Genomic DNA, 230,686 nt, shown 5'->3' on the forward strand with positions numbered 1-230,686 from the left:
TATCTTATAACCGGATTCTTAAATAACACAAAAACAGGCAGATAAAAACATGTCTGCCCGTATTTGTAAAAGAAGCCTTCCGTCGCCATAAACTCTCTGAAATCCACACCTGCAAGGAATGCAGCTGTAGACATGGTACCCAGCGCATCCTCCACAGGAGGAGCAGAAAGAAACAGCGCCGGAACAGCTGAAATTATGAAGTTAATTAAATAAATTATTAGTCCCATATCACTTTGAAGAATCCAAATCAGAATCACGCAAGTATGTACTCGTCACATAACTTCTGATTAAATACCATCATCCGCATCTTCCTCATCTTCAGCTTCAAGTTCTGCATCGTCCTGAGCTTCGTCAGCATTATCAGCGTCATCTCCTTCATCATCTGCCTGATCCTGTGCTGCTTCACCATCCTGCGCCTGAGCTTCTCCGCCGTCCTGAGTCTGATCTGCATTTTCCTGCTGAGCAGCATCCGCATCTTCCTGTGTCTGCTCATCTTCCTGCGTCTGCTCATCTTCCTGCGTCTGCTCATCAGCATTTTCTTCTGTCTGAGTCTCTTCGCCTTCCTGGTTTTCCAGATTTTCTTCACCCTCTGTAGTTACGCCATTTTCGCCTTCAAGTGTCTCCTCTGTTGTTTCTTCCTGCACTTCTTCAGGCTTTTCAATGAAGTATCTGTAAATCTTGGTTCCGCCATGTTCTATAGTAATTTTCTCTGATGCTCCAATATAAAGATAATTGTCATGATAAGCACCTTCCTCAGTATCGTTTCCAAACTTTGAAGGATCGATCACATCACCAATATTAACATTTATCAAATGTGACTGAGATTTATATTTCTTGGTGCTCTTTCCGGAATCAAGATAATTATCAATCTCATCTGAGATATCACGAACACGGTTGCCAAATTCATCTACAAGCCAGTCTTCGATAACCACATACTCACTTCCGGTTCTTCTCTCAAAGAGAATCTGAAGCTGTCTTGGGTAACTTCCCATAGCAGAAGTATCAGCCATTCTTGGCACGTAGTCATAGTTATAAGTGATATAATTGCTGACTTCAAGTCTGATGGTGCTTCCATCTGTAACACCTTGTGCAAAATCAGTAACATTCTCCTGCACAAGTTGTCCATCCACATAAAGGTTAAGAGCAGCCATCTTAGAAGTATTAGTGCTGACTTTTGCATCAACCTCGCAGTTAAGATTAACAACAGGTCCGAAATATCTGTAAACTGTTGTTCCTGCACCATCTACTGATTCACCTGCAGAGCCCAAATATGCATATCCTTCAATATATGAATCTGCTGCAGTATCACTTCCCCATGAAGAACCATCTACAACTTCTCCGGCTGTTACCATAACAGTTCTTGGAAGTTCCTTGTATTTTTTCTTACTTTTTCCATCTGCCAGATATTTATCAACCTGTTCAGTTATATTTCTAACCTTATTGCCTGCTTTATCAATAATCCAGTCTTCACAGGTAACTTCAGTATCCCCGTTTTTACTCACAAACGAAAGATCAACTTTTGTAAAGTTACCATCCTTAATTCCGACAACGTCGCCTTCACCTGCAAACTCATATGTAGGGAACACTCTGTTTAATACAATCTTGTACTGGCTGTTATAAGGAACCTTATCACAGTAATCGGAAACATTTTCAGCCACAAGCTCTCCATCCACATAAACATCGAAACTTGCAACCATTGAATCCGTAAGGTCTTTAGCTGATGGCTTGCTGCCATCCACCAAAAAGTTCACATCGATAACAGGATAGAAATATCTGTAAACCTTTGTTCCATCTCTCTTGACCTTAACTGTACCGGAATTTCCTACATACATATATGAAGAATGATAAGCCTTGTATGACTTGTCATTTCCCCATTTTTTAGGGTCAACCTTAGAACCTGCTTTGGTAGTTATTGTTCTGTCCTGTACCTTGTACTTCTTGGAACTCTTGCCGTTTTTAAGGAACTTGTCAACCTCTGAAGTAATATTCTTTATTCTGTTTCCTTCAGCATCTACAAGCCAGTCCTCACAAGTAACAGTTAATTGATTGCTCCAATTGGCTTTATAACTTAAATTTCCAAGTTTACCACCACTGATAACAAGATTTGTCTTGGCCTTTTTTCCATTTGAACCGGTCCATCCAACAAAACGATAGCCTTTTCTTGTAGGATTACCTATCGAAAAACTTCCAGTTGAGATTGAGTATGTCGTAACCAATGGTTCAGAACCATCGGCCAGATCCATTGTTATAGTATATGGCTTAAATACAGCATATAGCCCGCCAAACAGGACCAGTAAAAATACAATTACACATACCCCCATAAAAAGAGTACTGTTGAAAACATCTTTTCTTAACTTTTTCTTTACCAAAGCAGCATTATCAACGCTATCAATGTCACTTTTTTCTTTAAAAAACTTAAACTTTTTCATGCTCCGCTTTCACCATTTCTATTACCAGTTATGAATTTGTTTGTTAAAGTACAGGCCACTATATCCCATATTCTTAATAGCCTGGACAAATCCGTCATCCGCATTTATCACAAGTTCTGTATCACCCTGTGGAACAGAAATGTAGAAGTACTGCTTCTGATCTTTTCCAGAGCCCTGATAATAAGTTCCATAATATGTCATGGACTTATTAGCACCTGTTCCGTCTGTAACAGTAAGAGTTCCCTGAAGTTTACCTGCACTCCAGAGACTGCAGCTCTTATTATCAGCTCCCCACTGCATTGAATAGCTTACAGGGCCTGTAGGCTTAGCATTCTTGGCTTCCTGTGCCTGTTTTTCCTTCTCAGCTTCAGCCTGAGCCTGAGCTTCCTGTTCCCTCAAAGCTTCTTCCTGCTGTGCCTGTTCCTGTGCAGCTGCCTCTGCTTGTTCAGCTTCCATTGCTTCGAGCTCTTCCTGTGTGACTTCTTTCACGTAAGATGAAACAGCATATACAATTCTTCCGTCAAACTCAAGTCTTGACCAACCATTTTCACCAATGCCGGTTCTCTTTGCAGTCTCACCCTGAGTAAGTCTGTGCACGATTTCAACATTATCACCCATGCTTGGCTCGGCACGAAGATTGATCTGATCGGTAGTTCCTATGACAGTCTGGTCTACTGTTTCGTAATTAGCATTAGGATCATATACTCTGTAATCACCGCCGCTTACTCCTGCAGGAATAGCATCTATTTCGTCCTCGGCAGGCACATCGCCGTTACTTTCTGCATTCTCATCGGGATTATCTAATGCATCGTCCATCAGATCATCACCATCATCATCCATTCCAAACAGACTGCTAAGCGCCGAATCAGTAGCAGGTACTGTCTGTGCCACATCTGTAGTATTTTCTGTAATGGCATCACCCTCGCCTGACTCATCAGAAGCTTCTTCAGAAGCAACTTCGCCGGTGGCAGCTCCGTTCTCAGCCAGTAAAAGCTGCTGCGCTGCATGCTGTTCTTTTGCCACTTTATAAATTGAACCTATTTCAGTATTTTTTTTGTAAGGTACGATCAGTCCATGAACACCAATTACTACAAGCACTATCAAAGAAGCTGCTGTAGCAGATGCAATGATGAGAACTCCCTTATGCAACAATTCATGGAAAGAAAGAAGACGCTTTTTATCAACCTCCTCTTCCTTTTCAGGTTCTACATCATTCTCTACAGGTTCTATCTCAAGAGCATGTCTGTCTCTATAAATGCCAAAGGCTGTAAAGATCATAAATATCGGAGTAGAAGCAGCGGAATATGGATAGAATAGACTCTGTATAATAAACAGTGTAGCTATCAGAACATATCCCTTATCAAGTTCATCAAGTCCGTCATGTTTCCATGCAAGAACGATTCTGTTTACAAGAACCATTCCAAGAAGGATCATTGCTGCTATACCCACTACTCCATATACATCAAGTACATGCCAGAGTTCTCCGTTTGACTTACTTATACTCTTCCAGAAAGAAGTTGCAAGACCTTTTAATGCCTTGCCGCCAAGTGCATCTCCAAGAGAAGCTCCTCTACTGCCAAATACAAACGCGATGGCAAGTATCATCAAAACTATGATCATTCCAACTCTGTACCACTTTGAAAAGCGCTTCATAAGCACTCTGTTGGCATCATAGTCCTTAGGAATCTTTTCCCAATAATTTGTTACCAAAAGTCCAAGCACAGCAATAACGATATCAATATAAATACTGTATTCAAGGTCAAAAGTCTTTGTTACACCCGCTGCATTAAAATATGTAAGAAGAGGGGCATTTGAAGCACAAAAACCAAACAGGAAAAGAAGTATCATATTCTTTTTCATGAAAGGAATTGTAGGTCTGCTTATAAACTGGATGCTCATAATAAACAAAAGCATCAGTGCATATCCAACCATATCCCCGTACAGGAACATAATAACAAGTCCTGCTGCTGCATGAACAAGGTAAACCTTTTCCATTCTCTTATCAGATTCAAGAATGTATAAAATTGATGAAGACCCTATTCCAAGAAGTAAAAGCGGCATAAGATATGTTGGCTTTGTCGCAAGGTTCTCACTGGCAAGAATAGTAGTTATTCCTGTAAAAATATACCTGAACAAACTAAGATATAGTATTCCTGTAGCTGCCACACCAAGCTGAAGGTAATACTTTGTTCCTCTTCCCAAAAAGAAAACACAAAATGTCAAAAGAAAGCATCCTATATACAGGTATGTATGTGGAAGTTCAGCACTGGTGGTAAATAGCTGCACAGCCAAAACAATCAAAAGTAAAAGGAACGAGGCGATCATTATCATATTGCCCTTGTTCGCCTTAACAATGCGCACCAGCTTATCCATAATAACCCTGTTGATGCACCAGAGTACCATGACAAGCACTAATATTCCGGACAAAACGTCCTTAAATGAAAGTCCTAAAACCACAGTATTATCATATATATATAATGGAAACAGGAATATCAGAAGCCTTATCAGATAATCAAGTATGAAGTTCTGCCCATCGGCAGGTTTTGGATTTATCCTGGGAAGTAGCTCCAGAAAATATTTTTTTAACTTAGGAATATTTGTCTTAAAATCAGTAAAAAAGTTCTTAATCTTAGTAATCATCAATTCACCCATCTAAATATAATAGTACGCCATTTGACCATACCGATAATATTCTATTTCATTCTTTTAATTGTTTCAACATTTTTGTTTATTCGAACGATAAATTATGTATAATCCCGCAAAGCCTTACGGAATTCCAAATAAAATTGACTTGATCCATGTAACAATTGCTTTAACAAAAAGACGGCTCTGATATCCGTTCATCAATCGGATACTCAAAACCGTCTTCTTAATAAGCGTTCCGTTTATTTTCTTTTTCCTGTTTTTACGTCAAAATAGTGATCTATTTTTTCCTTAAGCGGTCCCTTTCCCATACTCTTTAATATATAATCCACAGGTTTTAACTTCATTGCAGTCATTACACTGTCCCTGCTCTGCTGCCCTGTGAGGAACATTATCGGTATCTGTATCATTCCTTAACATCTCAAATATCTGTGGTCCATTTATTATCGGAATTTCATAGTCAAGAAGCACCAGATCCACTTTATTGTTCGCAAGCCATTTAATAGCCTTCATTCCTGAATCCACCATTGCCACCTGATAGGAATCCTTGAGCCACTCTCTTATAGTCTGCATGTAAGCAACATCATCGTCAATTATAAGAATGCTCTTACATTATCAGAAACTTCATCAATGTCATTTCCTATATCCTGAGTATTTCCGGCAGCTGTCTCAACGCTGTCAGCCTGAGATACAGCCCCTCTGGAAATCTCATCAACAGCCTGGCTTACCTGATTAGATGCAGTTGATGCCTGACTTGCAGAATCTGCTAGTTCTGAGCCTGACTGTTTAAGCTGATTGGACATATCCATAGTTGTTGTTATTACTTCGCTTAGTTTTTCGCTAATAGTCTTGGTCCCATCTGCCAAAAGACCTATCTCATCGTTCTTGTCTATCGAAGACTGGTCGATATTAAGTTTATGCTCGCCTCTTGAAAGATTTCCAAGTTCATCAGCTATAGCACGCATTTTTCCGGATGACTTATTGGCGATAACAATTCCAAAGGTTGATATCACGATTGTTATAACCAAAGAGATAAACGCCATCTGTAATATAATTCTCCTTAATGTATCACCAACCTCTGTACTTCTTCTTCCTGCAAAAACCATGCCAACAGCAGAACCATCACTATTCTTAAGCGGAATATAATAGCAATAGTAAGGCTCTGTAGCTCCTGCTGGAGTGGTGATAGTAAAGTATTCCTGTTTATTTGTGACAACAGTGCCATAAACAGCATCCGAAATATTGTACCCGGTTGCCTTCTTTCCTGCTGAATCCTTCATAGTTGTAATGACACGTTCTTTTCCATAGAAAATAGAGTATTCGATATCAGTCTTGGCTTTTAGCTTATCCATGATTGACTCGTACTCTTCCATGACGTCTTCTTCGCCTTTATAGACAATTCCTTCTTTAAAGTCCCAACTACCATCCCATACGTTGTTCATCTCACTGTCAAGCTGCTCTACAGCCACAAGAAGTTCTTCTTTGACCATAGACTTATAAGTCTTATCAATCTCGATTCCGCTGATAACAGTGAGTGATGTTGCAACTACGATAATTGCCGCTACCGCTGCAAATATCAACTTTTGGATCAGTTTTCCTTTACGTTCTCTTTTTTCCAAATTCATTTATTAAAAGAGTATAAAGAAACTCGAAAGATAAAATAACCGTGTATTTGCCGAGTAGTGAGGCATATACATCTGCACACCGAGCATATCCATAACGGAGCATTTTGGGAACAGGAGTTGTCTATTCAATAAAAGACCACCCGACAAATGAGGATTTAAAACACCCTCGTTTGCCGGATGGTCTTAGTAAAATGCCATTCTTATATTTACGCTTTATTCAAGCAACATCATATCAATCAGTTTAGCTGCAAAGAACCGGAAATATAATACTTAAATCCATGCTGTTTACAATAACTCTTAATTTCTTTTATAAGTGATGCATCAGTAGTATATTCCAAAAGATATATCTCAGCTCCTTTTGAGCCATATCTTTCCAGATAGTCGCAGGAATACTCTTTTGAATCCTTGTCTGCTCTTGAGAACTTATTTTCATCCCACAAAATCTTTGAATATACTGATTCCTGATTTATTCCGGTAATTACATCACTCCACTTTCCTTTTTTGGAACAATACGCATCAAGGAAACAGTCACCACCATTTATCATCACTTTTTTGCCTGTACCTTTAAGTCCCTTCATAATGATAGACAAACCATTTAAGATGCCACTCTTTGGGTAATTATAATAAACATCACAGTTATCTACAAAAAATCCGTCAATTCCTTTATCCATAAGCGATGGAGCCAAAGTCTTTAAAATAAAGTTCTGCCAGTTTTTGGATGAAACATCAATCCATACTTCTTCATCCCAGTGCTCATACTTTCCAAGTGCAAGCCCGGAGTACTTGGAATAATATGACCTGAAGTTCTCCAAAGACCCAACATTTATGTAACTGTAAACTATATGTCCCTGATTCTTAAGCCTTGCAATATCGGATGCGCTCAGATACTGTGCATCAATTACAACTATCTTGTAATCTGCCATCTTATCGATGATCTTATCAACACTTAAGAATACTCCATAATTATTTTTAAATGATGCTTTTTCCCAGCATGCATACAAAGTAACAGTTGCCCCGTTTTTGGCGGAAAGATTCTTGATCTTGGCTCCGTCAGCATACTGTTTACCGCTTCCATCTGCCTTAGTATTCCACCCTGTAAATTTATAGCCTGACCTTGTAAATGTACTTATCGGTAATGTGTATGTTTTACCATATTTGCAATTGCTAAGGGAATCAAGGCTTCCCGTCTTTGCTCCGTTTCCTGCAAAGCTTACAGTGTACTTATTGGCAGTCCACTTTGCATAAAAAGTCTTGTTTCCTTTGCTGCCCTTCTTTAGCTCAGTCACTTTCTTGGAATACTTGGAATCTGTATACCAGCCTGCAAAATTGTATCCCTTTCTGGATGGCTTTTGAAGTTTTATTGTCTCTGTTTCTATTGTATATTCAGACGGATTTTTGGAATTATTGGTTCCTCCTGCAAGTTCATAGGTTATAGTATATTTTGCCATCTTCCACATAGCATAAAGCTTCACGGTAGCCCCGTTTTTTGCAGAAAGATTTTTTATCTCAGCCTTATTGGCAAAAGACTTCCCTGATCCGTCGGCTTTTGTATTCCATCCGGAAAACTTATAGCCGTTTTTCTTATACGCATTAGCTGTAAGTGTGTATGTTTTATTGTACTTGCAGCCCTTCATATCTGCCATAGAGCCACTTGTAGCGCCATTTCCATCAAACACAACGGTATATTTATTTGCTGTCCACTTAGCATAGACTGTCTTATTTCCTGTACTGCCCTTGTTTATACCTGATATGCTATTTGTAAACTCACTGTCACTGTACCATCCTGCAAAGGTATAGCCCTTCCTTGAAGGCGCGGCAAAAGAAAATGTCTTTGTATTAACATAATAAGACTCAGGATTATCAGCACTATTACTTCCGCCATTTAGATTATAGGTGATCGTGTACTTAACCTTTTTCCATATTGCATAAAGTGTAACAGTTTCGCCGCTTTTTTCTGTGAGATTATAAAGCTCTGCTCCGGCATTATAGGAATCGCCTTTACCATCAGCCTGGGTATTCCATTTTACAAATTTATAGCCTTTTCTCTTGTAAGTATTCTTGGCCGACACTGCTGCTTCGCCAATTATGCACTCTGTATCAGCAATAGCATCGCCGTTTCCTCCATTAGCATCATAATGAACCTTATATTTCTTTTTAGCTGAAGCTGTAGTCTTTTGTTCCACTCTGTCAGCAGCAAGCACCACTGTATAAGGAGAAAACTTCTCAGCATCAAATACTACATTATTATCTTCAGTGAGCTCACATTCCACCACCTGTGCGCCCTCGTTCTCATCTATATGATAAACTTCAAGGTAAGTTTCCTCATAAGTTTCTTCTGCTGCTTCAACTGCCTTTTCCATAGCACGGTCAAGCTGTATCGAAACATTAACAGTTCCTTCTTCCGGTTCTACCACTTCTCCATCAACTGTAAAAGTAATATCGAAGGTGATCATCCTAAGAATTTCTTTTTCTTCATCCATCTCATTTTTAACAAGTTCTTCGATGTCTGCGCCTTCATCAGTCTCGGTTATTATTCTTATGGATGTCTCTACATTATCAGGAAGCACTGACGGCTCAGCACTAAGAGAAATAATGTATCCGCCCATCTTCTTTTTATACTCAAATGGCTCGTTTTTCTCAACAGATTCTTTTTCGTCTATTATTTCTTCTACTACTTCAGTTTTTTCCCAGTCTGCAAGTCCTAAAATAAATGAAACTTTCTCAGCTGCCTGCATGTCAAAAGAAATCACTCCCTCACTGTAGGAACTTTCAATCTCTGCAAGAGCATTATTCTCATCTACTAAATATATTGCAAGCTTTGCATTTTCTGATTCTGAAAGCTTCTTGTCTACGATTTCAGCCATTTCCTGCGAAAGAGTGACTTTCACAGAGACAATGCCATCAAGCTCTGAGTTATCAAATTCTACGACAAAACCCTCTGCAATAAGGATTTCTAATGATGTTTGTATTGAAACTTCTTCCGATTTTGCCAATTGTTCGGAATCTGATACATCCATAGAACTTTTAAGAGTCTCACTTAAAACCTCAGAATTGCTTTTCCCGTCAATTTCCGTGAACAAACTGACATTTACATTTGTCCCCGTAGGAATAACTCCTTTTTCAGCAAAAAGACTGATCTTATAATCCCCGTCTTCATAGTCCTGAGAAAACTCAGTTTCTTCTGAAAGCTGCTCTTCTGCTTCCTGCGAAGATGTCTCTTTTGCCTCTTTATCTGATTTTTTAATATTTCCTTTTTTAGAATCTTTGGATGTTTCTTTACCGGTATCTTTCTTTACTTCTTTATCTGTTTCTTTGTCGGTATCTTCCTTTAGGTCTTTTTCTGCTTCTTTTCCAGCATCTTCCTTTAGGTCTTTTCCTGCTTCTTTTCCAGCATCTTCCTTTAGGTCTTTTCCTGCTTCTTTTCCAGCATCTTCCTTTAGGTCTTTTCCTGCTTCTTTTCCAGTTTCCTCAGCTATTTCCTTGTTATCCTCATCGTCTGCGATTTTATCCTCTGTTTTCTTATCCTGTATGTCAGCTTTTTGGTTATCATCTTTTTTGCCGGTATCATTTAAATTATTTTCTTCAATATTTTTATCTTCCTCGATGCCGTCCTCTATATTATTTTCTTCTTTGTTATTTTCCTCTTTCTTATCGTCTATATTACTTTTCTCTGCATTACTGTTTTCCGAATTATTTATCTCATCCTCATTAGTATTCCGAGTCGTGCCATCTACTGATTCAGCATCTTTAACATCGTTATTCTCGTTGTTTTCTTCTGTTGGGGCTGTTTCATCTGCTGTACTATTATCTTCTGTCAGATTATTTTCCTCTGCTACACTATTTTCTTCTGTCAGACCATTTTCCTCTGTTGCTCCAGCTTCTGATATTTGATCAACATCATTGCCTGTAGTTGAATCATTATTATCAGATGGCGCAACCGCATCATCAACCTGCTCATATTCTGCTTTATCACTATATATTGAAAACGCTTCCGTATCATCACTGTTATTTTCTGATGCTCCTGCCAATTCACCATTCTCATCAGAATCAATTATGATATTTTCTTCGTTAATCTCAATATCAGAATCCACTTGAGCTGTAGTTTCAATTCCACTAGCCTTTACATCAAATGTCATAGAAGAAAACATGACCATAAACGCAAAAAGTGCACTCAGTAATCTCTTATTCACGGATAAATCTCTCCTCTCAAAAAAATTTCGTCTCCGCAAATATTCAATCACCAAATGCACTTTAGGTCAATTATTCTAATTGTAAAAAAACGCTAAATATATTTTTAAATTCGATAATTCATATAAGAAACTGTATTAAAATTTCATAACATCAAGGCCGGTTCATAAACAAACTATTAATAAGCTTTATTATTTGCCTAACTGAGCTGCGATATCAGCATCAACAATCTCTTCACCGGTCTTATCTTTAAGCTGTTCCATAGAAGCTGCTGAAAGACCATTATTAACTGTTGCGCACATATCACATGTACTGCACTTATCAAGTTCTTCTTTTGTAACTTTTCCATCACGAAGATCACGTACAATCTTGTTCTCATACATGCTGTACTTCTTCTTTGTCCAGAACTTAGCCTTATGGCGGATTACCCACCAGAGAGGCACCCAGATATACTTATGCATAGCAGGAGAAACTGAACCGATCATCCAGCAATCTCTGTCACAGCAACGAACTTTCTTACGAACTGACTCTGCCTCAGGAGAATTCCAAAGCTCATCCCAGCTCTGCTCATTAAGGTTACCCATTACTTCTTTATCCTTTGTTCCATTACATGGCATAACATCGCCGTATGGATCAATAAAGAATGTATCAAAAGACATATCGCAAGGAAGAAGTCTCTTCTGTCCATAAATATAGTTGATAAGTCCATGGTTGAAATAAGCTCTGAACCACTTCTTAGGGCTCTTGCTGGCAAGGAGCTCATTAACAAGGTTCTCAAAATTCTGAGCAACCATAGGACGATCCTTAATAATATTCTTAGCCTCTACAAAGTAAAAACTGTTATGAAGAGATGCTGTAGCAAATTCCATACCCATCTCATCTGATAACTTGTAAAGAGGAACAAGGTCAGGTGCATTCTTATCCTGAACTGTCATACCAAATCCAACGTCAGTCATTCCCATCTCGCGAAGTTTCTTAAGAGTCTGATATCCTCTCTGATAGCCATTCTCAAGACCTCTGATCTCATTGTTGGTATTCTCAAGACCTTCTATAGAAATACGTATTCCAATCTGTGGGAATTCTTTACACAGATCAACGATACGGTCTGTAAAGAAACCATTTGTTGAAATAACGATACGATCAGATTTTTTGTAAAGCTCACGAACAATATCTTTAATATCAGTTCTGATAAAAGGCTCTCCACCAGTGATATTTGTAAAATACATCTTAGGAAGCTTTTTGATTGTTTCAATTGAAATCTCTTCTTCCGGTTTGCTTGGTGCCTTATATCTGTTGCACATTGAACAACGCGCATTACATCTATATGTAACAATTACGGTTCCATTCAGCTTTTTTTCAGCCATTTTTCAATCTCCTCTTCAACATAAAAAAATTTATAACATAAAGATAACCATTTACTTACGCATATATCTTCATTATTTTTTCCAAATACTCATCTATAGTATCAAAGCTCAGATTCCTGCATGCATCATGCATTGCTGCAGCCATCGCATCATCCTGCCAAATCTTATGGATAGCATCACACAGTGCATCAACATCGCCGCTATTATATAAAAGACCTGTTTCTCCGTTGCGGATAAGCTCAGGAATCCCACCAATATTTGCTCCAATCACAGGTGTTCCGTAAAGCTGCGATTCCATAACGGAAAATGGACAGTTCTCATACCACTCTGAAGGATAAACAGAAGCTCTGGCCTTGCGAATAAGATCAGAAAGCTCATCACCACTCTTAAATCCAACATTTTTAATATTTGAAACACCTTCAAGCATATCCTCTAAAGGACCCTTGCCCGCAAATATAAAATCAACTTCAGGCATTCTTCTTGCAGCTTCAATGAGTGTTCCAATACCTTTTTCTTCTGAATATCTTCCAAAATAAAGAATGTAGTTTTCCTTTGGAACCTCAATCCACGGTATCGCATCAAGGAAATTATGAATTGCAACCGTCTTAGGTGCAAACAAAGGATTGCTGTCCAACTTGCTCTTCATAAATTCACTGCAACAAATAAACGTATCTATATACTTATAAGCTCCGTTCATCTTCCAAAAGCTTGCTTCCAAAGTACCAATGAAACTCTTGGCAGTACTTCCATGAATGCACTTTCCTTTTGTACAGTTCATAAAATGTCCACCGAGACACTTCTCACAGTTCTCATGTGTATTAGGATTGTTGCACATATGATTAGGACAAACAAGCTGATAATCATGGGCTGTAAAAACAATCCTGCATTTACGCCCTGTCTCTTTTCTCCACTTTACTATTTCCAAAATAATAGACGGTGTTAACTGATAGTTAAAATTATTAAGATGAACTACATCTGGCTTAAAGTCATTTAATACAAGCCTTATCTTTTGTCTGGCCTCTTTTGAATAAATTGTTTTAAGCGGATATGTCATTTTCTCCAGCTTGCCGGCATTATGAAAATCCATATCTGATGTGTAGGCATTAACTCTGTTTCCAACACATCTGCCCTCATGCTCCATTCCAAAATACTCTACCTCATGCCCCCTGGCTATGAGTGCCTCCCCAAGCTTAAATATGTATGTTTCAGATCCGCCGTTAGGATACAGAAACTTGTTTACCATGAGTACCTTCATTTGCATTCTCCTGGATAATTATCTTTAATGATGAATATCTCTACAGATAGTATTTCTTTACCTATAAAAAATATACAAAAACAAATCCTTAAAATTTTACCTTATGTGTTCAATATTGACAACATCAATATGATATAAAAAAGTCTATCACCGCAGCAAAAAATATATACAAATTGCGCTATGATAAAGTCATAAAGTAACGCTACTTTAATTTCAGCGCACAAAAAAAGCGGCAGATTATTATCCACCGCTCCCAAAGCAAGCTTAAGCTTAATTATGAAAGATGTCCGCCAAGCTGAATAGCAAGGCCTCTTCCATCAGTATACTGTCTGTCGTTATCAAGTTTCTCGCTTCTGCCATCCTCTGTCTTTTCGAAGTTGATTTCTTCAATTACTGCATCCAACCAAGTTTTCATATACTTATCCTCCAAAATATACTTTTATTAGTTCAGTTTTCCGTCACTAAACTCCCATTTCCACTGATTATCTGTTTCATCAAGATAATGCTTATCTGGAACCTGCCACTGCTGAGATCCTTCCTTTGTAGCAGTAAACTTTACTTCCTCAATAACTGGTGTATTCCATGCCTTCATACCTTTATCCTCCTAAAAAACTGTATATTACTTTAAAGACATTACAGATAATAACCCACTAATTATAACCCGTCAACATTTCTATCAATATTGTAACATTTATTCATGTATTAATTGTTATCTCCGATAGTCAGCAAAACTTCTTAATCTTTTCAATGAATATTCCAAAAGAATAGAGGTTTGACGCGCGATATGACGATGCCATATCTGCTTTATCAATCCCGTTCGCATACTCCTTAAGTAGTGCATCAATCTTATCCTTGTCAAGATAACGCATTACATCATCAGAATAAACTTTTTTTACCCATTTTTCTTTTACCTTCTCCCAGCTCTTTCCAAGTCTGTAAGAATTATCGCCACTCTGGCGACCACGCTGAAACATATTTTTCCTTATATCATCAGGCACTATCCCCTTCATGCCCACTCTTATAAGTCGTCTTTCATAATCAGCATTTGCATAGCAATAAATCGGAATCTTATAACACATATTTATTATTTTGACTGTCTGCATCGGATCTCTTGAAAGAATACCATTCTTAAGACTATCCTTAGTATCATATTCACCAATCTGCGAATAAGCTGGAATCAGATAAAATGCTTCCCTCATCCTCTTCATATTTTCATAAGGACGATAATGCATAAATCCTTTTCTAAGTCTCTTTGAGAGATCATACTTTTCACCCAACGCATGATTTGTAACATTATTAGAATAGCAATCACGCATTTTAGCATCAAAATACCATTTGTAATAACCAAAATGCCTTTTCAAAAGCGCCTTAAAAAACCTTTTTCTCGATATTCCATTGTCTCTGAACACATTGAATATACTATTAACTTTGCGGAAATCTAATTTGCCAAGATAATAATAAATAACATCTTCAAATTTACCCGCAGAAGCCGTACAATTTCCGGTAGATCCGCAAAGAATAATTCGCATTCCTCTTTCCCTTGCTTTTTTACTTATCTCATCTCCCCAGATCATATTCTGCTGAGATTTGCAAGGTAGCTCACACGTTTCTACGAAATCTTCTGCCTCCCAAAGATAATACCTTCCCTTGCTGTCCACAAATTCAGGAACAATATTTGAATACATATTTGCAATTTTCATCACGCCATCTGTTTCATCATAAAGAATACCCCTTGTATTCTTTACTCCTGCATCACTGTCCGGGACTGCTGTATAGCTATAAATCTTCCCGCCTCGCTCTGCAAGTATAGGCGCAGCATTACAAACGACTGTAGATGAATCAAGGCCGGAACTTAGCTGTGCTGCAACATCTGTCTGTTCCTGAAGCACATCCTGTAATGCTTCTTTAAATGTTTTCCTTACCAGTTCCTCGCTCTCTTCAAGTGTCATGTTCCAGTCAGTCTTAACGGTAGCATTGGGATCATAATATCTTTTTTCCTTGATCTTATAATCAGAAGCTTTCTCTTTAGCCACTGTGATATAAGTTCCGCAGATAATCTTTTCAATGCCCTTTAAAGCAGTTTCCTTCTGCTCTGTAGAAACTGCAGGTGATATCAATGATATACAATCTATAAGCCATCTCTCATTTTCTTCGAACTTTAGCAGACTCGCCTTTGGAATTGGGAAAAAGAGCGTAGAAAAATAAAATACTCCATCCCTCAAATGGTAGAAAAGGCATCTTTGAGAAAACTGGTCTACTGCAGCAAATATTTCATTTTTCTTCTTATCATAAAGCACAAAAGAAAAGAGTCCCTCCAAATGTTCCAAAGACTCTTTGCCCCATTTTTTATATGCTTCCAATATTATTTCACCATCAGGTGTTGTTGCATTAAGCCCAAGCTCTGATATTAGTTTTTTCCTATTATCAAGAACACAATCTGATGTAAGATATAGGTTATTTTCTTCATCATAAAGCGGAAGCTGTTCCGCCTCTGCATGGGGATAGAAAATTTGAAGGCCACAGTGCATGTAGACATTTCCGCTTATAAGTCTCTTATTTCTATCGATCTTGCATTTGGCATATGCCTCATCAAATCTATCAGCTATTTTTTCATCGATGGACCCGCCATTTAAATCAATTGCGCCATATATAGCAGACATCCTTATCACTCACCTTTCACTGTGCCTTCAATAAACTTCACAATATCCTGAAGGGTATCTTTATTCTTTGGCCTGGAAATCTGATAAACTTCAATACCAGAAGCCACTTTCAAACAATACTTCATATACTCAGGCGGAACTCCCCATAAATAAAAGCCCATATCACCTATATATATGTTACGCATCAAAAGCATGAGTTTTTCCTGACCGGTAACTTTTCTAAATGATAATTCATCACTTTCAGATAAAGCAATCTCAAAAATATAGTTTAAATCTGCACCATCAGGCATAAATCCATCTTTTAATCTAACTGCAAACTTATCCCTGTCCTCATTGATATAGATAAGTTCAGATAAATCATAGCCTCTTTTAATTGCTGCATCTCTGCAGAGTTTTTGCTGTGGGTATGCCATGTCAAGATGCGTACTACCTTCATTAAGTGTGACAGCACATACATCATCAGCAATAAACGAAAAACCATCACTTAAAAGCGCATCTGTTACTGTAGACTTACCTGCACCTGACTCGCCTGTAACAATGACTCCTTTACCATCCTTAAAAATACCGCCTCCGTGAAAAACAACTTTTTTCCTTAAAAGCATGCAATGTCCCAAACAAGTACCAAGCACAATTGACGGAGGATATAAGGGCGGTGCTCCATCAAATATTTTTACTGTTATCTTATCCTTGAAAACACAAAAATCCGCAACATCAGGAACTCTGAAAGCAACTGATTCTTTAGAAAAAGCACAAAGATTATCTCCCTGTCCTCTTTCCGGATGCATTTCTAGAACTTCCTCAGGAAGCTCCCCAAACACTATTCTCACATCCGGTTCACATGAAAAATCTCTTTCGTATGCCTCCGGCATTTCCAATTCTGATTCAATATTCAGACCATAAATCCAATACTTATAACTCACACAAACACTCCATTTTCTATATCTATCTTACATACAAAACTTCGCTACCGTAGCGTAGCCTTCACCATTGCCTCCGCTCACATAAAGCTCACCACATCTTAGCCAACAATGTGCAATCATTTTCTGCTGCTCATCTTTGCCTACACCCAGATACATAGTTGTCACAATACCTTTACGCCTTAAAAAATACCTTGTCGTCAAAGCTCTGACAAGGCATTTACTCTCCCAGGGAGTTTTATCCGCAATTCTGCTCACATCTCTGGCAACACTATATGCATAACGATAGTGCCAGGTGATATCTTTATCCGGAGACTCCTTGCCACTTATTCCCCAGTTTTCTTGCATCTTCTTAGCGGGAACAAGTAGCATCTGCGCTCTGTAAAAAGCTGTCAGACACCATATGGCAAGGGTTCTTCTCTTATGTTTATTATGCTTAAAAAAACCTGATAATGACATTTCTCTCACTCAATCAGTACAAAGAAACAAACTTGTACTCTTCCATTTTTTTGATAAATGCAAGAACAGATTGTGAGCAGGTGTCTTTGTCTACATCGTATATCTTAAGAAGTGTTTCAACGATATCAGAAATTGTAATACCATCACTTAAGTTATCCCAAATATCATTTCCACTTCCCTTAATAATAAAATACTTTCCTGTCTCAAAATCTATCATAACTTTTTCGCCATCAAGCTCTGTTACATCAAGGTGCTTTTCGATTTTGATCTTTTTCTCCAATTCGCTCATTCCCTATCTCCCTTCAAGTTAGTGTTTTGTTCTCAATCTTTATCTGCCTGTCACAATATGGCAAAACGGATAATCTATGAGTAATAATTACACAGGTTGGTCTTGGACTAATGCTCTGTATTCCCTTAAGTACAGCAAGTTCTGTCTCCGGATCAAGGGATGACGTTGCTTCATCCAATATTACAAATGGCGATTTTCTGACAAGGCACCTGGCAATTGCGATTCTTTGCGCCTGTCCTTCAGAAATACCATGTCCCCTTTCACCAATCACTGTTCCTATGCCATCAGGCAGTTCCATAACAAAATCATATGCGGATGCTGCCTTTAGTGCCTCATACATTTCTTCATCAGTGGCATCAAGCTTGCCCATCCTGATGTTTTCTCTGATTGTGCCGCTAAAAAGCGTGTTACCCTGCGGCACATACGACATCCACTCTCTAACTCCTGCGGAGGCAGCAACACTTGCGCCACCTTCTGAATTAAATACGATATCGCCTTTATAATGACTCATAAACGACATAATGAGTCTGATAAGTGTTGTCTTTCCAATTCCCGATTCACCTATGATTGCCACAAATTCTCCGGGCTTTATTTCAAGATCAAGATTTTCAAGAACATTTTCTTTATCATAGCCAAATGTAAGTCCCTTGACTTCAACTCCCATAGGGCCGTTTGGTTTCTCAACTTCTACTGCTTTTTCTATCGGAAGCTTCTCAATCTCCATAACTCGTTCTGTGGATGAGAAAATCTGAACAATTCTCGGAATCTGCTGTGCCAGCCCAACAATTGGAGCCTGTATCCTTGTTATAAGAACCAAAAACAGAGACATTGTTCCATAGGTTATAACACTCTTCGATAAAGAAATAGCTCCTACCGTAAATGCAATTATGTATGCCGCCTGAAAAGAAAGCGCCATAAAAGTCGAACTAAAAATACTTAGTTTGCTCTTTTTTAGTACCCAGTAAAATCTGTTATCTCTCAGCTCTACAAGTCTTTTGGTAGAATAGTCTTCGTTCATAAAAGACTTGACTATAAGAAGATTTGCAATGCTCTCCTGCATAAAAGATCTGTAAGAAGACTCAGACTCCTGTACTTTTCGAGTAAGGTATTTTAGTTTTTTACCAAGTATAAAACTTATGAGCGCTGCAAACGGACCAATAACAAGAGCAACAAGAGCAAGTATCGGGCTGTAGTAGAACATTGTTCCAAAAGCCACTATAAACTGCAATACAAGCTGTATTATGCTTGGAATCGTTCCTATGATCCCATCCGCTATATTCCCGGCATCACTGGTAAGTCTGGTCATAAGGTCACCTGAATGGTACCTTTTTGCTTCCATCCAGTAGGAATGAATTATCTGTTCATACAACTGTTTCCTGATTCCAAATGAAAACTTTTCATTCATCATTAGTGATATCAGCTGACTCAGCATATCAATACCAAGCATAGCAAATGTCATAACAGCATAAAGAACAAGGTATCCTGTAATATAACTCCCCCCGGTTGCTCTATCAATAATCTTCTTAGAAACAACTGCCATATATGTTGATATAAGTGTTACTGAGAAATTCAGTAAAAGAAGTAATATAATTTTCGGAAGATAAGGTTTAGTATATTCCTTTAACCAATAGTAATAATTTTTTTGATTTTTCCAATCTTTAGCCCAACTAATAAATCTGCTCAAAATATTTTCCTTTTTATTTCACATTTTTTTCACACAAATTCGAGTAAAATTTTATTTTTATTTAACATTTTTGTCAATAACAAATTCTAACAAAAATGTTAGAATTTGTTATTCACATTTCCTAATCAATAGCTGAACGTTTTTATTGATTGGAGTTTCCTATTGAACAAAAAAGCCAGTCAGCGAGAATACACTCGCCGACTGGCTTTCATAATTCATTATCAACTCAAAAGAGCAAAAATTACTTAAGAGTAACCTTAGCGCCTTCAGCCTCAAGCTTAGCCTTGATATCATCAGCTTCAGCCTTAGAAGCGTTCTCTTTAACCATCTTAGGAGCTCCATCAACGAGATCCTTTGCTTCCTTAAGTCCAAGACCTGTAAGCTCACGAACAACCTTGATAACCTTAACCTTGTTAGGACCAACTTCTGTAAGTTCTACGTTGAACTCAGTCTTCTCTTCAGCTGCTGCTGCGCCAGCGCCTGCTGCTGCAACTACAACGCCTGCTGCTGCAGATACGCCGAACTCTTCCTCACAAGCCTTTACAAGATCATTTAACTCAAGTACTGTTAACTCTTTGATAGCATCAATAAATTCTGCTGTAGATAACTTTGCCATTATTATATACCTCCATATAGTATAATTGATTGTTTTTCTCTAAATATTAAATGTAACTGATACAGATTACTCTGCTGCAGGTGCTTCTGCAGGAGCTTCCTCTGTAGCTGGAGCTTCTTCTGCTGGTGCTGCCTCGCCATCCTTCTCTGCGATCTGTTTAAGAACACGAGCGAAGTTTGTGATAGGTGACTGCATAGAACCAAGCAATCTTGAAAGAAGAACATCCTTTGAAGGGATCTGAGCAATATCTGTCATTGCTGCCTGGTCGTAGAACTTACCTTCTACAACACCACCCTTAATCTCAAGAGCCTTAGCCTTCTTAGCAAACTCATAGAGAACACGAGCAGGAGCTGCTGGATCTGTCTCAGATACAGCCATTGCGCTAGGACCATTGAGAAGGTCTGAAAGCTGCTCAAAATCTGTTCCTTTGAACGCGAAGTTCATCATCGTATTCTTGTAAACCTTATAAGATACGCCTTCTTCACGAAGTTTCTTACGAAGCTCAGTATCCTGTGCAACAGTAAGTCCGCGGTGATCTACAAGTACGACAGCCTGTGCATTTTTAATCTTCTCTGAAATCTCATCTACTACAGGCTTTTTAATTTCAACCTTTGCCATTTCTTTACCTCCTTATAGAATTAACCGCCGAAAAAACCTCTCAACGAAGACGTCGAGAGGCATAAAAGTCTTGATAAAACTTTTCCTCGGCAGGCGTTTGCACATTATGTTCCAAAAGGAACACCTGCTGTCTTCGGCACATTGTCTTTTATTTTTCTAAGACAACCTTGTAAAGATTATCATGTTTTAATTAATCTGTCAACTACTTTTTTACACTTTATCAATTCTTTCTACATTAAGAATTGCATCAATGTATAATCTGGCGCTCGCCCCTGTAACCTTATTCCAGTCAAATCTCCTGTAGCAATATTCCATTATCTCGTCATTTGTATGGTATATTTCAGGAGTCTCAATACTAGCCTTTAACTTCTTTGCAAGATCCTCAATGTTTGATTTTTCAAAATATTGAGCAAATCCCTTGCAGGTCTCCATATTTTCGGGAATATCACTTACCAGACATCTGCGTCCGTAACTCATAGCTTCAAGAAGACTAATAGGCATTCCTTCAATATCACTTGGAAGGGTATACAGATAACAGTTACTAAAAAGCTCAGCCAAAAGATGTCCTTGGACAAAACCGGTCATAACTACTCTCTCGTCCTTGGCTGCCTTTTCATAGACCTCCTGAACATAGTCGCTTGAATGGCTTCCACCACCAGCGATTACAAGCTTTATGTCGGTATCAATCTTTGAATATGCATCCAAAAGATAAGTGATTCCTTTTTCAGGAACAAGTCTTCCAAGATACAGGATGTATTTTTCCTTTTCAAGCCCAAATTTCTTGGCAATAATGTCAGGCTCCCTGAACTCTGTCTTATTTACACCATTAGGAATATAAATAGTTTCTCTGTTATAGACATCCTTAAAGTACTGCTGAACGTTTGTAGAAAGAACTATTACCTCGTCAGCATATTTTGCAGCGCACTTTTCACCAAACTTCAAAAACTTAGTTGCAAAACCGCCCCACTTAGCCCTCTGCCAGTCAAGCCCATGAATTGTAGCAATTGTACGGATTCCAAAAAAATGTGGAATGACCAGCATAGAGCATGGTCCCTCAGCATGATAATGAATAACATCATAATTTCCAAACAGCGCCATGATTGTAGCTATGAATGAATAAACAACTGCATTCAGTGCTTTCTTATCAGGACAAGGAACATTAACTATTTTAATTCCCTTATATTTTTTTAATTTATGTGCTTCTTTATCAGCATTCTTATCAGCAACATTATTACCCTTACGGTTGTATGCAGTAACTGAATGCCCCATCTGAACCAGACGTGTAGATAGCTCTTCAACAACTATTTCCACACCGCCTTCTCGTGATGGGATTCTTTTATGCCCTATCATCGCGATTCTCATATAAGCAGTATTCCTTTACAACTTTTAAAATGAGCCTTTTCTAGCTAACACCTGAGCAACTGTCTTAAAAATAATCTTAATATCAAGCCAGGTACTCCAATTATCAATGTACTTTGTATCCAGTTCCACCACTTCACTGAAGTCTGTAATCGAACTTCTGCCGCTAACCTGCCACATTCCGGTTATACCGGGCTTAATACTAATTCTTCTCCACTGGCGAACAGAATATTTCTCAACCTCATCCTTTGTCGGAGGTCTTGTTCCAACAACACTCATTGAACCAAACAATACGTTGAAAAACTGTGGAAGTTCATCAATACTTGTTTTTCTGATAAAATGTCCCACCTTGGTAATACGAGGATCATCCTTCATCTTAAACATCATATTGCCATGCATCTCGTTTTGCTTTTCAAGGTCCTTCTTCATTTCTTCAGCATCCTGTCGCATGCTTCTGAATTTCCAGATTTTAAAATGTCTGCCATTCTTTCCCACTCTGACCTGCTTGAAAATGGCAGGTCCTGGAGAATCAAGTTTAATCGCAATTGCAGTAATGATCATGATCGGCGATGTCAATATAATAGCAAACAATGAAAAGACGATATCAAAAGTCCGCTTGATCACCATAGATGTCCAGTTCATTGTAACAGTATGGAATGTATAAACAGGATAAGTTCCTATACTGCTCACATATGAATAAGACTTACGTCTGCGGAACGTATCGATCACTATTCGGCAGGTAACTCCCATTTCAATGCAGATATCAACATATCTCTGCAGATATTTGATATTCATTTCTCGTTTCTGCAAAATATAAACCTGATCAATATTGTATTTTCTTATAAGCTGTGGAAGTTCTGTCAATTTGCCAATATATTCAATAGACTTATCATCATCGTCAAAACTGATATAACCAATCTCATTTATCTGCAAAGGTGTTTTATTTAAAAAATATCTGAATTTATTATATGAATCCTTACTTCCTACATATAGCACTCTCGGAACGTGTTTTCTCATCACGATACGATCCACAATTCTTCTGAAAAACACGTTTTCAAAAATGATAAGTGCATATGAAATCAGCGCGAGATATACAAGAAATGGCATGTATATATCAACACTCATGGAATTAAACAGAACAATAACACCGCTCACTGTCGCAGCAATAAAAGACAGCGTTTCTCTTCTGATAATTCTGTCCATATAGAAAAATATAGTATTGTTATAAATATTCTCCGTCCTGTTAACCAGTAGGAAAATAAAAATACAAACAATATACAGCGATACGACTGCTTTCCAGTCTTCTCTGGAAAAGCCATAATCCCCACAGATTAAATATGTAATTCCAAAAGAAACAATAAGAATAAAAGAATCTAACAGAACATGTAAAATATCAAATGACGCACCTGTATTTGAACGATTCATTAAAATATCTCCCACCCACACGGAACTTATCACAAATAATTCATTAAATTGTCAAAGCTCCAAAGTCTCATAAAACTTAGCTTTTGGGATTATAGCACAAATCAGCAATAAACAAAATACCCATTTTGCCATATTCTTAACCGAATCTTGCTGTCCTTTAGTCAATTTTAGTCAATTAAAGTACAACTAAACTACGCCGGAAATAAAGTTTCACATTATTTTACATGGATAGAAGCCTGGCTAATATCAAACATTTCCTGGCAATCGTCATCTTCAGCTCTTTGGTATGTAACGGTAAAAACCTTGTATTTTGAAACAATTATAAATGCTGTCTGATATATTTTTTCTTCATCAGCATTTTTATAAGTCAGACTTATCTTATACCCAGGATAACCATCAATGTCTATCTTCTCAAAAGACTCAACATGGCATCCGACATTTTGTCCGTATTCTTTATTGTATGCGGCAGAGATTGTTTCCTGATATATCTCCTTTGTCAGGTTCTCCGGATCATATAAAACCACCTTATCGCCGGACTCTTCAATAGCCTTCTTTTCCCTGTTGGTCAGCACCTTATCTTCACCATTGTCGTAGACACTGTAACTGATAGTACAGGATTCCATCGGAAAATTTAAATGCTCAAAAAGACCTTTTTTTGTAGTCGCATCCATTTCCGGCGGAACCATAAAAGTACACTGTGTCGCACTCTTAAGATTATCAGAAGCACAAACCTTTAAAGCACCAATTCCCATAACTGTCATCGGAATCATTGCTGTAAAAAGAGCCTGCGCAATTTTTATCTTTATAGTTGATAGACCATGTTTTCTTTTTTGAAGCATTTTAAATCTCCATATCCGGGAAAATTATAATTACAAACTAAATTCCTGCCATCATCATATTTTTCATATGAATAGTACCACCCCATGTGCCAAAAGGCAGTATATATCCAATGAATAAACAGGCGCAATGCTTTTTTATGCACTGCGCCTACTAATTCAACCAGGAAACTGTATTAAAACTTACTCTGCTTCGTAGCTGTCAATAAGCTCAAGTGAATGCTCTTCATTCATCTTTTTGCACATAGCAACCAAAGCATCAAGCGGAACGTTCTGAATCTGCTTGTTAGAGCCACGAACATTGATTGAAACTGTTCCTTCTGCAGCTTCTTTATCACCGATTACAAGGATATATGGATCCTTGTAGTTCTTGAATTTCTTGATCTTCTCCTTCATGTTGTTGTCTGAATAATCAGCTTCAACACGAATTCCTGCTGCCATAAGAGCCTCTTCAACCTTCTTCGCATATTCGTTATGCTCAACACGAATAGGAACGATACCTACCTGATATGGGCTGAGCCAGAATGGGAATACTCCCTTGAAGTTCTCAATGATTATACCAATAAATCTCTCTAATGATCCATAGATTGCTCTGTGGATAACAACAGGCATCTGCATGCTGCCATCCTGAGCCTGGTATGTAAGACCAAAGTTATGAGGAAGCTGGAAGTCAAGCTGAACAGTACCACACTGCCATTCTCTTCCAAGAGCATCCTTGATCTGAAGGTCGATCTTAGGACCATAGAATGCTCCATCACCTTCATTTATTTCATATCCACCTTCACCATACTTCTCATCAAGGATTTCCTTAAGAGCAGCTTCTGCTCTGTTCCAAACCTCGATGTCACCCATGAAATCTTCTGGTCTTGTTGAAAACTCTGCTCTGTAGGTAACACCAAATGTTGAATAAATTTCATCAGCAATTGCTATAACGTCTGCAATCTCTTCCTTGATCTGAGATTCCATTACAAATGTATGATCATCATCCTGACGGAATTCCTGAACACGGAAAAGGCCATTCATCTGTCCGGATTTTTCCTTACGGTGAAGAACATCGTACTCACTGTAACGGATAGGAAGTTCTTTATAAGAATGATTTGTTCTCTTATAAGTCATCATGGCATTAGGACAGTTCATAGGCTTTGCTGCCATAGTGTCCTCAAGCTCACGATTATAAACAACTGAACCAGCCTGAATCTTAACATTCTTAGGCTCTTGTGTAGGTTCGTTAATATTTTCAAGAACTCCTGGAATCTCAGCATCAGCCTTAAGCCAGCCTGAAACACCGGGAACCATGAACATATTGTTTACATAATGAGCCCAATGTCCGCTGATGAGCCAAAGCTTCTTGTTATTTACAAGAGGAGCTGCAATTTCAGTATACCCATGGCGTTCCTGAACTTCTCTTGAGTATTTAAGAAGTGCCTGATACATCTTCCATCCTCTTGGAAGCCAGTAAGGCATACCTGGAGCTGTCTCGTCAAACATGAAAAGATCGAGCTGTGCGCCAATCTTCTTGTGATCTCTTTCCATTGCTTCCTGGATCATCTTAATGTGATGCTTAAGCTCATCCTTGGAAGGGAAAGCATACAGATAAATTCTTGAAAGTCTGTCTCTCTTCTCATCTCCTCTCCAGTAAGCTCCTGACAGAGACTTAATCTGGTAGGAAACATTCATGAGTTCCTGAGAATTCTCAACGTGAGGTCCTCTGCAAAGGTCAACATAGTCCTCACCAGTATAATAAACAGTTATAATCTCGTCTTCCGGAAGGTCATTTATAAGTTCAGTCTTGAACTTCTGATTCTTGAACATTTCAAGTGCTTCCGACTTTGAAACCTCTTTACGTGTCCAATCTTCTCTTCTCTTGATAATCTCGCGCATCTTGTCTTCAATAGTCTTGAAATCATCCTGTGTTACAGCTGTTGGAAGTACAAAATCATAATAGCAGCCATCATCGATCTGAGGTCCGATAGCATACTGAACTTCCTTGCCGTACAGTTCAATAACTGCCTTAGCCAATACATGTGCCATTGAATGGCGATAAACTTCTAAAAATTCTTCCTTATTCATTTTATTTCCTTTCTAGCAATGGGATCTGCACATATCCCAGGGCTGACGCGCAGCGCGCCTTGCTCCTACCTACCGGGTAATGCATATATATTGTTAAAAAGAAGTAATATAACTTCTCTGTGCAACAGATTAAAGTACCTCTGGCATCACATATGCCAAAGGTACTATATCTCAAATTATTTCATAACAGACTTCATGAGTTAAAAGCCCATCTTGTTCACTATATAAATATTATGCATTTCTGCCATGGCACTTCTTATACTTCTTGCCACTTCCGCATGGACATGGATCGTTAGGATAAACCTTATTCTCTTTTCTTACTGTATGAGAAGATTTCTCCTCTTTGTAAAGTTCCTTTCGCTTTTCATCATCAAAGATAGCCTTCCATTCTTCAAGACCATAGAGCCAGTCAGCGCCTGCGCCAACCATGTTCTTGTAAAGAAGTTCCTTGTCAAAGCCAAGGTTAACCTGTGTATCTTCAGTCATATCATCAATTGGATTCTGCTCCTTAAGGCTGTCATTGATACCATCAAGGAATCCAACCATGTACATAAGATCAATGCCGAACTTGTCAGCAAGTTCCTTAACTGTACCTGTAACTACTTCATCAGGATTCTTAAGAAGCTGCGCATAAATATCGCGTTCCTTCTGAAAATAGTCTGTCCATAATCTCTGAAGATCGCCCTTGTTGGCAGTCTCAGAATACGCCTTGTCGCGCCACTCTTGTAATAATGCCATAATCAATACTCCATTTCTTTTTTATATAAAAAAATATTTTTTACATGTCATTTTTTAATGCACGTACACCACATTTTAATATATTTGTAATTATATGTAAATACATCTTAACAATCCCTAGATTTCAACAAAAAAGGTGCTTCCTTCCCCGTATTTGCTCTCGCACCATACTCTTCCGCCATGCTGAGTCACTATACTTTCAACGATAGTAAGTCCCAGACCGCTTGATGGTTCTTTTGACGGAGTCCTTGCGCTGGATGCGGTGTATGTTCTATCAAAAATAAGCTCAACTTCCTCCTGTTTAATGCCATATCCGGTATCTCTGACATAAAAGCACGCTTTATCCGAAGTTTCTTTTACCCCGAGCGCTATCTCAGCTCCATCATCCGAATACTTATAAGCATTTGTAAAAAGATTATCCAGAACTCTGGTCATCTTATCCGTATCAAGCTTTACCATCCTGGAATAATCATCCGGAATTTCCAGGATCAGCCGTTTTTTCTTATATTTATCATCCATTTCAGCAGCAAAAAAATATTCTTCCAAAAACTGCTCAAGCGGAACCTCACAAAGCTTAAGTTTATCCTTCCCGCTATCAATGCATGTAAGATAATAAAGATCCTGGACCAGAACTTCCAGTGTTTTTGTCCTGTTATCCAAAAGCTTTAGCATATCCTGAAACTCGTCACCGGTAAAGTTAAAGCTTTTATCGTCATTCTTGAGTTTGATATAATCCACCGTGCTTCGAATCGCAGTAAGCGGCGCACGAAGATCATGTGATATGTTCTCAAGCATTATCTTTCGTTCATTTTCTGCCTTTTGAAGCTTCGCATTTGCTTCCAAAAGTTTTTTTGACAGCTCTTCCACTGTCCGGCTATCAACCCCCGGTTCCTCAAACCTCTTTTTATCCTGCATAAATGCTCCCCACTTCGTGCTTCAATATTTATTTCTGCCCTTACTGATAGAGCAATTTGCTCCATTATAAGTTTCTCCCGTAAGTCTCCATCACATCATTTGTGAACCAACTTATATCCCTTCGACCAGACTGTCTCAATAAGATTATCAACCCCTGTCTGATCCAGGATTTTCTTCCTAAGTCTGGAGACATTTACCATTACATTTCTTCTGTCAGTCTCTATATAACTTCCCCATAAATATATGCCAATTTCTTCAAAAGAAATTTCTTTGTTCGCGTTATTTGCAAGAAACAATATCAATTCATATTCCTTATTTGAAATAGGAATCTCCTCATTTCCATAAAAAAATTTATGCTGTTCCTTATCGATATAAAACGGATCCAGGTCGATTATCATGGAACTTTTTTGAGGAACAGTCTTAGCGTTTCTTCTGATATTTGCAACTATCCTTACATAAACCTCACGAAGGCTATACGGTTTTTCGATATAATCATCCGCTCCGGCTTCAAAGCCTTCAATCTTATCATCTTCAGATATTTTTCCGGACAAAAAAAGAATCGGCACATTAGTGATCTTCCTTATTCTCCTGCAAAGAGTATATCCATCAATTTCAGGCATCATGACATCAAGAAGGATGCAATCCGGATTAACGCTTTCAACCATTTCTTCAGCGCATGACGCTTTTGAACATACAGAAACCTTACAGTTCTTTTCTTCAAAAAACTTCTTATTCACTTCCAAAACTTCTGTATCATCATCAACTAAAAGCAGCTTATACATAAACATCCTCTTGTTACACAAATGCAATTTCTATAGTAAACGTCAGATAAGTCTGCCGTTTTTAGATAATCATTCATTATTGCACAAAACACGCAGTAAATGCGCGCTTCTGCGATTTCATTTAACAACATATACCCTTTTGAATGTACCATATTTTAGTGTTTTTTTGAATAGTTATTTAAGACTCTCACTGTTTATGCTATTCTATGTGTAATATTCAGTTGTGCGCAAGGCAGCTGAATGCAATTTGTCATCTATTGATTCTTGTGCTTAACCAAGGAGGAGCTTATGAAAATAACATTTACAAAAATGCATGGATGTGGAAATGACTATGTTTATATTGATGGCGCAAAAGAGATAATCCCCTCAGAAAAGAAGCCCGAACTTGCCAGGTTGGTTTCAGACCGCCATTTTGGGATTGGTTCTGACGGACTTATTTTCATAAATCCCGTTGAAGATAATAGCATCGATTTTGAAATGGAAATGTATAATGCTGATGGTTCCCGCTCTGAAATGTGCGGAAATGGCATTCGCTGTGTTGCCAAGTACGTCTACGATAACAATCTTACAGATAAAAAGAGTCTTGTTATAGTCAGCGCCGGGCAAAAGAAGTACATCGATCTAACCGTAGGCGACGACAACAAAGTATCATCTGTGAAAGTAAATATGGGAGCTCCGATACTTACGCCTTCCCTTGTACCGGTAAATCCCGCTCTTTTGAGTGATTCTTCTGAAGGCAATATAAAAGAGGATTACAGTCTGCTGACAAATAGCGAAAATACTGATCCTTCCAATGCTGAACTTATAAAAAATCAGCCAATCTTCGTAAAAGAAATAAAATGGAATGTAACCTGCGTATCAATGGGAAACCCCCACGCAGTTGTTGTTTTACCGGAAGATTTTGACCTGGAGAACTTTGGCATTGATTATTACGGTCCATTTTTTGAAAACCATGCTGCTTTTCCTAATCGCACCAACACAGAGTTTGTCAAAATAGACGACAGAAATAACGTACACATGCGCGTTTGGGAACGTGGAACAGGCGAGACTCTTGCCTGCGGCACAGGTTGCTGCGCCACAGCTGTAGCCTGCATATTGAATGGACTTTCAGATAATACCATAACCGTGCATGTCCTTGGTGGTGACATAGTCTGCTCCTGGGATGGACAATCTGAGTCACCTGTTATCATGGAAGGTCCTGCAACAACTGTTTTCACAGGTGAGATTGAACTATTATAATTAGGAATTTCCTATTGATTAAAAAAATCCGTTATATTGCAATGGCATTTTGAAACATCTAACGTCGTATGCAATATAACGGATTTTTTCATTTATACAATACCTATCTTACACTTTCCCCTTCTCGCGGGCGACAATGTAGATACGCTCACTTTCAGATGTGGGCTGCTCATGAGTATCAGCATCAATAGTAGTTACAAGTTCCAGTCCTGCTGCCTTTACAAAATCGCACATTTCTTCCAGTGTATATCCCCTCTGATAATGAGTTTCAACAGAACGTCTGAAAATCTCATCATCCTTGGAGCATCTGGCATAAATTGTAAGATCATATTCATTGATATGCTCTTCCTCATGATAGTAATTATCCCAGATAAAGCTGCAATCCTCACGATTTTCAGCTATTGTCGTATCTCCTATGATATCCCTGTACTTGTGAAGCGTATTAAAATCAAAGATAAATATACCACCCGGGAAAAGAAAATTATTGACCAGTTTAAAAGTCTCTATAACATCATCATCTTCCAAAAGATAATTGACACTATCGCATACGCTTATGATTGTTCCGGCTGTGCAATACAGGTCAAGCTCACGCATATCCTGTTCAAGATACATGATATCAAGTTCTGAATCAGCAGCCTTATGTCTTGCTATATTCAGCATCTCAGGCGAAATATCTGTTCCCATGATGTCATAGCCTTTTCTTTTCATAACTTGGGTAAAGCTGCCGGTGCCACATCCAAGTTCAACTATAAGGTTCTTCTCTTCTGCTATTGCATCCTCATATTCAATATCTGGATTTTCATTCGCTTCCCCATCAAAAGTGCAGTCTGAATTGCAAACATCTTGCATATCATTACTTCTGCATCCAGGCACTTCCTGATCTGATACCGGCTTTGAAACCCCATATTTATCAATTAGTTCCGCAATAAAATCACCCCATACATCGTATGGGGTTTCATCCATAAAAGTATCATAGACAGCTGCAAAATCTGTATAAATATCCATCTAATCTCCTTAAACAGTAATTCCAAACAGTGCTCCAAAACCAAGGGTGCACACAACTCCGACTATAATACCTGCAAGTGCAATTCCGCAGATAACCGCAAGAATAGTATTCTTAAAATCCATATCAAGAATACTTGCTGCAAGTGTACCTGTCCAGGCACCTGTTCCGGGAACAGGAATTCCAACGAACAAAAGAAGTGCTACGAACAATCCTCTTCCAGCCTTCTCCTGAAGTTTCTTTCCGCCTTTCTCACCCTTCTCAAGACAGAAAGTAAAGAATCCACCGATAACAGGCTTATCTTTTCCCCACTCCAAAACTTTTCTAGCAAAGAAATAAATGATAGGAACAGGAATCATATTTCCAATTGCGATCAAAATGTATCCCAGCAAAAGATTAAAGCCGGTTGAAGTATGCGAAAAACCATACGCAAAAGGAATTGCTCCTCTAAGCTCAATCAAAGGTACCATTGAAACAATAAAAACTGTAATGTACTGTCCTATAAGAGACTCTGTAAATATCTTTAACATGAATAAATTTCTCCTTGTCCAAATATTGTGCTACTGTAATACTTAATAGCTGTTTTTTTAGCCACAGCAATAGGGATTGTACCATTATTTCAAAATAATCACAACATCGAACAAAGATATTCAACAAAAAATTAACTTAAAATCGTTTTAAGTTCGGCAATAAGAGTATCCATTTCCTCATCTGTTCCAATGGTTATTCGCAGATATTCACTGATTCTTGGCGCATCCCATCTGCGAACGATAATTGATTTTTCTCTAAGTTTTTCAAATATTTCTTTACCTGATTTTTCGGGATGCTTTGCAAAAATGAAATTTGTCCTGGAATCACCAAAAACAAATCCAAGTTCTTTTAACTGAAGCTTAACGCGCTCTCTGGTGGCTATTATCATATTTCTTGTTTTCTCAAAATACTCTTTATCCTCTATAGCAAGCGCTCCCAGTAGTAAAGAAGGCTGATTCATAGTATATGAGTTAAAAGAAAATTTGACATCAGATAAGTACTTTATCAGTTTTTCGCTTCCAAATGCAAAGCCTATTCTCATTCCGGCCATGGAACGGGACTTTGAGAAGGTCTGCACAACCAAAAGATTCTCATACTTTTCAATAAGAGGCAGCACCGATTCTCCGCCAAAATCCACATAGGCTTCATCTACTATAACGACCACATCAGGATTTTTTTGTAATATTTGCTCTATTGCATCATTAGGAAGCATAATTCCGGTAGGCGCGTTTGGATTAGCTATAACAATTCCTCCATTTGATCTGAAATAATCAGCTGGTTCAATTTCAAAATCATCATTAAGAGGAATCTGCTCATATGGTATCCTATAGAGTTTCGCCCAGACATCATAGAACGAATATGTAATATCAGGGAAAAGAATAGGTTTATCAGAATTAAAAAACGTAAGAAACGCCATGGAAAGCACATCATCCGAACCAACGCCTACAAATATCTTTTTACTGTCAATATTGTAGAAATCAGCTATCTTCTCAACGAGCAGAGAACATTCCGGATCAGGATATTTTCTAAACTCAGAATAATCCATATCCTTTAGAGCTTTTGCCACCGCAGGTGCAGGAGGATATGGATTCTCATTGGTATTAAGCTTAATTATATTCTTTATCTTGGGCTGTTCTCCCGGTGTATAGGGTATCACTTTTCTGACAAATTCTTCATAACTCATAATTCACTCCTCATTTCAAAGTGCTATCTTTTATTAGCACTCTGTTACGTTAAAATTTGACTTCGCTAAATTAGTAAAATCATTCTACCTCATATTATGTCTTTTTGTCTATCATATTTATTTAGTAGAAAACACTTCATTTCTATAGAGCAAAATTAGCCGCCCATCACTTGCGCGATGAGCGGCCAATAAATATTTCTCATATACATGTTACTGAGTCACTATCTGATAAAACACACAGAAGTGTACATTTTTTGTTTGAAACAGCAACATCAATTCTCAAAGTATGCCAGCGCCGGCATCTTGATAAATACAAGGGTTCCATACTGTGTAATACTTACTACCACATGATTTACACGTACTTCAGGATTCTGTATCTGAACCCATTTTGTTCCCTGTAGCTGGAATACTGCGATGTTATCATTTTCCTGAACACCGGAGAGGAAGAAATTAACTCTTGCCGTCTGAAATACTGCTGTAGAACTAATTGTAACGCAGCTAATTAGTGACCCTCCAACCTGTGTTGCAAGCCTATTAGCAGAAGATAACGTAGATGCGCTTGGATTTCCAAGCATTATAGTCGCATTACTCTTCGCGCCGTTTATTTCCACATGTCCACCCTGGGAAATAGTATTTCCGCCATAGGAAACCGCATTATTCCTTATGTACTCAGGACTTCTTGTATCTCCTGCAGGAATGTATGTACCGGCACTATAACTACCTGATGCTCCACCGCCAGATGATCCGCCTCCTTCTGTTGCCTTAATAGCTTTCTTCAGATTCTCAATCTGCTCAACGGCGTTTTCCATGCCATCATTCATTTCCTGAATCTTTTCATCTTTCTTGCCGATTTCTTTTGACTGGTCATCTATCTTCTTATCTTTTTCGTCGATGGTATCTTTCTGATCCTGGATAGTCTTGTCCTTGTCAGCAATAGTATCATCCTTTTGCTGATAGTATCGTCCTTATCCTTTATTGTCTGTTCCTGCTCGTTTATCTTATTATCTTTTTCATTGATGGTATCATCTTTTTCCTTAATCTTATCGTCTTTATCCTTTATTGTCTGTTCCTGTTCATTGATCTTATTATCTTTTTCATTGATGGTATCATCTTTTTCTTTAATCTTATCGTCTTTATCCTTTATTGTCTGTTCCTGTTCATTAATCTTATTATCTTTTTCATTGATGGTATCATCTTTTTCCTTGATCTTATCGTCTTTATCCTTTATTGTCTGTTCCTGCTCGTTTATCTTATTATCTCTATCTGCAATATCTTTATCCTTGCCTTCAATAGTCTTGTCTTTATCCTCGATAGTCTTATCTTTCTCGGCAATTGTATCATCCTTATCTTTTATTGTCTTTTCCTGCTCGTCTATCTTACTATTCTTCTCATCTATAGTCTTATTCTTATTATCAATGTCATCAGACAGATTAGAAATTGTCTTCTTATCAGTCTTTGCCTCTTCTTCGAGCTTATCTATAGTCTTACTCTGCTCTCCAATAGTCTTTATATGATCATTAAGCTCAGTCTTAAGACTCTTTATCTCCTCATTTTTCTCAGCAATGGTATCAATCATGATATCAAGACGCTCTCCAAGCTTCTCAATAGCGCCTTCATTCTTTGTTATTTCCTTTTGCAGATTCTCGATTTCCTTCTTTTTTTCCTCCATCTGTTCGCCATGATTCTCATCCATCTGCCTTATTTCATCCTCAAGGTCATTTATCTGATTTTTAAGGCCTCTGTTATCAAACTCCAGGTCTTTGATTTCCTGCTGAAGTTTACCAGATTCTTCTACAAGCTTTTCCTGTTCTTTTTCCGCTTTTTCAAGAGCCTCTTTAGTCTCTTCATATTTCTCAATCCAGGCTTTGCCAATATCCTCCGCCGTTGGACTAGTAGATCCGCCTGTATTTGTAGCGAATGCACAAATACCTGATGTTACGAACATAACACCTGCTACCATGAGAGCCAGAATCTTCTTCATCATCGTTTGCCTCCATTTTTAAGACATTCAATCGTAACCACCGTAATCCACAAAACGGTCTATTTTTCCTGCCGGGTCGCCAATCAGACAGCTAACAACTATCACCTGTTTTCCGCTTGCCTTATCAACTGTTGAAAGGGTGAGTAAAAAGTTTTCAGGTCCTATCTGTTCTTCCCAGCCTTCAACTACATTTTTATTCATGCTCTTTTCTGATATCTCATCAAGAAAAGCCTGACATCCCGATGCATACGTAAAATCGTATTGCTCAAGAAGTCTTTTGTCGTCCCTGACAAACGCCGCAAAAACAGCATAGGTCAGTGAATTTCCATCCATATAAACATAGATGTTCTTGTGCTGATCAAAAAAATCTCTGTCCAAAAACTTCTGAAGTGGCGCAAACATTGTCCCATCCGAAGGACTTGAACCGTGCATGACCTCATTAAAGTCACACATATCGGTCATATTTGCAGCTTCTGTATAGATAGCTCCATTCTCACTGACTCTGCCAAGATAATCATGATCCTTGTAAAAAGAATCATCTCCCGAAGAACTTTGAAGCACCGGATAGTCTATATCCGTTCCAGGCACCCAAACCCATCCAAAAACATCGCTGTTTTCTGCCTTGAGTGACTGATATTCACTGCTGTATGCTGAAACCTTTCCCTGCTCAGCAACTGACGCAGTATCCTTTTTTTCAGTTTTTGAACACCCTGTCAAAAGAACCACCGTCATCGTTATTACAAATATTCTTTTAACAGTTTTCATATCTATGCTTCTATATCGACATATTTCTCTCATTTGTTTAGCCCACATCCTCAACTTTTTCATAAAAAACATCGATTATCGTTCTCTTAAGATCATCCTCATCAATGTAAAACTCTTCAAATTCCTCACCTTTAACGTTTTCACCGTCTATCATCATAAAATCTGTCGGATCAAAAGAATATCTGACCATATCCGGTGCAAGAAACGAAATTTCGTCAGCTGAAATATCCGTTACCATCTTGCTGTTAATTGCAGAAAACATTTCTATCGCTGCATTGGTGTTTTCCTCGCTTGCCTTTCTGGCTGCTTTGATGAAAGCATTCAGATACTGTCTCTGTCTTTCAAGTCTCCTGTCGCTGGAACCGTACACTGACGTATCCCTTGTCTGAACATAGGTAAATGCTGTCTTTCCATCAAGATGTACCTGTTCACCTTCCTTAAGCAGGCTGTTAAACTGTGTCATATCTTCAAGAACTGTAACATCAACGCCGCCCACTATATCGTTGAGGATTGGTATCGCGCTCATATTAACTGCCGCATAGCCATGGATCGGCAATTGATAAAAGAGATTTGATACAGCTTTTACCTGATATTCACAGGATTCCTCAAGTCCATTTCCAAACCCGTGCTGAACTGCTACCTGCGCTATAACTGTTGTAAGATATCTTCCATATTCATCATAGACATCAACATCAGTCATTGTATTTCTGTTTATACCGATGATCTTAATGGACTCGTTTCTTGGATTTATCACAAGAAGGAAAAGAGCATCTGCCTGTCCGCCATCCATTCCTTCCTTGACCTCTTTTACCACTTCATCATCCTTATCAATACCCATGATAAGAAATGTCTTGATATCCTCATTGTAATCATAGACACTCCCACCAAATCTCACCCAGTCACTCTCCCATTTCTGAGCATCTGCGGTCGATGCCTCCGCGCTTGACTGTTCAAGAATCGGTGCAGTGGTAACTGATTTAGATTCAAGATTTGTTTTTCCAAGAATTCTCATAGCCTCAAATCCAACAAGTGCCCCTGCCACAAATGTCATGAGCACCGCCCATACTATGAGTAATACCTTGCCTGCTTTACCCATCAGCAATTCTCCATAATAATATGATATAGCTATCAAAAGCCATAATGTTTGTCATGCAAGCATGAACACATTATGACCTTTTGCCCCTGTCATCATAATCTCAATTGCTTTTCTTTCAGTTTTCCTGTGAATTCTCACTACCTGTTTCATTTCCGGAATTACTATAAAACTCTCCCCCACCAAGATTTGGATGAGGTGCTTCCTCCACTACAGCATCCAATGTATCAATGCTAATTCCTTCATCTTCAATCTGCTCTATGTTAGCCGGAAAAACTCTTGACTGCTTAGCCACATTTCCACTGTAATCAGCAACAGCATAGTAAACAACTGCCGTCTGATCTATTTTATTAAGGACAACTTTTTCAACAACAATCCTGCTTGTAAGATCACCGTCTTTAAGATCATATGCATTGATTCCATTTATCAGGTCCTGATCTCTCGTCTGACTGTCATAGGTAAGATTAAGCGCAGAAAATCTAAATTCCGGCTCCTGCCTGTCACTTCTGCTGTAGGCAATTACTATGAGCGCTATAAGAATTCCGCTAAGTATTGTAAAAAAAATCCCCAGAATATTTCCCTTCACTTTTATGCTCCTGTTTTTAGTCTTTCCTCATGACTCCGGCAAGATAATTAAGTTCATCCATATCATCTTCATCCTGCTGTGCTTCTACTATGTTCCTGGGCTTTGGAATATCTATATTATCCTCACCGTATTTGCCATAGTATTTCCCGTAATACTTGCCATAGTACTTGCCATAATAGTTTCCATAATGGCCATAATAACCTTTTCCACTGATATCAACTTTGTTAAGGACTACTCCCAGCATTTTGGCTCCGGCTTTATCAAGCTGGTCCTTTACCCTTTGGGCAAATCTGTAACTAATGGTATTACTCTCTATAACCATCACAGTTCCGTCGCACTGTTTTGCCACAACTGCCGCATCAATTACGCTTCCAAGAGGTGGTGTATCAACGATGATATAGTCAAAAACCTGTTTCATATTTTCCAGTACTTTTCCAAAAATCCTGCCCCCAAGAAGCTCACTTGGGTTAGGCGGAACAGGGCCGCTAAATACAACGTAAAGATTTGGCGTATCCGTCTCACATATAACGCTTGATAGCCTTTCTCTTCCAACAAGACAATGCGTAAGTCCAAGTCGAACAGAACCGGTTCTATATCTGCCTACAAGAACTGATTTACGCATGTCAGCATCCACAAGAACAGTCTTTTTGCCGGCTTCTGCAAATGCCCTTGCAAGAGCCATTGCAACTGAAGTTTTTCCTTCTCCGGGAGTACAGCTTGTAACGGAAACAACTTTCACATTCTGTCCGCTGAATTCAATATTACTTCGCAAGGTCTTGTATGCTTCTTTTATCTGATAATTATTTTCCGACTGGCTAAAATGAAGCTTTGCGCTCTGCATAAATCCCCCTACTATTTCGCTTTCTTCTTTTTCTTATCTGAGTCCTCAGTCATAAGCGGTATAAGTGCCAAGGTGCTAAGGCCCAGATATCTTTCCACATCGTCATTGCTCTTTATCGAGTCATCAAGAAGATATCCAAGCACCGCAAAAAATGCCACTACCAATGCTCCAAGAAATCCTGCTATCACTGTCCATTTGGCAACGCTCGGGCTTGATTTGGTGGTCGGAACATTCGCGGTTTCCGCAACGTTAATGGCATCAATATCCATAACGTTTGTGATATGTTCACTTGCCACCTCTCTGATACAGTTAGCTATTTTCATTGCCATCAGAGGGTCCTCATCCTTAACAGTTATGGAAACAATTCTTGTATCAGACGGCGTATCAACTTTAAGAACCTTGTAAAGATCCTCATAATCAGTCTCAGTCAGATGAAGCCTTTGTATTACTTCCTCCAGAACTCTTCGGGACTTTATAAGTTCGGCGTAATCCTGCGTCAGCTGCGTTGAGATCTGCACATCAGAATATGTAACCGTCTGATTTTCCTCTTTATTCAGAATATAAATCTTGGTAGTAGACTCATATTCCGGATGAAGTACAAATTTGCTGATAAAAAGACCTGCAAGCGCAAAGAAAATACCTGCGCTGATAATAAGAAATGCTCTGCTAAGCAGCACCCCAAATAATTCACCAAGATTAATTTCAATGACATCGTCTCTTTTATTCATTGAATTTCCCAACTTTACTTTCTTTATCTACACCAGTACACTACATTACCTCGTTATTTATTACATTCATCGGATTTGTAAAAAAAAGTCTGTCACTATACTCTTCACCAAATCTTTTAGTGACATAATTTCTGCAGTCAAGCAGATTTGGCGCTCTTTTTTGAGTGTCATGGGCATCGGATGCAATAAAATGCACTAGTTCCTTCTTTAAAAGCTTTTTGGTAAAACGCGATATCCAAAAGCCATACTTTCCCATAATGCTCGATGCATTCACCTGTATATAACATCCCATCTTTATCAGATCTTCCACATAGGACATATGAGATACGATATCACTATATCTTTCCACATGCGCCAGAATCGGAATGAATCCGGCTGACTGAACCTGATAAATGCCATTATGAATTGCCTTAAATGGGTTAGTGGGATGAAACTCCACCAGAACATAATCAGAGCCCGCAAGAGTACATATTTTTCCTTCTTCCAGTTCTACTTGGGTCTCATCGCTATAATAAATCTCATTTCCCGAATATAATCTAATTTCAATTCCTGCTTTAGCGGCTTCTTTCTGGAGGATTTCTGTATACTTTTTATTGTGTTCAGGGCTGACATTATGATGCATAGGTTTATGATGTGGAGTCAGGATAATCTGTTCCACAGAGTTTTCCTTCGCAATCTGAAGCATTTTCAAACTGCTTTCCATATCCGGTGAGCCATCGTCAACTCCGGGCAAAATGTGACAGTGAATATCTATTGATGACTTCATATACCTTCCGCCAATATTCGTTATTGTGTTACTATGTATTTTTTGTAGCGCGTATAAATAACATTATTGCAAATAAATATGTATGTTTTAACAATTTTATTATACACCAAAAAAGAGCACCTATTCAACAAGGTGCTCTTGAGGGGTTCTCATATGTAACTATTGAAATACAATTGTCAGCCGGCTTCTTATGAAACATTCAGAAATGCGCAGTTCTCGGACGAGCAAGATGATTTTCAAAACGAATTATTGAAGATAGGTCGAATGCTTCGAACAGCGCTGAGATGAGACCTATCTTCAATCATGAGTTTTAGAAAATCACTGCGCAGACGAACACAAGCATTTCTGAATGTTCATAGAAGACGGCCGACATCCGAATTGCAATTTTCAGTTTCATACAAACTGATTTCTGTCCGGGTTGTATTCATATCCGATTTCTTTGAGTTTTGATACTATTGTATCAATTTCTTCTCTTGAAAGTTCCTGGTCATCTGCAAAATGTTCTAATGAAGGATAATTATCTCTTAATTTCATATTGATAAAACTTAGTAACATAACCGGATCCTGTGGAATCATATTATGTCTCCTTTCTGAAGAAGTTTAGGTTGCTATTGCCCTCGCTGTCAGTTTGCCGGAAACAACATCAAACTCAATTGCATCGTGAGGCTTTACTTTGTCTTCCAGTATCAGCTTTGCTGATAGTGTCTCAACATATTTCTGAATGTATCTCTTAAGGGGACGAGCGCCATAAATGGGATCGTAAGCATTGTCGATAACATAATCTTTGGCAGCATCTGTAAGTCTTACAGTGATCTCTCTGTCAGAAAGTCGCTTGTTCAGGTCAGAAATTACAAGGTCTACTATGCCACCAATGTTGTCTTTAGTAAGAGGCTTAAACATGATTATCTCATCAAGTCTGTTCAAGAACTCCGGTCTGAAATGAGTTCTTAAATCCTCCATCGTCTCCTTTTCAGCCTCTTCACTTATAGTTCCGTCATCGCGAATGCCGTCAAGAAGATACTGTGCTCCGATATTTGATGTCATTATAAGAATCGTATTCTTAAAGTCAACAGTTCTGCCTTGTGAATCTGTTATACGACCATCATCCAAAACCTGCAGTAAGATATTGAATACATCAGGATGTGCCTTCTCGACCTCATCGAAAAGGACTACCGCATAAGGTTTTCTTCTGACAGCCTCAGTCAGCTGACCGCCTTCATCATATCCTACATATCCGGGAGGTGCTCCTATAAGTCGTGACACGCTGTATTTTTCCATGTATTCGCTCATATCGATTCGAACCATGTTGTTCTCGTCATCAAAAAGTGCCTGTGCAAGACTCTTTGCAAGTTCAGTTTTACCAACACCGGTTGGTCCCAGGAAAAGAAATGAGCCAATTGGCTTTGTAGGATCTTTTATTCCAGCCTTGGATCTCATGATTGCTTCAGAAACCTTGACCACAGCATCATCCTGCCCTATAACTCTCTGGTGCAGTTCATCAGGAAGATGAAGTGTCTTGTTTCGCTCACTCTCAGTCAGCTTGCTTACAGGAATTCCTGTCCATCTGCTGATTATTCCAGCGATTTCTTCATCTGAAACTCTCTCATGAACCAGTGTTCCATCGGTTTCTTTTTCTCTTACCTGAATCTCTGCCTCTTCAAGCTGCTTCTTAAGAGCAGGAAGTTTACCGTACTGAAGCTCGCCTGCCTTCTCATAATCACCATTTCTTTGAGCAATTGCTATCTCTGAGTTGATGGTATCTATCTGCTCTCGCATTGCTGCAAGCTTATCAACAGCCTCTTTTTCATTTGCCCACTGAGCCTTTCTGGTATCAAAATCCTCCTTAAGCTCAGCAAGTTCTTTTTGCAGATTGGCAAGTCTCTCAACGCTCAATGAATCATCTTCCTTCTTAAGCGCAGCTTCCTCTATCTGCATCTGCATGATCTTACGATTAAGTTCGTCGAGTTCTGCCGGCATGGAATCCATTTCTGTCTTGATAAGCGCGCAGGCCTCATCAACCAGGTCAATCGCCTTATCAGGAAGAAATCTGTCAGAAATATACCTGTTTGAAAGAACCGCCGCACTTACAAGAGCACTATCCATGATCTTTACACCATGATAGACCTCATATCTCTCCTTAAGTCCGCGGAGAATACTGATCGTATCTTCCACTGTCGGTTCCTCGACCATGACAGGCTGAAAACGTCTCTCAAGAGCTGCGTCCTTCTCAATATACTGCCTGTACTCATTAAGAGTTGTAGCTCCTATGCAATGAAGTTCACCCCTTGCAAGCATAGGCTTAAGCATGTTGCCTGCATCCATTGCGCCATCTGTCTTCCCGGCGCCAACTATAAGATGAAGCTCATCTATGAAAAGAATTATCTCTCCATCTGAACCTTTAACATCTTCCAGAACAGCTTTAAGCCTTTCCTCAAACTCGCCTCGATACTTGGCACCTGCAACAAGAGCGCCCATATCCAGTGAAAAGATCTTTTTATCCTTTAAAGCTGTCGGTACATCACCACTTGCAATTCTCTGGGCAAGTGCCTCAACAACCGCCGTCTTACCAACACCCGGCTCACCTATAAGCACAGGATTATTTTTGCTCTTTCGAGAAAGAATCCTGATGACATTTCTAATTTCTGTATCTCTGCCTATTACCGGATCAAGTTTCTGTCTCTTAGCCTTTTCAACCAGCTCTGTGCCATATTTGTTAAGAGTATCATAAGTAGCCTCAGGATTGTCAGTTGTAACGTTCCTGTTGCCTCTGACCTCTGATAAAACCTGCAGGAATCTGTTCCTGTCAATATCAAATTCTCTAAGGATTTCCTTCACTTCTCTGTTAGGCTTTCTGATAACAGACATAAAAAGATGCTCAACAGATACATATTCATCTCCAAGAGCCTTAGCCTCATCTTCAGCTGCCAAAAGAGCCTTGTTAAGGTCTGCGCCAACGTAAGGATGACCTCCGGACACTTTCGTTCTCTTAGCTATTGCCTGTTCAATCCTGCCAAGGAAAGCATCCTTATCAATTCCCATCTTCTCAACAAGTTTGGCAATCAGACTGTCTTCTATTGTCATCAGCGCATATAAAAGATGTTCCTGCTCTATTTCCTGATTGCCATATTCAACAGCAACCTTCTCGCAGCCATTTACAGCTTCTATTGATTTCTGTGTAAATTTCTGAATATTCATAATTACCTCCCATCTTCCCTAGTACAGCATCCATAATAAGTGTCACATGAATCAGTCGTTTACTATATAAACATGCCATGTCCATCAATTTAAGTACTAGTGGAGTTATTTGTTTTAACGAAATTTTTCGAATGATAATTCCCATTCAAAAATGCATTGTTATTGTTGTTCTATTACAACTATAACAATGCATTCTTTCACTGTCAATATCAAAAAATATTTTTTATTTCTTTTCCTCAACTACTACAGCCTCAACATCAATCGCGTTCTTTTCCTGTTCCACGCGCTTTGCTGCTTTTCCCACTATAAGTGAATTAACCAGGTTTGTTCCACCGTCAACCATAAGGAAAATACCGATCATTGTAACAGCAATTTCTTTTGCTCCTGTAGGATTAAATAAAAGGAATGCTCCAAGTCCTACAGTAACCAGCGCTATGATCAAAGAAACCCACCATGCTCTTGATTTGTATCTTACAAGCGAAATCATCTGTCCCAGATTTCCAAGACCGCTTATAAGGATAAATATTCCAAAGAGTTTTGGGATAAAATCAGTAAACGTATCAGGGTTTAAGAAAATCCACAGTCCTACTGCTGCTATGATTATTCCAATAACAAATTCTGCCGAAGAGGTAATAGTCCTTGTTTTCTTCAAAAAATACCGTGCCACAGCAATTCCTCCCACCAGAATAAGAAGAGCTGCCAGAATTCTTGCCACAAGCCTGATACTATCACCCGTCCAGACCACCAGCACAAGTCCAATGACTATTGTAATTGCCGCCTCAATGATGTAACTAAGTTTTGTTTCTTTAAGTGCCTCCATACCTTTAACCTTCCCATAATTATATTTTTGCAGGCTGCGCCATTCCACATACTATGATAGTACAGCCCGCCCCGAACAACAAGTCAGCGCCGGACTTTTTTCTTTACTGTTCACTCGCTATCAGCTCACTCCAGTAATTATTTTGCGTATTTCTGTACAAGCACTTAACTTTTCTCACCTTTTGACCGTATCATCATATTATTGTAGAATAAGAGGCGAAAACAAAACGGTGTAATTTTAATTGGAGATTTGAAATGGTAATTAAGAATGTTAACTTAGAAACAGTATGCGGCATAACCAGTAAACTTCCGGATAATGCCCTTCCTGAATTTGCTTTTGCCGGCAAGAGTAATGTCGGAAAAAGTTCTCTTATAAACGGAATAATGAATAGAAAAAACTACGCAAGAACCTCCCAGGAGCCCGGAAAAACTCAGACCATAAATTACTACAACATCAACAATGAGTTTTATCTCGTAGATCTTCCGGGGTACGGTTTTGCCAGAGTTCCTGAGAAAGTCAAGGAACAGTGGGGACAGATGATAGAAAACTATCTCCATACTTCCAGACAACTTCTCAGAGTTTTTCTTCTTATTGACATAAGACATGAGCCTTCCGCTAATGATGTGCAGATGTACAAATGGATAGTCCATCAGGGATTCCAGCCTGTAATAATAGCGACCAAGGCTGACAAGATCAAAAAGAGTCAGCATGAAAAGCATTTAAATATGCTCCGTCAGGGGCTTGGTCTTCCGGATGAAATCCATATTTTCCCTTATTCCGCGCTCTCCAAAGAAGGCCGTCAGGAAATCTACGATTTTATGGACGAACTCCTTGCAGATGTAAATACTACTTCAAAAGACGAATGATGTTTAAGAAGCTTCCACAAGCACGTTGGGAAGCTTCTTTTTTTATTTCATTATCATTTTTTCAAAAACATATTGACATACTACGACAGACGTATTATATTTTACTATGACAGACGTAGTACGACAGTAATAGCACCGACAGGCGTAACATTATCTGTCGTAGCACAAGCGGAGGTGACTATATGATAGAAATCAGCAGTGATGTTATCCGCGGCTACAATGATACAATAATCCTGTATTTTTTGTTAAAAGAGCCCTCATACGGATATGAGATATCCAAGAATATAAAGGCAGAATCCGATGGCAAATATCTCATCAAGGAAACTACTCTATATTCAGCTTTCACCAGGCTTGAGAAAAACGGTTATGTAGAATCATTCAGCCAGGATGCCGAGAACGGTAAACGCCGAACCTACTATAGAATCACAGATGCCGGCAAAGCGTATTACCTTGACAAATGCGAAGAATGGCATTTGACAAAAGACGTAATTGAACGTTTCATTGAAAAAAAGTAAGGGAGAACAATGTTATGGAAACACTAAGAAATTATCTTGAAACAATGTTTGCTAATCTGCCAAATTCCTTGGAAGTAAACAATGCGAAACAGGAATTATGGACAATGATGGAGGATAAATACAACGAACTCATCTCTGAAGGCAAAACTGAGAATGAAGCTGTGGGGACAATCATCTCAGAGTTTGGAAATCTTGATGAGATTGCAGATGCTATAGGAATTAAGAACGTAATCGAAAACTATGAAACTCCTGATATCAGAATGATTTCTCTTCAGGAAGCCAAGGATTTTGTTTTTGATTCAGCACACAGAACTTTCATGGTTGCGCTTGCAGTATTTTTCTTTATCATAAGCCCTGTAGGGCCAATCCTTGGCAGTGAATTCAATGCCAATATGACACTTTTTAACACCTTTGGAAATCTCTTAGAAGCAATCGGCGTTATATTCATGTTCTTTGCAGCAGCCATCGGTGTCGGAATCATAATAGTTTCTTCACTTCAGATGAAGGAATGGGACTACATCAAAAGAACTGCTTGCGGTATCGACTATTCAACAGCTGAATATCTTGCACAGGAGAAGAAAAACAACGAATCCGAAAAGTCAATCATGGTAGCAATTGGAATCATTCTCTGCATCGCCAGCATTATTCCTGTAACTTTTTTCGGAATTCTCAATATCAGCCAGTTATTGACAGACGCAATTGGCCCTTCTCTTCTTTTCATAATAGCTGCTTTTGGTGTAATGCTCATAATTAACGCCGGTGGAAAAGACAAAGCCTATGATTGTCTATTAAACTTAAATAGTGAAAAAACCATTTCCGGCAACTATGAGAGCACAAAGAAAGCTGTAAAAAGATACAAAAACAACACCAAAGGTTACATTTCAAAAAATTATTGGCAGGCAGTTACATGCATATATCTTATCTGGAGCTTTTTAACCTTTGACTGGTACAAAACATGGATCATTTTCCCAATAGCATCATTTCTTAGAGGATTCATCACAAAGAATCATTCAAAGGAGGAAATCAAATGAAAAATACACCTATGACACTCTTGGTGATCATAACTATTGCTGCAATAGTAATCGGTCTTTTTATACATGTAATTGATTTTGGAGGAAGCGGTAATTCAATTAATAAAAGTGAAAGCTACTCCGGTGTCAAAAAAATTGTAGTAAGCGCAAATCTTTTTGATCTGACATTTACAGACACAAGCTCAGATAAAATCGAAGTTTGTTATGAAGGACTTGAAAAGCTTGCTCCTGAATTTAACTTCTCAAACAGTGATAACACACTTCAGATCAAGCAGGATACAAAAAATACAAAAATCAAAAAAATAAAAGATTTAAAAGGGAAAGCAAAACTTACTATCAAAGTTCCTCAGGGCACTTCATTTGAAGATATAGACATTGCTCTTGACCTTGGCAATATAAAAGCCGACTCTTTATCTGCAAAAGATATCGAAATAGAAGCTGATCTTGGCAACATTGAGATTGACGAATTAACTTCAAATAGCACTCAGATAAACGCTGACCTCGGTAATGTTGAAATCAAAAAAGCTACATTTGATGTCATGGATATAGATGCTGACCTGGGAAATGTTGACCTTGAAACCATAAAAAAAGTATCTGACTATTCTATTGAGATAAACACAGACCTTGGCAAGAACCAGATTGATGGAAAGAGCGTTGCTTCAGAATACGAAAGCAAAGGTACTGAGGGAACTATCAAAATTGACTGCTCTCTTGGAAATGTAAATCTCTATACAAAGTAAATATGTAAATATGTAAAAAATGCCCTGCAACAGTTAACTGTCGCAGGGCATTTTATTTCACACTAATCACTTAGCCTGTTTCAACTTTTTGGAATCGTGATGAACTATAAGCGGCTGACTTGTTCCCTCTACAGAAGCATCAGTTATAACACACTCACTGATGGTGTCATCAGATGGAATCTCATACATTACATCCATCATGGTCTTCTCCATAATAGAACGAAGTCCACGGGCACCAGTCTCTCTCTCATATGCCATCTGAGCAATCTTATGAACAGCCTCTTCCTCGAATGTAAGCTTTACATCATCAAAATCAAAGAGCTTCTGATACTGCTTAACAAGGGCATTCTTGGGCTCTGTAAGTATTCTCATAAGTGCTTCTTTGGACAATCCTTCCAAAGTTACTGTAATCGGCACACGTCCAACAAATTCAGGAATAAGTCCAAACTTTACCAAATCCTGAGGTGTTACCTCTTTGAGGACCTCACCGATCTCTCTCTCAGACTTATCTGCAATCTCAGCGTTAAATCCGATAGAATTGCGATCAAGTCTTGCCTCAACAATCTTATCAAGACCATCAAATGCGCCACCGCAAATGAAGAGAATATTGCTTGTATCAATCTGAATAAGTTCCTGATGTGGATGCTTTCTTCCGCCCTGAGGTGGAACACTTGCTATAGTGCCTTCCACAATCTTAAGAAGCGCCTGCTGTACACCCTCACCTGAAACATCTCTTGTGATAGACACATTCTCGCTCTTCTTGGTAATCTTATCAATTTCATCAATATAAACTATACCGTACTGAGCTCTCTCTATATCATAATCAGCGTTCTGGATAAGTTTAAGAAGAATGTTCTCAACATCTTCACCAACGTAACCAGCCTCAGTAAGTGTTGTTGCATCTGCAATAGCAAATGGAACATTGATGATCTTGGCAAGTGTCTGCGCAAGATATGTCTTACCTGAACCTGTTGGTCCGATCATGATAATGTTGCTCTTTTGAAGTTCAACATCATTTTTATCATCATTCTTAGGAGCAAGCACTCTCTTGTAATGATTATAAACAGAAACTGCCAAAACCTTCTTGGCTTCATCCTGTCCGATTACATACTCATCAAGGAAATTCCTGATCTCAACCGGCTTAAGAAGATTGATCTGCTGAGTCTGAGCAGAAACCTCATCCTCATCTTCAAACTCTTCCTCGATAATATCTGCGCAGATATCAACACATTCATCGCAGATATATACCCCTGCAGGTCCTGCTATTAACTTTTTTACCTGATCCTGTGTCTTATTACAAAAAGAGCACCTGATCTCTCCGGAATTCTTTCCTGCCATTTTTACTCCTTTTAATTACTTCTTATCTTCTTTTTCTGAAGGACGATTCTCGATGATAGAATCAATAAGTCCATAATCAAGTGCTTCCTGAGCTGAGAGCCAGTTATCTCTCTCTGTATCAGCTGCAACCTGTTCATATGTCTTGCCGCAGTTCTCAGCAAGCATTCTGTTCATCTTCTCTTTAGTCTTAAGGATATGCTTAGCAGCAATCTCAATCTCAGTAGCCTGACCCTGTGTTCCGCCAAGTGGCTGATGTATCATAACTTCTGCATTAGGAAGAGCCATTCTCTTGCCCTTTGCACCGCCAGCAAGAAGGAATGCTCCCATACTTGCTGCCATACCGATGCAGATAGTGCTGACATCACACTTGATATAGTGCATAGTGTCGTAAATAGCCATTCCGGAAGAAATCTCTCCTCCAGGGCTGTTAATATACATATGAATATCCTTATTAGGATCCTCAGCTTCAAGGAACAACAACTGTGCTACAACAGTGCTGGCAGAAGCTGCGTTAACCTCTTCACCAAGAAATACTATTCTTTCCTTTAACAGTCTGGAGTAAATATCATAAGATCTCTCTCCACGGCTTGTCTGTTCAATGACATAAGGTATTAAACTCATTCTAAACTTCCTTTCTGGATTTTATATAAACTGCTATTTGAAACGGTCTCTCAAAACAGCAGTTCTTATCTCTAAATAATCCCATACTATTTTATTATACTTCTGTTTAGCTTTTTTTTAAAGCATTTTACACTCATCCCAAAATCATACCTTAGATTTAGATTTTATACAATGCATTTTATAATTTTTTTATTTTCCATACACACACCGGAGAACGTTTTATAAAAAGAAAGCATTATTTTCTTATGCAAGAAAAAAGGGAACTGTGAATAAATAATCCACAATTCCCTTAAAGAAATCTAAAAAAGTTTTACCAAAAATTCTTTGCATTAAAAAGAATTAAGCTTCTTCCTCAGTCTTCTTCTTTCTTGTTGTTCTCTTTGGCTTCTCTTCTGTCTCAGCTTCTTCGTCAGCTGCCTTCTTTGTTGTCTTCTTAGCAGTTGTCTTCTTAGCTGCCTTCTTAGCGCTTTCCTTAACGTTCTCTACAAGGAAATCAGCTGCCTTCTGAACAGCAAGGTCGCTGCGCATTGTCTTAAGCTCAGCTTCGCCCATAAGGCTCTTAAGCTTATCAAGCTCCATCTTGTACTGCTCAGCCATCTTCTTGAGCTCTTCTTCGAAGTCTTCATCGCTAACTGTGATGTTCTCTTCCTTAGCAACAGCCTCAAGAACAAGTCTTGCCTGAATTCTCTCGATAGCCTGTGGCTTAACCTGCTCAAGCATCTTGTCTACAGTGTTACCTGTGTACTGAAGATACTGATCAATGTTCATACCCTGCATCTGAAGTCTCTGAGCAAACTCATTTACGATCTGTCTCTGCTGAGTTTCAACCATAGCCTCAGGAAGTTCCATCTCAGCATCTTCGATAACAGCCTTAACTACGAGATCTTCTCTCTTAGCCTTCTCTTCGTTTGTCTTTCTCTCTGTAAGCTTCTTCTTAACATCTTCCTTGTACTCTGCAAGTGTATCAAAATCAGATACATCGCTAGCAAACTCATCGTTAAGTTCAGGAAGCTCTTTAGCCTTGATAGCCTTAACAGTGCACTTAAATGTAGCTGCCTTGCCAGCAAGATCTTCTGCCTGATATTCTTCAGGGAAAGTTACATTAACTTCGCCTTCCTTGCCAATTTCAAATCCAACAAGCTGCTCTTCGAATCCAGGAATGAATGCGCCTGAGCCGATTGTAAGAGGATAATCTGTTCCCTTACCACCTTCGAATGCAACTCCGTCAACAAAACCTTCGAAGTCAAGAGTTACGATGTCACCATTTGCAACTGCTCTGTCTGTAACTTCTACAGTTCTTGCATTTGTGTTTCTCTGCTTGTCAATCTCAGCATCAACATCTTCATCTGTTACTTCGATGTCCATCTTAGGAACTTCTACTCCCTTATATTTGCCAAGCTTAACCGGTGGCTTAAGAGCAACTTCTGCAGTAAAGATGAAATCCTTACCAGCTTCAATCTGCTCAACTTCAATCTTAGGTGAAGATACAACTTCTTCTCCGCACTCTTCAACAGCCTTAGGATATTCGTTATCGATCAGCTCATTAGCTGCATCTTCAAAGAATACTCCCTTACCATACATCTGCTCGATCATCTTACGAGGAGCCTTACCCTTACGGAATCCAGGAATCTGGATCTTGCCCTTGTTCTTCTGATAAGCATTCTGAATAGCCTTCTCAAGCTCTTCTGCTGATACTGTGATTTTAAGCTTAGCCATGCTCTTCTCAAGCTTTTCAACTGTTACGCTCATGTTAATCTTGTTTCCTCCTAAACATTATTTATCAAAGCCTTAGCTTATTTTTCTCATACTTTTCATAAAGAAATGTATGCAATTAGCCCGTTTTAGGCACAGTCGATTGCCATTATACCATATCAACATACAATAATCCACATTTTTTTTCGAATAATTCTGCGTTTTCACACTTCTCATACGTGCAAAATAATGCAATTATCTTTTCATAATAATTTAATATTCGGTATTACGTCTATTTCCAAGCATATATGATACAATTTAATTACCGTCATAACCAATAAATCCGTGATTTTAGGAGGACAACTATGAGCGAAAAAGATTCCAAAACGAAATCCGCGTCAACAATCAAAGCAAAAGACAGCATAAAGACCAAACTGATCGTTGTTATGCTGCTTGTCACTGCCATTCCACTTATCGTTTCGACAGCAACAAGTTACTTTACATCTACACATAAAGCTAAAGAAGATGCCATCACTGCCATGACATGGGAGACTAGCTACCTTGAATCCGAATGGCAAAAGGTTATTGATAATAACCTGAACACCATTCAGGCTGTAGCTCTTGCCCCATCAACAGTAAGATACATGGAAAACCGCGAGAATCAAACATACATCGATGAAGAATTAAAATACCTTGAGTCAGTCGACAATATGCTGGCAGACGATTCCCTTACAGTTCTCACAGGTCCTGATGGAATGCAGGTTCTTAGAACTTCGGGAAAACTGGTTGATGTATCAAAAAGAGATTATTTTAAGAACTCCATGGCAGGTAAAACTGATATTTCTGACGTTATCACATCAGCTGCAACCGGACTTCGTCAGGTTACATTCTCCGCGCCTATCCGTGGAAGTGATGGTTCAGTCATCGGTATTGTTCAGAGAAACTACACCCTTGATGACTTCCACAAGATACTTGCAAGAGACAGCGACGACGCATTTATTGTTGACAAAACAGGACTTATCGCAGCTCATGCTCAGTATGAGATAACACCGGACAATGAAGAATCAAGAAGTTCTTCTCAGTTTATGACATCAGGCTTAAGTCAGGGCAATTATGAAACAGATACCGGAAAAGGTTATCGTGCATACATGAACTATAAAAAGAACGAAGAGTCACAGTGGATAATTGTTTCCGCAACAGGCACTAATGAGGTTAATGCAGCTTCACGAGCAACAGCCCTTATCGTAATTGTAATTGGAATAATCATGCTTGTAATTGCAGCAGCTATTTCCTTTAGAATGGCGCTCTCATTCACCGATCCTGTTAAAGATGTGAATGATTCACTGGCTCTTTTAGCAGACGGTCGTTTCTCCAAGATAGACGGATATACAGATAGAAAAGATGAATTTGGTCAGATTGTAAATAACACTAATGAAGTTATTTCAAAGCTGGATAACATTGTTGCCAACATTAAAGAATCCGCTACAACAGTAAGCCTTTCCTCAGAAGAATTGTCAGATATGGCTAACCAGATTTCCCAGACCGCAGAGGATGTATCAAATGCCGTACAGGAAATCGCATCCGGAGCTACGCAGCAGGCTGATGAGATTCAGAGTGCTTCTGAGAACGTTGGCAAAATCGGTGATGCTGTTGCAGATGTTCAGAACTCAACCGGAAATCTTTCAACCATAGCTCAGAAGATGAAGGAAGCATCAGAAATTTCCAGTAACTCCCTTGCATCCCTTCAGAATTCTTCTACTGAGATGACCGCAAAGATTGACGACATTTCAGAAACCATCTCTGCTACTCAGAATGCCGTTACAAATATAAGTGAAAAGGTTGAAGGAATCACCTCCATCGCCACACAGACTAACCTCCTTTCACTTAATGCAAGTATTGAGGCCGCTAGAGCCGGCGAAGCAGGAAAAGGATTTGCAGTTGTTGCTGAAGAGATTGGCAAACTTGCCGATGATTCCAAGCAGATGGCTGATGATATCAGAAAAGAAATGGCTATTCTTCTTGATCAGAGTAAGGCCGCAGTTACTGCCGCAGCTGATGTAAAACAGGGAAATATGGATCAGCAGCTTGCCCTTGGTGAAACGCTCGAAGCCGTAAACGGTATGCTTGAAGATATTGGAAATACAGTCGGCGGCGTTAAGCTCATTTCCGAAGGTGCAGACACTTGTGATAGTTCCAAGAATGCGGTTGTAGACACCATGAGCGCACTTTCCGCTATTTCAGAAGAGAATGCTGCTTCCTCAGAAGAAACCGGCGCATCCATGCAGGAACTTTCCGCAACTGTTACTACACTTGCAGGTTCTGCCGACAATCTTAAGAACATCGCAGAAAAGCTCAATAACGATATGTCATTCTTTAAATAATCACATATATTATTACAAGCCCGTCACACAGCTAATGTGGCGGGCTTTGTTATTGTCAAAAGACCTTCATCCATTCTATAAACTACATCTCCATACTTAAGCGTATCAAGTTCGTGGGTAACCATGATAACAGCAGTACCCTGATCTGCAATCCTTCTGAATAATTTCATTATCTCCTTTGTATTTTCACCATCAAGGTCACTTGTCGGTTCATCAGCAAGAAGGAGCGAGGGCTGATTTATAAGCGCCCTTGCGATAGCAACCCTTCTTAATTCCCCGCCGGATAATCTTGACGGATAAGCATTTTCCAAATGAAGTATCCCCACAAGGTCAAGCAGCTTTCTTGCGTGCTCTACAATTTCGCCATACCTCTTAAAAAGATAATATGGTAAAAGTACATTCTGAAGAACAGTAAAATTCTTTAACAGGCTCTTTCCCTGCATAATATAGCCGATATCCGAGTTTCTTATAAACGAAGCTTCCTTGTCCGGAAGACCTGTTATTTCTCTTTCATTTAAATATATCGAACCACTCGTAGGTTCTAAAAGCCCTGCCACCATGTTAAGGAAAGTACTTTTTCCACTCCCAGAGCGTCCTATTATGCTAATGAATTCTCCCTTAGCTACTTCAAGGTTTAAATCCCTGACAGCAATAACTTCACTGCTGCCCTGGGTAAATTTCTTTTCCAGCCCATTTATCTTAAGAAGCATTTATTCTCCCTCCCTCATTGTCAGATAGGTTTCAGCTTTACTTATCTTAACTGCCGATAATGCAGCAGATAAAGGCCCTATCAAGGTTGATACCAAAAGATCAATAAAAAGAATCCACAATATTTTCCAAAATGATGGCAAAAGATATGGCATTCCAAGCCTGTCACCTATGTAAACATTAAACGGAAAGATTATCAGCATAGCGATAACAGCTCCAATAACTCCGCCTGCAGCACTTATAACTACAGATTCCGATAATATGATTCCCGCCAGTTTTTTTCTGGTAGCTCCAAGAGTTCTTAAAATTGCAAATTCTTTCTTCCTCTCATTCGCCATAAGAGAAAATACAAGAAAAAGAGTAACCACTGAAGTTATCAGAAACAAAGAAGCAAATATCAGCATGAACGAAGCAATGCTCTTCATGTTGGCTGCCGTACCGGTTATCATATTCTGAGACTCGATTATTTTTACGCCGCCAAGTTCCTTTCGTATCGCTCTTATCAGTTTTTTCCTGTCATAGTTTTCATCAGCCCTTACAAGTATTGTTGAAATAGAATTTTCTGGGTCTGCATCCTCAAGAAATCTCTGGCCCTTATCAATCGCATCAAGGTACATACTGTTTATAGTATCCATTGTGGCATATACAGCCTGATCAAGTCCTGTTCCCGTGGCATCAAGCTTTGCCGCAACCTTATATTCAGTACCAAAAAGCTTTATATTTTCCCCGGATTCTACATTTATTTCATTTCCAATAATGACGGCTCCTTTTGTCAGGTCACCGTCATAAACCTTGCTTATCCAAGGCTGTACAGAGAAGTCAGTAGAAGGGTCAAAACCAATAAGCTGCACTCTGGCATCGCAGCACTCCGCATCAAGCGATGTAAGGAAAAACTGCGAAGAACTAAGTTCCACTCCTTCAATCCCTGCAACTTTCTGCTCCAGCGACTTCCCAAAATAAAAGCAGCTGGGTTCTCCTTTTAGCAAAACCGCTTCAAAGTCCCCTTCATTTTCAACAGGAACTATCATAATATCTGCTCCAAGCCTGTCCTTCATGTTGCGAAGACCGTTATTAAGACTTTGAGAAAGCACCGCTCCCGTAAAGAGAACAGCTGACAAAAGTGCCATCAGAATAACCAGCCCCAAAACTCTGGCAAAGCTGTTTTTAATATTCAAAAGAACTATTTGTGGTATCCCCATGCGACTGTTTTGCATAAGAAATCTGCTCCTTTTTAACACCTGTCAAAAGATATGCTACATTAGCAATTCCAAATACGATACCAATTGCTCCAAGTACCAAGAGTGCCGGCTTTGTCAGGGCATTGCACTGCATGTGCTCACCTCCGCATACGCCGATAAGCTTAGTTGGAATAAATACTGTAGCCACAAGAGCTGCTATTATTCCAAAATGAAGTCCAATACGGATCTGGCTGGATGCAAAGAAAAGAATGAGTACAGCTAAAAAAGCTATCACAAATCCTATGCCAAGCTCTGCCTGCGCTGTCCAGTGGCATTTCATAAACTTTCCATTCTCCATTGGGCCGCACACCGCAAAGATTGTCTGTGGACCAATAGCGATAAGTAACCCCAAAATGATAAAAATTACCCCTGATGCAATACGATTTTTCATTGTGTCTCCTCCTTGTGATTCTTATGATGTCCTTTTAATTTGCCATATTAATGCGATTTACTTCGTTACAAGTAGTTCTCGCAATTCAAAATCATTCCTTTGCTGTCAAAAACTGCTGTGGATCCTTAGGCGCTTCGATTTCTGTGATATCAAGTCCATCAGGCACGCCTGGCAAAAACAGATAACTGCTCTCAGCAAGTGCGTCCTTGTCAGTATCTTCTTTTAACAGGCCAATGTCCTTGGCATCATCAAAATTACGATAAACCGCTTCTTTCAAAGAAGTTAATGAAGTCGGATATGCATAGGTCTTAAGAAGATCTGTATTGACATTCACATCACCAACTGTATACCCCTGTGCCGCCTGAATCTGAGCAGAAAGCTCAGGATTATTGGAAATCCATACAGATGCTTTTTGGATTGCAATTACAAGTTTTGCAAGTGTTGCCGGCTTTCTTTCAATTGAAACATTACTTGCAAAGAGCACGCAGCAGTTCTCATCCTTAAGTCTCTCATCAGTGGAAGTATCAAAGATAATCTTTGTTCCTTCCTCTCTTCCCATTATGGCAGCCTTATAATCTCCAAGTCCTATAGCATCTACCGCCCCATTCATAAGAGCCTGCTGGATGGAATCTTTATCATAAACGATGAACTCTACATCATCACCTGAAAATCCTTCATAATTAAGAGCGCGCAGCGCAGCAATGTGCTGAGAACTTGAAAGCGCTGTTACTCCGATTTTCTTTCCCACAAGGTTCTTAACAGAATTAATACCACTATCTCCCTTTGTAACTATCGTTACACAACCTGTATGAAGACCGGATATAGCTTTAGCCTCAAGTCCATTGTCAAGGGGCTGCAACATTCCGGAAATAAGTCCGATAGCAACATCAGCCTGATCTGTTGATAAAAGAACTGCTCCCGTCTCTCCACCTGTTTCCACAAATTCATAATCAACGCCTTCAACCAGTCCTTCCTGCTCGTAAAAGCCAAGAAGATATGCGACCTGAGTCTGAACCTGACAGGTTCCTTCAAATGTACTGATTATCCTTATAGGCTCACCAACTCCTGATTCCTTGGCAAATTCAGCTTCAAGATCATAGTCTTCTCCTGCTGCCAGTGCTTCATCAAGGGCGCTGGTTCCTTCACTTACCGCTTCACTTGCGCTTCCCTGCTCATCACTGCTTCCACAGCCTGTAAGTGCGCTCAGTGCCAAAACACCTGTAAGTAACACAGCCACAATTCTTTTTTTCATAATTTCCTCCTTCCGAACCATACTCATTAAATGTTGTACTCAATCTCCACTGCCTTACCTGTGTAATCAAGAATCTGTAATATCTTTGATCTTAAATTCAAAAAGTCAACACTGTCTCGCTTTCGCCCTAAGGTCTCGTTTCGCCCAATCTCAACATCAACGATTGACTCTATCTTTGCAGGCCTTGGAGTCATGACAAAAATTCTGTCACTTAGATAAACTGCCTCATCCACATCATGTGTCACCATGATCATGGTGGTTCCTCTCTCCTTCCAGATGCGCAAAAGTTCATCCTGCATATTCATTCTTGTAAATGCATCAAGCGCACCAAACGGCTCATCCAAAAGAAGTACTTTGGGGTGATTCACAAGTGCTCTGGCAAGTCCTGCTCTCTGCGCCATACCACCTGATAAATGATGGGGAAGAGATTTTTCAAAGCCCTCAAGCTTAACAAGTTTAATGAACTCTGAAACCTCTTCCTTCTTTTCTTTATAGATTCCACGTGTCTTTAGTCCAAATGCCACATTTTCATATATGTTCAGCCACGGAAAGAGCGTGGGATCCTGGAAAACCAGACCTCTCTCATATCCGGGCTTTTTTATTTCCTCATCATCAAGGAAAAGAGCTCCCTGTGTCGGCTGAATAAGTCCGGCTACAAGCCTTAAGAATGTAGACTTCCCACAGCCCGATGGGCCTATCAGGCAGATGAATTCACCCGGCCTGATATCCACATTTACATTTTCAAGAGCAATAACGCTTTCTCCATTTGGGTCTATAAATTCTTTTCGTACGTTTTTTGCCGATATAGCACCGGTCTGTTTAGTCTCTACCACTTCACAACGCCCTCCTGCCATGATAATAATCTGTCTCTTACCTTGAACTGAATTGTAACCAGGATATAGCAGAAGATAGCAACCACGATAAGTCCCGCATAAACATTTGGATATGAGAGCATGGTCTTTTGCCAGTTTACATACCAGCCAAGTCCTGATTTACAGCCGATCATCTCAGCAGCCATAAGCGCTACAAAGGAAGAACAGGTCGCATTGAAAAATCCAAGAAAAATTGAAGGTGCTGCCGCAGGAACTGCAATCTTGAAAAGATTCTGCAGATTGCTTGCTCCGAGCGTTGATGAAACCTCAAAATAAGCTTTTTTCACACTTTGGATTCCCGAGCAGGTAAGGATAGTTATCTGGAACCATACGCCAAAGGCTATAAGAAATACTGCTGCCCCCTGCGCTGATGGGAATACCACAAGTGCAAGCGGTGTCCAGGTTGACGAAGGGATAGGCCCCAGAATTCGGATAAGCGGGTAAATCCAATAGTTTGCATTTTTACTCCAGCCAACCGCTATTCCGCATGCCATACCAAGAATAAAGCCTATCGTTATGCCCTTTATCAGTAGCAGAAATGAACTCCTGATACACTCAAGCAAAAGAGTTTTATCCTCAAAAAAGACATTGAATATTCTTGCTATGCTGGGAAAATACAGCTGTGGAAGCAGAAGAAATTTAGATGTCACAAGATCAAGTAATGTCAGAAAAATAAATACTCCACCTATAAAAAAGCCGCGATAGGAATATCTTTCTCTTAATTTTTCATTAAACAGGGATACCAGTGCCAGCAAAACAGTAACCACAAGTGCTATTATCAGAAAGTATCTGTAATGGGGCAGATCCGCATATTTTAGTTTTTTATTATTGGGAACTATGATATTAACTATAAGTGCAATCAGTACCCCTATGATCGGCGGTACTGTTTTAGCTTTAAAATTCATGAGTATCCCTCCTTTCCCGCCTTATTATGCATTGCAATATCAGATTCTGTAATCGTCCTTAAGATCATCCATAAGACCATACTCTACAAGGATTTCTTCCAGACGTTCCTGTGTCATTGGGGTAGGGATCGTAAACATTTTGTTCTCATCAATTGCTTTTGCCAGGCCTCTGTATTCATCTGCCTGTGCTGATTCGGGATTGTACTCAATAACTGTCTTTCTGCGAATCTCAGCGTGCTGTACAATGTTGTCTCTTGGAACAAAATAGATAAGCTGTGTATTAAGTTCTTTTGCAAAAGCACGAAGCAGGTCTTCTTCTCTGTCTACACGACGGCTGTTGCAGATGATTCCTCCAAGGCGAACACCGCCTTTAAGAGCATATTTCTGGATACCCTTTGAAATATTGTTGGCAGCATACAATGACATCATCTCACCGCTGGCAACGATATAGATTTCTTTAGCCTTGCCTTCACGGATTGGCATTGCAAAACCACCGCACACAACGTCACCAAGAACATCATAAAATACATAATCAAGTTCCTCAGTAAAAGCTCCCAGCTGCTCCAAAAGACCTACAGCAGTTATGATGCCTCTTCCTGCACATCCTACACCAGGCTCCGGTCCACCTGATTCAACACACTTTGTGCCGTTAAAACCAATCTTCATGATATCGTCAAGCTCAACATTCTCGCCTTTCTCACGAAGTGTATCCAAAGTCGTCTTCTGATGTAATCCTCCAAGCAAAAGTCTTGTTGAATCCGCTTTTGGATCACAGCCTACTACAAACACTTTCTTCCCCAGCTCTGTCAGTCCTGCTGTCAGGTTCTGAGTTGTGGTGGACTTTCCTATTCCACCCTTTCCATATATTGCAATCTGTCTAACCTCTTTTTCCGCCATTTCTTCATTCTCCTCTGTAAGTTCCCGCTTATTTTTATTGTTTTAATCCTGGGTCTGAAAATGATGTCTCTTAAAAAATTTCTTTATCCTCACCATGGCTGTCTCCACATCACCTTCAGCTACAAGCACCTGAATCCCGTTCTTGGTGACCATTCTCTCAGAACCGGGGCCAATCTGTTTTACCAATATCGCGATGACATTCCAGTCAAGTAGCGCCTGTATCTTGGTCCTTAGCATATCTTCATTGTGCCCCTGACCACATCCATCTGAATGAACCACCTCAATATCAGCAAGAGGCTTCTCTTCATCAGTCTCCTGATCTATTTCTATTATCCGAAAGCCTTTAGACTGGCCAAAATGCTCTGTTATTTCTTTTCCATCCAAAGTGCCTACTGCTATTCGATATGTCGCCATATATGCCTCCAACAGTTGTTACTTCGCGCTGTACCAATATCTGCTCTTTTCCACCGGAAGCTCTTTCCAAAGCTTTGTAGAAAGATATCTCTCACCGGTATCAGGAAGAATCGCCACAACTGTCTTTCCTTTGAATTTACTTCTCTTGGCAACCTGAGCTGCCGCATAAGCTGCTGCCCCTGAAGAAATACCTACAAGTAAGCCTTCTTCTCTTGCAAGAGTACGTGAGGTATCAAAAGCCTGTTCATCTTTTACCTTGAATATTTCATCAATAACATCAAAGTCAAATACCTTTGGTACAAAGCCCGCTCCTATACCCTGAATACCATGTGGTCCCGGAACGCCGCCGGATAAAACCGGTGAACCGTACGGTTCAACTGCCACAATATGGATATCAGGATTTTTCTCCTTGAGGAACTTAGCCACACCTGTGATCGTTCCACCTGTACCAACACCTGCAACTACTACGTCTACTTTTCCTTCTGTTGCTTCCCAGATTTCTTCACCTGTAGTTGTCTGGTGGGCTGCAGGGTTAGCAGGATTGTTGAACTGCTGAAGAATAATGCCTCCCGGAGTCTGAACCTGAAGTTCTTCTGCCTTTCTTACTGCTCCCTTCATACCAAGCGCCGCCGGAGTAAGAACCAGTTCAGCTCCCAGTGCTCTTAAAAGAGTTCTTCTCTCTTCACTCATGCTCTCCGGCATGGTTATCAGGATCTTATAGCCTTTAGCCGCTGCCACAAAAGCAAGTCCAACGCCTGTATTTCCACTTGTAGGTTCGATGATTACTGACTTCTCATTCAACAGCCCGCGTTTTTCGGCATCCTCAACCATTGCAAGCGCTATTCTGTCTTTTACACTGCTTAATGGATTAAAATACTCAAGCTTAAGCAAAAGCTTTGTCTCTTCGGAAAGTCCCGCAAGCTTTTCAATCTTACGGGGTCTTAAAAGAGGTGTCTCTCCGATGAGCTGTGTCAAATTGTCAACTATTTTAAGCGCCATGTCGCTATTCCTTTCTCTTTAAATTATTTGAAAACTTCCTTAGAATCTGTCGCCCTGTACGATATTTTCATTAGGATCAAGATTCATCCAGGTATCAGTAAGGGGATGTCCCACGTTTTTACCGATATTCTTGGAAAAATTAGTATTCTTGAGTGCTCTTGCTGCTCTCCTTGCAAGCTCGAAAGCTCCTGAATAGCCCATGTAGTTGATAGGTGCTCCAAACAAAGGAATATTCGGTATGCCAAGTTTTGTAACCCATCCATTAGCTCCTGCATGTCCGATATAGATATCGGGTTTAAGTCTGTTTAGAGTATTAAGTTCCTCTGCCGGCTGACCTGCTGCAACTTCAACAGTAAGATTTGGATCTTTAATATCGTTAAGAAGATTTTCAACAAATCTGTCAAGGTTATGTGCCTTGATTCCCACAAGTTCCATACCAATACTCTTATAAAAATCTGCTGTAGTAAGGATACGTGTCTCACCGCCTCCTACAAAGATTTTTTTGCCCTTAAGCACTTCCACAAACGGAGCAATTGCTTCCTTAAGTTCTGTTGTCTCCTGCTCTATGAGTCTTTCTGCCTCAGCCTCAAGATGGAAATGTGCAGCTATCTTTCTGATCCAGGTGTTTGTGCAGTTGATTCCGATAGGAAGCACATCCAAAAGGTACTCTGTTCCGTAGCGTTCTTTTAAGTGTCCAAGAAGGTAGTCATCGTGTGTAGCGCAAATGCTGACATTTAAAGCTGCTTCTCCAAGATGATCAAGTTCATCAACTGTTGCATTTAGCGGCACCACCTTGGGAATAAGTCCCAGTGCGCTTACAAGTCTTGAAAGTTCCACTTCATCTCCGTTACTGTTAGAGCCTACGTTGAAGATATTTACGGTTCTGCTGGTACGATACTTCTTGGCAAAATCGTATTTTATCTGAGCTTCTTCAGTAAGCTGTGGATACTCCTTAGGATCACGTATCAGATACTTAAGAATTCCATGGTTTGCAGCATCATAACCTGACGATACGAATCGGCTCTTGAAACCTTCGCAGTGGATTGGTACAAGTCTTGCAGAAATCTGAGATTCAAGTTCTCTTACAACTGCATCGATATCATCTCCGATGATTCCGGGAACACAACCATTAACGATGGCAATAACCTCCGGATGATACTCCTCCTCTGCATAAAGAATTGCTCTTTTTAATTTCTCTACGCCACCATTTACAACATCCAACTCATCCATATTTGTATGAATGAAGGGCTGTTCCTCTATAAGAAGGCCTCTTGACGCTCTGCTGGTGCTTCGAACTCCCGCCATTCCTGCCATACCTGAGCAGCATCCAAGTGGTGAATGAACTATTGTTATTGCTCTTGTAAGTGAATTTATGATTCCAAGTGCAAGTCCCAGCTGACAGCCACCACTCTGGGAGAATTTTCTGTTCTGTGCCTGAGCGCATCCGCTCTTGAAATCTCCCTTAAGCCCCGCACAGGAACCGCAATATGCTGTACAACCACCAACACGCTCATCTCTTACAGGTGGTTCATCAGCAGCTAAAAAATTATATTTTAAATTCTCGTTCAATAATTTCGGCATTTTCTTTTCCCACCTTCCTATCTTGAAGCTACCAGATTGGTAAGCAAATCTTCAACAAGTGAAAGCGCGCCTCTAAATCCCGCATAGCCTTTATTAAGAACTGCCCTGTTGCTAACAGGGAAGGCTACTGTAAGGAATCCTGCGCCGTAGTCTGTTGCAAGATTACGTTCAACAACACTTCCGATTATGTAAAGTGGACCAAGTGCATCGTAGTATTTCTGATTGTTGTTATATGGCCAGCTAGCACGAAGCTTCTTTTTCACAAGTCCATATTTATCTTCATATATGACAGCAGGCTTGGTCTTTGATGTCAGGTTTTCAAACTTCTTAGTGTAAGCAGCCTGTTTATCCTTGTCCTTAAGATCGTTAATAGCAACGAAGTGCGGAATCCATCCAAGTTCTTCTGATACAAAATCCACAAGTGGATATGCATAATAGCTATCTGTGATTGCAACTACATATCTCTGGAAGTCGAGGTCTGCCGCTACATCCACTATTCTTTCAAGATAAGAATAAAAATACTTCGTTTCTGCAGCTACCACTTCATCAACAAGTGCGCTGTCTATTCCAAGCTTTTCTGCCACGAGTCTTAAGAACCTTTCTGATGCCTTAGGACCGATTGGAAGCTCAGTTGTTACATATGGTATCTTGTGAACACTCTCAAAGGTCTTGGCTGTGATCTGTCCTGCTGCCTCTGACAGAACAACTGTAAGAGAAGCATCTCCATACTGCTTTATCGATTCTACTGATTCCCCGTCAGCAAAAAATGTATTTGCTTTTACGCCAATCTTTGCAAGAAGCTCTTTTAGATGAGAAATGTTTCCTCTGTAAAAGACATCATGTCCGGGAACAATTCCCAGAAGATTGATTGTCTTTGGGTCCTTTTCTTCTTTCTTTTCTATAAAATTCTTGACCAATGCGCTTAGCACTGCATCATATCCTCGAAGTGTAGTACCAAGAAATCCCGGTGTGTTAACTCCTATTACATTCTGATCGCGATATCTCTCTGCCACTCCGACAGCATCATCACCGATCATCTCTGTCTGACAACCTGTAACTACTATGTAGATATCCCCCTTAAGGTACTTCAAAGTAGCTTCGATCTGTCCCTCCAGCTTGCTCTCACCACCAAATACGATATGGCTCTGAGATATATTTGATGTTGGAATCATATTTCCGCCACAGTATCCAACGCCGCGGTATCCTGCAGATAAGTTGTAGGTTCCGGACAGTGCTGCTGCACATCCGCCGGATGCATGTACGATTGGAACTGCCTTAGGAATAGCAGCTATCGTAGAAAGCGCACCACCAAGCGCACAAGAAAACTTGGAGCGCTCTATAAAATCACTCATTTTCTGATCCTCCGTATTCTTTACCCAAACAGTTCCCAAAATCAGTTATACTTAACAATCTGAACCTTATCCTGCGCAAGTTCTGCTGATGAATTAAATATCTTGATCTCTTCAGGCTCTACAACAAAAATTGCCTTTTCCTCTGTAAGCTCAAATTTCGGAAGATTTTCTTTAATAAGAGCTGCTGCCTTCTCAATTCCCTTTTCACAGCCAACCTTTTTAGCCTTACCATAAACTGTCACATTTACGTAATTAGGAAATTCCTGACCCGGTGCCTCAAAGTAGATCGCAACATTATCATTCTTTTCGATCTGTGCAACTTTTCTTGCATTTGCCTGTGTGGAAAAATAAGTCTTCACCCCATCTGTTGCAATAGCACCAAGAATCCTTATGTCCGGCTTATTATCTTCTGTCACTGTTGAAAGAAGAATTCTCTTTGTACTCTTTAAATAATCCTCAATCTGTTCCTGTGTTAATGCCATAGCTTTCATCTCCTCTTTTCTTTTTTTGATATATCTTCTATGCCAGTGGCAAATAGAATTCTTTTCGGGTAAAAAAATGTATGAAAAAAGAGACTTACAGTCGTCCCACTTATATGAAGTGAAACAATCGTAAGCCTCCAGTTGTCTAGTCAGCTTTATTAACTTGTAGTGAATAATACCATAATCTCTCTTGTTCTAAAAACAAGTATTACTTATCGCCAGATATAATTATTGGTTTATCCTTATCAGTCTTTACTCGTTTCTTTTTCTGCAATGGCAAATACCCTGTTAAACTCACAGATAATGTCAGCAATGCCCTCAATTCCCACAGAAAGACGAAGCAATCTGTCTGTTACCCCATTCTTTTCAAGCACCTCCTGGGGCACATCCGCATGGGTCTGAGTTATAGGATAAGTTATCAAAGTCTCGGTTCCTCCAAGGCTCTCTGCGAAAAAGATAAGCTGCACATTGTTAAGAATAGAATGTGCAAACTCTGCTGAATCAACCTCAAAGGTCAGCATTGCGCCAAATCCCCTGGCCTGCTTTTTCATGATCTCATGGCCTGGGTGATCCGGGAGTCCCGGATAGATAACCCTTGTTACATGCTTATTAGTCCTCAGATAATAAGCCAGTTTAAGGGCATTTTCCTGGGCTCTTTCAAGTCTTACAGCCAAAGTCCTTATTCCTCTTAGTATCAGCCAGCTGTCAAAAGGGCTTAATCCTGCGCCTGTAGTCTTGTAAATAAATCTTAGTCTCTCATCCAGCTCCTGGTCCTTTACTACCACAAAGCCACCTATTGTATCATGGTGTCCTCCCAGGAATTTTGTTCCCGAATGAACCACTATATCAGCGCCAAGGTCCAACGGATTTTGGAAATATGGCGAAAGAAATGTATTATCAACGATCAGAAGAATTCCCTTCTCCTTGGTTATATCAGCTATTTTCCTTATATCTGTAACATTCATCATCGGATTGGTTGGTGTTTCCAGATAGACCGCCTTTGTATTCTCCTGTATGTAAGGTCGAATATCTTCCCGGCTCATATTAATAGCAGTATATGTCAGACCATTCTTTTTACTAATCTCATTAAAAAGTCTTATACTCCCGCCGTAAAGATCCTCGTCAATAATAAAATGATCTCCCGGCTTTAAAAGCTCCATTACTGTTGCTATCGCAGCCATTCCACTTGCAAAAGCTATGGCATCAAGGCCATTCTCCAGATAGCCCACAATTGATTCCAGCTGCTTTCTTGTAGGATTCTGCATTCGTGTATAGTCATACCCTGTGCTCTGCCCAAGTCCCACGTGTGCAAAGGTCGCTGTCTGATAAATCGGAAAGCTTATAGCTCCCCACTGATCCATCATACTTCTGTCAAGCTGCTGACACTTCGTATCTATACTACAATTCATTTCTGTACATCTATTACATCCGCTACAATCCATTTTTTCATCCTCATGGTCATCTTATTTTGAGACTTGAGCACTGCTGTTCATCTCGTCCAATAGTTTAATTAACGAATCTAGTTTTTTCAAGCTTTCATCCACTCTCCCGGGTATCTCAAAAGCAAAAATACCCCTCTCCTCAAGTTCGGCCCTTGCTCCATTTCCTATTTTTGCAGCCAGAACAAAGTTGCAGTCCAAAAGCCCCTCTGCGCCCTTTTTTAGCTTTTCCCCGTTGTGATATCCCCCTTCACAAACCGGTATCACAAATCTCTGCTCTATCTCCTCATAATTCCCATCACTATCAACATCAACTATCAAAAAGCTCTCAGCCCTTCCAAAATGCTGGTCAACATGGTGATTATCAGTTGATGCTATTGCCACCCTGTACGCTCCGTTTTTCATAACATCCTCCTCGTTCCTGTAAACAATTCACATTTTTATACCAAAGTAGTAACTTTCTATCAGCCATGTGAGAATGTATTTTTTACATTTAATCTGTTCTGATATACAAGCTGGCTGTATTCAGAAAGTCCCGGAACTCCAACGGCATCAGCGCGGCAATGTGCGCAATGTCTGAATACCTTGATATGTCTTTCAGCATCCTCTCTGGCTTTTTCTATCTGCTCACAGGTAGGCTTTGATATGTGGTTTAATTTATGTTGTGGAATCAATGGAATGATATTGTAAATAATAGCACCCGCATCCTTTACGGTCTTCGCGATTGTTTCTATGTGATGATCATTTACCCCCGGAACAAGAACCGTATTTATTTTGATGGTAACTCCTGCCTCAGCAACTTTTCTGATTCCCTTCAGCTGATTTTCTATTAGAATCTTTGCGCCTTCTACACCTTCTATCCTCTCCCCGTGATAAATGATGTAGTCATTAAGCTGCGCTTCTATCTCAGGATCTACAGCATTTACTGTGACAGTAAGCGTATCGATTCCTGTTTCTATCAGTTCATCAGCTCTTTCGTATAGCAAAAGCCCATTGGTACTCATACATTTTAATAGCTCCGGATGTTCTTTTCCTATCTTTCTGAAGGTTTCAAAAGCATAATCTGTCGCCAGTGTATCTCCGGGTCCCGCTATTCCGGCAACCTTGATACTTGGCACAAGCTCCAGCGCTCTTCCTATAAAAGTATTAGCTTCATCAGGTGATATTACCTTTGACGTGACTCCCGGACGCTGCTCCACATCATTGATTGTCCTGTCACAGAACTTGCATGATATGTTGCAGCCGGGACTTACCGGAAGATGAATTCTCCCGGCATTGAATCTGCATCCTCCAAAACAGGGATGATTTTTTTCAAGTGCCTCAAAACTTCTGGCCATAATACATCCTCCCTGTCTTCAATTTGTAAATCTAAGTTTTGAACTGGTCTCAATCTGCAATATTTTGCCATCGTGCACTGTAATTACAACGCTCCCATATCTGAGACCATTTACCTGCTCTTTAATTGCTTCCCATATTTTATCAACATCCTTTTGTTTGGGATGATCACTAATTGCCCTTGCCATGTCGTCTCCTCCTACCCTTGCCAAAGATTTATTGGTATTGATATTATCGGAGTCAGCACTCATTCGCAATTATGTTAAACTTATCGTCACCCTTAATGAGAATTTATCGCATCATAAAGTTGAACAAGTGCCTGTTCAATTATTTTCCTCGGGCTCGCAATGTTGATTCGCTCAAAAAGAGCTGTTTCCCTTCCAAAAATAATACCCGGATCCAGCCACAGTTTTGCACCATCCACTATTAGCTTTTCCAAGTCCTTGTGATTATCACAGACCTCAGAAAAATCAAGCCATACAAGATATGTCCCCTGAGGTTCGATCAAATGTACTTTAGGAATTTTTTCCTTAAGAAAGCTTCTTACAAAATCAAGATTCCCCTGAAGATACTCTCTTACTTCATCAAGCCATTCTTCTCCCTTGGAATATGCCAGATATGCCGCATGCAATCCCAAGACATTAGGCTGACTATAACCTGCTTTGTTGTTTTCTCTTTTGAATGCAAGTCGCACCTCGGCATTTGCTATAACAATATTTGTTATCTGAAGCCCTGCTATATTAAAAGTCTTGGTCGGCGCAACTCCCAGTACCAACTTATCAAGATATTCTTCACCTAGAGTCATGAAAGAAGTATGCTTATATCCGCTGTACACAAAATCGCAGTGAATCTCATCTGCAAATACATATACATCATGCCTTTTGCAAATCTCTGCAAGCCTTGTCAGTTCTTCCTTTTTCCACACTTTTCCAACAGGATTATGCGGACTGCACAGTAAAAAGAGCTTTACTTTTTCATCTACAATTTTTTTCTCAAAATCCTCAAAGTCAATTTCATAATGGCCATCTGCGTACACAAGTTGACTGTTAACAACCTTCCTGCCATTTTCTTTTATCGTCTCCATGAAAGGATAATAGACAGGCTGCTGGATAATAACACTATCCCCCGGCTCTGTGAATGCTTTTATGGCAAGCGCGATTGAATACACCATTCCCGGAACGACAGTAAGCCACTCATCCGATATGTCATAACCATGTCTTTTCTTATACCAGCCCCTTACTGCATTTTTGTAATCTTCATTTGAATCAGTGTAGCCAAAAATACCATGGGCAACCCTCTGCTGAAGCCCTTCAATAATACTCTCAGGCAGCCTAAAATCCATATCAGCCACCCACAAAGGTAAAAGATCATCCCTTCCCTTACGCGCAATTCCAAAGTCATATTTCAAACATGAAGTATTCCTTCTGTCTATTATTTCATCAAAATTATACTTTCCCATACCTTGTCTCTCCTCCCTTATGCGATGAAACATCAAAACCATTTTACTGTTTACTCGCATGCAGCTTGCTCCAGTAACCAATTCATGCATTCAATCCAATTCAAACTTCGTCGAAATAATGCACTCACTCCTAAATCATTTATGTCTCACCAATGACAATTAGTTTTACACTTTCTCCATAGTCATCTGAGAATTGCTAAAGCGCCTGTCGCCTGTTACATCCTCATCAAACCATTCAGCAGGATTATAATTTCTTGCCGCCTCCTCTGAAGGAAATTCTACTTCGGCTAAAATTCTGCCTTCAAAGGGCGCTTTAAAGACATCCAATTCTATCTTTATTTCACCCTTTACTATTGCTTCTGATAACTCCGGGTTATCTGCCAAAAATCCCTTCTCAAAAGCATCTTCATTTAAAGGAAGAAGATACCTCTTTTTCCTTATAACATTTCCATCTGCTTTCTTAGCAAGATGAATATAATTTTCCTTATCAAGGGGCAGATTAAATTCAATCTTTCCAATATCTCCTTCATTTATTCCATATTCCTCACCCAGTCCACAATCTACAAACCTCTCCTTTGAAGCCTTATAAGTCATATAATAACGCTCATCTTCTCTTCTTACTCGAATAGCAGGAAACACATTAAGATACCCCTGCTCAATCTCATGAAACGGATATTTCTCAATATCTTCCGGCAAATGCTTTACCGTAAACTTCTTCTCAATCTCTATTCCCATTGTTCATTATCTCCTTCGTAATCCTCTAAAGAATCATGTCCTCATAAAAAATACACAGCACATTACCATTTCTGTCTAAAAACGAACGTACCTTGAACTAAAAGGTATAATTCAATTCCATAATAAAGTATAATCTAGTAGTGAACAAATAAAAACTTTTGAACGCTACCTATAAAATTACAGTTCAATTGGCAGGCAAGCTTACTATGAAACAGTCAGAAATACGCAGTTCTCGGACGAGCAGGATGATTTACAAAGCGAGAAATCTAAGGAAGGTCGACTGTTTCGAACAGCGCTGAGAGGAGACCTTCCTTAGATTTAGAGTTTTAGTAAATCACCGCGCAGACGACCACAAGTATTTCTGACTGTTCATAGAAGCTGCCTGACAATTGAACTGTAACATCCACCACAAAACAACCTCGGAGGAAATCAAATGGCAAAAACAGCAATTTTTTTAGCAGATGGATTTGAAGAAATCGAAGCTCTCACTGTAGTCGACTTGTTAAGAAGAGCAGGAATTGAAATAATCACAGCTTCCATCATGGGAAGAAAAGAAGTCACCGGCTCACACAATATCACCGTCCTCGCCGATGCACTCATTGATGACATTGATTTTGATGGCACCGATATGTTAATTCTCCCCGGAGGAATGCCCGGAACCACAAACCTTGGTGAATGCGAACCATTAAAAGAAAAGATCAAAGACTTTGATGCAAAAGAAAAAATGCTTGCCGCAATCTGCGCAGCACCTACTGTATATGGCAAAATGGGAATCTTATCAGGAAAGAAAGCCTGCTGCTACCCCGGCTGCGAAGTTGATCTTAAGGGTGCTGACGTTCAGACAACCGAAGTGACCAAGGACGGCCATTTTATAACCAGCCGCGGAATGGGAACTGCAATTCCTTTCGGTCTTGCAATAATCGCACATTTCCAGGGACAGGATGTCGCAGACAAGATGGCTGAAAAAATTGTATACAAGTCCTGATTATAAAAAAGAATCCATATTACTATCACACGCAAGAGTGCATCCATAACGGAGCGTTTTTATTTTAGAAGAATTCAGAGCTATTTTCTATGAAATTTAAAAAGAGAGGTCTCTTCCTAACACATAGGAATCTGACCTCTCTTATTTTCTTAAACCAGATATTCTTTATGCACGAAAACTGAAATATATACATATTTCTGATTATGCGTTTATGGATACTCTCACTATATCCTCTTAGTCGACTCAGCTTCTATAAGCTCTCCGGGGAAAATGATATGTTTGTGACCTCTTTTTTCCTCGATAAGATCAAAGATAAGTCTTATTGTTTCCTCTGAGATATCATCAAGTGGCTGCTTTAAGGTGGTAAGTCTTGGAACTGAGAACTCTGCCATTGCCTGACCGTCAAAACCTACAACCGAAACATCATCAGGAACCTTTATTCCTGCATCCGCAAATGCCCTGAGTGCTCCCACCGCAAGTACATCAGAAATACAGAATAGTGCTGTAAACTTAGCTCCGGATTCGATAAGTGCCTTGGTAGCTTCATACCCATTTTTCATGGTGTAGATTCTTCGGTCAACGTATCTGATAAGCTTGTCATCCGGCTCAATTCCATTTGCCTTAAGCGCCTCAATATAGCCTTCATGTCTAAGTCTTACAACGGAAGGCTCATCATTACCCTCAGTCAGGATTGCTATCTTCCTGTGTCCGAGCCCTATAAGGTATTCCACTACTTTACGGCTCTCTCTGGCGTCATCAACAGAAACGGTAGAATATGAATTTCTGCTCAGCTCCTCTGAGATATCTGAACCGATTGTTGCAAATATCACAGGAACATTAAGCTGTTTCATCTTATCTGCTGAATGCTTGCTGCTGCCTCCAAGGAAAATAATGCCACGAAGTCTCTTTTCCTTCTCAAGTTCAAGCGCAACATCCACTTCGTTTTCGTATGCTTCTACATGCCTGAGCACTAGAGCGTAACCCTTCTTTTCAGTCTCCTGCTCAATCTTCTCGATCATCGGAGTGAAAAAGGGATTGGTGATACCTCTTACCAACACTCCGATACACTTGGCATCAATCCTCTTTAGATTCCTTGCACTGTTATTTGGTATGTACCCGGTCTCCTGAATAACTTCCATTATTCGTTTCTTGGTTTCCGGATTTATATCTGAGTGATCATTTATCGCTCTTGAAACAGTGCTAACACCAACTCCGCATCTCTTTGCAATTTCTCGTATCGTTATTTCTGACATTGTATCTTAATCTTGTCTTAACCTTCCATAAATTCTGGCATAATCATGCATCTTTGCAGATAGTTCATCTGTAAGTGCATCCTTCTTCATTCTCCAAACCCAGTTATTACCAAGTGTGGATGGAGTATTAATTCTAGCATATTTATCAAGTTCAAGATAGTCCTGCATAGGAATTATTGCAGTATCGGAAACACTGGCAAAAGCAGATCTTATGCATGCCCATACAGCATCCTTGGCATAGGTGATTCCAAGATACTCTTTACAGAACTTCTTGTCCTGCTTAGGAAGCTGATTATACCAGCCACGGGTTGTTTCATTATCATGTGTTCCCGTATAAACAATACAATTCTTGGTGTAGTTGTGTGGAAGATAATCACTTTCCTCTCTGGAATCAAATGCAAACTGCAAAATCTTCATTCCAGGGAACCCTGTCTTTTTAACAAGTTTTATAACTGACGGTGTTAAAAATCCAAGATCCTCTGCGATGACTTTCTTCTCACCAAGTTCTTTTTTCATAATGTCAAAGAGCTCTATTCCCGGGCCTTTACGCCACTCACCAATCTCTGCTGTGGGATTTCCATAAGGAATTGCATAATACTCATCAAAACCTCTGAAATGGTCAATTCTCACAACATCATAAAGCTCATAGCAGTGACTGATTCTCTTCATCCACCACTTATAGCCTGTCTTTTTGTGATAATCCCATCTGTAAAGTGGATTGCCCCACAACTGACCTGTTGCGCTAAATGCATCAGGAGGACATCCTGCAACATCTATCGGAACATTATTCTCATCAAGCTGGAACAGTTCCGGACTTGCCCATGTGTCTGCGCTGTCAAACGCCACATAAATAGGAATGTCGCCAATTATCTCTATTCCATTCTCATTAGCATAAGCTTTGAGCTTAAGCCACTGATTTTTGAAAACAAACTGCAAAAAGCTGTAAAACTCGACTTCATCCGCATATTTCTTAAGCGCTGCAGCCATAGCATCTTTCTTGCGAAGACGTATATCCTCTTCCCAGGTATTCCATGATCTGCCGCCATTTGCATTTTTTAGAGCCATGAAAAGAGAATAATCCTGCAGCCAGTCATTATTCTTATCCTTCTTAAACTCTTCAAACTTCTTGATGATATCCTTAGTATTATTGACTTTATAAATATTATCAAATGCTTTTCTCAAAAGAAGGTATCTTGAACGGTACAGCTTTTCATAATCTATAGCCTCTTCTGTTCCGCCAAAATCGTATTTATCTGCATCCTCTTTTGCCAAAAGACCATCTTCGATCAGTGCTTCAACATCAATATAGTATGGATTTCCTGCAAATGTAGAAAAAGACTGATACGGTGAATCACCATAACTGGTAGGACCCAAAGGTAATATCTGCCAGTAGCTCTGTCCTGATTTCTTCAAAAAATCTACAAATTCATAGGCTTCCTTAGAAAAAGTTCCAATTCCATATTTTGATGACAGTGAAAAAATCGGAAGAAGAACACCACATGTTCTTGTTTGCTTCTTTTTACCCTTTGCCATTTCCTTTGCCTCTCATTCGTAATGAAAATAATTATATCGGAAACAGTGCCTTATTCCCGGTAACGTTTCCGTATAACTACTTTACCACCTTTGTTTCAATTTAACAAGTATTTTCAGACAATTCACAACAAAAGCAGTTTCTGATAGCTTGCCAACAGTTCATCCCTGTGTCTGACTTGCGCATTATATCTGAGCAGTACCATTATCCCAAAGTCTCTGAGTACTGTTCAAATTCGCTCTTTTTGATGCCCCAGATAAGATTTCTCCACTGTTCAAGCTGATCTGTGGTCATGAAACCATTGGATGTTCCCATGTAACCAATCTTGTAGGATGCAAACAAAAGCGCATTCTTTATAGCATTTACGCTGTCGCCAGTCTCCATATAGTAGTGAAGGAAGCATGCAAACAGCGCATTTCCGGCACCGATGGTATTTACAACTTCATTAGTCTTTACAGTCTTATAATGAGCACGGATATTCTTTGTCTTGTCAAAAAGAATAAGCCCCTCACTACCCTGACCAAGAATAATTATCTCTGTTCCATATGTTTCCGACATTCTGTCAATGAATTCGTAAGGATCTTCTGTTAATGTATCATCACTAAAATACAGAACTTTCGCCGGTTCAAGGAAGTCCGTATTGTATTTTTCTTTTTCCGGATTATAGTTTCTGATGTTTACAGCGATAGGCTTTTTGTATTCAGCGGCAGCCTTGGCAAATGGTCTGCAGAAGTTCGCATTAGCAAGCACCATCATATCGCAGGCCTGAGCAATCGGGGCAACCATGGACATATCATAGACATTTTCTCTAAGATCCTTGATATCCTCAAAAATCTGCTGCTTTCTGCCTTTATCATATAAGACTACTTCTGTAGGTGTTTCTTTCATCTGAGGAACAATGTACTCCGTAGATAAAGTAATCTTTCTGTCAGGAGGATTCATCATTCCAAGGTCCTGATTTCTTCCTACTATAGACATGAATGTAACATCATCACCCAGCCATTTAAGAGCCAAAGATTCATTATATGCATCACCGCCCATAGCAGTAAAAATTGAGTCATTAACACTTGTAAGAGGGGCATAATTAACGGGAATCTTTTCCACTCTTACAATTGTCTCAATCTGCGTAACACCTGCCACTAAGAATCTACTCATTTTTAGCCTCCTTGTTTAAACATCAGTTGCTTTATAACAGCCAAAATCACTGTATTTTTCGCTATTCTATTTTTTTGTCGACATATTTTTTATCATATCGATATATTCATCAACTTCCATCATAAAAAGGTCAGCCCTGAAGCTCTCACTTTTAACCTCTTTTTCCATAAGCCCGTCAATTGTGTAGTCGAGGATCTCGCCTATCTTTTTATAATCCACATTTGGAGCAAAACAGGTTATATCCGCCCTATCCCTCAGTGCTTCCATAATATGATTGTACTTTTCTCTTCTTTCTGTTATCTCACCAAGTGCCTCTTTATGAGTCTCTTCATTCGCCTTTTTAAGGAAAAGAAGAATATATGGATATTTATCTATAGCTGCAACCTTTGCCGACAATATCTGATGATACAGTTCAAAATAACCGTTCTCGTTTTTATCAATACTTGTCGTAAGTTCGATTGTCACAAATCTGGTCGCATAATCATACAAAAAAGCGTATATTCCGATCTTACTTGTAAAATAATGGAACAACAGGCCTTTGCTGATTCCTGCTGCCTTAACTATTTCATCAGTGCTGGCATGATAGTATCCATACTTTGAAAACACCATCAATGCTGCATTTATCATCCTATCCTGTTTTTCTTTTTTTAATTCCCAAAACCTATCATTCATCATTCTGCCTCAATATTATGCCTATAATTGACCGCAACAGTCTAAGATAAATATATCATTTTTACCAAATCACTTCAAACGTTTTTCCGTTATTTATCAAATTTTAATCAATTGTACTTTTATTTAGAATTAAAAAGTATTAAAATTAGTTTATCGCTTGATTAGGAGGAAGTTTTCATGTCCAAAAATAATGGATTTGCTAAGTTTATTCTTTTCTGTGCCGCTGTAGGTGCTGCTGCCGCAGGAGTATACTATTATCTTTCAAAAAAAGATGAAGCTCTGGCTGATGATTTTGACGACGATGATTTCGAGGACTACGAAGATTTTGAAGATGATGAAGATTCTACTTCAGAAATAAGATTCGGCAACCGTAAATATGTGGATATAAAGCCAGCCGATCATTCTGATGAAGACTCAGAGGAGCCTGTATCAAAAAAGTCCGATAAATCTGATAAAGAAGAAAAATCAGCAGAAGAGACTCCTGAATCCACAGAAGAATTCTTCGATGATGAGAAATAAATAATCAAAAAATAATTATCCCACGCAGTTAAAGTATTTCTGCGTGGGATTTATTATTATGTAACAGAAAACCCGCATGCAACCTAACAGCATGCGGGTTTATTATTCTTATTATGTTTATAATCAGGCAATTTAACCTGCTGAACCAGTCTTTTCAGCAATCATATCCTTAAGAAGTCTTGCCTTATCCTTGATTCTGCTGTTAGCCGTTCTTGAAGTCAGAAGCTCAGATACCATCTTGCTGGCAATATCATACTTCTCGGTCTCAACCGCCAAAGCAGCGATAAGATAATCGAGAGTAGTCGCATCCATTCCGGCAATCGGGAACTCCTCAGACTGCCTTGCCATTATGAATCCGTTAAGAGCATTTGCAAGAAGCTCTTTTTCCTGAGCATCATTTGTTGCCTTTTTCTTAGCAAAATCAGGTTCTGCCTGATCAAGGCGCTGTGTCTCACCACGAATCACCCATGCAGTCTTAAGGCAGATATAAGCCTTTTCACTATTCTTAGCCTTCTTTACAACAGCATTTGCAAGTGCCAACTGGTATAAGTTTCTGGCATGTTCATATGTATAGGTATCACCTACATAATCAAGTCTCTTGTAATTCATACAGATCTTGACTCTGATATCGTCAACCTGATACTTATTAATCGTGTTAAAATAGCGTCCAAGTGCAGCATATCCACAATCAGGACAAGCTATTACATCGTATTTACTCTGGTCAACTTCATCATAGTTAGGTCTAAGGTCTATATCGACACTTTTCATTCTGACCTTACCGGTCCTTACAGTCTTTGCTTCGAAGCTCCCATCACATACAGGACATTTATATTTCTTTTCAAATAAGAAATCTTCTTCCTTTGCGAGATTTAGCTTTTTGGTGGGTTCCTCTTTCTTCACAGCCTCTTCTTTTTTCTTGGGATCTTCAAAAAGATCTCCGCCACCAATGTTACCAAGTCCTAGTTTCTCAAGTCCAGAAAAAATACCATCCATAAACCATACCTCTCTTCTCAACTCAGAATCTGTAAAACCACCGGATAACTACCTTCCGGCACCAGAATAACTACGGCCACTCACTATAAAAGTTTTATTATTTCTTTGGAACAGTAAAAGAGCTCTTGAGGGATACAATTCTGTTAAACACAGGAGCACCCGGCTTTGAATCCTTACTGTCAACGCTAAAGAATCCGTTTCTTACAAACTGGAACTTATCATAGCAGACAGCATCCTTAAGCTCTGGCTCAAGTTTAGCATCTTTTATAACTTTGACGGAATTAGGGTTAAGGTTCAAGGAACCATCCTCATTGTATACACCCTTCTCCTCATCAATTATATTCTCATACAGGCGAACTTCTGCTGTAACTGCCTCTTTAGCAGCAACCCAGTGAATTGTACCCTTGACCTTTCTGCCTTCAAAGCCGCTTCCTGACTTTGTTGCAGGGTCATATGTACAATGAACGGCTATTACATTGCCATTTTCATCCTTATCGCATCCTGTACAGGTTACAAAGTAAGCATTCATAAGTCTTACTTCGTTTCCAGGGAAAAGACGGAAATACTTCTTAGGAGGCTCTTCCATGAAGTCATCTCTCTCAATATAAAGTTCTTTTCCAAAAGGAATCTTTCTTGTTCCCATTTCAGGAACTTCCTTGTTATTCTCAATTTCAAGGTACTCTGTTTCACCCTCAGGATAGTTGTCGATAATAAGCTTTACAGGATCAAGAATAGCAAGCATTCTCTTTGCCTTGAGCTTAAGATCTTCTCTTATGCAATACTCAAGCATTGCATACTCTGCTGTAGAATTTGCCTTACTGATACCGCACATTTCCACAAACATTTTGATAGATTCAGGTGTGAAACCTCTTCTTCTAAGTGAAGCGATTGTTACAAGTCTTGGATCATCCCATCCATCTACGATGCCTTCCTCAACAAGTCTCTTGATATATCTTTTTCCGGTTACAACATTGTTAAGATAAAGCTTAGCAAACTCAATCTGTCTTGGAGGGTTCTTGTACTCACATTCCTCTTTTACCCAGTCATACAGAGGTCTGTGATCTTCAAATTCCAATGTGCAGAGTGAATGAGTGATTCCCTCAATCGCATCCTCAATAGGATGTGCAAAGTCGTACATAGGATAAATGCACCACTTGTCGCCTGTTCTTGCATGTGTCATATGAGCAACTCTGTAAATGATCGGGTCTCTCATATTGATATTAGGTGAAGACATATCAATCTTGGCACGAAGAGTTACGCTTCCGTCCTCAAACTTGCCATTCTTCATATCTTCAAAAAGCTTCAGGTTCTCTTCAACGCTTCTGTTTCTGTTAGGATCATCCTTACCGGGTTCTGTAAGTGTTCCTCTGTACTCACGCATCTCTTCTGCAGAAAGCTCAGAAACATATGCCTTGCCCTTCTTGATAAGCTTAACCGCATCTTCGTACATCTCTTCAAAGTAATCTGATGCATGGAAAAGACGATCTTCATAATCAGCGCCAAGCCACTTAACATCTTCGATGATTGAGTCCATGAACTCAGCCTTTTCCTTGGTAGGATTTGTATCATCAAATCTTAAATTGAACTTACCGCCATACTCTTTAGCCATTCCGTAATTGAGTACTATACTCTTGGCATGACCAATATGTAAAAATCCATTAGGCTCGGGAGGAAAACGTGTATGAACGTGGTCGTAAACACCCTCCGCAAGATCCTTGTCAATTGCCTGTTCGATAAAATGTCTGGAAGGGGTATTATCGCCTTCAGCATTTTCGTTTAAATTCTTTAAAACTTCTTCTGCCATTACTAAATAAAACCAACTTTCTTCTTTTTATCAAATTGTGAAAAAACGGTCATTACACAACTCGATATAATATTATAACATAACTATCTTTTCACTTCACTTATAAACATATTTTTCTTCAAAAGCCGCTCTGCGAAGGGGTTTGTCGTAATAATAGCCCTGAATATACTTCACATCCATACCGTCAAGAGCTTTAAGCTGCTCCTTTGTCTCAATACCTTCCACGCATATATCAGCGCCTATTGTCTTGCCCATCTGAACCATGGAGCGGACAAACGCCTGAGAATACTCATCCGTGGAAATATCTTTTACAAAGTTCTGATCTATCTTAATTATGTCAAAAGGAAGTGCTCTTATACTGCTAAGCGCAGAATACCCGGTACCAAAATCATCAAGCGCAAGTTTAACGCCAAGTGCCTTGATATCCAAAAGTGTCTGCTTGGTCCTTGCAAGGTCATTTATCGCAAGTCTCTCTGTAAGCTCAAGAACAATATTTTGCGGATTCAGATTGTTGTCTTCGATATTCTTTCTGATAACATCAACAATATCCGTCTGCATTATCTGAACAACTGACAGATTAACGCTTACTGTAAATTCACCAATTCCTGCCTCATTCCACTGTCTGCAGCACTCACAGGCTTTTTGGAGAACATGATTACCGATAGGATTGATAAGTCCCAGATATTCAGCAAGGGGAACAAATTCATCAGGGCTAAGCAAGCCCAGTCTTGTGCTGTTCCATCGTACCAGAGCCTCTGCGCCGACATGTTTTGCCGGCTTTCCATCTTTGCCTATTTCATTGATGATAATCGGCTGGAAATAAACTTCAAACTCCTCACATTTCTTGCTGATGGCATCATACATATTCTTTTCAAGATCAAGTCTGTGTATCGATGAAGAATCAATGTTATCGGAGTATTCTGCAATTCTGTTTTTGCCGGATTTCTTTGCCTCATACATGGCAACATCTGATTTTCTGATAAGTTCAGAAACATTATCGCCATTATCCGGGAATCTTACCACCCCCATACTCATAGTACAGTAGTAATCACTGTCTTTCAGATACCATGGCGTAGCAAAAGCATTTTTTATTTCTTCAACAATCTTATCCATCCTGCCATAGCTCTCAGGTGGAACAATAATTACAAACTCATCGCCGCCCATACGATAGCAGGAATTGTTTATGCCCTCAATGCGGCTCATAGCCTTGGAAATATCCTGTAAGAGAACATCTCCATACTGATGTCCAAGACTGTCATTTATATGCTTGAAATCATCAAGATCAAGGTACATAAGTGCGCCGGTGCGACCTGTCTGTCTCGCTTCATCCACATATTTTGCAAGATCTTTTTCACAGCACATTCTGTTGTAAAGCCCTGTCAAAAAGTCTGTGTATGCCTGCTGCTCGATTCTCTTTTGATACAGCTTTTTCTCAGTGATATCATAAATCGCGCAAAGTGAAACGGGACGGCCATCAACCCATTTGATCCTGGTGTAATAAACGTCATACCACTTTGATCTGGCTTTATGACTTACTTCGTAATTACCGCTGTGACTTCTTGACGGAATATTGGATTCAAACAGTTCTATAAGCTTGTTCTCTGCAAGTTCTTTACTGAAGTTCTTCTTAAAGCTTCTATTGGCAAAAAGAAGCACTCCTGTGTCAATATCTCGTACATAGATAGAACTCCCCACATTATCAAGTACTGATTCCAACGATGCAAAAGAGCTTGCCAGTGAATTAGTCTGGATTCTTTTTGTAATGATACTCTGAAGGATTCTGATAGCATCATTAACAAACTTAATATCATCAATTGACCAGATACGATTTTCTCTGGTCTCTGTAAGACAGGCATAAAATCTGGCTGCGCCGTTGATGACGATTGGCATCGCAACAAGAGCCTTTATTCCGAACATATCAAGCTGTTCGCGCTCTCCGGCATTCATCTGCGTATCACTGGATATTACAATAGCTTTCTCAGTTCCGAGGAACCAGCAAACTTCCTGATCGATTGTCTCCACAAACATCTTTTCAACTAATGGAGCAGTCCACTGAACCACTATATCCATAAGAGTGTTGTGATGAATCCTGCAGGTAAAACCATTGCTAATCTGAAGATAACGACAAAGCTTCCCTAATATTTCAACCATTATCGACTCAATGGTCTCATCACTGTCAAGGAGAGAAACTATTTCAGTCATAGTCTCTGCCCTGTGGAACGATGAAGTCATCTCAAGTTCCTGCTGTTTACTCTCTTCGCTTATTGCTATAGCCTGAGTTCTTGAGGTTTCTATAGTTATAAGAACGTTTAGAGTTTCACGCAGAAGATCAAGTGTTTTATAAAAATTGCTCTCGGAAATCTGATATTGGAAAGAATCAATAGGAGGTATATGGAAGTATTCCTTTTCATATTCCGCATCGGTGAATACTCCACATACTATCCAGACAGCAGCTGTATTTTTGCCGCTTTTAACAGCAACAGCAGCGAGCCTTAGATTAGGAACTTCTGTATATTCTACAGCCTGATCCTCCAGCTCGCTATCCTGTACTCTTTTGAAAATATTGTGAATACGTATCTCAGGTACGTATTTCTTTATTATCTCTACTTCATGCGGATTGCCTGAAAGTTCACTCATAGGTGCGCCACACTCATCGAGACACATGGCATACACGCCTGACATTTCACAGAATTTGTCCTGCCAGGACTGTATTTCTTCCGCATTTTTTTGCGCAAAATTACCAAGGACTCCTTTAAGATAATTATCCGAGCCCATATTTGTGGCATTCTGCAGTTCCACATTGGTAACTTTATCCTGCATTTTCCCCCCTCAAGGAAAACAAGAGTTAATTCATTTATTAGTGATCATCAACACTATAGTTAGGTGCTTCTTTTGTAATCTGAATATCGTGTGGATGTGATTCACGAAGAGCAGCTGATGTCATCTTTATGAATTTACCATTTTCCTTTAGTTCCTCGATAGATGCGCATCCGCAATATCCCATACCTGAACGAAGTCCACCCATAAGCTGGAATACTGTATCTTCAACTGTTCCCTTATAAGCAACACGCCCCTCAACGCCTTCAGGAACAAGTTTCTTTGCGTCTTCCTGGAAATAACGATCCTTAGAACCATTCTCCATAGCTGCGATGGATCCCATTCCACGATAAACCTTGTATTTTCTTCCCTGGAACAACTCAAATTCTCCGGGAGCCTCATCACATCCCGCAAACATTGAGCCCATCATTACAAGGTTACCACCGGCTGCGATAGCCTTTGTGATATCGCCTGAATACTTGATACCACCGTCAGCAATAATCGGAACACCATATTCTTTGGCAACTGCATAGCAATCCATGATAGCTGTGATCTGAGGTACACCGATACCTGCAACAACTCGTGTTGTACAGATAGAACCTGGTCCGATACCTACCTTAACAGCATCTGCTCCGGCTTCGATAAGGTCTCTTGTTGCAGCTCCTGTAGCACAGTTACCTGCAATAACCTGAAGATCCGGAAATTTGCTCTTTATCATTCTAAGGCACTTAAGAACATTTTCAGAATGGCCGTGTGCTGAATCAAGTACGATAACATCTACCTTGGCGTCAACAAGGGCAGCAACACGGTCCAGACAGTTAGCTGAAATTCCTACTCCGGCTCCGCAAAGAAGTCTTCCCTGCTCATCCTTGGCAGAAAGTGGATATTTAATAGTTTTTTCAATATCTTTTATTGTAATAAGACCTACAAGATTGTAGTCATCATCAACGATAGGAAGTTTTTCCTTTTTAGATTTTGCAAGAATACTCTTAGCTTCTTCCAAAGTAATTCCTGCTTTAGCAGTAACAAGATTCTCACTTGTCATTACATCCTTGATCTTCTGGGAAAAGTCTTTTTCAAATTTAAGATCACGGTTTGTAATGATACCAACAAGCTTCTTTCCTTCAGTAATAGGAACACCCGAAATTCTGAACTTAGCCATCAGAGAATCAGCATCTGCAAGCGTATGCTCAGGAGAAAGTGAAAATGGGTCTGTTATTACGCCGTTCTCTGATCTTTTAACCTTGTCAACCTCTTCAGCCTGAGCCTCAATTGACATGTTCTTGTGAATAATACCGATACCGCCCTGTCTTGCCATGGCAATAGCCATTCTATGCTCTGTAACAGTATCCATTCCTGCACTCATCATAGGAATGTTAAGTCTGATCTTCTTGGTAAGATATGTGCTAACATCTACCTGATTAGGTATAACCTGTGAATACGCTGGTACCAATAATACATCATCAAAAGTAATTCCTTCGCCAATAATCTGTCCCATTTTCTACTCCATTCTAAAAATCTTGTGTTATTATCCCCAGTACAAATCTTCCCCTGTAATTCAAAATATTAAACGTTCATTATTGCATGAAAGTCGCATAAAATGCGTGTTTCTGCAATTCCAATTAAAAATTCATATTATCTCAGCGCATCAGTCCATGAATACTTTTCTAGGAGCAACGCTCTTTACAGCCTCGACGAATTCTTTGCTTGGCTCAAATACAATTTTTTCTTTTCCATCGTAATAAAAAGTATAAGTAGGATCCGGCTGCGGATTCTTCTCTCTTGCAGAAAAATCCAGATTCTTGTAAGTTCTGTTCTTGAACTCATCTAAATGAAAAGAACGAGAAGGCGCCATAGCCTCAATTTTACCAACATCATACTTAGCGACATTCTTACGTCTGCTCTTGTTCATTACCTTATCAATTGTAATTTCCCTGTCGCAGTACTGATATTCAAATTCAATACTTGCATTAAGCGAAACAAAATAATAAGCAGCACCACTGGCAATCGCAAAAATCAGTCCAAAGATGTTAGTTCCTAAAAAGAATGTGGAAAAAAAGAAAAGAACTGTGAGTGTAAGCGTAATTCCCTTAAGGACGATCATAAGTGGTGACGCTTTACTCGAGACAAGACATTCTACATAACTGTTATCACTAACCATTTGTAACAATAGCCTCCTATAAGTCTATGGCCATTTTAATCAGCCATTTTATCGACTATCTTATATTACTTTATCTATTCTTTCAAGGTCTTTTTTTGATTAAATTTAAACATTTTTCACATTCTAGGATTGACACTTAATGCATATTGTTTTTATCATTGTTAGGACGAAAAATCCCTTATTACTATTATATATATTTTTCCGATAAAAATATATTATTTTTCTGTTAATAAGTTTTGAATGGGATAATCTATTATGAAAGCGAGTTTTAGATATGTCAGTACATGAGGAAATAAGAGAACAGCAAAAGAAATTAAAAGGTCAGGGTTTCAAAGCCCATCTGGAGTATTTCTGGGAATATTATAAAATTCATACTGCAATTGCATTATTTGTGATCATTCTTTTATCGATGCTTATCCACGACATCAGAGCAAATAAGCCTTATGCATTTTATGCAGTAATGCTCAACGCAGCATCCTCTCCTGCCGAAGAGGTTCTCGAAAAAGGCTTTTCGGATTATGCCGAAATTGACACAGATAATTACAGTTGTCTGATAGATACTTCTTCTACATTTGATCTTTCTGTCATGACAGAGACAACAATTGCCACCAGTCAGAAGATCATGGCAAACATCGCAGGCGGAGATCTTGATATTCTTGGTGCAGACAGCGATATCTTTACATATTATGCAAACCAGAATGTTTTTGTTGACCTTAGGACAATTATATCTCCAGAGCAGATAAAAGAATATGAGGACAAACTTGTGTATGTAGACCAGGCATATCTTGATTACCTTGATTCAGAAGCATACCAGAATTACGTGAGCACAGGTGAGTTTGATCCCAATAACAAATATGCAGTGATGGCTGATAAATACAATAAAGACCTGACTTTCACTGCAGTTGATAAAAGTGAAATGGAAAATCCTGTTCCCGTTGGAATAAAACTTGATTCTTCAAATATCATTAAAGAATCCGGCGCCTATCAGTCACAATCTCCTGTTGCAGGCGTTGTTCTGACAAGCAAACACACAGACCTTGCCATAAAGTATTTTGAGTTTTTATTAAAATAAAGTCATAAAAAACGCTACCAAGTTATTTCACCGGTAGCGTTTTTTTTTAAATCTGTGTAGTAACAAAAATATCATAAATTGCATGTATTGCCTTTTCGAAATCGCGGTTCTCAACACCAATGATGATGTTCAGCTCTGAAGAACCCTGGTCGATCATTCTTACATTCACGCTTGCATGTGCAAGTGCTGAGAAGATACGGCCGGCTGTTCCACGTGTTGACTTCATTCCACGTCCAACTACAGCGATAAGCGCAAGGTCTGATTCAATTTCAAGCATATCAGGATGTGCAAGTCTGTGGATTTCAGATACAACAGCCTGTTCTTTTTCAATGAACTCTTCCTGCTGTACAAATACTGTCATTGTATCAATTCCTGACGGAACATGCTCAATTGAAATATTCTGATCTTCAAAAGCCTGTAATACTCTTCTGACAAATCCAATCTCTGAGTTCATCTGATCCTTAAGGATATTCACGCAGCAAAAACCTTTTTTACCTGCAATACCTGTAACAACATACTTAGACTTCTTAGCAGTTGATTCAACAATCCATGTTCCGGGATCTTCAGGCTTGTTTGTATTTCTGATATTGATCGGAATTCCTTCTTTTCTTACAGGGAAAATAGCATCTTCATGAAGTACGGATGCTCCCATGTAAGCAAGCTCTCGAAGTTCTGTATAGGTGATAGTGTCAATGTGCGGAGGTCTGTCAATAATTCTGGGATCTGCAACAAGGAATCCGGAAACATCTGTCCAGTTCTCATATACATCTGCTCTAATAGCTCTTGCAACGATTGAACCTGTAATATCAGAACCGCCTCTTGAGAATGTCTTTACGCTTCCATCAGGATTCGCTCCATAGAATCCGGGGATAACAGCCTTTGGAGCTTTCTCAAGTCTCTTTGCCATCTGCTTGTTTGTCTTTTCGCTGTCGAATTCTCCGTTTTTATCAAAAGAAACTACTGTAGCAGAATCAATGAACTCGTAACCAAGGTAGTTTGCCATGATAATTCCGTTTAAGTATTCACCACGGCTTGCAGCATAGTCATTGCCGGCTTTTTCTTTAAAGTTCTTTTCGATTACTTCAAATTCACTTGAAAGATCAAGTTTTAAGCCGAGGCCATTGATGATCTCATCATATCTCGCCTTAATGTCAGCAAGCTGCTTCTTAAAATCCTTATCTTCCTCTGCAAGAGCATAAGTCTTGTAGAGCATGTCAGTCACTTTGGTATCCTTTGAATTTCTTTTGCCGGGAGCTGAAGGAACAACATAGATTCTGTCGGGATCTGATTTGATTATCTCTCCGACCTTCTTAAACTGCTCTGCACTTGCAAGTGAACTTCCACCGAATTTAACTACCTTTTTCATAATAACTTGTTTCCCCTTTTATTTTTATATCTTTTGATAAATATGGAGCAATAGGTCGCCCCAAGGCATATATGTCACGGAGCCTATTTGCCATAAAACTTTTTTAGCAAATTACAGCCATCAGTATAATCTAAGATATCCCTTTACACCGTTAAGTTTGCCAAGTCTTTCTTCGAAATCTTTTTCTGAGATAAGATCAGTAATAAAAGCATATTCTCCGTGTATGCTGTTTCTTTTTACTACTTCTACATCATTTCCAAATACTTCATTTGCCTGATCTGCAATAGTATCTGATACTCTGACAAAAAATCTTCTGACAGCATTGTCCTTAGGTGACAACTGAGCTTTTTCTGCATTCATATTAACTTCGATATGTTTGTCTTTATGCTTAATCATATCGATAACATCAGCAACTACAGCGCTTGCTGTTGCATTCTTACCGGCGCCTTTTCCATAAAACATTACATCGCCAAGCATATTTCCATGAATGCTTATCGCATTAAATACACCATTTACACTTGCAAGCGGATTCTCTGACGGAACAAGAAATGGCGCAACAATAGTGAAAAATCCATTTTCATTTCTCTTGCACATTGCAAGGAGCTTGATAGACATATTGAGAGCTCTTGCATACTCAAAGTCGTGAATGTTTATCTTGGAAATACCTTCAGTGTAAATATCTTCATAATCAACATGCTTGCCGCTCATGAGACTTGCAAGTATAGCAATTTTCCTGCATGCATCGTAACCTTCTACATCAGCCTCAGGATTGCGCTCAGCATAGCCTTTCTCCTGAGCTTTTTTTAGGACGGTCTCAAATCCCATGCCTTCCTTGTCCATCTTGGTTAAAATATAGTTTGTAGTGCCATTTAAAATACCTGTAATGGCATCAACTTTCTCATGCTTAAGTGAATCATTAAGAGCACGAAGCACCGGTATTCCGCCGCCTACACTTGCCTCAAACAAATAACTTACATTGTTCTTTTTAGCTATTTCAACGAGCTCAGGTCCTTTTGCAGCAACAAGTTCTTTATTGGAGGTGCATACGCTCTTTCCTCTTTCAAGCGCTTTCTTTTCAAAGGTAAAAGCAGGTTCAATTCCTCCCATAGTTTCGCAGATAACACTAACCTCAGGGTCATTTAAAATAATGTCGATATCATGAACCACCTGTGCCTCATGCTTATCGCCGGGGAAATCACGAAGATCAAGAATGTATTTGACCTCTACGCTCTCGCCCGCACTATTTGCCACTTCCAAAGCATTAGTATCAAGAACCTCTACAACGCCACTTCCAACTGTTCCATATCCCAAAACTGCTACCTTTGCCATGCTGTCCTCCATTTTACTTCATTTATTTACACTATTCATTTTGTAAGCAACCTGATATTTCAAAGCATTAAATTATATTAAAAAGCTTCTACAGCAAAATCTCAAGCATTATTCAATAAAAATTTCAAAAACAATTATTTCTAAAATCAATATAAATACACTTTTCTGTAATTCCATCTAACATCACATCAAAAACAAATGATAAGAATATTTTACTCTATATATCCAAAAAACATCCACTACAGACATTAAATTTTATCAACTTTTAGTTTAATTAATATCAACATTTACAAAATCAGGTTAGTGTTGCACTTCTTCCTGTAATATGCACCTTGTGAACTCCTTCAACCTTTTCCATCAAAGAGATCATTTCCATAATATCTCTGGTATCCGGAAGTACCTGTATTGTTATTGATAATGATGCCACTCCGTTCAATGGAATAGATTGATGAATCGTAAGAATATTTGCCCCGAAATCGGCGATAAGATTTAACACATAAGATAGTAGCCCAACTTCATCATTCATTTGGAACGTAAGGGTAAGTGTTGTTCCCTGAAGGCTATCGTGGAATTCATAAATATCTTCTTTATATTTGTAAAAAGAGCTCCTGCTTATGCCAAGCTTTGAAGCAGCTTCATTGACAGTTTTCACCTTGCCGGATTCAAGAAGCTTCTTAGCCTCAACCACTTTCAAAAGCACCTCCGGTACTGCCTGTTTTCTGATTACGTAATACCCTGTTCCCTGCTCCATTGCAGCTTTCTCCTTAATTCAATGCCGCTATACAATCAATGTCGCCTGACGTGAAACACATATTTAAAAATGTTTTTATCTTACGGACATTTGTACGCGATATAAGGATTTTAGCACAGTGAAGTCATGAAGACAACATATAAAATTGCATAAAAATGCATTTATTACAAAGATTATTTAGTAATTTTGCACAGAGACAGCCAGGTGCCGGTGAGTCCGAGGCTCCACCCCCTCCAAAACAAGCGAAAGCCATAGCATCGGGGAATGCTATGGCTTTCTAACGCTTATAAAAGGAAAGAGTAACCTTCATTCTGGAGGTATGGCCAGAACAAAGAAAGGAGAATATCAGCCCTTAACGCCACCAAGAGTAACACCACCAACGATGTATCTTGAAAGCAAGAGATAAACAACAATAACAGGGAAGATTGAGAATGCAATCATTGTATAAACCTGTCCCATATCAAACTTCAACCAGTCAGCTGAACGGAGCTGAGCAATAAGAATAGGAAGAGTCTTCTTTGTATCTGTGTGAAGAACAAGTGCCGGAGTGAAGTAGTTATTCCAGCTTCCCACAAAACTGAATATTGCCTGTACTGCAATAGCAGGTTTCATAAGCGGTATTACAATCTGATTAAATGTTCTGAATTCCCCTGAACCATCAATTCTTGCTGCCTCGACCAGTGAAAGCGGAAGTGTTGAATCCATGTACTGCTTCATGTAGAAAAATACAGAAGGAGAAGCAACAGCCGGTACAATAAGAGGAACAAAACTGTCATCAAGGTTCATCTTTCCAATCAACTGCAAGAAACCAAGTGCAGTAACCTGTGTAGGAATCATCATTATCATAAGAATAAATGTAAAGATGAAATTTTTGAACTTAAAGTCATAAGCATGAATAGCATAAGCTGTCATTGTTGAGAAATAAGTAGCAAGAGCAGCTGTAGCAATAGCTATGAACAATGAGTTGATAATACCATTAAAAATAGGTAATGTACCATTTTTTAAGTTAATCCAGTTTTCCAAGAGATGCGTACTTGGAATTGCTGTAAATCCTTTAGTAAGCTCTGAATGTGCTCTGGTCGCATTTATAAAAAGAACGTAGAACCAGAACAGACATAGGAATGATACCAAAATAAGTACTATATATGCGATTGCTCGCCTAGCATGGATGGATGCTCTGTTCTCATCCTGTCCAGCCATTTTACTTCTATTATCTGCCATATTTCTTTCCCCTTATCACTTAGAATCTTTTGAATTTGTAAACTTAAATACTATAAGGCTTAAAATACCTGTAATAACAAACATATAAACTGACAATGCACCGGCAAGACCATAGTTCTTACTAAACAGATGCTTATTCAGGTACATAATAAGTGTCATGGATGTACGTGTAGGATCTCCGGAACCATTAGTAAGGATCTGAGGAACATCGAACATCTGAAGACCACCGATAAGTGATGTTATCATTACAAAGATAAGAATAGGTTTAAGAAGTGGCAATGTAATCTTATAGAAAATCTGAGTAGCAGTTGCGCCATCAACCTGCGCTGCTTCGAAAAGTGAAGGGTCAATTCCCATCATTCCTGCCATCAAAAGTATTGTCGTATTTCCAAACCACATTACGCAGTTCATGAATGCTACAAGTGTACGAACTGACCAAACATGTGACATGAACTTATAGGCTTCTGTTATCACTCCCATATTTAAAAGAAGTGAATTGATAGGTCCGCTATTTGCGAACAAAGTAAAGAACAACATAGAAAAAGCAGATGCCATGATAAGATTAGGCATATAGATTACTGTCTTAAAGAACCCCTGACACTTAAGTCTAAGTGATGGATCTGTAAACCATGCACCAAGAAGAAGTGAAAGAATAATCTGTGGCACAAATCCCATAATCCACATTATCATTGTATTCTTAAAATAAGTAGGAAGATCTCCGTTAGTAATAATTGTAGCGTAATTTTTAAGTCCAACGAAATTTGGTCCGATCTGCAAAAGACCTGAACGATAATTCTCAAAGAATGAATTATAGATTGTTGATACAAGCGGTATCATCTGGAAAATAAGATAAACAACAACAAAAGGTATCAGGAATATATATCCCCATTTATTGTAGCTTACTACCTTGCTTTTTTTCTTCATAAGCGTCCCCTTTAACTTTTCTCTTTCCGAATTACTATTTTTACTTTTTTATCATATGAGGCGCACGATGATACTGTGCGCCCCATTTATTATTGAATCAATATCTGCAGAAAAATCTGCTTCTTTACCTTTAGAGAAATTATTCTGCTGTAAGGTTAGGATATTTCTCAACAACTGCCTTCTTGAAGATGTCAAGTGCTTCTTCAAGAGTAGCATTTCCATCAAAGTAGTTCTTCATTGCTCTCTGGAACTCTTCGTTACATCCCTGATCATATGCGCTCTGGTTTGAAAGATCGCAGTTCTCAGCTCCTTTGCAGAACATTCCAAGAGGATTCTGTCCACCGAATACTGCAAATGCATAAGCATCATCGTTTGCAGCCTTTTCCATAGCTGGCTTGTTGTTTACGAAATCTGAATCCTTAGCAACGATATCAAGCATGATATCTTCGTTGCATGTAAGCTGTCTCATGATATCACCAACAAGTGTTGGGTTATCTGTTCCTGTAGCGCCGCAGATCCATGTTCCGCCCCAGAAGAAGCCCTGAGGTCCTTCAGTTGCGCCCCAACCACCAAGATTAGCGATTGATCCCTCAACGTCAGCAGCCATACAGAAGTTTACAAGCCAAGCTGGTCCAAAGTAGCAGAATACTTTTCCATCTGGATAGAAGCCCTTTGACCAGTCATCTGACCAAAGATCGTTTGTAGATGTCATCTTCTCATCAGCCATCTTCTTAGCAAGTTCAACCCACTTCATGATGTTGTCATCGATAACAACTTTGTCGTTCTGAACCCATTTGCCGGAAACGTTGTTAGAGAATACACGATATGAATCGTTTGTTGAAGCTGTCATGTTGTATCCAGCAGCCTTCATAGCGTCAGCTGTAGCTGAGAATGTATCCCAGTCCTTAACTGCCTTCTGAACTTCTGCAGGATCATCTGATCCAAGAACTTCCTTAGCAGCTTCACGGTTGTAGATAAGTACGCCAGGGCAGCCCTGCCATGAAACGCCCTTAAGAACGCCCTTAGAATCTGTCATAACATCCTGTGTGTACTTGTACTGATTAGCTACATCAGCGTCTGTGATTCCGAAATCAGAAACAGCTGCTGTGAAATCTGTATCAACATACTTAAGAGCGTAGTCAGCTTCTACAAGGAAGATATCAATCTTGTCATCAGCTGCTGCATCAGCCTGCTTAAGAAGATTCTCATCAAGGTTGTTCTGGTATGCATTGTCTGTACTAGGAGTGATATTCCACTTTACAGTTACATCACCGATTGTGCCTGTTGTAGCATCAACTTCTGTGTATCCAGGATAGTGATCTGTAAGACGGCTCTTGAACTCTTCGTTCCAAGCATAGATGTTAAGAACCTTTCCTTCATCAGCTGCTGGAGCTGCTGCTTCAGTAGTTGTCTCCTCAGCCTTAGGCTCTTCTGCCTTTGTCTCTTCTGCCTTGGATTCCTCAGCAGGTGCTGCTTCAGTAGTTGTCTCTGAAGTAGTTGTTGTAGTTGTTGTTGTGCTTCCACAAGCTGAAAGCATTCCAGCAACCATAGTTGTTGAAAGCATGATTCCCAATAACTTTCTTTTCATTAAAGTTTACCTCCCTTATTAGTATCTTTTTTTTATTTTTTCTTTATTTAAAACAGCTTTTTGCTGTCTTAAACCTCATTTATCTTGGCAACCGATTCGCCATTTTCAATTTCCCCTTTGACCACAACCTGTTCAACTATGGTTCCCTTGGGGTTGTTTATAAGATCGATCAGCTTTGTTGCTGCAATAGATCCTATTTTTGCTGTATCCTGCACCATGGTCGTAAGAAGAGGAATTATCTTTCTTGCAAGTTCTATTCCGTCATATCCAACCACTGACATGTCTTCAGGTATCTTTAATCCCCTTTTCCTGATAGCATTCATTCCGCCAAATGCAGCAAAGTCATCAGGATAAAAAATACATGTAGGCGGCTCTTTTAAGTCCAAAAGCTTGATTGTTGCTTCATAAGCAGCATCTGTATCTCTGTAAGGAACTGCAGGAAGATACTCATCCGGAATCTCCACTCCAAGATCCTGTAATGTCTTGTAAAAGCTTGAAAGTCTGCTCTTGGTAACTGAGGATTCCATACCCTCTTCCTTACCATGTATGTAAGCAATCTTTCTATGTCCCTGGCTGTAAACATATGTAGCCAGTTCCTTCATTCCATTTACGTTATCTGAAATTATCGCTGTTCTGTTGTAAAATAGATGGTCAATAGTCACAACAGGAATATCACTCTTAATAAGTTCATCAACCTGCGGATCTGAAAAATCCACACAGGCAATCACTATTCCATCGAATCCTCTGTATATAGCGTGTGACAGATAGGACATATTATTAAGTCTCTTATTGCCACTGTTTATAAATGTAATATCGTAACCATTCTCTTCTGCTGTTCGCTTAAAGCTATCCAATACATGATTGAAATAGTCATGTGTCAGGCCACTGTTAGCCTCATCCACAAAAAGAACTCCGATATTGTTTGTCTTATTAGTCTTAAGCGCCTGTGCAGCTGCATTTGGTCTGTAGCCCAGCTTGTCGGCCACTTCTCTGACATGATTCTTAGTTGCCTGACTTATATCGCTATGATCATTAAGCGCCTTGGACACTGTAGCAATTGAAACACCGCATGCTTTTGATATATCTTTCAGTGATACCATTACTCAACTCAATCCTATTCATCTGTTTTTGTTACTAAATCGTTTTCGTAATTTCAATGTACATCATTTTTACTCTTAAAGCAATAGTATTTTGCATTTTTTTGTGCATTTTTTATATTTTTGGTAATTCTTCATAAAATCATTATCGCAATTTCATATATTATTTCATTAAAGTTATTAGTTTTTTCATAATTAAGGTAAACGTTTTCGGTTTGGATTGAATTTTTTCGATAATTGCTCAAGTGACACCGGTTTCACATTTTTTAGTTTTCATTTTGCGGCTATTTTATCAATATATCAGAGGTTATCTTCAAATTTATTTTCCTATTGCATTATATTCTTTTTGCATATATAATGACGTTAGAAAAATACCGAAAACGTTTAAGTGTTAATTATTTAATGGAGGGTTAATCATAATGAAATATGGCTTTTTTGACGATTCAGCACTTGAATATGTCATCACCACACCAAAGACTCCTCTTCCTTGGATCAACTACCTTGGAAATAAAGAGTTTTTCTCATTGATATCAAATACTTGTGGCGGTTACACATTCTACAAGGATGCCAAGCTTTTAAGACTCACAAGATACAGATATAACAATGTTCCTTACGATAATAATGGTAAGTACTTCTATATCAAGGACACAACAGATTCTGCAGAGGATGTTATCTGGAATCCGGGCTGGCAGCCTGTCAAGACTGCTCTTGACAAATACGAGTGCCGTCATGGCCTTGGCTATAGTGTTTTCACATCAAGCAAGAACGATGTAGAAGCTAAAGTTCTTACATTTGTTCCAATGAACGACAATTGTGAATTATCTAAGGTAACAATTACTAATAATAAGAAGAACAATGCTACGTTATCTCTTTTCTCATATGTAGAATGGTGTCTCTGGAACGCAGATGATGATATGAAGAACTTCCAGAGAAACTTAAGCACAGGCGAAGTTGAAGTTACAGATGATGGCGCAACAATCTATCATAAGACCGAATACAGAGAGAGACGTAATCACTACGCAATCTACAGTGTTAACACCAAGGTAGATGCTTTTGACACAAGCAGAGATGCTTTCCTCGGCGCATACAACGGACCAGACAGTCCTGATGCTGTTATCAATGGAAAATGCACAAATTCAGTTGCAAGTGGCTGGTCTCCAATCGCTTCGCAGCAGATAAATCTTACTCTTAAAGCAGGTGAATCCAAGACTTTCATCTTCGTTCTCGGATACATCGAAAATCCTGAAGACGACAAGTGGGAAGCTCCTTCAGTTGTCAACAAGAAGCCTGCTCTTAAGATGATCTCAGCATATAACACAGAAGCTGCAGTAGATAATGCTCTTGCAGAACTTAAGAGCTATTGGAAAGAACTTCTTTCAAATTATCACATTGCTTCTTCTAATGAAAAAGTTGACCGTATGGTTAATATCTGGAACCAGTACCAGTGCATGGTTACATTTAACATGTCACGTTCTGCTTCTTACTACGAATCAGGTATCGGCCGTGGAATGGGCTTTAGAGATTCCTGTCAGGATCTTCTTGGATTCGTACACCTTATTCCAGATAGAGCAAGACAGCGTATTATCGATATTGCATCTACTCAGTTCCAGGATGGAAGCGCTTATCACCAGTATCAGCCTCTTACCAAGAAGGGTAACTCTGACATTGGTTCCGGCTTTAACGACGATCCATTATGGCTCATCGCAGGTACAAGCGCTTATGTAAGAGAAACAGGTGATCTTTCTATATTAAAAGAAATGGTTCCATTCGATAATGATATGAGTGTTGCCAAGACTCTTATGGAACACCTTAAGTGCTCATTCAACTTCACAGCTACTCACAAGGGACCTCACGGTCTTCCACTTATCGGACGTGCTGACTGGAATGACTGTCTGAACCTCAACTGCTTCTCAGAGCATCCGGGTGAATCCTTCCAGACTTTCGGACCTTCCGAAGGACCTGTAGCTGAATCTGTATTCATTGCCGGAATGTTTGTTAAGTATGGTGAAGAATATGCTCAGTTATGCGAACTTTTAGGTGATACAGCAGAAGCTGACAGAGCAAGAAAAGAAATCAGCGAAGTTTACAACGCTGCTATCACAGCAGGATGGGATGGAGATTGGTTCGTTCGTGCTTACGATGCTCATTCCAACAAAGTTGGTTCAAAGGAATGTGAAGAAGGTCAGATCTACATCGAGCCACAGGGCTTCTGCGTACTTGCAGGTATCGGTGTCAAGGAAGGTCTTGCAGAAAAAGCTCTTAAGAGTGTCGAAGAAAGACTTGATACAAAGTATGGTGTAATGATCCTTCAGCCTGCATATACAAAATACCATCTTGAACTCGGCGAAGTTTCTTCTTATCCACCGGGATACAAGGAAAATGCCGGAATCTTCTGCCACAACAATCCTTGGGTTTCAATTGCTGAAACAGTTCTTGGACATGGCGACAGAGCTTTCGAGATTTACAAGAAGACATGCCCTGCATATATTGAAGAAATCAGCGATGTTCACTGCACAGAACCTTATGTTTACTCTCAGATGGTTGCCGGAAGAGATGCTAAGTTCTTTGGTCAGGGTAAGAACAGCTGGCTGACAGGTACTGCAGCTTGGACATTTGTGAATATTTCTCAGTACATTTTAGGTGTTTATCCTACACACAACGGTCTTTCAATCAACCCTTGTGTACCAGCTGATTTCGGCGATTTCGAGATCACAAGAAAATACCGCGATGCTGTTTACCACATCTCAGTCAAGCAGAACGGTGCTCAGAAAGGAATCAAGAGCCTTACTGTTAACGGCAAAGCTGTAGAAGGAAATGTAATTCCTTACGAAAAGGATGTTAAAGAATATACTGTAGCAGCAGTTATGGGTTGATATTTCCCTTAAAGTTTTATGGGGAGCGCACAAAGTCGCTCCCCTTTTTCGTATATACACTTTTAAAAAAGCCCAATTTTTGCTTTTGAATGCACATTTTTTTATAATTATTGCATAAATGACAAATGTTATGGTAAAATGAGGTGTTCGGAGGTTAATATGAGTAAAGTAATAAAGCCGAGAAAGCACAGACATAAAAGACATTATACTTTTATGATAATATCAGGTGACTCAGACGGAACTACCAAGCGTCTTCATCTAAACCATTTCAAGACGCAGCTTCTGGCCTACACCGCCTTTTTACTTTTTTTGGTCATCATTTGCTATATTATCTACTCTACCATGACCATTAACACACTTCAAAAAATTGAACTTGAGCAGAAAGCACAGATTGAAGCTCTTTCCGAAGAAAACAGTACACTTTTTGCATCAAAAGAAAAACTTGAGACCGAGAATGAGCAATTAAGTGCTGCTATCAATAAGCGAATTGAAGACGAGCAGGTTTCAGTAGAAGAAGCCGAGGCACTTGCTGTTCCCTCAGGTTTCCCTTTAACTGGAACTGCTTCAATGACCTACGCAGTTGATGACGCCACAGAAACTACCATAACTGAAATAACTGAAGATAACAAAGATGAAGCCAAGGGCAATCCAATAGTTGTATTTACAGCAGCTGAGGGTAGTAGTATCATTGCATCGGGTACAGGCACTGTTCTTTCAGTCACAACAGATGCCAAATTTGGCAATCTTGTTTCAATAGACCACGGAAATGGTTACATAACCATATACCGAAATTCCGGTGATCCACTGGTTTCTGAGGGAAGTCAGATAGATCGTGGTGATATCATTTTCGTTGTGGGCGATAAGAATACTTCATTAGGTTTTCAAATCCAGAAGGATGAAAAATATATTGACCCAGAGGAGTTAATTGAGATCAAAGGATAAATGGAGGGAACACGTATGTTTGGAAGCAAAAAAGACATTACTGCAGATGCAGCTCTCGAGCAGGTTGGAACAATAATCGGTCCCGGTGCTGTTATTGAAGGGCCACTTACCACCAAGGATTCCACCAGAATTGACGGCACTGTAAAAGGTAATGTCACAATAAGCGGGGCATTAATTGTTGGACAGGATGCAAAAATTTATGGCACTGTATCCGCTATGAATGTCTATGTTGCCGGAGAAGTTACAGGACAGATAACCGCTCCTCAGGGCAAGGTTGAAATCAGCGACACCGGAAAAGTTTACGGTGACATAACCTGCAAAGGTATTATCATCGACGAAAATGGTATTCTTCAAGGCAAATGTGATATGTCCAATGTTGACAAGAACTCTGCTGAAATTGCCAAAGAAAGAGCTGCTGCTGATAAGGCTGCAGAAAAAGATGATTCCAAAAAAGACGAAGAAAACTCTTCTGAGAAAAAAGATAAATAATAAAAAGGATTTGGTATCTCAAACGTACCAAATCCTTTTTTGTTTATGAATTAAATATTCTTCTGATCAATCCATAAGTCTGTTAAAGACAAGCTCATAACCATCATCACCATAGTTAAGGGATCTGTTTACTCTACTGATAGTAGCTGTAGATGCTCCGGTCTTCTCTGCAATCTCAAGATAAGTCTTATGATCTCTAAGCATGGAAGCAACTTCAAATCTCTGTGAAAGAGAAAGAAGTTCATTAACAGTACAAAGATCTTCAAAAAAACTATAACACTCTTCCTTATTCTGAAGGCAGAGTATTGCATCAAACAGGTGGTCAACCGCATCTGTTCTAATCTTTTTATTCATCCAATGTATCTCCTTTAAATAATTTTCTCGCAATAAACTGGTCAAAATATCGTTAATAATACTTTCGTGCTTAAACATTTTATCACTCTGAACCACTAAAGTAAAGTGCTCATTTTGTAAATCGATATAATGCGGAAAAATATTATATTTTTCCGTAGAATTGTATCTAAACATTAATAAATTTTCTTTACTTTTGCCCTTATTTGTGATAACCTAAATATGTTGTCATAGACAACGCAACGATTATTTTTTTATTTTTAGTGGAGGTATTACAATGAACAAAGGTACTGTTAAGTGGTTCAACAACCAGAAGGGTTACGGTTTCATCTCTGATGAGGCTGGAAATGATGTATTCGTACATTATACAGGACTCAACATGGAAGGTTTCAAGTCTCTCGAAGAGGGCGCTTCTGTAGAGTATGATGTAGTCCAGGGTGAAAAGGGACCACAGGCCGTAAACGTAAACAAGCTTTAATTCTAAGGAACTGGAAGCTAATTAATCAGACTACAAAGTGCCTTATTCTAATATATATATATTTTGAATTCGCAAGATTGTAACAATGATTAATCAACAAGAACCCTCTGACAGATGTCAGAGGGTTTTTGAGTATCATTATGTATTTTTTCTCAGGACTTCTTATTCCAGATCATCCAATATTTTTTCTGCGATTCGCTTTCTTGACACTCCATGATTCATAGCCTGTTTTCCAATAAATCTATGGGCCTCATCCTCACTCATATGCTTCTTTTCCACAAGAAGTATCTTGGCTTTGCTCACAACTCTTATCTCTTCCATCTTCTCTTCTACAGTAAGTGTTTTTCTTGTAAGAGCCTGCATCCTGTTCTGTGTTGCCACAAGATAGCGAATTGCTTTATCTACACTTCTTGCAGAAACTGGTTTTGAAATGACATAGACCCCCTGGTCTATCACTCTCTCTACCACATCATCAAACACTTCCTGCGGAGCGACCAAAAGGATTGATGAGTTGCTTTTCTCCGAAATATCCATGGCAAACTCCACACCTGTCTCATCAGGAAGTGGTGTGTCTATAACTATAATGTCATGGTTTTTTTCAAGAAAACTCCTTCTTGCCAAAGACACCGTTCTCATCGTATCGATAGTAATAAAACCCACAAGAGATCTTTTTACAGCCAAAACAAACTGTTCCGAGGACGATACTATAAGTATGGAGTGTTGTATGTCTTGTTTTTTAGGCATAAACTACCTCCTTAGCCCATAGTGTATTCTTTAAGTATTTCCTCTGGCACAAATCCTTTTACAAAATCACTCTTCTTTGCAAGTTCCGCAGCTTCTCTTCTTGATGTCGGAAGGAAAAGCGCTTCCTCTCCAACTGCCGGAAGTTCCATCTTCTCTTCTATTCCCTTTAGGCCGGAATAAATAAGAAGTGCATAAACAAGATACGGATTACTTGCCGCATCCGGGGAACGAAGTTCAACTTTAGTTTTATCCTTGTAGGTTTCCAGGTAAAGAAGTTCGTTACCTCCCACATCCGACCAGTCAACTTTGTCAGGAGCTGCTCCATTTCCAAGTCTTGTGAAGGATGCATCTGTAGGATTCATGAAAATTGTCATCTCTCTGACTTTATCCATTATTCCTGCCGCAGCATATTTAACCACATCATTTCCATATTCATCAACTGCATATATATTGATATGATATCCATTGCCGGGTTTTCCCGGAATAGGAAGTGGTGAAAAATCCGCAACCAGCCCATATCTGTCAGCAATCGTGCTTACTACCATTTTAAAGGTAGTCATGTGATCTGCTGCCTTAAGCGGATTTCCGTAATGGAAATCTATCTCATTCTGTCCGGGTCCCTTCTCATGGTGTGACCTTTCAGGAGTAAGTCCCATGCGCTCAATAGTAAGTGAAATCTCTCTTCTGACATTTTCGCATTTATCAAGTGGTGCAATATCCATGTAACCGGCTTCATCGTAAGGGATTCTGGTCGGGTTACCATCATCATCTTTTTTAAACAGATAAAACTCCGTCTCAGTACCAAATTTAAAATTTATCCCTTTATCCTTTGCAGCTTTGACAGCATTCTGCAAAAGAACTCTGGAATCTGACTCATACTCATTTCCATCCGGAGTAAAAACATCACAGAACATTCTCAACACTCTGCCACTATCAGGTCTCCATGGCAAAATAGCCATGGTATTAGGATCTGGTTTTAAATAAAGCTTTGCATAAGGACAATGCTCAAATCCCGCAATATTTCTTGTCTCAATAGGTGCTCCATCTTCAAAAGCCTTTTTAACTTCGCCGGGCATAACAGAAATATTTTTCTGAATACCGTAAGCATCTCTGAATGCAAGACGGATAAATTTAACATCCTCCTCTTCAATAAATTTCATAACTTCATCCACAGTGTAGCTCATCCAAATCCTCCTGAATAATGATTTGATACCAAGTACAAAAGTCATAATATTCATCATGTAAGTATGACACATTATAAACTTTTTGCCCCTGCCATCATGATATTTGCAGTAAAATTAAAGTTTCTTTATGCGTTCTATAGCTTCTATTGTGTTCTCTCTGTTTCCAAAAGCAGTAAGTCTGAAATAGTGTTCTCCGCTAGGACCAAATCCTGAGCCAGGTGTTCCTACAACATTTCCTTTTTCCAAAAGATAATCAAAGAACTCCCAGCTGGTCATATCATCAGGAGTTTTCAGCCAGATGTATGGTGCATTAACTCCGCCATATGCTGTAAAGCCTGCTGCCTTAACTCCTTCAAGGATAATTCTTGCATTTTCCATATAATATGCAATCTGCTCTTTTATCTGCTTTTGTCCTTCATCTGAGTATACCGCTTCACCTGCCTTCTGTACAATATACGGAGCACCGTTATACTTTGTGCCATGTCTTCTAGCCCACAAAGGCCACAACTTTTCACCACCGGCTTCAAGTTCTTTAGGAATTACAGTAAAGCCAAGTCTAAGGCCTGTAAATCCTGCGGTCTTGGAAAAAGATCTAAACTCTATCGCACAGGTTCTTGCACCATCACACTCATAAATGCTATGTGGTATTCCCTCTTCTGAAATATATGCTTCATAGGCAGCATCATAAAGAATTATCGCATTATTTTCATTAGCATAATCAACCCATTTCTGAAGTGTTTCCTTATCCATTACGGTTCCTGTAGGGTTATTGGGGAAACATAAGTAGATCAGATCTGGTGTTTCTTCCGGAAATTCAGGCATAAAGCCATTTTCGGCAGTGCATGGCATATATATGATATCACGAAAACGGCCTGTCAATGTATCGTATTCTCCGCTTCTTCCGGCCATAACATTAGAATCAACGTAAACAGGGTAAACAGGATCACATACAGCCACCTTATTATCAAGTCCAAAGATTTCCTGAATATTACCGCAGTCACTCTTTGCCCCATCGGAAACAAAGATCTCATCTGCAGCAATATCACAGCCAATGGTCTTATATGCCCTCTCGCTAATGGTATTTCTCAGAAAATCATATCCAAGATCAGGAGCATAGCCCTTAAATGAAGCCTCAGCCCCCATTTCATCAACAGCGCTGTGAAGCACTTCTATAACCTTAGGAGCTATAGGCAAAGTTACGTCACCAATTCCCAATCTTATAATCTTGGCTTCAGGATGTGCCAAGCTGTATTCTCTTACTTTATTTCCAATTGTTGAAAAAAGATAACTTCCGGGTAATTTTAAATAATTCTTATTAATTGTTGCCATGACTATCCTTCCTAACTATTTATTTGTAAAAAAGCAAAAAGACGCCCTAGAGAATGATTCTCTAAGACGCCTTTGTCTCAACCTCTTAGTATTCTACGCTTATCGGTGGCGCATGTCAATTAGAAGTGAACGGGGACGATTTACCGGTCTGCCACTGTGCTGTCTTGTTCCTCTTTAATTATTTGTTGTCCTGGGGATAGAAAGACTTGCATTGGAGTGAGTTCAGATTTTTAATCTTTAACACCACCAAAATTGAGTAGGATGCAAATTCATATTTTCGCAGTTTTCTTGAATACTATTAAGTCAACACACACCTCTTCCGCAATATTCAGTTGTAGAAACTTAGTAACATATAATAAATTCAAGCGTGAAATATTGATACGAAATTAACCAAAATAAGCGATATTTTTCATATCATAAGATGATTAGCTTTGAGATTTATCTTATAATATCTCACGGCATATAAATGATTATTAAAGAGGGAGAATGATATGTCAAAGATTAAGATTTTTACATGTTTGTTATTAGCAACGCTTGTTCTTGCACAGCCGGTTTCCGCTAAAGCTGCAACTGAATTATCAGGAAAAATGGTATTCCATAATTATTCTTCTTATGATGCTGAGGACAGTAAGCTTTATGTGTATGATTTTTCACTGATGAAGCTTAAATGTATCAGCAAGAACTGGAAGGAAGTAAAGAATCCTATGAATGCAAGGCTTCGCAAAGATGGTAAAGCCATTGTATTTATGGGACAGACAAGACAAGGGGAATGGGACATTTTTGAATATACTTTCAGCAAGTCCAAGCCTGTCAATCTGACAAAAGGAAATGGTCTTGATGACGAGGATCCTAAATACAACGTAAAAGGAAACAAAATTGTATTTAAGCAGAGTAATCCTTCGGGAAAAGGAAGCAGAATTGTACAGTATGACTGCAAGTCCAAGAAACAGACTGTTCTTATTAAAGGTTCAACAGAAAAATCAATGCCTTTCTACAGTAATGACGGAAAGAAAGTTTATTATGTAGAAGGAACAGGGAAAAATATGACCTTAATGGTGGGAAATACCACGGGAAACAAAAAGAAAACAGGTACAGTTCTTTACAAAAAAGCCGGTGTTCAGTCTTACTATCCTATAGCTTCAAAAGATGGTAAATATCTGTATTTTTCTCGCGGCTATAATTCAAAAAACCGTGCTGACCAGATAATACGCTACGACTTAAAAACAGGAAAAACTACTTCTTTAAAATGTAACAGTAAAGGATATGATTGTTCCGATGCCTGCCCTATTTCTTCTGACTATATTATCATCAGCAGTTCAAAGAGCGGTGGAAAAGGCGGATATGACCTTTATCTTGTGAATATCCAAACAGGCAAGATGACAAATCTTAACAAGTACCAGAAAAAAATAAACACATCACTTGAAGAACTCGGATGTGATTATCTTGAAATAAAATAAAGAGCCAAAAGAAGCTGTGAATAAATGATCATTCTCATTTTTCACAGCTTCTTCAATTATTCTTATATCAAATTCAGAAACACGCATTTACTGCGGGTTTCATGTGAATATGCTTCAGTAAGCAAACAAGCCCTTCGACGTAAGTCGACTTTAATCGGCTTGTTTGCTGATATCTTGAATGATTCATTCAAGATATCATGCATTCTCATTCACAAGCTTTTATAACGTCAGCCATTTTAAGATTGCCCCCAAATATATCAAGAGCACTTCCAACCGTAACGTCAACCTTATCATGTCCTATCCTTTTCAGGAGCTTTATATCGTCCAAAGAATGAACTCCGCCCGCATAGGTAACAGGAATCTTGCTCCACGAGCCAAGTATCTTTGCAACGCTCTGCTCAATTCCATTCTGTTTGCCTTCAACATCTGCTGCATGAACCAGAAATTCGTCGCAGTACTCTGACAGTTCATCAAGCGTTTCGTACGATAGCATAACATTAGTCAGCTTCTGCCATCTGTCGGTTACTATCGCATATTTCTGTTCAAGAAGCTTGCCATCGCTTATGGATTCTTCTTCAACCATCTTGCATGATAGATCCAGAACAAGTTTTTCTTTTCCTACAGCTTTAACAAGTTTCTTAAGATTAGTATTATTAATCCGCCCATTTTTAAAGACATAGGAAGTCACAATTACATGACTTGCGCCTGCATCAAGAAACATTTCCGCATTATCAGCAGTGATTCCTCCGCCCACCTGCAAAAGTCCGGGGCATGATTCAAGCGCCATCAGAGCCTGCCTTTTGGTGCTCTCATAATAAGGACTTTCAACAGGATTGAGCATAATAATATGCCCACCTTCAAGCCCTAATTCTCTATACATATTTGCATAAAAAGGGGCTTCTTTAGTGGATGAAAAATTCTCTCGCGCATTATCTCCTTCATCCACAAGACTGCTGCCAATGATCTGCTTAACTTTTCCGTTATGAATATCAATACATGGTCTAAATTTCATGCTTGTCTCCATTACACCAATACAACATTTTGAAGTAAACTTGACCATTTCTATCAACTTGAATATATGTTTCGTTGTCGTAGCCAGCTACTAATCAATCCTTCGACTGCATATATTCAAATTATCAACTAAATACATTCCAGTTACTTCTGCAATGTTGAACTTACACTACTGCCTGGATTACTGTAGCACATCCGCCATATCATACATTCCGGCAGGCTTTCCTGCAAGGAACTTTGCTGCCTGGATTGCGCCTTTTCCAAAGATAGCTCTGGAATAAGCTCTGTGTGAAAGCGTCACAACTTCATCGTGTCCTGCAAAGATAACATCGTGGTCACCAACAATCGTGCCACCTCTTACTGCTGAAATACCGATTTCCTTTTCCGGTCTCTTCATTCTGCGAGTACTTCTGTCATTGACATACTCATATTCATTATCAAGTGATTCATTGATGGCATCAGCAAGAGCAATTGCTGTTCCCGAAGGAGCATCAAGTTTTTGATTGTGATGTTTCTCTACGATTTCAATATCAAAACCAGCAGCAGCAAAAAGAGGTGAAACTTCTTTAAGCACTTTTAAAAGAGCATTAATTCCAACCGACATATTTGCTGACTTAAGAACTGCAACCTTTGTTGAAGCATCTTTTACCTTTGCAAGCTGTTCATCAGAAAGTCCTGTAGAGCAAAGAACTACCGGAATCTGTTTATTCACGCAATGCTCCAAAAGGCCGTCAACAGCAGACGCATTAGAAAAATCCACAATTACATCAGCATCCACATTGCACTCGGAAAGGCTCTTGAAAACTGGAAACTCATAACTGTTTTCGCCAAATGCATCAACACCTGCAACTACTTCAATATTCTCATCTTCTTTTACAAGATCAACAATAACATGTCCCATACGGCCGTTACAGCCATGCATGATCATCTTAACCATCTCAATTTACCCAAGTCCCCAACCTGGGGACTCTTTTCCTTTCAAAATATAGTAAGCTCCATTAGGTATTGCCTGATATCTTTCACTATAGAAATAAACTGTAGCAATCGAAATAATCCAATCGCTACAGTCATAAAATTTACTTCATAAGTCCAAACTTTTTCATTTCTTCTCTAAGAACAGCCTCATGTTCAGGCTCCATCTCAGTAAGCGGAAGGCGCAGTGGGCCTGCCTCAAATCCAATCATCTTAAGCGCACTCTTAACCGGGATAGGATTTACCTCGGAGAAAAGAGCCTTAACAAGTGGAAGTGCTTTAAATTGTAATTCACGCGCTGACTTAAAGTCTCCATCAAGACACTTCTGGCAAATATCATGTGTCTGTCTTGGAGCAACATTTGAAAGCACTGAAATAACGCCCTGTCCGCCAACTGACATGATCGGAACAATTTCATCATCATTGCCTGAATAAAGATCGATACAACCGTCTGCAATCTGCATCATATGAGATGTCTGAGCAATATTTCCTGTTGCATCCTTGATACCAACTATATTCTTGTATTCCTTGCAAAGTTTAACAACTGTCTCAGGAAGGATGTTGCAGCCTGTTCTGCTTGGTACATTATACAAAATAATAGGAATGCTGATAGCATCAGCAACTGCTGAAAAATGTTTGATAAGTCCATTCTGTGTAGCCTTGTTATAATATGGCGTTACTAAAAGTACGCCATCTGCGCCATATTCCTCTGCCAGTTTAGAAAGCTCAACTGCTGTCTCTGTGCAGTTAGAACCGGTACCTGCTATAACAGGGATACGCTTATTTACCTTCTCGATACAGAACTTTACTACATCCATATGTTCTTTTTCGGACATAGTTGCTGCTTCACCGGTAGTACCGCATACTATGATTGCATCAGTCCCATTCTCAATCTGGAACTCGATAAGTCTTGCAAACTCATCGTAATTCACTTCACCATTTTCTTTAAACGGAGTTGCTATTGCCACTCCAGCACCCTTAAAAATTGCCATATACTCCTCCTAAGGAATAACCTAAAAACTACCCAATTATGAAACATAGTACATCCATACTCATAAGACTGTCAACATCAAATCATATTCACATTAATTTCCGTCAAATCCTTAATTAATACGCAGATTAATTAAGCACAGATAATGTTTCATTTAAGCAATCTTATTCAACACCAGCAATTGTAACATTTTCCATCTTAATAATTGATGGAACAAGGAAATTGTCAAACTGCCTCTTTTCCTTGGAAAGTTTAACATTTTTAAGTATTTCCAAAAGACTTCCTGACACTGAGCCTCCGGAAACAGGTGTAACTTTGTCGCCATCATGATAGTAAGCAAGTCTGATCTCACCTGCAAAATCTCCGGTGATCGGATCAACACTGAAATCTGAGAACTCAACAGCTTCCAGATACTGTCCGCATCTAAGTTCTGCCTCAGTAGCGCTTCCACCTTCTACCTCATAGTTTCCGCAAATAAACGAATCCTCAACTCCAAGATAATAAGCAAACTGACGCTCACCCCAATAGCTCTCGGCAATGTTATCCTTTATGACATACATATCTCTTATTGCAGCGCCCTGCTTGTCAACCTGTCTGTTTAAAGAAGAATTTGGAAGTTCTTTTACCAGCTTGAAAGAAATCTTATCTCCCACAGCTCCCGGAATAATATCTTTTCCAACTTCCCAGTCAGAATATCCTCGATACTTCATGCTCACATACATTCTTGTTCCAATCCAGTCATAAATACGTGTAGCATCAGCTGAAGGAATAATGACTGTTGCTTTTCCAAGTGCAGGTGTAGGCTTTGTTACAAGTCTGTCCTTACCGTATCTTAATGTCTCTTCAATTTCTTTTTTAAGGTTTTCGCTATCACATGTACCGGCATTATACATTCTGTAAAGCTCAATCTCATGCTCGTCATTTCTGGCATTTACAACAACTTCAACCATTGAGTTAGGATAGCTTTCTGTTACATCAATACCCTCAGAATTTACATATCTTCTTGTACAGCTCTCAGCAAAGATCTCATAGGAATTGATATCTGCTGTGCTTGTCTCCGGAATCTGCTGCATAGCTTCAATATATGCCTTTGCAGTTTCTTCGGGATTAAAGCTTCTTTTTTCTACTTCAACCTTCTTTTTGTTCAGCTCATAATATGGATTCTTGACAAAAGAAGCTCTCTCATACAGCTCATCAACAGTCTTTTCAATCTCTTTCTCTGTGGCAGTAGGCGGTATTTCCTGAGAAGCGCTTCCAAGAATTTTCCCATCTTCGAGCTTTCTATAAACATTTAATACGATATGCTCAACATCGCGAACTCTGTTCTGATCAAGCTCTTGCTTAATAAAATAGAATTCCCAGCCTTCTGTAACGGTATCTGTAATTTCCCATGCATCGATATTACGGGATTTTAATATTTCAATTATCTTATCAGTCATCGTTTTCTCTTTCTCCGACACCAAACAATAATCATGTAGTGCCGGCTATTATTCAAATTTTTATGATGTAAAGATCAAAAGTGATGTCACATTCCACGGGTACATTCTTTTCCCAATGGCATCATTTTAACCAAGTCTTGCAACTGCCTTAAGATATGGGCCACCATCGGAAACCTTGACCCATTCTTTGTGTCCTTTTCCGCAAGCGCCTGAGCCAAAAGATACATAATCTTTACTTACCATAGAAATAGAGCCAAGAAGATCCGGAACATAACCGGTCATAACTACAGGCGCAACTACCTTTCCTGTCAATTTACCGTCAATGATCTCATATCCTCTTGCTACGATACACTGAATTCCCCAATGTTTTGGATCTTCCATACCTGAATACATTCCGGATAAAAGATATCCCTTTTTGACAGAAGCGATCATCTCTTCCTTAGTGCTTTCGCCGCTGTCAAACATTGTATTTGTCATTCTTGTGTAAACCTTGTGCTCGAAGTTCTCACGCTTACCATTGCCTGTAGGTTCAACGCCAAGTCTAAGAGCTGCCAAAGCATCGCAGACACCAGTCTTTAAGATTCCCTTATCTATCTCGATAACATCACCTGCAAGAGTTCCTTCATCATCAAATGCATAGCTTGCTACATCCTCAACACACTTTGCTCCCTCATGCATGGTAACCATATCAGAGCCAACTCGCTTGTCAATGTACTCTGCGCCAAGAGCTCTCTTTTTCACAAACATATCCATCTCTACGCCATGGCCAAAAGCTTCATGGGCGATAAGTCCGGAAACCTCAGGAGTTGTAATGATCTCATATTCGCCGGGCTCAACATGTTCACTGTCAAGGTTGTCAAGAAGTTCCTTGCAGGTCTTTTTAACCAGTTCTTCGTACTCGTCAAAAAGAGCAGGTCCTTTTCTTCCTGAAAGGCCGTTATACGCCATATCATTCTTGCCATTCTTAACGCCGATGACTGAAAGACCACCCTCTGAAATAACATAACTCTGACGAAGATCTCTGTTTGCAGTTAAAAACATCTTGCATACATGTGTAGACTGAGCAGAAATGTTACAGTCGATCACATATTCTGAAGATGCCTTTCCCTCGTCACTAAACTTCTGAAGTTTTTGTAAAAGAGCGTCTAAATCTGTCTCCTCAGGCATGGAATCGGTTTCCATTTCAACAAAAAGCTCCTGCTTTTCATCCGCAAGCTTTTTTGTGTTATATATCTTACTGTCTGTAGCCTTTAATACAGATAACTGTCTATCCAATATCTTCCTTATTTTATCTGCCATTTCGACTGCCTTGTCACAATCAAAAATGTTAAAGGAGTACTCGCTGTAAAGTCCATCCTTATAAACTCTGACCACATTTCCTCTCTCAGACATCAATGTGCTGTTGCCTCTTATTGACTTTACCTTCTGTGATGCACTCATGGTAAAACCAACTGAATCTGTTGCCAGGACGCTTACATAATCAAAGCTCTTATCAAGCTCTGCGATAAGCTTTTTTAATCCCGGAGCAATTGTATTTAAGTATTCTGAAAATTTTGCCTTCATTGTACTGCTCCCCTTTCAACTTTTAATATTCACGAACGCTCTAATTATATTCTATGAGAAAAGAACTTACAACGAAAAAGTGCGTAAATAAGGGAATTATTGCCAATTTGCATAATAATTATATGTATGGTAAAAAAGTAGTTGAACTCAAAAAAAATGCGTGCTATACTTTCGTAGTTTGAAAATTGGATGTGTTTTTTCTATATTAAGGAGACAAAAGATTTATGAAGCAGACTAGAAATGATGTAAGGAACGTTGCTATTATTGCCCATGTTGACCATGGTAAAACAACTCTTGTAGATGGACTTTTGAGACAGAGCGGAGTTTTCCGTGCTGGTCAGGAAGTTGTTGAGCGTGTTATGGATTCCGGCGATATTGAAAAAGAGCGCGGAATTACTATCATGTCTAAGAATACAGCTATCACATATAAAGACATTAAGATCAATGTCATCGATACTCCCGGCCATGCTGATTTCGGTGGTGAGGTTGAGCGTGTACTTAAGATGGTTAACGGCGTTATCCTTGTAGTTGACGCCTTTGAAGGACCTATGCCACAGACCAAATTCGTTCTTGGAAAAGCAATGGATCTTGGACTTCCTGTAATCGTATGTGTCAACAAGATTGACAGACCTGAAGCAAGACCTAAGGAAGTTATCGACGAAGTTCTTGAGCTTTTGATGGACCTTGGTGCAGATGACAACCAGCTTGATTGCCCATTCGTATTTGCATCAGCAAAAGCTGGTACTTCTTCCCTTTCAATTGAAGAACAGGGCACAGATATGAAGCCTCTTCTTGACACTATCATTAACTACATCCCTGCTCCTGTAGGTGATCCTGAGTCAAGCACACAGGTTCTTATCAGTACAATCGACTACAACGAATATGTTGGTCGTATCGGTGTAGGTAAGGTTGATAACGGCATTGTTAAGGTTAACCAGGAAGTTGTTGTTGTTAACCACCATGAGCCAGAAAGACGTATCAAGACTAAGATCAGCAAGCTCTATGAGTATGACGGACTTGGAAGAGTTGAAGTTCAGGAAGCTAAGATTGGTTCAATCGTTGCTATTTCAGGTATCGAAGACCTTAAGATCGGTGACACACTTTGCTCAGTAGATAACCAGGTTGCTATTCCTTTCCAAAAGATCTCTGAGCCTACTATTTCAATGAACTTTATCGTAAACGACTCTCCTCTCGCAGGTCAGGAAGGTAAATATGTAACTTCCCGTCATCTCCGCGACAGACTTTACAGAGAGCTTAATACTGACGTATCTCTTCGTGTAGAAGATACAGATACAACTGAGACATTCAAGGTTTCCGGCCGTGGTGAGCTTCACCTTTCAGTTCTTATCGAGACAATGCGCCGTGAAGGTTTTGAATTTGCAGTAAGTAAAGCAGAAGTTATTTATCATACAGATGAAGCAGGCCATAAGCTTGAGCCTATGGAGAAGTGCTACATCGATGTTCCTGATGAATTCTCCGGAAGCGTTATCCAGAAGCTCGGTGAAAGAAAGGGTGAACTTGTAAACATGGGTGCCGGAAACGGTGGTTATACACGTCTTGAGTTCAACATCCCTTCACGTGGACTTATCGGATACAGAGGCGAGTTCATGACAGATACAAAGGGTAACGGTATTATCAATACTATCTTTGATGGATATGCTCCTTACAAGGGAGATATGAACTATCGTAAGACTGGTTCAGTTATCGCATTCGAGACAGGTGAAGCTACAGCATATGGTCTTTTCAATGCTCAGGACAGAGGTCAGCTCTTCGTCAAGACAGGTGATAAGGTTTACTCAGGAATGGTTATCGGAACAAGCGGAAAGAGCGAAGATGTAGAAGTTAATGTCTGCAAGACAAAGCACCTTACAAACACAAGAACATCATCTTCTGATGAAGCACTTCGTCTCGTTCCACCAAGAATCATGTCACTTGAGCAGTGCATCGAATTCATTGATACTGACGAACTTTTGGAGGTAACACCTACAAGCCTTCGTATCAGAAAGAGAATTCTTGATCCTACACTCCGTAAGAGAGCAAGCTTCAAGAAGTGATAATGCCTTTAGTAATGCCTTTAGGACGCAGGTGATGAGATGGGGCTGGAACAATAGCTCTGCTCACTTCTCCTCGTCGTGATTTACATAACTTAAAAGCGAATGGATGTCTTCTTTCGCGCTGCTCAAAGCAGAAGACATCCATTCGCTTTTTCGTTTCGTAAATCATCTTCCTCGTGCGAATGATTCGCATTTCTATTGTTTCCAGCCACCTCACACCACCTGCTGTCTAACGCGAGAGCTTGTAGATGAATAGTCTATTATATTCCATAAATCTAATTCTGTGATAATACGAAATATGTCATAAAAGGTAGTAGTCTTTGTCCCCTTCGATGATAGTGATCTGTCCTTCACATTTTTGGGTGAGACCGTCTGTTATGCGGGATACATCATTTTCTTTTACACAGATATCAAATTCAACATCGGCTTCATAACGCGAATCGGAGATGTTGATTTCATTTTGCGAAAGATAATACTGCACGTTGTTAATCATGTTGTAGTTAACTTTGAGTGTTAGCTTTCTGGCAAGTACCATCTCCCCTATTTCAGAAGAAGCAAGTGCCGCCTGTGCGGACTGGGTATAGGCTCTTACAAGACCTCCTGTTCCAAGGAGCACTCCGCCAAAATATCTTGTTACTATAATAAGAGTGTTGGTCACTCCTGCGCCGTTTATCACTTCCAGAATTGGTTTTCCGGCAGTTCCTGAAGGTTCTCCATTATCACTGCATTTGGTATTTTCACCATTTACACCGATCACGTAAGCATAGCAGTTATGCCTTGCATCCCAGTATTCTTTACTGATCTTAGCAATGATTTCTTCCGCCTGCTGCTGACTCTCTACTGAAAAGACATTTGCAATAAACCTGGATTTCTTTTCAACAATCTCTCCTGTTCCATTTTCTATGATTACTCTGTATGACTCTCTCTTACTCATAACACCCGGTCTTTCTTAAATATCATTATCTAAGGAAATGTGAAGCACAGTCACATATTATCCTATTATCCAATACCTTCATTGTATCATAGAATTTCCCAAATTCGGGCTTTAGTGGTATAATTACTTAGTTTAATCAGAATTAAAGTGAGGTTTTTATATGAATTACGGGAAAAGAGGCGTTGTTGAGCAGGCAAGAGCTCTCAACTCCGGAACCAATAAATGGGGCAAAAAAATAAGTCTTTTCGGATTTTATATCATACTTGCTCTTATGTTTGCTGTAGTCATCATAGGCACAAGCGCAGGAATAGGCGTATTTAACGGCATCAGAGATACTGCTCCCAGCATATCGAACATAAACGTTACACCAAAGGGCTTTTCAACCTTCGTTTATGACACGGACGGCAATCAAATAGCCAAGCTGGTCTCAACTGACTCAAACCGTATCCCTGTATCATGGGATATGATTCCTGAAAATCTTGCCCATGCTTTTGTTGCTATCGAGGATGAGCGATTCTACGAGCATAACGGTATTGATATTCAAGGTATCATAAGAGCCGGTATTGTAGGTCTTACTTCAGGTCATTTCTCCGAAGGTGCAAGTACTATTACTCAGCAGCTCCTTAAGAACAATGTTTTTTCCGGTTGGACTAATGAGAGTAAGCTTCAGAGTGTAAAGCGTAAGATTCAGGAACAATATCTTGCAATTCAGCTTGAAAAGACAATGTCTAAGGAAGAAATCCTTTTGAACTACATGAACACTATCAACCTTGGTTCTAACACACTTGGTGTTCAGGCTGCTTCACTTAGATACTTTAACAAGTCTGTAAGCGAGCTTTCACTTTCAGAATGTGCTGTAATTGCTGCTATCACACAGAACCCAAGCAGATTCAATCCTATTACACATCCTGACAAGAACTCCGTAAGACGTCAAAAAGTTCTTGACCATATGCTCAAACATAACTTTATAACTCAGATTGAGTATGATCAGGCATCTTCTGACGACGTATATTCACGTATTCAGAATGTCAATCAGGAAACCGGCGGCGATACAACTATCAATTCATACTTTGTAGATGCTCTCACCAATGATATCCTTGCTGATCTTATTGAAGCAGGATATAACGAGACTCAGGCTTACACTCTTTTATATAGTGGCGGTCTTAAGATTTACTCAACTCAGAATCCTAAGATTCAGGCAATCTGCGACGACGTATTTAGTAATGAAGAGAATTACCCTGCCGGAACCAAATATCTTTTGAGCTATGAATTATCTGTTAAATCCTCTGATGGCACAGTAACAAATCATAGCACAGAGATGTTCCAGACATATTTTAAGAATAAGAATTCCAGTTTTAACCTGCTCTTTTCTTCCCATGAAGATGCAGAAGCTGCTATCGAAGAATACAAAGCTGCCGTTATGGCTGATGGTGATACCGTACTTGGCGAAAAGTACAATCTCCTTCCTCAGCCTCAGGTTTCCATTACAGTTGAAGAGCAGAGCACAGGCTATATTGTAGCAATGGTTGGTGGTCGCGGTCAGAAAACTGCAAGCCGTACCTTCAACAGAGCGACCGACGCCTATCGTCAGCCAGGTTCCACTTATAAGGTTCTTTCAACCTATGCTCCCGGTATTGACAGCGCAGGTCTTACACTGGCTACAGTATTTAACGATGCCCCTTATGCCTACGAAGACGGAACTCTTGTAAAGAACTGGTGGGGAGCTGAGTATCGTGGCCTTAATACTGTAAGAACTGCCATAAAGGATTCCATGAACGTTATCGCAGTTGAAGCCATAACACTTATCACTCCTCAGCTTGCTTTCGATTACCTCAAGAACTTCGGATTTACAACATTAACAGATGGTGTATACATAAATGGCAAATATTACTCAGATGTTCAGCAGTCAACAGCTCTTGGCGGTCTTACCTACGGTGTTAAGAACTATGAATTAAATGCAGCTTATGCTGCTATAGCAAATGGTGGTGTCTACATCGAACCCAAACTTTACACCAAAGTTGTCGATCATGATGGAAATGTAATCCTTGACAATACAGAAGCAAAAGCAAAACGAATCATTAAAGAAACCACTGCATTCCTTCTCACAAGCGCAATGCAAGACGTTGTTACCTCCGGAACCGGTGGATCAGTTAATTTCGGAACAACACAGATTGCCGGTAAAACAGGTACAACATCCGATTACAAGGATGTTTGGTTTGCAGGATATACCAATTACTATACAGCAACAACATGGACCGGTTATGATAACTACGTCAGCATGAAGGATTCCGCTGAGAAGAACCTTTCAAAGACCATGTGGAGAAAAGTAATGGCACGAATCCATGAAGATCTGCCTTACTCTTCCTTCTCAGTTCCTGAAGGAATCGTAACTGCAACAGTATGTTCAAGATCCGGCAAACAGCCAATTGAAGGTCTCTGCAACGGCACGCTTATGAGTGAATACTTTGAAGAGGGAACTGTCCCTACTGAGAGTTGTGACGTGCACTACGCCGGAACAATGTGTGCAATTGACGGATGTCCTGCCACGGAGTACTGCCCATTCAAAACAGCCGGTGTATTTGAACTCACTCCGGAAGTTCCACCGGCTCTTCAATCCGGATTTGTCAATTACACTCCGACAAATTCAGCATATACTACTGTAACCGACGAAAACGGTAACGAAACCCGTGTGCTTAATACCTGTCACCATACGTTAGAGTTCATGGTTCAGCCTGGTATTGATCAGATAATCGCAGCAGAACAGGCATCAGCTATAGCAGCTGCCCAGCCAGTGGCAGAACAGCCACAGACTACTGAAGCGCCTGCCGCTCCACAACCTTCCGAAGAATCTGTTGTAAATGAAGTATCAGAAGATGTTTCTGCAGGAAACTAAGAAATAAATAGCAATAAATAAAAAAGATTGCCAGTGTGATATGATGTCTGATATGATGTCGCACCGGCAATCTTTTTTATTTTCAATATTCAGTAAATCCATCAAAGTATGATTAGTGTAGCCGTTTTATACTCCTTCACAGTCAAAATTAGGTATAAAACTTTCTTTTGCAGTTTCGCCCACTTGCATATAGCCATTTTTTACCCCAATTTCAGCTGAATAATCTATTAGGCTGTCATACTCCCTTTTAGTAACTTTGCGGTCTATTTCAGGGTAATTTTCCAATTCTCCGTTGGGCGTGAACTGATTCATAAGGCTGATATAAATTCTGTCACCATATTTGCCATACAAATACTTAACTATAAGCTTAGCCTGGATAAGCATTCCCGGAATCAATAGATGCCTTACTACAACGCCCTTTTGCAGGATATTCTCATCACCATTATGTGTCTCAAATATACATTCAGGGCATTGCCTTACCATTTCGTCAATAGCATCCTTTGCTGCTTCCACATACCCTTTTGCCCTGCTGTACTTTATCGCATCCTGTTCTCTTATATATTTCATATCAGGCAGATAAATATCGATAAGGCCATCAAGGCTCTTCACCGCATCCAGCGAAAGATATGACGACGTATTAAACAAAAACGGGATCCCTATTCCTCTGTCTTTTGCCCTTTCGATGGCAATTCTTATCGAAGGAATAAACATATCACCCGTCACAAGATTTATGTTATTTGCCCCTTTATCTTCCAGTTCAAAGAATATATCCGTGAGCCTGTCAATCGTGATTTCTTTGAACGTTTCTCCTCTGCTTATCTTTTTATTCTGGCAAAAGACACATCCCATATTGCAGCCTGAAAAGAAAACCGTTCCCGAACCATTCATTCCTGAAATACATGGTTCTTCCCACATATGAAGCGCTGCCCTGCTGACATGAAGCTCACTTTTTTCATTACAAAAGCCCTGTTTTTCGTACCTGTTTACTCTGCATTTTCTCGGGCATAATTCGCAACAGGCATACTCATCAATTTGTCTTTTCATACTTTGTTCCGATATGATGCTTTATCACATAATAAAAATAATAAATAAAGAAAAGAACTGAAGTAGTTATCCACGTAATTGGATAACTTGCCTCTACTGTCTCAATTGTTCTGTGCTGCGGGAATACCAGCAGTATCCATGACACTCTTAACAGGCATATGCCACTTAAAGTAATGAGCATTGGAACAAGTGCCGTTCCCATTCCCCTAAGCACTCCTGACAATATCTCAACTGCAATATAGGTCACATAAAATGGTGCAAGGAATTTTATCATCTGAACGCCAATGCTTATAACATTGGCATCATCGACAAATATATAAAGAAATACTTTTCCCCAGAAATATAAAATTGCGCTCAAAGGTGTAGTAATAACCGCCGCTATGAAGAACGCCTGCCTTGTGCTGTTCCTGACTCTTGAGTATTTGCCGGCTCCATAATTTTGCCCCGCAAAAGTTGTTGCTGCTGTTCCCAGGGAACTGATCGTCATCCAGAATAGTACATCTATTTTTCCATACGCCGCCCATGCTGCCGTAGCATCTTTTCCAAACTCATTGATGGACGCCTGAATAAGCACGTTGGAAAGAGTGTACATTGTACTCTGAACTCCCGCGGGTAAACCTATGCTGATGATTCTCTTCAGCATTCCCGGGTCAATCCTTATCTCTTTTAAGATAAGTTTATAGGAATCATTGCTTCTCATAAGCATGATCACTACTATCACCGCGCTTATAAGCTGACAGATAACCGTCGCCACAGCTACACCCATAACGCCCTGAGTTATTCCCTGCTTGCCCATTCCAAGCACGATAACAAAGAATATATCAAGGAAAATATTTACAAAGCAGCTGATAATAAGCACTATAAGCGGTCTTCTTGAATCCCCTATGGCACGTAGAATTCCTGCGCCCATATTGTAAACAAGGTTTGCCACCATACCAATGAAATATATCCTCAAATAAGCCGTAGAAGCCTCTATAACTTCCTTAGGCGTCTTCATAACATCAATAATCCATGATGATATAAAAAGCCCTATAATCGTTATAATAATGCCTCCTGAGATAGCAATCGCAATCGCAGTATGCACCGCCTTCTTGACTTCATCTTTCCTTCCAGCTCCGTAAAACTGCGCTATTACAACCGTTGCTCCGGATGACAATCCCATAAAAAATCCCACAAAAAGATTAACAACCATAGCTGCCGATCCGCCAACTGCCGCAAGTCCATCACTTCCAACCGCTCTTCCAACAATTACAGCATCAACTGTATTATAAAACTGCTGAAAGAACGCTCCCAAAAGCAGAGCCCAGAAATAGATCAGCATATTCTTCCAGATTGGACCTTCAACAATACTATTTGTTTTATTTACACTCTGTTTCATTTTCACTTTAATACCTTTTAGACTTAATCACATCATCTCAAACAACATTGGTATTTGACAAATGGCATTTACTAGATCACCATCTCACGAAACGCGCATCACAGCGGCATTTATGTCAAAGGCGTAATAACTTTTACTATAGTTGCCCCATACATTGCCACTCTGCAAAGATTGTATTATATCAGTTTTCCATATTAAAATGCAACGAATGATTTACATCGGATAATGTTTGAATATTGATTGAATGTTTAGCATAAGTGAAATTTATCTTTACACTTCAATATTAAATGTTTGCTGAATGCTGAATGTTTTGCAAAAAAGTGCTTGCATGAAAGTCATAATATCTGTATAATCAACTTGTTGTCGCTCTTACAGAGTGATTAACAAATGCGGATATGGCGGAATTGGCAGACGCGCTGGATTTAGGTTCCAGTGGGCGACCGTGCAGGTTCAAGTCCTGTTATCCGCACTAGATTTTATCAAGGTTTATCAAGTTATTTGATAAACCTTTTTTTATATTCTAATCCAGATATGACGCATATTTGAATAACATTTAATCTTTTTATCTTGTTCTGTCTTATTACATATATTTTTAAAAAATCACCCCACAAAAGACAACTATGTGATACAAAATGTGATATTTTGTGTGATAGTCAAATATAGATAAAATCTAGCTTTGCACCTTTTTTAACTCCTGCTGCCATTATGATGTTATTATTTTTACATTGTTCATTGCTGCTATCTTATTCTCTTTCATAACCCTAGTGTATAGATTCAAGGTTATAGATATATCTTTATGTCCTAACAATTCAGATAAAATTTTAAAATCCTGCGGTCTTTGCTCTATAAATCTTGTAGCAAATGTTACTCTAAACGCATGGCAAGTGAACTTTTTAATATCTATTGCCTTGCAGATTCTTTTTATTTCTCTATTTGCCGTATATTCTCGCAATAATTCCCCTTCGCCACTTTTAAAAAGCGTATCTGTCCAATCTAAGCCAAAAAGCATATTATTTAACTCTTTTTGTCTTTTGATTATTTGTTTTAAATCTGGTGTTATCGGTATATCTCTATTTCCAGAATATGTTTTTGTATCATCACCAATAATATAATTTCCGTAAATATCCCTTGTGATCGTTCGCCTTATGTGAATAAAATCATTGTCTATATCTGTTAAATATAACGCCCCTATTTCACCAATACGCATTCCCGTTAATATCATCAGTTTAAAAACATTTAAATATATACTATTTCTTTCATCTGCTGCCTTAAAAAATTGTAATGATTCTTTTTCGCTCAATGCTCTATGTTTATTTTCTGCGATTGGTGCAGATTCTCTTTTTAATTTCTTCAATGCCTTGCAAGGATTTTTAGAAATAGTTTCATCTAGCAAAGCACATTCAAAAACATGATTTAAATGTGCAAAGCAGATATTTAAGTTTTCCGGTGTTTTTTCATCTTCTATCAAAGATTGTCTTGCGGTTTCTATATCTCTTCTAGTTATATCTTTTATCTTTAATTCTCCAAATAATTTACTATTTTCCATTTCAACATTTGATATTATCTTAAATTGTGACTTTTGCGCTCTTATGGTTGCCGGTCTTTGCTCCTTTAATCGTAATTCTGTGAAATAATCATAATATTGATTTAATGTTGGATTTTCGTGTTTTTGTGTTCCTTCTTCAAGTTCTTTTCGCTTTTGTGTTACCTTCTCAACTAGTTCTTTCTGGTCTTTTCCATAAACATAATATCTTTTCCCTTCATACATGAATGTTTTTCTATAATATCCATTAATTGTTTTCTTTTGCCTTGCCATTTGTTTTATTCCACCTATCAAATTCTTTTTTAAATTGCCTATATAAATTTAAATCTTCTCTATCTGGTCTTTGTTCAATGAATCTTGTTATTATCTCATTTCTTCCTACATCATTTACCCCCAGATACAACAAAAAACCATTAAACATATTTATTAACTTTTTTTCCATTTTTGCCCCCTTGCAGCCTTAAATATTAAATCATTCCTGCTAATTTCAAAGCATATTTAAAACCCTTTTTAAACGAATCTTTTTCAGATTCTAACGTATATTCCATGACTAGCGTGTATAATTCCGATTGTTTTTCGCTGCCTATTTTCGATTCAATATTATTTAAAACCTTATCAAGTTTATTCATTTTTTCTTTTATTTCTTCCGGTATGTCTATTTCTATCTGGTTTTCACCTTCGCAACCCGTTGAAATATAGTAATACTCATTTGCAATATTGTTGATAAAATCCCCTTTATAGCTTTCAGGATCTTTAATATCTATTTTTTGGCTTTGCGTTTGCTCTTTATCGCAATTATTTATTGTTTTTTGTACTGTTTGCACTTCGTTTGTTAATTGTTCCATCTGGTCAACCAATAGCCATAAAGCATCATTCATTTTATAAGGTGTTTCACTTGAAAGATTTGCACACCTTATTGTTTCTGATAGTCCTAGAATTTTTTCGCACTCTATAACAATTTTTTCCATAGCAGCACAAAGCACATTATTTTGATTATTCATGGAATAGCCCCCCTTTTTGCAAATATCCCGCTACAACTTTTATTGTTATAGCGGGATATAAAATCATTATTTTGCAATTACCATTTTTTCATGTTTATTTGTCTATTTTATATTTGACCGCCTAGATAAATTTTATAAGCAAATACTTTTTATTATATTTTTTGATTCCCCTTAATTTAGATTGTCTTTGATACTAATCACATTTTATTTGTGATTGTTTTTTTGTCCAGATAACAAAAAACGAATCGTTTCTAATCCCATTTTATTTGTTTACTTGGTTATAACTTGCCGTTTTTTTGTTTTTATCACCTTCTTTTTTGTTTCTGTCTTATTTTGTCATGTTGTGTACACAACGATATAGTAACATCTTTTTGTTGTGTACGCAACATATTTTGTTTTGTACGTAACTTTGTTACAATTTCTTTAATGCACTAACATTTTTGGAGTTTTTCTAATGCCAAATAGAAATGAATATCTTAATAAATACAAAAAAGAGAATTATAAACGTATTCCGCTAGACGTTACAACGGATAAATACGAAAAGATAAAAAATCATGCAGCAAATCGTTCTGAATCCGTCAACGGATTTATTAAACGTGCCATTGATGAAACCATGAAAAGAGATAGCCAATAAAGCCATTGATGAAACTATGGAAAGAGATGATCAATAATGCTAATATAGTATTGTTTAAATTATCATCTTTTGTCTTGCATAATGCCTTGCAGCCATAAAGAAATAAAAGCATTAGTAACTAATTCTTGTTGCTAGTGCTTTTATTATGCCTTTATTTTGTGTTCTTTATACCCTTATTTTTCGTTTTCTATCTCTTTTAGTGCCTTTATACGTAAATTTTCTAAAATCGAATCTAGCCCCCTTAAATCGTTACCACGTACTATTTTACAAAAAGACCATTTTTCATGTTTTTTTAATTCTCTAGCATTTGTTTTTATTTCTTCGCCTTTTTCATCTGCTGCAATAATTATCATTGGCTCTTTGCATAACTTTGTTTCTAGCAATTCAATGCGTTTAATTATGCTTTGATTCATGGTTTGATATCCTGCTGCCGTTTTAATCTTCTTTTAGTGCTGAATTATCACCGAATACAACATTGTACATTGGCGTATAATACTTATCTTCATCTGCTAACCAATCCGCAATTTTGCTAATTGCCCCGTTTGCACTGTCATATATACTTGTATCATCTGGAAGATACATTTTATCAATCTTTAAATTGTGCTCGTTTGCGTATCTTATTGCTAATTGCGTCATTGTCCGGTTGTTTGAATTTCTTTCCAGGATTCCAGCAATATCATTTTCTTTAAGTATTAGTCCATTTTGTAATAATTTAGCATCTTCCGTTAGTTCTTCCGGTTTTATTACTTCATTCGCTTTTACTTCTTTCTTTTTCAGCTCTGAAAGCCTTTTAGATTCTTTTCTAACATTCTCTTTGATTGATTCTATTTCTTTACTCAATGAATCCATTTTAGGCAAAATATTCTGCCTTAAATACTCTATGTTGTATTGTTTGGATTCCCTTGCAGCCTTTAACTTGTTATACTCTTCTGCTTTTCTCTTACACTCATTTCTTGCATTATCAACTAATGTTTTTAAATCTTCGTAATAACTCATTGTTTCCCTTCTTTCTTTTTCATCAATTATAAAAATAGTTCTCACTTTTAAAAGTGCTAAAAATAAAGGTATGGTATGGTATACATATATATATGTGTGGTCTATAGACCACACTACGCATTGTATTTTTTTTAAAGAAGTGTGGTCTATAAACTACACTAGAAAGTATTTTTTGCCTTTACGTGTAGTCTATAAACCACACTTGTTACTGTGGTCTATAAACCACACTTACTAAAAATAAATGTTTTATCGCTTTTTAACCCATTCATCAACGTATTAATATATATTTTCCATTCTATTATTATTTCCGCTTTTTATAAAAAAGCCCTTTTGTGATACTAATAGTGATACTATCCGTAATAAAGCCCTATTTTATGCGATAACTAGTATAATCTTACATTATCCGCATTAAATCTATTTTATGTAATATATTGTTTTTAGAGTGGATAATATATATTTTTTACTGCGTGTGTTATTTCGATTGCGTGATTTAGTTGTTCTTTGTTAAAACCCCAGCCGTCTAAATTTCCGTTTTTTATTTCTTCTCTGATATACTCTAATACTTCTAGTGTTTTGTAAAAATCTTTTATACTTGGTTTATTCATGTTTAGTTTTTTGTTTTCCTCTCGTATTCTCTGCATTGCTTTATAGCTTTAATAATTCCACATTGTCCAGATTCCCAAAGAGCACAAACAGAAGAACAATTATTATGTGATAATGGGCATTTGCCGCTTATATCCTGCTGCCGTTCTTTTAAACTCACTATCATACATTTGTCACCATTCCACCATGCACAATTATTATCACATTGTTTTATAAACGCATTATTCCCTTTTAACGGGCATATTCCTTTTGTTTTTACTTCTGGTCTAATAATACTATTTGTTTCTTTGCTAATTGGTATATCCTTGTTTCCATAGGTTGTTAATATATCCGGTGCATATTCTTTTATATTTCCTACGAATCTATAAAAGCGTTTGTTTTGTTCGTCATACTCTGGATATTCTTGCATATACCCCCCTTTATTCGTTCATATTTGCTTTATTTTGCTTTATCTCTTTTAGTTCTTTGCTTATATTCTCTAAATCATTTATTCCAGAATAAATGATCATCAATGCTTGCTTATACTTTTTTACAAACTCGCAAAAATACACTTCTATATCCTGCTGCCGTTCTTCATTCATTTTCATTTTCTATTTGCTCCAATCGTTCTATTCGTTCTATCAAATCAACTGTTAAAGTAAACTCTTTCCAATGGCTCATAATACTATTACACGCATAAACCCTAACTTGCGGATTTATTGATGTATCATCACGTATCTTTGCCAATACATCAACGCATTTTGTTAATTCAGATTGTAATTTATAAACCGATTCTTTTACTATCTGCTGCCTTCGTTCCTGCGCAAGTCCTTTTAATTGTTCATCTTTTTTATATTTAACTATGGTTGATTTACTCAACCCCGTAGCATTCATTAAATCAACTGTTTTTGTGAAGGTAGCAAATGCAGCTATAACTATTTCGCTATATTCTTTCATAACAATTTATCCATCATTAATAAAATAGTTCTCACTTTTAAAAGTGCTAAAAATAAAGGTATGGTATGGTATACATATATATATGTGTGGTCTATAGACCACACAACGCATTGTATTTTTTTTAAAAGAAGTGTGGTCTATAAACTACACTAGAAAGTATTTTTTGCCTTTACGTGTAGTCTATAAACCACACTTGTTACTGTGGTCTATAAACTACACTTACTAAAAATAAATGCATTGTCACTTTTCCACCCATTTATCAACGTATTGATATATGTTTTTCTTTCTATTATTTTTTCCGCTTTCCACCTTTTTTATAAATCCTTTTTTCTCTAACTCCTGCATATCTTTATAAAAATTACTATGGCTTTTTTCAGTGTATAAGCCATAATCAAGAATTTTCCCCCAATTCATATAAAAAAAACTATCATCTTGATATAATTCGGTGTTATCGTCTTTGGGTTTTCTTTTTCCGTAATATTGCGCTTTGCAATATATATACAACATCTGCTGCCTTGGTTTTAAACTTTTAAAAGAATCCGAACACAACATTGATTCGCTAATTCTTGTCATTGTTTCGGTTTGGTTTCTTTTCTCTTTATCTGTAAATTTATCGCCAACATAACTACATATACTTTCAAATGATTTGAGTTGTTGTTTTTTCTTTTTTTGCCTTGCCATTATCCAAATTGCAGCCCCCCTTTATTTTTTATAAATCTTCTGGATTGCTATTTATGAAAAGTTTTATTTTTTCAACATTCCACAAAACACGCTTTCCGATCTGCATTCTTGCATTCGCTTTAGTTCCAATTTTTACTGCAGTTTCTCTTCCAGAACTAAGCATATCTTTTAACCCGTTTGTATCTACTAATAATTTCATTGAATCGTCATTGTATATTGTTTTTCTCATTTTTTTGATTCCTTTTCTTCTTCAATTTCCTGAATAAATGCGAATAGTTTCATTTTTTCCTTTTCTGGAAGTTCTTCTCTTAACTTTGCACAAAAATAATTAGATGAATAACCGCATTTTTTAGCTAATTCCCATTGTTTAACACCACTTTCCTTTAATGCCATTTTTAAAACTTCATTTGCCATTTTTTTATATCCTTTTTTGCTATTATTATGTTATTACTATTACGATATATATATCATTAAAATTAATCATTGAAAAGTTTATCATGCCGTATTTAAGCCATTTTGTGGCGTGATAACTTGATTAAAATTAATGTGCATGTCGTAACTTTTTAACATTATGTGTATTTATTTACGCATTTTGTGAATTATTTATATACAAAGCATTATTAAATTAACCAATTTATTTTTTTATGGATTTTTTAATTTAGATAAATTCAGAAAAAAAGATTTTATTATTACTATGTGATATAAAATGTGATACTTTCATTAAAAGTATAGATATTAACTAATGTGTTGGTTTTAGTCCTGTTATCCGCACTAGAATCAAGGCTTTTCATGCATTAACATGAAGAGCCTTTTTTATTTCAAAGGAAATTGCTTCGCATTCCTCTCCAATTAAATAAAAAACAATTCCCCGGCTAATGAGTTACATCATACTATACTATATTTTATTTTATTTTTTTGTACAATCTCGCAATAAAATCCCGTTCTTCAAAATAAAAATGCATTTCATCAATAAGCTCATACCCAAAATCATTAAATGCGACTATTATTTCGTTATCATTCTCATATGCGTCACGATTATTTTCTAATACGGAATCATAGTCTTTAGAATCGCATAATATAAAGTATGTGGTAATAATATAGTCAGGATTTTTACTGGTAATGTATTGCTTTTGCATGTTTTTAAGTTCATCGCCTCCAATATTAAGTGAGTCGAAAGCTTTATACTTTGGTATTTGTTTAGAGGCAAAGTAAAAACCCGGATCAAGTTTGCCATAATACAACATATTATAGTCATCGCCACTGATATCAGACATTTCTTTTGCAAAAATATATTGAGGAATGGTATCCTTAGGTTTTAGTAAATCATAGGTATGGATGCAGAATATGTAAGCTATACCAACACAGGATATAATGTATATCCCTTTTTGTATATGATTATCCTTGAATGATTTTTTTTGCAAAATATCTACTATAGGCAAAAAGCCAAATGAACAAAATGCCAAAAGAGGCAAATTACTATACAGATGAGGGACACTCGCATTGAATACGAAAAAGGAAAATAAGTAAGTAAACAAAAACATACATAATATACTGAAATGTTTTTTCTTTAATAACCATCCACCGCCTATGACCAGAAGTATATTAGCTAATATATTATGATAATCACGCTGAATCCGGTCAGCAATAAGTAGTTTTCCTACTATCCCTACGTCATACTTTTCATTTGTTGTGTAATTAAAAATATTGTTATAAAAATACCATTCATATAAGTTCGGCAAGGCATTGTTAAATGCAAAGTATAAAAGAATTGGAATAGAAATAAGTATGCACCCTGCTATAAATAAAGCAATTCGAATGACAAAAATCTTTAGTTCCTTGTTCCGAACAGAATTGATGAACATAAATGCGAGTATGCCAATGTAAAATGCACAGAGAGTGTACTTTGTCCAAAATAAAAGCCCTGCACAAACTCCCAGCATAAGCATTTCTAAATGATCTGGTATTTTCTTACATATAAAGTATTTAGCTCCTAAATAAATGGCGTAGGACATAATGCAAAGCGAGAGTTCTTCTGGCCCTCCTCCATGTCTCATGAGCCTTGAACTATATACTATCGCCGAAAGGCCAAATGCTATTATAACCTCATATCTAGAGCCATAAAAAAACAAAGATATTGTCTTTATCGAGAAATAAAGAAATATAGAAGCACATATAATTTCAAGAATAAATATACCTATAAAACTGTTTTCATTAATAAGTAAGCCCATTGAATACAAAAAAAATATTACAGGTCCTTTTTGTTCAGCATAGTCCTTAAATGGAACTAATCCATGCAAAATCCCTTTTCCTATAACATAATAACAACTTGCATCACCCCAATTGTTGATAGGATAAAGAAATGAAGATTTTGAGCATATTGAAAGAATTACTAATGATGCAACTATACATGTAATATAGAAATTTTTTCTAATTAACTTCATTTATTAAACTCCCGGCACTTATCGTAATAACAAAAATATTTTAAACAATCATCATCTCAATTATTATACTGCTATAATCACTTCAGAAAGCCTATCGCTGTAGTAGTAAATAGTTTTCTTAAAAGATTATACAACAAAAAGAACGCTTAACCATCAGAGTTAAGCGTTCTTCTCAATGAGACACGGGGGATTCGAACCCCCGACAACTTGATTAAAAGTCAAGTGCTCTACCACCTGAGCTAGTATCCCATATTTGATTTTCCATGTGCAACGGTGTATTGAAATCCGTCGCACTAACTGGGCTAGCCGGATTCGAACCGTCGTATGCAGCAGTCAAAGTGCTGTGCCTTACCGCTTGGCGATAGCCCATTATCAGCAAAAACTACTGTATTGGAGGGTGGCTAGAGGGACTCGAACCCTCGATCTCCAGAACCACAATCTGGCGCGTTAACCAACTACGCTATAGCCACCATGTAATTACTTCAGAATTACGATTCATGAATAACTGTTAAATTAGATAAAAATAGTGTGCCCGAAGGGATTCGAACCCCCGACCCACGGCTTAGAAGGCCGTTGCTCTATCCAGCTGAGCTACGGACACACGCTTAAACTGAGCAAAACAATGATGTAAAAGTAATTAAGTATTTTCGCCCAAAGAGCGGGTGATGGGAATCGAACCCACGTATCCAGCTTGGAAGGCTGGTGTTCTACCATTGAACTACACCCGCAAGTGTTACTCGTTTCAACACACATTTGTGTATTTTACACGACTCAGTTCCAAAAGTCAAGAACTTTTTTGAGTTTTTTTTAATTCTTTCAAACTCAATCGGGGTGACAGGATTCGAACCTGCGACCCCCTGCTCCCAAAGCAGGTGCTCTAGCCAAACTGAGCCACACCCCGTTCTTTTCTTTCGCATCACTCGTAACCCGTGACGCAAGAAAGATTATATACTATTTTGGAAAGAAAAGTCAATACATTTTTTATAAATTTTTTAACGATTTTCTAGGCACTTGATTTCGTAATTAATTGTACCATCATTTTCGATAAAAAGCAGCAAATAACTTGGTTTTCTTCCCTCTTGTCTGGGATATGACAAACTGCCCGGGTTAAACAGGTAAACTCCGTCGACACATTTGGCAACCGGTTTATGAGTATGTCCAAAAATAATTATATCAGATTTTCTTGCAATACCTTCTGACTTAATACTCTCCAAATCCATACTCACAAAATAATTATGACCATGGGTAACAAAAAAATTATGACCATCAAGTTCAAATTCAAGTTCCCTGTTTAGGCTTGAAAAGAAATCATTATTACCCGCCACAAAATAAACAGGGCAGTTTGCCGCAAGGGCAAATTTTCCTTCTGAGCCTTCAAAATCCCCGCAATGAATAATTCCATCAAGGGGTTCTTCAATATCAAGAACATCATAGAAGTTCTGATCTCTTCCATGAGTATCACTTACCACAAGATACTTGTGCATATCTTACTTATCCTCATTTCAATAACATGTTGTAAATATCCAAAAAATGCCACGGATTGTTTCGCATAATTCACTACCACAATCCTACAGAGCAATATAGATATCATAAATCATTAAAGCTGTTTTAAAAGATTACTTTAAAACTTCTCTGAGCGCCTTTTCCATCTCTCTTAATGCTTTTCCGCGATGACTTATGGCATTCTTTTCATCTTCTGAGATTTCAGCGCTTGTTTTGCCATATTCAGGCAGGAAGAAAATAGGATCATAACCAAAGCCGTTGTTTCCGGCTATCTCATAACCAATTATACCCTCCATGGTACCACAGGTGGTTTTCTCACGACCATCCGGAAGAACAGCAGAAATAGCGCACACAAACCTGGCCGTTCTCTTTTCATCGGGAACGCCCTCAAGTCTCTTTATTATCGCTGCATTTTTTTCAGAATAAGGTGTATCATGCCCCATATATCTGGCCGAATAGATTCCTGGTTCACCATTTAAATAATCAATTTCAAGTCCGGAATCATCTGCCAGCACGATACTGTCATCCTGTGGATTTAAAGCTTTCAATCTCTCAGAAACCGCTTTTGCCTTTATAAGAGAATTCTCAGCAAAAGAACTTCCATTTTCCTCTATATCATCATTAACAGAAACATCTGCCATTGAGAGAATTTCCATTCCTAAATCCCCCAATATTTTGCGTATTTCTTTTAATTTGTTCTTATTCCCTGTCGCAAATACTATTCTCATTCCATCACCTCGAAAGCATCCTTGATTCCCTGATAGATTCCGGATGCTAATTTATTCTGATATTCTTCACTATATATCGCTTTTTTATTTTCTGAGCCTGCAGGGTATCCTGTAATAACCCTGGCAGAAGGAACAATGCTCTCCATCAAAAGAGAATCTGACTCATCTGCAGCGATGACACCGCCTGCATTTGTCATAGTCGAAGCAACACATTCTTTTTCCAATATCGAAGCAAAATCAGCATTGCTAAGCCTGCGGAGGAAAAAGCTTTCATTATATCTTGTCGTAACTCCGCTATTGTCCGGGCCATCAACAGTTTCCATACCCAGTCCCACCACAAGGTCAGGTCTGGTTTCCTCGATAAGCTGCTGTTTTCTTTCAATACCCGCATCACTCTTATCAAGTCTGGTAAAATAGATCTTTATTTTATTTTCCTCATCCTTCTCTGCTACCTTTTTTAACTCCAAAGCAACATCCAGGGATAAATCATTACTCGCTGTAGCACTAAAAGCCTCGTCAGAAAAAGAGCCTTCATAATCCGGATCGACCACCACGATTTTGTCATATTCCTCATAGGGCCTGAAAAATCTCACTTCTATGTTCCTTGATTCAGTAAGTGAGCTCTCGTTTGCATATAGACCATCCAATTTGAAATCAAGGCATATATCACCATGTTCATTTTCCGAAATACACTCTGCTTCCTTTACAATGCCAAGATCGGTTAAGATCTTAGCATCGCGATAAAAATCCTCATCTCCGCTGTTAATATGTATTTTAAACTCGTGGTCAATATACTTATCCTCAAGGATTATATCATCAGAATCAACATTTTTAGGCATAGGAATGATCAATTTTCCGCTCTGCCCCTTAGAAACATTATTATCGATCAAAAGCTCATATGAGGACTGATTTTCATTAATATCAACAGTAATTTCAGCAGCGTCTGAGATCATGATATGCTTAGTCGCAGACCTTTGAAGCATGACAAAAAGACAAGCGCCCGTGAAAATGGATGCCCTGATGAGCATTTTTTTCATTTCTGAATTATTCATTGCAATTATCCATTTCTTTTGGGCGGCTTGGGTCCCATAAACTGATAAAAATATGTCTTTATCATGCCGTTATAAATTTTTCTGTTCTTATCGGCCTTTTTGCCAATGAACTTCTCTGCCTGCTCATATCCGGTAATAAGATACATTGACCAGGCATCAAGTTCTTTATATCTTGCGCCAATTGTTTTATAGAGAGCAGGAAGTTCTCCCTGATCTCCGATTCTCTCTCCATACGGAGGATTGGTTATAATAAAGCCATATTTTTTCCTATGGCTAAGATCTGCTATATCCCTTGCCTGGAAATGTATCATATGATCCACTCCGGCCTTCTTAGCATTAATACGCGCGATATCAACCATCTCAGGATCAAGATCATATCCCTGGATATCTGTTTCCACATCGGTGATTATCTCATCCTTCGCTTCATCAATAACATCCTTCCAATTCTGAGGCGTAATAATGTGTTTCCAGCTTTCTGCAGTAAAATGCCTGTTCATTCCCGGAGCTATATTTGCTGCCATCATAGCCGCTTCAATAGGTATAGTTCCGCTTCCACAGAACGGATCAACAAGTATTCTGTCCGCATGCCATGGAGTCAGCATTATCAAAGCTGCTGCAAGGTTTTCCGCAATAGGAGCCTTGGATTCAAGTTTTCTGTAGCCTCTCTTATGTAATGAATCGCCTGTTGTATCAAGAGCAACAGTAACCTCATCTTTCATAAGAAAAACTCTTATAGGGTAGCTTTCAGCATCTTCTTTAAACCAGTCAGTATGATAGTTTTGTTTTAACCTTTCAACTATAGCTTTTTTTACGATAGACTGAATGTCAGAAGGGCTAAAGAGCTTACTCTTTACACTGGATGCTTTTTTTACCCAGAACTTGCCACGCACAGGAATAAATTCTTCCCATGGAAGATTTTTTACTCCCTGGAATAATTCCTCAAAAGATTCTGCATGGAAGTTTCCCACTTTAATAAGTATTCGTTCAGCCGTCCTCAAACAAATGTTGGCACGACAAATAGCGTCAGCGTCACCTTCAAAGGTTATTCTGCCGTCTGCAACCTCAGTAATGTCATAACCAAGGTCAATAATTTCTTTTTTTAGTACCGCCTCAAGCCCAAAATGGCATGGGGCTATTAATTCCATTTTTCTCATAATTATGGATTATAACATAATTATCTTCTCAAAAAAATATAAGGACAGTTCTTTTAACTCTTTTAATAACAAGTTAAGAACTGTCCCTATAATGTTTATTTTTATCTTGTAATCAGAATACCATTGTTGTCAAATCTGTATCTGTGGAACCACACATAAACTGTGCAGTTTCTCACCATGCGACCTCTCAGATCAAAATATCTGATTCCGTCATCAAATTCAACAAAGCTGCTCTTAACAACCTGTCCGCAGTTGTTGATATAATAGGTATTTCCACACTCTTCTACAAGCATATTTCTCTGAAGGACGCCTTCCTCATCAAAATAGTAAGTAGAAAGAAGTCTGTTCATAAATCCCTTTACAGCCCTTCCATCAAGTCCAAAGTAGTAGGTCTTGCAGTCTACTGTCACAAATGATAAACGTGTCATTGCTCCATTTTGTCCAAAGAAATACTTATCTCCATGAATCTTCTGAAGGCCTGTCAGTGTCTCTCCGTCATTGGTGATAAAGTAAGTTCTTCCCCACCATGTAACGAATCTTCCCTCTATTTCTTTTTCCTGCGGCTTTTCAGGTTCATCCGGTGTCTCAGGTTCATCTGCTTCTTCTTTTTCTTTATCCTTGTCGGCATCTTCATCTGAGCCTGTGATATCTCTTTCTCCTGTAGGAGCGCTATATTCACCGCCAAGACTTGCAACTACTTCACTGCAGTTAATTCCGGCATCTGAAAGAGCATTTATTCCGGCGTCGCTGAGTTTTAAGAAATCTCCAAGATTTACTTTGCCATCAGCCCCTCTAAGTCCTGCCGCAACAGCATATGGGTCAGAAGCATTTGCATAAGGAGCATCAAGAGAAACAAACCATTCATCAGTTGCAGTAAGTCCATTAGCGTTTGCTGCTCTGCCATCCATCCAGTAGAAGTTGTGATTCCCATATACTTTTCCTGAATCCTGACTTCCCTTTAACTTGAAGTTCTCATTTTTATCAGTTCCTGATGTACGGTATGACATTACACCATTTACGTAATAATCTGTATTAGCAGCATCATTAGTATAAAGAGCTACGTTATTGCTGCCATTGTTGAATGACATGCTGTTATATACCTGAATATCAGGGCCTGAGTTTGAATCAATTCCTTTTGCCTTATTACCCCAGGCTACAGAATTGATAAGCTTATGAGCGCCAGCAATGCTTGAACCGCCCATCTTAAATCCATTACCGTTTCCTTCACTTTTTCCATCAAGGCCATAACCATTGGCAAATGCTACGCAGTTCTGGATTGTAACCTGACCTATGCTTCCTGTCTCAACCTTTGCAAATAAATCCCATCCGTCATCTGCATTATTATAAGAAATACATCCGTCAAATACTATTCCATCCCCGCAAGTAAGTTTTGCAGCAAAACCGTCCGCATCTTCATATCCAGCATCAGCATTTCCATAGGATGTGCAGTTAAGGATAAGGTCGTAGCTTGGCCAGAATTCTCTTGTGTCTGAACCAAGATATCTGCTTACCTGAATACCTGTATTGCCATTTTCATAAGCTCTTACATCTTCAAGAGTAATATGACTTCCTGAAATCTGAATTCCCTTATAAGAGTTTCCGGACTTTGTGCAGTCTATTCCTTTGATGTGCCAGTAATCTCCTGCAAAGATAAAGCCTGCGCATGCGCTGTTAAAATCAAAAACAGCTCTTCCGTTCTCTGTTTCCATTCTTATAATTTTTGAAGGAGTTCCGTCAATTCCTCTTTCTACCTTAACCGTATCTGTAAGGCTGTAAACTCCTGTTTCAAGAACAATAGTCTGTCCCGGCTGAACATGCTTAACTGCTGTATAAACATCGACAGGGCTTTCCTTTGTTCCCTCTCCATCACTTGTTCCTGTAGGAGAAACATAGAGCTTTTCTTCACTGTTTATCACTGAATACTCAACAACATGCTCAAATTCTGCAGTCTCATAGGAAGAAAGAATCTTAGACTCATCTTCCTCAGGATGAAAATCAGCATTAGGTGTGAATGTGACTGTAAATGTATTTGTGCCCTTTACAAGTCTTGTCGCCTCGCATACAACTTCTCCGGCCTTTACTTCTTTTGCATCAATTAAAAGCTTTTGATTCTTATCTTTTACAGAAAGAATACCATCTGCATTTCCTGTGTACATAAGCTCATATCTTGCTGTATTTGAATAAGATGCAGATATGATCTTATAGTTTGGAGCAACCATTGTTGCAGGCTTAGCTTCAGCCGGTGCGTCATCTTCAGGATTTATGATATCAAGTGTAACGTCGCTGAATGTTGCCTTAAAGGTTCTTGATGCAAAGAAACCAACATAAATATTTTCGCTGTCAAGTTTTGACAAAGCCTGTGTATCATAGAATTTCTTTGTAGATATTGCATTATCATTCTCATCAAGATAGCTTACAAAGAAGCCAGTATTATTCTTCTGAATTCTAAGTCTTACTTTCTCTATAGGGTTCTCAATTGTTCCCTGAGCTTTTCCACCTGACTCTTTTGCAAAAAGATTATAAACTCCAGTTCCGTTTGCACCACAGCTTGTTTCAAGTGTATACATTGAACTTGAAAACTCACCCTGTACTGTAGCTGTATCATTTGCTTCAAGTCTTGAAAGATTTTCAGGTGTTACCCCAATCTTTTCCTGAGCGCCAAGTCCGAGTTTCATGGAAATCTTTGTACCTGTCTCATCCTTGGTTGCTTCACTCTTCTCGCTGTCGTAATAGTATTCTACCTTGGTTCCTGATGCCATATATGAGTTATTCCAAAATACGCTGGCATCGCCATTTACTCCCACACGGTCAGCAGCCATAAGTCCAAAGCCTTCCTGTCCGTTTGTAAATGTCCAGGAATCAATTGTAGCTGTAGCAGTAAGTGTGAAGTTCTTATCTGCCGGTATCTGTGTGTAGTAGAAGGAAAGTCCATCCGTTGAAGCCGGCACAAGCTTTCCCTTATTTCCGATATTCCATACTGTAACAGAACCATCCTCGTTTACTGATGCCCCTGTATTTACTCCTTTTGAAACACCCTGTCCAAAAGCTGAGAATATCCATTCACGCTCGCCTTCTTCAGTAACCATGATCGTCATTGTATTTTCTTTTGACCTGTCATCATCTCTTGCAGCGATCAATGTAAATTCATACTCATGTCCTACATTTAATCCCACAAATGCATATTCATACTCAGTCTTATTGTCAACATCTGCCTCTTTGGCATTAACAACTGCCTTAGACATTGCTGTCTTTTCGTCTGTCTTGTCGGCAGCATATAAAATATAGCTTGTTGCTTCCGCAACAGAATAAAACTTAACTGTAACCTTGCCGCTTCCCCTGTTTACTGCATTTTTAAATTCAGGCTGTGCAAGTGGAAGTGTGAAAAGAAATTCATCTGATTCTTTACTTTCTTTTGCTTCGCTTTCATCCTCTCTTGTAAGAGATGCTGCAAAATGGTATGTTCCTGTCTTTTTAGGCGCAAAGCTGAAGCTAAATTCCTTTTTCTCAGCTGATGAAGATAAAGAAGTCACTTCCTCATTCTGTTTATCAAACATAGTAACTGTCAGCTTATCTCCACCTGCCAGGCCAACAACTGCATCAACTGCAACTTCTATCTTGCCTTCATCTTTTTTATCAAGAGAAACACTTTTTATAACCGGGGCTTTAACCTTGCTCCACTCTGCTTTTTCTACTTCAGCAGGTGCTCCATCCGTCACTTCAACCTTGAATATGTAGTTATTGCTTGTGGCAGAGCCGAGATAGTAAGTTCCGGCTTCTTCAACTTTAAGTGTTGAAATGTATGGGCTATTCTTGGTATAAGTTCCCTCTGTAACACAAACCTTGTTTCCGCTTCCATCAAGTATAGCCATCTGACGGTTGTCATCTCCGCCCTGTGCCCACCATACTTTTACAGTAGCTTCACCTGATGTTGTGAATTTAATTGAGTTTTTCTCAGGCGTAGCAGCTCCGCCAAAATTGATTCTCTGAGTGGCAGAATAATCATCTTCCCAGGTTTTCTTGCTTGCATCTACTTTAGATTTTGCCGAATAAACCAATGTAAAGTAATTATCTGTTCCAACTCTCTCAGTCTCACCATCAGCCTTTGCGCCTGCCGCAAATGTCGAAAGAGCATCTGCTTCCACAGAATAAACTACCGCCTCTTTCTCATCATCCTGCTGCTTTGGTTCTTCTTTCTGAGCGCCCTTCTCAACCGTAATTTCAACTGTTTCATCGGAAGAAATACTAACTGTACCATCAGATGTTATTGCATAATCATCTGCTCCCTCCAAAGAAAGTGAATATTCAAAGCCCTTTGCCAGAACTGCTGAAAACTTTCCATCTGTCACAGCTGCCTTTACTTCTTTGCCGTTCTTAATATTTGTAAATACTATGTCAAAAGAACCTTCCAATCCGGAGCTGCAAACCTTTCCTGAAAGGTTTGCATATTCAGCATGCTCACGAATCACTCTTGCCACTACAAGCTTTTCATTAGATGAAAAGATCTTGTATTTTGCATCCTTAGCCGGATAAAAGAACATCTTTGACACAGTTTCTTTTCCCAATGAATGAGTTTGATATGAATCATCAGAGGCATCATTTAAATTTTGGAAATGAATGTCTGAATCAAGCCCGTTACTTGCAACATAAGCTGTAATAGTGTCATCCGCTCTACAATCAACTGCCAGATATACTGCATCGGTGCTGTTCTTATTGCAGTATAGGTATCCGCTGTACACATTTCCTTCGGAATCCTTAAGAGAATTCTCATCATACCTTGTGAGAGAATTGTTAATGGTTCTCAAACGATGATATGTAGTAAAGCCTCCGTCTTCAAAAACAAAGTCTCCATCATCCAGGCTAAAGGATGTGATATTATTCCCGTTTGTTCCGGCTTCTACTGAGTAAAAGCTGTTCATTATCGCTGCATCAAGTCTGTTATTGAACTCTTCGCCGAGATTTTCTGCACCAAAATCCCATACATCAACCTTTGAATCGTCAAAAGATCTTTCTGAAACGATATCAGCTTTTACATCCGTTTCTTCGCTACCTTTTGTATCCTTCTCTGTGTCCTTGTCAGACTTTTCCTTATCTGATTTATCTTTATCCGTTTTTTCTTTATCTGTTTTATCTTTATCTGTTTTTTCTTTATCTGTTTTTTCTTTATCTGTTTTTTCTTTATCTGTTTTTTCTTTATCTGATGCTTCCTTATCCAGTTCTTCTTTTTCCGAAGATTCTTTATCTGTTTCTTCTTTTACCGGCTTTTTATCTCTGGCAAATTTGTCATCTTCATCCTTGTTAGGATCAACATCGCCAGAATCCTCGCCACTGCCTTCTCCGGCATTTTCAGAAGATTCATCAGAATCAGATGTCTTTTCATCTTTGACATCCTCACCATCTGTCAAAGCGCCATCAGACTCCTTATCCTCACCTGCATTACCTTCACTGGCGTTTTCAGTGCCGCTTTCTGCTTCATGGGACTTATCATCTGTGTCTTCCACAGAAGCCTCATTCGTACTCTCGCTGGTCGCCTCTTGGATCATTTCGTCATTATCAGCATTGTTTTCGTTGGCAAACGCCATTCCCCCTGGCATTGCTGCAGAAAAAGACGAAAACACCATAGACGCAGCCATGATCGAAGCGAGCGTTTTACTCCCAAAACGCCATCCCCACTTTCTGCCTTTGTTCATTTTGCATCCTCCCAATCTTTGTTGAAATGTAAGGTCGTTCATTATTACACAAAGCACTCAGTAAATGTATCTTTCTGCAATATCATTTGAGAATTTATACTTTCTTAATAATGTAAACGCTTACATTTTCTTGTAAAACGTGCCTTTATCTTAGCATATAAATAATGACGAAAACAAGAGGAATAATCGAGTTTCTTTCATCGAAATCGCTTTATTTTAGACAAAGTTCACAGGCGATTTTTGTGCATTTGGCACAACCCAAATAGGCAATTGCTATGTTGCTGACGATATCTTGTTATTGCCATATATTACAATAGCTCTCAATCGTCAATTCTATGGGATTTATCAATAATTGAAGGAAATAATGTATGCGCTTTCATAAGAACTGGAAATTAACTATGAACTAAATATAGTTTATAAGAAATTATAAACAAATTATAAACTCTCGGATAAGACATCTAATAATATATTATTGGATTTGAAATTTAATAATGCTTTTTTCTGAAAATTCATTAAGTATACATGATCAAATATAATTTTAGACAAAAAGAAAAGTCATTCACCGAAATGAATGACTTTCTAGCGAGTGTGCGTGACAGGATTCGAACCCACGACCTTCTGGTCCGTAGCCAGACGCTCTATCCAGCTGAGCTACACGCACTTATTAAGCTCGACAACAAAATATATTATATTTATCTCCCGCTTTTTTGTCAAGCTTATTTTTTATTTTTCTACGCAACTTTTATGTCGCAGTTGGCGAATACCCTTTTTCTGCCTTTTCTGCAGCCTTTGTCTGTAGAACAAGTCTTTCCATATCAGGTCTTGCAAATTCAAAACAAGCCATGATCTTAGGGGAAAATACACCACATTCGCCATTCTTGATCATTTCATATGCTTTATCTAAAGGATAAGCCGCCTTATAAACTCTGTCACTTACAAGAGCATCATAAACATCTGAGATTGCTGTAAGCTGAGCTGCAATCGAATTTTCTTCGCCTTTTAGTCCATCAGGATAACCGCCGCCATCATATCTCTCATGATGATGTCTGCATATATCAAGGCACAGCTCATTATATTCTTTATCCTGAACATCCTTGATCATCTCTATTACTTCGCTTCCCCTGGTGGTATGAGACTTCATAACCTCAAATTCCTCATTGGAAAGACGTCCAGGTTTAAGCAGAATTGAATCGGGAACAGAAATTTTCCCAATGTCATGCATCGCAGAAGCCTGAGTGATTACATCTATAAGATGCGGATTAAGACCAAGTTCCGGATAATTATTCATCGCTGTAAGAGCAAGCGTTCGCACAAAGCCCTTTATTCGCTTCAAGTGATAACTGGACTCCATACTTCTAAACTCAACGATAGTAGCTATCGTGTCGATAACTCTTTCATTACTGTTTCGAATACGTTCTTCCTGCTTCTTTAAATAAACAAACTGCTTCTTAAGAACTCTTGTCTGATCATCAACCTGATCCTCAAGGTTATTCTTGGAATCAAAAAGTTCAACTGTTCTTGAAACTCGTTTATCTACAATGACCGGATCAAACGGCTTATGGATAACATCGGCAGCACCCTTCTGATAGCTGGTACGCTCCGCCTCTGTAGAAGTATCTGCAGTGATCATAAGGACAGGAATGCTGTCATTAAGATTATCCTTGCTCTGCATTGCCTCAAGCACTTCATAGCCGTCCATCTGAGGCATGACAATATCAAGAAGAATAGCGGCCAGCGCATCTTCATACTGCTCGATCATTTTCATAGCTCGAACACCATCTCCTGCCTCTAGGATATTGTACTTATCTCTGAAAATCTCTCCAAGAATCCCTCTGTTGATCTCATTGTCATCAACAATCAGAATTGATCGATCAGCCATCTACGCCTCCTGATAATTATCCGGTGTGCTGATATGCCGGTATTTGATAATACGGCATATCAGTACACTGGTCATAAACAAATTCTAAAAATCAGTTTTCGGTATCTTTTTTATCTTTCAACTATGGCAGCGCAGCCCATTCCACCACCTACGCACAATGTGGCAAGTCCCTTATGAGCATCCCTTCTCTGCATCTCATACAAAAGAGAAACAAGAATTCTGTTTCCCGAACATCCAACAGGATGGCCAAGTGCAATAGCACCACCATTTACATTGAGAACATCATTGCTAAATCCAAGGTCATGCTGAACAGCTACAGACTGAGCTGCAAATGCCTCGTTTGCCTCGATGAGCTCGAAATCGCCGATTGTATATCCGGCTTTTTTCATAACCTTCTGAGTTGCTGCAACAGGTCCAATACCCATGATGCTTGGCTCTACACCTGCAAGTTCTCCTGCAATCCATGTTCCAAGTGGCTTAACGCCAAGTTCTTTTGCCTTCTCTTCGCTCATTACGATGATTGCTGATGCAGCATCGTTAATTCCTGAAGAGTTCGCAGCTGTAACAACGCCGCCATCTTTCTTAAATGCAGGCTTAAGGTGGGAAATACCATCAGCAGTCACGCCTTTTCTTGGACCTTCATCTGTATCAAAAATAATTGTTTCTTTCTTTTTCTTTATTTCAACAGGAACGATTTCTTCTTTGAATTTGCCTGCTGCTATCGCAGTTTCAGCCTTATTCTGTGACCATGCTGCAAACTCATCGAGCTGCTGTCTTGTAAGATGCCACTGCTCAGCGATATTCTCAGCAGTGATTCCCATATGGTAACCGCCGAACGCATCTGTAAGAGCATCCTTGATCATCGCATCCTGAAGCTCTCCGGATCCCATTCTGTAGCCATAACGGCCCTGTTGCATAAGATAAGGAGCCATTGACATGTTCTCCATACCACCTGCAACGATAATATCAGCATCACCCATGCCGATAAGCTTTGCTGCAAGATTTACGCAGTGAAGACCTGATCCGCAAAGTACATTGATAGTTGTTGCCGGAACCTCTACAGGAATTCCTGCATTGATTGCTGACTGTCTTGCAGGGTTCTGTCCAAGTCCAGCCTGGATAACGCATCCCATGTAAACTTCATCAACCTGCTCAGGCTTAACTCCTGCTCTTTTAAGCGCTTCCTTTATAACTATTGCACCAAGTGCAGGTGCAGGTGTTGTAGATAATGCGCCTCCCATTGTTCCGATTGCTGTTCTGCATGCTCCCGCCAAAACTACTTTTCTAGCCATATCGCCCTCCATTAATTTTATATTTTTATGCAAGTCAATTCATCGCTTGCAGATTATCGATGCCTAACTATTTTTAACAAATTCAAATACTAAACATGATGTTCATATCCATTTGAATATTGTCAGTCACGATACTCTAACAAATATATTTTATCACTTTATTAAACAATACTCAACGCGTTAATGTTAACATCAACTATGACAACTCAGCAGATTTAAAATTTAAGCTAGCATATAGTCGAGTTAATATAAAACAACTACACTAGATTCATTCTAATACGTCTTAGTCACAGAAATGCGCTAACCGCAGAATCATTTATGATTAAAGAGCTCCGCGATTGCATTGTCGTAAGGGGCATGAAGTACTCCGTATTCTGTGACGATACCTGAAATCAACTCATTATCTGTGACATCAAATGCCGGATTGTATACCTTTACTCCCTCAGGTGCCATTCGCTCTTTATACCACATTTCTGTCACTTCTTCAGGTTTTCTTTGCTCAATATTAATGTCTCCTCCTGTTGGAGTACTGATATCAATTGTTGACGTTGGAGCGCAGACATAAAATGGAATTCCATACCTTTTTGCAACAGTGGCAACAACGCTGGTTCCTATTTTGTTTGCGGCGTCTCCGTTTGCTGCAACTCTGTCACATCCAACAAAGATTGCATTTATAGCTCCGCTTTTCATAAGTGATGCGGACATGTTATCGCACAAAAGTGTTGTATCAATGCCTGCTGAATGAAGCTCAAATGCCGTAAGCCTTGCGCCCTGCAAAAGAGGCCTTGTCTCATCGCAGTATACTTTTATCTTCATTCCTTTTTCATGAGCAAGATACATAGGAGCTGTCGCTGTGCCATATTTGCAGGTTGCAAGCTGTCCTGCATTGCAATGTGTCAAAATCCCGTCACCATCTTTAATAAGTGAAAGCCCGAATTCTCCGATTTTTCTACAAACCTCAATATCCTCAGCCTTGATTTTTTCAGCTTCGGCTTTCATTCTGGCAATTACCGCTTCTTTATCAAAAGAACCTGCTTCACTACAGAACTTTTTCACACACTCTTCCATGCGTTTTAGTGCCCATGATAAGTTTACCGCGGTAGGTCTTGAAGAATTGAGATAATCACTCTTTTCCTTAACCTCTTCCATAAATTCATCGTAAGACTGCGCCTTTGAATATTTCATCAAAAGATAAATTCCAAAGCCGGCAGTTACCCCAATAGCCGGTGCTCCACGTACCTGCAAAAGATAAATTGCATCCCATATTTCTTTTGCGGTGCAGAGTCTTATAATCTCAATTTTTCCAGGAAGAAGAGTCTGGTCAATAATTTCTATTGCATCAGCTTCATCAACCAATGCAACGGTTTCATAATCGAGTATGCTTTTCATTTTTCACCTCATCGTAACAATATTTTTTACCATTTAGATTCATTGTTGCACGAAAGCCACCATATATGCAGGTTTCCGCCATTTCAGTCAAGACTATATATATATTCACCACTTGAAAGCTCATGACTCTCTCCATTGGGAAGAATCAGTGTACATGTGCTCTCATCAGGTATCGTGCATGAAAGCTGCTTTTCATCAAGATTCCAGGAAACACTTATTTTCCCATAGCGTGAAATAAAACTGCCTTCAGCGCTCGTGAGCATACTTCCAATCTTTGGTTGTATATAAAAATGCTTGTATCCTGGCATTTCTTCATCAGGTACAATCCCCAAAATATCAGTAAAGCAGAACGTTGCCACCGATGAATATGCCGCATGGTTAAGCGAACCGCTAACATAATATCTTCCATCAGGATACTCATTACCCTCAAAATCATTATACTTAAATGCGCCAATCTCCTCAGGATTAGTGGTAAGTCCAAGTGTGACTGGATGAGCAAGACCACCGGAAGAAGTATTGGTCATAGCCTCCACCGCATCATCTATATATCCATTTGCTGACAGTGCAGGCAGATAAAACGATAGTCCTGAGTATCCGGGGTAAAAGATATATCCTCCGTACTCCGTCAGCAGTTTAAGCCTTCCGGCTGCCGCATCCATCAGTTCATTCGGAAAAAGCTCAAATGAAATACCCAGAGAATATGCAGTCTCTGTCTCTGCACCATCGATAAGTATGCCGCCTTCTAATGAAGCATCACTTCTTATGAATGTCTTTTGCCAGCTATCTGTAAAACTATCTGCAATATTATTGTACTTATCAAAGTTTTCCTTATCTCCGATTGTTTTATACATCTTAGCCAAAATTCTGGCTGAATGCGCACACCACGCAGTATCGCTAAGCGTTTCAGGTGTATTCTGCATGGATAAATGATCTCCGTAGCCTCCTGAAGTAAAAAGAAAATCTTCTGAATTAGAGACAAGATAATCCAACCATTTTGTAGCAGCATCAATATTCTCACGAATTACGCTGTCGTCACCATATTGCAGATACAGGTTCCAGGGAATTGTTATTATGCAGTCTCCCCAGCAGCTATGTCCTCCAAAGAGATCCCTTGCAGGAGCCACATCGCTTATCAGACCGTCATTCCCCTGCATAGCCCGGATTTCTTTTAGGTAATTTCTATAAAAAGACTCTGCATCATATTTATACATTGCAAATAAAGATGTAAGCTGTGCATCACCCGTCCAGCCAAGCCTTTCATCTCTCTGACAACAATCAGTTGGCACATCCATGAGATTTGACTTTAAGCTGTAAACAGAATTCGAATAATATTTATTTATTATCTCGTCAGAACACTTAAAGTCGCCTGTCTCCTGCAAATCAGATGATAAGACTAGCGCTTCCAGCGCATCTGCATCAAGCGCATTTGAAAGTCCTGTAATTTCAACATATCTAAAACCGTGATATGTATGTAAAAAAGTAACCTTTTTATCTTTTTCTTTTCCAAAGACATAATAATCAGTGTTTCTTGCAGTTAGCAGATTCTGCGTCCAGACAGTTCCCGGCTCATCATCCGAATTTACCATCTGCTCGGAATTAAGAAGCTCACCATACCTAAATGTAACAACCTCTCCTTCTGCCGCACTATTATCTTTCAGCTTGCCAAAATCCACAGAAATTGTTCCTGCTATGTTCTGCCCAAAGTCATACACAAAATGCCCCGGAACAGGCTCAGAAACACTTAGAGCCTTGAGCTTTTCAGTGCAAGCGATTGACTCGTTTTCTTTTTTATAAATCGGAAGATTTAATAGATGCTCCTGAACATCATCAACTGCCACATCTGTCCAATCGCCTGATTCCTCGGCACCAATCCTGTCATCAATCATCTCACCCTGATATATGTCATCAGATCTATATCTGCTCTCACTCGAAACCTTGAAAGAATCATCGGTAGGAATTATCTCTCTGCTGCCATCTTTATAATTGATGACAAGCTCGCCCTTAACAGCAAGGCGCTTCCCCCATGGAGTTGCAGTCTCAGGATATCCAACTCCTCTGTCAAAAAATCCATGAAAAAGCTCTATAGAAAGAGTATTATTCTTTTCCAAAAAATCTGTAACATCGTAGGAAACATAGTTTAAATACTGGTCAAAAACCATTTTCCCAGGCTCAAAAAAGTTTTCAGACACTTTCTGGCCATTAAGTGTAATATCAAAACTTCCAAATGCTGTCATATAAAGATATGCGCTCTCAATTTTACCTTTATCCGCATCAAACTCTTTTCTGAAAGTTTTAGCACAGTCTTTCTTAGTTTCTGATATTATAAATCCCGAAGGCACTATAAGACTTTTCCCCTTGGTATCGTAATCCAATTTTACATAGTAAGGTGAAAAAGCGCTTTCTGCAGTGCCGGCATAATCATAATCAAAAAGATTATTTGCAAAGTTTCCATCAAAGTCATCTTCGAATAGAACCTGCTCTTTGCACTTTACGGATATATCATCAATATGTGCAACATCAACGCCTCTGTTATTATAGGTTCCAACACATCCCAGTGAAAATTTCGGAATATCAATGGCGCCAACGTATTCTCCGTTTATGCCAACCTCTGCCTGTTCACCGGTTACTTTAATATTAACCTCAAAAACATTTTCTGCATCAGAAGCAGATTGTAGCAATATTTCTTTATAGAAAACTTTATCTTCAGTCCCGTTATTAAAGCTCTTGAAAATAAATTTATCACCATCAGAAGATGTTCTAAGTCCAAATAATATCAGTCTTCCATATTCACCCGTCTCATCACCCAGCACAAAATATGCCTCATTGCTTCCGACGAGCATATTATATGAAGCCTCATATTCAGAGATTTCTTTATCTATATCATTCTTATCTATAACGGGCGCACTTATGAAATGTGCACTTTTCATTTCCGCGTCATACTCATCAATCAACGGAATAGAGGCATTTTTATCTTGATCAGAAGTCGTTGTCACATCATTTGCACCTGATGCACAACCACTCAAAGCTAAAGTTCCAAATAATGAAACAATTACAGGAATAGTTTTTAGTGCAAAAAGATTATTATCATTTATGCTCTTCATAGCTTTTCCAGCAATTCCATTGAAGCTTCGCTTCCATGTTTAGCAGCATAAGAAGCCCACTTCTTAGCTTTTGTAGGATTCTTTTCGCCAAAATCCCCATTAAAGTAACCTATAGCGATCTGCTCTGCAGCTTCTATGCTCCCCTTCCCTGCCTTATCTATAAGATCAAGTAATTTTTGTTTCTTATCCATGTAAATCTCCTGTATTTTTACTATTTTAATATCTTAACACATTATCATCGTAAATAAAAAAACTAAGGAAGGCCAACCTTTATAAGGTGACCTCCCCTAGATTTTGATTTACTACTAGTGTAGTTGTTTTATCAGCCCTTTGCTGCAAGAGCTTCCTTAATCTTCTTTGTAAGAGCAGGAACAATCTTGTTAAGATCGCCTACAACACCATAATCAGCTACATCAAAGATAGGAGCGTTCTCATCTTTGTTGATAGCGATGATGATATCAGACTCTTCCATACCTGCAACGTGCTGGATTGCTCCGGAAATACCGATTGCAAAGTAAAGCTGAGGTCTAACTGTCTTACCTGTCTGTCCAACCTGAAGATCCTTTGGCTTCCAGCCGGAATCTACAACTGCACGTGAGCAGGATACTGTTCCGTTAAGAGCTTCTGCAAGGTCTTCAAGAATCTTGAAATTCTCAGGGCTTCCAACTCCACGACCACCTGATACAAGGATCTTAGCAGCCTGGATATCAGCAACTGAAGAAGCTTCTTTAACGATCTTAAGGATTTCTGTGTAGCAGTTGTTCTCTTCGAATCCAGGATTGAACTCAACAACTTCTGCCTTAGCACCCTTAATAGGATCAATCTTCTGCATAACGCCTGGACGAACTGTAGCCATCTGAGGACGGAAGTCAGGGCAAGCGATTGTAGCGATTGTGTTTCCACCAAATGCAGGTCTTGTCATAAGGAGCTGTTTGTGCTTTGTCTCTCTTACTGGTGATGGCTCAAGAGGGAAATCACCAATATCAAGACTTGTACAGTCAGCTGTAAGACCTGTGTGTACTCTTGAAGATACTCTAGGGCCAAGATCTCTACCAATTGCTGTAGCGCCAACAAGGAGGATCTCAGGCTTGTACTCGTCGATAACAGATGCAAGAGCATGTGTATAAGGCTCTGTTCTGTAATCCTTAAGTGCAGGATCATCAACTACGATAACTCTGTCAGCTCCGTACTCAGCAAGTTTGTCAACAAGATTGCCAACACCGCTTCCAAGAAGTACAGCTGTTACTTTCTTCTCATCAAGGTCTTTTGCAAGATCCTTTGCTTTGCCCAGAAGTTCAAGCGCGATACTTGAAAGTTCATTGTCAACCTGCTGAGCAAATATAAATACACCTTTATATTCTTCTAAAGACATGACTCTTCTCCTTTATTCAAAAAATTTTTAAAATATGTTTTAGATCACATGCTTCTCTGTAAGTTTGCCTACAATATACTCAACTGCTTCTTCTGCTGAATCAGGAACAACTTTTTCTCCCTGACCCTTCTTAACTTTATCAGAAGCCTTAGCAATCTGTGTAGGTGATCCCTTAAGTCCAAGGTTGGAGTCATCAACATCCTTAAGATCTGCTCTGCCCCAAACTGTAACTTCCTTTTCGAATGCATCGAAAATTCCGCCAGGAGTCATATATCTAGGCTCATTGAGCTCTGAAAGAGCTGTGATAAGGCAAGGCATCTTAGCCTTCACAATATGATATCTGTCTTCGAACTGTCTCTTAACTTCTACAGTCTTAGCATTCTCATCAACCTTGATTTCCTCTGCATATGAGATTACAGGAAGGTGAAGGTGCTCAGAAATCTGAGGTCCAACCTGAGCTGTATCTCCATCGATAGCCTGACGGCCTGTGATAATGAGATCATATTCAAGGTTTCTAAGTGCTCCGGCGATAGTAGAAGATGTTGCCCATGTATCAGCGCCACCAAGTACTCTGTCTGTAACAAGGATTGCCTTGTCTGCGCCCATAGCAAATGCTTCTCTAAGTACAGCATCAGCCTTAGGAAGTCCCATAGTAAGAACTGTAACCTCTGCGCCATACTGATCTTTTAATCTAAGTGCTGCCTCAAGACCTGCTTTGTCATCAGGGTTCATGATAGCAAGCATTGCACCTCTATCCAATGTTCCATCGGGTTTGAACTTAACGCCGCCCTTTGTATCAGGGACCTGCTTAATGCAAACTACAACTTTCATCTTAATTGTCTCCTTCTATATTATTTAAAGTACATCTTTCTCACAAATACCGCTAATGGTAATTATTTAAGCAAAGCACCAGAGATAACCATTCTCTGAACTTCTGATGTACCTTCGTAGATTTCTGTGATCTTAGCATCACGCATCATTCTCTCTACTTCGTACTCTCTGATGTAACCATAACCACCATGGAGCTGAACTGCCTTTGTTGTAACATCCATTGCAACTTCAGCAGCAAACAACTTAGCCTTAGCAGCTTCGATTCCGTAGTAGTCTTTATTCTTCTTTGCATCAGCAGCCTGATAAACAAGGAGTCTTGCAGCTTCACACTGTGTAGCCATGTTTGCAAGCTGGAACTGTGTATTCTGGAAAGCACCGATTGCTCTTCCGAACTGCTTTCTCTCTTTTACATACTCAACTGTTCTGTCAAGTGCACCCTCTGCAATACCAAGAGCCTGAGCAGCGATACCAATACGTCCGCCGTCAAGAGTATGCATAGCGATGTTGAAGCCCTTTCCACGAGCACCAAGAAGGTTCTCTGCAGGAATATGGCAATCCTGGAAAATAAGTTCGTATGTGGATGATCCACGGATACCCATCTTATTCTCTTTTGTTCCGAAAGTGAAACCAGGAGTATCTTTCTCAACGATAAATGCTGAGAACTTCTTCTGCTTTCTGCCCTTCTTATCTTCTACGATATCTGTATAAGCAAAGATGATGTAAACATCAGCTTCCTTACCATTTGTGATAAAGCACTTAGATCCGTTAAGAACCCATTCCTTACCATCTTCTGTAAGAACAGCCTTAGTCTGAACACCCTGAGCATCTGTACCAGCCATAGGCTCTGTAAGACCAAATGCGCCAAGCTTCTCGCCCTTTGCAAGAGGTACAAGGTACTTCTGCTTCTGCTCTTCTGTACCATATGTCATGATAGGATCACAGCAAAGTGATGTGTGTGCAGAAACGATAACTGCTGTTGTACCACAAACCTTTGCAAGTTCCTCTACGCACATAACGTATGTAAGAGGATCACAACCCTGTCCACCATACTCCTTTGGAATCGGAATACCCATAAAGCCATACTTCTGCATCTTAGCAACTGTTTCTCTTGGGAACTCCTCTGTCTCATCAACGTCTATTGCATGTGGCTTAACTTCTTTTTCTGCAAAATCCTTAAAAAGAGCTCTTGCCATTTCATGTTGCTGATCAAGCTGAAAATCCATTATTATTTCCTCCATTTAATAATATATTATTTCATATAATTCGCTAAGCGATTATTCTCGTAACACTTGACACTACGGGCTCGATAATACCTCGCCTCGTATTCAAGTGTAAGTAATCGCTAAGCTCGTAAAGAACCTCGCTAAGCGATTACTTATCTGTAGGAACCTTATTTCCATCTGCATAGTTGTAGAAGCCGATTCCAGTCTTAACACCAAGCTTCTTACCACGAACCATCTTACGAAGAAGAGGGCATGCACGATACTTAGAATCGCCTGTCTCTGCATAAAGAACATCCATGATAGCAAGAACGATATCAAGTCCGATGTAATCGCCGAGTTCAAGGGGTCCCATAGGATGGTTGCATCCAAGCTTCATAGCTGTATCGATACCCTGGATATCTGATACGCCTTCTGAATATACGAAGATACCTTCGTTGATCATAGGAACAAGAATTCTGTTAACAACAAAACCTGCTGCCTCGTTAACCTGTACAGGAGTCTTTCCAAGGTCCTCAGAAATCTTCTTAATCTTCTCAACCATGTCATCAGGTGTGTTAGCGCCCTGGATAACTTCAACAAGCTTCATAACAGGAGCCGGATTGAAGAAGTGCATACCGATGATAGGCTTTGCAAGGCCTGAACCGATCTCTGTGATAGAAAGTGATGATGTGTTAGAAGCAAAGATACAATCAGGGTTCTTAACTACGTTGTCCTGAAGCTCTTTGAAAAGATTCTTCTTGATATCCATAACTTCAAGAGCAGCCTCAACTACAAGGTCAGCATCAGCACAGATGTCATTAAGACCTGTCTGAATCTTTCCTGTGATCTTATCAGCTTCTTCCTGAGTCTTCTTTCCCTTAGCAACCTGCTTATCAAGACCTTTCTTGATCTTAGCAAGACCGCCTTCAGCAAACTCAGTCTTAATATCGCAAAGATATACCTTTTCAACAGTTTCAGCCTGAGCAAATGTCTGAGCAATTCCTGATCCCATTGTACCTGCACCAATAACAGCTACTTTCATTTTATTATCCTCCTAAAAATATGTTTGGTACGTCAGGTCCGTAAACCTGACGCGCCTTATAATTTTTTGTTGTCTTATTTAATCAGTCTAAATATTATTTAAGCATTCTTAAATGCAACTACTTTAACCTTTGCAGGGTCGTCTTTCTTTCTAAGGAAGTTAGCCATACCCTCTCTCTGATCCTCTGTCTCGAAGCATGAACCAAAGAGCTTCTCTTCGATAACAAGTGCATCATCAATGTTTGTCTGAAGACCATCATTGATAGCTTTCTTGCATGCACGAACAGCGATAGGTGCATTTGCAGCAATCTGTGAAGCCATCTTCTCAGCAGCAGGAAGAAGCTCCTCAAGAGGATATACTGCATTTACAAGACCGATTCTAAGCGCTTCATCAGCCTTGATGTTCTTAGCTGTATAAATAAGCTGTTTAGCCATTCCTGCGCCGATAAGACGAGCAAGTCTCTGTGTTCCACCAAATCCAGGTGTGATTCCAAGACCAACTTCAGGCTGACCAAACATAGCGTTCTCTGAGCAGATACGAATATCACAGCTCATAGAAATCTCACATCCACCACCAAGAGCAAATCCATTGATCGCAGCAATTACCGGAACAGGGAACTGCTCAATCTTACGGAAGATATCATTTCCTTTTTTACCAAAGGCCTCACCCTCGGTCTTTGAAAGAGTAGACATCTCTCCAATATCTGCTCCTGCAACAAAAGATTTCTCACCGGCGCCAGTAAGAACAACTGCTCTTACAACATTGGTGTCGATGCTGTCAAATGCTGCTGCAAGATCATCAAGAACCTGAGAGTTAAGAGCATTAAGTGCCTCAGGACGATTAATTGTAACAACAGCAATTGAATCTTTTACTTCGCAATTAACAAAACCCATTTTTACGCCTCCTATGATTTATGTACCACATTAATATTTTACGGGTAGGAATCCGCGCTATCGCGCTTCTTCCTCATGTCTTCGTATATCACAACTTATTATTCGTGATATACGGAATGCTACGCTTCGCTCTCGCATTCCTACATCCATTCGGAATCCGCGCTATCGCGCTTCTTCCTCATGTCTGTTAAGTCATTTCATATGTAGCCTGCAAAGTGCAAGCACTGCAGGCTACATACTCATTCCTAATATCACTCATATTTCTCAACGATAGTAGCGCAGCCCATTCCACCGCCGATGCAAAGTGTTGCAAGACCCTTCTTAGCATCAGGTCTCTTAGCCATCTCATGAAGAAGTGTAACAAGAATACGGCATCCTGAAGCTCCAACAGGGTGACCAAGTGCAATAGCACCACCATTTACGTTAACTTTGCTCATATCAAAGCCAAGATCCTTTGCAACTGCTACTGACTGAGCAGCGAAAGCTTCGTTTGCTTCAATAAGATCGATATTATCAAGTGAAAGACCAGTCTTATTAAGAACCTTCTTTGTAGCAGCAACAGGGCCGATACCCATAACTTCAGGCTCAACACCTGCAAGAGCGCCGCCTACCCATGTAGCCATAGGCTTGATTCCAAGTTCTTTTGCCTTCTCTTCGCTCATAACTACAACTGCTGCAGCACCATCATTGATACCTGATGCATTACCAGCTGTTACAAGACCGCCCTCTTTACCTGAGCAGCATTTAAGCTTTGCAAGAGTCTCAACAGTTGTGCCGGCACGAGGACCCTCATCAACCTTGAAATCTACGATTTCCTTCTTAACCTTTACAGGAACAGGAACGATCTCATCGTTGAACTTGCCATCTGCCATTGCCTTTTCACATTTCTGCTGTGAATTAGCTGAGAACTCATCAAGCTCTTCTCTTGTAAGATTCCATCTGTCGCAGATATTCTCTGCTGTGATCATCATGTGATAGTGATTGAAAGCATCTGTAAGAGCATCATTTACCATTGTATCTACAACTGTACCGTTGTTCATACGATATCCAAAACGTGCATTAGGAAGTGCATAAGGAGCCATAGACATGTTCTCCATACCGCCAGCAACTACGATATCAGCTTCGCCAGCCTTGATAAGGTCAGCTGCCATGTTGACACAGTTAAGACCAGAACCGCATACAACATTAAGTGTAACTGCAGGAGTCTCAATAGGAAGACCAGCTTTGATTGATGCCTGTCTTGCTACATTCTGTCCAAGACCTGCCTGGATAACGCATCCCATAAGAACTTCATCTACCATTTCTGGCTTAACTCCCGCACGATTAAGTGCCTCCTTGATTACGATTGAACCAAGTTCTGCTGCAGGAGTATTGCTAAGAGCTCCGCCCATCTTGCCGATAGCTGTTCTACATGCGCCTGCTATAACTACTTTCTGTGCCATAAAGTATTACCTCCGTTTAACTCGTTAAATTTTTGTCATAACGTATTAATTCTAGCACACAGCATATGCAAATGCAACAAAAACAAACGACTTCCCGTTTTAAATTTATTAAAAATCTATAAATTGACATTTTTTTAACATGATTTTGACCAAAATGTGAACTTATAACCAACTCAGTAATGCACAGTCATATTCAGTTTTATGCCCGTAAACGAATAGGATTTTTCTGTTTTGTAAAAGAGGTAGCACCTATCACTTCATAGGCACTACCTCTTAAAAATCTTATATGAATTTCATTATAAAACTCTCATATAACAACTCTTATCCCCAATTAAGAGTCTCACCCCTCCGGCTCGATAATGCCATATGTATTGCCTTTTCTCTTGTAGACAACATTTATCTGATCTGTTTCAGCATTAACAAACACGAAGAAATTATGTCCAAGCAGTTCCATCTGAACGCATGCATCTTCTGCATACATAGGCTTTGGATCAAATTTCTTCATTCTCTCAATTCTGATCTCCTCGTCATCAAGATAATCAGATTCAAGATATTCTTTCTTGAAATTGCTTACCTCAGCCTGCTGCTTATCAACAAGTTTACTCTTATACTTCTTAAGTTGTCTCTCAATAACCTCCTCTACCAGATCAATTGATACATACATATCATTGCTGACCTGTTCAGCACGGATTATTTTTCCTTTAACGGGAATGGTAACTTCGATTTTGTGTCTTTCTTTATCCACATTCAGTGTTACATTAGCAACCGTTTCAGGAGTAAAGTATTTCTCCAGTTTTCCAATCTTTTCCTCTACTGCTGAGCGAAGACCGGGTGTTACCTCGATGTTTTTTCCTACGATAGTGAATTTCATGCAATCATCCCCTTTGCTCTAACCAAAGATATGAATCTCAGGCTGTAAATTTTAAGACAATTATACACTAATTCCTTTTTTGTCTATACGTTATTATAACATTCAATAAAGGATATATGCAATTTATAAGATGATCAAAATAATATTTCTTTTGCTCAGGAAATAAAATGTTTGATTTGTATATTTTGTACAAAAAATTCTAACGTTTTCAATTGTGTAAAACTCGTATTTTTGTAACGTTTTTCGTGGAAATTGTGGATAACTTCGTGTATAAGTAGTCAAATAAGCCCTTGTAAAATGTGAATTGTGGATAACTTTTAAAATTTCTATAAAAAATTTTAAAATTTCTATGTTGACTTTTCATTTTATGTGCAAAACTATAAAATCCAAATTTCGATTACAACATTTCCCACAATGCAATGTTTAGATTATAAATTTACGCATTCCCGCAATCAGTGCCCAAAATGTATGTAATGTCGTAAATATGGCATATTTATTTTACACTAAATTATCCTGCATAAACGAAAAGACACTACCCATACGTGAGTAGTGTCTTTTGCTATATATTATTTTTCATACCTGGCATAAATATAACAGAATCAGAAGATTCTTCTAACTGCAAGAACAGTACGATAATCTGCATTAGATATCTTGATACCCGTCTTAGCGGTTGATGCATGTACAATCTGTCCGCCACCAATATAAATAGCTACATGACCTGAATAGCAAACAATATCTCCAGGCTGAGCATTTGCCAAACCATCAACAGCTGCACCAACTGATCTGTCAGCACCGGAACTATGAGGAAGGCTAACACCAAAGTTAGCATATACACTCATAACAAATCCTGAACAGTCTGCACCGTTTGTCAAACTTGTACCGCCGTATACATATGGATTGCCCACAAACTGCTGAGCAAACTGTGATACAGCAGAACCGATTGAACTTGTTGCAGTTGTATATGAACTAGCAGAGTTATAGCTCTTGCTTGAATCTGATGAACTGCTCTTGGAAGATGAACTTTCTGACTTGGCAGCCTTCTGAGCAGCCTTCTGAGCAGCTTCTCTTGCAGCCTTTTCTTTTGCAAGACGAGCTTCCTCTTCCGCCTTGGATTCAGCCTTAACAAATTCGGTTGAAAGTGTTACATAATCTGTGGATACGTAACCATCACCTTCCTCGATGTTAACCTTAACCCATCCGTCAAGTTCTTCTACAACGACAAGTTCGTCCTCAATAGGAACAAGACCGATAACCTCTGCATCGAGTCCGGCTCCGTTTCTAACCTTAAGTGTAGTAGTTGTAACAGTTGCGATTCTTGTGCCTACCTGCTTGGCAAGTTCAACGGCATCATCGCCTGTTACACAAAATTCAGCCTTTACAAATCCTTCTACAGAACCTGACTGGATCTTGTACCAGCCATCCTGCTCTTCAATATAAGTTCCTACTGACTTATCGTAAAGCTTACCAACTATCTCGCCTTCCTCACTTGGAAGATCACGAACATTAACGTAATTGGTAACTTTTGCAATTACCAGTGATTTAAATGTTTCTTCTTCAGAAACCTCTTTACTTGCTTCCTCTTCTTCGCTGGAAGCCTTTTCTTCAGTCTTCTTAATAACTGCGCCTGTAGCGCTCTGAATATCCCTTAAAATATTATCTGTTACAAGTGAAGCCTTTGGTGTTACATCAGTAACAGTATTAGATAAGTCAACTCCATCTTCTGTTACACTATTTGTGGATATTGAATCTGTTTCGTTTTCTTTTTTCTCAAGTTCTACTGACTGCTGCAAAGTAGAAAGTGACACCTGATTATTTCCAAGTGCATAAGTAATACCGGCCTGTGGCATTACACTTGTCACTTTATTTGATGATGCAGCAAAAGCGTCTAGGCTAAAGCTTGAGAATGTCATAGCAGCTGTAACTGTAAGTGCAATAAGCTGCGTCTTAGCATTCTTCAAATCGTCCCTCCAAAAATGTTACGAAATTTGTTACATCTTTTACGAATATAAACTATATATAAAATTTTGTCAAGCTAAAATAATTTAATCCAAAACGAAAATTCGATACTTTAGCCTTTTGGAAGATACGAATTGCACTTAATACAGTTTCCTTTATTATGTTTTGACGATTCACTTAGCCTTTCCAACCAAAAAGTCCTGAACCGATGTTACAGCATTTGCGCCATCTGCGACAGCTGTAACGATTTGACGAAGTCTCTTCTTTCTTGAATCACCTGCAACAAAAATACCCGGAGCAGAAGTTGCGCAATCTTCATTCGCAATAACGTAACCTTTTTCATCACACTCAACCAATTCAGAATAATTGTCAGTGGTTGGATGTATACCAATTGCCACAAAAATTCCATCTACTTTTACGTTATTTGTTTCTTTGTTCTTAACGTTTTCAACCACAAGTTCGGTTACCTTGTCTTCGCCCTTGATTTCCTTAATAACGCTGTCCCAGATAACTTCAACATTATCAAGTCCAAACAGTTCATCCTGCAGAATCTTGGTTGCTCTGAGCTCATCTCTTCTGTGGATGAGATATACTTTACTGCAAAATCTTGCAAGGAAAATAGCATCTTCAACCGCTACATCTCCTCCGCCGTTTACAGCTGTAACTTTTCCTCTGTAAAAAGCGCCATCACAAGTTGCGCAGTAGGATACACCTTTTCCAAGGTATTCTTCCTCACCTTTGATACCAAGTTTAGCATGATGAGCTCCTGTCGCGAGAATAATCGTATGAGTCTCAAACTCGCCATCATCTGTAACAACTTTATATACAGGAGCCTGGGTATCGGATCCTTTGTCAATGCATTCAATTCCCGTAACAGTTGCAGAAATAAACTCAGCACCAAGTTTATCAGCGTGTTCTCTGAATTTCATCGCCATATCAAAGCCGTTAGCCCCTGGAATGCCTAGATAATTATCAACTTCATAAGTGTTTATTATCTGGCCTCCGCTGACAGGATTCATCTCTATAATAATCATGTTTAATCCGGCTCTTTTTGCATAAACAGCTGCTGAAAGTCCCGCAGGACCTGAACCTACAATAATAAGATCGTACATAAAAAACCTCCTTTATGCGAATTAGGTTGTATACAATTTAATTATATAATATCACATCTTTTCATTTTGTAAAGAAGTTTTTATTTGTTATTCGCTACAGTTTATATCCATCCACCGTCAATTGTAATGATCTGCCCTGTCATATAGGATGGCGCATCTGTTATTCTGATAACCAGCTCAGCAACTTCCTTTGGGCTTCCAAGCCTGTCCATAGGTATTTCCTGCGTAAGCTCCTGCATATCCTCTTCCGACAAGTGAAGTCTGTTCATATCTGTGTCAATAACACCGCACGCTATGGCATTTACGCTTATTCCTGATGGCGCAAGTTCTTTTGCCAATGCTCTGGTAAAAGAATTAACGCCGCCCTTTGAGGCTGAATAAGCCACTTCGCATGATGCCCCCACATTCCCCCATACCGAAGAAATGTTTATTATCCTTCCACTATGTTTTTTTACCATGATAGGAACCGCAAATTTGGAAATGCAAAAAAGAGAATCCAGATTTGTGTTCATTACCTTTTTCCAATCAGACACTTCCATATCCGTCAAAAGGCCTATCCATGCAACACCGGCATTATTTACCACAACATCAATATCTTTTATCCGGGTAAACATATCTTTTACTTCGTCAAAATTTCCCGAATCGCATTTAAAAGCCTGAACCTGAACACCGTATGTTTCTTGAAGTTCCAAGGCATATTCTTTTAACATATCGACATTATTAACACATGTGAGATAAAGATTATCTTTCTGCATTGCAAAAGCCTCTGCAATGCTCTTTCCTATGCCTCTTGAAGCACCTGTTATCAAGACATTTCTATTCATAAAAACCCTCTCAAAGTATTGTTGAAAAGTTCTTCTATATTCAAGAAAAATGCCGAGAGCTGAATACCCCCGGCAAATTCAATCTTATATAATACTAGCAAAAGAGCAAGTTCTTAGCAATGATTAAGCGCATTCAGGACGCTTTCTTCCATAAATGGTTTGGACAAGAACTCTACTGCCCCGTCCTTTACTGCTTCAACCATCTTCTCTTTCTGACCTGCTGCGGTTATCATAACAACTTTAGCATTCTGATCATATTTCCTAATAAGTTTTAATGATTCAAGTCCGTCAACAACAGGCATAGTAATATCCATTGTCACTATATCAGGCCCGAGTTTGACATATTGGTCGTATCCTTCCTGCCCGTTTACCGCTTCGCCTACAACTTTATAACCTGCTCTCTCCAGGATATCTCTTAAAATTCTGCGTGAAGTTCTTGAATCATCTACAATTAGTACAGTTTTCATGGTTAACCTCCGACCTTTATGCACATCATGCAACTTCAACTCTTTCACTTGTAGTTATCAAAAATGATATTTCGCCGCCACTTATGTGAACCGGCATAACAATCATTTCATCGCCTCTTGCCTCACTATAAGTCACTGAAAACTCAGGCGGTTCAAGTTCTATCATGATATTGGATTTGCTTCTGTCTGTAGCATAAAGACCATTTATGCAATTTATAAATTCACAGACAGCGTCAAGCGCGTCCTCTTCGGTTTCAATAAACTCCTCTTTTGTATAAGAAATCGCAAGTTTCTGAATATCGTCGTATTTTCCTGTAATGGCAGCAAGAGCATATTCCTCACCGTGGAATTTCTGATACCCAAGCACCTCTCCTCTTACAGAGTTTGATCTATAGGCTTTTCCTATGTAAACATGATGATCAATAAGTCGATACATTGCCTTGATTCCAACAGAAAACATGCCTCGATACTGAGCATCCGTACTATCAAGAAAAATGGGTACAATCCTGTCAATATCCCCCGACTTGAGATCCATCATATCTGTCGCTGTAAGTCCAAATTCTCTTTGGTACTGTTCCTCAGCAGAATTGACCTGTTCCATTGTCATAATACCCTCATCAACAAGGGACTGAACAAACGCCAGATAATAATTACCCTGTAATTCCAAAAGTCTCCCTAATTGCGCAGTTGAAAGATAACCTTTTTCAACTGCAATATCTCCAAAACGCTTATCCATCGTAGCCTGTAGGCTATTAACCTGTTCAGCCTGGGCAATGGTCAAAAGCTTTTCAGAAACAGCAATCACACCCAGTTTTGCCCGCTTAGTTTCCTGAACATTATAAGCCTGAGCGAGCTTATCTTTTGCAATAAGCCCCTTATGGAGCATATAATCACCTAGTAATCTGTCAAACATGCTTAAATCCTCTAATTTTTGAATCCAGAACAAAGAGTGAATTTCCTGTTCAATGAAAAACGGATATTAATCTACACCTTTAATTGTAGACTAATATCCGTCCATTAACAAGCAATTTATCAATTATCCTTTTTCTCGTTCATACGCGCTATAGCCTGGTTTAGAGCCTTCTGAACAGCCTCATCCTCAGTGTTTACGCCTGATGCAGGATTGTTCTTCTTTACAGTTCCTTTAATCTGGTCAGCCTGCTGCCCTGCCATCTCAAGAAGCATCATTCTATCCTTTGGCAAAAGAAGATTCTGTCCGTCAGGGTTAATTGTAATACCATCCTTGTCATTCATGAACTTGAGAATATCCTGGTATTTGAACACTGCAGCATTCCACTCTGAACCGCGAAGTTTTTTGCTAAATTCAATACCGTCTGTATACACAGGAAGGAACTGCTTTTCATCCTTGCTGTTCATTACAAGGAACTTAAACTTAGTATCCTTGCTGAATTTCATCATTCCATTTTCAAGAACTTCCACAGGACCTTCATGCTGCATTGGTACTATGAAATTAGAAGTTCTGATAAGAGAAAGCATTCTCATTTCCTTGGCTCTTACCACTTCATCACGCTTCTCATAGCTTACCGGCCATCTGAGTTCTTCAAGGAAATCAATCATAGCAAAATTAAGCGCAGGATTTATAGGGTTCTTGGCAGTATCCTCATCGTTCCACTCTCCGGGAGCAGCAACGATCTCATTTCTCTTAAATCTTGCTCTGTATGCTCCATTATCAACAAGGATATTTTCAATGCCTATATAATACAGGTAGTCAAAAAATCCTCTCTTAACAGCCTGTGTATCATCAGGATTTTCAACCTTAACTTCCTTGACAAGAAGTCTTCTGAACTGCTTAAAAAGCATCCTTGCAGCATTCTCTGCAGTTTCTTTTTCAAAATAAACATTTCCAAATCCATGATCAACAAAAGGAAAACCTGTGGTTATATCATATAAAACATAGAGAACTTCTGCATCTCTGATACGTCCAAGAAGTTCATTGTATACTTTTCTGTGATTCTTCTCAAATCCGGGAAGCGGAGCTTTCTTATCGAAAACTTCAAGTGCTGTCAAAAGAAAAAGAAGTTCCTGACCTGATAAAAATCTAAGTGAATCCGGTGACATATCCTCATCATAGATCATTGGTCCGATTTCATTTTTTCTTTCCTCTGTTACAGTTTCAGGCATTACACTGTCAGAAGCTTCCTGAGTGTTTACAGGATTAAGCTTAGGAAATCCGGGCCACTCCATACCTTCATGAGCTTTTATAGATGCCTGTTTCTCATTTTCCTTTTGAACTGCTGCGTTCTGAACTTCTTCGTCTACTCCCTCAGACGCTTTTTTCCCACCAAATAAATTAAATAGTCCCATTAAAATAAACCTCAACTTTCATAAAAAACCTTAGATGCAAGGGCAAGATATTCCGGATCCCTGCTGCCTGCACTCTCATATGGCGAATGCATTGCAAGCTGTGCAAGACCTATATCTACTGTATTCACAGCAACCTGTGAAGTAGAAATATTCCCCAGTGTTGATCCGCCTGCCATATCAGAACGATTTGTAAAGCTCTGGTATGGTACCCCTGCCTTTTCACAGACCAACTTGAACATAGCTGCTGATACCGCATCAGTAGTATATTTCTGATTAGCATTGTACTTGATAACGATTCCCTTATTCATCACAGGTCTGTTCACAGGATCAGCCTTATCAAGGTGATTAGGATGGATAGCATGAGCATTGTCAGCAGAAATCATAAAACTGTTTGCAACTGCTGTATAGAACTCCTCGCTTGTTCTTCCAAGGCTGTCATTTATCCTTGTCAGCGTATCCTTTAAAAATGTCGAAGCTGCGCCCTGTTTAGTTCCGCTTCCAACTTCTTCATTGTCAAAAACGCAATGAACAGCTGCATTGTCAGAATCCTTAGAATTAAGAAATCCTTCAAAAGTTGTATATACACACTCCTGATCGTCAAGTCTGGAACTTGCGATAAACTCGCCTTCTGAGCCCCATACTGTAGGCTTTACTCTGTTATATAAAAAGAGATCGTGTCCTAAGATATCTTCTTTTTTGACGTCTGCAGCATCTGCTACCACCTCAAAGAATTTATCCTTTGAAGTCTCGTCTCCAAATATAGGAAGCATATCATTCTGTGCATTGTACTTGTAACCATCATTTGCTTCACGGTTCATATGAATTGCAAGTGCCGGAAGCATCAAAAGATCTCTGTCTACATTTACAAGCTTTGTCTTAATACTGCTGTTTTTGCCCTTAACAATAAGACGACCTGCAACTGAAAGTGGTCTGTCAAACCATTCTGCGCAAAGCATTCCACCGTACTTTTCCACATTGAGCTTGACATAAGCGCCTGCGGTCTCCATTTCAGGATTCTCTTTTATCTTAAAAGAAGGTGAATCGCTGTGACTTGCGATCATATAAAATCCCTTGAAATCTTTTTTGGGAATTTTAAAAGAAATAATAGATGAATCGTTTCTTGTAACGAAATATCTGCCTTCTGAAAGGTTCCACTTCTCGCTTTCCTTAAGTTCAACAAAACCTTCCTTAACAAGGCGTTTTTTCAGATTATCAATAACATGAAAACATGTAGGACTTTCATCGATAAAATCCAGCATTCTTCCCGTAATGCCTTCATAAAAATTCTTCTTTTGAGCCATGATTTCCTCTTTACATCCTATAGAAATTTAAACCTGCAAAAAAACTGATTAATTCAGTTTTCTTACAACGATATATCATATTATTTACGCCCCTATAAGTCAACAATGATTGTAAATATCCCCGAAATGTTGATGCGTGTATTTTTCACTAATAACTATAAGTTTTTATTGGTAAAAATAGTCGGATATGATAGAATGTAAGAGCTTACATTGAGAACATTCTTGAATATAAAATCAACGAATGCATGCAAACAGACGATTTGAAGTCGACCGCGTCGAGAACCTGTCTGCTTACTCATTCATTATTGCTCGAAATCCGCAGTATATGCGTGTTTTTGATATTTCAATTATAGAAGTGGAGATTATTATGACAAGAGAAGAAACTTTCAATATGCTTGGTGAATATGTTGATTATCTTTTGGAGAAATCAGACGCCGAGCATCCAATGTGGAATATAGAGAAGATCCTTAGCGGAAAGCCGAATAAATGGAACTATATCGATGGCTGCATGATCACAGCTGTTCTTTCTCTTTATGATATGACAGGTGATAAGAAATATCTTGATTTTGCTGATAAATTCATGGATTGGTTTGTTCAGGAAGATGGCTCCATCAAAACTTACAGCACAAGCGAATACAATCTAGATAACATCAATCCATCCAAAAATCTTTTTAAATTATATGATCTTACAGGAAAAGAAAAATACCGTAAGGCTATGGATACTGTTCGTGCACAGCTTGACACAATGCCCCGCACAAACGCCGGCAATTTCTGGCACAAAAACATCTACCCCTATCAGGTATGGCTCGATGGAATGTATATGGCACAGCCTTTCTATATGGAATATGAACGCCGCTACAATAAGATGCAGGGATGCCTTGATTCTTTCAGACAGTTCAAGAATGTTGAAAAGCTTATGAAGGATGAAAAGACAGGTCTCTACTACCACGGGTATGATGAAAGCCGTGATATGTACTGGGCTGATAAAGAAACAGGCTGCAGTCCCAACTTCTGGTTAAGAGCTCTTGGCTGGTTTACCGTTGCCCTTGTGGATACTGCAGAAGCCATGGATGAATCCATGTATTATGAATTCAGATATCTCCAGACAATGTTAAAAAATCTTGCCGACTCTCTCATTCCTTTTCAGGATGAAAGCGGCATGTTTTATCAGGTTGTTGACAAAAAAGATGATTCCCGCAACTACCTTGAAACCTCAGGCACCGCCCTTATCGCCTATGGTCTTTTAAAAGGAGTTCGCCTTGGATATCTTCCGGAGAGATTTGTAGATGTTGCCATGAAAGCTTTTGATGGAATAACTTCCACATATCTTTCAAGGAACGAAGATGGTTCACCAAAACTTGGCGGAATATGTCTTGTTGCAGGGCTTGGCGGAGAACAACACCGCGATGGTTCACTTGAATATTATTTTTCCGAACCTGTTGTCGAAAACGAAGCCAAGGGCGTTGCTCCTCTCATCCTTGCCTACACTGAGATACTTAGAAGAAAAGAAAAATAAAAATACGAACAAAATTTTGAAGTTTACAATTCTATAAAAACTCGAGCGATATAAATATGCTGCATTTACGCTGCCTATTCATATCGCTCGATAGCTCATCCTTATACGGATAATTATCATGAACTCATCTAAGCTGATAGGAAACTGTCAGCTTATTTTGTTTAAAGGAAACCTTTGTAACAGCGCCGCAAAGAAGCGGGATCATCGGTGGATGATGACCTATATCAAGGTCCATAAGGATTGGCACATTAAATGAAGCAAGCATATCAGTAACTGCATTATACTGATCAAGTCCAAAGAGTTCCTGGCCAAAAGCAGCTCCCGGCCTTCCAATAAGAAATCCCTTAACATGAGAAAACCACCCTGCTTCTCTAAGATTCCAAATAGCTCTTCGTATGCTATAGACATTCAGATCGCAGGCTTCAAAAAACCATATTATTCCATCGTCTTTATACTTTTCTGAAAAGTCTTTTGCTCCATCGAATTTTGTACCAACAAGATTTGCAAGACAGTCAAGGCATCCGCCAATAAGTCGTCCCTCAAAAGAAATCTCTTTTTCCACGCTGCTTCCATCATAGAGTCCAGCGCTTGTAGACTGCCCATCCAGAGCAGCATAAGCCTTCATTTTATTAGGCTGCGTCACATAATAACTGCAAAGATCGTCCGCATCCTCAGGAAGCTCCAGTTCCCATTTATCGTAATTTTCAAAAGTAAGTTTCTTACCTGTAATAAGGTCAAGCGCATCTCCTACAGCAGGATGCCACTTTTCCATTCCAAAATCTCCCGCACAGGGAGCATAGATTGCCGCGGTATCCGCCAAAGTCACTGACGGGAAAATGAAATTTGTATTGTCAGAGTAACCCATATACCACTTAGGCTTGCACTCCTTAATCCCCTGAAAATCAATAAACGGCACAACTTCATTCATAAGCTCGCCGCCCCCAACAGACATCAGGACATCATTTTTATCACTCTTATAAAAAGAATTAAGCTCTTCTCCGCATTTTTCCGGAGTATTACTGATTCCAATACCTTCGTTCAGATTGCAGTTTGCTCCAATCTCCATCTTGTAGCCAAGTTCATCAAATCTCTTCCTTGCATTTTCAAATCTACTAACGTAGGGCTGAGTAGTACAGCCAAATGAAGGTGCTACAAAACCTATAGTCCCACCTGGTTTAAGAAATTCCGGATAGCGCATAAACCCTCCTTTGCAATAAAAATGATGTAGTTATTATGGATAAAAACGTATTTTTAAATTCGGCACATCTTCGCTTGCCTCGGTGCATAATCTCTTTAGCGCATCAAAATATTTGCCTAATCTGTATTCTGCAAACTTAGAATTGTAAAAAATCAGATTCCATTCACCGCCAAATTCCGTCAGCACATCATAAAATGCATCAAGATTTTTGCCGTAATAATCAGGAAGAGGCAGCTCTTTTACCAGTTCTTCCTGCAAATCTTCTTTATTATGAACTTCCATCAAATCTATATAAAAAACCTGTTCCATGCTATTTTCCTTTTTCAGGGCTCGCCATACAGCAGCTCAAATGATTCATAATGATCGGGTGTGTAATAAATAAGCTCATCATTGGAGTAGATTATCCTCTTAGCCCCACGCTTCTTTTTCCCACGGGTATCGATGTCACACTCATGATACTCTCTGCCCTTTTTCTTTGGTAAAAGACCTTCATAGTTGCCAAAATAGTCGCCGCCAATGCTCTTTCCCGGCGCATATTCTTCAAGGGAACCACCGCTCCAGCCAAGCTTTTTGGCTTCCTTCTTGGTTATAAAATTAGACGGAAGCTTTCCATAAATATGAATATACAAAGCCACATCATCCTTGGTGGTGTAGGTTCCATACTCATCAATTGTTGGCTCTTCAACATAACTTTTATCTTCGCTGACAGTGTACTCTTCTTCGTTGAATACAGTAGTAAAATCTGTAGATGCTTCATCAGAAGGAACGCTTTTCTCGGCTTCACTACTGTTTTCAGATGAATCTGTACTTGATTCAGCTTCAGGCTCATCTATATTAACCGCACTTGAAGCTTCTATGCTTGTAACAGGCTCAGTCTCAGTTGTACTACTTGCACTTGATGATTCCATGCTTGCAGCAGGTACATTTACATATTCCTTCGCAGGAATCTGCTGCTTTTTGCCGCAGCCACCAAGAGTCCCGACTGTTATAAGAGCCGCAAGCATCACTCGCAGCAAAAGATATTTCATTTTCTTATTTTCGCTCATTCGTTTTCCCTTTTTACACTTTTTATCAGTTCATCCGCGGCAGCACTTATTCTTTTTGCTTCTCTTTCATCAATTTCCTTTACCCAGGAATTTCTTAAACCAAGTGAGATTCTCTTTCCATCCTCATAGACGCTGCCAAATTCACCGTAAAATGTATCCTCATGAACCTTATCAATTGCCCCCCAGCCAGAGAACCTCTCAGGGGCAATTGTATCATCCATCGTGCAGTCTAAATAAACTGTCTTTGCTTCATCTCTCCATGGACGGCTCAAAAAAACAGAAGCTTTTGGCGAACCTTCTTCGCCCTTAACCACGCATCTTCTGAATATCATTCCAAGTCCGTCTTTTGCTCCACAAGGAGCTGTGATATATCCGTTTATGTAACGCTCATCAGACAGTACACTTACTTTGTCATCTTCCGGGCAAGCATCCTTTGCTTCCCTTTCCTGCCTTGTGCGATCATTACAGATAATCCTGCAGTCATCAAACACTGCATCGGCTCCGCCAAAGATAAAGTCCACATCACCAGTTATCACGCAATTTTTATAATACTGTTTTGTATTTATGCGAGGCGTGAGAACTCTAGGTCCCATAAATCCATTCTTTTGCCTCTCGGAAACAGGAAGTGGCGACATAAAAAGAGTATCCTGATGTCCCTCAAGCTTCACATTTTCATAATAACACTTCTTTGAATCCGCATATACAGCAAGGGCCTGGCCAGCAACACTTCCATCTCCCGCTGTGTTACGAATTGTCATATTTTTAACCGTAACTTTTTCTCCGGAAAAAAAAGCAGTGTAGCTTCTGAATGTACCGCGTTTTGTCCCATCAGGCAAAACATCAAAAGCACCGTCATCATACTCAATAACCGTGCTTTCCATGCCATCTCCCACAATTTCTATCTCTTTCTTTTCACAAAAGATCTTTTCTTTATAGATACCGGCTTCTACATATATAATTGCCGGCGTTTCGTAGGGCACTGCCTGGACCGCCTCTGAGACGGTGGAAAAGTGCCCGTTTTTGCCAACACGTACTTTCATTCTCATAGCAAGATTACCCTATGACTACATTTTCAATCTGACTATTCTCAACGCTGATAAGTTCCGGTTCCTTATCTTCGCTTCCACTAATTGTCATATTCTTAAGAACAAGTTCCTTAACATTCTTGGCATAAATACTGCGCCCGCTCATTTCATCGAAATTATCCATCATAACAGGACGCTCCGGAATTCTTTCCTCTTTAGGTAAAAGAGAAACCGAAACATTTTCAAACAATAGCTTACCGATTGGTCTCTCAGGAAGGCCTACTGCACAAAGAACGCAGGCGCTGACATCACTGCAGCTGATATTTCGTCCTGTGATAGAACCTATGCTCGGTGTCATCTCGTCAACAGGTGCAGGGTTCTGATTCTGCACATAATCGCTGTGCCCGTCAGGATCACAGAAATAGAACATGTTGACCGTAAATGGCATGTGAACACCATTCATTTTTATATTTTCAAAAAGAATATCATCAAGAACCGAGCGTTCTCCACGCCCTCTCCTTGTCTTTATCCTAAGACCTCTGTCTGTTCCGTCAAAAATGCACTTAGACACATGAACATTCTTAACTCCGCCTGCTGCCTCACTTCCAACTGTAACACTGCCATGGCCTCTCTCAAATTTACAGTTACGGATAATAATGTTATCCGTTTCCTTATGATGGTTGAGGCTCATATAATACTTGCCGCTCTTGATTGCCATACAGTCATCGCCTACAGAGATAACAGTTCCAAGAACCAACACATCCTTGCAGCTTTCAGGGTCAAGTCCGTCGGTGTTTGGTGAATCAGAAGGATTGTGGATATACAGATTTAAAAATGCCAGTTCATCACTATAATAAGGATGCAAAGTCCAGCTTGGTGAATTTTGAACAGTCACGCTCTGAACTCTCACTTTTTTGCAGCGGAGAAAATACATAGTATTAGGTCTCCAGGCACCTCTTTTCACCTTGGCATTGACCCACCAGTCACTGTTATTGGCATTTCCATCTATGGTTCCCATGCCAATAATATCAAGCTTCTCCACGTCAATAGCTGTTATGAGGGAAGCATACCCGGTCAGAGGATTTCCCTCCCAGCTGCAAAGATTGTATTCGCTCTTCTCATCTGTAGAATCTGTCATTCCGGGAAGAATCGGATAATGATTCCTGTCAGTATCTCCTAAAATAACCGCGTCTTCATCTATCCACAAAGTCATATTACTCTTTAAAAAGAGTGGTGTTGAATAATATGTCCCCTTTGGAAGATAAACAGTGCCATCTTTCGGGCAGGCACATATAGCTGCCTGAATAGCAGCGGTATCAGAAGTTACTCCGTCGCCCTTTGCCCCGAATTTAGTAACATCAAGGAGAAAAGATTCATACTTTGTCTTAAATACTTCCTCATGCTTTCCATCAGCATTTTCCACAGCAACCAAATACTGTGTAAAAGGCATAAGTCCCGGAATTGATACTACATTCTGCCTGCCTTCATAAACTTTTTTACCATCGATATATATCTTATAATCCTCAGGCTGTTCAAAAACTTCCTCGGATTCAATCTCTATAGTCACGCTTCTGTTAAAAATCTCTACAATGTTAAACTTCATTTCTCTTCCTCTCTAAAAGTGTTGTTTTTCCATAATAACACAACTTTCTCCCACAAAAATGGTCTTTTATGAACAGAAAAATGACTTATTTTGATTCCTTCAAAAATGAAGCGATTATGTCCGCTGTAATTTCTATCTGTTTCTCATTTGTAATATAAGGTGAACCATCACCACTCTGGATTCCATAGTTTCCAAAATATGAATGAATACCGCCATCAATTATTACTTCCTTGGCATCCTCCGGCCAGTATTTTTTACTATCTTCATAGCCTTCTATCTTAAGGACTCCGTCATTAGAACCATAGATTGACAAAAGCCTGATATCACTGCCGCTAAAATCCGAAGTGGTATAAGATGCGCAGAGAATGATTCCTTTATATGCATTTTCATTGAGATGCTCGTACAAATACTGGGAAGCTGCAACTCCACCAAGAGAATGTCCTGCAAGATACCAGTCAACATCACTTACCCAATCTACTTCCTTTGGATATCTTTCTTTTACCAGATCCACTGCATTTATCCTAAGAAACGCGATATTCTCAGGCATTCTCGGCAGTACACAAAGATAACCTTTCTTGGCCAGTTCATACATAAGACCGCTATATGCCTTATACTCAACTTTCCCCCCGGGATAAAAAACTATGACAGCTTTTGCATGATGCTTTTTAGGAACAAAAACAGTCATATCATCATCAGAATATTCATTAACATCACCTTCCACACTCATTATTATCTCACTGATAATATCATTATCACTGCGGTAATAATGTGATGCATAAATCTTAAAAACTATTGCCAACACAAGAAGTGCCATGGCAATAAATGCCATGACAATCCCGAATTTTTTTGATACCTTTTTGAATGTTTTCATATTAATAATGTAGTTCTTTCTAATATATATATTTCTCTTTTCTAATCACAACTAACGGCCAAAACATATGTATTACTTCGTCAAATATATGTTTCTGATTGATTAGACGGATAATTATTATAATTCATTTATTTCATTTTTCAATATCCTTAGAAAATCAAGCTCGCTTGCAAATGTCTTTTTCTCATTAGACTCAGCGCATACAACCTGCCCCTGCCATGTGGCATTTTGTCTGTAAGCCACCTGCACAATGAATGTTGCAATTTTCCCCTTCTTATTCTGAATATTGCGCGTGCCATGAATTCTGGAAATCTTATCAATCACCAGTTCATCGTTGGCACCACCTTTACGCCTGTGCCCGGCATCGTCTTCATTAAACTTCCTAAGATCGAGCCCATTTTGAGGAAAATCCCAATCATCCATCAGTCCGTCCATGATGGTCACCATATGCATTGCACTTGTAAACTCTATCGGATCATCTGAATACTGGTGCCAGAGAAGCCCCTGAAAATCCGAATCATCAAAGCTCTCAACACATATTGTCATAAGATTTCTTGCAAACAGCATCTGTTTTGCTTCACCCATAACTTTTTGCATCTCCCAATAAATAATGATGTCAGGGACATACGGTCTTTCATCCACTTTTGAACAATTTTATAGTGAATTCAAACCTTTGACCCTGACATCATTATATCATAGGATAAGCGTTAAAATGTTACACAAAATGTACTAACCATCACGCTGTCATATTAACCGGAACTTTTCTGAAGGTAATCCAGTTTAGGGATTTGTTTCTTCCAAGCTTTTCAGGATGATATACCTTATAGCCCTTGGTTGCCATGTCAACACCCCACATAGATAAAAAATCTGTAAAAAGTTATTGTTGCAAGAATACTGGGCAGAAGATTTAGAAATGCGCAGTTCTCGGACGAGCAGAATGATTTTCTTGCTTACAAATATAAGAGAGGTCGAATGCTACGAACAGCGCTGAGATGAGACCTCTCTTAATATTTGTAAGCTTAGAAAATCACTGCGCAGACGAACACAAGCATTTCTAAATCTTTGCCCAATCCCTTGTCAGCAATACTTCCCCACCCTAAAAAGCAAAAAAAAGGCAAAAGATAGCAACATTGTGGAGTGCATTAGGCGAAATGTTACTTTATAATCTTTACTATGTGCAAGTTTATGCACATAAACTTTTTTTCAAAACGGGGAGATAAAATGAATAAAAACAATGTGAATCCGATAATCAAACTTGATTATCCAGATCCGGACATCATCCGAGTCGATGATACTTACTATATGGTCAGCACAACCATGTACTTCATGCCTGGCTGTGAGATACTTCGTTCTTATGACCTGTGCCACTGGGAACATGTTTCCTATGTTTATGACACCTTGGATTCAACCAACGCTCAATGCCTTATAGAAAAAGAAAATGCCTATGGGCAGGGCATGTGGGCTGCATCGCTTCGCTACCATGACGGATTGTTTTATATCTGCTTTGTAGCTAATGACACGCATAAGACTTATCTTTTTACATCAAAAAAAATAACCGGCCCATGGGAAAAGAGTGAAATTCCCGGATTTTATCATGACAATTCTATTCTGTTTGACGATGACGGTCGCGTGTTTATCGTGTCCGGAAACAGAGAAATCCACCTAAGAGAGCTCTGCTTTAACGACAGATATAAACCAGGAAATATCGGCGACAACGGCTTTAACAAGGACAGTCTCCTGCTTCCAAAAGAAGGCGGCCTTGATACGATAATCCTTAAAGATTCCGATGATGCTCCACTTGGGTTTGAAGGCTCACATTTATACAAGATAAACGGCAAATACTATCTATTTGTAATCAGCATTCCAAAAGAAATCGGAAAGCGCACAGAAAGCTGCTTTGTTGCAGATAAGCCCGAAGGCCCTTACATCGGAAAAGAAGTAATGTTTGACGATGGAGATTACAGAAACAGCGGTGTAGCCCAGGGTGGAATTGTTGAAACCCACAGCGGCAAATGGTATTCCATATTATTCCAGGACAGCGGCTCAGTTGGAAGGATTCCGGTACTTATGCCTGTACATTTTGAGCAGGTTTCCGCTGATTCTTTACACTCAGGAATCATTTCAGAAGGTAAAAATGCTCCTGCAAAAGCCGAAAATGATGCACTTAACATGATCGATTTTCCTGTTTTTGGTGATAATGGAAGGATTCCCACAGAATTTGCTTTAGAAGATCTGCGTCCCGGATACCAGTATGCACCTTTGGTTTCCAGCGATTATTTCACAGAAAATGTTTTTGTTAAATCAAATATAATCTCAGACAGGGAAATATTATCAGGAAATACCGGCGAAGATCTTCTCTCCATTTCAAATGGATGCTTCGGATTTAAGAGCTGCTGGCAGTTTAATCACGACCCTGAACTTAGCCTCATTCAAAGAGATTTAAAGGCCGGTACGGTAACTATTACTACTGACAAGCTCTGTGATAACCTTGTTCAGGCAAGAAATGTTCTTACTCAGAGAACTCTTTTCCCGGGTTGCAGATGTAGTGTCAACGTTGATGCTTCAAATCTTAATGAAGGCGACTATGCCGGACTTTGCATGCTTGAGAGCAATTATGCATTTATTGGCGTAACCAAGCGGGATGGTGAATTTTACCTTGTGATGAGTAACCGCAAGATAACAACCGGCGGATTCTGGGGTGAAAGAAATGACACTGAATCCGCAACCGAAGTAGAAAGCATCAAGCTCTCCTCTCCTATTGTAACCTTGTACTGCGCAGCATCTTTTGACAAAAAATCATTAGATGCCGGCAAGAAGATAAAAGATAATCTATGTAGAGAGGCATTCCCTGATCCGGAGCCTTCTGTATCATTTCCAGATCTTGATGATACAGCGCGCTTTTATTATAAGCAGGGCAAGGATGATCCAAAAATGCTGGGAACAGATAGTCCACTCCGCTTCATGCTAGATCACTTCACAGGCGCACGTTTTGGACTCTTTATATTCAGCACCAGGAATATCGGAGGAAGCGCAACTTTCTCTAAATTCAATTACATCACCGATTAACCACACAGGTTTCCGATTATTTTATTTTAGTCGGAAACCTTTTTGTTTATAATGTATTTATGGACTTTGGCAATATATTTATAGCAACGAGGAGAATACTATGAACGAAGCATCAATACAAAGATATACCTTTGGCAATCCGCTTCATACCGGAGCTGTGGTAAAAGATATTGCGGCACAAAGCGGCTTGCCTGCTGGCTGGAAAATCGATTCAGACCAAAAAACACTCACGCGTCCTATGCAAAAAGAGACTGTTGTTTACGGCCTTGGCGAAACCCTGCGGGGAATAAATAAAAGAGGCTGGCTCTACACCAGTTATAATTCTGATGAGCCACACCATGAAGAAGGCAAGCACTCTCTTTATGCCTCACACAATTTTCTGATATTTGAGGATAAAGATAAATGCGTGGCTATATTTATCGACCATCCCGGCAGAGTGAATTTTGATATTGGTTACTCTGACAAAGATATGGTCAGCATTTCTTTTGAAGACTTCGATTTCGATATGTATCTGATAGAAGGCGAATCACCTGAAAAAATAGTCACTTCTTTCAGAAAACTCACAGGACGGAGCTATATTCCTCCGAAGTGGGCATTTGGCTATGGACAGAGCCGTTGGGGCTACAAGACCGCCGATGACATCAGAACAGTTGCCAAAAGATACAAAGAACTGAACATCCCTCTTGATATGATCTATATGGATATCGATTACATGAAGGATTTCAAAGATTTTACTGTTAATCCTGAGCGTTTCCCTGACTTTCCTTCCTTTGTAAAAGAAATGAAGGATATGGGCATCCGCCTTATCCCTATCATTGATGCCGGTGTAAAGATCGAAGAAGGTTACGATGTTTATGAAGAAGGGGTAAAAGAAGGATTTTTCTGTAAAAAAGATGACGGTACAAACCTTGTAGCAGCTGTCTGGCCCGGAAAGGTTCATTTCCCCGATTTTCTTAATTCAAAGGCAAGAGAGTGGTTTGGCGATAAGTACAAAACTCTCACCGATGCAGGAATCGAAGGTTTTTGGAATGATATGAATGAACCTGCCATTTTCTATACAGAAGACCATTTAAAGGAGGTCTTTTCCGAGATAAAAGAAATGGAAAATAAAGAACTGGATATCTGGGGCTTTTTCCAGTTCAGGGGACTTATTGAAGGTATTGCCAACAACGGCGATGATTACAGGCGCTTCTTCCACGACTTCGACGGTATAAAGGTCTGCCACGATAAAGTTCACAATCTGTATGGTTTTTATATGACAATGGCCGCAAGTCAGTCATTTGAGCGCAATAATAAGGATAAGAGAATCCTCATGTTCTCAAGAGCTTCCTACACCGGAATGCACAGATACGGCGGAGTTTGGACCGGTGATAATATGTCCTGGTGGAGCCATCTTCTGCTTAATGTAAAGCAGATGCCATCACTTAATATGACAGGATTCTTATACACTGGCGCTGACCTTGGCGGTTTCGGCTGTGATACCACAGAAGATTTGGTTATGAGATGGCTTGAATTTGGCATCTTTACACCACTTTTTAGAAATCATTCAGCTCTTGGAACAAGGGAACAGGAACTCTATCAGTTTAAAGATAATGTCAGCTTTAAAAATATCATTGAATTAAGATATTCACTGATACCATATATTTACTCTGAATTTATGAAGGCAGCCTTAAACGACGGAATGTACATAAAGCCTCTTTCATTTGAATATCCTTCAGATAAAAGAGTTTACGAAGTCGAAGATCAGGTTTTGGTAGGCGAAAGTATAATGGTTTCCCCTGTTTACGAGCAAAATAAAACCGGAAGATATGTTTATCTCCCGGAAGACATGAAGCTTGTCCGTTTTAGAAGTTACAATAACTATGATGAAGAAATTTTGTCCGCAGGCGATCATTATGTAAAGGCAGAGCTTAACGAAGTCCTTGTATTTATCAGAAAAGGACACGTTCTTCCACTTGCAAAGCCCGCAATGCATGTTGATGAAATTGATTACAGTACCCTTTCCTATATCACTTATGATGCAGATAGCTCATCCTATAACATGTACAATGACGATGGTGTCACACCGGTGAACTCATAAATCACATTCTCGCGAAATCCGCAGCAAATGCGTGTTATATGATAATAAGGTATAGCAAAAACAGCGTCTTGAAATGAACTACTTTTTTCAAGACGCTGTTTTTTACCTATTATCCAAAATACTCTTTACTATCATGACTACCGCTGTCAGTATCATTGTCACACATAGGACTATGCTGAGTGGTCCAACAAGTGTGGTTTTGCCAAGTCCCATGAATACAGTGGAAAGAAGTGAATATACTCCCGTCTGTAAAGTATAAAGTGTTACAAGATAAGCAGTGTCTCTATAAATCAATACTTCTCTTCCGGGCTTTGGTTTTACCGGAAGACTCCACAACGACAGGGGAAATAAATGGATTGCAGCAAGAAGGATAAATATCGTTGGCAAAAGAAATACCTGCAAAACAATGACAGTTCCTATAGATCCGTACTTATCCACATTCCCTGCAAGATCATAATGCACCGGAACCGGCTCTTTTATGGTAAACAGCATGACAATCGACACAATAAGTGCTGCCACACCTGTAACTACGCCGATAATTTCCTGGATTATATGATGTATCGTTAAGTATGGTTTCATTCTTGCCTCCCAAAGCTGCTGTCTTATCAAATATCAAATTTAGGCGGAACATCAATTTCTTCTCCGACATACTTGCCGTTTTTCTTGCGCTGCTTAACGCACTCTGTAAGTAAATATTCAATTTGTCCGTTAACTGAACGAAAATCATCCTCAGCCCAGGCAGCTATTGCATCGTACAGCTTTTCATTCAGTCTAAGCGGGACCTGTTTTTTCTCTGCCATGATTAGTACAAACTTCCTGAATTAACTATTGGCTGCGCGTCATGATTACCACACAGAACTACGAGGAGATTGGATACCATCGCTGCCTTGCGCTCCTCATCAAGCTCTACAAGCTGCTTCTCATTAAGTCTCTCAAGAGCCATCTCCACCATTCCTACAGCGCCATCAACAATAAGCTTTCTGGCATCAACAACTGCCGCTGCCTGCTGCCTCTGAAGCATAGATGCTGCAATTTCAGGTGCATATGCAAGATATGTTATTCTGGCATCAACAATTTCAAGGCCTGCATTCTCAACTTTAGCCTGAATCTCTGCTTTAATCCTTGAAGCAACAACTTCGGTTGAACCTCTAAGGCTGCCATCATCAGCCTTCCCATCACCTGTAGTATCCACATTTTCTGTAATATCGTATGGATAAAGCTTAACCACATTTCTGACAGCTGTATCACACTGAAGAGAAAGATATTCCTTGAAATTATCAACTGTGAAGACAGCCTTTGCAGTATCAGTCACTCTCCACATAACAGCAACTGCGATCTCTACAGGATTGCCAAGAACATCATTTACTTTCTGCTTGGTGTTGCTAAGTGTCATGACCTTTAGGGAAATCTTCTTGGAAGAACTACCGCCTACCTCAACACTGCCACCTTTAAGCTGAGCAGAAGCATTTAGTGCACTTATGATATTTCCTTTTCCACTATCTGAAATATCTCCGCTCTGTCCAAGCTTTGTATCTGCTGCAGGATTAAATGCAGAGCAGAAAGGATTTACATAAAAGAATCCGTCACCCTTAAGTGTTCCAACGTATTTTCCAAAAAGTGTAAGAACAAGTGCCTCACCCGGCTTTAACACTTTAAGTCCCAAAAAGAAAAACCATCCAATGCAAAGATAAATAATAAACAGAACAAATAAAGTAATTGATGCAGCCCGGCCCACCCCATCAAGTATATCCATGCCAATTGCAGATAAGATAACTCCTACGATTGCTGCCGCATAGATCAGTACAAAAAGAACCAGCATTGCGATTCCATTCTTGTGTCCCTGAATAACTTTTTCATTAATATTGTCGTTCATAGTAACCTCCTATCGTTATGCACTTAATCTATTGTAACCGCCAGATAACTCTGCCGTTTACTCTGATCACTTCCACATTCCAGTAGAAGTATTTTATTTGATATCATTATGATATCATTAATAATCTTTTTGTCAATCCACACAGCACAAAAAGCGACATTCAAAAGGGCGATAGCATTTCGCTACCGCCCTTGAATTATTTTCTTATGAAATACAAAGCATATTACGTATTTCTGTATGCATATCACAATAATTTTTTTATTTATTTCACTGTTGCTTTGGTTGATAAACCTGCATTCTTAAGCATTTTCTTGTAGGAAGACTTGCAGTCTGCAGGAACCGTCACTACAGCTTTGCTTGATACTCCATTGAATGCTTTAGCCTTGATCTTGGTTATCATTCCTGACTGAACATTTATAGTTGTAAGCTTTGAACACTTATAAAATGCATTCTCACCAATTGTCTGAACACAGCTTCCAATTGTAAGTGACTTAAGAGTTGTATTCTTACTTGCAGCATTTGCACCAATGGCTGTTACCATATATTTAACTCCGTTACAGGTAACAATAGATGGAATAACTACAGTTGTTCCCTGTATTTTTGTAGCAGCAACCTTGTGATTATTAGCATCTGTAATCTTATAGGTTACATTATTCTGAGTAAATGTTGCTCCCTTTTTCTTAGGTGAAGGCGCAAGCTTTAATGTCGCATTTGCAGGAGCTTCATTTAAATAGTTATAGGTAACTGTTCCATACTGATTATTGCTGTAGATTCTCCAGTCGCCATCATTCCACGTTGAATTAGTACTGTCAAAGTACTTAGGCATCACAATTGTCTTAAGGGAATCACATTCATATGGCATGCTAAAACCTTGAACACCTGAAAGGTCTAATCCTTTCATATTGACTGTCGTAAGGTTTGGACAGTTATATGCAATGCTAAACTGTGTTCTGGATCCGCTTCCGGAATTCTTTTTAATAACACCTCCGCGGAAGTCAATACTCTTTATTGAGTCATTATTGAGCACAAATGTATATCCGGGACAAATAACTACACCCTTCTCAAATTTAAGATTAACTATCTTACTCTTTTCTGTAAAGAAACTACCGTTAAATGCTGTTTTATACTTTTTCTGACGATAAACAGCTGTTGCAGGAACAGTAAAATTAGCTGCATTTCCCTTGTATCCTACCGGATAGATATATCCCTGTGCATCAGTATAAACATATTCAAAATTCTTTAGCCATGAAGAATCAGCCTTGCCCACCGCATCAACTGCCTGGTTTGTATCTGTACCGCCATCAACAACTACTATGCATGAATCCTTTGCTGTTCCGTTAGTTACTGTGATTCTGCAGGTTCCGGCTTTTTTACCTGTAACCTTTCCTGTAGCAGAAACCGTAGCAACTGCTGTATTATCACTCTTCCATGTAAGTGTGCCTGGGCCCGATGATGTTATTGCTATTGTGACAGCTTTCTTAGGCTTTATATGCCTAATTGTCTTGTCTGTAATACTAACTTCAGATACTCTCATCTGAGAGGCTGTTGTCATATTTACATACTCAACTCTTTTCACAGTATCTTTATAATATCCATAACCATAATCTCCTATGTTATAACGAAGATCCTTTCCTGATATTGAAATACTTGTGATAGTTCCTGATTCTTTTTCATTGCCTGATAATGTATAGACCTTATTAGCTGTAGAACCAATTTTGTAATAATAAACTTCATTGTTAACGCTTATAAAAGCGTTCTTACCACTTCCCGTTACAGATACTGAAGGATAATACCCCTCTGCCACCACAACCTTAGAAGGCTGCTTTCTATTACATTTATAAGCATAAACTGTGTTGTCACCTGAATTATAATAAACAACTCCGTTTGAAAGAAGCGCTACAGGAACTGTAGTCTCATCTGTCCAAGTCATCTTATCATAAGTAGAATCATTGTATTTTCCTGATACATACTCAACATAATCAGTTCCATAAATCCACTGACTGTCATAGGCAATATGAGCTGTACGCCAGTCATTCCCAGTATGTTTTGTTGTACGCATTCCTGATTCACTTCTTAAAAAGTTATCATGAGAACAATACCTAGGATTAGAAGGACCTGTTGGATCATCCCAAGTACAATCGATGTAATACCATTTATTATTTACCTTAACTGCATTCCATCCATGCCTCATTGCATTGCTTGTTACCATAGCAGCTGGAATTCCTGCTCTGTTAGCAAGATCATCAAATGCTGCTGCATATCCCTGACATACACACACATGATTTACAAGCGCATCATAGGCACTATAATTTGAATAAGTGCCATCATACTGAATATGAGTAACAAGATAATCATGCAGATAAAAAAGCTTTTCCTCATCACTCCAGCTTTTGTTCATTCCGGAAAGTATCTTACTTACCGCGTTTTCGTACTGTGTTTTCGAAACTGGTGATGCTGCTTTTGCAGGCACTTTAAAGGTCAGTACCATCAGCATAAACATAGCTGCCATAAAAATCACAGTTTTTAAATAATTCTTCTTCATAACCTGATTCCCTTCATAAATTAGCGCGATTTCGCGACGCACCGGTTATCCATGATATCATGATTCAAATAATTTGAACATGATAAACTTCCACACTTTATTGCCGCATATTCTCACTTTCAATTTACTTTATGGGAATCGTTAAAATCAATTAACTTGTGATAAAATCGTGCTCTAAATAAGCTATTATTTCAAAAAATACTCCGATCAGTGAAATAAAATTATGAAAACATACAAAGCTCATATACAATTTGCTTTAGTAAATATCTTCAAGATTACTCAGTAAGGCAATATCATAACAACAAAGTTTCCGCCAAATCCTTTAGTTCCTGCTTCCTGTCATTAAGAAGCAGGAGCTTATTGTAGTTATAATATGCTTCATTGCCCGTTTCCCGTACAAACTTAAGACTATAGTATGCTTTGGACAGTTCAGTCAAAAATATTACCATTTCCTGGCTTCCGGAAAGTGACTGTTCATCTCCAAAGGCTTTTTCTATAAATGTAAAACTGTTGGTTAGATGTTTTCCTGTCGATTCCATATTCTCACGGCGCAGTTTTTCTCTTGTATTGAACCAGTTTTTGACAATAGCTACGCACATATCGGAATATTTTTTCTGTGATTCCTGGTCAGCTGCTCCATTATCTGCAATTTTCTCTGACAAAACACCCTCAGAAAATCTTTGCCCAATAGTTATTTCTTTCTCGCTTTCATATAATGCTGAAATCACAAGACGGCTTATTCTCTCTTCTTCTCTGCTTAGAAGCCCTGCGTCGAGTTTGTCTTCAAGTTGTTTTTCAAGAGATGACGCTTTTGTCAAAAGCATTTCTGAAAGCGTCTTATTTGCAACACCATTATTCTTATCGCTGAATCCATTTTCACAAAATCCGCTATTTTCTACTGCTTCAGTTCTTTCAGCTTTTGACAATTGTTCAATCATTTCTTTTACCAGAGAAAAAAGGGCCTTCTGAACTGCCTGCTGCTCGGCATATTGTCTGAACTCATCCATAAGTTTATCCGTAAGAAGACCGATTATGCTGAGTTTCTCGTCAAAAGAGCCATTTCTTAGCTCCTTTGTGTTCTCAGGAAATTTTCCTTCGAGTATTTCCGGAATTTTATAAAGCTCTTTATACCGATAATAAAGTTCATAGTAAGTCGCAAAATCTCTTGCTATTTCTTTATTCTGAAGGTACTGAACAGTAAGCTTCTCATCGACAGGTATTCCAAGTTTTTCATGCACTTTAATAACTCTCGATAAGTCTTCCCAGCCTCTTGCAGTGACAAAGCTTCTACCATCCGCATCCGTTTTTATGCTGTAAAAATTATCCTTTTTTATCTCAAGATATGCCATTATAGAGCCATGAACGCCCGCCTTGTAAGCATATTCTTTCCATGCATCAAAGTCCTCTTCGATATTTATCTGCCTAACCCTGTCAAGAGTTACTATATCGAAGTCTCTTACTGATTTGTTGTACTGCGGCGGATTCCCGGCTGTCACAATAATGTATCCTTCCGGTATTTTATGACTTCCAAATGTCTTATACTGTAAGAACTGAAGCATAGTAGGCGCAAGTGTTTCCGAAACGCAGTTAATCTCATCAAGGAAAAGAATACCCTCTTTTATCCCGGATTTTTCTATCTGTTCATAAACAGAAGCAATAATTTCACTCATCGTATATTCAGTAACTGAATATCTTTTTCCTCCAAAATCTTTTTCAGAAATCTTAGGAAGACCAATCGCACTCTGCCTGGTGTGATGAGTAATCGTATAGGAAACAAGGCCTATACCAAGTTCGTGGGCAATCTGCTCCATTACTGCTGTCTTTCCAATTCCGGGAGGTCCCATCATTAATATTGGGCGCTGTCTTTCAATCGGTATCTCGTATTGTCCCGCCTCATCTTTCTCAAGGTACGCTCTTACTGCATTTTTTACTTCTTCTTTTGCTTCATTTATGTTCATATTAATCTCCTGCCTTGCTTTCTCTACAATAGATATTTGTACCCAAAGTATTACCAACTTCCATATTTTACTTTTAGTCAGTTCTCTTTTTTAAATATATAACTTCATCGCCCAGTCAGGGACATTTTCATCCTCATATTCCTCATTCTTTGCAAAAATGAAGGCTGTGTCATATGACGTAGGCTTTTGTGGATAAATACCAAAACCATCTGTAAAATATAAAAGTCCCTTTAAATTATCAAATTTTTTCTCCAAAATCAGGTTGTCAACATAATCAAAAACAGGTCTGAAATCCGTTCCAAAACCTCCCTCAAGACGAATTTCAGAAGAATATTTATGCATTTCTTCTTTTGAACGGATAAAATCCGTCTTTTGCACCTGATCATCGCTTTGAATCACACAGATGCTTATCTTTTGAAAAAAGTTATCATTATCAAGAAGTATACCGGCGGTCTCATCAAGAAATCTCTGCACCAGAGAATCTTTACAGGAAGCAGAGGTATCTATGACAATCACAAGATCCTGTATCTTCTTAACTTCTCTGAATTCATTTTCCTCTATAAGCGGCATATTGCCATACTGTTCAAGGCCAAATGAGTACATCCCATAATCAAAACTATCAAGGTCAATTCCGCCTTCTTCTCGGAGCACCTTGAATTTCTGCAGAAATTCTCTGTAGTCTGTCCTTGAGGTATTATGTATCTTTAACATCCATGCTAGTTTTCCAAGTTTGTCACTATACTTTTTTCCAACAGTTTCAATCTCCGTCTGTATGCGTTTTCCTTCTTTTTCCCAGTTTTGTCTGGAATTTTCAATCTTCTGCAACCTATGTGGATTTATATACTTTGTCTTTTTCTTTTCTTTTTCCGGTAGCTTGCCACTATTATCCTGTAGATTATTCTCAGGATTCTTATCGTTAGCAGTACCATTATTATTTCCATCTTTTCTTTGATTCTCTTCATTCTGTGCTCCATCCGGCGTATTATAATCCTCATCTATAGGCGGCTTTTCTTTATCTTCATCCTTACTGTCATCGTTTACCGGTTTATCTTTTAATCTTTTCCAAAAGCCATGGTCATCAAGGGCAAATTCGCGCTCCAATTTCTCCATTTCAAAAATATCTATGACATTTGTCTCAGAAAAATAGCGATATAGCTTTTCTACAGTTAATACTTTCAGCTCTTTTTCAAGCAGTTCATACCATCTGTCCCTATAGTCTGAGGAAATACGGTAAATGCACTGATAATCCATCCCATCAAGGATTGATTCAACAACTATATCTGCGCAAATGTCATATAATCTTTCATCACTATACTTTTCAGATGTATACATATGCATAAATATGCAATGAAGAAGCATATGTATATAAGTACGGTTTAGTTTTCCCGGTTCTTCCACAAAAAGGCGAAGTACATGCGCCGGATTAAACCTGATATTTACTGCATCTGTGCCGATGCTTGTAGTAGAAAGATCCATCTCAAAGCCAAGGCTTGAAAGTGCTGCCCCCATAAATCTCATTTCTATATAGAGCTCGGTTCTTGCAGCATTCAGGATTCTTTTGCCCGTTTCCTCAAGTTCCAGTCTTTTTTCACTTCCGCTTAGATTTCTTTCCATTCGTTCGACCTGTTATTATCTATTATCTGTTTCCTTCATAAATCTTACCACAATTACAACCTATATCCACATATTCTTAGCTACATGCATATCATAAAATATAATACTCATACGCTATAAGCTCTGTCTTCATGAATAATACATAGCTTCAACAACCAACATACAACAGCGCATTTATTTTAATTGACAGATGCAATTCAAACCCTTTCACTAAACTCTTATAGAAGAAAAAAGCTGTGAAAAATGATTTCTCATTTTTCACAGCTCTTTATTAATCTTGCATCACGCCGCTCTTACTTTATCTCAAAGCTATAATCGTCAAAGTTTGCGATAAGCTGCGCTTTATTATCACCATTTGTCCAAGTAAAAGTCATGACACTTCCGTCATTTTGTATATCAAGCTTGGCATCAAATCCAAATGCCGGATTTGTATTTCTGAATCTAAGAAGTTCAAGCTGCTTCTTTACAACATCCTTTTGCATTGCAGCTTCAATCTGTTCCAATGTGAGATTAGTTCTGTTAATCTCCTTGTGACCGCCGGCACCGGCTCTCTTAACTGCTTCATGGTCGTTCTTGCCTGCAAAGAGATCCAGATACCAAATCTGTGGCTTACCCGGCATAAACATCTGTATTGCTCTTGCAAAGAGCATCTTCTTGTCATCATCACCAAGTGCGCTGTAATATGTCGCATTTACCTGATAATACATATTCTTTGCACCATGGAGATCCTTGACATATCCGCCACGTCCAACTATCGTCTGAATCATTTCCTCAATATCCTCATCTGCAAGAATTCCCTTAAGATCAAGAAGAGGAATACCATCATGGCAACCAAGCATATTTACTACACGAATTTTCTTTTCCTGAAGTTCGTTTGCCCACTTAGCAAGAATTTCACCACTCTTGTGTTCAATGGCATAAATAAGAAGTCCCGGAAGGAAGAAATCATAAGTCATATAGCCCTTATCAGCTACCACTTCATAAGTCTTTTCCCTATAACTTGCATGAATTTCAGGCAAAAGCTCAACATTAAATTCATCAGCAAGTTTTTTAACCTTTTCAAGGACATCCCATGTATCCGGCTCATTAAGGAAGTTCTTCTTGCCGGGCTCTTTGGGTGCATAAGCAAAGGCGTCAAGTCTTACTATTCTTGCGCCATATCCGGAAAGAGCCTTCAAAGTATTGCGATAGTGCTCCCAAACAAGGTCAGATTTGATATTAAGGTCCATCTGCCCAAGGTAACGCCTTCCGGATTCAAGCAGATCAATGACCGCATCCTTATATTTTTCATATCCTGTGAAATCTATCTCTGAAGGCTTTTTGCCCTCATCAAGCGCCTTGCAGATTCTCTGTGAAAGCCTTGATGCCGCAAGGTACTGAATATCAATTTTTGCCATTAAATCCTGAGCATCCGGGCGCTTATACTGTACTTCCTGATAAAATGTATTCCAATATGGAACATCTTTTCCATCAGGCATGCGCACCATAAGGATTGGAAGTCCGGGCTTTCTAAAGAACATATCCTTGATATATTCTTCTCTTGGCTGGATATAGCCTTCAGGCGTCATCTCGCCGCATCCATCCCAGAATTTGTTCCAGTTAATGAAAAAGTCTGCATATTTTGACTTTTCACCGTTCTTTATAAGATCCTGGAACTGAGGTGAAAGAACTGATGCGTGATTTAAGATGAAATCAAGTTTAAGATTGATTCCAAGCTTGTCAAGTGCTTCAAGATCCTTTGCATCAGCAAGTTCCTCGTTGATGCCATAGTCAATAACAGAGAAACCTCTGTCAAGATCTGTATTAAAGATACTTGGCAGTACATAAAAAGACTGAAAAACATCCTCAAATTCTTTTTTCTGAAGAACAGAAACAATATCTGAAAGAGTGCCACCCATGCTGTCTGGATAAGCATTTAACATTGGTCCATTATCTACAAATTTTTTACTCATCTTTACCTCACTTAAATTCCCATAAGTTTCTTGAATTCGCTATAATCAATAAGCTCGCCTGCTTTTGTGATAATGATCTTAGCCTTGTGTGCCTGATCAACAAGCTTATTCTGTTCAAGTTCAAGTACCATCATTGTAAATGGACTATCAAGCTTACCATCTCTGTTTCTTGATCTTCTGTGCTCAAGTGTTTCCTGTGGTGTGCTGTTAAGAAGAACAGGGATATCTACCTGTGACATATAGTCGCTGTTTCCATGTGTCCACTCAACAATAAGCACCTGCTTTTCTGACATATCAACTTCATCATACCAAAGGGATGCTTCATCACGGCCCATTCTCTTAAGCCAAAGCTTATCAGCGCCGTCCTTGAAGGCCTTCATTATCTGATCTACTTCATCAAAATCAGTCTCATTCGGTGTACCAAGGTAATTGTTTAATCCCTTTTCACCGCCTTCGCGATATGCTCTGAACCATGTGTCAGTCTCTTCATGTGCCTTATTTGCATCGTCTTCTGCCTCTTGCCATTTCTTTAAAACAGCCATATTCTCAGCAGACATGACACCTGCGTCAACCATTGCTCTTATTCCGCTCTCTCTATAAACATGAAGTCTTTCAGCATCATTATACATAGGAATACGATGTGGATAGTTATCGCCGGACATTGTGTAGCTTCCTATTCCTGCCTGTTCAAGCAGATATGACAGGCATGACGCAATTTCTGATTTGCCAACTCCTGATCCACCACATACAGCAATGACTGCTCGTCCGTACTCATTGTTATCAATTGTCTTTTTAAGTTCTTCAATCAGTTTAGGAAAAATAGTTTTTGCCTTGCTAACATGACTTTCTCCAATCTCGATCTTATCACCAGGCATATCTCCATGTGGGATATCTGCAGGGATATCAATTGCAGAAACCTTCTCTGCTGCACTTAAAAGCTTTTCTTTTACCAAATCGACATTTGCGCTAATCTTGCTGTAATTTGTATTCATAATTCTCCTCTTTTCTTATGATGCTAAACTTCGGTTATATTCGCATATTACATACGATATTTAGACAAGCATTTCGATAACATGACTAGTTAAAAAAGCCAAAACATGATAATGTATAAATATACATTTTAAAAAAATCATTTTTGACAACTCATTTCTCTCATGTTATTTTGTGACATATAGACAAACTATTTTTGTCGTTTGATTACAAAACATACAATAACTTTTTTTCTTTGTAAAGACCCAATTGAAAATATGATAACCATAAAAGAAATTGCAAAACAATTAAATATGAGCACCACAACGGTTTCAAACGTCATCCATGGAAAAACCGGTGAAGTATCTGATGATACCCTAAAAAAGGTCCAGGATTTTCTTGCAAAGGTTGACTATGTACCCAACATCAATGCTCGAAATCTTGCTCAGAACAAATCCAAGATAATCGGTCTTGCACTCAAAGCGCGTGCAGACAAATATGACAATCTGATCATGGACCCATTTGTTTCCGAGCTTATTGGTGGTGTTGAAGAGACTATAAGAAATGCCGGATATTTCATGATGCTGTACATCTCCAGCGATACAGTAGAGATAATGCGTCATGTTTCAACCTGGAACGTTGATGGTCTTATTCTTTTCGGTATGCTTGACGACGATGGAATCCGTGTCAGTGAAAAATACAAAAAACCAATCGTATGCATAGACACCTACAGCATTGAAGGCCTTAAGCACTTCACAAATGTGGGTCTTAATGATGAGCAGGGTTCTTATGACATCACGAATTATCTGATCAAAATGGGACATAAAAAGATAGCGTTTTTGTCAGATAACACAAATGGTGTTGACCTTGCAAGATTAAATGGCTACAAAATGGCTCTTTCAGATGCAAAGATATCTTTCAGGCAGAGCAATTTCATCAAAATCCGTCCTCGAGAGGAAGAAATACAGGAAAGTCTTCGTGAAATATGTGAGAAGGTAAAGGATTTTACAGCAATTGTCTGTGTATCCGATCTCTATGCAGTAACACTTCTGGCAGCACTTGCCGACAGAGGAATAAATGTTCCGGACGATATCTCGATAGTAGGATTTGACGATAATATGCTGGGCAAGCTCCACAGACCGGCTCTCACAACTGTCCATCAGGATATAAAAACCAAAGGCATTACCGCAGCCTCTACTCTGCTCAAACAGCTTGCAGGTGAAAAAACACCTAATCAGATTCAGCTTCCTACTCATCTTGTACTTCGCGACACTGTGAAAGACTTAAGATCTGCAGCAAAATAATCTGAACAGCAAATAGAACTTGTATAAACCATAAAAGGAATCTGCACCAAACAATAATATCAATGTGGCTGGCACATCCAATTGTCTAAGTTGACAATAAACGGATTGGCTGCCACATTTTTTTTGCTGACTATAACAATTGCTTAAACGTTTTCATTTTTTGGTGTACAGATTGAACAAAACCAACTTTTGCGCATAAGTTACCATTTTGTATATTTTAACGATTATTTGTTTATCAAAATTTAATATCTTTATAAAAATGTAATAATGTCACAAAGCTAGCATACAAGCGGCATTCACCATTTTAAACGTTCTAGGCAAAAATCTATTTTCAAAATACATCTTGTTTTTTGTGCATTTTTGTGCTATTTTGATTGTAGCGTACAACTTATGCGCAAAAGTAACCGCCACAAAACTTACGGATTGTGGCACATTGCACAAAAAGGAGGATTTTTAAATGAAAAAGAAACTCATGTCAGTTCTTTTAGCCGGAGCAATGGTTGCATCTCTTGCAGCTTGCGGCGAAACAGCAGCTGACACAACATCATCTGACAACACACAGACAACTAATGACACAACAACTAATGACACAACAACTACAACTTCTGATACAACATCATCTGATGCTACAGGTTCAGGAAGCTCAGTTCGTTTGCTCAATGGTAAGCCTGAGATTAACGATCAGCTTCAGTCTCTTGCAGCTAAGTATCAGGAAGAAACAGGCAACACACTTGTTGTTGAGACAATCGGTGGTGACACAAACGCTTCTGACGAACTTAAGAAGATGTATCAGGCTGACAACATGCCAGATATCTTCGTTATCGAAGCAAACCAGGCAGCTAACTGGGATGGAATGCTTGCAGACCTTTCCGGTGAGGAATGGACAAACAAGACTGGATTCGAACTCATTGATTCTTCAATGGGAACAATCGGATTCCCTTACACTGTAGAAGCTACTGCACTTGGTTACAATGCTGACCTTCTTGCAAAGGCTAACATCGATCCTGCTTCTCTTACATCTCCAGATGCATGGAAGGCAGCTTGCGAGACTCTTGATTCCAAGAAGGACGAGCTTGGCATCACAGCTGTATTTGGCTGGTGCGCAGAGCCTACAAACCTTGGCTGGTCATCAGGTACACACGTATTTGGTCAGTATCTTGACGCTGGTCTTAAGGCTGACGACACAACATACATCGATCTTCTTAACGATGGTGGTAAGATTGATGAATCCAGAATGAAACATTTCGCTGAGTTTATCGGAATGATGAACCAGTACTCAGATCCTGCTCTTCTTATCGACGGCACATATGACAATCAGGTAGCCGGCTTCAAGGAAGGCAAATATGTATTCATCACACAGGGTAACTGGTGTGTAACTTCTCCTGCAGATGTTAACTTCGAATGTGGATTTGCTCCTTATGCATTTGAAGATGGCATCAACACAATCATTGCAGGACCACCTTCATACTGGGTTGCATATGCAAAGGGTAATGTAGATGGTGCAAAGGCATTCTTTAACTGGTGCGCAGGCGATTCAGCTCAGAACATTCTTGTAAATGATGCTGGTCTTGTATCTCCATTTGATGATTGCACATATGAAGCTGTTAACCCATTCTATAAGAGCATGAACAGCTACATCACAGCTGGCAACTATTCAGGATGGCACACAATGCTTAAGAAAGATGGTCTTCAGAACGAGACATGTAACGTATTTGCAGACTATGCTAAGGGCAAACTTGATGCAGACGGCTTTGTATCAACAATGGCTCAGGTAATCTCTTCTTACTACGCACAGTAATATATAAACCCGCGGGCAGGGCATACATGTCCTGCCCGTTTTATTCTAAAGTCAGAGCAAAAAATTATTTCATTCACCACCTCACGAAAGGGGGATCATTTATGAGTACATTTTCTATAGGAAGAAAGGCATCGTCATTCATCTGCCTTATAGCGGGAATTGTGCTTACAATCGTTGGTTTGGGTCTGTCTATTGCCGGCACAGGAAACGTGTATAGGGGAACAATGTTCGTGTGCGGAATAATCCTTTTCTTCATAGGATTGTACTTATTCCCAACGCTTAAGCATCACCGCTCAATTATCAATTTTATATTCCTTTTCCCACTGTTATTTGCATTTATGGTAACAGTAATCATTCCGCTCATTCTCGGTATCGGTTATTCTTTTACTGACTGGAACGGTATCACAATGAAAGGCGTTGTTGGTCTTTCAAATTACACAAGAATGTTTAAGCAGCCAGCATTTCTGTGGTCTATTCTCTTAACTTTCCTGTTTGTTGTATTTAACATGATTTTAGTAAATCTTGTAGCTTTCCTGCTTGCTCTTCTCTGCACTTCCAAGATCAAAGGCTTAGGATTCTTTAGAGCAGCATACTTCCTTCCTAACCTTATCGGAGGAATCGTACTTGGTTATATCTGGCAGTTCATTTTCAGTAACGTTGTTACCAAGTTCACAGGAACCTACTCAATGCTTTCGGATACAAACACAGCGTTTGTCGCTATTATTATCGTATATATCTGGCAGTATGCAGGTTATATAATGCTTATCTACATCACCGGCCTTAACACAATCCCAGGTGACGTACTTGAGGCATCTGCCATCGATGGTGCTAACAAAATACAGACTCTTTTCAACATCAAGCTTCCTATGATAGCACCTACTATTACAATTTGTACCTTCCTTACACTTACATCTGCGTTCAAACAGTTCGATGTAAACCTTGCTCTTACAAATGGTAAAGGTTCAGTTCAGTTCCTTGGCAACTACATTGCAAACGGTACTGAAATGCTTGCACTTAATATCTACAGCACTGCAGTTATCAACAATGATTATGCGCTTGGCCAGGCTAAAGCCGTACTGTTCTTCATCATTTTGGCTTGTGTATCAATCTTACAGGTTCGCCTGTCAAATAAGAAGGAGGTGGAATTATAATGCATACCAAAGAAAAAACTTCCAGCGTTATAATAAGACTAATCATAGCAATAATCATTGCTATATACGTATTATTCCCTTTCTTCCTGTTACTTATAAATTCAGGAAAGGTTACATCTGATATTACCTCTAACCCGGTAAGCTTATCAGGTGCCAGCTTCTCACAGCTTTTGACTAACATCAAAGCTGTAATAAACGATCCAAACTTTTTATTCTGGAGTTCCTTTGGATCATCTGCAATAATCACAATCCTGTCACTTGTACTCCTCTCACTCTTTGGAGCAATGGCAGCATGGGTTATCTGCCGTAACAAGACTGTTTGGTCAGTAGTTATTTACTTTACTTTCATCGCATCAATGATCATTCCTTTCCAGGTAGTAATGCTTCCACTTATTTCTACATTCCGCGATGTTGGTAAGTTTATCGGAATCTCAATGCTTCAGTCAGTTCCGGGAATTGTATTTGCTTATCTTGGATTCGGTGGAGCAATGACAGTGTTTATCTTAAACGGATTTATTAAGGGAGTTCCTTATGATCTTGAAGAAGCAGCTTCAATTGACGGATGCTCACCGGAGCAGACATTCTTCCAGATTATTTTCCCACTCCTCACACCGGTTATTACAACTGTAACAATCCTGAATGGTATGTGGATCTGGAATGACTATCTTCTTCCTTCAATGATGCTTGGTCAGAACGGAAAAGTAATGACAATCCCAATCGCGATTCAGAAGTTCGTTGGTTCTTACGTAAAGAGCTGGGATAGAATTCTTCCTGCTGCTCTGCTTGCTATTATTCCTATGATCATCATATTCCTGATTGCTCAGAAGCAGATCATGGAAGGAATGATTGAAGGAGCTGTTAAAGGTTAATCAGTTATCAATTTATGCAAACATATTTCTGATTGATGTGCTTATACAAAAATGGATGCCCTCGGGCATCCATTTTTGATTTCAAAATAGGAATATCCTGTTACAGAACAAAGAGTTGCTTTGCAACTCTTTGCGAGCTGATGCGCGCAAGCTTTAGCTTGCATATACATCTGCGCATCAGTCGCATCCATAGCGGAGCGTTTTTTATTTCATAGGAATGCGGAGCAATTTCCTATGAAATAAAAAATGTCAGGGCTCGTATGAAACAATCCCTGACATCACATTTGAACTTTACAATATTTTATATTAGAGCGCAAACTTCTGCTTATCATCTACGCTGATTGCTGATCCCAACTGAACCTCAATAAGTTTCAATTCTGACTCAGCAATTACTGTATGCTTGCATCCAGCCTTCATTGTAACCACATCACCGGGCCTTACTGCTGTTTCTACGCCATCGATTATAGTCTTACCGGTACCGGATATTACTACCCATACCTCATCTCTGTGATTATGGCTATGATAATTCATTGAATGTCCGGCATTAAGAGTGACCTTGATTGTCATGCTCTCATTCTCAACATCTATTACTTTAAAGCTTCCCCAAGACTTATCAGCAAACATTATTTGCTGCACTATTCCGTCTACAAAAGGTTTGATATATGAGCTCTGTTCCTTATCAGAAACAAGTATTCCCTCAGGAGAAGCAGAAATAACAACATCTGTAAGTCCCATTGCAAGAACAGGCACATCCATCTCATTTACAATGTGAACACCCTTACAGTTCTCGTTCATCATACCCTTACCAACAATGTTTTCTTCCATTGCCTCTGTAAGAGTATTCCATGTACCTAAATCCTTCCATTCTCCGCCAAAGCGCATTACCTGAATCCTGGATTCTTTTTCAACAACCGCGTAGTCGAAGGATATCTTTGTAAGTGTATCATATTTATTGAAAAGATCCTGGTAATCAGTAAAATCAATTAACTCATGAGCCTTATCAAGAACATATTTAAGCTTATATGCAAAAACTCCGCCGTTCCAGAGAGCTCCCTGGCTGATATAATCCTGTGCAACTTCCACGGAAGGCTTTTCCTTAAAAGTAGCAACTTCACTTACCATGTCCTTAGATGAAGGAATAATATATCCATACTTTTCTGAAGGATATGTTGGCTCAATTCCCATAAGTACAAGATTTGCCTCACCTTTGTCAGCCTGATCCGACAATGCCTTTAAAGCTTCAAAATATTCATCCTGAACATATGGATCAACAGGGCATACAACAACAGATTCTTCCGGGCTAATACCCTTTACATCCACAAGATAAGCTGTTGCCAGCGCAATTGCAGGGAATGTGTCTCTTCTGCATGGCTCAATTGATATTCCAACATCCTGTCCAAGCTGATTATGTATAGATGATACCTGTGTTTTACTTGTTGCAATAGTCACAGTAGCATCATTATCTACCTTCTTTATCTGACGGTAAACCCTTTGAACCATAGATTCATAGGTTCCATCTTCTTTTTTGAAGATCTTAATAAACTGTTTTGAACGAATGTCATTAGACAAAGGCCACAGACGCTTTCCTGAGCCTCCTGATAAAAGAACAATATTCATTTTTTTACAATAATTCCTTTAATATTTAGATTTATACCTGCTGGCTTATAACAGCCATGTAATAAGAATATAAATTCTTATAAGTATCCTTATTATAATGAAGTCCATCTGAAGAATTAAATCCTACCTGCTGAAGGTATGAATAACTGTCGATCCAATGAACTCTTGCATCAAGGCCCTCTTTTAACGTCGAATTAAAAGATTCAATCTGTGAATTTGATACGCTCTGGCAGCTACCAACAGGTGTTACAGCAGAATAATAAACTGTAATCCCCGCATTAGTCCACTCATCAATATTATCGTTGATAAGTTTCACATACTTACTGGCATTTTTAAGATCATTGACACCAAAATTGATGATCATAGTAGTGCCATTGCCGGCATACTCAGAAATAGCAGGAATAGCTGTATTCTTGAAATAGCTGTACCCCTCTCCGACTTTGGCAATATAAGCTTTATCATTAGAACCTATAGCCATTTCTAGCTGTACTGTCCTTGAATCTCCTACAAACAAGTAAGGAACACCGGGCATATCGTCTACCACATAATCACCTCTGATAAAGCCAATAGAATCATTGTACTGAACTTCATACCATCCATTATCAGTAGCTCCGATAACAGCCACCTCAGTTCCCCATGACACCTTTCCAAGCCTGTCATAGTCTGTTCCGGCGCCTGCTCTTACATTCACCGTATCACTGGCATATTTAGCTACAACAGCATCATACTGCTGAACAGTAAATACAGTGTGTTCAGACTCTAAAGTCTGTTCCTGGACTTCAGCTGGCACGTCAGGCTCAACAACATCAGATTCTGCTGTATCAGCATAATCAAGGCTTGTTGTCATAACGGCATTACTTACGCTATTAGTAACTGTTTCAATAACAGTTTCACTTGAAAGCCCTTCCGAGGATGCATACTCTGTTTCATCCTGCAAGGAAAAGCAAATATACATACCTACAGAAAAAAATGCCGCAAACATAACTAGTATAATCAGGTTTCTCTTTTTTTCTCTATTCATATCCATATTACAGCTCCTAACTCAGAAATTTTACATTAGCCGTAACAATATGTCAAATTTTCTAGTTTTTGCAATAATTCATATTATTGTTGTCGTTTTATTATTATCGTTATTTCGTATTGCTATCACAATTAATTTTATCAAAAAAGTGGGCGCGTTTGTCACACACCCACTTCCATAAAATATAAAAAAATTATAAAAATCATACCGCTGATGTTTCTGCAAAATTAAGAAATTTTTTCTTTCTGGATTCATTCTTCTTTTCAAGAATATAATCAAGTACCACCGAATTAATATCCTCTATCTCGCAGCCAAGTGCATCTATCCCGCCAATTGAAAAGTTTCGAACTACAACTCCACCAATAACCATCTTCTTGCCCATAGAATTCTTAAGAAATTCAATCTTAATCTTGTCTCCAACCTTGCATTTGCAATTCTTATTGACCATAACAGAAAAACCTCTAAGTGATATATCATTTACAATAACACTCATGGCTATTTTCTTATTAACAATTGCATTTCCCATGATCTGAACCCTGTAACGCTCCGCTCTTCTCTGATTATCAGCAATTACAATCTCTCGTCCGTTCATTACATGGAAATTTGCTCCGGAAAAATCCACTCTGCTCAACATGTCAATCTGGAATACGTGTTTTTTGCCGGTGCATTGCTCTGTGAATTCAAAGTTTGCATTGTTGCAATAGTCAACCAATTCGCCTCCGCAAAATACCGGTGTGACCAAAACTCCTTTATCATATCTTGTAAGAATGGTGGCTTCTACGTCGAAAGTTGAGTTGTTATGAACCAGTTTAATGGTTATTTTTGTTCCCTGTGGTATATCGTAAATTTTCATGGTTGTATTATATATTAAAGCTCCATGAAAATCATTAAAAAAATATAAAAAAGTATATGGTTTTTGGCTATTTTTGATTTAAAATTTCACCATGATATAAATTTAACACTCTTTTATTTCATTCTTTTTTATCAGCTTACGAGCCCTTCCATCTGAGCAGTATACAAGTGATAGTAATCGCCTTTTTTAGCCATAAGTTCCTCATGACTTCCACACTCAGTAATTCCGCCGTCACTAATATACATGATCTTATCGCACTTTGTTATTGTAGACAGTCTGTGAGCAATAATAAAACTGGTTCGTCCGCTTAACATAGCGTCAAGTCCTTGCTGAAGAGCTTTCTCAGTCTGTACATCGATACTTGAAGTAGCCTCGTCAAGCACCAGTATTGCAGGATCAGACAAAAGAGTTCTGGCAAAAGAAATAAGCTGTTTCTGTCCCTGGGAAAGAAGCGCTCCTCTTTCCTTTACCTCGGTCCTGTAACCATTTGGCATAACTTTGATAAAGTTGTGCGCGCATACAGTCTTGCTGGCATTTCGTATCTCACATTCTGTCGCATCAAGTTTACCGTATCGAATATTATCCTCAATTGTTCCTGAAAAAATAAAGCTATCCTGCAACATAATTCCCATCTGTGAGCGAAGTGATTTTAAAGTCACTTCAGAAATATCCTGCCCATCGATCAGTATCCTGCCACTGTCCACATTGTAGAACCTTGAAATAAGGCTTACAATAGTGCTCTTTCCGGCACCCGTCGGGCCAACCAGAGCAACGCTCTCTCCTGGCTTAACACTAAATGATACATTATGAAGGATTTCTTTTCCCGGCTCATAGGAAAAAGATACGTTTTCAAAAGTAACTTCACCAACCATTTTAGGCATCTCTATCGCGCCCGGCTTATCATCAACAGTTACCGGCTCATCCATTGTCTCAAATATTCTCTCAAGATATGCCATATTATTGATAAATCCATTAAAGATATTTCCAAGGTTCATGATAGGCTGCCAGAATCTTGAAGCATAGCTTGATATAGCAACGATAGTACCAAGCGTTTCACTTCCCTGTGAAAAAATAAGAAGTCCAAACAGGAAGATTGCTGCTCTTACAAGCACTGAAATAGTATCAATTCCGGGCCATACAAGGTTACTGTAGCTTACCGCTGTCATCCAGGTCTTTCTGCAATCCCCTGAAAGTTTCTTGAAGATTTCAGCATTCTCATCTTCTCTAGCAAAAATCTGAGTTATTCTGGCTCCCACAATGTTCTCCTGAAGATATGCGTTAAGATTGGAATTCTTGTTTGACACTGCCTGCCATGCCTTACGCTGTTTGTTCTTTATCCAGAACATAAACACCATAAGGAATGGAACACCTGCCAAAACAACAAAACTAAGCTTCACATCCACAGCAAACATAAAAACAACAATAAACACCAGGTTGATTATTTCAAGCACAACATTTATAAGACCATTGCTCAAAATATCAGACACTGAGTTTACATAGTTTACTACTCTTACAAGGATTTTGCCCTGTGGTCTGTCATCATAGTATTGGAATGGCAGCTTTTGGAGATGCTTGAACAAATCTGCTCTTATCTGATATATGATGTTCTGACTGACATTAACCATTATTCTGGATCTGATAGTTGTAAATAGCGCGCTTGCAAGGTAAAAGACAGAAACGCATATTACAAGCTTGTATAATAGCGGCACATCGCCATTTGGAATTGCATCATCAAGCGCTCTCTGAACTATCATCGGGCTCACCAGCGCAGCCGCGCCACCCATAGCTGACAAAACAAGCGCCAATATCATTTTCCAGGCATGTTTTTTAATATATTCTGAAGCTCTAAGTAAATGTCGTATGTCAAAGGGTTCTTCGAGAATCTCATCTTCTCTGTAGGTATTTCTTCTAGCCATTTCTTATCTCCCTTCCTGATTCTCATGCACCTGTCTGAAGCTTTACAAGTTCAGCATAATAGCCGCCCTGTTTAATTAACTCTTCATGCGTGCCACTCTCTGTTATCTCACCATGCTGCATGATAAGAATCTGATCAGCATCCTTTGTAGTTGAAATTCTCTGCGCAATTATTATCTTTGTGCACGGGAAGTCAAGGTGCCTTAAGCTGTCCTGAATCTCTTTTTCTGTCTCTAGGTCAACTGCTGAAGTTGTATCATCCAATATCAAAATAGATGGTCTTACAGCCAGTGCTCTTGCAAGTGATATCCTCTGTTTCTGACCTCCTGACAGACCAACTCCGCGCTCGCCGACGATAGTATCGTACCCTTCAGGCATCTTGGCAATGAAATCAGATGCTGCAGAATACTTGGCAAATCTTACAACCTCTTCTTTACTGATATTGCTGTCACCGTATGCGATATTTCCATCAATCGTATCAGAATAAAGAAGCACATCCTGTGTGGCAAGTCCGATATTTTTACGAAGCTGACTGAGCTTTAGCTTGTTAACATTTACGCCATCAACAAGAATTTCTCCCTCAGTTGGTTCGTAGAACCTTGGTATAAGATGTATAAGTGAAGTTTTTCCGCATCCGGTCTCACCCATGATAGCGATAGTCTGTCCTGGTTTTGCAGTAAAAGAAATATGCTCAAGAACAGGAAGTTTAGCATCAGCATACTGGAATGAAACATTCTTAAACTCTACTTCTCCCTTAAAACGCTCTGGCTTATCAATTGCATCCTTATTATCTACAATCTCAGGCTTTGAATAATAGATTTCCATAACCTTTGCAGATGCAGCAGAAAAACGCTGGAACTCGTTCATAATATTTCCAAGCTGTCTCATAGGGTTTGCGATTGCCCAGATAAGTCCTGAAAATGCAACATATTCTCCCATTGAAAGCTTACCCTCAATTAGGAAAAGACCTCCCACAAGAAGCAAGATTACTGCAAGAAGGTTTGCCAGTGTTTCTACAAAAGGATAAAAACGCAGCCATACTTTTGCTGTCTTTTTATTTGTCTCTCTGTAATCGGTATTACAGTCGTCAAATTTTTCGAGCTCATAATCTTCTCTTGCAAACGCCTTAACAACTCTGTTACCTGCAATATTCTCCTGAGCAACAGTATTCATATATGCAAGCTTTTCACGAAGAAGTACATGCATAGGCGCAACAAGAAGCTTAAATACATAAATAATGAAGAAGATAAGCGGCGCCACAATAAGAAGGCTAAATGCCAGCTGCCAGTTCATAAGAATAAAGTAGATTGCTGTAAATGAAACCAGTGCAAAAGCTTCCACTACCATTCTCACAACCCATGCAACCATGTGCCTTACAGCATCCAGGTCACCGGTCACTCTTGTCATAAGATCTCCGGTTCTATAAGTGCTGTAAAACTTCATATCCTGTCTCTGGATCTTGTCATAAAGGAAATTACGAACTTTAAACAAAACCTCCTGAGACACTTTTTCATAGGCCATACAGTCAAGATAAACTATTATGCATCTAAAAATTGTAAGCCCCACCATAAGAGCCAAAAGCCTTAAAAATCTGTCCGGATAATTAGTAAGATTCTCTTTAGCATTTGCCCCTGTGAGAAAATTGTCGACAATTTTCCCAGAAAAAAAAGGCACTGTCAGTTGCAACATATTGTATACGACCGTGCCCACCATTGCCCAAACATACAAAACTCTGCAGCCTTCCATATTGTCCCACAGCCACTGTAGTCTGGTTCTTGGATACTTCCATTTCATATTCTTTTTGTTCATAGTCTAGTCACCCCATTGCGATTAGATGGTGTTTTGTTATCTGTGTCAATCTTGATTTTATTACCGCCAATTGCCCATTTCAACAACTATTCATGGCATTTGTTTTCCAATTTCTATCATTTATTTACCACTTATTGCTAATGATTTTTTACCGTTGACAACACAAGATAAATGTTGCTATAATATCTCGTGGCGTAATTTTGTTTTTACGTTTACATATATTTATAAGCTGTTGTAGCACAGTCGGTAGTGCGTCGCATTGGTAGTGCGGAGGTCACGAGTTCGATTCTCGTCAGCAGCTTGCATAAAAGAAAACCACTCTTAACATTAACTGTTTTGAGTGGTTTTTCTTTATCCTTATAATTGTTGATCAAATAGCCTATTTACCAGTTCATGTATTGATAGTATAGGGAATATCTTCCCCCATCAGCTCATAAGCTGGCTGATGAGGTACTGATAAATATCCTGATTCTTTTCCTGCCATTTGTCGCATATACTCTGGGCAATTTCTTCGGAAGGAACAAGAAGGCTTATATCAACAAGATTTTTCCCTTTTTCTTTGGCTACAAGTCTGACTGAATACTCTTTATCTTCAGTCATCTTGTAATCACATACGATTGACGATTCATTTCTAAGTCTAAGGCTGTTTGCCTTCATATACTCATCAATCTGCTGCCTGATAGAAAGATTGATCCTGTTCCCAAAGAAATTCAGAGTCTCTTCACCTTCCGGCGTGATCTCAAGATATGTTCTGTTTGCAAAGGTCTTTTCACTGATCAGCTCAGAGGAAGCAAGTTCGCTAAAGACCTCCTGAAGTGTCAGAAATGTTGTATATTCTTTTTCAAGTATAAAATCATAAATCTGCGATTTGCTCAGCGGAACTTCACACCGCTTGAGCATATACAGAACAATCATCTTGTATAAAGTAAGATACTGTGAACTCACAGTTTTCCCTCCGTAATGAATAAATCAATTACAATTCTTTACTGCAGCAGAAACCACATCTGCAACTCTTGGATCAAATGCTGCCGGCAAAATATTGACATCACTAAGCTCTTCTTCCGGGACAAGACCGGCAAGTGCATTAGCTGCAGCAAGTTTCATTTCTTCTGTTATCTTTGTAGCTCCGCACTCAAGCGCACCCTTGAAAATGCCCGGGAATACAAGAACATTGTTTACCTGGTTAGGAAAATCACTTCTTCCTGTTCCAATGACTCTTACTCCGGCTTCCTTCGCAAGGTCAGGCATTATCTCAGGAACTGGATTTGCCATAGCAAACATGATCGCATCCTTGTTCATTTTCTGAGCCATCTCTTTTGTCACGATTCCAGGAGCAGAAACGCCTACGAAAACATCTGCACCATCAAGGGCATCTGCCAGGCTTCCTGAAAGCTGATCAGGATTAGTTTCATCCATCATCTTTGCCTGCATCCAGTTAAGATCTGCAGACTTCTTATTCAATATTCCTGACTTGTCACACAAAGTTACATTTGTAAAGCCGTAGCGAAGGAGCAGCTTTGTAATTGCAATGCCGGCACTTCCTGCACCGTTTACAACAACTTTGCACTCTTCTTTTTTCTTGCCTGTAACCTTAAGGGCATTTATAACACCTGCCAGAACAACAATAGCTGTTCCGTGCTGGTCATCATGAAAAACAGGAATATCAAGTATTTCTTTAAGTCTTTCTTCTATCTCAAAACATCTTGGAGCTGAAATATCCTCAAGATTTATTCCTCCAAAACCGGGAGCGAGATATGTAACTGCCTTGATTATTTCCTCAGTATCCTGAGTATCAAGACAGATAGGAATCGCATTAACTCCGCCAAACTCTTTGAAAAGAACAGCTTTACCTTCCATAACAGGCATTGCTGCATAGGGGCCAATATTGCCAAGTCCCAACACCGCGCTTCCATCAGAAACTACGGCTATCGTATTAGATTTAATTGTGTACTTATATGCAAGACTCTTATCCTCAGCAATTAACTTACAAGGTTCTGCAACGCCAGGTGTATAAGCAATTGCCAGATCCTCCTTTGATTTTACTTCTGCCTTGGATTTAATCTCAAGTTTCCCCTGCCATTCTTCATGTTTCTTAAGAGCAATTTCTGCGTTTGTCATACTCTCTCCTTCCAAAACTAAAATGTTTTGCCTACAATATCATACGCAAATGATATTACATCCTGTCGCTTGTCTGTATCAATATATTTAAACACATTGTAAATATATTTATGCTTACCACCTGTGGACTGCAGCCCCAATGCAAGTCCCAGGGCAGCTATCTCATCTGCAGCATCTGTCTGTCTAGACAGCATAAGCGCATCGATATAGCCATTTTTCTCCATAATTGTATAGGCATAGGCAAAAGCTGCTGCCTGAAGTGTTTCCCCTGAAGTTGAAGAATATCCTATCTCACTTAATATGATCGATCTCACATTACCGGAAGTATCTCTCATCTCCGGTCTTTGCATGTAATTTGTCAGCACTTCCAGATTATCCATAGAAATAACAGGAGTTGAAACCGTATGGTTGGTATATTTATTGGCTTTCCAAAAAGCCGTAGCGCCATTCGGATAAGAATATGGATGAGCTGCAAGTCCCCAATCTATATTGCCATAATCTGAAATTGATTTTGTAAAAATATCAAGGAAATCCTTGGCATCATAATCCCCGGTCTTCTCCGAGTTCAAAGTCCAGCGCTGATCAAGTGAATAATAAACTTTCGCAGACGCATTCTGACTCTTTATCGCATTATAAAAAACTCTGAAACACTGAACAAAAGCCTCAGTATATGTATTAACGTCAACATAAGGCATATAGTTGTATTCTTTTCTTGCATTAACTTCGTTAGCAATTATCCACATGCTGACATTGCCATGTCCGGCACCGGAATACCTTCCTGCCAAAAAGCTTCCTATTGCTGCACAAGCTTTAACACCGCCATCTGTAGCACCATTAAACATTCTGTACGGACAGCTTGCTTTTCCTCTGGCATCAGGATGTGTGATATCAGGATAAGCTGATGTGCTGGCATCATTAAGAACAATAGCTGCAACGTCAATTCCCATTCCGTTTAGTCTCTTAAACAACTGATCGTAAGTCTCTATAGCACTGGTCTTGAAATGATATGTAACTCCGTCGTAAGAATACTCTATACCGCCTGATGTCGTAAGGATATGTGACAGCGGAATGTTATATGTACAGTAACTGATATTAAGATCAGCAAGTTCTCCGATTCTGAGCGGATCAGCAAGGATTCCCTTTATCGAATGATGCTGCATGCCGCCATAATTGTAGCCTGCACATGCCTCAGGATTAGTAATGAATTTAGGATGGCTTATTGAAACATACTCTCCATCCAGCTTAACTGCCACAGTAAATTTGGAAAAGAGCCTCGAAGAAGCCTTCCCTTTATTAAGATCAAGTGTGAATGACGTCTCACTGTCTTTATACTTTTTTGCAACAGGCTCTGCGCCCTCAGGTATAGAATTCTGATAAACCGCTTCCTCAAAAAGATAATAGTACTTATCATCGCTTTTGGGAATTCCCTCAGAGGATAAATCTATCTGAACTTTCGAAGTATTAACAATCTGACAACTGTCTATAGAAACAAATGTGCTCCTGTTTTCATCAGTCATCTCAACAGTCACAGGTCTGTTATTCAAAGCATCTGAAACACTTTTTCCACCGGATACAATGGCATTAACAACATCCGGAGGCATAGTTTCTTTTACAAAAGCTTCCTCACTTTCTTCAATAGAAACTTCGAAGATAGCATCTTCCTCCGTCTCAGTTAAAGACTCACTATTCATGCCAAATATAACATATACTACAATTCCTATAACAAATGCCGATGCAAGCACAGCTACTACTGCGCTCAGGATCACCAGCTTTTTATTCTTTCTGGCCGCCTCGCCAGTACGCATCTTTCGATTTTTCTTTTCCATCAGACCCTCATAATCAATAAGCTTCAGGATTATTATTCTTCTCTTTCCTTAAGCCTTTTCATATGCTCTTTTATCTTGATCTCATAGCCATTCCCTGATGGCCTGTAAAATTCCTTGCCATTTAGCTCATATGGCAAGTATTGCTGCTTAACATAATTATCAGGATAATCATGAGCATATTTGTATCCAATACCATGTCCAAGCTTTGAAGCGGATTTATAGTGAGCATCCTGAAGATGCGCCGGTATGGGAAGATTGCCGGTCTGTCTCACTGTATCCATTGCATCATCTATGGCACAGATAGAAGCATTACTCTTAGGCGCAGTAGCAATATAGCTTGCCGCCTGTGCTAATGTAATCCGTGCTTCAGGCATTCCAAGTCTCTCAACTGCAAGTGAAGCCGACACAGCCACCTGAAGTGCCTGTGGATCAGCGTTTCCCACATCTTCTGAAGCGCAAACCATCATTCTTCTTACTATAAACTTAGGATCCTCTCCGGCATTCAGCATACGGGCAAGATAATAAACTGCCGCATCAGGGTCAGAACCTCTCATACTCTTGATAAACGCTGAAATTGTATCATAATGATTGTCGCCATCCTTGTCGTACCTGGCAACTTTCTTCTGAATACATTCTTCCGCAACCTCTTTTGTGATATGGATAAGGCCATCTTCACTTCTGCCTGTGGTCAGGATTCCCAGTTCTATAGCATTTAGTGCATGCCTTGCATCTCCATCAGCAAGATCAGCCAGGAAATCAGCCGCATCCTCTTCTATCACAGCACCATAAGCACCCATTCCCCTGTTCTTATCAGTAACTGCGCGTTTAAGTAGTACCTTTATGTCATCCGCCGTAAGTGGCTTAAGTTCAAAAATAACCGATCTGGAGATCAAAGCCCCATTCACTTCGAAGTAAGGATTTTCAGTAGTCGCTCCTATAAGGATTACCGTTCCATCCTCAACAAAAGGCAATAGATAGTCCTGCTGCCCCTTATTAAATCTGTGTATCTCATCAATAAAAAGAATTGTCTTCTTGCCGTACATTCCAAGATTATCTTTAGCCTTGGCGACAACTTCTTCCATATCCTTCTTGCCGGCGATTGTGGCATTTATCTGCATAAACTCTGCCTTAGTCGTATTCGCTATAACCTTCGCCAGTGTTGTCTTTCCTGTTCCGGGAGGACCGTAAAGAATTATAGAACTTAACTTATCTGCAGTGATAGCACGATAAAGAAGCTTGTCTCTGGCAATAATGTGCTGCTGTCCCACCACTTCATCAAGTGTCCTTGGGCGCATTCTTGCGGCAAGCGGAGATTCTTTTTCCTGATTGTTCTGACGCATATACTCAAATAAATCCATAGTGTTTTTATTGTACCAACTCAACCCCAAAAAGTACAGTTAGAATAAAGAAGGAAGAGATTTTTTATACTTCCTTAAATAAATCTTTAGTTTTCCGGGTCAGCATATTTAAAACTCTCTTTTTATCAAGTGTCCAAAGCGGTTCTACCAACAGTTTTCTCGGCCCATCCCCCGTCATACGGTGGACAACACATTTTTCCGGTAAAAGAGCTATGCACTCTGCAATAAGGTCTGTATACTCCTCCATGCTCATGATATGGAAATCACATTTTATAAAAGCATCATTTCCTTTTCCCGAGGCAGCTTCCAGTATGTTTACTTCATGAAGATACTCCTCATACATTCTCGTCCCCTTCAATATCTGAAGGTTCTGAAGTTTTATTCCATCAAGAGTCGGACATAACCTTGATAAAAACCGTACTGTTTCGAGCATGTCTTTCTTTGTTTCTCCGGGAAGCCCCAATATCACATGAACTATCACCGTGATCCCAATGCTCTTAAGCTTATGGTAAGTATCAAGAAAAGTGTCCAGTTTATAACCTCTGTTTATTCTTTTGGCAGTCTTTTCTTGAATAGTCTGAAGTCCAAGTTCAATCCATACAGGCTTAATGGAATTTAGTTCTTTTAACAGATCAAGCATTTCAGAGGAAATGCAATCAGGCCTTGTTCCCAGGGAAAGCGCGACTATCTCTTCTCTATTAATAGCTTCCAGATATAATGCGCGAAGCCTGTCAATATCACCATAAGTATTGGTGTAAGACTGAAAATAAGCTATAAACTTTCGGGCATCAGTCTTTTGCAATATACGCGCTTTCGCCTCATCAATCTGCCTGTCTATAGGTGCAAAAGAAGCCGCGAACTCACCGGAACCGCCCTCTGAGCAAAAGCTGCAGCCCCCGGACAATCCTGTTTTGTCAATTGCCAAAGCATCAAAGTGGTACGTATCAGTCTTCTCATCATAGACAATTGCCCCATCCCTGTTAGGACAGCTACACCCCGAAGACAAAGATAATCTGTACACTTTTTCGCCATATATATTCTTTAAATAAGTAGATAATCTTTGTGCCATTTACCTTTTCAATTTCCGAATAAACTCTTCAAATCCAGATCTTTCCCCGTCCTATCCTTGTATATTTCGCTAAAAGTCCTACCCTGATCCTTAGGATCAAGATCCACATCCTTGGCTTTTTCCTTCATAGGATTATCCTCCGGTAAAAGAACATACGCCATATTGTGAATCTGCCACTCATAGACCATGTCATCGGCAGTTCTAAAACTCACCATATCTCTTCCATGCACTGGATGTTCATCTATCAACGCCTGGCAGATAACCGCCATGTCTTTAGCATCAATTATTTTGTAGGAATCAATTATCTTCCAATGATCAGGAATATAAATAACATTAAAATCTTCATTATTATATGTAAAAAGATATTTGAATCCCTTGCCATCAATATCCCTGAGATTGATCTCATCTGTAGCTTTCAAATGCACTTCATCTTCTTTTTGTGAACCGGATTGTTCATAGCCTTCAACTGCATCAAAATAAGAACTGCTATCATTTACTATTTTCCCAACAGTCTGCGTCACGCTACATCCGGACAGCAAAAGGCCAGACGTTACCGCATATAAAATTACTGCTTTCTTTATTTCTTTTGACAATATATACCATCCCCATAAAAACTCTATAATAAGAAAAAAGACTGATCCCAATTGTAGCTGGAATTAGTCTCTTCTAATTTGAATTAAAATGTCACATATTCCAATGCAGTTAATTTATATTTTCCCACTCAAGCCCCAAACTGCACTGTTTTTAATAATCCACTACAAAAACAAATAACACTACCAACAATATTACCTTCCACTGCGGCTTATTTCAAGAATCTTATGCAATATTTCTTTTGTAATCTTCATGTCCTGCTCACAGTCATGACATAGCTCTGGACTGATGCGCAATGTCCTCAAGAGAAGTTGTGATTCCATATTATTCTCCACTCAAAAAGTCTTAAACTTGCGAAAGTCACCTATATTAAATCAAATCGCGTAAACATTAATGCGTAAAAAGACTTCTATTATTACTTACATAGTTATTATTTGCTATATTTCGAGAATATTCCAATTAAATTTCAATAACTTTTTTATTTTTTCATAAATTTGAATAACATTACTGTTTAATCTATACGGACCTTTTCGCCAAGGTAGTAACAACATAACCATAATTTCATTCAATTGACAATGCAGCTTTTTCCAAGCGTCTATCAGTGATAAGATATAGTTAATATATGTTTTTCCAAACTACAGTCAGACATGGAGGTTTCCTATGTATTATCTTATAAAAAACACCCTTGAAGAATGCAGTGCTGAGCAAAGTCATGACGCAGCCTGCCCATATGTAGCCGTACTTACCCCGGCCGAGTGGACATCTCAGAATGAAAATTTTGACATGGGTATAGATTTTGATATCAATAATGAAGATATTTTTACCACCAAGGCTGAAGTCAATTACGATTCCCTGACAGGAACTTTTTGTATTCCAACCCAGTCATCTCACTTTTCACAGCCGCAGAAATTCTCTTTTGTTCTTGATGAGACCGGAATCGTATTTATCGATGACAGTGACAGCGCCCTTAATCTGGTAAAAAAGATACAGAGATTAAAAAAATGGAAAAAGCCATGCCTGGAGCGTTTTTTCTATGATTTTTTGGAACTTATCATACACAATGACCTGCTTACCATGCAAGAATATGAACGTGAACTCGACAATCTGGAAAAAGATATAATGGCGGATGCAGAGGCAGCTCATATGGAACGCAATAACGATATCCGCGGCGATATACGTGATCTTCGTATTCATTATGAACAGCTTCTTGATCTTGGCCAGGAACTTGAAGAAAATGAAAATGGATTTTTTAAAGAAGAAAATCTTAGATATTTCCACATGTTTTCAAGCCGTGTGGACAGGCTCTATGATACAGCAACTCACCTTCGAGACTACACCATTCAGTTAAATGACCTGTATCAGTCACAGCTTGATGTAAGACAGAACAGAGTAATGACAGTACTGACAGTGGTAACAACCATCTTCATGCCTCTTACGCTCATAGTTGGCTGGTACGGAATGAACTTCAAGTACATGCCTGAGCTGGAGTCAAAACTTGGTTATCCCACCGTCATTATACTTAGTATTGCCATTGTTGTCGGAAGCCTTACATTCTTTAAGATAAAAAAGATATTGTAATCACTTACCCGAAACTATATTTCTCACCCACACTCCGCTCTTTACAAGAATAAAACCAATGATGCACTTGATAAACTCAAGAAGCGATACTATTGTAAAGACGCTGATTGCAGGAAGGTTTGTAAATCTGCTGAGCACATATGCGCAGGGAACAGGTACAAGCCACGAAAAACAACTGTCAAAAAGGAACGTTACAGTAGTCTTGCCTCCAGATCTCAAGGTGAAGTAAGCCACATTTGCGTAAGCATTTATTGGCATTACCATCGCCACGATCATAATATATCTGGTTGCAAGACTTCTTATTTCAGGCTCTGTATTATAAAGCTGTGGAATAAATGGCGCTGCCAGTGAAAGAAGCGTGCCCATGACTACTGTGCTGGCAAGACTAAGGGCTGCCATTCTCCAGGCCGTTCTTCTGGCTGAGACAAGCTTATTTGCTCCCAGTTCCTGTCCTACAATAATTCCTGTTGAATTTCCAAGTGATAAAAATACCTCGTTAAAAATCTGAGATATCGTACCACTGATATTCATCGCTGCGATTACAGCAATTCCCCTTATTGAATATGCCTGCAAAAGTGTTGCCTGCGAAAGGCTCCACAAAAACTCATTGGCAAGAAGCGGCAGTGTCTTTGACAATATAGGCCAGATGAGATTTAAAGGAATAACAAAATGTCTGTATAATCCCTTAAAGAATTGATACTTTGTTTTGCCCTTATGAGCTCCATAAACCACCATTAAAAGCTCAGAAAATCTTGATATAACAGTAGCGATCGCAGCTCCAAAAACTCCCAGTTTAGGAAATCCAAAAAGTCCAAATATAAGAAGTGCATTGAATATAAAGTTGACGCCCATTGCCACCATTCCGGCAATCATAGGAAGAGTTGTTTTCCCTGATTCCCTCATGGCACTGGCATATACTTGCGTCAGGCTAAATGGAATGAGTCCCACGATCATTATATCCAGATAGCCTGTAGCAAGTTTCATCGTCTGAATCCTGTCAGCTTCTACAGTTCCCTCTGCTATGTATAAAGAAATGATATTCCCGCCAAAGCTTATCAGAATAAGCGAGGCAATGCCCAAAATAGTAATAGCAGTCAGAAGTTTAAACCTTATGGCAGCTCTGACGCCTTCCATATCTCCTTTTCCAAAGAACTGTGTACTGAAGATTCCTGCGCCGGCAAGAGAACCCCAAATGCACAGATAGAACACAAATAAAATCTGGTTGACTATGGCAACAGACGACATTGCCAGAGTTCCAACCTGCCCAACCATTATATTATCCAAAAGACCTACAACATTGGATAATGTATTCTGGATAATCATAGGTACAACAACCATTGCCACTCTTCTGTAAAAAGCAGCATCACCTATAAGTGCTTCTTTTAAAGGAAATTTTACTTTTATTGCTTCTTCTCGATTACTAGTTTCAAACATTACCATCAACCATTCTTTATTATTACTATTAATTAATTGTTGCACGAAACCCGCAGTAAATGCGGGTTTCTGTAATTACATTTTAGAACATATAGCAGATCAAGCCTTGAAAAATACCTGCAAAGCATGATACAGATGAAGCTGCCATGCTTTCATATCATGAACGCCACCTGGAATTATGAAGAAATCATAATTCTTTCCCTGAACAAGAAGGTCAGACTGCTCCACTGCTCTTCCCATGATATCCTTATGTTCTTCAAATGCTATATCCTTGTCACCATTGCAGCAAAGCATATACTTAAGGTCATAGCCATTTTCTTTTCCCTCAGAAAGTGTCTTGCAGATGCGCTCAACTTCAAGGTCGTGGTTTCCAAAAGGACCGCAACATCCTGAAAATGGTCCATAATATGCAAACAGATCAAAGTTATTATAAAATGCAGCTCTGTAGGTAGTCATGGATCCCAGTGAAAGTCCTGCAAAAGCACGATGATCACGAGTCTTTATAAGATTCTCTTCAGAAACATTCTTTTCTGAATATCCGGCATACTTGCTTTCAACAGCTGGAATAAGATCTTTTCTAAGCTCAGTCTTAAAATTCTCACATCTTGACTCATCGTGTGTGTTCTTATCCTCTTCGTCATGGTAGAAAGTCGGTGTAACAACGATGCAAGGCTCGCAAAGTCCCTTTGCGATCATATTGTCAAGGATTGTCACTGTATCAGGGAACAGCTTAAGCCACCAATCCTGTGTAAATCCGCCCCCATGAAGCAAATACAAAATGTTGTACTTACCATTCTCATCATAGTCATAAGGAAGATATACCCATGCCGCCTTATGAAGCTGTCTCTGGCTGTCATCATATGTCTGAGTATCATACTCAAACAGTTCTACCTTCCCCTTTTTGTCAGTTTCCTGTAGCATTTCCCCCGGCATTTCAAATACGTATTCCATACTCTTCTCCTTTTTTATCCCATAATTTAAGGACGGCTCTTATTCGTCCCTTAATAATGCACATCCTCGAACCATCCCCACTAACTAATTCTATTATATTTAACTCATATTGCAAAGTGGGAAACCTCTGTAAAAGCGTGTTTCTGAATTTCAATTTATGTTGTATACATTCTTGGATATATAATCCAAGAATGTATGCAAATAGGCCATTTATAGTCGACTGCGTCGAGGACCTATTTGCTTTCTCATTCATTATTGCACGAAACCCGCAGCAAATGCGGGTTTCTGAAATGGCATTTATGTTGTATACTCATTTTATCATAACAATCTTGCGATTCTTATAATGATTGGAGGTATATGGGGATGGAAAATTTTAAGTTTTATATGCCAACTGAAGTCGTATTTGGAAAAGACACAGAATCTCAGACCGGCGAAGTTGCCAGAAAATATGGAACAAAAGCACTTCTTGTCTTCGGAAAAGGAAGTGTTATAAAAAGTGGTCTTTTAGACAGAGTAAAAAAATCACTGTCTGAAGCAGGCATAGATTTCAAGGAATTTGGCGGAGCAAAGCCTAATCCAACACTTGCTCACGCAGAAGAAGGTGTTAAAGAAGCTCTTTGCTTTGGCGCTGACATGATCATAGGCATTGGCGGCGGAAGCGCAATTGATACTGCAAAGGCAATCGCCCATGGAACCGCTAATCCGGATTCAAATCTATGGGAACTCTGGACAAAGAAGGTTCCACTTGAAAAGAGCCTTCCTGTAGGCGCAGTGCTTACCATAGCTGCTGCCGGCAGTGAAATGAGCGACTCTGCAGTTCTTACAAATGAATCAATCGAAAAAAAAGCCGGGATAAACACAGATTTTAACAGATGCCGCTTTGCCATAGTAAATCCTGCTCTTGGAAGCACACTTCCTAAAAAGCAGCTTGCAGCCGGTGTTACCGACATTATGATGCACACTATGGAAAGATATTTTATTCCTGATATAAAATGTGACATGACTGATGAGATTGCAGAAGGCCTGCTTAGAACCGTCATAAAGAACGGCGCAGCAATAGTAGAAAATCCTTCAGATTATGATTCTATGTGTGAAGTATTCTGGGCATCCAGCCTGTCCCACAATAACCTCACTGAATGCGGAAGAGGAAAAGATTTTTCTGTTCACAAACTAGGCCACGCTCTTTCTGCACGCTTTGACTGCACTCATGGTGAATCTCTTTCCGCTGTATGGGGCTCATGGGCAAAAGAACTCTATAAAGAAGCCCTTCCACGATTTGCCAAATTTGCAAGAAGAGTATGGAATGTACAATCTGATAACGATGAAGCTGCTGCCCTTGTGGGAATTGAGAAAACAGTTGAATTTTTCAAGAGCATCGGAATGCCTGTAACCATCCATGAACTTGGCATCTCACCTGATGATGAGGACATAAAGAAACTTTCCTTTGACGCCACAATGAACGACACCGTCAAGCTCTCAAGGATACGCCCTCTTGATGCTGCAGCTGTGGAAAAAATCTATAAAGCTGCGCTGTAATGCATTTATAAACTATTTAGAGCATGTCTATGTACTGACACATTGACATGCTCTTTTCTTGCCAGATTATTAAAAATCTAACAGTTACCCGTATAAACATAGTTTAGATTTTCCCTTGCCACATCTGCAAGTCTATAAATGCACGCTACATCTGTAGCAGCCCTGTCAGTCATATGAAAGCGTGGGAAGAATCGTGAAATATGAAGAACAACATCTTTTCCCACATTATTACCAGTATCATCTTCAAGGGAGGAAATCCATTCTGAAAGCTCTCGCATCTCAGCTTCAGAATCATTTTCTCTCGGAATGATAAGGGTTGTCAGCTCAACATGACAATGCCTTACCGCTTCGCTGATAAAATCCATGACCATCTGCCGATTTCCTTTTAGCAAATGTTCATAGTAATTGTCAGTAAACCCCTTAAGGTCAATATTCATCGCATCTATATAAGGCACAATCTCCTCAAGCACTTCCCTGCTTGCCATTCCATTTGAAACCAGAACATTCTTCATGCCCTTTTCGTGGACAAGTCTGGCGGTATCCCGCACAAATTCATAGCCAACAAGCGGCTCATTATAAGTAAACGCAAGTCCTATATTGCCCTGGTCTTTATAACGAAAAGAAAGCTCTGCGAGCTCCTCAGGCGAAATAACCTGTGCTTCAGTGCCATAGCTGTAAGCTTCTTCCGACCAGGAAATCTCATAGTTCTGGCAAAAAGGACATCTTAAGTTGCAGCCATAGCTTCCAACCGATAAAATCTTTGCCCCGGGCATGAATCTCGACAAGGGCTTTTTCTCTATTGGATCAAGGGCAATACTTGTAATCCTCCCGTAATTAAGAGGATATACAACGCCATTTTTTGCACTTCTTACTTTGCAAAAGCCCGTCCCGCCATCTTCAATTGTGCATTTTCTGTAGCATATGTTACACTGTGCCATATTTTCTCTTATTTATAATTGTCCCATCTACAGTCACAAAAAAATATTAGTTTTGCAGGCATATAGGTGATTTAATATACATCTGCTGTACTGCTACCGCATCTTGAAATATATTCCAGTCATCTTAGTGATGCTTTACAAATCCTCAGTTCAATTTTCTCCCGTTCAGTATTGCTTCAACAAGTTCATCATCTTTATCATATGATAATTTAAGGGAAAAGAACTCCTCTCTCTCCTGCAACAGCTTAAGAAAAATCTTGTCGCCCTCCCACAGATTAAGATCAAATAAGTCCTTCTTTGAAATCCACTCAAGCTTTCCCTCTGAACATTCCAAAGGTTCTGAATCTGGAGCCTTAGCAGTAAAAAGAGACATAAGCTCATAATCACCTTTTGCCGAAACAAAGGTAACAAGACCGCGGAACTTTAGGATTTCCATCGGTATATCATATCCCGTCTCCTCAAAAATTTCTCTTTTTATGCACTCCTCAGGGCTCTCATTATCCTCAAGATGTCCGCCAACTCCAATCCACTTTCCGGCATTTATATCATTCTTTTTGCTGATTCTGTGTAGCATCAGATATTTATCATCTCGCTCCAGATAGCACAAAGTTGTTATTCCTTCTCTTCTCATAGATAGATTTCCTTATTTTTTATCACATTAGTCGTTAACGCGATTATATACTTGCCAAAAATAAATAACTTCATAATCAGTTGCAGATGGCCATTACAATTTGCATCACTTTACCTTACGGTTTCCGGCAAGTACCTCGTGATAATCCTCCAGATTCTTTTTCAAAAGAGTTGGAATCTGTAGTTCATATGGGCATTTCGATAAGCAGGCTCCACAGTTGATACAATTATTTATCTTCTCCATTTCGGCCTGCCAGTATTCCGAAAGCCAGGAATCACTGGGCGCTCTTCTCAGCATCAAAGTCATGCGGTTACATTGATTTATCTGTATTCCCATAGTGCATGGCATGCAATATCCGCAGCCACGACAGAAATCACCCATTAGTTCTTTTCTCTCGCCTTGAATAAATGCATAGATATCGTCATCCATCTCAGGCGCATTGTCCATGTATGAGAGCCATTCATCAAGTTCTGACTCTCTCTGAATTCCCCATATAGGCACTGTTCCATCAAACTGGCTCACAAATGCCATTGCAGCTCTCGAATTTGTTATAAGCCCGCCTGCAAGTCCCTTCATGCAGATGAAACCAACATTATTTTCATTGCACATTTTTATCAGATCAATTTCTTTTTCAGTTGCAAGGTAGCTCAAAGGATATTGAACAGTCTCATATAATCCTGACTCAATCAGCTCTTTTGCCACACCAACCTTGTGCGCTGTTCCGCCGATATGCTTGATTCTCCCCTGTTTCTTAGCTTCAAGCATACATTCATACATTCCACTTCCATCGCCGGGTTTCCAGCACTGTCCCATCAAATGAAACTGATAGATATCTATATATGATGTCTGTAACTTCTCAAGGGAAGTTTCCAAATGCTGCCAGAATTCTTCAGGTGTTTTTGCACCGGTTTTGGTCGCAATTATTATATCTTCTCTCTTAATATAGCCATTCCCAAATGCAGCCCCCAGTTTTTCTTCACTATCGCTATAAGCCCTTGCCGTATCAAAAAATCTCATTCCACCGTCGTAAGCTTTTCTGAGAATCTTCACTGCCTCCTCAAGTGAAACTCTCTGTATCGGAAGCGCGCCAAAGCCATTCTGCGGAACTACTATACCAGTTTTGCCAAGTGTAACCATCTTCATAAGCCAAAATCTCCTATTGTGTTATTGTTTCTGCCTTTTTCCTGCAAGATATTATTTTTTGTGCAGCATATCTTAAACAACTATTTCATCAATGTTTCTGATATCATAATTGAATTCTCCCGTACTTTGCAACAAAAAAATAACACTTCAACTCCGGCTGCGATTGCCTCATCATATGCTGATGCAAATTCCGGATCCGTGCTACTATTTGGTCTCACTTCATAAATCCCCTCGCCTTGTATCACAAAAGCTATCATCGCATGGTAACCTTCACCTGCTGCCTTTGCCAGTTCCCGCAGATGCTTTGCTCCACGCTGAGTAGGCGCATCAGGAAAATACCCTATTCCATCTATGAAAAGAGTACATCCCTTCACTTCCATCAGGTATAATTCCTTAGTCCCATCCTTAGGATTTTCTTTTTCCATATAAAAATCAATCCGGGAATCGCCATACTTATGCTCCGGCTTTACCAGTGTAAAATCATTACTCTTCTCAAGATACTCCTTCACCACCGCATTCGGAGCCTGTGAATCTATATTTATAATCCTATCATCTTTCCTTACAGCAACCAGATCATAGGGCGTTTTTCTTTCCGGATTACCCGCCTTTTCAAGATAAACTTCACATCCCGGTATCAAGAGCTCCTTGCATCTTCCGGTATTCTTTACATGAACCACAATTTCTTTTCCATCAACAAGTACATTTGCAATGAACCTGTTCGGACGGGATATGAACTTAGCTGGGGTAATGCTGTTGTAAATCATTGTTATAGATTTCCACCTTTATACTAAATATTTCGAGATCAACGTGTTACAATTAAACCACACAGAACTTGCAACTGATGAAGTTCTCAAGGAGGTGGGCAACTATATGTACACGATCAACTCTGACACTCAGGCAAAAGCGATTCTCGAAGGCAAGCGCCGCTATCGCGAGCAGATGGCTTCACAATATGCTGCCGGTCTTATTGATGGCACAGAAAAGTATGAACATGCCCTACAAGAAAAAGATGCTTTTATCGCAGAGCAAAAATCTACTATCCAAGAACAAACAAATACCATCAACAAGCAAGCTTCCACTATAGATAAGCAAACAAATACTATCAATGAGCAAGCTTCTACTATAAAAGACCAAGCCAATACTATCAAAAAACTAGCTTCTACTATCGAATTATTAAAAGTAGAACTTGCAAACTATAATGAAAGTAATTAACTCTTAACTTTCTTTGATAAGCATTGAAAATGCCATGCCAAATGATGTTTTCAATGCTTATCGAAATCCCATTTCAGTTAATAGTGTTCTCATATCTCTTCAAGAATAATATGCCTATAATCCATGATAATTTCGTCAAAATAACAACTGAACAATCGGCATGTGAAGACTGATTAGAACCCTTATAATCTTTTTTCAGGATTTTAATCCATATAGTCTTGCGATTCATAACATCACTCATATCTATCTTGAAACAGACTGAAATCTACTGAAATCTTAACACATTTTCAATGACACATTTTCAACAATAAAAAAGTTATTTACATACACAAAGCTTTATGATATATTACTACCTGTTGCTCCGTTCGGAGCTCTCGTATTTGACACAGCCAATACAGCTGATCTTGCCAAATCGAGCATTCCACATTTTATTATTATTTCTTTGAAAGGATTTTTTATGCACCAACAAACTAATATTTTATGTGAACCAATCTATATTAATGCCACCGGAGTGATAGAGTATACTCTTACCAGCGATCTACTTTTTCACTATGTTATGCAAAAATCCAAACGCGCTCTTATAGGGCTTGTTTGTTCATTAAAAGGTATCTCTCCAAGCTTAGTAAAAGATATTCTCGTTTTAAATCCTATTGAACTTAACGGCGCTTTGAAGGAAACTGTAATGGATTTAATGCTCCTTCTCAATAATGGTGAAATCATCAACATTGAGCTGCAAATGTACACTGATAAATTTTGGATTCCTCGCTCAGTTTTATATTTATGTAGAGCTTATGACTGCTTAAATGAAGGCGAAGATTACTCTTTATTAAAGCCTACAACTCATTTTTGCATCACAAATCAAGCTTTCTTTCCAGAATATCCGGAATTCTATTCCCACTACCTTCTGCTAAATACAAAAAATCATCACCCTTATACTAAAAATTTCGGAATCAACGTGTTACAATTAAATCAAATAGAGCTTGCAACCGACGAAGATATCAGCAGTGGTCTCGTCTATTGGGCAAAACTCTTTAATGCTACTACTTGGGAAGAATTCAAATCTCTTGCCCAGGAAAATGAAGCTACCAAGGAGGTGGGCAATTTGATGTACACTATCAACTCTGACACTCAGGCAAAAGCGATTCTCGAAGGCCAGCGCCGCTACCGCGAGCAGATGGCTTCACAATATGCTGCCGGTCTTATTGATGCTGCGGAAAAGTATGAGCATGTCATCCAGGAAAAAGATGATACAATCGCAGAACAAAAATCTACTATCAATGAGCAGGCTTCTACTATCGAATTATTAAAAGCCGAACTTGCAAAGTATAAAGAAAAACATTAACTCATACATTTCTACGATAAGCATTGAAAATGCTATGTTAGATAATGTTTTCAATGCTTATCAAAATTCTTTTTCAGCTGATAATATTAAATATCTCTTCAAGAATAATATGCCTACACCTCATGTTAATTTCGTCAAATAGTAACAAATGCCTCACCTTAAACTCTGACATAAAAAGCTTTAGGGTACCTGAATGATATTTCCTCATTTCATTCAAAAATGTTGAATATGAACTCTCAGGAATCAAAACTCCATATTCAACAGCATTGCACTCTTGAACAAATGACCGCATTAGCAATAGTTCGCCAAATAACTTGTGAAACTCTCCACTGTTGCTATTAGTATTACGAAGAATTTTCACTTCTAACAATACCAGCACATCATCAATAACAACTGAACAATCGGCTTGCGAAGACTGATTAGGGCCTTTATCCGGGCATTGTGCCTTCAATTCTTCGTTATAAACACTGGTAAAAAGCTTAACAAATTCCTTTTCTTTCATGATTCTTGAACTCCTTACAGTAATATTTTAGGAATTTCTCCTATATAAGATTGTTCTGAGAATCAGAAAGATTTTTGATGATTTTTGCCAATTGCCTATTTCAATATGATAATCATAAAGAAAGATACTCCCCAATCTGAATGTCATACTTATAATCATTAAATGGCATAAAACCTGAGCATGGATAAAATGTCATTTCTGAAAAAAACACTTTATTATCCACCTCATATAAATCTACTCTCAAAAAATTTGTTCCTTCTGCCAGCTTCTTACATATTTTTAGCATTTTTTCAAAGCATTTTGGTTGTGGTGGCAATTCAGTTAATTGCTTATAGTCCAATCTGTAAAAAGGCAGCCTTTTCCAATCTAGCGACACAAAACTTATAGCTGCCGTATCATGCTTATCCATTCCACTTGATACATACAAAAATTTTGGAATTCCATTAAAACAATAGAATTTATAATCGATAAGTCCTGGATAATCTATATCTTTATCGCCACACATACTATTCCATATATATTTTTCAATGATAATTCTAGGCATGACATTTTTATACGGCCATTCACGTCCATACAGATAAAAGTTCTTCTTTAAAGACTTATTTATTTTTGACTTAATCTTCTTAATATTTGTGCTATTTTTATCTTTTACAATGACAACTCCACCGGAATCATGTGTACACTTAATCACAAATTCATTTGGTAGTTCCGCAAAATTAATATCATCAAAACAGTCCCATACTCCATATGTTGGAATAATATATTCTTTCCCAATACGCTCTGATACAAATCCTTTTGCGGCATACTTATCTACCATAGTTTCATATATCTGCTTACGGTCATGGATTTTTAACCATTGTAGTTTCTCATTGAAGGATAATGGAGTTTTTATATTAAGTGTTCTCCCTAAAAGACATTTATATCTAATAGAAAGATATTTCTCGTCATCCATATAATTGAAAAGCCCTCTATTTGACAAATACACCCATATCATCTGAGGTCTTTTAATTGCTTCCATAACCTTTTCTTTAATTTTCATATGTCACCTTTTACAAATAAACTTTATCATAGCCTTAACTTGAAACCTATATAAAATCAAATTAACAGCTACACTTACCAACAAGACAATTCCTGCAACTTTCAATGCAAACAATAGCCATGCAACATATGAATTGTTGTATATAGCATAGTTACTTGTTAACATAAAAGATCCAACTGCAATTACACCATCAGTTATCAAGTATCTTATAAAATACTTAATCGGTCTCTCAAGAATATGTTTACTCAAATACCATACAAAATAGCAAGTATGATAAAGCATCGCAATAAAGGTTCCCACTGCCACTCCTACTAATCCAAACTTAAAAACCAGCGTTACCGTAATAACTATATTTAGTACAGCGGAAATAAATGCACCATTTTGAGTCTCCTTAAAATGCCCTGCCGCTTTAATCACTCGAAAGTAAGGAACTCTTAGACACTGCACGCCATATGCTAAAACGAGAACAACACCAAATGTTGGTTCAATATAATTAGCATCAGTTATTCCTCTAGTATATATAGATATAAACGGAACTATTGTAATTGCTGTAATAGAAAACATTATTGTAACAGCGGCATGTATAATCCATTCAACCACGCTAAACGTCTCTCGCAATTTCTGCTTTTCGCCTTGAGCAATCATATTCCCAAAAGTAGATTCCAAACCTGTAGCAGCCATCATTATAATTTGTTCTACACCGTTTGTTACATTGTAGTACACCGTATAGATAGATATATTATTTAAAGTTGAAAACAAAGTCAGCACCGTAACATCTATGTTTTGGCATATAACAGCGGCAAAATGCTGGAAAACCCCATTCCACTTCTGTTTTATTGGTTCCTCAACAACTTTAATCTTCATATCTAGATCATAGTGCTTGCGAACATAAAGCATCTGCCCCAAAGGTCTCAATAAATATATACCTGCTGTCATAAGCTTTACGACATGTATAGATGCCCCTGCCCGCATCAGAAAAATAGCAGATATCGCATTCAGAACAATAGTCACAATTTGCATCATAAGTTGTACATACGATTTCTGATCTGCATTCAAAAGAAGTTGATATGTAATTCCTAAAAGTGATTGAGCTATCGTACTTACAGAGATGATAAGCAATAACGATAATGTGTACCATGTTCCAAAATTCACTATTTTAGGGAAAAAGAAACAAAGACAAGCAATATAGCCCACAAATATCAAAAGTAATCGCCGAAAAAAAGTATCAGAAGATTTAGCAATTCTGCTTATTTGATCATTATCTCTATCCGCTAACGGTTTATACAGATTTGCCTGTACTACTGCACCCACACCCAAATCTAGTAATATAACAAAGCTAAGAAAAGTATTTATCGATGAAATTAATCCATTTACTGACGATCCATAATAAAGCAGAAAAGAACGTGGCAAAATAAAACCACATATTATACTTATAATCTGTTTTAATATACCTGTACAGGTATTCAGTAAAAGCTTCTTTTTTCTTGACATAATTATTCTCTATAATTAAAAAACATATGAATCATCTTATGAACCATATCAAAATAGTACTTTTTTCCAATCAAAGAACAGCTTATACGGAATTACACCATCTCCATCATGAACACCTAATCTAAACATATATGCCATTGATACAACGCATACCAATACCTTAATTCCAAAATTATCTTTGAAGTATTTCTTTATTATGAATGGAATTGTTAGTATTACCCAATAAACAAACAATGATTTTAAGCGATTAAAAATATCACTATTTAATATCAAATATGTCATGCACAGATATACAGCATTCATACACGCCAGTATATTTCCGAATTCATCATTTTCTTCTCTTCGTTTATTATAATTATTTTCCGTGTTAACATTTTCTCGTAATTTGAGTTTATAAAGTCCATAAATAAGAACCAATTGTATAATTAGAGCCATAAAAAAATCCCCATATCTATATATACTTCTTCTTTCCACAAACAACTTTGAGTATTTTAAATAGTATCTATACTTTGGAAAAATACTTACAAATATTCCTATTAATCTGTTATATGAAAGTGCAATCACTATAGATGCACCTGAAAAGAATGCCACTACTCTTGGGCCAATACGAGGCGCCAAGCAAAAAAAGGCGTATATCGGAATCATTACCACCGCCACATTATGTACAAACGCCGCAATAAAGCATAATAACATCGCCTTGACAATATTTTTATCAACCGCATACTTAAACCCTAACAACAGAATCGCCGTTGCCAATGCCTGCCTAGTCTGATTCATTGAATTAAAAAAAATACCCAAAGTAATAAACAGAATCAAAGATACGCGCTCATCGCATGAATATCTTGTAATAAATAAATATAATGAAATATAAATTACAAGTGCGCATAAAAAATTAAACACATAAACTTTATCAGTAAATTGCCTTATAACATAATCCCATAAATTGTATATCCAATAAAAGTTAGGATTAAAAAAATGAACTCTGTCAAATGTCATTTTCAAGAAATATCTAGAATAGCTATAATTGTCTTTTCCTACCTCCAAAGATCTCAACCCTGACACGCAGCATAACAAAACACACGGAAATAAACCTCTCTTGATATACAAAAGAACTTGCTTTTCATTATTACATAATTTAAATTCAATAAAACTTACGATAACTACAATTCCTAATAACTGTAAGTAAAAATTCATATGGCAGTCCCATTCTACTGTATAACATGTTCTTCTATTCTAAAGTACGGATTTAACCTCATACAATTCCCAATGATTCCGATTTTATCCTGCGATATGCCTAGATCCCATAAAATAAAAGGAAATGATACTTGGTCTCTTGCAGGATATTTTTTGTATTCTTCCCACCATCTGTCCATGATCTTAGTACTTTCCTTACCAGTTTTAGTAATAATCACATTGCACTCAAACATGCCCTCTTCATTTTTAAAACCCATCTGCCTATAATCATTCTTTTGTCGTTCAAGAACTCTGCTATCTCTCGGATTTATAAGACTCCTCGCGTATATTTCTTCATAAACATTCCCCCTATTAGGCATATTATGTATTCCAATTCCAGATTCCGGATTAACATATTGAATCAGCTCTGATAGAAGCCCATAAATATAAATATTCGAATCTAAATAAATACAATAGGCATACTCTGGGAAAAGCTCTTGTGCGTGCATCTTATAGTATCTATTTTTTTGCCTATTGTTGTATTCATCAACAACTGACATATCAACATCCTTCTTTTTCCAAATACTATCACATGACACATCTTGGTCTGTAATTATGTAGTAATCACAATTATCATCAACAACAAGTGGTTCAAAAATTGAATCAATATCCCCAAAGAGTGCCATGTATACAGCAACTCTTTCATTCATATATTTTGTTTTTAACTGAGGGTATCGTATTTTTATCGTTGTATTAGCTCGTATTTGGATATTTGTTTTTTTTCTTTTTAAAATACTTTTGAATCCAAAGATATCTCCAATCAAAAGAGTTTTTGTCAACACTCCAATGGACTCATATATTTTATATAAAGTCGATTGCTTCCTTTCTAAATACGTCTTATTTTCTGCAAGTAAATCTGTTTTATTATCCATAGCCACTCTCAAGTATTTTTCTTAAGTCCATACAGGCAATCATAAAATGCTTTTGCAGGAAACCAACTACCAAATGTGCATTTCAGATAAGCTGTTTTCCAAATACTATTCATAAAATTATTTTTAAAATCCTTAATAGATAGTGTCTTTAATCCAAATCCAGAGTTCAAGCTATACGACTCATCTGAAAATACCAGTGTCCTGAAAAAATCAAGATCCTTTTTCGATGGATTATTACCAAATTTAAGCAAATTAAATGTAGAAAGATACTGATCAAAAAACAAAATATGCTTTATGCCACTGTTATGCATGTCCCTGACAAAGTCCAGCATTCCTTGCTGAATCATTGCAATTTTCTTTGCATCATTTTCATCATACTCGTATCCACATCGTTCTATTTCATAGGAGTCACCTCTTTGGCAATAATGCTTCACGCTTCCATCTTGCTCAGAAAAAACACTTTCTAACAATCCAACAAAAGAAAATATGTCTCGCTGCTTCTTAACACTGTCTCCATTGAACAAATAGCCTTCTTTAGGATCTTCATTGTAGTTATTTATATGAACCCCAAGGTATAATCCCTTTATTCTCTTTGAATACTTTCTTGTTTTTATATAATCATTTAGATAACGTTGCATAGTTCCCACCCATCCAATGTCGACCATCGTGCAATCATCTTGGGTGTCAAATTCAATAGATTGAAGGTATTTTTCCATTGCGTCATATTGACTTTTAGATTTCTCTTTAATCTCTGATATATGCCTGAATAAAAATGAATATGTTTCTTCATCATCTATAATCTCAGTTGAACTAGTATATATTCTTCCTAATAACTTCAGCGATGCTCTATCATTTTTCAAGCACTCCTGAACATTTAAAAGTGCTATAACCTTTTCAAAGCTTATTTTTCTATCTATGTGAAGGCTTTTTATCATTTCATCAATATCATCATATATCCATAGCAATGAACCAATAATGCTTCTTCGGGAAATCAGCATATATTTCATATTCTCCTGACTCATCCCCATTATTTCGAGAGCTTTTAGAAAGATAAATCCTTCTCTAGCAAGAAAAAATACTGGTTCATTTCTTTCTGAAATTCTATCATTTAACCAATTGGCAAAGCCATACAGCAATGGTCCAAAAAATTTATATCCTATTTCATATTCATAATTCTCAACCGACATATGATTTTCAATGAATCTATTTAGATTTCTCAATTCATTATTACGATATTCCGGAACACTTCTGTTTTTCTCACTCTTATACCAAATAGCCTTGATACCGAGCATACGTGGAATCAAATAATCACTTCTTATTGCATCGCCAATATGAACCATCTCTTCAAAGCTCACATGGATTTCCTGTTGGATTAGCTTATACAATCCCCCATCTTTTTTTGTACATCCGTAATCGCTAGACACGAATATCCAATCATAATCAATACCTTTAATAACACCAATATTTTCCAACAAATTCTCAATCATCTGTCCGTTCAGATACATATCAGATGTTAGTATTATTACTTTTCCATTTTGTTTTAACCGTCTCATAACAAAGATCATGTCATCAATTGGATGTACAATGGACATTTCAACCTCATACAATGCCTCGATGTCTTCTTTGTTTTCGCCAACTACCTCTCTCCCATTTTTCTTTGTCTTAGCAATTCGTATTACATCATCAGGTTCAACAACATCCCTAGTTATAAGTGTTCCAAACACATCAAAAGAGATTACCTTTGCCAACTTGCATCTATTGTATATAGTCTCTATTTTCTTTGAGTCAGCCATTCTTTGCCCCTACTTACGGCTGATGCACATCAAACTCAAAATCAATTAGTCTTTTGTAACAATCAGCTTGTCATATTTTAATGGCTTTATATATGAATAAATAAAGCCTGTTAGCCCAGTACATAGCATTCCATTTATATCAAATACTCTCCGAACAATCTTCTTTTGTAATCCAACATATTCTTCAAAAGTTTTGATATTCTTCCATTCAGAATCATTTTTATACTTTTCGAAGTATTTCTCCAATGGGTGACCATGATTCTCCCCACTTTGCCATGGTCTTCTTACTAAAAAATTATTTGTATAGTGTATGATTCCCGGCTTATTGTTAGCATCTAAATATTCTTTCTCAGAATACATAAATCTTGATTTACGATACATCTTAAGTTCTTTATAATTGAAAACACACTTTATAGTAGTTAGGTTATATCGCGGACTCAGAGGCTTAATATTCCCCATTAAAAGATAATTTATTATTCCTTCGTCTGGATATTCCATCTTTGTGTCAGAATTCAGTTCTAGTATCTGGTGTGCCCTGTTTTCCACATTCAATTGTTTCCACTTTTGAACATCCATAAGCAATACTCCAGAATTATAATACGGGAGAGTTTTCTTGATCATGCAGTTCATTTTATGTCTCTCTCCAATGCATTCATAAACAGCTGCACAGGCATTGCCTTCCAAATCCGTACTCCATAAATCCTGCAAACTATCAGCAACAATAGTATCGCAATCTAAATACAAACATCTTCCATCTGTTAAACGATTTCCAAAAACAGTAACAAAATACAGTCTATAAAAGATATTCTTAGGCCACTTTCCCATCTTACTATTGGATATAGACATATCTGCTTTAAAATAGTCCACCTCGTGGCCAAAACGTCTTGCTGTATGATCAATCTTTTTCTTGTTTTCCTCTGAAATCCCATCATCTATAATGAAAACATTTAAGTCAGATTCATCCTTGTTGTTTTCATAAAGAGATGTTAATGATATTCCTAGCAAATGAGCATAATTATCATCACTCACATAGAACACTGTCATGTAAAGCCTCTCTTTTTTTCTTATCCTTTTCAATTGTTCACCCAAGCTATTATGGTAATCAATAGCTCATACTTTTCCGATTTTTTCTTAGTAACAGGGATTATTTTTCAAAGATATGATATACAAGCATAAAACAGAATCAAAGCTCTAGCTTACTCCCCTCTATAACTAATATCCAATTGTATAGCCGTTCAACCAATAAGAGAACTAATTTCCCCATACATTAAATAATTTGAGTATATGCTTCTATTTAATTATAATCTAAATACCGTTTTTTGTCATAGAAGAAAGCGTAGATTCATTCTAAATCTACGCTTCTCCTATACTTCTTCTGTTCCATTTACAAAAGCTTATCTTTTCAATTTTCAACTATATTACAAAAACGGGCAGAATTCGTATCCGCCCGTTTCCAAAACCAAATTCAATAAGCTCCATCCGACTCAAATACAACCGGAATAGTCTTTAATATTAGCTTAATATCAGTAGCTATGCTCATATCCTTTATATATTTCAAATCCAACTCAACCCATTCATCCCATTTAATATTTGCTCTTCCGCCAACCTGCCAATAGCATGTTAATCCTGGTTTAACCACAAGGCGCTGCTTCTCATAAGCATTACATTCTTCCATCTGCTCTAAAAGAATAGGTCTGGGACCAACTATACTCATATCGCCTTTAATTATATTTAGTAACTGAGGGAGCTCATCAATTGAATATTTTCTGATGAATTTCCCTACGTGTGTTATCCTTGGATCATCCTTAATTTTAAACGCATGCCCAGTCTGCTCATTCTGAGCCTGCATACGCTCAAACTGAGATTCAGCGTTTTTATACATACTTCTAAACTTGTAGATTTTAAATGGCTTTAAGTTTTTTCCGGCTCTTTGCTGTGTAAAAAAAACAGGCCCACCATCCTCTAATAAGATTGCAAGAGCAGTAAGCAGAAAAATCGGTGACAAAGCCACCAGTGCAACACTTGAGGCAGCAACATCGAAACCTCTCTTCAACCATTTGTATATGTTTGCCTTATGCTCATATACTTCCTGATATACCAATGAAATAATCTTGGTATCCGCGTTGACCAGAACACTCTCTTCTCTTTTAATTGCTGCTTCACTCATGTTGGACTTCCTTTCCCCTAATCATTTTCCACACTTTAATTTTCGAAATATTATAAAGATAATTCACGTCATATTATATTTCGGCTATTTTTCTTAAATAATTAGGTTGTTGCGAAAAGAATTTTATCCTTTTTCGAGTTTTTGTGTTTGTTATATAGATAAATCAGATACGTCTCGCTCTATCTACCACTAAAAATCTCAAGCTTAGCAATAAAATCTTCCAAAATATATCTGGAATCCACATCTGTATAGATCCTGATAACAGGATTATCTTCTTTTTCAGCTGACGAAGTATCAGCAAGCACAAGAGGAGCTTTTGCCCCATGATAGTGACCACAGCCCGGATTAATTGCTATGGCAATTGCCGGTGAATCACCGAGTGACCAACTTTCGCCCTGAGTCCAGCCTGCAAACTGTGACATGTTATAATCGACAAGATTTGTAAAAAGATGCTCACCAATTTTGCCACACGGCCTTATGCGACGCTGAATCTCCGCAATGCCAATATTTATCGTGATATAGACCTTTGACGGAACAAGCCAGATATTTGCACCGCTTTGAAGAACATAATTTGCCGCAGGAATGTCATTATTTGCATTAAACTCGGTAAATGGTGCTTTGCAAGGTGCCTCTCCATGTGTGCCAATCCAGATAATTGTAATTTTATCTTTAATAGAAGGCTCAAACATCAAGGCTTTAGCAACATTTGTGATTGCTCCCTGACACAGGATAAAAAGCGGATTCTCGCTATCACTCAACGCCTCTGAAATAATGAACTTTACTGCTTCAGACTCACTCTCATCCACAGATAACGGACCATCCTGCCCCTTAAAGACCGGCACTGTCATATCCATAGATTCAAGAATAGTCTGTATTTCGTTGTAACTTCTTAACATTGAACCGTTTTCATTGAAGTGTTCTGCAATTATTCCCTTCACAATCAGTTTAGGGCTAAGAAGCGCATGCACGATGGCAAATGGATCATCTGCCTCACACGCAGCATCTGTATCAACTAGTACCCTTATTTTCTTATATTCCGGAACATCAAATTCAAAACTCATGTTTTATCCCCAACTCCCCAATAATATCAACAAATACCCTTTTCCTTCACATATGGCACCGATTGCTCCGTTGCAAATAACTCTCTCACCCCAAAGATATTCAGAATCTGCCATACATTTTCAACACAATGTATTAACTAAGCTCATCATTGATATCAACATCATGAATATCCTCTGCGCCAAATCCTATATTCTGCATGCTTACCGTTTTGCGACGTAGTCTTGCGTCTTCAGAAGCCTGCAAAATGAAATCCTTTATCTCTTTTCCATGTTTGATATTCTTCATGACAATTGTTCTGTCTGTCACATCAGCTGTATACAGGATGATAGTGGAGAGACCCACAATTCTCTGCAACAATGTTCTTGTTATCTCAACATCGCTGATCTTATACATATAACAATCATTTTCTTTTACGGTAAAAAAACCTTTTATAATAGTAAAATCATTATCTCTTATCTCATACTTGGTAAAAGTCCATGGAAGTCCAAAAAAGAGCCATCTGCTGCGCTCATTATATCTAAGTTCTCCCTTTGATCTTAGTGATTCCTGATACTGTTCCGGATTAGCTGCTTTCGCCATATCTGTACCCACCTTTTCTATTATGATGTGTAGGGCATAAGTCATCATGCACGTATTAGCACATTTATTCCTTTTGTACCTATCATCATTTATTATTTAAAGTATATCACCCACTGTTTTTTCGGACAACACACGTATCATAGATAAACCAAAACCATATAAACAAAATCTTCGTATTTTCCAGCAAGACAATACATTTCGCCTATGGGAATAACAGACAACATGAATGCGTTATGCAGGCACGTTGAAAGAAGTGCAGACTCTGCCATCAATTCCGTAATGGCAAAACGCACGCTATTCCATATGACAATTCCCATAGGTTCTATGTTTGAAAGACACCAGTTATATCGGATTGTTTCGCAGCGAATTAGACACGCCGGCCACATAACCGGTCGCTCCAAAAGGAGCTGAATCAATAAACCACTCAAAAAGGACATCTGTTACGTTCATGAGTACAAGATACACCAGTATTCACCGCTTGTAAACGATTCTGTATAAAGATTTAAAATTTTATGGTATAACAAACATTCACCCATAGATTATCTGTAAATCGATCCATAAATACCCTTTTTATCAGCTTTCTTCCATAAATGATATTTTTAATCAATCTTAAGAATTTAACAAAATTTCGTCCACTCTCCATGCGTAATCATAGTATCATTTAGATTTATCATTTTTCATTCAGCAATTTTCTCGTGAAATATTAAAAAGATACATTCCAGATGTGCGTTACCTGGAATGTATCTTTTATGACTCACATAATATTTGAAATCATAGCACTTGATATGTGTACTGATTGATAGTTAAATCCACAAACATGTTTAAATCTTGATAAACTGCTGTGTGCTTGCATTAAGCTTATCAGTTACTTCATTATTAGTATCCATTGCTTCGCTGATTCCTGAAATCTCATCAACGATATCCTGCGAATTCTCTGAGGACTGGCTGATAGCATTGGTCGACTGATGAACGGATTCTGTGATAGATGAAACAGCATTTGCCATATCTTTCATGATGTCATTAAGTTGTTTAGTCTGCTCAGATATCTTATCCAGAACGTCATTTATAAATGTAGCGGTAGATTCGTACTTTTCACCGGTATCAACAAAAGCATCATAATCTCCAAGAACGGTAGTATTGATGAAATCAAGCACGTTCATGGCATTATCGGCAAGGGACTTAACAGCAGCTGTAACTTCATTACTGATATTCTGAATATTTCCGGCTGTCTGCCTGGAATTTTCTGCAAGTGAGCTGATTTCTTCTGCAACTACAGCAAAGCCTTTTCCCGCCTCTCCTGCACGCGCTGCTTCAATAGAAGCATTGAGGGCAAGAAGGTTCGTCTGAGAAGCAATATCCAGAATAACGCTTGTAAGTTCACTGATCTGTGCAACCTTCTCACTATCCTTAACAGACTGTTCAAGGACATGCGAAAGATTCTCCATCTTATTTCCTGTATTATCTTTCTTGGTCTGCGCATCATTTTTGATAACGCCTGCTTCTGCACGTATCTCTTCAGCCTTTGTAATACCGCCGGAAACACCGGAGTTGATATTTTCGGTAGACTCTCTTACAGCGTCAAGCTTCTCATCTATAGTTCCGGCAATATCTGACACATTCTGCATGCTGGCCGATAATTCTTCCAAAGCTGCTGATGTGTTTGTAATATTGTCACTTGCCAGATGAATCTGTCTTGTCATGTTTTCGGAACTCTCAGTCAAAATAAGTGTTCCATCTTTAACTTCTCTAAGAATACCCTGAAGAGTTTCTATAAAAAGATTAAATCCATCCTTGATATGCACCAGCTCTGATGAAGTCTGAGTCTGTATGCGCACATTGAGATCGCCCTTTTTATTATTTATATCAGTAATAATCTTATTGATCTCATCTGAAATATCATTTACCTTTTTACCTACTGTTCTATTATTTATGATCAGGGAAACTGCAATTGCCAGAATGTAAACTGCCATCATAATAAGTACGGTTACCATTGCCCCTTTTGCATTGGCATTAACAAGCGTATTGGTATCATTCTTGGCAACTTTTACCTGCTCGTTCATAACATCCAATTGTTCTTTTAATTGAGAAAGATAAGAAGATGCTTCACCGTAAACAACTCCCACGATTGTATCAACATCTCCACTTGGAGCAGCTTTAACAACAGCCTGATACTGTGTCCTATACGGGCCATACAATGACTGTATTGCTTTTGCAGCTTCAAGTCCTTCTTTACTGCTATACTGAGAAATAGTGGTAAAAGAAGCAACCATTCCGTCAACGGCCTTATCCATATCGTCAAGGCACTGCTGCATCTCAGTCACCTTACCATCAAGCTGACCAATTGCAACAATCGTATCATACATGGAAGCCAGCGCAAATCCGTCATTATCAATTATTCGCATATCTACTTCAAACGTTCTCAGATCTTCCATAACATTTTCTATAAGATCCGACGATTCACTCGCTGTAGTAGAAATACTATTCATTTGAGAAATGACAATCACAATTGTAACAACAAACATCAAAAGAAGTATGCCATAGCTTATGGCATTCATACCAGTTACCGTTTTAAAAAACGGTATTGGTTTCATCTTAGCATTTCCACTCATATAATCCTCACTTTCTCAAAAGTCAATATACCACGCATAAATTATATCGTATTTACGTTAATAATAGTTGTTTTTTTCCAAACATTTAATGACAATTACTAGATTTTTAAAAATTGAAACGAGTACTATAAAATTGGAATCTCGTATCACACCAGAAAGAATATCTCTCGCAAAAAAGACATCGCCCATATAATTGAGCAATGCCTTTCATAAATTACAATCATTTAATTACAAAAACGTCAACCTACATTACTTAAGAAATCCAATACTTCCAACTATCGGAAGGTCTTTAGCCTTACCCTGGAATACCTGAACAATAGCAATAATACGGATAATAAACATAACTATTCCAAGAACAATTGAAATGAACCATCCCAAAATAGGAATAATAGCAGGTATCAGAATAAGGATATCAGCTATCATGAGTCTTATTGCGTTCTTTGCATGGAACTTGGTATATGCTGATTCTTTAACAAGAAGAGCGATAACAATTCCCATAAATGAAGTGAAATATGGAAGAACTGCAAACAGCTTATTATCAGCAATATCTCTTGGATCAAAATCAGATGTGTGGTCAGCCGGATCAAATGCCTGTCTGTACATCTGCTGATTCTGGAAGCCCTGCTGCCCCTGGAAGTTCTGATTGAACTGTGGCTGAAAGCCCTGAACCGGTGTCTGGTTCACATTTGAATTTGCAGAAGTCTGTGTATCTGCGCCGGCAGTAGCTGTTGTGTTCTCAGTTCCTGCAGATGCCGCCTGTGCACTGCTGCTTACTCCTGACATACTTGTTCCGCAATTGTTACAGAATGATGCCTCATCAGCAACCTGATTGCCGCAATTTGGACATGTTTTCATACCTTTTTCCTCCTATAATCAAAAAATGTGGTACGCATATTTACGCAACACTTGTAGTTACTGTTCACCCGCTTGCAGCTCGCTCCAATAACTAATTAGCGCATTCATTCAATTTCAACTTTGTCGAAGGAATGTGCTCACTATTGAATCACTTCATCACGAAATGCACAGCACAGCGCGCATTTCTGTAAGAACAGTAACCTTGTATCAATAATAACATAATATTTAAAATATAATATAATAAATTCAACCAATTTTTCATGTATAATGGTACTATTCAGGCATAAAATTGCTCACTATGTTACGCATTTCATAAGAAAATGACTTCAAAATAAATGCGCGTATTAGTCACCGGAGCGAGCCACATGCGAGTGTATAGTAACTTTCTTGTCAGTAATAATCACCTATGCATAACACATAACCATCACATCAGGAGCCATTGTGAAGACCAAACTAAGATCATCCTTCAATTCCAGACAATATATGCTATCTTCTGATTTTGAAGTTTTCTACTACTCTGACAAGAACTTCAAGACCTTAAACCCACATTCCCATGATTACTACGAATGTTACCTTTTCATTGAAGGCGATGTGACCATGGAAATCTTCAAGAATGAAAATGAAGTACAGAAGTATGAAATGTCTCCGGGCGATCTCATGATCGTTCCACCGGGAATCTCTCACCACGCTCTCATGCATGATTCAGATAAATACTATAAGCGTTTTGTCTTTTGGATAAGTAAAGACTGCTGTAAAAAGCTGACAGAAGAATCAATAGACTATATGTACCTGATGCAACGCGCCGAAGCTTTTAAAAAGTATATTTATCATCTTGCGCCTGCACACTTTCACCTGGTAGAATCCAAATTTTTGCGCCTCCTCGAAGAGACTTCCTCAGAAAGATACGGCAGCGACACTTTTAGCCATCTATGTCTATGCGATCTTATCCTTACTATAAACAGGATAATTTACGATGAGGACCACAGGCACTCAGAGGACGATGAGCTTTCTCTTTTCCAAAATATTCTCTCCTATGTTGAGAGCAATCTGGAAGAAGTTTTAAGCCTTGATGATATCGCCGGGCAGTTTTTTGTAAGTAAGTATTACATAGCTCATCTTTTCAAAGACACCCTCGGGATATCACTTCATCAATACGTAATAAAAAAGCGCCTCTCCGAATGTAGAGACGCCATTACTCACGGTGCTGAAATAACGCATACCTATGAAAAATTTGGTTTCAGAGACTATTCCAGCTTTTTTAAAGCATTCAAAAAAGAATACGGAATGTCGCCAAAAGAGTACCAGAATATCTATAAAAAATAAAATACACTTTATTCCATATAGCCGGCTTCTTTAAAAAGGTTATAAAGAGTCTGATCCGTGTTAAACTCTTTCATAAACCTATCCACTTCATCAAGTGCTTTTTGCCTGCTGCCCTTTGGTGAGACAGGTCTTTTTACTGCACGGATAAGGATATTCTTTGGAGTATGCGCAAAATCTATAAACTCCAGAAGCTGAGTCTTATAGCCTGCATATTCAAGCAGATTTGCCCTGATCGCATCCGTTGAAAGCGCAGCAAATCTCTCTTTTATAATCCCATACCTTGATAAAAGAGAAAGCTCATCAGATTTAATCTTCTGATTAAGTTCATGTTGACAACATGGCACAGAAAAAATCATCTTCGCATTCCATGTAACCGCATTGTACAGCGCATAATCAGTAGCTGTATCGTAAGCATGCAGCGTTATTACCATATCCACATCAAATGGCGCCTTATACCCGTTAATATCCCCAAGTTCAAAATGAAGATTTTCATATCCATATTTTTCTGCTGCCTGATTACACTTTTTTATAACATCAGCCTTAAGATCAAGTCCGATGATATTTGCCTTTATCTTCTTGATCTCCGTAAGATAATAATAAACGACGAATGTAAGATATGACTTTCCACAGCCAAAATCAATAACATTAAGCGATTCGCTCTTATTACCTTCTATCTCATCATCAAGGATTTCTAAAAATCTGTTTATCTGGCGGAACTTGTCATACATGGACTTTACAACTTTGCCTTCCCTGGTAAAAACACCCATGTCTACAAGAGGCTGAACCTGCTGCCCTTCGCTGATGATATAGTTCTTCTGGCGATTGTGCAAGCTCTCTGTCTTAACCACCTCTTCTGCCTTCAGGAGTCTCTTTTTCACACTGAGCTCTCCTTTTTTGGACAAAAGAAATATGTGCTCATGCTCATCAGTCCATACGTTGAGCTGTCTGAATCCATTTTCCAAAACCAGACTTTCTATCTTTTCCTTTAATTCATTTTCCGATATATTTTCATGAAAAACCTGCTTCTGGGTATACTTTGAGATCTGGTATTTCCCACCTTTTTCCATGATATCTATTTTTCTGAATTCAGAAGAATTATTTGAACTTTTACTTATTATTGCTTTCTTTATCTGACGGTCAATCTCACCGATTTTATCTGCTATAATTCCCATATCAACTCCGGAACACAATCTATTATCGTTACTGTTCACTCGTTATCAGCTCTCTTCAGAAACTTCGCGCATTTTTGTCTGAACAATAACATATCTTCTTTGCAATATACTTAGCTATAACGAGTTATTCCTGCTCAGATCTAATTGCCCATCTCATTTTTGTCGATCTGCTTCTAGGATTAAGCCTGCATTCTTCCGCAGAAGGTCTTATGACATCTGCAGAGACATCGCTATATATTCCCATTTTCTTAAGCTCTTTGAAAGACTTCTTTACAAGCCTGTCCTCACCTGAATGGAAAGTAAGTACTGCCACTCTTCCGCCCGGATTAAGTATGTCAGGCAACTTTTCAAGAAAAGAGAAAAGAACTTCAAACTCACTGTTTACATCTATTCTAAGTGCCTGAAATACTCTTGCACAGGACTTCTTTATCGCTTCCTGCTTTTCCTCCTTTGGCACTTTCCAAAGAGCATCCTCTATTGCAGTCCGGAGGGCAGTTGTAGTGTCCATCGGATTTCCTTTTTTCATAAGGCCAAAAACCTTCTCTGCAATTTCTTTTGCATAGGGCTCATCAGAGTTTTCAACCATCATTCCGATAAATTCCTCTTTGGTAATATTGTGAAGCCTCTCTGCAGCAGATTCGCCATGCTCCGGATCAAGTCTTAGATCCAGTGGTCCATCAATTTTATAGGAAAAACCACGTGAAGGATCATCTATCTGCATTGACGAAACTCCAAGGTCAGCCAGAACAAAATCAAATTTCCCTGCCTCTTTGGAAACTTCATCGATATTTGCAAAATTTATCAGCCTGAACTTAAAGTTATCCTCAGAAAAACCTGCTTTTCTAATTCGTTCCACAGTCTTTTTGGATTCGATAGGATCGATATCAAGGCCATAAATACAGCCATTTCCTTCAAGTTTCTCAAGCATCTTCGAGGTATGTCCACCATATCCAAGAGTGCAGTCAAGCCCCTGCTGACCAGGCTTTATATCCAAAAAATCCAGAATTTCTTTTACCATGATTGAAATATGCATTCCTGCCGGCGTAGAGCCCTTCGATATTACATGTGCAACAGTATCCGCATATTTCTCCGGATCTTTTTCCTTATACTTTTCCTCAAATTTCCTCGGATATTTTCCTGAGTAATGCACTCTTCTTTTATGTTCTTCCATTTTTCCTCTTTCTGCATGAACTCAAATAAACCATTATAAGATGACAAATTAATCAAACAAGGCAAACATGCCATAATAGAATTAATCTATTGGCTTGTTTGCCTATTATAACACTTTTTATGTAAAACTGCAGTTTTGGAATGTACTACCCAAACTACCCAAACTACCCAAACTCTTTATATCTTTTCACTTCACCCTTCTACCGGCTTAGTCACCATACTTACAACCACATTAACAACCAGTGCAATAAGGAATGCGGGAAGGAGTTCATAGATTGCAAATCCCCCTCCAAGCTTTGCTATTCCATATTTCCAGATGAATACAAATGCACCACCTGCAACCATTCCTGCAAGTGCTCCATAGAGATTTGAACGTTTCCAGAATAAAGAAAGAAGAACAACAGGTCCAAATGCAGCGCCAAAGCCAGCCCAGGCAAAGGATACAATCTGGAATACAGATGAATCCGGGTCGCGAGCAATAAAAATGGCTACTACAGAAATAATAAGAACTGTGATCTTGGCCACCTTAACCTGATTCTCATCATCAAGTTTCTTTTTACCAAATGCCTGAATAAGATCCGACGAAATAGCTGAAGCTGAAGCAAGAAGCTGAGAATCCGCTGTTGACATGGTAGCAGCAAGAATTCCCGAAAGAATCACACCTGCGATTATTGCAGGAAGTAAGCCGTATGTGCTCATAAGATTAGTGATATATATAATAACTCTTTCAGCGTTTCCGCTTCCTTCAAGAACCGGAATAACTCCCTTGGAACTCATGGCAAGACCTATAACACCGATTGTAAGTGCCACAAACATGGCTATAACAACCCATACACTGGCTACTCTTCTGGAAACTTTGATTTTCTCCTCATTTTCAATAGCCATGAACCTGACTAAAATATGAGGCATTCCAAAATATCCAAGCCCCCATGCCAGCATAGAACATGCTGTAAGCACTCCGTATGGGCTTGATGT

Annotated in this window: 200 protein-coding genes, 9 tRNA genes and 1 other annotated feature (2 of these 210 running past the window's edge); of the genes, 31 read left to right on the forward strand and 178 right to left on the reverse strand. The window is 38.8% G+C overall.

Annotated features, from left to right (window positions below; translation table 11 throughout):
- From BM086_RS04070 to BM086_RS04175, 24 genes are all read right to left on the reverse strand, one after another.
- Positions 1 to 227, reverse strand: the 5' portion of a protein-coding gene (locus BM086_RS04070; RefSeq protein WP_141107694.1) for a hypothetical protein. The gene continues 1,393 nt to the left of window position 1, outside the view; only the first 227 of its 1,620 coding nucleotides appear in the window; the start codon lies at positions 225 to 227; its stop codon lies off the left edge, out of view.
- A 60-nt stretch (positions 228 to 287) separates the two neighbouring features.
- Positions 288 to 2,429 carry a hypothetical protein gene (locus tag BM086_RS04075; RefSeq protein WP_092323857.1) on the reverse strand — a complete coding sequence of 714 codons (2,142 nt, stop codon included), beginning with the start codon at positions 2,427 to 2,429 and terminating at the stop codon, positions 288 to 290.
- A 21-nt stretch (positions 2,430 to 2,450) separates the two neighbouring features.
- On the reverse strand, positions 2,451 to 5,069 hold the full coding sequence (locus BM086_RS04080) for an SH3 domain-containing protein (protein WP_092323859.1): 2,619 nt from the start codon (positions 5,067 to 5,069) through the stop codon (positions 2,451 to 2,453).
- Between the two features lie 294 nt (positions 5,070 to 5,363).
- The gene (locus tag BM086_RS04085; protein ID WP_092323861.1) at positions 5,364 to 5,645 is read right to left on the reverse strand and encodes a response regulator; all 282 of its coding nucleotides are present in this window, start codon (positions 5,643 to 5,645) and stop codon (positions 5,364 to 5,366) included.
- A gap of 20 nt (positions 5,646 to 5,665) precedes the next feature.
- Complete coding sequence (locus BM086_RS04090) at positions 5,666 to 6,652, reverse strand: methyl-accepting chemotaxis protein (RefSeq protein ID WP_175560095.1); 987 nt, start codon at positions 6,650 to 6,652, stop codon at positions 5,666 to 5,668.
- 281 nt (positions 6,653 to 6,933) lie between these two features.
- Positions 6,934 to 10,887, reverse strand: coding sequence for an InlB B-repeat-containing protein (locus tag BM086_RS04095; RefSeq protein ID WP_092323867.1), 3,954 nt, complete (start codon positions 10,885 to 10,887; stop codon positions 6,934 to 6,936).
- Between the two features lie 189 nt (positions 10,888 to 11,076).
- Positions 11,077 to 12,249 carry a radical SAM protein gene (locus BM086_RS04100; protein ID WP_092323870.1) on the reverse strand — a complete coding sequence of 391 codons (1,173 nt, stop codon included), beginning with the start codon at positions 12,247 to 12,249 and terminating at the stop codon, positions 11,077 to 11,079.
- Positions 12,250 to 12,304: 55 nt separating this feature from the next.
- Positions 12,305 to 13,504 carry a glycosyltransferase family 4 protein gene (locus BM086_RS04105; protein WP_092323873.1) on the reverse strand — a complete coding sequence of 400 codons (1,200 nt, stop codon included), beginning with the start codon at positions 13,502 to 13,504 and terminating at the stop codon, positions 12,305 to 12,307.
- Positions 13,505 to 13,778: 274 nt separating this feature from the next.
- Entirely contained in the window at positions 13,779 to 13,919 is a 141-nt protein-coding gene (locus BM086_RS20760) for a hypothetical protein (protein ID WP_175560096.1), read from the reverse strand.
- Between the two features lie 27 nt (positions 13,920 to 13,946).
- Positions 13,947 to 14,096 (reverse strand): hypothetical protein, encoded by a 150-nt coding sequence (locus BM086_RS20765; RefSeq protein WP_175560097.1) that lies wholly within the window; start codon positions 14,094 to 14,096, stop codon positions 13,947 to 13,949.
- Positions 14,097 to 14,226: 130 nt separating this feature from the next.
- Complete coding sequence (locus tag BM086_RS04110) at positions 14,227 to 16,164, reverse strand: asparagine synthase-related protein (RefSeq protein WP_092323876.1); 1,938 nt, start codon at positions 16,162 to 16,164, stop codon at positions 14,227 to 14,229.
- 5 nt (positions 16,165 to 16,169) lie between these two features.
- Positions 16,170 to 17,084 carry a hypothetical protein gene (locus BM086_RS04115; RefSeq protein WP_092323878.1) on the reverse strand — a complete coding sequence of 305 codons (915 nt, stop codon included), beginning with the start codon at positions 17,082 to 17,084 and terminating at the stop codon, positions 16,170 to 16,172.
- A 27-nt stretch (positions 17,085 to 17,111) separates the two neighbouring features.
- Positions 17,112 to 17,540, reverse strand: coding sequence for a lasso peptide biosynthesis B2 protein (locus BM086_RS04120; RefSeq protein ID WP_092323881.1), 429 nt, complete (start codon positions 17,538 to 17,540; stop codon positions 17,112 to 17,114).
- Positions 17,541 to 17,553: 13 nt separating this feature from the next.
- Entirely contained in the window at positions 17,554 to 17,829 is a 276-nt protein-coding gene (locus tag BM086_RS04125) for a PqqD family peptide modification chaperone (protein WP_092323883.1), read from the reverse strand.
- 13 nt (positions 17,830 to 17,842) lie between these two features.
- The gene (locus BM086_RS04130; RefSeq protein ID WP_092323886.1) at positions 17,843 to 19,513 is read right to left on the reverse strand and encodes an ABC transporter ATP-binding protein; all 1,671 of its coding nucleotides are present in this window, start codon (positions 19,511 to 19,513) and stop codon (positions 17,843 to 17,845) included.
- A 241-nt stretch (positions 19,514 to 19,754) separates the two neighbouring features.
- Entirely contained in the window at positions 19,755 to 20,129 is a 375-nt protein-coding gene (gene rplL / locus BM086_RS04135; protein ID WP_092323888.1) for a 50S ribosomal protein L7/L12, read from the reverse strand.
- Positions 20,130 to 20,195: 66 nt separating this feature from the next.
- Positions 20,196 to 20,747, reverse strand: coding sequence for a 50S ribosomal protein L10 (gene rplJ / locus BM086_RS04140; RefSeq protein ID WP_092323891.1), 552 nt, complete (start codon positions 20,745 to 20,747; stop codon positions 20,196 to 20,198).
- A 21-nt stretch (positions 20,748 to 20,768) separates the two neighbouring features.
- Positions 20,769 to 20,902, reverse strand: a sequence feature (ribosomal protein L10 leader region).
- Between the two features lie 55 nt (positions 20,903 to 20,957).
- The gene (locus tag BM086_RS04145; RefSeq protein WP_092323894.1) at positions 20,958 to 22,097 is read right to left on the reverse strand and encodes a glycosyltransferase family 4 protein; all 1,140 of its coding nucleotides are present in this window, start codon (positions 22,095 to 22,097) and stop codon (positions 20,958 to 20,960) included.
- A gap of 36 nt (positions 22,098 to 22,133) precedes the next feature.
- Positions 22,134 to 23,531: a sugar transferase gene (locus tag BM086_RS04150; RefSeq protein WP_092323897.1), complete on the reverse strand. Its 1,398-nt coding sequence runs from the start codon at positions 23,529 to 23,531 to the stop codon at positions 22,134 to 22,136.
- A 215-nt stretch (positions 23,532 to 23,746) separates the two neighbouring features.
- Positions 23,747 to 24,370 carry a hypothetical protein gene (locus BM086_RS04155; RefSeq protein ID WP_092323900.1) on the reverse strand — a complete coding sequence of 208 codons (624 nt, stop codon included), beginning with the start codon at positions 24,368 to 24,370 and terminating at the stop codon, positions 23,747 to 23,749.
- 180 nt (positions 24,371 to 24,550) lie between these two features.
- Entirely contained in the window at positions 24,551 to 26,437 is a 1,887-nt protein-coding gene (locus BM086_RS04160) for a threonine--tRNA ligase (protein WP_092323904.1), read from the reverse strand.
- 231 nt (positions 26,438 to 26,668) lie between these two features.
- On the reverse strand, positions 26,669 to 27,175 hold the full coding sequence (locus BM086_RS04165) for an SEC-C metal-binding domain-containing protein (protein WP_092323907.1): 507 nt from the start codon (positions 27,173 to 27,175) through the stop codon (positions 26,669 to 26,671).
- Between the two features lie 117 nt (positions 27,176 to 27,292).
- The gene (locus BM086_RS04170) at positions 27,293 to 28,090 is read right to left on the reverse strand and encodes a sensor histidine kinase (RefSeq protein ID WP_092323910.1); all 798 of its coding nucleotides are present in this window, start codon (positions 28,088 to 28,090) and stop codon (positions 27,293 to 27,295) included.
- Between the two features lie 95 nt (positions 28,091 to 28,185).
- On the reverse strand, positions 28,186 to 28,872 hold the full coding sequence (locus tag BM086_RS04175; protein WP_175560098.1) for a response regulator transcription factor: 687 nt from the start codon (positions 28,870 to 28,872) through the stop codon (positions 28,186 to 28,188).
- A gap of 294 nt (positions 28,873 to 29,166) precedes the next feature.
- On the opposite strand from BM086_RS04175, the gene dapF reads away from it, so the two are divergent.
- Positions 29,167 to 30,111, forward strand: a complete 945-nt coding sequence (gene dapF / locus BM086_RS04180; protein WP_092324455.1) for a diaminopimelate epimerase — start codon at positions 29,167 to 29,169, stop codon at positions 30,109 to 30,111.
- A 108-nt stretch (positions 30,112 to 30,219) separates the two neighbouring features.
- Here the strand turns inward: dapF and BM086_RS04185 are convergent, their stop codons facing one another.
- From BM086_RS04185 to BM086_RS04250, 14 genes are all read right to left on the reverse strand, one after another.
- Positions 30,220 to 31,116 carry a class I SAM-dependent DNA methyltransferase gene (locus tag BM086_RS04185; RefSeq protein WP_092323916.1) on the reverse strand — a complete coding sequence of 299 codons (897 nt, stop codon included), beginning with the start codon at positions 31,114 to 31,116 and terminating at the stop codon, positions 30,220 to 30,222.
- Between the two features lie 9 nt (positions 31,117 to 31,125).
- Positions 31,126 to 31,644 carry a COG2426 family protein gene (locus BM086_RS04190; RefSeq protein WP_242952120.1) on the reverse strand — a complete coding sequence of 173 codons (519 nt, stop codon included), beginning with the start codon at positions 31,642 to 31,644 and terminating at the stop codon, positions 31,126 to 31,128.
- A 131-nt stretch (positions 31,645 to 31,775) separates the two neighbouring features.
- Complete coding sequence (gene hisC / locus BM086_RS04195) at positions 31,776 to 32,831, reverse strand: histidinol-phosphate transaminase (protein WP_334292750.1); 1,056 nt, start codon at positions 32,829 to 32,831, stop codon at positions 31,776 to 31,778.
- Between the two features lie 269 nt (positions 32,832 to 33,100).
- Complete coding sequence (locus BM086_RS04200) at positions 33,101 to 33,649, reverse strand: hypothetical protein (protein WP_092323922.1); 549 nt, start codon at positions 33,647 to 33,649, stop codon at positions 33,101 to 33,103.
- Between the two features lie 47 nt (positions 33,650 to 33,696).
- Entirely contained in the window at positions 33,697 to 34,812 is a 1,116-nt protein-coding gene (locus tag BM086_RS04205; protein WP_092323925.1) for a hypothetical protein, read from the reverse strand.
- Between the two features lie 24 nt (positions 34,813 to 34,836).
- Positions 34,837 to 35,574 (reverse strand): class B sortase, encoded by a 738-nt coding sequence (locus BM086_RS04210; RefSeq protein WP_175560100.1) that lies wholly within the window; start codon positions 35,572 to 35,574, stop codon positions 34,837 to 34,839.
- Positions 35,575 to 35,611: 37 nt separating this feature from the next.
- Positions 35,612 to 36,670 carry an LCP family protein gene (locus BM086_RS04215; RefSeq protein ID WP_242952121.1) on the reverse strand — a complete coding sequence of 353 codons (1,059 nt, stop codon included), beginning with the start codon at positions 36,668 to 36,670 and terminating at the stop codon, positions 35,612 to 35,614.
- A 115-nt stretch (positions 36,671 to 36,785) separates the two neighbouring features.
- Positions 36,786 to 37,253 (reverse strand): hypothetical protein, encoded by a 468-nt coding sequence (locus BM086_RS04220; protein ID WP_092323934.1) that lies wholly within the window; start codon positions 37,251 to 37,253, stop codon positions 36,786 to 36,788.
- 16 nt (positions 37,254 to 37,269) lie between these two features.
- Positions 37,270 to 38,094, reverse strand: a complete 825-nt coding sequence (locus tag BM086_RS04225; RefSeq protein WP_092323937.1) for a polysaccharide biosynthesis tyrosine autokinase — start codon at positions 38,092 to 38,094, stop codon at positions 37,270 to 37,272.
- 11 nt (positions 38,095 to 38,105) lie between these two features.
- Positions 38,106 to 38,822 carry a YveK family protein gene (locus tag BM086_RS04230; RefSeq protein WP_092323940.1) on the reverse strand — a complete coding sequence of 239 codons (717 nt, stop codon included), beginning with the start codon at positions 38,820 to 38,822 and terminating at the stop codon, positions 38,106 to 38,108.
- A 40-nt stretch (positions 38,823 to 38,862) separates the two neighbouring features.
- Positions 38,863 to 39,588 carry a CpsB/CapC family capsule biosynthesis tyrosine phosphatase gene (locus BM086_RS04235; RefSeq protein WP_092323943.1) on the reverse strand — a complete coding sequence of 242 codons (726 nt, stop codon included), beginning with the start codon at positions 39,586 to 39,588 and terminating at the stop codon, positions 38,863 to 38,865.
- A 393-nt stretch (positions 39,589 to 39,981) separates the two neighbouring features.
- Positions 39,982 to 40,164: a DUF4250 domain-containing protein gene (locus BM086_RS04240; RefSeq protein ID WP_092323947.1), complete on the reverse strand. Its 183-nt coding sequence runs from the start codon at positions 40,162 to 40,164 to the stop codon at positions 39,982 to 39,984.
- A gap of 24 nt (positions 40,165 to 40,188) precedes the next feature.
- Entirely contained in the window at positions 40,189 to 42,783 is a 2,595-nt protein-coding gene (gene clpB, locus BM086_RS04245) for an ATP-dependent chaperone ClpB (protein ID WP_092323950.1), read from the reverse strand.
- 223 nt (positions 42,784 to 43,006) lie between these two features.
- Positions 43,007 to 43,603, reverse strand: a complete 597-nt coding sequence (locus BM086_RS04250; protein ID WP_092323953.1) for an HdeD family acid-resistance protein — start codon at positions 43,601 to 43,603, stop codon at positions 43,007 to 43,009.
- A gap of 254 nt (positions 43,604 to 43,857) precedes the next feature.
- Here BM086_RS04250 and yihA point away from each other — a divergent pair, with 254 nt between their 5' ends.
- From yihA to BM086_RS04270, 4 genes are all read left to right on the forward strand, one after another.
- Positions 43,858 to 44,469 (forward strand): ribosome biogenesis GTP-binding protein YihA/YsxC, encoded by a 612-nt coding sequence (yihA, locus tag BM086_RS04255; protein ID WP_092323955.1) that lies wholly within the window; start codon positions 43,858 to 43,860, stop codon positions 44,467 to 44,469.
- Positions 44,470 to 44,651: 182 nt separating this feature from the next.
- A complete protein-coding gene (locus tag BM086_RS04260; RefSeq protein ID WP_092323958.1) occupies positions 44,652 to 44,984 on the forward strand; it encodes a PadR family transcriptional regulator in 333 nt (110 codons plus the stop codon).
- A gap of 14 nt (positions 44,985 to 44,998) precedes the next feature.
- Complete coding sequence (locus tag BM086_RS04265) at positions 44,999 to 46,015, forward strand: permease prefix domain 1-containing protein (protein ID WP_092323960.1); 1,017 nt, start codon at positions 44,999 to 45,001, stop codon at positions 46,013 to 46,015.
- Positions 46,012 to 46,755, forward strand: a complete 744-nt coding sequence (locus tag BM086_RS04270; RefSeq protein ID WP_092323963.1) for a DUF4097 family beta strand repeat-containing protein — start codon at positions 46,012 to 46,014, stop codon at positions 46,753 to 46,755. The genes BM086_RS04265 and BM086_RS04270 overlap by 4 nt, the downstream gene beginning before the upstream one ends.
- Positions 46,756 to 46,821: 66 nt before the next feature.
- On the opposite strand, the gene clpX is transcribed toward BM086_RS04270, so the two are convergent.
- From clpX to tig, 3 genes are all read right to left on the reverse strand, one after another.
- Positions 46,822 to 48,093 carry an ATP-dependent Clp protease ATP-binding subunit ClpX gene (clpX, locus tag BM086_RS04275; RefSeq protein ID WP_092323966.1) on the reverse strand — a complete coding sequence of 424 codons (1,272 nt, stop codon included), beginning with the start codon at positions 48,091 to 48,093 and terminating at the stop codon, positions 46,822 to 46,824.
- Between the two features lie 15 nt (positions 48,094 to 48,108).
- Positions 48,109 to 48,714: an ATP-dependent Clp endopeptidase proteolytic subunit ClpP gene (clpP, locus tag BM086_RS04280; protein WP_092323969.1), complete on the reverse strand. Its 606-nt coding sequence runs from the start codon at positions 48,712 to 48,714 to the stop codon at positions 48,109 to 48,111.
- 339 nt (positions 48,715 to 49,053) lie between these two features.
- The gene (tig, locus tag BM086_RS04285; protein WP_092323972.1) at positions 49,054 to 50,463 is read right to left on the reverse strand and encodes a trigger factor; all 1,410 of its coding nucleotides are present in this window, start codon (positions 50,461 to 50,463) and stop codon (positions 49,054 to 49,056) included.
- Positions 50,464 to 50,771: 308 nt separating this feature from the next.
- On the opposite strand from tig, the gene BM086_RS04290 reads away from it, so the two are divergent.
- Positions 50,772 to 52,787, forward strand: a complete 2,016-nt coding sequence (locus BM086_RS04290) for a methyl-accepting chemotaxis protein (protein ID WP_092323975.1) — start codon at positions 50,772 to 50,774, stop codon at positions 52,785 to 52,787.
- A 23-nt stretch (positions 52,788 to 52,810) separates the two neighbouring features.
- Here the strand turns inward: BM086_RS04290 and BM086_RS04295 are convergent, their stop codons facing one another.
- The 18 genes from BM086_RS04295 to BM086_RS04380 all read right to left on the reverse strand — a co-directional run bounded on the left by BM086_RS04295 (position 52,811) and on the right by BM086_RS04380 (position 68,846).
- Positions 52,811 to 53,497: an ABC transporter ATP-binding protein gene (locus tag BM086_RS04295; RefSeq protein ID WP_092323978.1), complete on the reverse strand. Its 687-nt coding sequence runs from the start codon at positions 53,495 to 53,497 to the stop codon at positions 52,811 to 52,813.
- A complete protein-coding gene (locus tag BM086_RS04300) occupies positions 53,498 to 54,709 on the reverse strand; it encodes an ABC transporter permease (RefSeq protein ID WP_092323980.1) in 1,212 nt (403 codons plus the stop codon). It abuts the gene before it with no gap.
- Positions 54,660 to 55,124, reverse strand: a complete 465-nt coding sequence (locus tag BM086_RS04305; protein WP_092323982.1) for a DUF4418 family protein — start codon at positions 55,122 to 55,124, stop codon at positions 54,660 to 54,662. The genes BM086_RS04300 and BM086_RS04305 overlap by 50 nt, the downstream gene beginning before the upstream one ends.
- A gap of 91 nt (positions 55,125 to 55,215) precedes the next feature.
- Positions 55,216 to 56,376 carry an ABC transporter substrate-binding protein gene (locus tag BM086_RS04310; RefSeq protein WP_175560101.1) on the reverse strand — a complete coding sequence of 387 codons (1,161 nt, stop codon included), beginning with the start codon at positions 56,374 to 56,376 and terminating at the stop codon, positions 55,216 to 55,218.
- Positions 56,377 to 56,402: 26 nt separating this feature from the next.
- Entirely contained in the window at positions 56,403 to 57,209 is an 807-nt protein-coding gene (locus BM086_RS04315; protein WP_242952122.1) for an ABC transporter ATP-binding protein, read from the reverse strand.
- Complete coding sequence (locus BM086_RS04320; RefSeq protein WP_092323991.1) at positions 57,203 to 58,153, reverse strand: ABC transporter permease; 951 nt, start codon at positions 58,151 to 58,153, stop codon at positions 57,203 to 57,205. The genes BM086_RS04315 and BM086_RS04320 overlap by 7 nt, the downstream gene beginning before the upstream one ends.
- A 39-nt stretch (positions 58,154 to 58,192) precedes the next feature.
- Positions 58,193 to 59,050 (reverse strand): nitrogenase iron protein, encoded by an 858-nt coding sequence (gene nifH, locus BM086_RS04325; protein WP_092323994.1) that lies wholly within the window; start codon positions 59,048 to 59,050, stop codon positions 58,193 to 58,195.
- 42 nt (positions 59,051 to 59,092) lie between these two features.
- Positions 59,093 to 59,464: a NifB/NifX family molybdenum-iron cluster-binding protein gene (locus tag BM086_RS04330; protein WP_092323997.1), complete on the reverse strand. Its 372-nt coding sequence runs from the start codon at positions 59,462 to 59,464 to the stop codon at positions 59,093 to 59,095.
- 18 nt (positions 59,465 to 59,482) lie between these two features.
- On the reverse strand, positions 59,483 to 60,463 hold the full coding sequence (cysK, locus tag BM086_RS04335) for a cysteine synthase A (RefSeq protein ID WP_092323999.1): 981 nt from the start codon (positions 60,461 to 60,463) through the stop codon (positions 59,483 to 59,485).
- 39 nt (positions 60,464 to 60,502) lie between these two features.
- Positions 60,503 to 62,044 carry a nitrogenase component 1 gene (locus BM086_RS04340; RefSeq protein ID WP_092324001.1) on the reverse strand — a complete coding sequence of 514 codons (1,542 nt, stop codon included), beginning with the start codon at positions 62,042 to 62,044 and terminating at the stop codon, positions 60,503 to 60,505.
- A 17-nt stretch (positions 62,045 to 62,061) separates the two neighbouring features.
- The gene (locus tag BM086_RS04345) at positions 62,062 to 63,396 is read right to left on the reverse strand and encodes a nitrogenase component 1 (RefSeq protein ID WP_092324004.1); all 1,335 of its coding nucleotides are present in this window, start codon (positions 63,394 to 63,396) and stop codon (positions 62,062 to 62,064) included.
- Between the two features lie 41 nt (positions 63,397 to 63,437).
- Positions 63,438 to 63,878 carry a pyridoxamine 5'-phosphate oxidase family protein gene (locus BM086_RS04350; RefSeq protein ID WP_175560102.1) on the reverse strand — a complete coding sequence of 147 codons (441 nt, stop codon included), beginning with the start codon at positions 63,876 to 63,878 and terminating at the stop codon, positions 63,438 to 63,440.
- Between the two features lie 245 nt (positions 63,879 to 64,123).
- Positions 64,124 to 65,287 carry a trans-sulfuration enzyme family protein gene (locus tag BM086_RS04355; protein ID WP_092324460.1) on the reverse strand — a complete coding sequence of 388 codons (1,164 nt, stop codon included), beginning with the start codon at positions 65,285 to 65,287 and terminating at the stop codon, positions 64,124 to 64,126.
- 54 nt (positions 65,288 to 65,341) lie between these two features.
- Positions 65,342 to 65,722, reverse strand: coding sequence for a NifB/NifX family molybdenum-iron cluster-binding protein (locus tag BM086_RS04360; protein WP_092324009.1), 381 nt, complete (start codon positions 65,720 to 65,722; stop codon positions 65,342 to 65,344).
- A gap of 59 nt (positions 65,723 to 65,781) precedes the next feature.
- Positions 65,782 to 66,654, reverse strand: a complete 873-nt coding sequence (locus BM086_RS04365; RefSeq protein WP_092324012.1) for a radical SAM protein — start codon at positions 66,652 to 66,654, stop codon at positions 65,782 to 65,784.
- 18 nt (positions 66,655 to 66,672) lie between these two features.
- Positions 66,673 to 66,840 (reverse strand): YezD family protein, encoded by a 168-nt coding sequence (locus tag BM086_RS04370; RefSeq protein WP_092324015.1) that lies wholly within the window; start codon positions 66,838 to 66,840, stop codon positions 66,673 to 66,675.
- A 92-nt stretch (positions 66,841 to 66,932) separates the two neighbouring features.
- Positions 66,933 to 68,111, reverse strand: coding sequence for a MalY/PatB family protein (locus BM086_RS04375; RefSeq protein WP_092324019.1), 1,179 nt, complete (start codon positions 68,109 to 68,111; stop codon positions 66,933 to 66,935).
- Between the two features lie 165 nt (positions 68,112 to 68,276).
- A complete protein-coding gene (locus BM086_RS04380; RefSeq protein ID WP_330391512.1) occupies positions 68,277 to 68,846 on the reverse strand; it encodes a hypothetical protein in 570 nt (189 codons plus the stop codon).
- Positions 68,847 to 69,279: 433 nt separating this feature from the next.
- Between BM086_RS04380 and BM086_RS04385 the strand changes: the two genes are divergently transcribed.
- Positions 69,280 to 69,831, forward strand: coding sequence for a DJ-1 family glyoxalase III (locus tag BM086_RS04385; RefSeq protein WP_092324022.1), 552 nt, complete (start codon positions 69,280 to 69,282; stop codon positions 69,829 to 69,831).
- A gap of 224 nt (positions 69,832 to 70,055) precedes the next feature.
- Here the strand turns inward: BM086_RS04385 and BM086_RS04390 are convergent, their stop codons facing one another.
- The 4 genes from BM086_RS04390 to BM086_RS04405 form a co-directional block, all read right to left on the reverse strand.
- On the reverse strand, positions 70,056 to 71,084 hold the full coding sequence (locus BM086_RS04390) for a LacI family DNA-binding transcriptional regulator (protein WP_092324025.1): 1,029 nt from the start codon (positions 71,082 to 71,084) through the stop codon (positions 70,056 to 70,058).
- A gap of 6 nt (positions 71,085 to 71,090) precedes the next feature.
- The gene (malQ, locus tag BM086_RS04395; protein ID WP_092324028.1) at positions 71,091 to 72,617 is read right to left on the reverse strand and encodes a 4-alpha-glucanotransferase; all 1,527 of its coding nucleotides are present in this window, start codon (positions 72,615 to 72,617) and stop codon (positions 71,091 to 71,093) included.
- A 202-nt stretch (positions 72,618 to 72,819) separates the two neighbouring features.
- A complete protein-coding gene (locus BM086_RS04400; RefSeq protein WP_092324030.1) occupies positions 72,820 to 73,770 on the reverse strand; it encodes a carbohydrate kinase family protein in 951 nt (316 codons plus the stop codon).
- Between the two features lie 66 nt (positions 73,771 to 73,836).
- The gene (locus BM086_RS04405; protein WP_092324032.1) at positions 73,837 to 74,445 is read right to left on the reverse strand and encodes a TetR/AcrR family transcriptional regulator; all 609 of its coding nucleotides are present in this window, start codon (positions 74,443 to 74,445) and stop codon (positions 73,837 to 73,839) included.
- Positions 74,446 to 74,619: 174 nt separating this feature from the next.
- On the opposite strand from BM086_RS04405, the gene BM086_RS04410 reads away from it, so the two are divergent.
- Positions 74,620 to 74,961, forward strand: coding sequence for a hypothetical protein (locus BM086_RS04410; RefSeq protein ID WP_092324035.1), 342 nt, complete (start codon positions 74,620 to 74,622; stop codon positions 74,959 to 74,961).
- 132 nt (positions 74,962 to 75,093) lie between these two features.
- Here BM086_RS04410 and BM086_RS04415 read toward each other — a convergent pair whose 3' ends face one another.
- The 5 genes from BM086_RS04415 to BM086_RS04435 form a co-directional block, all read right to left on the reverse strand.
- A complete protein-coding gene (locus BM086_RS04415) occupies positions 75,094 to 75,954 on the reverse strand; it encodes a DUF2225 domain-containing protein (RefSeq protein WP_092324038.1) in 861 nt (286 codons plus the stop codon).
- A 97-nt stretch (positions 75,955 to 76,051) separates the two neighbouring features.
- The gene (locus tag BM086_RS04420) at positions 76,052 to 77,758 is read right to left on the reverse strand and encodes a glutamine--tRNA ligase/YqeY domain fusion protein (protein WP_092324040.1); all 1,707 of its coding nucleotides are present in this window, start codon (positions 77,756 to 77,758) and stop codon (positions 76,052 to 76,054) included.
- Between the two features lie 96 nt (positions 77,759 to 77,854).
- Entirely contained in the window at positions 77,855 to 80,578 is a 2,724-nt protein-coding gene (locus tag BM086_RS04425; protein WP_092324042.1) for a sensor domain-containing phosphodiesterase, read from the reverse strand.
- 37 nt (positions 80,579 to 80,615) lie between these two features.
- A complete protein-coding gene (guaB, locus tag BM086_RS04430) occupies positions 80,616 to 82,073 on the reverse strand; it encodes an IMP dehydrogenase (RefSeq protein ID WP_092324044.1) in 1,458 nt (485 codons plus the stop codon).
- A 150-nt stretch (positions 82,074 to 82,223) separates the two neighbouring features.
- Positions 82,224 to 82,736: a DUF6106 family protein gene (locus tag BM086_RS04435; protein ID WP_092324047.1), complete on the reverse strand. Its 513-nt coding sequence runs from the start codon at positions 82,734 to 82,736 to the stop codon at positions 82,224 to 82,226.
- 274 nt (positions 82,737 to 83,010) lie between these two features.
- Between BM086_RS04435 and BM086_RS04440 the strand changes: the two genes are divergently transcribed.
- A complete protein-coding gene (locus tag BM086_RS04440; protein ID WP_092324050.1) occupies positions 83,011 to 83,808 on the forward strand; it encodes a hypothetical protein in 798 nt (265 codons plus the stop codon).
- A gap of 46 nt (positions 83,809 to 83,854) precedes the next feature.
- On the opposite strand, the gene BM086_RS04445 is transcribed toward BM086_RS04440, so the two are convergent.
- From BM086_RS04445 to BM086_RS04475, 7 genes are all read right to left on the reverse strand, one after another.
- Positions 83,855 to 85,174, reverse strand: a complete 1,320-nt coding sequence (locus BM086_RS04445) for an aspartate kinase (protein WP_092324052.1) — start codon at positions 85,172 to 85,174, stop codon at positions 83,855 to 83,857.
- Positions 85,175 to 85,294: 120 nt separating this feature from the next.
- A complete protein-coding gene (locus tag BM086_RS04450) occupies positions 85,295 to 86,503 on the reverse strand; it encodes a homoserine dehydrogenase (RefSeq protein WP_092324054.1) in 1,209 nt (402 codons plus the stop codon).
- Between the two features lie 295 nt (positions 86,504 to 86,798).
- Entirely contained in the window at positions 86,799 to 87,254 is a 456-nt protein-coding gene (locus tag BM086_RS04455; RefSeq protein WP_092324057.1) for an ACT domain-containing protein, read from the reverse strand.
- Between the two features lie 345 nt (positions 87,255 to 87,599).
- Positions 87,600 to 88,454 carry a carbohydrate ABC transporter permease gene (locus tag BM086_RS04460; RefSeq protein ID WP_092324466.1) on the reverse strand — a complete coding sequence of 285 codons (855 nt, stop codon included), beginning with the start codon at positions 88,452 to 88,454 and terminating at the stop codon, positions 87,600 to 87,602.
- A 36-nt stretch (positions 88,455 to 88,490) separates the two neighbouring features.
- Entirely contained in the window at positions 88,491 to 89,399 is a 909-nt protein-coding gene (locus BM086_RS04465; RefSeq protein ID WP_092324059.1) for a carbohydrate ABC transporter permease, read from the reverse strand.
- A gap of 139 nt (positions 89,400 to 89,538) precedes the next feature.
- Complete coding sequence (locus tag BM086_RS04470; RefSeq protein WP_092324062.1) at positions 89,539 to 90,987, reverse strand: ABC transporter substrate-binding protein; 1,449 nt, start codon at positions 90,985 to 90,987, stop codon at positions 89,539 to 89,541.
- A 68-nt stretch (positions 90,988 to 91,055) separates the two neighbouring features.
- Positions 91,056 to 92,087, reverse strand: coding sequence for a LacI family DNA-binding transcriptional regulator (locus BM086_RS04475; RefSeq protein WP_092324065.1), 1,032 nt, complete (start codon positions 92,085 to 92,087; stop codon positions 91,056 to 91,058).
- A gap of 416 nt (positions 92,088 to 92,503) precedes the next feature.
- Between BM086_RS04475 and BM086_RS04480 the strand changes: the two genes are divergently transcribed.
- From BM086_RS04480 to BM086_RS04490, 3 genes are all read left to right on the forward strand, one after another.
- Positions 92,504 to 94,957 carry a GH36-type glycosyl hydrolase domain-containing protein gene (locus BM086_RS04480; RefSeq protein WP_092324067.1) on the forward strand — a complete coding sequence of 818 codons (2,454 nt, stop codon included), beginning with the start codon at positions 92,504 to 92,506 and terminating at the stop codon, positions 94,955 to 94,957.
- Between the two features lie 159 nt (positions 94,958 to 95,116).
- On the forward strand, positions 95,117 to 95,899 hold the full coding sequence (locus BM086_RS04485) for a murein hydrolase activator EnvC family protein (RefSeq protein ID WP_175560103.1): 783 nt from the start codon (positions 95,117 to 95,119) through the stop codon (positions 95,897 to 95,899).
- Between the two features lie 15 nt (positions 95,900 to 95,914).
- Positions 95,915 to 96,388, forward strand: coding sequence for a bactofilin family protein (locus BM086_RS04490; protein WP_175560104.1), 474 nt, complete (start codon positions 95,915 to 95,917; stop codon positions 96,386 to 96,388).
- 66 nt (positions 96,389 to 96,454) lie between these two features.
- Here BM086_RS04490 and BM086_RS04495 read toward each other — a convergent pair whose 3' ends face one another.
- Complete coding sequence (locus BM086_RS04495; protein WP_092324076.1) at positions 96,455 to 96,742, reverse strand: YerC/YecD family TrpR-related protein; 288 nt, start codon at positions 96,740 to 96,742, stop codon at positions 96,455 to 96,457.
- Positions 96,743 to 97,016: 274 nt separating this feature from the next.
- Here BM086_RS04495 and BM086_RS04500 point away from each other — a divergent pair, with 274 nt between their 5' ends.
- Positions 97,017 to 97,217 carry a cold-shock protein gene (locus BM086_RS04500; RefSeq protein ID WP_092324079.1) on the forward strand — a complete coding sequence of 67 codons (201 nt, stop codon included), beginning with the start codon at positions 97,017 to 97,019 and terminating at the stop codon, positions 97,215 to 97,217.
- 162 nt (positions 97,218 to 97,379) lie between these two features.
- Here the strand turns inward: BM086_RS04500 and BM086_RS04505 are convergent, their stop codons facing one another.
- From BM086_RS04505 to BM086_RS04515, 3 genes are all read right to left on the reverse strand, one after another.
- Positions 97,380 to 97,961: an ANTAR domain-containing response regulator gene (locus tag BM086_RS04505; protein WP_092324080.1), complete on the reverse strand. Its 582-nt coding sequence runs from the start codon at positions 97,959 to 97,961 to the stop codon at positions 97,380 to 97,382.
- Positions 97,962 to 97,972: 11 nt separating this feature from the next.
- Positions 97,973 to 99,145, reverse strand: coding sequence for a glutamine synthetase family protein (locus BM086_RS04510; RefSeq protein WP_092324081.1), 1,173 nt, complete (start codon positions 99,143 to 99,145; stop codon positions 97,973 to 97,975).
- Between the two features lie 114 nt (positions 99,146 to 99,259).
- Positions 99,260 to 100,474 (reverse strand): LL-diaminopimelate aminotransferase, encoded by a 1,215-nt coding sequence (locus BM086_RS04515; RefSeq protein WP_092324083.1) that lies wholly within the window; start codon positions 100,472 to 100,474, stop codon positions 99,260 to 99,262.
- Positions 100,475 to 100,965: 491 nt separating this feature from the next.
- Here BM086_RS04515 and BM086_RS04520 point away from each other — a divergent pair, with 491 nt between their 5' ends.
- Complete coding sequence (locus BM086_RS04520; RefSeq protein WP_092324087.1) at positions 100,966 to 101,931, forward strand: TolB family protein; 966 nt, start codon at positions 100,966 to 100,968, stop codon at positions 101,929 to 101,931.
- A gap of 205 nt (positions 101,932 to 102,136) precedes the next feature.
- Here the strand turns inward: BM086_RS04520 and hisA are convergent, their stop codons facing one another.
- The 5 genes from hisA to BM086_RS04545 all read right to left on the reverse strand — a co-directional run bounded on the left by hisA (position 102,137) and on the right by BM086_RS04545 (position 107,907).
- Positions 102,137 to 102,943, reverse strand: a complete 807-nt coding sequence (hisA, locus tag BM086_RS04525; protein ID WP_092324090.1) for a phosphoribosylformimino-5-aminoimidazole carboxamide ribotide isomerase — start codon at positions 102,941 to 102,943, stop codon at positions 102,137 to 102,139.
- Between the two features lie 180 nt (positions 102,944 to 103,123).
- A complete protein-coding gene (gene dapB / locus BM086_RS04530) occupies positions 103,124 to 103,879 on the reverse strand; it encodes a 4-hydroxy-tetrahydrodipicolinate reductase (protein ID WP_092324093.1) in 756 nt (251 codons plus the stop codon).
- A 139-nt stretch (positions 103,880 to 104,018) separates the two neighbouring features.
- A complete protein-coding gene (gene dapA, locus BM086_RS04535) occupies positions 104,019 to 104,906 on the reverse strand; it encodes a 4-hydroxy-tetrahydrodipicolinate synthase (protein ID WP_092324096.1) in 888 nt (295 codons plus the stop codon).
- A 163-nt stretch (positions 104,907 to 105,069) separates the two neighbouring features.
- Positions 105,070 to 106,344, reverse strand: a complete 1,275-nt coding sequence (locus BM086_RS04540) for a metallopeptidase TldD-related protein (protein ID WP_092324099.1) — start codon at positions 106,342 to 106,344, stop codon at positions 105,070 to 105,072.
- Between the two features lie 126 nt (positions 106,345 to 106,470).
- On the reverse strand, positions 106,471 to 107,907 hold the full coding sequence (locus BM086_RS04545; protein WP_092324102.1) for a TldD/PmbA family protein: 1,437 nt from the start codon (positions 107,905 to 107,907) through the stop codon (positions 106,471 to 106,473).
- 224 nt (positions 107,908 to 108,131) lie between these two features.
- On the opposite strand from BM086_RS04545, the gene typA reads away from it, so the two are divergent.
- A complete protein-coding gene (gene typA / locus BM086_RS04550; protein WP_092324105.1) occupies positions 108,132 to 109,961 on the forward strand; it encodes a translational GTPase TypA in 1,830 nt (609 codons plus the stop codon).
- A 301-nt stretch (positions 109,962 to 110,262) separates the two neighbouring features.
- Here typA and BM086_RS04555 read toward each other — a convergent pair whose 3' ends face one another.
- On the reverse strand, positions 110,263 to 110,895 hold the full coding sequence (locus tag BM086_RS04555) for a YigZ family protein (protein WP_092324107.1): 633 nt from the start codon (positions 110,893 to 110,895) through the stop codon (positions 110,263 to 110,265).
- Positions 110,896 to 111,055: 160 nt separating this feature from the next.
- On the opposite strand from BM086_RS04555, the gene BM086_RS04560 reads away from it, so the two are divergent.
- Positions 111,056 to 113,788 (forward strand): transglycosylase domain-containing protein, encoded by a 2,733-nt coding sequence (locus BM086_RS04560; RefSeq protein ID WP_092324110.1) that lies wholly within the window; start codon positions 111,056 to 111,058, stop codon positions 113,786 to 113,788.
- A 126-nt stretch (positions 113,789 to 113,914) separates the two neighbouring features.
- On the opposite strand, the gene BM086_RS04565 is transcribed toward BM086_RS04560, so the two are convergent.
- On the reverse strand, positions 113,915 to 114,832 hold the full coding sequence (locus BM086_RS04565; RefSeq protein WP_092324113.1) for a radical SAM protein: 918 nt from the start codon (positions 114,830 to 114,832) through the stop codon (positions 113,915 to 113,917).
- Positions 114,816 to 116,210, reverse strand: a complete 1,395-nt coding sequence (locus tag BM086_RS04570) for an MATE family efflux transporter (RefSeq protein ID WP_092324116.1) — start codon at positions 116,208 to 116,210, stop codon at positions 114,816 to 114,818. The genes BM086_RS04565 and BM086_RS04570 overlap by 17 nt, the downstream gene beginning before the upstream one ends.
- A 389-nt stretch (positions 116,211 to 116,599) precedes the next feature.
- On the opposite strand from BM086_RS04570, the gene BM086_RS04575 reads away from it, so the two are divergent.
- Positions 116,600 to 116,679: transfer RNA gene (locus BM086_RS04575), tRNA-Leu, on the forward strand.
- A 234-nt stretch (positions 116,680 to 116,913) separates the two neighbouring features.
- On the opposite strand, the gene BM086_RS04580 is transcribed toward BM086_RS04575, so the two are convergent.
- The 3 genes from BM086_RS04580 to BM086_RS04590 are packed head-to-tail and all read right to left on the reverse strand — an operon-like array spanning position 116,914 to position 118,754.
- Positions 116,914 to 118,026, reverse strand: coding sequence for a tyrosine-type recombinase/integrase (locus BM086_RS04580; RefSeq protein WP_092324119.1), 1,113 nt, complete (start codon positions 118,024 to 118,026; stop codon positions 116,914 to 116,916).
- A complete protein-coding gene (locus BM086_RS04585) occupies positions 118,001 to 118,195 on the reverse strand; it encodes a hypothetical protein (RefSeq protein WP_092324122.1) in 195 nt (64 codons plus the stop codon). The genes BM086_RS04580 and BM086_RS04585 overlap by 26 nt, the downstream gene beginning before the upstream one ends.
- Positions 118,196 to 118,220: 25 nt before the next feature.
- Positions 118,221 to 118,754, reverse strand: a complete 534-nt coding sequence (locus BM086_RS04590; protein ID WP_092324125.1) for a hypothetical protein — start codon at positions 118,752 to 118,754, stop codon at positions 118,221 to 118,223.
- 454 nt (positions 118,755 to 119,208) lie between these two features.
- Here BM086_RS04590 and BM086_RS04595 point away from each other — a divergent pair, with 454 nt between their 5' ends.
- Positions 119,209 to 119,388 (forward strand): hypothetical protein, encoded by a 180-nt coding sequence (locus tag BM086_RS04595; RefSeq protein ID WP_092324128.1) that lies wholly within the window; start codon positions 119,209 to 119,211, stop codon positions 119,386 to 119,388.
- A 173-nt stretch (positions 119,389 to 119,561) separates the two neighbouring features.
- Here BM086_RS04595 and BM086_RS04600 read toward each other — a convergent pair whose 3' ends face one another.
- The 40 genes from BM086_RS04600 to BM086_RS04790 form a co-directional block, all read right to left on the reverse strand.
- Complete coding sequence (locus tag BM086_RS04600) at positions 119,562 to 119,801, reverse strand: hypothetical protein (protein WP_092324131.1); 240 nt, start codon at positions 119,799 to 119,801, stop codon at positions 119,562 to 119,564.
- Between the two features lie 22 nt (positions 119,802 to 119,823).
- Positions 119,824 to 120,384 (reverse strand): hypothetical protein, encoded by a 561-nt coding sequence (locus BM086_RS04605; protein WP_092324134.1) that lies wholly within the window; start codon positions 120,382 to 120,384, stop codon positions 119,824 to 119,826.
- Between the two features lie 607 nt (positions 120,385 to 120,991).
- Positions 120,992 to 121,396 (reverse strand): hypothetical protein, encoded by a 405-nt coding sequence (locus BM086_RS04610; protein WP_092324137.1) that lies wholly within the window; start codon positions 121,394 to 121,396, stop codon positions 120,992 to 120,994.
- A gap of 10 nt (positions 121,397 to 121,406) precedes the next feature.
- Positions 121,407 to 121,574, reverse strand: a complete 168-nt coding sequence (locus BM086_RS20770) for a hypothetical protein (RefSeq protein ID WP_175560105.1) — start codon at positions 121,572 to 121,574, stop codon at positions 121,407 to 121,409.
- Complete coding sequence (locus tag BM086_RS04615) at positions 121,561 to 121,923, reverse strand: hypothetical protein (RefSeq protein WP_092324139.1); 363 nt, start codon at positions 121,921 to 121,923, stop codon at positions 121,561 to 121,563. The genes BM086_RS20770 and BM086_RS04615 overlap by 14 nt, the downstream gene beginning before the upstream one ends.
- 240 nt (positions 121,924 to 122,163) lie before the next feature.
- Positions 122,164 to 122,604 carry a hypothetical protein gene (locus tag BM086_RS04620; RefSeq protein ID WP_092324141.1) on the reverse strand — a complete coding sequence of 147 codons (441 nt, stop codon included), beginning with the start codon at positions 122,602 to 122,604 and terminating at the stop codon, positions 122,164 to 122,166.
- Positions 122,605 to 122,632: 28 nt separating this feature from the next.
- The gene (locus BM086_RS04625; protein WP_092324144.1) at positions 122,633 to 122,833 is read right to left on the reverse strand and encodes a hypothetical protein; all 201 of its coding nucleotides are present in this window, start codon (positions 122,831 to 122,833) and stop codon (positions 122,633 to 122,635) included.
- Positions 122,830 to 123,018: a hypothetical protein gene (locus BM086_RS04630; protein ID WP_092324147.1), complete on the reverse strand. Its 189-nt coding sequence runs from the start codon at positions 123,016 to 123,018 to the stop codon at positions 122,830 to 122,832. The genes BM086_RS04625 and BM086_RS04630 overlap by 4 nt, the downstream gene beginning before the upstream one ends.
- Positions 123,019 to 123,506: 488 nt before the next feature.
- Entirely contained in the window at positions 123,507 to 125,045 is a 1,539-nt protein-coding gene (locus BM086_RS04635) for a glycosyltransferase family 39 protein (RefSeq protein WP_092324150.1), read from the reverse strand.
- Between the two features lie 176 nt (positions 125,046 to 125,221).
- Positions 125,222 to 125,294 (reverse strand) — tRNA-Lys (locus BM086_RS04640).
- Positions 125,295 to 125,342: 48 nt separating this feature from the next.
- Positions 125,343 to 125,414: transfer RNA gene (locus tag BM086_RS04645), tRNA-Gln, on the reverse strand.
- 26 nt (positions 125,415 to 125,440) lie between these two features.
- Positions 125,441 to 125,516: transfer RNA gene (locus BM086_RS04650), tRNA-His, on the reverse strand.
- 56 nt (positions 125,517 to 125,572) lie between these two features.
- Positions 125,573 to 125,646, reverse strand: a tRNA-Arg gene (locus tag BM086_RS04655).
- 56 nt (positions 125,647 to 125,702) lie between these two features.
- Positions 125,703 to 125,773: transfer RNA gene (locus BM086_RS04660), tRNA-Gly, on the reverse strand.
- 98 nt (positions 125,774 to 125,871) lie between these two features.
- Positions 125,872 to 125,946, reverse strand: a tRNA-Pro gene (locus BM086_RS04665).
- 91 nt (positions 125,947 to 126,037) lie between these two features.
- Positions 126,038 to 126,529, reverse strand: coding sequence for a metallophosphoesterase (locus BM086_RS04670; RefSeq protein ID WP_092324153.1), 492 nt, complete (start codon positions 126,527 to 126,529; stop codon positions 126,038 to 126,040).
- Positions 126,530 to 126,661: 132 nt separating this feature from the next.
- On the reverse strand, positions 126,662 to 127,276 hold the full coding sequence (locus BM086_RS04675) for an XTP/dITP diphosphatase (protein WP_092324156.1): 615 nt from the start codon (positions 127,274 to 127,276) through the stop codon (positions 126,662 to 126,664).
- On the reverse strand, positions 127,273 to 128,328 hold the full coding sequence (locus BM086_RS04680; RefSeq protein ID WP_092324159.1) for an N-acetylmuramoyl-L-alanine amidase: 1,056 nt from the start codon (positions 128,326 to 128,328) through the stop codon (positions 127,273 to 127,275). Before BM086_RS04680 ends, BM086_RS04675 begins: the two co-directional genes overlap by 4 nt.
- A 5-nt stretch (positions 128,329 to 128,333) precedes the next feature.
- Complete coding sequence (locus BM086_RS04685; RefSeq protein WP_092324162.1) at positions 128,334 to 129,482, reverse strand: THUMP domain-containing class I SAM-dependent RNA methyltransferase; 1,149 nt, start codon at positions 129,480 to 129,482, stop codon at positions 128,334 to 128,336.
- Positions 129,483 to 129,583: 101 nt separating this feature from the next.
- A complete protein-coding gene (locus BM086_RS04690) occupies positions 129,584 to 135,169 on the reverse strand; it encodes a hypothetical protein (protein ID WP_092324164.1) in 5,586 nt (1,861 codons plus the stop codon).
- Positions 135,170 to 135,756: 587 nt separating this feature from the next.
- Positions 135,757 to 135,830, reverse strand: a tRNA-Arg gene (locus tag BM086_RS04695).
- An 81-nt stretch (positions 135,831 to 135,911) separates the two neighbouring features.
- Entirely contained in the window at positions 135,912 to 137,048 is a 1,137-nt protein-coding gene (locus BM086_RS04700; protein WP_092324166.1) for an HD domain-containing phosphohydrolase, read from the reverse strand.
- 110 nt (positions 137,049 to 137,158) lie between these two features.
- Positions 137,159 to 138,340 (reverse strand): acetyl-CoA C-acetyltransferase, encoded by a 1,182-nt coding sequence (locus BM086_RS04705; RefSeq protein WP_092324168.1) that lies wholly within the window; start codon positions 138,338 to 138,340, stop codon positions 137,159 to 137,161.
- 312 nt (positions 138,341 to 138,652) lie between these two features.
- Positions 138,653 to 139,729, reverse strand: coding sequence for an S-methyl-5-thioribose-1-phosphate isomerase (gene mtnA, locus BM086_RS04710; RefSeq protein WP_092324171.1), 1,077 nt, complete (start codon positions 139,727 to 139,729; stop codon positions 138,653 to 138,655).
- Positions 139,730 to 139,812: 83 nt separating this feature from the next.
- Positions 139,813 to 142,830 carry an alpha-L-rhamnosidase gene (locus tag BM086_RS04715; RefSeq protein WP_092324173.1) on the reverse strand — a complete coding sequence of 1,006 codons (3,018 nt, stop codon included), beginning with the start codon at positions 142,828 to 142,830 and terminating at the stop codon, positions 139,813 to 139,815.
- Positions 142,827 to 143,021 (reverse strand): SEL1-like repeat protein, encoded by a 195-nt coding sequence (locus BM086_RS04720; RefSeq protein ID WP_092324176.1) that lies wholly within the window; start codon positions 143,019 to 143,021, stop codon positions 142,827 to 142,829. Before BM086_RS04720 ends, BM086_RS04715 begins: the two co-directional genes overlap by 4 nt.
- 131 nt (positions 143,022 to 143,152) lie before the next feature.
- On the reverse strand, positions 143,153 to 144,202 hold the full coding sequence (locus tag BM086_RS04725; protein ID WP_092324179.1) for an electron transfer flavoprotein subunit alpha/FixB family protein: 1,050 nt from the start codon (positions 144,200 to 144,202) through the stop codon (positions 143,153 to 143,155).
- Positions 144,203 to 144,241: 39 nt separating this feature from the next.
- Positions 144,242 to 145,033, reverse strand: coding sequence for an electron transfer flavoprotein subunit beta/FixA family protein (locus BM086_RS04730; RefSeq protein ID WP_092324181.1), 792 nt, complete (start codon positions 145,031 to 145,033; stop codon positions 144,242 to 144,244).
- Positions 145,034 to 145,095: 62 nt separating this feature from the next.
- On the reverse strand, positions 145,096 to 146,256 hold the full coding sequence (locus BM086_RS04735) for an acyl-CoA dehydrogenase (protein WP_092324183.1): 1,161 nt from the start codon (positions 146,254 to 146,256) through the stop codon (positions 145,096 to 145,098).
- Positions 146,257 to 146,404: 148 nt separating this feature from the next.
- The gene (locus BM086_RS04740) at positions 146,405 to 147,277 is read right to left on the reverse strand and encodes a 3-hydroxyacyl-CoA dehydrogenase family protein (protein ID WP_092324186.1); all 873 of its coding nucleotides are present in this window, start codon (positions 147,275 to 147,277) and stop codon (positions 146,405 to 146,407) included.
- A gap of 98 nt (positions 147,278 to 147,375) precedes the next feature.
- Positions 147,376 to 148,170 (reverse strand): enoyl-CoA hydratase-related protein, encoded by a 795-nt coding sequence (locus BM086_RS04745; protein WP_092324189.1) that lies wholly within the window; start codon positions 148,168 to 148,170, stop codon positions 147,376 to 147,378.
- Positions 148,171 to 148,421: 251 nt separating this feature from the next.
- Positions 148,422 to 149,612 carry an acetyl-CoA C-acetyltransferase gene (locus BM086_RS04750; protein ID WP_092324192.1) on the reverse strand — a complete coding sequence of 397 codons (1,191 nt, stop codon included), beginning with the start codon at positions 149,610 to 149,612 and terminating at the stop codon, positions 148,422 to 148,424.
- 340 nt (positions 149,613 to 149,952) lie between these two features.
- Positions 149,953 to 150,483 (reverse strand): ribosome hibernation-promoting factor, HPF/YfiA family, encoded by a 531-nt coding sequence (hpf, locus tag BM086_RS04755; RefSeq protein WP_092324194.1) that lies wholly within the window; start codon positions 150,481 to 150,483, stop codon positions 149,953 to 149,955.
- Between the two features lie 599 nt (positions 150,484 to 151,082).
- A complete protein-coding gene (locus BM086_RS04760) occupies positions 151,083 to 152,441 on the reverse strand; it encodes a C40 family peptidase (protein WP_092324201.1) in 1,359 nt (452 codons plus the stop codon).
- A 171-nt stretch (positions 152,442 to 152,612) separates the two neighbouring features.
- Positions 152,613 to 153,551 (reverse strand): thioredoxin-disulfide reductase, encoded by a 939-nt coding sequence (gene trxB / locus BM086_RS04765; RefSeq protein WP_092324204.1) that lies wholly within the window; start codon positions 153,549 to 153,551, stop codon positions 152,613 to 152,615.
- Between the two features lie 101 nt (positions 153,552 to 153,652).
- A complete protein-coding gene (gene ymfI, locus BM086_RS04770) occupies positions 153,653 to 154,375 on the reverse strand; it encodes an elongation factor P 5-aminopentanone reductase (RefSeq protein WP_092324207.1) in 723 nt (240 codons plus the stop codon).
- A 113-nt stretch (positions 154,376 to 154,488) separates the two neighbouring features.
- A complete protein-coding gene (locus BM086_RS04775; protein ID WP_092324209.1) occupies positions 154,489 to 154,842 on the reverse strand; it encodes a response regulator in 354 nt (117 codons plus the stop codon).
- Positions 154,843 to 154,867: 25 nt separating this feature from the next.
- Positions 154,868 to 155,755 carry a hypothetical protein gene (locus BM086_RS04780; RefSeq protein ID WP_092324212.1) on the reverse strand — a complete coding sequence of 296 codons (888 nt, stop codon included), beginning with the start codon at positions 155,753 to 155,755 and terminating at the stop codon, positions 154,868 to 154,870.
- Positions 155,756 to 155,874: 119 nt separating this feature from the next.
- Entirely contained in the window at positions 155,875 to 157,167 is a 1,293-nt protein-coding gene (locus BM086_RS04785; RefSeq protein ID WP_092324215.1) for an SseB family protein, read from the reverse strand.
- A gap of 11 nt (positions 157,168 to 157,178) precedes the next feature.
- Entirely contained in the window at positions 157,179 to 158,468 is a 1,290-nt protein-coding gene (locus BM086_RS04790) for a M18 family aminopeptidase (protein ID WP_092324218.1), read from the reverse strand.
- Between the two features lie 367 nt (positions 158,469 to 158,835).
- Between BM086_RS04790 and BM086_RS04795 the strand changes: the two genes are divergently transcribed.
- On the forward strand, positions 158,836 to 159,984 hold the full coding sequence (locus BM086_RS04795; protein ID WP_092324221.1) for a glycoside hydrolase family 88/105 protein: 1,149 nt from the start codon (positions 158,836 to 158,838) through the stop codon (positions 159,982 to 159,984).
- A gap of 124 nt (positions 159,985 to 160,108) precedes the next feature.
- Here BM086_RS04795 and BM086_RS04800 read toward each other — a convergent pair whose 3' ends face one another.
- From BM086_RS04800 to BM086_RS04830, 7 genes are all read right to left on the reverse strand, one after another.
- A complete protein-coding gene (locus tag BM086_RS04800) occupies positions 160,109 to 161,182 on the reverse strand; it encodes a S66 family peptidase (protein WP_092324224.1) in 1,074 nt (357 codons plus the stop codon).
- Between the two features lie 33 nt (positions 161,183 to 161,215).
- The gene (locus BM086_RS04805; RefSeq protein ID WP_092324227.1) at positions 161,216 to 161,491 is read right to left on the reverse strand and encodes a barstar family protein; all 276 of its coding nucleotides are present in this window, start codon (positions 161,489 to 161,491) and stop codon (positions 161,216 to 161,218) included.
- Positions 161,492 to 161,505: 14 nt separating this feature from the next.
- A complete protein-coding gene (locus tag BM086_RS04810) occupies positions 161,506 to 162,228 on the reverse strand; it encodes a ribonuclease domain-containing protein (protein ID WP_242952123.1) in 723 nt (240 codons plus the stop codon).
- Positions 162,225 to 163,274, reverse strand: coding sequence for a pectinesterase family protein (locus tag BM086_RS04815; RefSeq protein ID WP_092324230.1), 1,050 nt, complete (start codon positions 163,272 to 163,274; stop codon positions 162,225 to 162,227). Before BM086_RS04815 ends, BM086_RS04810 begins: the two co-directional genes overlap by 4 nt.
- A 7-nt stretch (positions 163,275 to 163,281) precedes the next feature.
- Positions 163,282 to 164,856, reverse strand: coding sequence for a glycoside hydrolase family 28 protein (locus BM086_RS04820; RefSeq protein WP_092324232.1), 1,575 nt, complete (start codon positions 164,854 to 164,856; stop codon positions 163,282 to 163,284).
- An 85-nt stretch (positions 164,857 to 164,941) separates the two neighbouring features.
- Positions 164,942 to 165,685, reverse strand: coding sequence for an alpha/beta hydrolase (locus BM086_RS04825; protein ID WP_175560106.1), 744 nt, complete (start codon positions 165,683 to 165,685; stop codon positions 164,942 to 164,944).
- 159 nt (positions 165,686 to 165,844) lie between these two features.
- Complete coding sequence (locus tag BM086_RS04830) at positions 165,845 to 166,312, reverse strand: hypothetical protein (RefSeq protein ID WP_092324238.1); 468 nt, start codon at positions 166,310 to 166,312, stop codon at positions 165,845 to 165,847.
- Between the two features lie 636 nt (positions 166,313 to 166,948).
- Between BM086_RS04830 and BM086_RS04835 the strand changes: the two genes are divergently transcribed.
- Positions 166,949 to 168,793, forward strand: coding sequence for a glycoside hydrolase family 43 protein (locus tag BM086_RS04835; RefSeq protein WP_092324241.1), 1,845 nt, complete (start codon positions 166,949 to 166,951; stop codon positions 168,791 to 168,793).
- Between the two features lie 100 nt (positions 168,794 to 168,893).
- A complete protein-coding gene (locus BM086_RS04840; RefSeq protein ID WP_092324243.1) occupies positions 168,894 to 170,873 on the forward strand; it encodes a glycoside hydrolase family 31 protein in 1,980 nt (659 codons plus the stop codon).
- 102 nt (positions 170,874 to 170,975) lie between these two features.
- On the opposite strand, the gene BM086_RS04845 is transcribed toward BM086_RS04840, so the two are convergent.
- From BM086_RS04845 to BM086_RS04880, 8 genes are all read right to left on the reverse strand, one after another.
- Entirely contained in the window at positions 170,976 to 171,452 is a 477-nt protein-coding gene (locus tag BM086_RS04845; protein ID WP_092324245.1) for a hypothetical protein, read from the reverse strand.
- A 26-nt stretch (positions 171,453 to 171,478) separates the two neighbouring features.
- The gene (locus tag BM086_RS04850) at positions 171,479 to 171,673 is read right to left on the reverse strand and encodes a PTS ascorbate transporter subunit IIC (RefSeq protein WP_092324248.1); all 195 of its coding nucleotides are present in this window, start codon (positions 171,671 to 171,673) and stop codon (positions 171,479 to 171,481) included.
- Between the two features lie 2 nt (positions 171,674 to 171,675).
- Positions 171,676 to 172,746: an SPFH domain-containing protein gene (locus BM086_RS04855; RefSeq protein WP_330391518.1), complete on the reverse strand. Its 1,071-nt coding sequence runs from the start codon at positions 172,744 to 172,746 to the stop codon at positions 171,676 to 171,678.
- A 262-nt stretch (positions 172,747 to 173,008) separates the two neighbouring features.
- Positions 173,009 to 175,288, reverse strand: a complete 2,280-nt coding sequence (locus BM086_RS04860; protein ID WP_092324251.1) for a leucine-rich repeat protein — start codon at positions 175,286 to 175,288, stop codon at positions 173,009 to 173,011.
- Between the two features lie 293 nt (positions 175,289 to 175,581).
- A complete protein-coding gene (locus tag BM086_RS04865; RefSeq protein ID WP_092324254.1) occupies positions 175,582 to 177,246 on the reverse strand; it encodes an ATP-binding protein in 1,665 nt (554 codons plus the stop codon).
- Between the two features lie 90 nt (positions 177,247 to 177,336).
- Complete coding sequence (locus tag BM086_RS04870) at positions 177,337 to 178,860, reverse strand: vWA domain-containing protein (protein ID WP_092324257.1); 1,524 nt, start codon at positions 178,858 to 178,860, stop codon at positions 177,337 to 177,339.
- Positions 178,861 to 179,153: 293 nt separating this feature from the next.
- Positions 179,154 to 180,812 carry a glycosidase gene (locus BM086_RS04875; RefSeq protein ID WP_092324260.1) on the reverse strand — a complete coding sequence of 553 codons (1,659 nt, stop codon included), beginning with the start codon at positions 180,810 to 180,812 and terminating at the stop codon, positions 179,154 to 179,156.
- Between the two features lie 11 nt (positions 180,813 to 180,823).
- Positions 180,824 to 181,804, reverse strand: coding sequence for an adenylylsulfate kinase (locus BM086_RS04880; RefSeq protein WP_092324263.1), 981 nt, complete (start codon positions 181,802 to 181,804; stop codon positions 180,824 to 180,826).
- Between the two features lie 255 nt (positions 181,805 to 182,059).
- Between BM086_RS04880 and BM086_RS04885 the strand changes: the two genes are divergently transcribed.
- From BM086_RS04885 to BM086_RS04900, 4 genes are all read left to right on the forward strand, one after another.
- A complete protein-coding gene (locus BM086_RS04885) occupies positions 182,060 to 183,085 on the forward strand; it encodes a LacI family DNA-binding transcriptional regulator (protein WP_092324266.1) in 1,026 nt (341 codons plus the stop codon).
- Between the two features lie 457 nt (positions 183,086 to 183,542).
- Positions 183,543 to 184,883 (forward strand): ABC transporter substrate-binding protein, encoded by a 1,341-nt coding sequence (locus BM086_RS04890; RefSeq protein WP_092324269.1) that lies wholly within the window; start codon positions 183,543 to 183,545, stop codon positions 184,881 to 184,883.
- Between the two features lie 101 nt (positions 184,884 to 184,984).
- Positions 184,985 to 186,034, forward strand: coding sequence for a carbohydrate ABC transporter permease (locus tag BM086_RS04895; protein ID WP_092324272.1), 1,050 nt, complete (start codon positions 184,985 to 184,987; stop codon positions 186,032 to 186,034).
- Entirely contained in the window at positions 186,034 to 186,903 is an 870-nt protein-coding gene (locus tag BM086_RS04900) for a carbohydrate ABC transporter permease (protein WP_092324275.1), read from the forward strand. Before BM086_RS04895 ends, BM086_RS04900 begins: the two co-directional genes overlap by 1 nt.
- Before the next feature lie 306 nt (positions 186,904 to 187,209).
- On the opposite strand, the gene BM086_RS04905 is transcribed toward BM086_RS04900, so the two are convergent.
- From BM086_RS04905 to BM086_RS04925, 5 genes are all read right to left on the reverse strand, one after another.
- A complete protein-coding gene (locus tag BM086_RS04905; RefSeq protein ID WP_092324277.1) occupies positions 187,210 to 188,520 on the reverse strand; it encodes a sugar phosphate nucleotidyltransferase in 1,311 nt (436 codons plus the stop codon).
- A 31-nt stretch (positions 188,521 to 188,551) separates the two neighbouring features.
- Complete coding sequence (locus BM086_RS04910) at positions 188,552 to 189,547, reverse strand: SH3 domain-containing protein (RefSeq protein WP_092324280.1); 996 nt, start codon at positions 189,545 to 189,547, stop codon at positions 188,552 to 188,554.
- Between the two features lie 196 nt (positions 189,548 to 189,743).
- Positions 189,744 to 190,394, reverse strand: coding sequence for a PilZ domain-containing protein (locus BM086_RS04915; RefSeq protein ID WP_092324283.1), 651 nt, complete (start codon positions 190,392 to 190,394; stop codon positions 189,744 to 189,746).
- A gap of 131 nt (positions 190,395 to 190,525) precedes the next feature.
- Positions 190,526 to 192,310: an ABC transporter ATP-binding protein gene (locus BM086_RS04920; RefSeq protein WP_092324285.1), complete on the reverse strand. Its 1,785-nt coding sequence runs from the start codon at positions 192,308 to 192,310 to the stop codon at positions 190,526 to 190,528.
- A 22-nt stretch (positions 192,311 to 192,332) separates the two neighbouring features.
- Positions 192,333 to 194,117, reverse strand: coding sequence for an ABC transporter ATP-binding protein (locus BM086_RS04925; protein WP_092324288.1), 1,785 nt, complete (start codon positions 194,115 to 194,117; stop codon positions 192,333 to 192,335).
- A gap of 228 nt (positions 194,118 to 194,345) precedes the next feature.
- On the opposite strand from BM086_RS04925, the gene BM086_RS04930 reads away from it, so the two are divergent.
- Positions 194,346 to 194,418 (forward strand) — tRNA-Thr (locus tag BM086_RS04930).
- A gap of 125 nt (positions 194,419 to 194,543) precedes the next feature.
- Here the strand turns inward: BM086_RS04930 and BM086_RS04935 are convergent.
- From BM086_RS04935 to BM086_RS04960, 6 genes are all read right to left on the reverse strand, one after another.
- Positions 194,544 to 195,062: a DUF4364 family protein gene (locus BM086_RS04935; RefSeq protein ID WP_092324291.1), complete on the reverse strand. Its 519-nt coding sequence runs from the start codon at positions 195,060 to 195,062 to the stop codon at positions 194,544 to 194,546.
- 24 nt (positions 195,063 to 195,086) lie between these two features.
- Positions 195,087 to 196,235, reverse strand: a complete 1,149-nt coding sequence (locus BM086_RS04940; protein WP_092324293.1) for an NAD(P)-dependent malic enzyme — start codon at positions 196,233 to 196,235, stop codon at positions 195,087 to 195,089.
- 17 nt (positions 196,236 to 196,252) lie between these two features.
- Positions 196,253 to 198,061, reverse strand: coding sequence for a DUF5722 domain-containing protein (locus BM086_RS04945; RefSeq protein ID WP_092324296.1), 1,809 nt, complete (start codon positions 198,059 to 198,061; stop codon positions 196,253 to 196,255).
- A gap of 32 nt (positions 198,062 to 198,093) precedes the next feature.
- Positions 198,094 to 199,419, reverse strand: a complete 1,326-nt coding sequence (locus BM086_RS04950; RefSeq protein ID WP_092324299.1) for a replication-associated recombination protein A — start codon at positions 199,417 to 199,419, stop codon at positions 198,094 to 198,096.
- 64 nt (positions 199,420 to 199,483) lie between these two features.
- Complete coding sequence (locus BM086_RS04955; protein WP_092324302.1) at positions 199,484 to 200,488, reverse strand: TIGR01212 family radical SAM protein; 1,005 nt, start codon at positions 200,486 to 200,488, stop codon at positions 199,484 to 199,486.
- 8 nt (positions 200,489 to 200,496) lie between these two features.
- Positions 200,497 to 201,081 carry a hypothetical protein gene (locus BM086_RS04960; protein ID WP_092324305.1) on the reverse strand — a complete coding sequence of 195 codons (585 nt, stop codon included), beginning with the start codon at positions 201,079 to 201,081 and terminating at the stop codon, positions 200,497 to 200,499.
- Positions 201,082 to 201,739: 658 nt separating this feature from the next.
- Here BM086_RS04960 and BM086_RS04965 point away from each other — a divergent pair.
- Complete coding sequence (locus tag BM086_RS04965; protein WP_092324308.1) at positions 201,740 to 202,657, forward strand: magnesium transporter CorA family protein; 918 nt, start codon at positions 201,740 to 201,742, stop codon at positions 202,655 to 202,657.
- On the opposite strand, the gene BM086_RS04970 is transcribed toward BM086_RS04965, so the two are convergent.
- The gene (locus BM086_RS04970; RefSeq protein WP_242952124.1) at positions 202,658 to 204,091 is read right to left on the reverse strand and encodes an MATE family efflux transporter; all 1,434 of its coding nucleotides are present in this window, start codon (positions 204,089 to 204,091) and stop codon (positions 202,658 to 202,660) included.
- 99 nt (positions 204,092 to 204,190) lie between these two features.
- Positions 204,191 to 205,042, reverse strand: a complete 852-nt coding sequence (locus BM086_RS04975) for an alpha/beta hydrolase (RefSeq protein ID WP_092324313.1) — start codon at positions 205,040 to 205,042, stop codon at positions 204,191 to 204,193.
- Between the two features lie 363 nt (positions 205,043 to 205,405).
- Between BM086_RS04975 and BM086_RS04985 the strand changes: the two genes are divergently transcribed.
- Positions 205,406 to 206,578 carry an iron-containing alcohol dehydrogenase gene (locus BM086_RS04985; protein WP_092324319.1) on the forward strand — a complete coding sequence of 391 codons (1,173 nt, stop codon included), beginning with the start codon at positions 205,406 to 205,408 and terminating at the stop codon, positions 206,576 to 206,578.
- Between the two features lie 77 nt (positions 206,579 to 206,655).
- Here BM086_RS04985 and amrS read toward each other — a convergent pair whose 3' ends face one another.
- The 4 genes from amrS to sfsA form a co-directional block, all read right to left on the reverse strand.
- The gene (gene amrS / locus BM086_RS04990; protein ID WP_092324322.1) at positions 206,656 to 207,516 is read right to left on the reverse strand and encodes an AmmeMemoRadiSam system radical SAM enzyme; all 861 of its coding nucleotides are present in this window, start codon (positions 207,514 to 207,516) and stop codon (positions 206,656 to 206,658) included.
- A gap of 145 nt (positions 207,517 to 207,661) precedes the next feature.
- Positions 207,662 to 208,147 carry an NUDIX hydrolase gene (locus BM086_RS04995; protein WP_092324325.1) on the reverse strand — a complete coding sequence of 162 codons (486 nt, stop codon included), beginning with the start codon at positions 208,145 to 208,147 and terminating at the stop codon, positions 207,662 to 207,664.
- A 105-nt stretch (positions 208,148 to 208,252) separates the two neighbouring features.
- Positions 208,253 to 209,290 (reverse strand): aldo/keto reductase, encoded by a 1,038-nt coding sequence (locus tag BM086_RS05000; RefSeq protein ID WP_092324328.1) that lies wholly within the window; start codon positions 209,288 to 209,290, stop codon positions 208,253 to 208,255.
- Between the two features lie 80 nt (positions 209,291 to 209,370).
- A complete protein-coding gene (gene sfsA, locus BM086_RS05005; RefSeq protein ID WP_092324331.1) occupies positions 209,371 to 210,054 on the reverse strand; it encodes a DNA/RNA nuclease SfsA in 684 nt (227 codons plus the stop codon).
- A gap of 106 nt (positions 210,055 to 210,160) precedes the next feature.
- Between sfsA and BM086_RS05010 the strand changes: the two genes are divergently transcribed.
- Together BM086_RS05010 and BM086_RS05015 are read left to right on the forward strand one after the other, a co-directional pair.
- Positions 210,161 to 210,502 (forward strand): hypothetical protein, encoded by a 342-nt coding sequence (locus tag BM086_RS05010; protein WP_092324334.1) that lies wholly within the window; start codon positions 210,161 to 210,163, stop codon positions 210,500 to 210,502.
- Between the two features lie 457 nt (positions 210,503 to 210,959).
- Positions 210,960 to 211,844 carry a PD-(D/E)XK nuclease family transposase gene (locus tag BM086_RS05015; RefSeq protein WP_092324337.1) on the forward strand — a complete coding sequence of 295 codons (885 nt, stop codon included), beginning with the start codon at positions 210,960 to 210,962 and terminating at the stop codon, positions 211,842 to 211,844.
- A 73-nt stretch (positions 211,845 to 211,917) separates the two neighbouring features.
- Here BM086_RS05015 and BM086_RS05020 read toward each other — a convergent pair whose 3' ends face one another.
- The 13 genes from BM086_RS05020 to BM086_RS05080 all read right to left on the reverse strand — a co-directional run bounded on the left by BM086_RS05020 (position 211,918) and on the right by BM086_RS05080 (position 226,046).
- Positions 211,918 to 212,346: a hypothetical protein gene (locus BM086_RS05020; protein ID WP_092324340.1), complete on the reverse strand. Its 429-nt coding sequence runs from the start codon at positions 212,344 to 212,346 to the stop codon at positions 211,918 to 211,920.
- Positions 212,347 to 212,458: 112 nt separating this feature from the next.
- Positions 212,459 to 213,385 carry an ATP-grasp fold amidoligase family protein gene (locus tag BM086_RS05025; protein WP_092324343.1) on the reverse strand — a complete coding sequence of 309 codons (927 nt, stop codon included), beginning with the start codon at positions 213,383 to 213,385 and terminating at the stop codon, positions 212,459 to 212,461.
- A 3-nt stretch (positions 213,386 to 213,388) separates the two neighbouring features.
- Positions 213,389 to 214,876, reverse strand: a complete 1,488-nt coding sequence (locus BM086_RS05030; RefSeq protein ID WP_092324346.1) for a polysaccharide biosynthesis C-terminal domain-containing protein — start codon at positions 214,874 to 214,876, stop codon at positions 213,389 to 213,391.
- Between the two features lie 48 nt (positions 214,877 to 214,924).
- Positions 214,925 to 216,070 (reverse strand): EpsG family protein, encoded by a 1,146-nt coding sequence (locus BM086_RS05035; protein ID WP_092324348.1) that lies wholly within the window; start codon positions 216,068 to 216,070, stop codon positions 214,925 to 214,927.
- A 14-nt stretch (positions 216,071 to 216,084) separates the two neighbouring features.
- Positions 216,085 to 216,981: a glycosyltransferase domain-containing protein gene (locus tag BM086_RS05040; RefSeq protein WP_092324351.1), complete on the reverse strand. Its 897-nt coding sequence runs from the start codon at positions 216,979 to 216,981 to the stop codon at positions 216,085 to 216,087.
- A gap of 8 nt (positions 216,982 to 216,989) precedes the next feature.
- Complete coding sequence (locus BM086_RS05045; protein ID WP_092324353.1) at positions 216,990 to 218,774, reverse strand: HAD hydrolase-like protein; 1,785 nt, start codon at positions 218,772 to 218,774, stop codon at positions 216,990 to 216,992.
- A gap of 45 nt (positions 218,775 to 218,819) precedes the next feature.
- On the reverse strand, positions 218,820 to 219,818 hold the full coding sequence (locus tag BM086_RS05050) for a glycosyltransferase family 8 protein (protein ID WP_092324356.1): 999 nt from the start codon (positions 219,816 to 219,818) through the stop codon (positions 218,820 to 218,822).
- Between the two features lie 421 nt (positions 219,819 to 220,239).
- Positions 220,240 to 220,941 carry a sugar transferase gene (locus BM086_RS05055; protein ID WP_092324359.1) on the reverse strand — a complete coding sequence of 234 codons (702 nt, stop codon included), beginning with the start codon at positions 220,939 to 220,941 and terminating at the stop codon, positions 220,240 to 220,242.
- A gap of 179 nt (positions 220,942 to 221,120) precedes the next feature.
- A complete protein-coding gene (locus BM086_RS05060) occupies positions 221,121 to 222,002 on the reverse strand; it encodes a nucleoside hydrolase (RefSeq protein WP_092324362.1) in 882 nt (293 codons plus the stop codon).
- A 133-nt stretch (positions 222,003 to 222,135) separates the two neighbouring features.
- Positions 222,136 to 222,582, reverse strand: coding sequence for a PH domain-containing protein (locus BM086_RS05065; RefSeq protein ID WP_092324365.1), 447 nt, complete (start codon positions 222,580 to 222,582; stop codon positions 222,136 to 222,138).
- A gap of 137 nt (positions 222,583 to 222,719) precedes the next feature.
- Entirely contained in the window at positions 222,720 to 222,968 is a 249-nt protein-coding gene (locus BM086_RS05070) for a hypothetical protein (RefSeq protein WP_092324367.1), read from the reverse strand.
- A gap of 435 nt (positions 222,969 to 223,403) precedes the next feature.
- A complete protein-coding gene (locus tag BM086_RS05075) occupies positions 223,404 to 225,191 on the reverse strand; it encodes a methyl-accepting chemotaxis protein (protein WP_092324370.1) in 1,788 nt (595 codons plus the stop codon).
- Between the two features lie 249 nt (positions 225,192 to 225,440).
- Positions 225,441 to 226,046: a zinc-ribbon domain-containing protein gene (locus tag BM086_RS05080; protein ID WP_092324373.1), complete on the reverse strand. Its 606-nt coding sequence runs from the start codon at positions 226,044 to 226,046 to the stop codon at positions 225,441 to 225,443.
- 441 nt (positions 226,047 to 226,487) lie between these two features.
- Between BM086_RS05080 and BM086_RS05085 the strand changes: the two genes are divergently transcribed.
- Positions 226,488 to 227,369, forward strand: coding sequence for an AraC family transcriptional regulator (locus BM086_RS05085; RefSeq protein WP_242952125.1), 882 nt, complete (start codon positions 226,488 to 226,490; stop codon positions 227,367 to 227,369).
- Positions 227,370 to 227,377: 8 nt separating this feature from the next.
- On the opposite strand, the gene BM086_RS05090 is transcribed toward BM086_RS05085, so the two are convergent.
- The 3 genes from BM086_RS05090 to BM086_RS05100 all read right to left on the reverse strand — a co-directional run.
- Positions 227,378 to 228,580 (reverse strand): class I SAM-dependent methyltransferase, encoded by a 1,203-nt coding sequence (locus tag BM086_RS05090; RefSeq protein WP_330391523.1) that lies wholly within the window; start codon positions 228,578 to 228,580, stop codon positions 227,378 to 227,380.
- Positions 228,581 to 228,665: 85 nt separating this feature from the next.
- On the reverse strand, positions 228,666 to 229,712 hold the full coding sequence (gene rsmH / locus BM086_RS05095; protein WP_092324379.1) for a 16S rRNA (cytosine(1402)-N(4))-methyltransferase RsmH: 1,047 nt from the start codon (positions 229,710 to 229,712) through the stop codon (positions 228,666 to 228,668).
- Positions 229,713 to 229,903: 191 nt separating this feature from the next.
- Positions 229,904 to 230,686 carry the 3' portion of a sodium/proline symporter gene (locus BM086_RS05100; RefSeq protein WP_092324382.1) on the reverse strand. It continues 711 nt past the right edge of the window, so 783 of the gene's 1,494 nt are visible here — the last part of the coding sequence; its start codon lies beyond the right edge, outside the window — the gene reads right to left on this strand; it ends in the stop codon at positions 229,904 to 229,906.

Origin of the sequence: Butyrivibrio sp. YAB3001, from assembly GCF_900112195.1 — a bacterium.
Taxonomy (GTDB): Bacteria; Bacillota; Clostridia; order Lachnospirales; family Lachnospiraceae; genus Butyrivibrio.

Coding starts and splice junctions, on each gene's coding strand:
- BM086_RS04075 (WP_092323857.1), bottom strand. CDS start 2,429: ATGAAAAAGTTTAAGTTTTTTAAAGAAAAAAGTGACATTGATAGCGTT.
- BM086_RS04080 (WP_092323859.1), bottom strand. CDS start 5,069: ATGATTACTAAGATTAAGAACTTTTTTACTGATTTTAAGACAAATATT.
- BM086_RS04085 (WP_092323861.1), bottom strand. CDS start 5,645: ATGCAGACTATAAGAGAGTGGCTCAAGGATTCCTATCAGGTGGCAATG.
- BM086_RS04100 (WP_092323870.1), bottom strand. CDS start 12,249: ATGGCTGAAAAAAAGCTGAATGGAACCGTAATTGTTACATATAGATGT.
- BM086_RS04105 (WP_092323873.1), bottom strand. CDS start 13,504: ATGAAGGTACTCATGGTAAACAAGTTTCTGTATCCTAACGGCGGATCT.
- BM086_RS20760 (WP_175560096.1), bottom strand. CDS start 13,919: ATGAAAACTTGGTTGGATGCAGTAATTGAAGAAATCAACTTCGAAAAG.
- BM086_RS20765 (WP_175560097.1), bottom strand. CDS start 14,096: ATGAAGGCATGGAATACACCAGTTATTGAGGAAGTAAAGTTTACTGCT.
- BM086_RS04110 (WP_092323876.1), bottom strand. CDS start 16,164: ATGTCTGCTATATATGGCGCAATTGATTTAAATGGCGGGTCCATCGAT.
- BM086_RS04120 (WP_092323881.1), bottom strand. CDS start 17,540: ATGTCATTATCAGGTTTTTTTAAGCATAATAAACATAAGAGAAGAACC.
- BM086_RS04125 (WP_092323883.1), bottom strand. CDS start 17,829: ATGAGCGAATTGGAGAAAAAGATCAAAATCGAAAAGCACCTTGATGTA.
- rplL (WP_092323888.1), bottom strand. CDS start 20,129: ATGGCAAAGTTATCTACAGCAGAATTTATTGATGCTATCAAAGAGTTA.
- rplJ (WP_092323891.1), bottom strand. CDS start 20,747: ATGGCAAAGGTTGAAATTAAAAAGCCTGTAGTAGATGAGATTTCAGAG.
- BM086_RS04145 (WP_092323894.1), bottom strand. CDS start 22,097: ATGATAGGGCATAAAAGAATCCCATCACGAGAAGGCGGTGTGGAAATA.
- BM086_RS04150 (WP_092323897.1), bottom strand. CDS start 23,531: ATGAATCGTTCAAATACAGGTGCGTCATTTGATATTTTACATGTTCTG.
- BM086_RS04155 (WP_092323900.1), bottom strand. CDS start 24,370: ATGCTTCAAAAAAGAAAACATGGTCTATCAACTATAAAGATAAAAATT.
- BM086_RS04160 (WP_092323904.1), bottom strand. CDS start 26,437: ATGAATAAGGAAGAATTTTTAGAAGTTTATCGCCATTCAATGGCACAT.
- BM086_RS04165 (WP_092323907.1), bottom strand. CDS start 27,175: ATGGCATTATTACAAGAGTGGCGCGACAAGGCGTATTCTGAGACTGCC.
- BM086_RS04170 (WP_092323910.1), bottom strand. CDS start 28,090: ATGCAGGATAAAAAGAGGTTTGAGGAACCGGGGGTTGATAGCCGGACA.
- BM086_RS04175 (WP_175560098.1), bottom strand. CDS start 28,872: ATGTATAAGCTGCTTTTAGTTGATGATGATACAGAAGTTTTGGAAGTG.
- BM086_RS04185 (WP_092323916.1), bottom strand. CDS start 31,116: ATGGATATTTATACAGATTTTGCAGCTGTCTATGATACTTTTATGGAT.
- BM086_RS04190 (WP_242952120.1), bottom strand. CDS start 31,644: ATGTTAAAGATATTTACAGAGTCTCTTATAGGACAGTACATTACAGTT.
- BM086_RS04200 (WP_092323922.1), bottom strand. CDS start 33,649: ATGAATGATGGCATGGAAAACGCCGTTGAGCAGATTGAGAATCTGAAG.
- BM086_RS04205 (WP_092323925.1), bottom strand. CDS start 34,812: ATGATGAAGAAGATTCTGGCTCTCATGGTAGCAGGTGTTATGTTCGTA.
- BM086_RS04210 (WP_175560100.1), bottom strand. CDS start 35,574: ATGAAAACTGTTAAAAGAATATTTGTAATAACGATGACGGTGGTTCTT.
- BM086_RS04215 (WP_242952121.1), bottom strand. CDS start 36,670: ATGGGTAAAGCAGGCAAGGTATTACTCATAGTATGGGCGGTGCTCATG.
- BM086_RS04225 (WP_092323937.1), bottom strand. CDS start 38,094: ATGCAGAGCGCAAAGCTTCATTTTAGCCAGTCGGAAAATAATTATCAG.
- BM086_RS04230 (WP_092323940.1), bottom strand. CDS start 38,822: ATGAATAAAAGAGACGATGTCATTGAAATTAATCTTGGTGAATTATTT.
- BM086_RS04235 (WP_092323943.1), bottom strand. CDS start 39,588: ATGAAGTCATCAATAGATATTCACTGTCACATTTTGCCCGGAGTTGAC.
- BM086_RS04240 (WP_092323947.1), bottom strand. CDS start 40,164: ATGATTCCACAGGATCCGGTTATGTTACTAAGTTTTATCAATATGAAA.
- clpB (WP_092323950.1), bottom strand. CDS start 42,783: ATGAATATTCAGAAATTTACACAGAAATCAATAGAAGCTGTAAATGGC.
- BM086_RS04250 (WP_092323953.1), bottom strand. CDS start 43,603: ATGGAGGCACTTAAAGAAACAAAACTTAGTTACATCATTGAGGCGGCA.
- yihA (WP_092323955.1), top strand. CDS start 43,858: ATGGTAATTAAGAATGTTAACTTAGAAACAGTATGCGGCATAACCAGT.
- BM086_RS04260 (WP_092323958.1), top strand. CDS start 44,652: ATGATAGAAATCAGCAGTGATGTTATCCGCGGCTACAATGATACAATA.
- BM086_RS04265 (WP_092323960.1), top strand. CDS start 44,999: ATGGAAACACTAAGAAATTATCTTGAAACAATGTTTGCTAATCTGCCA.
- BM086_RS04270 (WP_092323963.1), top strand. CDS start 46,012: ATGAAAAATACACCTATGACACTCTTGGTGATCATAACTATTGCTGCA.
- clpX (WP_092323966.1), bottom strand. CDS start 48,093: ATGGCAGGAAAGAATTCCGGAGAGATCAGGTGCTCTTTTTGTAATAAG.
- clpP (WP_092323969.1), bottom strand. CDS start 48,714: ATGAGTTTAATACCTTATGTCATTGAACAGACAAGCCGTGGAGAGAGA.
- tig (WP_092323972.1), bottom strand. CDS start 50,463: ATGAGCGTAACAGTTGAAAAGCTTGAGAAGAGCATGGCTAAGCTTAAA.
- BM086_RS04290 (WP_092323975.1), top strand. CDS start 50,772: ATGAGCGAAAAAGATTCCAAAACGAAATCCGCGTCAACAATCAAAGCA.
- BM086_RS04295 (WP_092323978.1), bottom strand. CDS start 53,497: ATGCTTCTTAAGATAAATGGGCTGGAAAAGAAATTTACCCAGGGCAGC.
- BM086_RS04300 (WP_092323980.1), bottom strand. CDS start 54,709: ATGCAAAACAGTCGCATGGGGATACCACAAATAGTTCTTTTGAATATT.
- BM086_RS04305 (WP_092323982.1), bottom strand. CDS start 55,124: ATGAAAAATCGTATTGCATCAGGGGTAATTTTTATCATTTTGGGGTTA.
- BM086_RS04310 (WP_175560101.1), bottom strand. CDS start 56,376: ATGAAAAAAAGAATTGTGGCTGTGTTACTTACAGGTGTTTTGGCACTG.
- BM086_RS04320 (WP_092323991.1), bottom strand. CDS start 58,153: ATGAATTTTAAAGCTAAAACAGTACCGCCGATCATAGGGGTACTGATT.
- nifH (WP_092323994.1), bottom strand. CDS start 59,050: ATGGCGGAAAAAGAGGTTAGACAGATTGCAATATATGGAAAGGGTGGA.
- BM086_RS04330 (WP_092323997.1), bottom strand. CDS start 59,464: ATGGCGACATATCGAATAGCAGTAGGCACTTTGGATGGAAAAGAAATA.
- cysK (WP_092323999.1), bottom strand. CDS start 60,463: ATGGCGCTTAAAATAGTTGACAATTTGACACAGCTCATCGGAGAGACA.
- BM086_RS04340 (WP_092324001.1), bottom strand. CDS start 62,044: ATGCCGAAATTATTGAACGAGAATTTAAAATATAATTTTTTAGCTGCT.
- BM086_RS04345 (WP_092324004.1), bottom strand. CDS start 63,396: ATGAGTGATTTTATAGAGCGCTCCAAGTTTTCTTGTGCGCTTGGTGGT.
- BM086_RS04350 (WP_175560102.1), bottom strand. CDS start 63,878: ATGGCATTAACACAGGAACAGATTGAGGATTATTTAAAGAGTACAAAG.
- BM086_RS04355 (WP_092324460.1), bottom strand. CDS start 65,287: ATGAATTGTAGTATAGATACGAAGTGTCAGCAGCTTGACAGAAGTATG.
- BM086_RS04360 (WP_092324009.1), bottom strand. CDS start 65,722: ATGAAAAACGGAGCGTACAGGGTGGCAATAGCATCAACTGATAATCAC.
- BM086_RS04365 (WP_092324012.1), bottom strand. CDS start 66,654: ATGGCCAGAAGTTTTGAGGCACTTGAAAAAAATCATCCCTGTTTTGGA.
- BM086_RS04370 (WP_092324015.1), bottom strand. CDS start 66,840: ATGGCAAGGGCAATTAGTGATCATCCCAAACAAAAGGATGTTGATAAA.
- BM086_RS04375 (WP_092324019.1), bottom strand. CDS start 68,111: ATGGGAAAGTATAATTTTGATGAAATAATAGACAGAAGGAATACTTCA.
- BM086_RS04380 (WP_330391512.1), bottom strand. CDS start 68,846: ATGGGAATAGAGATTGAGAAGAAGTTTACGGTAAAGCATTTGCCGGAA.
- BM086_RS04385 (WP_092324022.1), top strand. CDS start 69,280: ATGGCAAAAACAGCAATTTTTTTAGCAGATGGATTTGAAGAAATCGAA.
- BM086_RS04390 (WP_092324025.1), bottom strand. CDS start 71,084: ATGTCAGAAATAACGATACGAGAAATTGCAAAGAGATGCGGAGTTGGT.
- malQ (WP_092324028.1), bottom strand. CDS start 72,617: ATGGCAAAGGGTAAAAAGAAGCAAACAAGAACATGTGGTGTTCTTCTT.
- BM086_RS04400 (WP_092324030.1), bottom strand. CDS start 73,770: ATGAGTAGATTCTTAGTGGCAGGTGTTACGCAGATTGAGACAATTGTA.
- BM086_RS04405 (WP_092324032.1), bottom strand. CDS start 74,445: ATGATGAATGATAGGTTTTGGGAATTAAAAAAAGAAAAACAGGATAGG.
- BM086_RS04410 (WP_092324035.1), top strand. CDS start 74,620: ATGTCCAAAAATAATGGATTTGCTAAGTTTATTCTTTTCTGTGCCGCT.
- BM086_RS04415 (WP_092324038.1), bottom strand. CDS start 75,954: ATGGATGGTATTTTTTCTGGACTTGAGAAACTAGGACTTGGTAACATT.
- BM086_RS04420 (WP_092324040.1), bottom strand. CDS start 77,758: ATGGCAGAAGAAGTTTTAAAGAATTTAAACGAAAATGCTGAAGGCGAT.
- BM086_RS04425 (WP_092324042.1), bottom strand. CDS start 80,578: ATGCAGGATAAAGTTACCAATGTGGAACTGCAGAATGCCACAAATATG.
- guaB (WP_092324044.1), bottom strand. CDS start 82,073: ATGGGACAGATTATTGGCGAAGGAATTACTTTTGATGATGTATTATTG.
- BM086_RS04435 (WP_092324047.1), bottom strand. CDS start 82,736: ATGGTTAGTGATAACAGTTATGTAGAATGTCTTGTCTCGAGTAAAGCG.
- BM086_RS04440 (WP_092324050.1), top strand. CDS start 83,011: ATGTCAGTACATGAGGAAATAAGAGAACAGCAAAAGAAATTAAAAGGT.
- BM086_RS04445 (WP_092324052.1), bottom strand. CDS start 85,174: ATGAAAAAGGTAGTTAAATTCGGTGGAAGTTCACTTGCAAGTGCAGAG.
- BM086_RS04450 (WP_092324054.1), bottom strand. CDS start 86,503: ATGGCAAAGGTAGCAGTTTTGGGATATGGAACAGTTGGAAGTGGCGTT.
- BM086_RS04455 (WP_092324057.1), bottom strand. CDS start 87,254: ATGGAGCAGGGAACAGGGTATTACGTAATCAGAAAACAGGCAGTACCG.
- BM086_RS04460 (WP_092324466.1), bottom strand. CDS start 88,454: ATGGCTGGACAGGATGAGAACAGAGCATCCATCCATGCTAGGCGAGCA.
- BM086_RS04465 (WP_092324059.1), bottom strand. CDS start 89,399: ATGAAGAAAAAAAGCAAGGTAGTAAGCTACAATAAATGGGGATATATA.
- BM086_RS04470 (WP_092324062.1), bottom strand. CDS start 90,987: ATGAAAAGAAAGTTATTGGGAATCATGCTTTCAACAACTATGGTTGCT.
- BM086_RS04475 (WP_092324065.1), bottom strand. CDS start 92,087: ATGGTATCACTGAAAGATATATCAAAAGCATGCGGTGTTTCAATTGCT.
- BM086_RS04480 (WP_092324067.1), top strand. CDS start 92,504: ATGAAATATGGCTTTTTTGACGATTCAGCACTTGAATATGTCATCACC.
- BM086_RS04485 (WP_175560103.1), top strand. CDS start 95,117: ATGAGTAAAGTAATAAAGCCGAGAAAGCACAGACATAAAAGACATTAT.
- BM086_RS04490 (WP_175560104.1), top strand. CDS start 95,915: ATGTTTGGAAGCAAAAAAGACATTACTGCAGATGCAGCTCTCGAGCAG.
- BM086_RS04495 (WP_092324076.1), bottom strand. CDS start 96,742: ATGAATAAAAAGATTAGAACAGATGCGGTTGACCACCTGTTTGATGCA.
- BM086_RS04500 (WP_092324079.1), top strand. CDS start 97,017: ATGAACAAAGGTACTGTTAAGTGGTTCAACAACCAGAAGGGTTACGGT.
- BM086_RS04505 (WP_092324080.1), bottom strand. CDS start 97,961: ATGCCTAAAAAACAAGACATACAACACTCCATACTTATAGTATCGTCC.
- BM086_RS04510 (WP_092324081.1), bottom strand. CDS start 99,145: ATGAGCTACACTGTGGATGAAGTTATGAAATTTATTGAAGAGGAGGAT.
- BM086_RS04515 (WP_092324083.1), bottom strand. CDS start 100,474: ATGGCAACAATTAATAAGAATTATTTAAAATTACCCGGAAGTTATCTT.
- BM086_RS04520 (WP_092324087.1), top strand. CDS start 100,966: ATGTCAAAGATTAAGATTTTTACATGTTTGTTATTAGCAACGCTTGTT.
- hisA (WP_092324090.1), bottom strand. CDS start 102,943: ATGAAATTTAGACCATGTATTGATATTCATAACGGAAAAGTTAAGCAG.
- dapB (WP_092324093.1), bottom strand. CDS start 103,879: ATGGTTAAGATGATCATGCATGGCTGTAACGGCCGTATGGGACATGTT.
- dapA (WP_092324096.1), bottom strand. CDS start 104,906: ATGGCAATTTTTAAGGGTGCTGGAGTGGCAATAGCAACTCCGTTTAAA.
- BM086_RS04540 (WP_092324099.1), bottom strand. CDS start 106,344: ATGACTGATAAGATAATTGAAATATTAAAATCCCGTAATATCGATGCA.
- BM086_RS04545 (WP_092324102.1), bottom strand. CDS start 107,907: ATGAAGGCAAAATTTTCAGAATACTTAAATACAATTGCTCCGGGATTA.
- typA (WP_092324105.1), top strand. CDS start 108,132: ATGAAGCAGACTAGAAATGATGTAAGGAACGTTGCTATTATTGCCCAT.
- BM086_RS04555 (WP_092324107.1), bottom strand. CDS start 110,895: ATGAGTAAGAGAGAGTCATACAGAGTAATCATAGAAAATGGAACAGGA.
- BM086_RS04560 (WP_092324110.1), top strand. CDS start 111,056: ATGAATTACGGGAAAAGAGGCGTTGTTGAGCAGGCAAGAGCTCTCAAC.
- BM086_RS04565 (WP_092324113.1), bottom strand. CDS start 114,832: ATGAAAAGACAAATTGATGAGTATGCCTGTTGCGAATTATGCCCGAGA.
- BM086_RS04570 (WP_092324116.1), bottom strand. CDS start 116,210: ATGAAACAGAGTGTAAATAAAACAAATAGTATTGTTGAAGGTCCAATC.
- BM086_RS04580 (WP_092324119.1), bottom strand. CDS start 118,026: ATGGCAAGGCAAAAGAAAACAATTAATGGATATTATAGAAAAACATTC.
- BM086_RS04585 (WP_092324122.1), bottom strand. CDS start 118,195: ATGGAAAAAAAGTTAATAAATATGTTTAATGGTTTTTTGTTGTATCTG.
- BM086_RS04590 (WP_092324125.1), bottom strand. CDS start 118,754: ATGAATAATCAAAATAATGTGCTTTGTGCTGCTATGGAAAAAATTGTT.
- BM086_RS04595 (WP_092324128.1), top strand. CDS start 119,209: ATGCCAAATAGAAATGAATATCTTAATAAATACAAAAAAGAGAATTAT.
- BM086_RS04600 (WP_092324131.1), bottom strand. CDS start 119,801: ATGAATCAAAGCATAATTAAACGCATTGAATTGCTAGAAACAAAGTTA.
- BM086_RS04605 (WP_092324134.1), bottom strand. CDS start 120,384: ATGAGTTATTACGAAGATTTAAAAACATTAGTTGATAATGCAAGAAAT.
- BM086_RS04610 (WP_092324137.1), bottom strand. CDS start 121,396: ATGCAAGAATATCCAGAGTATGACGAACAAAACAAACGCTTTTATAGA.
- BM086_RS20770 (WP_175560105.1), bottom strand. CDS start 121,574: ATGAAAATGAATGAAGAACGGCAGCAGGATATAGAAGTGTATTTTTGC.
- BM086_RS04615 (WP_092324139.1), bottom strand. CDS start 121,923: ATGAAAGAATATAGCGAAATAGTTATAGCTGCATTTGCTACCTTCACA.
- BM086_RS04620 (WP_092324141.1), bottom strand. CDS start 122,604: ATGGCAAGGCAAAAAAAGAAAAAACAACAACTCAAATCATTTGAAAGT.
- BM086_RS04625 (WP_092324144.1), bottom strand. CDS start 122,833: ATGAGAAAAACAATATACAATGACGATTCAATGAAATTATTAGTAGAT.
- BM086_RS04630 (WP_092324147.1), bottom strand. CDS start 123,018: ATGGCAAATGAAGTTTTAAAAATGGCATTAAAGGAAAGTGGTGTTAAA.
- BM086_RS04635 (WP_092324150.1), bottom strand. CDS start 125,045: ATGAAGTTAATTAGAAAAAATTTCTATATTACATGTATAGTTGCATCA.
- BM086_RS04670 (WP_092324153.1), bottom strand. CDS start 126,529: ATGCACAAGTATCTTGTGGTAAGTGATACTCATGGAAGAGATCAGAAC.
- BM086_RS04675 (WP_092324156.1), bottom strand. CDS start 127,276: ATGAGAATAGTATTTGCGACAGGGAATAAGAACAAATTAAAAGAAATA.
- BM086_RS04680 (WP_092324159.1), bottom strand. CDS start 128,328: ATGAATAATTCAGAAATGAAAAAAATGCTCATCAGGGCATCCATTTTC.
- BM086_RS04685 (WP_092324162.1), bottom strand. CDS start 129,482: ATGAGAAAAATGGAATTAATAGCCCCATGCCATTTTGGGCTTGAGGCG.
- BM086_RS04690 (WP_092324164.1), bottom strand. CDS start 135,169: ATGAACAAAGGCAGAAAGTGGGGATGGCGTTTTGGGAGTAAAACGCTC.
- BM086_RS04700 (WP_092324166.1), bottom strand. CDS start 137,048: ATGGCTGATCGATCAATTCTGATTGTTGATGACAATGAGATCAACAGA.
- BM086_RS04705 (WP_092324168.1), bottom strand. CDS start 138,340: ATGGCTAGAAAAGTAGTTTTGGCGGGAGCATGCAGAACAGCAATCGGA.
- mtnA (WP_092324171.1), bottom strand. CDS start 139,729: ATGAAAAGCATACTCGATTATGAAACCGTTGCATTGGTTGATGAAGCT.
- BM086_RS04715 (WP_092324173.1), bottom strand. CDS start 142,830: ATGAAGAGCATAAATGATAATAATCTTTTTGCACTAAAAACTATTCCT.
- BM086_RS04720 (WP_092324176.1), bottom strand. CDS start 143,021: ATGGATAAGAAACAAAAATTACTTGATCTTATAGATAAGGCAGGGAAG.
- BM086_RS04725 (WP_092324179.1), bottom strand. CDS start 144,202: ATGTCTTTAGAAGAATATAAAGGTGTATTTATATTTGCTCAGCAGGTT.
- BM086_RS04730 (WP_092324181.1), bottom strand. CDS start 145,033: ATGAAAGTTGTAGTTTGCATTAAGCAGGTCCCTGATACAAAGGGCGGC.
- BM086_RS04735 (WP_092324183.1), bottom strand. CDS start 146,256: ATGGATTTTCAGCTTGATCAGCAACATGAAATGGCAAGAGCTCTTTTT.
- BM086_RS04740 (WP_092324186.1), bottom strand. CDS start 147,277: ATGAAAGTAGCTGTTATTGGTGCAGGTACAATGGGATCAGGAATTGCT.
- BM086_RS04745 (WP_092324189.1), bottom strand. CDS start 148,170: ATGGGTTTTGTTAATTGCGAAGTAAAAGATTCAATTGCTGTTGTTACA.
- BM086_RS04750 (WP_092324192.1), bottom strand. CDS start 149,612: ATGGCACAGAAAGTAGTTATAGCAGGCGCATGTAGAACAGCTATCGGC.
- hpf (WP_092324194.1), bottom strand. CDS start 150,483: ATGAAATTCACTATCGTAGGAAAAAACATCGAGGTAACACCCGGTCTT.
- trxB (WP_092324204.1), bottom strand. CDS start 153,551: ATGTACGATCTTATTATTGTAGGTTCAGGTCCTGCGGGACTTTCAGCA.
- ymfI (WP_092324207.1), bottom strand. CDS start 154,375: ATGAATAGAAATGTCTTGATAACAGGTGCTTCAAGAGGCATAGGAAAG.
- BM086_RS04775 (WP_092324209.1), bottom strand. CDS start 154,842: ATGAAAACTGTACTAATTGTAGATGATTCAAGAACTTCACGCAGAATT.
- BM086_RS04780 (WP_092324212.1), bottom strand. CDS start 155,755: ATGTTTGACAGATTACTAGGTGATTATATGCTCCATAAGGGGCTTATT.
- BM086_RS04785 (WP_092324215.1), bottom strand. CDS start 157,167: ATGGGACTATTTAATTTATTTGGTGGGAAAAAAGCGTCTGAGGGAGTA.
- BM086_RS04790 (WP_092324218.1), bottom strand. CDS start 158,468: ATGGCTCAAAAGAAGAATTTTTATGAAGGCATTACGGGAAGAATGCTG.
- BM086_RS04795 (WP_092324221.1), top strand. CDS start 158,836: ATGACAAGAGAAGAAACTTTCAATATGCTTGGTGAATATGTTGATTAT.
- BM086_RS04800 (WP_092324224.1), bottom strand. CDS start 161,182: ATGCGCTATCCGGAATTTCTTAAACCAGGTGGGACTATAGGTTTTGTA.
- BM086_RS04805 (WP_092324227.1), bottom strand. CDS start 161,491: ATGGAACAGGTTTTTTATATAGATTTGATGGAAGTTCATAATAAAGAA.
- BM086_RS04810 (WP_242952123.1), bottom strand. CDS start 162,228: ATGAGCGAAAATAAGAAAATGAAATATCTTTTGCTGCGAGTGATGCTT.
- BM086_RS04815 (WP_092324230.1), bottom strand. CDS start 163,274: ATGAGAATGAAAGTACGTGTTGGCAAAAACGGGCACTTTTCCACCGTC.
- BM086_RS04820 (WP_092324232.1), bottom strand. CDS start 164,856: ATGAAGTTTAACATTGTAGAGATTTTTAACAGAAGCGTGACTATAGAG.
- BM086_RS04825 (WP_175560106.1), bottom strand. CDS start 165,685: ATGGCATTTATTGCCATGGCACTTCTTGTGTTGGCAATAGTTTTTAAG.
- BM086_RS04830 (WP_092324238.1), bottom strand. CDS start 166,312: ATGGGTGAAGCAAAACAGATGCTGTTTGCAAGAAATCTTATGACAATA.
- BM086_RS04835 (WP_092324241.1), top strand. CDS start 166,949: ATGAATAAAAACAATGTGAATCCGATAATCAAACTTGATTATCCAGAT.
- BM086_RS04840 (WP_092324243.1), top strand. CDS start 168,894: ATGAACGAAGCATCAATACAAAGATATACCTTTGGCAATCCGCTTCAT.
- BM086_RS04845 (WP_092324245.1), bottom strand. CDS start 171,452: ATGAAACCATACTTAACGATACATCATATAATCCAGGAAATTATCGGC.
- BM086_RS04850 (WP_092324248.1), bottom strand. CDS start 171,673: ATGGCAGAGAAAAAACAGGTCCCGCTTAGACTGAATGAAAAGCTGTAC.
- BM086_RS04855 (WP_330391518.1), bottom strand. CDS start 172,746: ATGAACGACAATATTAATGAAAAAGTTATTCAGGGACACAAGAATGGA.
- BM086_RS04860 (WP_092324251.1), bottom strand. CDS start 175,288: ATGAAGAAGAATTATTTAAAAACTGTGATTTTTATGGCAGCTATGTTT.
- BM086_RS04865 (WP_092324254.1), bottom strand. CDS start 177,246: ATGAACATAAATGAAGCAAAAGAAGAAGTAAAAAATGCAGTAAGAGCG.
- BM086_RS04870 (WP_092324257.1), bottom strand. CDS start 178,860: ATGGAAAGAAATCTAAGCGGAAGTGAAAAAAGACTGGAACTTGAGGAA.
- BM086_RS04875 (WP_092324260.1), bottom strand. CDS start 180,812: ATGAGTAAAAAATTTGTAGATAATGGACCAATGTTAAATGCTTATCCA.
- BM086_RS04880 (WP_092324263.1), bottom strand. CDS start 181,804: ATGAATACAAATTACAGCAAGATTAGCGCAAATGTCGATTTGGTAAAA.
- BM086_RS04885 (WP_092324266.1), top strand. CDS start 182,060: ATGATAACCATAAAAGAAATTGCAAAACAATTAAATATGAGCACCACA.
- BM086_RS04890 (WP_092324269.1), top strand. CDS start 183,543: ATGAAAAAGAAACTCATGTCAGTTCTTTTAGCCGGAGCAATGGTTGCA.
- BM086_RS04895 (WP_092324272.1), top strand. CDS start 184,985: ATGAGTACATTTTCTATAGGAAGAAAGGCATCGTCATTCATCTGCCTT.
- BM086_RS04900 (WP_092324275.1), top strand. CDS start 186,034: ATGCATACCAAAGAAAAAACTTCCAGCGTTATAATAAGACTAATCATA.
- BM086_RS04905 (WP_092324277.1), bottom strand. CDS start 188,520: ATGAATATTGTTCTTTTATCAGGAGGCTCAGGAAAGCGTCTGTGGCCT.
- BM086_RS04910 (WP_092324280.1), bottom strand. CDS start 189,547: ATGGATATGAATAGAGAAAAAAAGAGAAACCTGATTATACTAGTTATG.
- BM086_RS04915 (WP_092324283.1), bottom strand. CDS start 190,394: ATGAAAATTTACGATATACCACAGGGAACAAAAATAACCATTAAACTG.
- BM086_RS04920 (WP_092324285.1), bottom strand. CDS start 192,310: ATGGCTAGAAGAAATACCTACAGAGAAGATGAGATTCTCGAAGAACCC.
- BM086_RS04925 (WP_092324288.1), bottom strand. CDS start 194,117: ATGAACAAAAAGAATATGAAATGGAAGTATCCAAGAACCAGACTACAG.
- BM086_RS04940 (WP_092324293.1), bottom strand. CDS start 196,235: ATGACAAACGCAGAAATTGCTCTTAAGAAACATGAAGAATGGCAGGGG.
- BM086_RS04945 (WP_092324296.1), bottom strand. CDS start 198,061: ATGGAAAAGAAAAATCGAAAGATGCGTACTGGCGAGGCGGCCAGAAAG.
- BM086_RS04950 (WP_092324299.1), bottom strand. CDS start 199,419: ATGGATTTATTTGAGTATATGCGTCAGAACAATCAGGAAAAAGAATCT.
- BM086_RS04955 (WP_092324302.1), bottom strand. CDS start 200,488: ATGGCACAAAGATTATCTACTTATTTAAAGAATATATATGGCGAAAAA.
- BM086_RS04965 (WP_092324308.1), top strand. CDS start 201,740: ATGTATTATCTTATAAAAAACACCCTTGAAGAATGCAGTGCTGAGCAA.
- BM086_RS04970 (WP_242952124.1), bottom strand. CDS start 204,091: ATGTTTGAAACTAGTAATCGAGAAGAAGCAATAAAAGTAAAATTTCCT.
- BM086_RS04975 (WP_092324313.1), bottom strand. CDS start 205,042: ATGGAATACGTATTTGAAATGCCGGGGGAAATGCTACAGGAAACTGAC.
- BM086_RS04985 (WP_092324319.1), top strand. CDS start 205,406: ATGGAAAATTTTAAGTTTTATATGCCAACTGAAGTCGTATTTGGAAAA.
- amrS (WP_092324322.1), bottom strand. CDS start 207,516: ATGGCACAGTGTAACATATGCTACAGAAAATGCACAATTGAAGATGGC.
- BM086_RS04995 (WP_092324325.1), bottom strand. CDS start 208,147: ATGAGAAGAGAAGGAATAACAACTTTGTGCTATCTGGAGCGAGATGAT.
- BM086_RS05000 (WP_092324328.1), bottom strand. CDS start 209,290: ATGAAGATGGTTACACTTGGCAAAACTGGTATAGTAGTTCCGCAGAAT.
- sfsA (WP_092324331.1), bottom strand. CDS start 210,054: ATGATTTACAACAGCATTACCCCAGCTAAGTTCATATCCCGTCCGAAC.
- BM086_RS05010 (WP_092324334.1), top strand. CDS start 210,161: ATGTACACGATCAACTCTGACACTCAGGCAAAAGCGATTCTCGAAGGC.
- BM086_RS05015 (WP_092324337.1), top strand. CDS start 210,960: ATGCACCAACAAACTAATATTTTATGTGAACCAATCTATATTAATGCC.
- BM086_RS05020 (WP_092324340.1), bottom strand. CDS start 212,346: ATGAAAGAAAAGGAATTTGTTAAGCTTTTTACCAGTGTTTATAACGAA.
- BM086_RS05025 (WP_092324343.1), bottom strand. CDS start 213,385: ATGAAAATTAAAGAAAAGGTTATGGAAGCAATTAAAAGACCTCAGATG.
- BM086_RS05030 (WP_092324346.1), bottom strand. CDS start 214,876: ATGTCAAGAAAAAAGAAGCTTTTACTGAATACCTGTACAGGTATATTA.
- BM086_RS05035 (WP_092324348.1), bottom strand. CDS start 216,070: ATGAATTTTTACTTACAGTTATTAGGAATTGTAGTTATCGTAAGTTTT.
- BM086_RS05040 (WP_092324351.1), bottom strand. CDS start 216,981: ATGGATAATAAAACAGATTTACTTGCAGAAAATAAGACGTATTTAGAA.
- BM086_RS05045 (WP_092324353.1), bottom strand. CDS start 218,774: ATGGCTGACTCAAAGAAAATAGAGACTATATACAATAGATGCAAGTTG.
- BM086_RS05050 (WP_092324356.1), bottom strand. CDS start 219,818: ATGACAGTGTTCTATGTGAGTGATGATAATTATGCTCATTTGCTAGGA.
- BM086_RS05055 (WP_092324359.1), bottom strand. CDS start 220,941: ATGAGTGAAGCAGCAATTAAAAGAGAAGAGAGTGTTCTGGTCAACGCG.
- BM086_RS05060 (WP_092324362.1), bottom strand. CDS start 222,002: ATGAGTTTTGAATTTGATGTTCCGGAATATAAGAAAATAAGGGTACTA.
- BM086_RS05065 (WP_092324365.1), bottom strand. CDS start 222,582: ATGGCGAAAGCAGCTAATCCGGAACAGTATCAGGAATCACTAAGATCA.
- BM086_RS05070 (WP_092324367.1), bottom strand. CDS start 222,968: ATGTGGCCGGCGTGTCTAATTCGCTGCGAAACAATCCGATATAACTGG.
- BM086_RS05075 (WP_092324370.1), bottom strand. CDS start 225,191: ATGAGTGGAAATGCTAAGATGAAACCAATACCGTTTTTTAAAACGGTA.
- BM086_RS05080 (WP_092324373.1), bottom strand. CDS start 226,046: ATGAAAACATGTCCAAATTGCGGCAATCAGGTTGCTGATGAGGCATCA.
- rsmH (WP_092324379.1), bottom strand. CDS start 229,712: ATGGAAGAACATAAAAGAAGAGTGCATTACTCAGGAAAATATCCGAGG.